Annotated in this window: 209 protein-coding genes, 5 tRNA genes, 3 rRNA genes, 1 pseudogene and 1 riboswitch (1 of these 219 cut by a window edge); of the genes and pseudogenes, 106 read left to right on the forward strand and 112 right to left on the reverse strand. The window is 45.6% G+C overall.

Annotation, left to right across the window (positions count from 1 at the left end):
* The first annotated feature begins 413 nt into the window (after positions 1–413).
* The 3 genes from J4N44_RS17005 to J4N44_RS17015 all read left to right on the forward strand — a co-directional run bounded on the left by J4N44_RS17005 (position 414) and on the right by J4N44_RS17015 (position 4,750).
* The gene (locus tag J4N44_RS17005) at positions 414–1,631 is read left to right on the forward strand and encodes an AAA family ATPase (RefSeq protein ID WP_005448834.1); all 1,218 of its coding nucleotides are present in this window, start codon (positions 414–416) and stop codon (positions 1,629–1,631) included.
* 7 nt (positions 1,632–1,638) lie between these two features.
* On the forward strand, positions 1,639–2,613 hold the full coding sequence (locus J4N44_RS17010) for a ParB/RepB/Spo0J family partition protein (RefSeq protein WP_029790505.1): 975 nt from the start codon (positions 1,639–1,641) through the stop codon (positions 2,611–2,613).
* A gap of 115 nt (positions 2,614–2,728) precedes the next feature.
* Entirely contained in the window at positions 2,729–4,750 is a 2,022-nt protein-coding gene (locus J4N44_RS17015; RefSeq protein WP_252045496.1) for a GNAT family N-acetyltransferase, read from the forward strand.
* A 105-nt stretch (positions 4,751–4,855) separates the two neighbouring features.
* Here the strand turns inward: J4N44_RS17015 and J4N44_RS17020 are convergent, their stop codons facing one another.
* From J4N44_RS17020 to J4N44_RS17065, 10 genes are all read right to left on the reverse strand, one after another.
* Complete coding sequence (locus J4N44_RS17020; RefSeq protein WP_252045497.1) at positions 4,856–5,674, reverse strand: cell envelope integrity TolA family protein; 819 nt, start codon at positions 5,672–5,674, stop codon at positions 4,856–4,858.
* Entirely contained in the window at positions 5,671–6,102 is a 432-nt protein-coding gene (exbD, locus tag J4N44_RS17025; protein WP_252045498.1) for a TonB system transport protein ExbD, read from the reverse strand. The genes J4N44_RS17020 and exbD overlap by 4 nt, the downstream gene beginning before the upstream one ends.
* 3 nt (positions 6,103–6,105) lie before the next feature.
* A complete protein-coding gene (gene exbB / locus J4N44_RS17030) occupies positions 6,106–6,966 on the reverse strand; it encodes a tonB-system energizer ExbB (protein WP_017818307.1) in 861 nt (286 codons plus the stop codon).
* Positions 6,967–7,120: 154 nt separating this feature from the next.
* Positions 7,121–8,599: a surface lipoprotein assembly modifier gene (locus J4N44_RS17035; RefSeq protein ID WP_252045499.1), complete on the reverse strand. Its 1,479-nt coding sequence runs from the start codon at positions 8,597–8,599 to the stop codon at positions 7,121–7,123.
* A 64-nt stretch (positions 8,600–8,663) separates the two neighbouring features.
* Entirely contained in the window at positions 8,664–9,389 is a 726-nt protein-coding gene (locus J4N44_RS17040) for a Slam-dependent surface lipoprotein (RefSeq protein WP_005450033.1), read from the reverse strand.
* Positions 9,390–9,595: 206 nt separating this feature from the next.
* Positions 9,596–11,008 (reverse strand): PKD domain-containing protein, encoded by a 1,413-nt coding sequence (locus J4N44_RS17045; protein ID WP_252045500.1) that lies wholly within the window; start codon positions 11,006–11,008, stop codon positions 9,596–9,598.
* A gap of 149 nt (positions 11,009–11,157) precedes the next feature.
* Positions 11,158–12,477: a PKD domain-containing protein gene (locus tag J4N44_RS17050; protein ID WP_252045501.1), complete on the reverse strand. Its 1,320-nt coding sequence runs from the start codon at positions 12,475–12,477 to the stop codon at positions 11,158–11,160.
* 179 nt (positions 12,478–12,656) lie between these two features.
* Positions 12,657–15,785, reverse strand: a complete 3,129-nt coding sequence (locus J4N44_RS17055; protein WP_237359322.1) for a TonB-dependent receptor — start codon at positions 15,783–15,785, stop codon at positions 12,657–12,659.
* 69 nt (positions 15,786–15,854) lie between these two features.
* A complete protein-coding gene (locus J4N44_RS17060; RefSeq protein WP_252045502.1) occupies positions 15,855–16,793 on the reverse strand; it encodes a FecR domain-containing protein in 939 nt (312 codons plus the stop codon).
* Between the two features lies 1 nt (position 16,794).
* Positions 16,795–17,313: a sigma-70 family RNA polymerase sigma factor gene (locus J4N44_RS17065; RefSeq protein WP_114320367.1), complete on the reverse strand. Its 519-nt coding sequence runs from the start codon at positions 17,311–17,313 to the stop codon at positions 16,795–16,797.
* Positions 17,314–17,843: 530 nt separating this feature from the next.
* On the opposite strand from J4N44_RS17065, the gene J4N44_RS17070 reads away from it, so the two are divergent.
* Positions 17,844–19,523, forward strand: a complete 1,680-nt coding sequence (locus J4N44_RS17070) for a flagellar assembly protein A (RefSeq protein WP_188014440.1) — start codon at positions 17,844–17,846, stop codon at positions 19,521–19,523.
* Between the two features lie 75 nt (positions 19,524–19,598).
* Here J4N44_RS17070 and J4N44_RS17075 read toward each other — a convergent pair whose 3' ends face one another.
* On the reverse strand, positions 19,599–20,252 hold the full coding sequence (locus tag J4N44_RS17075) for a CatB-related O-acetyltransferase (RefSeq protein ID WP_187993398.1): 654 nt from the start codon (positions 20,250–20,252) through the stop codon (positions 19,599–19,601).
* Between the two features lie 92 nt (positions 20,253–20,344).
* Here J4N44_RS17075 and J4N44_RS17080 point away from each other — a divergent pair, with 92 nt between their 5' ends.
* Together J4N44_RS17080 and J4N44_RS17085 are read left to right on the forward strand one after the other, a co-directional pair.
* Positions 20,345–21,244, forward strand: a complete 900-nt coding sequence (locus tag J4N44_RS17080; RefSeq protein ID WP_009696518.1) for a LysR family transcriptional regulator — start codon at positions 20,345–20,347, stop codon at positions 21,242–21,244.
* Between the two features lie 155 nt (positions 21,245–21,399).
* Positions 21,400–21,939, forward strand: a complete 540-nt coding sequence (locus J4N44_RS17085; RefSeq protein WP_005450047.1) for an outer membrane beta-barrel protein — start codon at positions 21,400–21,402, stop codon at positions 21,937–21,939.
* Between the two features lie 84 nt (positions 21,940–22,023).
* On the opposite strand, the gene mpaA is transcribed toward J4N44_RS17085, so the two are convergent.
* Entirely contained in the window at positions 22,024–22,734 is a 711-nt protein-coding gene (gene mpaA / locus J4N44_RS17090; protein ID WP_026000292.1) for a murein tripeptide amidase MpaA, read from the reverse strand.
* Between the two features lie 171 nt (positions 22,735–22,905).
* On the opposite strand from mpaA, the gene J4N44_RS17095 reads away from it, so the two are divergent.
* Entirely contained in the window at positions 22,906–24,531 is a 1,626-nt protein-coding gene (locus J4N44_RS17095; RefSeq protein ID WP_252045503.1) for a peptide ABC transporter substrate-binding protein, read from the forward strand.
* Between the two features lie 62 nt (positions 24,532–24,593).
* On the opposite strand, the gene J4N44_RS17100 is transcribed toward J4N44_RS17095, so the two are convergent.
* From J4N44_RS17100 to J4N44_RS17135, 8 genes are all read right to left on the reverse strand, one after another.
* A complete protein-coding gene (locus tag J4N44_RS17100) occupies positions 24,594–25,178 on the reverse strand; it encodes a flavodoxin family protein (protein ID WP_252045504.1) in 585 nt (194 codons plus the stop codon).
* A 135-nt stretch (positions 25,179–25,313) separates the two neighbouring features.
* Positions 25,314–25,901 (reverse strand): mechanosensitive ion channel family protein, encoded by a 588-nt coding sequence (locus J4N44_RS17105; protein WP_050937455.1) that lies wholly within the window; start codon positions 25,899–25,901, stop codon positions 25,314–25,316.
* Between the two features lie 392 nt (positions 25,902–26,293).
* Positions 26,294–28,408 carry a type I secretion system permease/ATPase gene (locus J4N44_RS17110; protein ID WP_005450056.1) on the reverse strand — a complete coding sequence of 705 codons (2,115 nt, stop codon included), beginning with the start codon at positions 28,406–28,408 and terminating at the stop codon, positions 26,294–26,296.
* A gap of 16 nt (positions 28,409–28,424) precedes the next feature.
* Positions 28,425–30,338, reverse strand: a complete 1,914-nt coding sequence (locus J4N44_RS17115) for a bifunctional diguanylate cyclase/phosphodiesterase (RefSeq protein WP_026000294.1) — start codon at positions 30,336–30,338, stop codon at positions 28,425–28,427.
* Positions 30,339–30,343: 5 nt separating this feature from the next.
* Entirely contained in the window at positions 30,344–31,027 is a 684-nt protein-coding gene (locus tag J4N44_RS17120) for a transglutaminase-like cysteine peptidase (RefSeq protein WP_017189818.1), read from the reverse strand.
* Positions 31,028–31,142: 115 nt separating this feature from the next.
* Positions 31,143–32,534, reverse strand: a complete 1,392-nt coding sequence (locus tag J4N44_RS17125) for an HlyD family type I secretion periplasmic adaptor subunit (protein ID WP_005449876.1) — start codon at positions 32,532–32,534, stop codon at positions 31,143–31,145.
* A 113-nt stretch (positions 32,535–32,647) separates the two neighbouring features.
* A complete protein-coding gene (locus J4N44_RS17130; protein ID WP_009696510.1) occupies positions 32,648–33,874 on the reverse strand; it encodes a sigma-54-dependent transcriptional regulator in 1,227 nt (408 codons plus the stop codon).
* Positions 33,867–35,825 carry a sensor histidine kinase gene (locus J4N44_RS17135; RefSeq protein WP_252045505.1) on the reverse strand — a complete coding sequence of 653 codons (1,959 nt, stop codon included), beginning with the start codon at positions 35,823–35,825 and terminating at the stop codon, positions 33,867–33,869. Before J4N44_RS17135 ends, J4N44_RS17130 begins: the two co-directional genes overlap by 8 nt.
* 128 nt (positions 35,826–35,953) lie before the next feature.
* Between J4N44_RS17135 and pdxH the strand changes: the two genes are divergently transcribed.
* Positions 35,954–36,589, forward strand: coding sequence for a pyridoxamine 5'-phosphate oxidase (gene pdxH, locus J4N44_RS17140; protein WP_005449881.1), 636 nt, complete (start codon positions 35,954–35,956; stop codon positions 36,587–36,589).
* A gap of 68 nt (positions 36,590–36,657) precedes the next feature.
* On the opposite strand, the gene J4N44_RS17145 is transcribed toward pdxH, so the two are convergent.
* Positions 36,658–37,377, reverse strand: coding sequence for a helix-turn-helix transcriptional regulator (locus J4N44_RS17145; RefSeq protein ID WP_009702374.1), 720 nt, complete (start codon positions 37,375–37,377; stop codon positions 36,658–36,660).
* A gap of 774 nt (positions 37,378–38,151) precedes the next feature.
* Here J4N44_RS17145 and J4N44_RS17150 point away from each other — a divergent pair.
* The 5 genes from J4N44_RS17150 to J4N44_RS17170 all read left to right on the forward strand — a co-directional run bounded on the left by J4N44_RS17150 (position 38,152) and on the right by J4N44_RS17170 (position 45,538).
* Positions 38,152–38,964 (forward strand): AraC family transcriptional regulator, encoded by an 813-nt coding sequence (locus J4N44_RS17150; protein WP_005449884.1) that lies wholly within the window; start codon positions 38,152–38,154, stop codon positions 38,962–38,964.
* A 401-nt stretch (positions 38,965–39,365) separates the two neighbouring features.
* Positions 39,366–42,497 carry a bifunctional proline dehydrogenase/L-glutamate gamma-semialdehyde dehydrogenase PutA gene (gene putA, locus J4N44_RS17155; RefSeq protein ID WP_252045506.1) on the forward strand — a complete coding sequence of 1,044 codons (3,132 nt, stop codon included), beginning with the start codon at positions 39,366–39,368 and terminating at the stop codon, positions 42,495–42,497.
* Positions 42,498–42,508: 11 nt separating this feature from the next.
* Positions 42,509–43,216 (forward strand): 1-pyrroline-5-carboxylate dehydrogenase, encoded by a 708-nt coding sequence (locus tag J4N44_RS17160; protein WP_239924414.1) that lies wholly within the window; start codon positions 42,509–42,511, stop codon positions 43,214–43,216.
* A gap of 139 nt (positions 43,217–43,355) precedes the next feature.
* Positions 43,356–44,849: a sodium/proline symporter PutP gene (putP, locus tag J4N44_RS17165; protein ID WP_005449887.1), complete on the forward strand. Its 1,494-nt coding sequence runs from the start codon at positions 43,356–43,358 to the stop codon at positions 44,847–44,849.
* A 179-nt stretch (positions 44,850–45,028) separates the two neighbouring features.
* A complete protein-coding gene (locus tag J4N44_RS17170) occupies positions 45,029–45,538 on the forward strand; it encodes a MerR family transcriptional regulator (RefSeq protein ID WP_009706661.1) in 510 nt (169 codons plus the stop codon).
* A 95-nt stretch (positions 45,539–45,633) separates the two neighbouring features.
* On the opposite strand, the gene J4N44_RS17175 is transcribed toward J4N44_RS17170, so the two are convergent.
* A complete protein-coding gene (locus tag J4N44_RS17175) occupies positions 45,634–46,164 on the reverse strand; it encodes a GNAT family N-acetyltransferase (protein WP_005449889.1) in 531 nt (176 codons plus the stop codon).
* Positions 46,165–46,340: 176 nt separating this feature from the next.
* Between J4N44_RS17175 and J4N44_RS17180 the strand changes: the two genes are divergently transcribed.
* The gene (locus J4N44_RS17180) at positions 46,341–46,580 is read left to right on the forward strand and encodes an RNA recognition motif domain-containing protein (protein WP_005449890.1); all 240 of its coding nucleotides are present in this window, start codon (positions 46,341–46,343) and stop codon (positions 46,578–46,580) included.
* Positions 46,581–46,598: 18 nt separating this feature from the next.
* Here J4N44_RS17180 and J4N44_RS17185 read toward each other — a convergent pair whose 3' ends face one another.
* From J4N44_RS17185 to J4N44_RS17195, 3 genes are all read right to left on the reverse strand, one after another.
* Positions 46,599–47,045: a GNAT family N-acetyltransferase gene (locus tag J4N44_RS17185; RefSeq protein ID WP_009702245.1), complete on the reverse strand. Its 447-nt coding sequence runs from the start codon at positions 47,043–47,045 to the stop codon at positions 46,599–46,601.
* 275 nt (positions 47,046–47,320) lie between these two features.
* Positions 47,321–47,770, reverse strand: coding sequence for a hypothetical protein (locus tag J4N44_RS17190; protein ID WP_009696503.1), 450 nt, complete (start codon positions 47,768–47,770; stop codon positions 47,321–47,323).
* Complete coding sequence (locus J4N44_RS17195) at positions 47,757–48,119, reverse strand: hypothetical protein (protein WP_252045507.1); 363 nt, start codon at positions 48,117–48,119, stop codon at positions 47,757–47,759. The genes J4N44_RS17190 and J4N44_RS17195 overlap by 14 nt, the downstream gene beginning before the upstream one ends.
* Positions 48,120–48,653: 534 nt before the next feature.
* Between J4N44_RS17195 and J4N44_RS17200 the strand changes: the two genes are divergently transcribed.
* Positions 48,654–48,902 carry a hypothetical protein gene (locus J4N44_RS17200; RefSeq protein WP_005449896.1) on the forward strand — a complete coding sequence of 83 codons (249 nt, stop codon included), beginning with the start codon at positions 48,654–48,656 and terminating at the stop codon, positions 48,900–48,902.
* A gap of 7 nt (positions 48,903–48,909) precedes the next feature.
* On the opposite strand, the gene J4N44_RS17205 is transcribed toward J4N44_RS17200, so the two are convergent.
* Positions 48,910–49,077, reverse strand: a complete 168-nt coding sequence (locus J4N44_RS17205) for a hypothetical protein (protein ID WP_005449897.1) — start codon at positions 49,075–49,077, stop codon at positions 48,910–48,912.
* 322 nt (positions 49,078–49,399) lie between these two features.
* On the opposite strand from J4N44_RS17205, the gene J4N44_RS17210 reads away from it, so the two are divergent.
* Positions 49,400–49,876 carry an Lrp/AsnC family transcriptional regulator gene (locus J4N44_RS17210; RefSeq protein ID WP_005449899.1) on the forward strand — a complete coding sequence of 159 codons (477 nt, stop codon included), beginning with the start codon at positions 49,400–49,402 and terminating at the stop codon, positions 49,874–49,876.
* A 100-nt stretch (positions 49,877–49,976) separates the two neighbouring features.
* Here J4N44_RS17210 and J4N44_RS17215 read toward each other — a convergent pair whose 3' ends face one another.
* Together J4N44_RS17215 and J4N44_RS17220 are read right to left on the reverse strand one after the other, a co-directional pair.
* Complete coding sequence (locus J4N44_RS17215; protein WP_252045508.1) at positions 49,977–50,684, reverse strand: DUF445 domain-containing protein; 708 nt, start codon at positions 50,682–50,684, stop codon at positions 49,977–49,979.
* A gap of 641 nt (positions 50,685–51,325) precedes the next feature.
* A complete protein-coding gene (locus tag J4N44_RS17220) occupies positions 51,326–53,164 on the reverse strand; it encodes an ABC transporter ATP-binding protein (protein ID WP_252045509.1) in 1,839 nt (612 codons plus the stop codon).
* Positions 53,165–53,571: 407 nt separating this feature from the next.
* On the opposite strand from J4N44_RS17220, the gene J4N44_RS17225 reads away from it, so the two are divergent.
* The gene (locus J4N44_RS17225; protein WP_252045510.1) at positions 53,572–54,573 is read left to right on the forward strand and encodes an arginine deiminase-related protein; all 1,002 of its coding nucleotides are present in this window, start codon (positions 53,572–53,574) and stop codon (positions 54,571–54,573) included.
* A 140-nt stretch (positions 54,574–54,713) separates the two neighbouring features.
* Here J4N44_RS17225 and J4N44_RS17230 read toward each other — a convergent pair whose 3' ends face one another.
* On the reverse strand, positions 54,714–54,890 hold the full coding sequence (locus J4N44_RS17230) for a hypothetical protein (RefSeq protein WP_155243545.1): 177 nt from the start codon (positions 54,888–54,890) through the stop codon (positions 54,714–54,716).
* Between the two features lie 387 nt (positions 54,891–55,277).
* Here J4N44_RS17230 and J4N44_RS17235 point away from each other — a divergent pair, with 387 nt between their 5' ends.
* Positions 55,278–55,907, forward strand: coding sequence for a putative adhesin (locus J4N44_RS17235; RefSeq protein WP_005449940.1), 630 nt, complete (start codon positions 55,278–55,280; stop codon positions 55,905–55,907).
* A gap of 107 nt (positions 55,908–56,014) precedes the next feature.
* Here J4N44_RS17235 and J4N44_RS17240 read toward each other — a convergent pair whose 3' ends face one another.
* The 7 genes from J4N44_RS17240 to J4N44_RS17270 all read right to left on the reverse strand — a co-directional run bounded on the left by J4N44_RS17240 (position 56,015) and on the right by J4N44_RS17270 (position 63,300).
* A complete protein-coding gene (locus tag J4N44_RS17240; RefSeq protein WP_053049231.1) occupies positions 56,015–56,539 on the reverse strand; it encodes a YgjV family protein in 525 nt (174 codons plus the stop codon).
* A 328-nt stretch (positions 56,540–56,867) separates the two neighbouring features.
* Positions 56,868–57,497, reverse strand: a complete 630-nt coding sequence (locus J4N44_RS17245; RefSeq protein WP_005429019.1) for a bifunctional 4-hydroxy-2-oxoglutarate aldolase/2-dehydro-3-deoxy-phosphogluconate aldolase — start codon at positions 57,495–57,497, stop codon at positions 56,868–56,870.
* Between the two features lie 9 nt (positions 57,498–57,506).
* Complete coding sequence (locus J4N44_RS17250; RefSeq protein ID WP_252045511.1) at positions 57,507–58,484, reverse strand: sugar kinase; 978 nt, start codon at positions 58,482–58,484, stop codon at positions 57,507–57,509.
* A 3-nt stretch (positions 58,485–58,487) separates the two neighbouring features.
* Positions 58,488–59,900, reverse strand: coding sequence for a glucuronate isomerase (gene uxaC / locus J4N44_RS17255; RefSeq protein WP_252045512.1), 1,413 nt, complete (start codon positions 59,898–59,900; stop codon positions 58,488–58,490).
* Positions 59,901–59,912: 12 nt separating this feature from the next.
* Positions 59,913–61,376 carry a mannitol dehydrogenase family protein gene (locus tag J4N44_RS17260; RefSeq protein ID WP_252045513.1) on the reverse strand — a complete coding sequence of 488 codons (1,464 nt, stop codon included), beginning with the start codon at positions 61,374–61,376 and terminating at the stop codon, positions 59,913–59,915.
* 95 nt (positions 61,377–61,471) lie between these two features.
* Entirely contained in the window at positions 61,472–62,773 is a 1,302-nt protein-coding gene (locus J4N44_RS17265; protein ID WP_005449959.1) for a TRAP transporter large permease, read from the reverse strand.
* 11 nt (positions 62,774–62,784) lie between these two features.
* Complete coding sequence (locus J4N44_RS17270; protein ID WP_005449960.1) at positions 62,785–63,300, reverse strand: TRAP transporter small permease; 516 nt, start codon at positions 63,298–63,300, stop codon at positions 62,785–62,787.
* Between the two features lie 321 nt (positions 63,301–63,621).
* On the opposite strand from J4N44_RS17270, the gene J4N44_RS17275 reads away from it, so the two are divergent.
* From J4N44_RS17275 to uxuA, 3 genes are all read left to right on the forward strand, one after another.
* Complete coding sequence (locus J4N44_RS17275) at positions 63,622–64,605, forward strand: TRAP transporter substrate-binding protein (RefSeq protein WP_005449968.1); 984 nt, start codon at positions 63,622–63,624, stop codon at positions 64,603–64,605.
* A 107-nt stretch (positions 64,606–64,712) separates the two neighbouring features.
* Entirely contained in the window at positions 64,713–65,504 is a 792-nt protein-coding gene (locus J4N44_RS17280) for an FCD domain-containing protein (protein ID WP_005449971.1), read from the forward strand.
* Positions 65,505–65,633: 129 nt separating this feature from the next.
* Positions 65,634–66,821, forward strand: a complete 1,188-nt coding sequence (gene uxuA, locus J4N44_RS17285) for a mannonate dehydratase (RefSeq protein WP_005449973.1) — start codon at positions 65,634–65,636, stop codon at positions 66,819–66,821.
* A gap of 109 nt (positions 66,822–66,930) precedes the next feature.
* Here uxuA and J4N44_RS17290 read toward each other — a convergent pair whose 3' ends face one another.
* Positions 66,931–67,146, reverse strand: a complete 216-nt coding sequence (locus J4N44_RS17290) for a helix-turn-helix domain-containing protein (RefSeq protein WP_005429033.1) — start codon at positions 67,144–67,146, stop codon at positions 66,931–66,933.
* A gap of 11 nt (positions 67,147–67,157) precedes the next feature.
* Positions 67,158–67,685 (reverse strand): DUF2975 domain-containing protein, encoded by a 528-nt coding sequence (locus J4N44_RS17295; RefSeq protein ID WP_005449975.1) that lies wholly within the window; start codon positions 67,683–67,685, stop codon positions 67,158–67,160.
* A 163-nt stretch (positions 67,686–67,848) separates the two neighbouring features.
* Here J4N44_RS17295 and J4N44_RS17300 point away from each other — a divergent pair, with 163 nt between their 5' ends.
* From J4N44_RS17300 to J4N44_RS17320, 5 genes are all read left to right on the forward strand, one after another.
* Complete coding sequence (locus J4N44_RS17300; RefSeq protein WP_005449978.1) at positions 67,849–68,193, forward strand: hypothetical protein; 345 nt, start codon at positions 67,849–67,851, stop codon at positions 68,191–68,193.
* A gap of 159 nt (positions 68,194–68,352) precedes the next feature.
* Positions 68,353–69,528: a MalY/PatB family protein gene (locus J4N44_RS17305; RefSeq protein ID WP_252045514.1), complete on the forward strand. Its 1,176-nt coding sequence runs from the start codon at positions 68,353–68,355 to the stop codon at positions 69,526–69,528.
* 167 nt (positions 69,529–69,695) lie between these two features.
* On the forward strand, positions 69,696–70,256 hold the full coding sequence (gene sigZ, locus J4N44_RS17310) for an RNA polymerase sigma factor SigZ (protein ID WP_252045515.1): 561 nt from the start codon (positions 69,696–69,698) through the stop codon (positions 70,254–70,256).
* Positions 70,257–70,491: 235 nt separating this feature from the next.
* Positions 70,492–71,034 carry a peroxiredoxin-like family protein gene (locus J4N44_RS17315; protein WP_252045516.1) on the forward strand — a complete coding sequence of 181 codons (543 nt, stop codon included), beginning with the start codon at positions 70,492–70,494 and terminating at the stop codon, positions 71,032–71,034.
* A 155-nt stretch (positions 71,035–71,189) separates the two neighbouring features.
* Positions 71,190–72,428 (forward strand): DEAD/DEAH box helicase, encoded by a 1,239-nt coding sequence (locus J4N44_RS17320; RefSeq protein ID WP_009695851.1) that lies wholly within the window; start codon positions 71,190–71,192, stop codon positions 72,426–72,428.
* A 78-nt stretch (positions 72,429–72,506) separates the two neighbouring features.
* Here J4N44_RS17320 and ompV read toward each other — a convergent pair whose 3' ends face one another.
* The 5 genes from ompV to J4N44_RS17345 all read right to left on the reverse strand — a co-directional run bounded on the left by ompV (position 72,507) and on the right by J4N44_RS17345 (position 75,510).
* Positions 72,507–73,283 carry an outer membrane protein OmpV gene (gene ompV / locus J4N44_RS17325; protein WP_009695852.1) on the reverse strand — a complete coding sequence of 259 codons (777 nt, stop codon included), beginning with the start codon at positions 73,281–73,283 and terminating at the stop codon, positions 72,507–72,509.
* 202 nt (positions 73,284–73,485) lie between these two features.
* The gene (locus J4N44_RS17330; RefSeq protein WP_005449994.1) at positions 73,486–73,695 is read right to left on the reverse strand and encodes a hypothetical protein; all 210 of its coding nucleotides are present in this window, start codon (positions 73,693–73,695) and stop codon (positions 73,486–73,488) included.
* 117 nt (positions 73,696–73,812) lie between these two features.
* On the reverse strand, positions 73,813–74,319 hold the full coding sequence (locus J4N44_RS17335; protein WP_252045802.1) for a GNAT family N-acetyltransferase: 507 nt from the start codon (positions 74,317–74,319) through the stop codon (positions 73,813–73,815).
* A gap of 200 nt (positions 74,320–74,519) precedes the next feature.
* On the reverse strand, positions 74,520–75,212 hold the full coding sequence (locus tag J4N44_RS17340; protein WP_009706630.1) for an MOSC domain-containing protein: 693 nt from the start codon (positions 75,210–75,212) through the stop codon (positions 74,520–74,522).
* A gap of 55 nt (positions 75,213–75,267) precedes the next feature.
* Positions 75,268–75,510 (reverse strand): hypothetical protein, encoded by a 243-nt coding sequence (locus J4N44_RS17345; protein WP_009706629.1) that lies wholly within the window; start codon positions 75,508–75,510, stop codon positions 75,268–75,270.
* A gap of 84 nt (positions 75,511–75,594) precedes the next feature.
* Here J4N44_RS17345 and J4N44_RS17350 point away from each other — a divergent pair, with 84 nt between their 5' ends.
* A complete protein-coding gene (locus J4N44_RS17350; RefSeq protein ID WP_017189843.1) occupies positions 75,595–76,410 on the forward strand; it encodes an AraC family transcriptional regulator in 816 nt (271 codons plus the stop codon).
* 41 nt (positions 76,411–76,451) lie between these two features.
* Here the strand turns inward: J4N44_RS17350 and J4N44_RS17355 are convergent, their stop codons facing one another.
* Positions 76,452–76,934 (reverse strand): Lrp/AsnC family transcriptional regulator, encoded by a 483-nt coding sequence (locus J4N44_RS17355; RefSeq protein WP_005450000.1) that lies wholly within the window; start codon positions 76,932–76,934, stop codon positions 76,452–76,454.
* A gap of 121 nt (positions 76,935–77,055) precedes the next feature.
* Here J4N44_RS17355 and J4N44_RS17360 point away from each other — a divergent pair, with 121 nt between their 5' ends.
* Positions 77,056–77,655 (forward strand): LysE family translocator, encoded by a 600-nt coding sequence (locus tag J4N44_RS17360; RefSeq protein WP_252045517.1) that lies wholly within the window; start codon positions 77,056–77,058, stop codon positions 77,653–77,655.
* Positions 77,656–77,750: 95 nt separating this feature from the next.
* Positions 77,751–78,761, forward strand: coding sequence for a zinc-dependent alcohol dehydrogenase family protein (locus tag J4N44_RS17365; RefSeq protein WP_252045518.1), 1,011 nt, complete (start codon positions 77,751–77,753; stop codon positions 78,759–78,761).
* 105 nt (positions 78,762–78,866) lie between these two features.
* Here J4N44_RS17365 and J4N44_RS17370 read toward each other — a convergent pair whose 3' ends face one another.
* The 3 genes from J4N44_RS17370 to J4N44_RS17380 all read right to left on the reverse strand — a co-directional run bounded on the left by J4N44_RS17370 (position 78,867) and on the right by J4N44_RS17380 (position 80,997).
* Complete coding sequence (locus J4N44_RS17370; protein WP_009695860.1) at positions 78,867–79,952, reverse strand: methyl-accepting chemotaxis protein; 1,086 nt, start codon at positions 79,950–79,952, stop codon at positions 78,867–78,869.
* Between the two features lie 190 nt (positions 79,953–80,142).
* Entirely contained in the window at positions 80,143–80,532 is a 390-nt protein-coding gene (locus tag J4N44_RS17375; protein ID WP_017818265.1) for a VOC family protein, read from the reverse strand.
* A 60-nt stretch (positions 80,533–80,592) separates the two neighbouring features.
* The gene (locus tag J4N44_RS17380) at positions 80,593–80,997 is read right to left on the reverse strand and encodes a helix-turn-helix transcriptional regulator (protein ID WP_005450005.1); all 405 of its coding nucleotides are present in this window, start codon (positions 80,995–80,997) and stop codon (positions 80,593–80,595) included.
* Positions 80,998–81,272: 275 nt separating this feature from the next.
* Here J4N44_RS17380 and J4N44_RS17385 point away from each other — a divergent pair, with 275 nt between their 5' ends.
* Positions 81,273–83,306 (forward strand): TonB-dependent receptor, encoded by a 2,034-nt coding sequence (locus J4N44_RS17385; RefSeq protein WP_053049242.1) that lies wholly within the window; start codon positions 81,273–81,275, stop codon positions 83,304–83,306.
* 95 nt (positions 83,307–83,401) lie between these two features.
* Here J4N44_RS17385 and J4N44_RS17390 read toward each other — a convergent pair whose 3' ends face one another.
* Positions 83,402–84,097: a VC0807 family protein gene (locus tag J4N44_RS17390; protein WP_005450007.1), complete on the reverse strand. Its 696-nt coding sequence runs from the start codon at positions 84,095–84,097 to the stop codon at positions 83,402–83,404.
* A gap of 473 nt (positions 84,098–84,570) precedes the next feature.
* Between J4N44_RS17390 and J4N44_RS17395 the strand changes: the two genes are divergently transcribed.
* Positions 84,571–85,959, forward strand: coding sequence for a carbohydrate porin (locus J4N44_RS17395; RefSeq protein ID WP_252045519.1), 1,389 nt, complete (start codon positions 84,571–84,573; stop codon positions 85,957–85,959).
* A gap of 95 nt (positions 85,960–86,054) precedes the next feature.
* Positions 86,055–86,966, forward strand: coding sequence for a MalM family protein (locus tag J4N44_RS17400; protein WP_029788373.1), 912 nt, complete (start codon positions 86,055–86,057; stop codon positions 86,964–86,966).
* A gap of 62 nt (positions 86,967–87,028) precedes the next feature.
* Here the strand turns inward: J4N44_RS17400 and J4N44_RS17405 are convergent, their stop codons facing one another.
* From J4N44_RS17405 to J4N44_RS17420, 4 genes are all read right to left on the reverse strand, one after another.
* Positions 87,029–89,803 carry an amylo-alpha-1,6-glucosidase gene (locus J4N44_RS17405; RefSeq protein ID WP_252045520.1) on the reverse strand — a complete coding sequence of 925 codons (2,775 nt, stop codon included), beginning with the start codon at positions 89,801–89,803 and terminating at the stop codon, positions 87,029–87,031.
* Positions 89,804–89,866: 63 nt separating this feature from the next.
* Positions 89,867–91,045, reverse strand: a complete 1,179-nt coding sequence (malE, locus tag J4N44_RS17410; protein WP_005450011.1) for a maltose/maltodextrin ABC transporter substrate-binding protein MalE — start codon at positions 91,043–91,045, stop codon at positions 89,867–89,869.
* Positions 91,046–91,300: 255 nt separating this feature from the next.
* Complete coding sequence (locus J4N44_RS17415; protein ID WP_252045521.1) at positions 91,301–93,106, reverse strand: alpha-amylase family protein; 1,806 nt, start codon at positions 93,104–93,106, stop codon at positions 91,301–91,303.
* Between the two features lie 41 nt (positions 93,107–93,147).
* Positions 93,148–94,782, reverse strand: coding sequence for a glycoside hydrolase family 13 protein (locus tag J4N44_RS17420; RefSeq protein WP_050939206.1), 1,635 nt, complete (start codon positions 94,780–94,782; stop codon positions 93,148–93,150).
* A 118-nt stretch (positions 94,783–94,900) separates the two neighbouring features.
* Between J4N44_RS17420 and J4N44_RS17425 the strand changes: the two genes are divergently transcribed.
* The 5 genes and pseudogenes from J4N44_RS17425 (at position 94,901) to J4N44_RS17445 (ending at position 98,090) form a co-directional block, all read left to right on the forward strand.
* A complete protein-coding gene (locus J4N44_RS17425) occupies positions 94,901–95,821 on the forward strand; it encodes a LysR family transcriptional regulator (protein WP_009695866.1) in 921 nt (306 codons plus the stop codon).
* Between the two features lie 467 nt (positions 95,822–96,288).
* Positions 96,289–96,444, forward strand: a pseudogene (locus tag J4N44_RS17430) (GNAT family N-acetyltransferase); the annotation flags it as partial.
* A 3-nt stretch (positions 96,445–96,447) separates the two neighbouring features.
* Entirely contained in the window at positions 96,448–96,594 is a 147-nt protein-coding gene (locus J4N44_RS17435) for a hypothetical protein (protein ID WP_252045522.1), read from the forward strand.
* Between the two features lie 144 nt (positions 96,595–96,738).
* Positions 96,739–97,278 (forward strand): CAP domain-containing protein, encoded by a 540-nt coding sequence (locus J4N44_RS17440; RefSeq protein ID WP_252045523.1) that lies wholly within the window; start codon positions 96,739–96,741, stop codon positions 97,276–97,278.
* Between the two features lie 194 nt (positions 97,279–97,472).
* Positions 97,473–98,090, forward strand: coding sequence for a hypothetical protein (locus J4N44_RS17445; RefSeq protein ID WP_005450025.1), 618 nt, complete (start codon positions 97,473–97,475; stop codon positions 98,088–98,090).
* A gap of 80 nt (positions 98,091–98,170) precedes the next feature.
* Here J4N44_RS17445 and J4N44_RS17450 read toward each other — a convergent pair whose 3' ends face one another.
* Positions 98,171–98,590, reverse strand: coding sequence for a VOC family protein (locus J4N44_RS17450; RefSeq protein ID WP_009695869.1), 420 nt, complete (start codon positions 98,588–98,590; stop codon positions 98,171–98,173).
* A gap of 337 nt (positions 98,591–98,927) precedes the next feature.
* On the opposite strand from J4N44_RS17450, the gene J4N44_RS17455 reads away from it, so the two are divergent.
* The 9 genes from J4N44_RS17455 to J4N44_RS17495 all read left to right on the forward strand — a co-directional run bounded on the left by J4N44_RS17455 (position 98,928) and on the right by J4N44_RS17495 (position 108,020).
* The gene (locus J4N44_RS17455; RefSeq protein ID WP_252045524.1) at positions 98,928–99,644 is read left to right on the forward strand and encodes a FadR/GntR family transcriptional regulator; all 717 of its coding nucleotides are present in this window, start codon (positions 98,928–98,930) and stop codon (positions 99,642–99,644) included.
* Between the two features lie 117 nt (positions 99,645–99,761).
* The gene (locus J4N44_RS17460) at positions 99,762–100,661 is read left to right on the forward strand and encodes a 2-dehydro-3-deoxygalactonokinase (RefSeq protein WP_050925013.1); all 900 of its coding nucleotides are present in this window, start codon (positions 99,762–99,764) and stop codon (positions 100,659–100,661) included.
* The gene (locus J4N44_RS17465) at positions 100,651–101,292 is read left to right on the forward strand and encodes a 2-dehydro-3-deoxy-6-phosphogalactonate aldolase (RefSeq protein WP_050925014.1); all 642 of its coding nucleotides are present in this window, start codon (positions 100,651–100,653) and stop codon (positions 101,290–101,292) included. Before J4N44_RS17460 ends, J4N44_RS17465 begins: the two co-directional genes overlap by 11 nt.
* Positions 101,293–101,316: 24 nt before the next feature.
* Entirely contained in the window at positions 101,317–102,300 is a 984-nt protein-coding gene (locus J4N44_RS17470; RefSeq protein WP_053049248.1) for a TRAP transporter substrate-binding protein, read from the forward strand.
* A gap of 56 nt (positions 102,301–102,356) precedes the next feature.
* Positions 102,357–102,902, forward strand: coding sequence for a TRAP transporter small permease (locus tag J4N44_RS17475; protein WP_053049255.1), 546 nt, complete (start codon positions 102,357–102,359; stop codon positions 102,900–102,902).
* A complete protein-coding gene (locus J4N44_RS17480) occupies positions 102,902–104,182 on the forward strand; it encodes a TRAP transporter large permease (RefSeq protein WP_053049249.1) in 1,281 nt (426 codons plus the stop codon). The genes J4N44_RS17475 and J4N44_RS17480 overlap by 1 nt, the downstream gene beginning before the upstream one ends.
* 9 nt (positions 104,183–104,191) lie before the next feature.
* Complete coding sequence (gene dgoD / locus J4N44_RS17485) at positions 104,192–105,349, forward strand: galactonate dehydratase (RefSeq protein ID WP_053049250.1); 1,158 nt, start codon at positions 104,192–104,194, stop codon at positions 105,347–105,349.
* A 2-nt stretch (positions 105,350–105,351) separates the two neighbouring features.
* Entirely contained in the window at positions 105,352–107,055 is a 1,704-nt protein-coding gene (gene ilvD / locus J4N44_RS17490) for a dihydroxy-acid dehydratase (RefSeq protein WP_050925986.1), read from the forward strand.
* Positions 107,052–108,020, forward strand: coding sequence for a dihydrodipicolinate synthase family protein (locus J4N44_RS17495; RefSeq protein WP_050925985.1), 969 nt, complete (start codon positions 107,052–107,054; stop codon positions 108,018–108,020). The genes ilvD and J4N44_RS17495 overlap by 4 nt, the downstream gene beginning before the upstream one ends.
* Before the next feature lie 135 nt (positions 108,021–108,155).
* On the opposite strand, the gene ahpF is transcribed toward J4N44_RS17495, so the two are convergent.
* The 4 genes from ahpF to ohrR all read right to left on the reverse strand — a co-directional run bounded on the left by ahpF (position 108,156) and on the right by ohrR (position 111,487).
* Positions 108,156–109,724, reverse strand: a complete 1,569-nt coding sequence (ahpF, locus tag J4N44_RS17500) for an alkyl hydroperoxide reductase subunit F (protein ID WP_005374617.1) — start codon at positions 109,722–109,724, stop codon at positions 108,156–108,158.
* A 172-nt stretch (positions 109,725–109,896) separates the two neighbouring features.
* Positions 109,897–110,454: an alkyl hydroperoxide reductase subunit C gene (gene ahpC / locus J4N44_RS17505; protein WP_005374632.1), complete on the reverse strand. Its 558-nt coding sequence runs from the start codon at positions 110,452–110,454 to the stop codon at positions 109,897–109,899.
* Between the two features lie 302 nt (positions 110,455–110,756).
* Positions 110,757–110,894: a YHYH domain-containing protein gene (locus J4N44_RS17510; protein WP_005449646.1), complete on the reverse strand. Its 138-nt coding sequence runs from the start codon at positions 110,892–110,894 to the stop codon at positions 110,757–110,759.
* A gap of 134 nt (positions 110,895–111,028) precedes the next feature.
* Positions 111,029–111,487: a transcriptional regulator OhrR gene (ohrR, locus tag J4N44_RS17515; RefSeq protein ID WP_005449645.1), complete on the reverse strand. Its 459-nt coding sequence runs from the start codon at positions 111,485–111,487 to the stop codon at positions 111,029–111,031.
* Positions 111,488–111,624: 137 nt separating this feature from the next.
* On the opposite strand from ohrR, the gene ohr reads away from it, so the two are divergent.
* Complete coding sequence (gene ohr, locus J4N44_RS17520) at positions 111,625–112,047, forward strand: organic hydroperoxide reductase Ohr (RefSeq protein ID WP_005449644.1); 423 nt, start codon at positions 111,625–111,627, stop codon at positions 112,045–112,047.
* Positions 112,048–112,125: 78 nt separating this feature from the next.
* On the opposite strand, the gene J4N44_RS17525 is transcribed toward ohr, so the two are convergent.
* The 3 genes from J4N44_RS17525 to J4N44_RS17535 all read right to left on the reverse strand — a co-directional run bounded on the left by J4N44_RS17525 (position 112,126) and on the right by J4N44_RS17535 (position 116,483).
* The gene (locus J4N44_RS17525) at positions 112,126–113,223 is read right to left on the reverse strand and encodes a YdcF family protein (protein ID WP_045485846.1); all 1,098 of its coding nucleotides are present in this window, start codon (positions 113,221–113,223) and stop codon (positions 112,126–112,128) included.
* A gap of 202 nt (positions 113,224–113,425) precedes the next feature.
* Positions 113,426–114,382 (reverse strand): hypothetical protein, encoded by a 957-nt coding sequence (locus J4N44_RS17530; protein ID WP_252045525.1) that lies wholly within the window; start codon positions 114,380–114,382, stop codon positions 113,426–113,428.
* A gap of 214 nt (positions 114,383–114,596) precedes the next feature.
* Complete coding sequence (locus tag J4N44_RS17535) at positions 114,597–116,483, reverse strand: methyl-accepting chemotaxis protein (RefSeq protein ID WP_252045526.1); 1,887 nt, start codon at positions 116,481–116,483, stop codon at positions 114,597–114,599.
* A gap of 319 nt (positions 116,484–116,802) precedes the next feature.
* Between J4N44_RS17535 and J4N44_RS17540 the strand changes: the two genes are divergently transcribed.
* Positions 116,803–119,553 (forward strand): M16 family metallopeptidase, encoded by a 2,751-nt coding sequence (locus J4N44_RS17540; protein WP_252045527.1) that lies wholly within the window; start codon positions 116,803–116,805, stop codon positions 119,551–119,553.
* A 57-nt stretch (positions 119,554–119,610) separates the two neighbouring features.
* Here the strand turns inward: J4N44_RS17540 and J4N44_RS17545 are convergent, their stop codons facing one another.
* Entirely contained in the window at positions 119,611–119,937 is a 327-nt protein-coding gene (locus J4N44_RS17545) for a 2Fe-2S iron-sulfur cluster-binding protein (protein ID WP_005449639.1), read from the reverse strand.
* Between the two features lie 354 nt (positions 119,938–120,291).
* Between J4N44_RS17545 and J4N44_RS17550 the strand changes: the two genes are divergently transcribed.
* Positions 120,292–120,720: a Spy/CpxP family protein refolding chaperone gene (locus J4N44_RS17550; protein ID WP_005449638.1), complete on the forward strand. Its 429-nt coding sequence runs from the start codon at positions 120,292–120,294 to the stop codon at positions 120,718–120,720.
* A gap of 98 nt (positions 120,721–120,818) precedes the next feature.
* Here J4N44_RS17550 and J4N44_RS17555 read toward each other — a convergent pair whose 3' ends face one another.
* The 3 genes from J4N44_RS17555 to J4N44_RS17565 all read right to left on the reverse strand — a co-directional run bounded on the left by J4N44_RS17555 (position 120,819) and on the right by J4N44_RS17565 (position 122,750).
* The gene (locus J4N44_RS17555) at positions 120,819–121,205 is read right to left on the reverse strand and encodes a DUF2541 family protein (protein ID WP_005449637.1); all 387 of its coding nucleotides are present in this window, start codon (positions 121,203–121,205) and stop codon (positions 120,819–120,821) included.
* Positions 121,206–121,452: 247 nt separating this feature from the next.
* Positions 121,453–121,893, reverse strand: coding sequence for a bactofilin family protein (locus J4N44_RS17560; protein WP_074051870.1), 441 nt, complete (start codon positions 121,891–121,893; stop codon positions 121,453–121,455).
* Positions 121,797–122,750 carry a M23 family metallopeptidase gene (locus J4N44_RS17565; RefSeq protein WP_005449635.1) on the reverse strand — a complete coding sequence of 318 codons (954 nt, stop codon included), beginning with the start codon at positions 122,748–122,750 and terminating at the stop codon, positions 121,797–121,799. The genes J4N44_RS17560 and J4N44_RS17565 overlap by 97 nt, the downstream gene beginning before the upstream one ends.
* A gap of 457 nt (positions 122,751–123,207) precedes the next feature.
* Here J4N44_RS17565 and J4N44_RS17570 point away from each other — a divergent pair, with 457 nt between their 5' ends.
* From J4N44_RS17570 to J4N44_RS17580, 3 genes are all read left to right on the forward strand, one after another.
* Positions 123,208–124,941: a hypothetical protein gene (locus tag J4N44_RS17570; protein WP_252045528.1), complete on the forward strand. Its 1,734-nt coding sequence runs from the start codon at positions 123,208–123,210 to the stop codon at positions 124,939–124,941.
* A gap of 247 nt (positions 124,942–125,188) precedes the next feature.
* A complete protein-coding gene (locus J4N44_RS17575) occupies positions 125,189–126,202 on the forward strand; it encodes an HlyD family secretion protein (protein ID WP_252045529.1) in 1,014 nt (337 codons plus the stop codon).
* Between the two features lie 5 nt (positions 126,203–126,207).
* Positions 126,208–127,740, forward strand: a complete 1,533-nt coding sequence (locus tag J4N44_RS17580; protein ID WP_252045530.1) for an MFS transporter — start codon at positions 126,208–126,210, stop codon at positions 127,738–127,740.
* 104 nt (positions 127,741–127,844) lie between these two features.
* Here the strand turns inward: J4N44_RS17580 and J4N44_RS17585 are convergent, their stop codons facing one another.
* From J4N44_RS17585 to J4N44_RS17605, 5 genes are all read right to left on the reverse strand, one after another.
* The gene (locus J4N44_RS17585) at positions 127,845–128,447 is read right to left on the reverse strand and encodes a TetR/AcrR family transcriptional regulator (protein WP_029788701.1); all 603 of its coding nucleotides are present in this window, start codon (positions 128,445–128,447) and stop codon (positions 127,845–127,847) included.
* A 143-nt stretch (positions 128,448–128,590) separates the two neighbouring features.
* Positions 128,591–129,352, reverse strand: coding sequence for an iron ABC transporter ATP-binding protein (locus J4N44_RS17590; protein WP_005449633.1), 762 nt, complete (start codon positions 129,350–129,352; stop codon positions 128,591–128,593).
* Between the two features lie 11 nt (positions 129,353–129,363).
* Positions 129,364–130,314, reverse strand: a complete 951-nt coding sequence (locus J4N44_RS17595) for an iron chelate uptake ABC transporter family permease subunit (RefSeq protein ID WP_009695905.1) — start codon at positions 130,312–130,314, stop codon at positions 129,364–129,366.
* Positions 130,307–131,263 (reverse strand): ABC transporter permease, encoded by a 957-nt coding sequence (locus J4N44_RS17600; protein ID WP_017189870.1) that lies wholly within the window; start codon positions 131,261–131,263, stop codon positions 130,307–130,309. Before J4N44_RS17600 ends, J4N44_RS17595 begins: the two co-directional genes overlap by 8 nt.
* 357 nt (positions 131,264–131,620) lie before the next feature.
* Positions 131,621–132,541 (reverse strand): siderophore ABC transporter substrate-binding protein, encoded by a 921-nt coding sequence (locus J4N44_RS17605; RefSeq protein ID WP_029788702.1) that lies wholly within the window; start codon positions 132,539–132,541, stop codon positions 131,621–131,623.
* A gap of 203 nt (positions 132,542–132,744) precedes the next feature.
* Here J4N44_RS17605 and J4N44_RS17610 point away from each other — a divergent pair, with 203 nt between their 5' ends.
* The 5 genes from J4N44_RS17610 to J4N44_RS17630 all read left to right on the forward strand — a co-directional run bounded on the left by J4N44_RS17610 (position 132,745) and on the right by J4N44_RS17630 (position 138,651).
* Positions 132,745–133,686 carry a LysR family transcriptional regulator gene (locus tag J4N44_RS17610; protein ID WP_005429183.1) on the forward strand — a complete coding sequence of 314 codons (942 nt, stop codon included), beginning with the start codon at positions 132,745–132,747 and terminating at the stop codon, positions 133,684–133,686.
* 135 nt (positions 133,687–133,821) lie between these two features.
* Entirely contained in the window at positions 133,822–135,852 is a 2,031-nt protein-coding gene (locus J4N44_RS17615) for a TonB-dependent receptor domain-containing protein (protein WP_252045531.1), read from the forward strand.
* A gap of 88 nt (positions 135,853–135,940) precedes the next feature.
* A complete protein-coding gene (locus J4N44_RS17620) occupies positions 135,941–136,375 on the forward strand; it encodes an EamA family transporter (protein WP_005449610.1) in 435 nt (144 codons plus the stop codon).
* A 541-nt stretch (positions 136,376–136,916) separates the two neighbouring features.
* Complete coding sequence (locus tag J4N44_RS17625) at positions 136,917–137,858, forward strand: hypothetical protein (protein WP_017189872.1); 942 nt, start codon at positions 136,917–136,919, stop codon at positions 137,856–137,858.
* A 22-nt stretch (positions 137,859–137,880) separates the two neighbouring features.
* Entirely contained in the window at positions 137,881–138,651 is a 771-nt protein-coding gene (locus J4N44_RS17630; protein ID WP_049535339.1) for a YfdX family protein, read from the forward strand.
* 72 nt (positions 138,652–138,723) lie between these two features.
* Here J4N44_RS17630 and J4N44_RS17635 read toward each other — a convergent pair whose 3' ends face one another.
* From J4N44_RS17635 to J4N44_RS17660, 6 genes are all read right to left on the reverse strand, one after another.
* Positions 138,724–139,908, reverse strand: a complete 1,185-nt coding sequence (locus J4N44_RS17635; RefSeq protein WP_005449604.1) for a multidrug effflux MFS transporter — start codon at positions 139,906–139,908, stop codon at positions 138,724–138,726.
* A complete protein-coding gene (locus J4N44_RS17640) occupies positions 139,905–140,534 on the reverse strand; it encodes a recombinase family protein (RefSeq protein ID WP_086370475.1) in 630 nt (209 codons plus the stop codon). Before J4N44_RS17640 ends, J4N44_RS17635 begins: the two co-directional genes overlap by 4 nt.
* 192 nt (positions 140,535–140,726) lie before the next feature.
* Positions 140,727–141,734, reverse strand: coding sequence for a LacI family DNA-binding transcriptional regulator (locus J4N44_RS17645; protein ID WP_005429187.1), 1,008 nt, complete (start codon positions 141,732–141,734; stop codon positions 140,727–140,729).
* Between the two features lie 257 nt (positions 141,735–141,991).
* A complete protein-coding gene (locus tag J4N44_RS17650) occupies positions 141,992–143,077 on the reverse strand; it encodes a porin (protein ID WP_029788710.1) in 1,086 nt (361 codons plus the stop codon).
* Positions 143,078–143,254: 177 nt separating this feature from the next.
* The gene (locus tag J4N44_RS17655) at positions 143,255–144,271 is read right to left on the reverse strand and encodes a nuclear transport factor 2 family protein (RefSeq protein WP_009695897.1); all 1,017 of its coding nucleotides are present in this window, start codon (positions 144,269–144,271) and stop codon (positions 143,255–143,257) included.
* Between the two features lie 101 nt (positions 144,272–144,372).
* Positions 144,373–145,668 carry an MFS transporter gene (locus tag J4N44_RS17660; RefSeq protein WP_045390635.1) on the reverse strand — a complete coding sequence of 432 codons (1,296 nt, stop codon included), beginning with the start codon at positions 145,666–145,668 and terminating at the stop codon, positions 144,373–144,375.
* Positions 145,669–146,006: 338 nt separating this feature from the next.
* Between J4N44_RS17660 and J4N44_RS17665 the strand changes: the two genes are divergently transcribed.
* Both J4N44_RS17665 and J4N44_RS17670 read left to right on the forward strand, forming a co-directional pair.
* Positions 146,007–147,548 carry a sodium:solute symporter family protein gene (locus tag J4N44_RS17665; RefSeq protein ID WP_252045532.1) on the forward strand — a complete coding sequence of 514 codons (1,542 nt, stop codon included), beginning with the start codon at positions 146,007–146,009 and terminating at the stop codon, positions 147,546–147,548.
* A gap of 11 nt (positions 147,549–147,559) precedes the next feature.
* On the forward strand, positions 147,560–148,930 hold the full coding sequence (locus J4N44_RS17670; RefSeq protein ID WP_252045533.1) for an L-serine ammonia-lyase: 1,371 nt from the start codon (positions 147,560–147,562) through the stop codon (positions 148,928–148,930).
* Between the two features lie 94 nt (positions 148,931–149,024).
* On the opposite strand, the gene J4N44_RS17675 is transcribed toward J4N44_RS17670, so the two are convergent.
* The 9 genes from J4N44_RS17675 to glgX all read right to left on the reverse strand — a co-directional run bounded on the left by J4N44_RS17675 (position 149,025) and on the right by glgX (position 158,739).
* Positions 149,025–149,261 carry a hypothetical protein gene (locus J4N44_RS17675; protein WP_005449600.1) on the reverse strand — a complete coding sequence of 79 codons (237 nt, stop codon included), beginning with the start codon at positions 149,259–149,261 and terminating at the stop codon, positions 149,025–149,027.
* A gap of 314 nt (positions 149,262–149,575) precedes the next feature.
* Positions 149,576–150,721, reverse strand: a complete 1,146-nt coding sequence (cfa, locus tag J4N44_RS17680) for a cyclopropane fatty acyl phospholipid synthase (RefSeq protein WP_252045534.1) — start codon at positions 150,719–150,721, stop codon at positions 149,576–149,578.
* Positions 150,722–150,728: 7 nt separating this feature from the next.
* Complete coding sequence (gene asrC / locus J4N44_RS17685) at positions 150,729–151,730, reverse strand: sulfite reductase subunit C (protein ID WP_005429205.1); 1,002 nt, start codon at positions 151,728–151,730, stop codon at positions 150,729–150,731.
* 12 nt (positions 151,731–151,742) lie between these two features.
* Positions 151,743–152,543: an anaerobic sulfite reductase subunit AsrB gene (gene asrB / locus J4N44_RS17690; protein ID WP_009706541.1), complete on the reverse strand. Its 801-nt coding sequence runs from the start codon at positions 152,541–152,543 to the stop codon at positions 151,743–151,745.
* Positions 152,543–153,571: an anaerobic sulfite reductase subunit AsrA gene (asrA, locus tag J4N44_RS17695; RefSeq protein ID WP_252045535.1), complete on the reverse strand. Its 1,029-nt coding sequence runs from the start codon at positions 153,569–153,571 to the stop codon at positions 152,543–152,545. The genes asrB and asrA overlap by 1 nt, the downstream gene beginning before the upstream one ends.
* A 25-nt stretch (positions 153,572–153,596) precedes the next feature.
* Positions 153,597–154,388 carry a uroporphyrinogen-III C-methyltransferase gene (cobA, locus tag J4N44_RS17700; RefSeq protein WP_045485795.1) on the reverse strand — a complete coding sequence of 264 codons (792 nt, stop codon included), beginning with the start codon at positions 154,386–154,388 and terminating at the stop codon, positions 153,597–153,599.
* The gene (locus J4N44_RS17705; RefSeq protein WP_252045536.1) at positions 154,388–154,543 is read right to left on the reverse strand and encodes a hypothetical protein; all 156 of its coding nucleotides are present in this window, start codon (positions 154,541–154,543) and stop codon (positions 154,388–154,390) included. Before J4N44_RS17705 ends, cobA begins: the two co-directional genes overlap by 1 nt.
* 254 nt (positions 154,544–154,797) lie before the next feature.
* Entirely contained in the window at positions 154,798–156,519 is a 1,722-nt protein-coding gene (locus J4N44_RS17710; RefSeq protein ID WP_252045803.1) for a sensor domain-containing diguanylate cyclase, read from the reverse strand.
* A 252-nt stretch (positions 156,520–156,771) separates the two neighbouring features.
* The gene (gene glgX / locus J4N44_RS17715) at positions 156,772–158,739 is read right to left on the reverse strand and encodes a glycogen debranching protein GlgX (RefSeq protein WP_050938319.1); all 1,968 of its coding nucleotides are present in this window, start codon (positions 158,737–158,739) and stop codon (positions 156,772–156,774) included.
* Between the two features lie 446 nt (positions 158,740–159,185).
* Here glgX and J4N44_RS17720 point away from each other — a divergent pair, with 446 nt between their 5' ends.
* The 5 genes from J4N44_RS17720 to J4N44_RS17740 all read left to right on the forward strand — a co-directional run bounded on the left by J4N44_RS17720 (position 159,186) and on the right by J4N44_RS17740 (position 166,095).
* A complete protein-coding gene (locus tag J4N44_RS17720; protein WP_005449575.1) occupies positions 159,186–160,463 on the forward strand; it encodes a maltoporin in 1,278 nt (425 codons plus the stop codon).
* Between the two features lie 100 nt (positions 160,464–160,563).
* Entirely contained in the window at positions 160,564–161,373 is an 810-nt protein-coding gene (locus J4N44_RS17725) for a MalM family protein (RefSeq protein ID WP_005449574.1), read from the forward strand.
* A 328-nt stretch (positions 161,374–161,701) separates the two neighbouring features.
* Positions 161,702–162,208 (forward strand): glycosidase, encoded by a 507-nt coding sequence (locus J4N44_RS17730; RefSeq protein ID WP_029788722.1) that lies wholly within the window; start codon positions 161,702–161,704, stop codon positions 162,206–162,208.
* Positions 162,209–162,294: 86 nt separating this feature from the next.
* Positions 162,295–163,917 carry an alpha-amylase family glycosyl hydrolase gene (locus tag J4N44_RS17735; protein ID WP_239213829.1) on the forward strand — a complete coding sequence of 541 codons (1,623 nt, stop codon included), beginning with the start codon at positions 162,295–162,297 and terminating at the stop codon, positions 163,915–163,917.
* Positions 163,918–164,475: 558 nt separating this feature from the next.
* Complete coding sequence (locus J4N44_RS17740; RefSeq protein WP_252045537.1) at positions 164,476–166,095, forward strand: endonuclease; 1,620 nt, start codon at positions 164,476–164,478, stop codon at positions 166,093–166,095.
* A 48-nt stretch (positions 166,096–166,143) separates the two neighbouring features.
* Here the strand turns inward: J4N44_RS17740 and J4N44_RS17745 are convergent, their stop codons facing one another.
* Positions 166,144–167,580 carry an aminotransferase-like domain-containing protein gene (locus tag J4N44_RS17745; protein ID WP_009695882.1) on the reverse strand — a complete coding sequence of 479 codons (1,437 nt, stop codon included), beginning with the start codon at positions 167,578–167,580 and terminating at the stop codon, positions 166,144–166,146.
* Positions 167,581–167,690: 110 nt separating this feature from the next.
* Between J4N44_RS17745 and J4N44_RS17750 the strand changes: the two genes are divergently transcribed.
* The 4 genes from J4N44_RS17750 (at position 167,691) to J4N44_RS17765 (ending at position 170,259) form a co-directional block, all read left to right on the forward strand.
* Positions 167,691–168,608 carry a DMT family transporter gene (locus J4N44_RS17750; RefSeq protein WP_252045538.1) on the forward strand — a complete coding sequence of 306 codons (918 nt, stop codon included), beginning with the start codon at positions 167,691–167,693 and terminating at the stop codon, positions 168,606–168,608.
* Between the two features lie 61 nt (positions 168,609–168,669).
* On the forward strand, positions 168,670–168,957 hold the full coding sequence (locus J4N44_RS17755) for a hypothetical protein (protein WP_005449568.1): 288 nt from the start codon (positions 168,670–168,672) through the stop codon (positions 168,955–168,957).
* A 71-nt stretch (positions 168,958–169,028) separates the two neighbouring features.
* On the forward strand, positions 169,029–169,400 hold the full coding sequence (locus tag J4N44_RS17760; protein WP_050903296.1) for a c-type cytochrome: 372 nt from the start codon (positions 169,029–169,031) through the stop codon (positions 169,398–169,400).
* A gap of 331 nt (positions 169,401–169,731) precedes the next feature.
* Positions 169,732–170,259, forward strand: coding sequence for a hypothetical protein (locus J4N44_RS17765; RefSeq protein WP_353505869.1), 528 nt, complete (start codon positions 169,732–169,734; stop codon positions 170,257–170,259).
* Between the two features lie 94 nt (positions 170,260–170,353).
* Here the strand turns inward: J4N44_RS17765 and J4N44_RS17770 are convergent, their stop codons facing one another.
* Entirely contained in the window at positions 170,354–170,782 is a 429-nt protein-coding gene (locus tag J4N44_RS17770) for a MarR family winged helix-turn-helix transcriptional regulator (protein WP_009695880.1), read from the reverse strand.
* Positions 170,783–170,792: 10 nt separating this feature from the next.
* Positions 170,793–171,434 carry a cytochrome b/b6 domain-containing protein gene (locus J4N44_RS17775; RefSeq protein ID WP_252045804.1) on the reverse strand — a complete coding sequence of 214 codons (642 nt, stop codon included), beginning with the start codon at positions 171,432–171,434 and terminating at the stop codon, positions 170,793–170,795.
* A gap of 133 nt (positions 171,435–171,567) precedes the next feature.
* Here J4N44_RS17775 and J4N44_RS17780 point away from each other — a divergent pair, with 133 nt between their 5' ends.
* Both J4N44_RS17780 and J4N44_RS17785 read left to right on the forward strand, forming a co-directional pair.
* On the forward strand, positions 171,568–172,011 hold the full coding sequence (locus J4N44_RS17780; RefSeq protein WP_005449549.1) for a c-type cytochrome: 444 nt from the start codon (positions 171,568–171,570) through the stop codon (positions 172,009–172,011).
* A gap of 65 nt (positions 172,012–172,076) precedes the next feature.
* Positions 172,077–172,736: a hypothetical protein gene (locus J4N44_RS17785; protein ID WP_009695877.1), complete on the forward strand. Its 660-nt coding sequence runs from the start codon at positions 172,077–172,079 to the stop codon at positions 172,734–172,736.
* A gap of 16 nt (positions 172,737–172,752) precedes the next feature.
* On the opposite strand, the gene J4N44_RS17790 is transcribed toward J4N44_RS17785, so the two are convergent.
* From J4N44_RS17790 to J4N44_RS17815, 6 genes are all read right to left on the reverse strand, one after another.
* Positions 172,753–173,202, reverse strand: coding sequence for a GNAT family N-acetyltransferase (locus J4N44_RS17790; protein ID WP_252045540.1), 450 nt, complete (start codon positions 173,200–173,202; stop codon positions 172,753–172,755).
* A gap of 83 nt (positions 173,203–173,285) precedes the next feature.
* Positions 173,286–173,816, reverse strand: a complete 531-nt coding sequence (locus tag J4N44_RS17795) for a GNAT family N-acetyltransferase (RefSeq protein WP_252045541.1) — start codon at positions 173,814–173,816, stop codon at positions 173,286–173,288.
* 66 nt (positions 173,817–173,882) lie between these two features.
* On the reverse strand, positions 173,883–174,353 hold the full coding sequence (locus tag J4N44_RS17800) for an HAD family hydrolase (protein WP_005449534.1): 471 nt from the start codon (positions 174,351–174,353) through the stop codon (positions 173,883–173,885).
* Between the two features lie 430 nt (positions 174,354–174,783).
* Positions 174,784–175,248, reverse strand: coding sequence for a GNAT family N-acetyltransferase (locus J4N44_RS17805; RefSeq protein ID WP_252045542.1), 465 nt, complete (start codon positions 175,246–175,248; stop codon positions 174,784–174,786).
* A gap of 9 nt (positions 175,249–175,257) precedes the next feature.
* A complete protein-coding gene (locus tag J4N44_RS17810; RefSeq protein WP_074051848.1) occupies positions 175,258–175,989 on the reverse strand; it encodes a glucose 1-dehydrogenase in 732 nt (243 codons plus the stop codon).
* A 27-nt stretch (positions 175,990–176,016) separates the two neighbouring features.
* Positions 176,017–176,568 (reverse strand): GNAT family N-acetyltransferase, encoded by a 552-nt coding sequence (locus tag J4N44_RS17815; protein ID WP_252045543.1) that lies wholly within the window; start codon positions 176,566–176,568, stop codon positions 176,017–176,019.
* A 231-nt stretch (positions 176,569–176,799) separates the two neighbouring features.
* On the opposite strand from J4N44_RS17815, the gene J4N44_RS17820 reads away from it, so the two are divergent.
* Both J4N44_RS17820 and J4N44_RS17825 read left to right on the forward strand, forming a co-directional pair.
* A complete protein-coding gene (locus J4N44_RS17820; protein WP_009697286.1) occupies positions 176,800–177,894 on the forward strand; it encodes a NapC/NirT family cytochrome c in 1,095 nt (364 codons plus the stop codon).
* 23 nt (positions 177,895–177,917) lie between these two features.
* Entirely contained in the window at positions 177,918–180,365 is a 2,448-nt protein-coding gene (locus J4N44_RS17825) for a molybdopterin guanine dinucleotide-containing S/N-oxide reductase (RefSeq protein WP_222326902.1), read from the forward strand.
* Positions 180,366–180,443: 78 nt separating this feature from the next.
* Here J4N44_RS17825 and J4N44_RS17830 read toward each other — a convergent pair whose 3' ends face one another.
* From J4N44_RS17830 to thiD, 8 genes are all read right to left on the reverse strand, one after another.
* Positions 180,444–181,169: a phosphatase PAP2 family protein gene (locus J4N44_RS17830; RefSeq protein ID WP_252045544.1), complete on the reverse strand. Its 726-nt coding sequence runs from the start codon at positions 181,167–181,169 to the stop codon at positions 180,444–180,446.
* A gap of 188 nt (positions 181,170–181,357) precedes the next feature.
* Positions 181,358–181,972 (reverse strand): thiamine phosphate synthase, encoded by a 615-nt coding sequence (gene thiE / locus J4N44_RS17835; RefSeq protein ID WP_074051846.1) that lies wholly within the window; start codon positions 181,970–181,972, stop codon positions 181,358–181,360.
* 64 nt (positions 181,973–182,036) lie between these two features.
* Positions 182,037–182,828, reverse strand: coding sequence for a hydroxyethylthiazole kinase (gene thiM / locus J4N44_RS17840; RefSeq protein WP_074051845.1), 792 nt, complete (start codon positions 182,826–182,828; stop codon positions 182,037–182,039).
* A gap of 12 nt (positions 182,829–182,840) precedes the next feature.
* Entirely contained in the window at positions 182,841–183,509 is a 669-nt protein-coding gene (gene tenA / locus J4N44_RS17845; protein ID WP_050923889.1) for a thiaminase II, read from the reverse strand.
* Between the two features lie 54 nt (positions 183,510–183,563).
* Positions 183,564–184,514 (reverse strand): ABC transporter substrate-binding protein, encoded by a 951-nt coding sequence (locus J4N44_RS17850; RefSeq protein ID WP_020195161.1) that lies wholly within the window; start codon positions 184,512–184,514, stop codon positions 183,564–183,566.
* 47 nt (positions 184,515–184,561) lie between these two features.
* A complete protein-coding gene (locus J4N44_RS17855) occupies positions 184,562–185,362 on the reverse strand; it encodes an ABC transporter permease (RefSeq protein WP_252045545.1) in 801 nt (266 codons plus the stop codon).
* Entirely contained in the window at positions 185,355–186,110 is a 756-nt protein-coding gene (locus tag J4N44_RS17860) for an ABC transporter ATP-binding protein (protein ID WP_252045546.1), read from the reverse strand. Before J4N44_RS17860 ends, J4N44_RS17855 begins: the two co-directional genes overlap by 8 nt.
* Positions 186,100–186,972, reverse strand: coding sequence for a bifunctional hydroxymethylpyrimidine kinase/phosphomethylpyrimidine kinase (gene thiD, locus J4N44_RS17865; protein ID WP_029788742.1), 873 nt, complete (start codon positions 186,970–186,972; stop codon positions 186,100–186,102). The genes J4N44_RS17860 and thiD overlap by 11 nt, the downstream gene beginning before the upstream one ends.
* Positions 186,973–187,081: 109 nt before the next feature.
* Positions 187,082–187,192: riboswitch (TPP riboswitch) on the reverse strand.
* 481 nt (positions 187,193–187,673) lie between these two features.
* Here thiD and J4N44_RS17870 point away from each other — a divergent pair.
* Together J4N44_RS17870 and J4N44_RS17875 are read left to right on the forward strand one after the other, a co-directional pair.
* Positions 187,674–189,059 (forward strand): TldD/PmbA family protein, encoded by a 1,386-nt coding sequence (locus J4N44_RS17870; protein ID WP_252045547.1) that lies wholly within the window; start codon positions 187,674–187,676, stop codon positions 189,057–189,059.
* On the forward strand, positions 189,059–190,402 hold the full coding sequence (locus J4N44_RS17875) for a TldD/PmbA family protein (protein ID WP_154202162.1): 1,344 nt from the start codon (positions 189,059–189,061) through the stop codon (positions 190,400–190,402). The genes J4N44_RS17870 and J4N44_RS17875 overlap by 1 nt, the downstream gene beginning before the upstream one ends.
* Positions 190,403–190,479: 77 nt before the next feature.
* Here the strand turns inward: J4N44_RS17875 and trmY are convergent, their stop codons facing one another.
* On the reverse strand, positions 190,480–191,079 hold the full coding sequence (gene trmY / locus J4N44_RS17880) for a tRNA (pseudouridine(54)-N(1))-methyltransferase TrmY (RefSeq protein WP_069687981.1): 600 nt from the start codon (positions 191,077–191,079) through the stop codon (positions 190,480–190,482).
* 158 nt (positions 191,080–191,237) lie between these two features.
* On the opposite strand from trmY, the gene J4N44_RS17885 reads away from it, so the two are divergent.
* From J4N44_RS17885 to J4N44_RS17925, 9 genes are all read left to right on the forward strand, one after another.
* Positions 191,238–191,762, forward strand: a complete 525-nt coding sequence (locus J4N44_RS17885; protein ID WP_069687982.1) for a DUF3087 domain-containing protein — start codon at positions 191,238–191,240, stop codon at positions 191,760–191,762.
* A gap of 540 nt (positions 191,763–192,302) precedes the next feature.
* Positions 192,303–193,854: ribosomal RNA gene (locus tag J4N44_RS17890) — 16S ribosomal RNA — on the forward strand.
* Positions 193,855–193,943: 89 nt separating this feature from the next.
* Positions 193,944–194,019 (forward strand) — tRNA-Glu (locus tag J4N44_RS17895).
* Between the two features lie 2 nt (positions 194,020–194,021).
* Positions 194,022–194,097, forward strand: a tRNA-Lys gene (locus J4N44_RS17900).
* 9 nt (positions 194,098–194,106) lie between these two features.
* A tRNA-Ala gene (locus J4N44_RS17905) sits at positions 194,107–194,182 on the forward strand.
* Positions 194,183–194,217: 35 nt separating this feature from the next.
* Positions 194,218–194,293: transfer RNA gene (locus tag J4N44_RS17910), tRNA-Val, on the forward strand.
* Between the two features lie 318 nt (positions 194,294–194,611).
* Positions 194,612–197,500, forward strand: a 23S ribosomal RNA gene (locus J4N44_RS17915).
* Between the two features lie 91 nt (positions 197,501–197,591).
* Positions 197,592–197,708 (forward strand): 5S ribosomal RNA (rrf, locus tag J4N44_RS17920).
* Together the 16S, 23S and 5S rRNA genes with 5 tRNA genes alongside form the textbook arrangement of a ribosomal RNA operon.
* 90 nt (positions 197,709–197,798) lie before the next feature.
* Positions 197,799–197,889: transfer RNA gene (locus tag J4N44_RS17925), tRNA-Ser, on the forward strand.
* A 332-nt stretch (positions 197,890–198,221) separates the two neighbouring features.
* Here J4N44_RS17925 and J4N44_RS17930 read toward each other — a convergent pair.
* Positions 198,222–198,578 (reverse strand): YibL family ribosome-associated protein, encoded by a 357-nt coding sequence (locus J4N44_RS17930; RefSeq protein ID WP_005530256.1) that lies wholly within the window; start codon positions 198,576–198,578, stop codon positions 198,222–198,224.
* 84 nt (positions 198,579–198,662) lie between these two features.
* Positions 198,663–199,658 (reverse strand): 2-hydroxyacid dehydrogenase, encoded by a 996-nt coding sequence (locus tag J4N44_RS17935; RefSeq protein ID WP_009703609.1) that lies wholly within the window; start codon positions 199,656–199,658, stop codon positions 198,663–198,665.
* A gap of 176 nt (positions 199,659–199,834) precedes the next feature.
* Here J4N44_RS17935 and J4N44_RS17940 point away from each other — a divergent pair, with 176 nt between their 5' ends.
* Positions 199,835–200,317 (forward strand): L,D-transpeptidase family protein, encoded by a 483-nt coding sequence (locus tag J4N44_RS17940; protein ID WP_005453241.1) that lies wholly within the window; start codon positions 199,835–199,837, stop codon positions 200,315–200,317.
* On the opposite strand, the gene J4N44_RS17945 is transcribed toward J4N44_RS17940, so the two are convergent.
* Complete coding sequence (locus tag J4N44_RS17945; protein WP_252045548.1) at positions 200,301–201,044, reverse strand: glycerophosphodiester phosphodiesterase family protein; 744 nt, start codon at positions 201,042–201,044, stop codon at positions 200,301–200,303. The genes J4N44_RS17940 and J4N44_RS17945 overlap by 17 nt on opposite strands.
* Positions 201,045–201,315: 271 nt before the next feature.
* Here J4N44_RS17945 and J4N44_RS17950 point away from each other — a divergent pair, with 271 nt between their 5' ends.
* From J4N44_RS17950 to J4N44_RS18050, 21 genes are all read left to right on the forward strand, one after another.
* On the forward strand, positions 201,316–202,269 hold the full coding sequence (locus J4N44_RS17950) for a lactate/malate family dehydrogenase (RefSeq protein ID WP_009702515.1): 954 nt from the start codon (positions 201,316–201,318) through the stop codon (positions 202,267–202,269).
* Positions 202,270–202,430: 161 nt separating this feature from the next.
* On the forward strand, positions 202,431–203,096 hold the full coding sequence (locus J4N44_RS17955) for a response regulator transcription factor (RefSeq protein ID WP_005453247.1): 666 nt from the start codon (positions 202,431–202,433) through the stop codon (positions 203,094–203,096).
* The gene (locus tag J4N44_RS17960; RefSeq protein WP_252045549.1) at positions 203,096–204,469 is read left to right on the forward strand and encodes a sensor histidine kinase; all 1,374 of its coding nucleotides are present in this window, start codon (positions 203,096–203,098) and stop codon (positions 204,467–204,469) included. Before J4N44_RS17955 ends, J4N44_RS17960 begins: the two co-directional genes overlap by 1 nt.
* A 196-nt stretch (positions 204,470–204,665) precedes the next feature.
* Positions 204,666–206,750 (forward strand): TonB-dependent siderophore receptor, encoded by a 2,085-nt coding sequence (locus J4N44_RS17965; protein WP_017188519.1) that lies wholly within the window; start codon positions 204,666–204,668, stop codon positions 206,748–206,750.
* A 75-nt stretch (positions 206,751–206,825) separates the two neighbouring features.
* Positions 206,826–207,593, forward strand: coding sequence for a DUF3450 domain-containing protein (locus J4N44_RS17970; protein ID WP_005453251.1), 768 nt, complete (start codon positions 206,826–206,828; stop codon positions 207,591–207,593).
* A complete protein-coding gene (locus J4N44_RS17975; protein ID WP_009696843.1) occupies positions 207,594–208,961 on the forward strand; it encodes a MotA/TolQ/ExbB proton channel family protein in 1,368 nt (455 codons plus the stop codon).
* The gene (locus tag J4N44_RS17980; RefSeq protein WP_005453261.1) at positions 208,961–209,515 is read left to right on the forward strand and encodes a MotA/TolQ/ExbB proton channel family protein; all 555 of its coding nucleotides are present in this window, start codon (positions 208,961–208,963) and stop codon (positions 209,513–209,515) included. Before J4N44_RS17975 ends, J4N44_RS17980 begins: the two co-directional genes overlap by 1 nt.
* Complete coding sequence (locus J4N44_RS17985) at positions 209,512–209,916, forward strand: ExbD/TolR family protein (protein WP_005453262.1); 405 nt, start codon at positions 209,512–209,514, stop codon at positions 209,914–209,916. Before J4N44_RS17980 ends, J4N44_RS17985 begins: the two co-directional genes overlap by 4 nt.
* On the forward strand, positions 209,916–210,536 hold the full coding sequence (locus tag J4N44_RS17990) for an energy transducer TonB (RefSeq protein WP_005453264.1): 621 nt from the start codon (positions 209,916–209,918) through the stop codon (positions 210,534–210,536). Before J4N44_RS17985 ends, J4N44_RS17990 begins: the two co-directional genes overlap by 1 nt.
* The gene (locus J4N44_RS17995) at positions 210,533–211,705 is read left to right on the forward strand and encodes a tetratricopeptide repeat protein (protein ID WP_005453266.1); all 1,173 of its coding nucleotides are present in this window, start codon (positions 210,533–210,535) and stop codon (positions 211,703–211,705) included. Before J4N44_RS17990 ends, J4N44_RS17995 begins: the two co-directional genes overlap by 4 nt.
* A 212-nt stretch (positions 211,706–211,917) precedes the next feature.
* Complete coding sequence (locus J4N44_RS18000) at positions 211,918–212,763, forward strand: CPBP family intramembrane glutamic endopeptidase (RefSeq protein WP_009703273.1); 846 nt, start codon at positions 211,918–211,920, stop codon at positions 212,761–212,763.
* 136 nt (positions 212,764–212,899) lie between these two features.
* Positions 212,900–213,529 (forward strand): PepSY-associated TM helix domain-containing protein, encoded by a 630-nt coding sequence (locus J4N44_RS18005; RefSeq protein WP_009696845.1) that lies wholly within the window; start codon positions 212,900–212,902, stop codon positions 213,527–213,529.
* A gap of 25 nt (positions 213,530–213,554) precedes the next feature.
* Complete coding sequence (locus J4N44_RS18010) at positions 213,555–214,094, forward strand: DUF2271 domain-containing protein (RefSeq protein ID WP_009696846.1); 540 nt, start codon at positions 213,555–213,557, stop codon at positions 214,092–214,094.
* Positions 214,095–214,110: 16 nt separating this feature from the next.
* Positions 214,111–214,941, forward strand: coding sequence for a DUF4198 domain-containing protein (locus J4N44_RS18015; RefSeq protein ID WP_005453274.1), 831 nt, complete (start codon positions 214,111–214,113; stop codon positions 214,939–214,941).
* A 44-nt stretch (positions 214,942–214,985) separates the two neighbouring features.
* Positions 214,986–215,306, forward strand: a complete 321-nt coding sequence (locus J4N44_RS18020) for a hypothetical protein (RefSeq protein ID WP_005453276.1) — start codon at positions 214,986–214,988, stop codon at positions 215,304–215,306.
* Positions 215,303–215,854, forward strand: a complete 552-nt coding sequence (locus tag J4N44_RS18025) for a DUF6162 family protein (RefSeq protein WP_252045550.1) — start codon at positions 215,303–215,305, stop codon at positions 215,852–215,854. Before J4N44_RS18020 ends, J4N44_RS18025 begins: the two co-directional genes overlap by 4 nt.
* A gap of 24 nt (positions 215,855–215,878) precedes the next feature.
* Positions 215,879–216,802: a metal ABC transporter solute-binding protein, Zn/Mn family gene (locus J4N44_RS18030; protein WP_005453278.1), complete on the forward strand. Its 924-nt coding sequence runs from the start codon at positions 215,879–215,881 to the stop codon at positions 216,800–216,802.
* Positions 216,802–217,527, forward strand: a complete 726-nt coding sequence (locus J4N44_RS18035) for a metal ABC transporter ATP-binding protein (RefSeq protein ID WP_029789612.1) — start codon at positions 216,802–216,804, stop codon at positions 217,525–217,527. Before J4N44_RS18030 ends, J4N44_RS18035 begins: the two co-directional genes overlap by 1 nt.
* Positions 217,527–218,402 (forward strand): metal ABC transporter permease, encoded by an 876-nt coding sequence (locus J4N44_RS18040; RefSeq protein WP_005453280.1) that lies wholly within the window; start codon positions 217,527–217,529, stop codon positions 218,400–218,402. Before J4N44_RS18035 ends, J4N44_RS18040 begins: the two co-directional genes overlap by 1 nt.
* 16 nt (positions 218,403–218,418) lie before the next feature.
* Positions 218,419–219,288, forward strand: a complete 870-nt coding sequence (locus tag J4N44_RS18045; protein WP_005453281.1) for a metal ABC transporter solute-binding protein, Zn/Mn family — start codon at positions 218,419–218,421, stop codon at positions 219,286–219,288.
* Positions 219,289–219,501: 213 nt separating this feature from the next.
* On the forward strand, positions 219,502–220,485 hold the full coding sequence (locus J4N44_RS18050; protein ID WP_050903685.1) for a porin: 984 nt from the start codon (positions 219,502–219,504) through the stop codon (positions 220,483–220,485).
* Positions 220,486–220,665: 180 nt separating this feature from the next.
* Here the strand turns inward: J4N44_RS18050 and J4N44_RS18055 are convergent, their stop codons facing one another.
* The 4 genes from J4N44_RS18055 to speA form a co-directional block, all read right to left on the reverse strand.
* Positions 220,666–222,831 (reverse strand): S9 family peptidase, encoded by a 2,166-nt coding sequence (locus tag J4N44_RS18055; RefSeq protein ID WP_080992653.1) that lies wholly within the window; start codon positions 222,829–222,831, stop codon positions 220,666–220,668.
* Positions 222,832–223,084: 253 nt separating this feature from the next.
* Positions 223,085–224,290, reverse strand: a complete 1,206-nt coding sequence (gene emrD, locus J4N44_RS18060; protein WP_085319123.1) for a multidrug efflux MFS transporter EmrD — start codon at positions 224,288–224,290, stop codon at positions 223,085–223,087.
* Positions 224,291–224,552: 262 nt separating this feature from the next.
* A complete protein-coding gene (speB, locus tag J4N44_RS18065; protein ID WP_005432598.1) occupies positions 224,553–225,473 on the reverse strand; it encodes an agmatinase in 921 nt (306 codons plus the stop codon).
* Position 225,474: 1 nt separating this feature from the next.
* Positions 225,475–227,385 (reverse strand): arginine decarboxylase, encoded by a 1,911-nt coding sequence (gene speA, locus J4N44_RS18070; RefSeq protein WP_252045551.1) that lies wholly within the window; start codon positions 227,383–227,385, stop codon positions 225,475–225,477.
* 336 nt (positions 227,386–227,721) lie between these two features.
* Between speA and J4N44_RS18075 the strand changes: the two genes are divergently transcribed.
* Positions 227,722–228,489, forward strand: a complete 768-nt coding sequence (locus J4N44_RS18075) for an MBL fold metallo-hydrolase (RefSeq protein WP_252045786.1) — start codon at positions 227,722–227,724, stop codon at positions 228,487–228,489.
* Between the two features lie 36 nt (positions 228,490–228,525).
* Here the strand turns inward: J4N44_RS18075 and J4N44_RS18080 are convergent, their stop codons facing one another.
* The 3 genes from J4N44_RS18080 to J4N44_RS18090 all read right to left on the reverse strand — a co-directional run.
* Complete coding sequence (locus tag J4N44_RS18080) at positions 228,526–228,954, reverse strand: ATP-dependent zinc protease family protein (protein ID WP_005432588.1); 429 nt, start codon at positions 228,952–228,954, stop codon at positions 228,526–228,528.
* 63 nt (positions 228,955–229,017) lie between these two features.
* A complete protein-coding gene (gene rimK, locus J4N44_RS18085) occupies positions 229,018–229,923 on the reverse strand; it encodes a 30S ribosomal protein S6--L-glutamate ligase (protein WP_005453290.1) in 906 nt (301 codons plus the stop codon).
* A 323-nt stretch (positions 229,924–230,246) separates the two neighbouring features.
* Positions 230,247–230,686, reverse strand: the 3' portion of a protein-coding gene (locus tag J4N44_RS18090; RefSeq protein ID WP_005453294.1) for a TetR/AcrR family transcriptional regulator. It continues 175 nt past the right edge of the window; 440 of the gene's 615 nt are visible here — the last part of the coding sequence; its start codon lies off the right edge, out of view; the stop codon is at positions 230,247–230,249.

Here is a 230,686-nt window from a genome sequence, read left to right on the forward strand (position 1 = left end):
CCCCTTGATCATACTTCCGCTTCATTTCACTTAAATATACGTTCTAACGTACTGGATGCATGATCAAGGTGTGGGTGTTTTCCATTTCTTTAAAGAAACACTGAAAATCATCCAACATAAGATTCATCTCACACTATCCGTAATTTAGCGTTGTTTTATAATCGTTCCGAGATTAATGCTATTTACATTGTAAATAAGTGACAGTGTGACACTTTAAATCTAGTCGAGTTTGAAGCACTTTATTCGCAGGGTTTTGATTAAATTTTGTGATGTTTTGATGGTGAAATCATAAAACAGGCGTTTGTGAGTGTTTTTTATGTGATGGTTATTCAAAATGCTCGTGCACCTTTTTGTTGTTTTTGTGTTGTAGTGCTGTACAATGAAATGCAGATATCCTTCCAACGGAATTTGGCATGAAAAGAGAAACAACGATTGAAAATCTCCAGGAATTAGCAGAGCTGACGCAACAAGTTCAAGCTGACCGTATTGAGATTGTTTTGGAAGAGCGTAGTGACAACTACTTCCCACCAATGTCTAAGGCAATGATGGAAACCCGCTCTGGTTTAACTCGTCGTAAACTAGACGATGCTATCGGCAAGATGGAAGCGGAAGGTCATCAATTTACAAAGAATAATGCTAACCATTATTCAATCACGCTTGAAGAAGCGCACATGCTAATGGATGCGGCGGAAGTGCCAAAATTCCATGAACGCAAAAAGAATTCTGAAAATAAACCATGGATCATCAACGTACAAAACCAAAAGGGTGGTACGGGTAAATCGATGACCGCGGTTCATTTGGCGGCGTGTCTGGCTCTAAACCTAGATAAACGCTACCGTATTTGTTTGATTGACCTTGACCCTCAAGGCTCTCTGCGTCTGTTTTTGAACCCACAAATTAGCGTGGCAGAACACGACAACATCTATTCTGCTGTCGATATCATGTTGGGTAACGTGCCTGATGGTGTTGAAATTGATCGTGAATTCCTTCACAAGAACGTACTGTTGCCGACGCAATATCCGAACTTGAAGTCGATTTCTGCTTTCCCAGAAGACGCAATGTTCAACGCAGAAGCGTGGCAAACACTCTCTGAAGACCCATCGCTAGATATCGTTCGTCTGCTGAAAGAGCAGTTGATTGACAAGATCGCGAATGACTTCGACGTAATTATGATTGATACCGGTCCACACGTTGACCCGCTAGTATGGAACGCAATGTACGCATCGAACGCGCTATTGATTCCTTGTGCGGCGAAGCGTCTTGACTGGGCTTCGACAGTAAACTTCTTCCAACACCTACCAACGGTTTATGAGATGTTCCCTGAAGATTGGAACGGTCTTGAGTTTGTTCGTCTGATGCCTACTATGTTTGAAGACGACAACAAGAAGCAAGTTTCTGTTCTAACTGAAATGAACTATCTTCTAGGTGACCAAGTTATGATGGCTACCATTCCTCGCAGTCGTGCATTCGAAACCTGTGCTGACACCTACAGCACTGTGTTTGACTTAACCATAGGCGACTTTGAAGGTGGTAAGAAAACACTCGCAACTGCACAAGATGCGGTGCACAAGAGTGCATTAGAACTAGAGCGCGTACTGCACTCTAACTGGCCGTCATTGAATCAGGGGTAATGAATAAATGGCATTGAAAACGTCTGAATTAAACGCGAAATTATTTGGTAAAACCAATAAGCGTCGTGTTGCGACACCTCAAGAAGCGCAAACGGCGGCAAAAGACAAAGCACAAACTATCGAACTAGCAGTCGCTGGTGAGAATACTGTGCAATTTGAATTGGTACGAATCCCTGCGGATAAAGTGGCGACAGACACGAGCGTATTTGCAGAAAACGCTCGTGAGCAATCTTTCCTAAACGAACACGCTTTATCGGATGTGTTGGTGACGTTGAAAGAACGTGGCCAACAATATCCAGCAGTTGGTCGTCGCACGCAAGATGGCAAGATTGAAGTATTAGATGGTAGCCGCCGTCGTATGTCTTGTATCTTAGCGGGCAAAGATTTCTTGGTTTACGTTGGTGACGGCATCAACACAGACCACGCGAAATTCCTTTCTGATGTTGCAAACGCGCACAAGCCACTGTCTCTCTACGAGAAAGGTAAAGAGATGCAGGCGAAGTTAGAAAGCGGCGAAGCAGAAGACCAAAAAGCACTGGCAAAAATGTTCCAGTGCAGCGAAGCATTGGTGAGTGGTGCGTTAAAAGCGGCGGCATTACCGTTAGAGCTTCTTCAAGCGTACCCGAATGTTGGTGATTTAGGTCGTCCAACGATAGTGAAGCTGCACAAGCAATTCTCATCACTAACCGGTGAACAGCAACAAAATCTGCTGGATAAATGCCGTACGTCTGAAGGCTACCTGTGGCAACGTAGCACAGCTCAAGGTGTTGCTCGTCTGACAAAAGAAGTGACAGAAAGCATTGAAAGCTGGATTGCAGAATTAGCACCTGCGAAGCCAGCTAAGAAAGCTGAAAAAGTTGATCTTGTTAAAGGGCGTGCAAGCTACAGCCGCAAAGGCAATAACCTTGCTCTTAACTTGAAAAAAGTTGACGACAGCTTGATGGAAGAAATTCTTGCTTTCGTTGAGAGTAAAATGAAGTAAATATCTTCTTCTTTGAAACCGCCTTCGGGCGGTTTTTTTATGTCTGCAATTTGGCAAAGTCTCCGTGAATCGAGATGTGATAACATGGCGTCAGTTTAATGCTCGGATATACGTAATGCTCGCTCAATCTGAATTCCTTTCTCAACTTCAAACTCAATCTCATGATGCGTTTCAACGTCGTGGCGTGGCTATCTATGGTGAGCCCGAATGGCAAGATGCGCTAATTGCTGACTTTTACAAACATCAATCGGATCAGACTTGGTTCTGTGTTGGTGATTGGTCCCTTGAAGGGGCTTTTTGTGTGTCTGGCAAACAAGGCAATATGTTGCTTGGTCGTGAGTGCGATGTTTTATTGTTTGATGCGAGAAAAGGCGTCGATGCCAACAGTTTTACCGCTGCTCTTGGGGCTTTAGTTGGCGGTGGATTGCTGCTTGTTATCGCCAATAAACAAGAGCAACCAAGCGAAGCTGATTTGTGGATGCAAATGCATTGGCAAAAACTGACTGTGATAGACCAGAGTCTTCCGTTGCCGACACTATCGAGCGTACAATTTGGCGCGAAGGAAAACCAGTTTGAGCAACAAACTGAAGCGGTAGCATTAGTTGAGAAAGTCGTAACGGGACACCGCAAGCGTCCATTGGTGTTGACTGCTGACCGTGGTCGTGGAAAAACCAGCGCTTTAGGTATAGCTTGTGCACAGCTTCTTAAGCAAAAGACGCTGCGTATCTTAGTTACCGCACCAAGCATTAAAGCTGTTGAACCCATCTATCAGCATGCATTGCGATTACTTTCAACAGCGCAACGAGTTAAGAAAGAACGATTGGAAGTAGGGCAGGGGTACATCCAATTTATTGCCCCAGACGAGCTGCTTTCGTCTATGCCGGAATGTGACTTGTTGTTAGTGGATGAAGCTGCGGCGATCCCTGTACCAATGCTCAAGCAAATTACGGTACATTATCATCGTTTGGTTTTTTCGAGCACGATACATGGTTATGAAGGGTGTGGTCGAGGGTTTACGCTTAAGTTTATTGAGTGGTTGAAAGAACAAAGACCAGGAATGAAAAGCCACCACCTTCAACAGCCTATCCGTTGGAGTACAAATGACAATCTAGAGTCGTGGCTGTATGAGACGTTTTTGTTGAATGCAGAGCTTGAACCGTTTGAGCGAATAGAGCTTGGTGAAATTGCATTGGTCAATCTCCGTAAGTCCGAGCTGATTTCTAATCCTTCCGTATTGAAAACGTGCTTTGCGCTATTGGTCAACGCGCATTATCAAACGGCGCCTAATGATTTACTTCACTTGCTGCAAGATGAAAACAGTCAGGTTTATGTTGCTCAGTACCAAGGTCAAATCGCCGGTGTGATTTTAACCGTGGAAGAAGGCAACTTTGCCGAAAACCTAATTAAAGATATCCAGCTCGGCAAGCGTCGTCCAAAAGGGCATTTAGCTCCCATTACCATTATTAACCAGCTTGGCTACTCAGAAGTCGGCGCGCTTTCTACATTACGTGTGATGCGTATCGCTGTTCATCCAGAGTTGCAAGGGCGAGGAATTGGTCAACATATGTTGTCATTGCTGGAGCAATCAACGCCATCTCACATTTCCTATTTGTCCACCAGCTTTGGTGCAACGGAAGAACTCATAAAGTTCTGGCAACGCTCGGGCTATGAGTCGATTCGACTTGGAACGATGCGTGACGCTGCGAGTGGCTGCTATTCACTTTTGATGGTTCGCAATTGTAACGCCCAACAGCAGTCTTGGATTGAAGAGTCTAAGCATCTATTTGAAGAATTATTGTCGTTGAGTGCTTCTGCGATTTATCCACGACTTGAGCCGAGTTTAATGCGTACGTTGTTATCCCAACCAATTCAAGCTGTCTCGTTGAATAAGGCGAAGATCACTTTGGTGGAGTGCTATGCTCAAGGTGGTAATAGCTTTGAATCTGTGTCGACATGGCTTCAACAATGGTTACTTCAATTTGGTTTGGTTGATGTTTCTGATCTGCTGATCAGTAAGTCACTCTTAAACAAAGATTGGAATGAGTGCGCAAAACAATTTGGATTGGCGGGACGTAAGCAAATCGAAGCTGAGATACGCAAAGAGCTTCAAGCTTTAATCGCTAAATTTACAGTGTAAAACGATACGCGGTTTTGTAATTTACACTGTAAAGTGGAATAGATAGGAATTTAGATAGAGGAGAGAGTTTACACTGTAAATTCTCTCCTTTGTTTTTCAGGCTGGCTAGAACGAAAAATTGATAGGAAGAGTTAGTGTCAAGCGAGCGCCTTTGACACTTGAAGGTGGTTTTACTAACGGTTGCGCTCGTCCTATAAGCTCAATCGCTTCTTTATCTAATGATGCTGTTCCTGAGCTTTTTACGAGTTCCACATCGAGAACATTTCCCTCCCTGTCCATGGTAAAGCGAATCACTGGCATCCCTTTCTTCTTAAGTCGACGTGCTTGCCTTGGATAGCGTTTTTCTCGTTCTAGGTGTGCATGCAGAGCTTGTTGCCAACTTACCTTTGCCGCTCGTCCTGCTTCGGATTGCTGACCCTGCCTTAGTGCGCTGATTTGTTTGGATTCACGTTTCGTCTCCAAGCTAGGTTTTGAACTGGCGGCTTGATTGATTTCAGGTTGTTTTTTCTTTGACTGCTTTTCTGGTTCTGGTTTTGATCTGTTCGGCTTTGGTTTCTCTGTTTTTATTGGCTTTTCAGTGTTTGCGGTGATCGTGCTCGGCTGTTTGGATTTGACTAAAGCTGGAGACTGCTCTTGTTCGGGCTTATGTTTTACGGATTGCTCTTGACGGGCTTGTTGAATTAACTCTTCTTGTTGCACTGTACTTTCAACCGCGTTCACCGTGTTTTTGGGGGCAGCCATTGGTGCTACGATACTCACTGTAATCGGTATCGCTTGTGGCGGAGAGGAAAAGTCATACTCAGGTGTCCACATGTAAGCGATGGCTATTAAGGCGTGAAGAGAGGCGCTCAGTAGTATAGCCGTTAAAACAAAACGTTTTTTCCTATAGCTATAACGAAAAGATGGTCCTGCTAGAGTATTCATTGTGGCGCTCCCGACGCTTGCTCTACACTAACTAATGCAATTTGGTTGTAGCCGCTAGCGACCATTTCATTCATCACTTTCATTAAATCTTGATAACTCAGAGATTTGTCAGCTCGAAGAAATATCCGAGTGTCTGGTTCAACCTCGGCTTTTATTAGGGCTTGCTTCAAATCGGCAAGCGAAGTCTCGTGCTTTTCTCCCACAACTAAGGTTAGGTCTTTTTGAATCGTGAGATAAACTGGTTTATCAGGTTGAGGCTGAGGCTCTGCTGATGACGTCGGCAAATCGACTGCAACGTTGACTGTCGCTAATGGGGCGGCAACCATCACTATGATTAAGAGCACCAACATGACGTCAACCAGAGGTGTCACGTTGATCTCATGATTCTCAACCATATCATCGCTGTCTGAGGCTGGCTTAAATCCCATTGCTTAACCCACCTTCTTTAGCACTGTGTCGTTGTGTTCTTGGTGAGATTGCATTCGCTTTTGATCCAAATCTCGGCTAACCAAGATCATCAATGCTACGGAGACATCGGCGAGTTGCGCTTTGTAGCCAGAAATTTTACGTGTGAAGTAGTTATAGATGACCACTGCTGGAATTGCTGCCACTAAACCAATTGCCGTGGCAAGGAGGGCTTCTGCGATCCCCGGAGCGACCACCACTAGCGTCGTGTTCTGAGATTTTGCGATTCCGATGAAAGCATTCATGATGCCCCAAACTGTGCCGAACAATCCAACGAAAGGACCGACGGAGCCGATGGTTGCGAGGATGCCGGTCAGTGAAGTCATGCTTCTCCCTAATTCAGCTTGCACTCTTTCTAAGCGCAGTTGTACGCGTTCTTTAATGCCATTTTCTGAAGCAGAGCCTAGAGAAGAGAGTTGCAATTCATGCTGCGTTGCTGAAATTAGTGAGGATTCTACGCCTTTAAAAGGCTGAGTGGTCTGTTTGGCATTTTCCAATGACTCTGCATCAACAAGCTCAGTAAGTAGTTTTTGTGTGCGTCGTGTTGCTTTCATCAGTTGTACTTGTTTAAAAAGAAAAACTGCCCAAGTCAAAATGGATGCGGCAAGCAGTGAGAGCATCACTCCCTTTACCACCCAATCAGCAGCGTGGTACATACCCATTGGGGATAAATCGTGGGTGATGAGCGGGTTAGAAGGTGGTGCTATTTGTGTTTCGGTGACTGAGTTATTTATAGAAGTACCAGTTGACTCAGTTGCAGAAGAAGAAAGGGGAAGAAGTGCCAGACTAAAAGATGCCGACACTAGGAGAAAAAAACGCTTATTCATTATCCATTGCTCGTTGTGAAAATGACTGATGGCGCAAATAACCTTTTCGCGCCTGCTCTATCCACTACACCGAATGAAGTAACGAAATCCGTAAAATAAATTTAAATATTTGGGTCAATTTACACTGTAAAGCATGTTTGCCGTGATTTTAGAGTCAAAAACGCTTTTCAAATTTTACGCTCACCTCATTTTGCTGATAGGTGTACAGCCAATCAACGTTGCTGTTTACCCGTTTATGAGTCCACTCTAGAATGGGTGTCAACGTCCAAAAAACCAACTTTGGAGAGGAAAATGTGACAGTATAGTTTTGCTCTGTGTCTCTTCTCTTTGCATCGAGTAGGGCGTTATATCCCTCGTATTGCCTTTCTCGCAGTGATGCAAACAGGTTAGCGTCAAGCCAACCTTCGACGCTTTTCACGACTCCGATTCGACCACCATAGAGCTGGTAAGCATGTACATCTTGATCATTTTGTTTATGCGTCCAGTCTATGCCACCGAATGCGAGCCATTGTTGTGGCAACTGGTGCCAATAGTTGATGCTTGCATTCCATTGCCAATCTGATTGATAGTCGAGCTTTGTTGGACGGTAATCTTGGTATTCGCCTTTTAGTTCCCATCTCAATGCGCTTTTCGAGTCTAAGCTATGGAATCCATTCAACTTTAGACCTGTTGACCAATACAAACTCTTATCCGCGTATGTGCTGTACTCGATCAACGGCGCAACCAAGATACTATGACGCTGGTCTTGAAAGCTGTAACCAAAGCTAACATTCGCTGTTTGCTCGTTGTATTCACTGTGATTGTTGTAACGAGAACCATACGTCAGCGCTTGCAAACTCATACCATGATGACCTTTGAAGCTAATGCGCTTATTCGCACTTGCATTAAAAGTTACCCCTGCTGCTCTCTGTTTTTCCGGTGTTACTCGATCAAATAAACACTTTCCTGTCTCATGACGGACTAAGCAAGTATAGGTTTCTGAGCTGCTATTAAGATTGTCATTGAAAGTTGGACCAAAACTGATCGCACCTTGCCATGCATCTCTGTGCTCTAGTGCTGATATAAAGGCATTGAGAGTACGTCTGACACCATCAGCCCTTGGGTTATCAGTAGGGAGAGTAGATTTGATTTGTGAGAAAAGGGTGTGTGCGTCTTGGTTTTTCTTACGCTCAAACAAAACGCGAGCAAGCTCTAACTGAGCGGGAAGAAAATTCGGATATAAGGATAAAAGCGATCGGTACTCTGCCTCTGCATCACTTAAACGACCTAAATAGCGTGATAGACCGCCTTGGGCATAATGGATAAGTAAAGGATCTGCATAGGGTGATGATTGATACTGGTTCAATAGTACTTCTACTTGTGACCATTGCTTTCCTTTAACTGCTAGGTAAAGCGCTTGCCCTAAGTTGTCGTTGCTTTGATCTGACGAGCTTTGTTCCTGAGCTTGCTTCGACCTCTGTAATTCGAGTTCTTTTTCTTCTTGCAGGAGACGCTTTTCTTTTTCTTGTGCTGATAGCGCATCTCTTTGCTGAATGCGAAGATTCGTATCTTGGTCATTGGCTACAACGGGAAAAGAAAACAACGGCACTAACAGGGATGTCAGAGCGATGGTGTAAGAGGTTCTAACCGCCATAAATATTCCATATAAAAAGAAGCAGCAAGGGCTGCTTCTTGGTTATCACTCATTGAGTCGAGAGTTATTTTTTCTCGCCGCCAAAAGCAGTGTCTAGATCGCTATTGTTGGTAAAGGTGGCGATACCAGCCAAGCCAGCAGCATTCGCACCAAAGAAGTGACCTTGAGAAGCGCCATTCGTGGTTGTGCCATTCTGTACAGCTTGAGCAGTGCCATTAAATGCTGCGGTTGCTGCATTAATCGTTGCGTCTACACTTACCGTTAGGTTGCTATTGTTGATTGAACCGTCTAGCGTTTTGGCTCCGAAATCAGCGTTAAACGTACCTGAAAGTTTGTTTGCGCCAGAGAACTTGTTAATACCAGTAATGTTGTAGGTCGCCTTGCCGCTGGTTGGTACAGTCGTTCCTGCATCATTACCGACGTAGTAAACGGTACGGTTGTTAAACTCAGAATCTTTCTTACCTTCGTACCATTCTCCAAACCACACATCTTGATTCGCTACTTGGACAAAACTGTAAAAATTGTCTTGAAAATGTTTGCTGCCTGATGTGTGAACACCATTTCGCTCGTCATCAAAAATACCACCAGCTAGACCTTCAAAGTCCACTCGTTTGCCACCTGTTTTACCGATGCCTGCATTGCCTTTAGAGTGAATAAATGGGACCCAAACTTCTGATTCTCCTACTTGGCGAAGCGAATCATCACTGATCGCGCCATCAAATCCTGCATGAACAAGTGGGCTTAGACCAATCATTGCTGCTGCAATCCATGAAAGTTGAAGTGGTTTCATTGTCTCTTCCTTTTGTTGATTGAAATAGTTAAAGAAAGAGACCATGCCAGTGCATCCGGTGCTCGCGACAGATGACTAACGCGGTCTCATTTAGTACACCGAAATAGGAGACAAAACCCGTAAATAAGTTTGTGATTTTTTAAATTGTTGGCGAATAAAAAACAAAACGCCCACAACTGTGGACGTTTTTGATAGCTGCTTGTGTTTTAACGGCTGGTAAATTCAATCGTTGTGGAAATTCTTTCAACCATACTAAAGTCATTAGGACCGTTAAGACTCCAGCTGAAGCCCATTGAGGCTTTTGCCACTTTGCCGTTGGTCGGTGGACTTTGTAGTTGGAAGGTTAAGCTGTCACCAGCGGGGATAACAATAATAACATCGTTATCTTGAAGGTCTTTACTAAAGTAGCTTTGAGAGCCAACTAATATCCTTGGTGTTACAACGTCGTTGCTACTACTAAGCGTATACTTTCCGAGAGTAATGGTGACTGGCTTTCCTACTGCTTCAAAAGTATAGCTATCGAGAGTGTAATAGTTAGGAATAGGACCCGTATCGGATGTTTTATCGATGACGTCATTTTGCTTGTGAGGCAGTCGCAAAGGAGTGGGATCTGAGCCGCGTGTGAGTTTGGTGTGCGGTTGGGATTCAGAAATCGCTCTTACTCTAACTCCCACAGAATGGCTATCTGAAAACTCGCCATCATTTACGGTTAAACTGACGACGTAATCCCCGGAGATATCTGGCGAAAATGAAGTTAGCACAGCATAAGGATCATCGATGACGGCGGATGAGCCGTTTGGTTTTTTAGTGAAGTGCCATTCATAAGTGAGTACATCGCCGTTGGCATCACCACTGGGTGTGCCATTCAATGGGACACTCATGTTATCAAGAACCCAAAACATTGAACCATCTACCTCCGCATGTGGAGGGACATTTTTATAAAAAAAGGAAGCGGTGGTCGTAGCGGAAGCTTCAGAAAAGCCATCGAATGCAGTCACTTTAACCACATAATTGCCCTCCGTATCAGCCTTGATTGAGTTGAAATCATACACAGTCGATTTCGCTATAGAGTAATTGCTGCCTTGTGGGTGGGACAACACTTCCCATGTAAACGACAATTTATCGCCATCAATATCTTGAGGTCTTGTGTTTAGGTTAATTTGCTGAGTTAGGTTACCGGTGTACTTATCTTTGGTAAATTTAATCGTTGGTGGTGTATTTTCGTCTTCCCTGATGACTTCTATCTTTACTTGGTTAGGGCGGCTGTCTGTTTTGCCATCGTTCACCACCAATTCTACAAGGTAAGTGCCCAATAAGTCTGGCTCAAAGCGCGGAGTTCTGGATTCTGGATTAATGAGCTCCGCTTTACTCTTGAAGGGTTTCGATACCATTTTCCAAGAGAAGGCTATTGAGTCTTGGTCGTAGTCGACGCTACCCGTGCCGTCGAGATGCACCACTTTTTCACTCAGCTTTACATGTTGATTGATCCCAGCTATCGCAATAGGGGGGTGATTGTTAGTCGTTTGGGGTTCAGAGGCATCATTCCCACCGCCACCATTACAACCATTAAGAAGTAATAACAGCAATGGTGTGAGAGTATATTTCGAGCTTAGACTCATCTTAGTTCATCCTAATTGATTAGAAGCGCGGTCCATAACGCGGCGCGGTAAAAGAAAGGCTTTATCTGATACACCGAATGAGATTTGAATATCCGTAAAAAAGCGCGGAGAGACCGCGCTTTTTTATGTATCATTGTTGTGCAGGACGATCAGTTTGTTTGGAAGTTGTAGCCAACACCGCCATAAAAGTTTGTTTGATCTTTGATCATTAGACCGTAAGTCATCATGACACTACTTCCTTGTGTTGGTGCTGACCAAAACTTAACAACAATCTCATCACCGACAGGTAGCACGCTGCCATCTTCAATGCCGCTTAATTTCAAGTCGTGATCGGGATTGGTTGCGTTCATTGCAAAGACCTGCTGAACTTCATAATCTTGTCCAACTGCTTCAAGAGTTAGTGACCCTAGGAGTACGTATTTGGGCGCTTCACCTTTGAGGTCTTTATTCAGAGTAATAATCGGTATTTCGAGAGGCCATTGTTTTTTCTCACCGTTGAAGTGCAATACGAGGTCGCTTGTTCCTGCTTTCGATGCCGTTACTCGAACAAAATCTTTTTCACTGCTTAGAGCACCATCACTTACGGTTAGAGCAAGCGCATAATCACCCTCGACATCGGGGGTGAATGTTGGTTTTGCTGACGTAGCATCCGACAATTCTGCAGTACTTGCCGAAGGCTTGGACACAAATTCCCACTGGTACGTGATACCTGAATCATTGCCATCAATGCTTGCGCTAGCGTCTAAGGTTGCGGTTCCACCCAATTCGAATGTGGTATCTCGTCCCGCCATGGCAACCGGTGCGACGTTATCGGCAGAGTAGTTGATGGTGATCTCTTTAGTTGTCTCTTCTTTACCGTCTGAGACGGTTAGAGTTAGTTTGTATTCACCTGCAACGTTTGCTTTTAGCGTTGCTTGTTTTGTGCTTGCGTTGCTCAACGACATCGTGGTGTTTTTTGGTGCTGAGTTGAGAGCCCATTGGTAGCTGAGCATATCATTATCAGCGTCGTAAGCTTTCGCGTCTAATTTCAGGGTTTGATCAAGCGCTGCCGTGTAGGTTTCCGATGCATAAATAACGGGCGCCACGTTGGTATTTACTTCTGTTGCGGTGATAGTCAGCGATTGTGCGCTACTGTCTTTTTTGCCATCGTTGGTTACCAACTGAACGGTGTAGTCTCCTGCCACGTCTGGTGTGAAGTATGGAGAGACTGCATTAACGTTATTTAACTTGACGTTACTGCCTTGTGGTTTTTTGCTGATAGACCAAGTGTACGTTGCGATACTGGCATCTACACCGTAGCTACCCAGTCCATCTACACGAATTCTGTTTCCGACTTTTGCTGTTTCGTAACCAGATACAACGGATACAGGCGCTTTATGTGAATCTGCAGTGTTTGAGTCTGAACCACCACAAGCGATAAGCGAAGGAATGGTGATAGCAAGAAGCGTCCATTTCATGTTGGGTTTCATTAAATCATCCTAAATATACGGTTCTATAGGCTTGGTGGTGTTTGGGACACCAAACCTATATTGGGCTTTATGAAGTTTCATCCACTACACCGAATAGCAATTGGAAATCCGTAAAAATAAAATGAAAAAACAAAACGCCTCGGGTGAGGCGTTTTGTTTTTAAGGGGCGTTCATAAGGTTTAGAAGCGTCCGTTTAACTTGAGTCCTATCGTTCTTCCTGGTGCAGGCATCCCAGATACCGATCCAGCTTCAAGATAATAAACATCGGTGATGTTGCTTCCGATAAGCTCTGCAGATAGGTGTTCGTTAAACGCATATTTAATGTAAGCATCAAATGTTGTTACATCGGTTCGTTTAATTTGTTCATCTTCGTGACTGCCAGAAACATAGTTGGTACGTAACCCGCTTTCTAATGCTTGATTAAAGAACCTTGCTCCGACTAATAAGCTACCCGAATACTCTGGTGCCGCTTGTGCTGCCAGATAGCTTGCTGCTGTGAAGCCACCGCGAACACACGTTTCTGTTGATGGTGTGGTTTTATCGACAAGAGCTGGGACGAAGCCTTGAGCTGCAGAGTTTTTGTCACACACCTCATTGCGGAAGTTATAAGCCAATGATGCATCGGCAAAGTACAGTTGGTTATCGAACATACCGTTGATTTCAATACCACTGGTGCGTTGGCTATCCAGATTGGCAAATGAAAAACTGGATCGATCGCGATCCATTACATCATCAATCGTTTGATCAAAGTAAGTGAGCTTTGCACTTGCGTTCTCAAAGTAGTGAATGTACGCGACCTCGAAGAGTTTCGCTCGCTCTGGTTCAAGGGGTACTGATGCTGATGGGTTACCAGAAAATCCACTGGTACTCTCAAATAAGCTTGGGAATCGCAGTGTTTCTGCATATCGAGCATACGCACGGCTGTTTTCGTTGATTAGCCATGTTGTGGTAAGAGAGGGCATCCAACCACTGCCGCTGTTCTTGTAGCTGAGGTTACGGTTGTCCTTGCCATCAATTTGTCCTTTGGTTTTACAGCTGCCTTCAACAAAGTTGTCTTTCTTTTGGGCAATCAAACAAGGGTTGTTAGCAAGATCCAGTTCGTTTTTACTGTTGGTTCGCCATTCAACTAGGTGATCCTCAACGAAACTGGTTTTGTTTTTGGCTTCCGTTGTTTTCTCTTCTACCTTTGCAGTTAACAGTGAATCAAAGTTATTGATCTCATTTTGACGCAGTTTTAACTCTTCACGGTAAGTATCAGCTTGGGTGGGATCGGTGGTGATCAAATGTTGCAGGCGATTGATTTCTCGGTTTATGTTCTTTTTTGTGAACGTTGCACGAACTTCATGCTCAGCATTCGCGACGTTTTGTGCGATTTCTTCAGGTGCGTAAGTTTCAATGGTTTGAAATGCGAGACGATAACCATCTTTCTTGTATTCTTTAAGACCAACATCGTCGCTATTGCCCGTTTTGATGCGATTCTCGATGTAAAAGTCGGTGGCTTCATAACTGATATAGCGCACGCCTGCATTGATAATAAAGGCATCTAGTGGACGCCATTCGATGACCGCGGCTCCGTTATATTCTTCTCTTTCTCCCGAGCGCACAGGACCACCGTAGAAATCAATGAGGTATTCCAAACCTTCTTTTGGGGTCAATTCATGCTTCATGTAGCTGCCGGAAACCGTGACATCCAAGTTATCGAGCAATAGCATTTTGTTCTTAAAATCAAAGCCAAAACGGTTTTCATCACGATTGACGGTCGAGGTGTTGATGATGATATCTGGTGTCTCGCTACGAAAGTTCACAAAATTGGGAAAGCCATAGCCAGTATTGCTTCTGGAATCCGTTAACGTTGTCCATAGGTTAGTACTGAGGTCAATGTAGCGGCTTTCTGGGTTTGCTCGAAACTTGATGCTGTAAGCTTGCATCTTGGCATTCGCTAGCGGCCATTGAGGCAGACCGTCACTGTTTCGATAATCTGAACGACTCGCGAGGATTTCCCCGTGAGTACTCTCTGTATAGCGCGCATTCAGCTGTAACTTATAGTAATCGCTAAAATTAATGGTTGTTTTTAATAGGAACGATTCCATCTCAGAGGATGTATTTGGTACTTCGTGCCCAGGGATATGGCTCAATGCAATGTGTTCCGGGTTCAAATATGGGTTTCTGCCCGCAACGATCTCGCTACCGCTACCATCTCTTGATTTGGAGTAGAAACCCGTTTTATTTGTGCCTGAGTAGTAGTTACCACGATTACGATATGCATACGCGCCAAGCCATTCAATTTTTGGTTTTACGCCCGCAATAGCTAGTCGATAAGCTGTATCCTCACCGTTTAACGGATTGTCATCTTTATCATCTCTAGTTTGAAAGCGTACTTCTGGGTCGTCATATAATGGTACGCCGCCTAACTCATTGTATACTGGGACATCTTGCCACCGTTTACCTGTATGCAAGCGAGCTTTGTTGGGCTTTACTGAGTTGCTGCTGCTTTCCGCCACGAACTCCATACCGAAATTATCACCCTCAGGCACAATGTCTTGTGGCTCCAATGTCGTGACTTGTACTGCGCCCCCTACAGAGGTATTCACGTCCGAACTGATCTGTGCGCCTTTGTAAACTTTCAGACCACCAATCAAGTTTGGATCAATGTAGTTTCGGTTTGAAGCGCCTCGGTAACCGTTATAAACGGAAATGCCTTGTTCTGTGCCATCTATGACGACAGGAACTCGTCCAAAACCTTGTACACCACGAACATTAGGATCAATGCTTCCACCGCCATTACGAGCCTCACCACTAAAGGTATTTGCCATTCCGGTAAACAGATCGGCAGCGCTTGCGCCTTTGAAGCGTTCTATTTCTTCTTTGCCCATGTAGGCACTGGCAACATCGGCGTCATAGATCGCCATCTCACCATCACTATCGCGATAATAAGCATCTTCAAAACTCGTTCTTACCTGAATTGCGTCGAGTGTCATTTCAGAGGAAGGAGAAAGTTGATAAACACCATCAGCCTGCTTCTCGGCATTCAATCCCGTGTTTGCCAGCAGCAATGTCAATGCTTGTTCGGGGTCATAGTTACCTGTTAATCCAGGACTTTGCAGGTTTTCTGAAAGTGAAGCATTGAGATAAAACTCAACACCAGACTCTACCGCAAACTGGTTTAATACATGGTCAAGATTACCTGGTGGAATATCGTACTGTACTGACTGTTCTGCCCATGCGGCAAAAGGAGTGATGAGAGAGGCTAATCCTAGATTGGCTTGAATCATTATCGCCAATATTTGGCGTCGTTGAGGGAGCGGCACCTTGCTTTCCTTAATCGGTCTACTAACTGCTCTTTACACCGAATGAGATGTCTAAACCCGTAAATTTTTTTATGGTCTTGCTTTCACACTGACCCACATTGGTGTCCGATAGCGGATTTCGATTGGTAATATTTGGCTGATGTTAAAAAGCGTTTTGTCGACGTTTTTTGTCGAGAATACCCCGGTGAGCTTCAAAGAGGACAACTGTGGATCGACTGAGAGAATACCGCGACGGTATCGACTTAGCTCCGTAATAAACTCTGTGAGTGGCATCCCTTGTGCCATGATTTTTTGTTCTAACCATAGGGCGTCGTCACTGAGATTCTTTTGTATGTTCGAGGTTTCACGTTGTGTAAAGTGGGCGTTTTCACCAGCAAGCAAGTGCTGTGCTCCCATACCAAGTAAAGGGTAGAGTGCTACTTCGCCCTCATAAACGGAAACTAGCGTATCGTCGTCTCGTTTTTGTACGGTGAAACGGGTGCCTATTGGTACGACTCGACCTTGCGGAGTAGTGACATGGAAAGGGGTGAGATGGTGAGAACTGGTGACCATAATCTCACCTTCAAGCAGGTGTAAACGTCGTTCTTGCTGGTTAAAGTCGACAAATACGCGGGTGGCGGTGTTCATTGCCATTTGAGTGCCATCAGAAAGCAATATGTCTTTCACCTCACCCGTCGCTGTAGTGTACTCCGCACCATTGGGAAGAGAGGTATGAGTAGACATCATCAAACTTAACGTGCCAAGAGAAAGGCCACCAAGCATCAAGACTTGTCGGCGGTTCAAACCACGCTGTTTTGGAGCAAGCACTTTGCGGCTGATCGGGGAGTTTGGAATACCAGTAAACTTTCTTTGTAGCTCTTCTAACTGCTGCCAAGCATAAGCGTTATCAGGGTGGGCGCTTCTCCAGCTATCAAAGGCATCTCTGTCTTGTTGTGTTACGTCATCGGCCCACAAGCGCGCCATCCACAGAGAGGCTTGCTCGATGGATTCACGAGAAACTTGCTCCATGTTACTCGTTCTCACTCAGTATGGTCATCATGCAGCCCTGCAGTGCTTTCGCTACGTATTTCTCGACAGAAGACACTGACACGTCGAGTGCGAGTGCGATTTCTTTATAGCTCTTGCCTTCCAATTGGCGCATCAAAAGTGCTTGGCGAGCTTTAAGAGGTAAACGATGCAGAAGGGCATCAATTTCGACCAGAGCTTGCACAACGACAGCTTGGTCTTCAGGAGAGCCAGCGACTTCTACAGGTTCTTGTTCGATGAGTTCTAAGTAAGCGGCTTCGATTCGACGACGTCGGTAAAGATCAATGACCAAACCTTTTGCGATATGAGTAAGGTATCTTCTCGAATCTTTCGCTTCAGGTAATTTGCCTCGGGTAAGGAGTCTTAAATAAGTGTCTTGAACTAAATCGGCAGTTGCTTCAGGACACCCCAAACGACGTTTAATAAACACAGATAACCAACTGTGGTGCTCTTGGTACATGTTACCGATACGAGCTGCGCTTGCTGAACTGATAGCCGCCATGATTTGATACTCCTTCCCTAACTAACAGTAATGATAATAATTATCATTACGACAGTTGGCGGAATATAACAGAAAAATAAATAGGTTCCAGAGGAAAAATTTATAAAAATTATTAATGATAAGACTATCGTCACTAAATCAATGACTTTAAAAGTAAAAAAAGATGTGAATAAACCAGGGTGTTGCCAGCGCGACAGGTAGAAGAAAACGACCGTATACAAGATTTTCTGAGCTATATAAGAAACATTCTATTGTCGAAGTTGATTCGGTATTGATAAAACTCTTTTCGTTATTTTCTTTGCTTGAAAACGGCTGGAGGTAAATCAATTTTACGACCTTTTCTAAACCAAATTGCATTTTGTCTAAGATGGCTTTGTTGAAATGAGTTTTATGCTCAATGCTTTATATACCTGAGTTTTGAGCCTGTTAATGCTTTAGTGATGTGAGCCTGATTCTTAGAATTGAGAGGTTTGTTCAGAAAATGATTTTGGTTAGACTGAAGGTGGTGATGGGTAGCAGATGGATTGGTTATGTGGAAGATATGCCTGGAGTGGTCAGAAGATAAAACAAAGGTTTTTGCCCGCTTACCGGGAGATGTGGATCTCGGAGGTGAGCTAAATCAAAAGGAATTGCCTGAGCAGCTTCAGATGATGGAAGCTGACAAAGCGTTTGTCGATGAAACTGAGGTGGTGCGATTCATTAATTGCGCGCGTGAACGTAAATCAGAAGCCTATGAAGGGATCGTGATTGCACAGATCAAAAACGCTCAGGTGGAAGTTGAACTCTCCAACAATGACATGCTTGCCAGCATGAATGTGACGGGCGCTTATGGCGGACGAGGACTAAGAGGTCCTGAAATTGTTCAAGCACTCGCGCATGCTCGTGTTTCCAAAGGCATCAATAAACTTGCGTTGAAAAAAGTGTTGGTTGTCAGTGCACAGCTAAAACCCGGAGAAACCTTCACCCAAGCTGTTGCGGTTGGCAAGCAACCTGTTAAAGGCAAAGACGCTATCTTCACGCCACTTGTTAAAGACATCACCAAGCGCATCCTTAAGCCGAAAGAAGGTCAATCCTCTAGTGACAAAATCGATCTACGCAATTTAGGTGAAACCATCGCTGTCGATATTGGGGATGAGGTGATGCGCCGCACTCCGGCGACCAGAGGCATCCCGGGCTTCACCGTTCAAGGTCGCGTTATTCCGCCACAAGCGGGCAAAGACAGTCCAATTAAACCCGGTAAAGGTACTGAAATCAGCAAGTCCGATCCAAACCTCTTACTTGCATCTGTTTCAGGCACACCACTGATCAAAGAAAAAACCATCGAAGTCGACAATGCACTTTGCCTCAATAGTGTCGGAGTAAACACCGGTCACGTAAAATTTAAAGGCAACGTCATCATTGGCGGGAACATCGAATCGGGCATGATAGTGAAAGCGACGGGCTCAATCACAGTGGGTGGTTTTATTGAATCTGCCGATGTACAAGCTGAAGGGGATATTCAAGTTGCTAAGGGCATCATTGGTCATACGGTGAGCGATGGTCAGCCAAAAAGCTGCCATGTGCGCACCAAAACATCGATTCGTGCCAGTTATGCCCAATATTGTGAATTGCAATCTGGTGAAGACATAGAACTTGCTGTCCATAGCATGAACAATGACATTGTTTGTGGGCGCAATTTAATCGTGCTTGATGCCAGTGGCAAGAACGGCACTTTAAGTGGCGGTGATGCAAAAGTGGGCAGTAAGGTTTCCTGTTCGCAATTGGGTGTAGAGGGAGATACGGCGACCAAGGTTGAAGCCTTTGCAAATTATTCTGTCTTTAAGGAACGTATTGCAAATCTAAAAGACGAGTATAAATCCGCGCAAGAAGGCACCATGGACGTTATCCGAAAGGAACTTGAGTTTAAGAAACGCCCTAAAGCAGAGCGCACAGATGAAGAGCAAGCGCAGATAGAAGTATTGAAGGCGCAAAACAACACTCGTTTGGAAGACGTAAAGCAGAAGCTTGAGCAAACTGAACAAGATTTCGAAGTCGCATTAGCAGAGAATATTGTTGAAGCAACTGACCGAGTCTTTACTCGGGTGACGGTTCAATTTGGTGATGAGCAAGTCACCACCAAACGTACCCATGGCGGCTGTGTATTTAGCTTTAATCAATACGAGATTAAAGTCTCTGCAACCTTGGAAGAAGAAGACCTGGCTGCTGTTTAACCTTAGGAACGAAAGCCCATTTATCTGGGCTTTCGCTTCATTTTGCCTTAACAAATCAGACCCAATGCTAAGTCGTTAAGCGATGTGTTCACGGTAGTAGTCACCTAATGCGAAGACGTCACCACTGCACATGATTTTCATCGCTTGTTTGATGTGCTCAATTGACCAATCCCACCACTGAATCTCTAGTAGCATCGATACCGCTTCTTCCTCAAAGCGCAGGCGAACCACATGATTATTACCAACCACAATGGAATACGGTTCGACATTTTTAGTGATCACTGAACGCGCACCAATCACTGCACCATCACCGATTGTCACGCCCGGCATTATCATGGCTTCACTGCCAATCCAGACATCGTTGCCAATAATGGTATCGCCGGCACGTTCAAAGCCGCTTTGTACCCCATTGCCAAACTCTTCTGGGGAAAAGGGAAAGGTGGAAATCCAATCAATACGATGTCCCTGATTACCCGCCATCATAAAAGTCGCACCAGAGGCAATCGAACAAAATTTCCCAATGATCAGTTTATCGACTTCGCCATATGCGCCGTTTTGCCATTCTTGTTGTGTCACGCTGTCGCCCATCAAATAACGAACAGCCTGATCTTCGAAAGTTTTGCCATGGTAAAAGCCGGAGTAGTAGCTGTATTCACCCACTTCAATGTTTGGGTTGGTGACATGTTCTTTAATGATTTGCCCTTTCAGCCAAGTATCGAAAGCGTTCATCTGTATTCTCCATGCAAAAATTTAAGTTGTGCGCAGTGTAGAGCCTTTCTATTATTTCCAGTAGATTGATTTTAGAGATTCATAATTACTATATGGAAATAAACTGGCTCAGTTACGTACCGATTTACATTGCACTGTGCGAAGAGAAAAGTATTGCTGGTGCGGCTAAAAAGCTGCGCTGTTCCAATGCTCATGTGAGTCGTCAACTTAGGCAGTTGGAGGCGATACTTTCTGTTCAGCTTATCCAACGCACCACGCGACAATTTAACCTTACTTATGATGGACAGCGTTTCTACCACCAAGTGAAAGGCTTAATGGAAAACGTGGAACAGATTAATGAACAAGTGATGGAGACCGATAAGGTTGCTGGGCATTTACGTATTGCTGCTTCTGCCTCATTTGGTGCGGAGTTACTCAACCCTTCATTAATTGCATTTCGCCAGCAGTTCCCCGACGTTACGTTTGAGGTGATTTTCACTGAGACACCGCTCGATTTGATTGAGTCTGGGTTTGATCTTGCGTTCTTTTTTACCGACTCACCCCCTGAAGGGTATGTCGGACACCATCTGCGTTCTTTACACTGTAAACCATTCGCGAGCAAAGCGTATCTAGCGACAAAACCATCACCAAACACACCAGAAGATTTGCATCTTTTAGAGCACATTACCTATCGCAATGCTGAATTGAATCTGGATACATGGCACTTTCATCATCAGCAAACTCAACAAGACATTAAGGTCACGTTATCCAGCGTGTTGTGCTTTAATCTTGTCCAATCGATGCTTGATGCGACAGTAGCTGGTTGCGGTGTCGCGATGTTGGATGAGTTTGCACTAGAAAAACTGAGTCCCCAAGAGCGAGCGCAACTTGTCACTTTACTCCCCGATTGGCGCACTAAAGCGATACTTCCACTCTACCTGCTTTACCCTAAACGTGAACATCTACCGAAACGAACACGAGCATTTATTGATTTTTTTAAAAACAATAGATGATTCGGTGGTTTTTTGTTCAATAACAACATGTTGTGGTAACAATAAGTGAGTTTAGTTGAAGGGAGCAACTTGTTGCCTATAATTCGCACCCCTTAAATATCACGTTTTGTGAATATCGTTTCAGTGCATCGCACGCATATTTGGGTTTTTATTATATGACACGTTCAATTGTTGCTCTTTCGTTAGCTACTATTTTCACTTCAACTTTTGTTTCTGCAGAAACAATTGAAGGCTCCTCATACGACCGTTCTGGTTTTGGTGTAAATATTGGCTACGCAATGACTTCCCTTGATAATGTTACAGCGGCGACGGAAAGCGGTGTATCTTTCGGTGTTTCGTACACTTTTAACAATGGTCTTGTGATCGCTGGTTCTTATGTTCCAACCATCGTTGAAGACAGTGCATCAATCGGCTATCTAGGTGCGCATGTAGAGGCTTCGCAAGCAAACCTTATGGTTGGTTATGAGAGCATGAGCGGTTGGCGTATTTTAGGTGGTCTAGCTGCTACTGATACGGAAGCGACAGTGTACAACGCATACACATCAGTTAGTGACTCAGACTCTTCGACTGGTTTCGCTGTGCAAGGCGGTTACGTATTCCAAAATGGAATTACGTTGGATGCTCAAATCTCAGTTGTAGATTTTGCTGGTATCGATGCAACAACTTCTAACCTTCTAGTTGGCTACAAGTTCTAATTCTTAGAGGGGACATGCATTTTGTGTCCCCTGTTCCCCCTCTATTATTCGTATGCAACAGCAAACTGACGTCTTGATGAGAAATTAAAAGTCTGGTTGGTGCTGCAGTAGAGCGATAAATGCGTCTAGGTGCTGTTCAATTGTCAGATCAGCAGAGATCGCGGGTAGTTCAACCGTAATGCATGGCAATGCGCGCTCGTTACACCAAGTTCCGAATGATCCCGGAGTTTCGTAATCTACGTCATCGACGAGCGGTAGCTTGAACTGCTCTCCAAGCCACTTCGCCAGCACTGAATGGGCTGGATCATCAACAAACGCAAGGGGCTCATGAAAAGAGACCACGAACTTTGGATTACGTTGCTCAATCAGGTTAATTAATGCATCGACTTCGGGTTCAAGCGATTGTTTGCTGCCTGTTTTGACTTTGACATCCCTCACGGGTGTGTGTGAACTCCAACGATAGACGGTGCCGTGTTCTGTCCAATTTTGTGTGGGGAAAGCACGGTTTAAGTCGACTTGATTGGCGTTTGCTCGTGTACCCAACTGGTTGGCATCTGGGTTCATCGATAAAATAACGTCATGCTTTAAATCTTCAGCGGGCAAACTTCTCAGCGCGCAAGATAGCCCTGCGATAGACGCTGTCTCATCACCGTGTGTGCCTGCTAAAATCAAACCTCGGGAGTTACTTTCTACTTGCGCAGGGAAGTACAGCAATGGCGCGCCCAACACCGATTTTCCATATGATATCGGCGAAATTAAAAAAGCCGCTCTTTCCGTTCTTGGAATTAGACTCACCGTAATCTCCTGATTGTTCGATTAGTATTTGGATATCACTCAAGTTATGGTTGCTGAAACTAGCACTTTGAGATTACTTGGGTATAAACCGAACACTTAAAGTTCGTCAATGCTTGTATTATCAATTGTGGTACTTGCTTCAAAAGACGTGTTAGGAGAACGAAGAACGATATGGATTTTAAAAAGCATTCTACAGCGTTAGTGATTTCCTCTTTATTGACCCCATTTTTGTCCGCAGCTGCGTTCGCAGACTCTCTACCTGATGGCGTGCAATTGGCATCTGAACAACATTTAGTGCGTGCAAACGATGCCGAAGCAGCGACACTAGATCCGGCAAAGGCTGAAGGCTTACCCGAGATGCACATCATTCGCGATTTGTTCGAAGGCTTAGTCATCCAAGATCGTGATGGCAACATCGTTCCCGGCGTTGCAGAATCTTGGCAAACGGAAGATAACCAAACTTTTGTGTTCCATCTGCGTAAAGATGCGAAATGGTCGAATGGCGATCCTGTGACAGCGGATGACTTTGTTTATTCGCTGCGCCGAGCTGTGGATCCTAAAACGGCATCACCGAATGTTTGGTATCTCAAACTCACCAAGATCAAAAACATTGCTGATGTTGCGGAAGGTAAGAAGCCGCTGGATAATCTCGGTATTACCGCTGTCGATAAACATACGCTACGTTTCGAGCTGGATAGCAAGGTGCCTTATTTTGTCGCAATGACCGGGCATACCTCCATGATGCCAGTGCACAAAGCGACGGTTGAGAGCAGCAATAAACCGTGGAGTGATCCTAAGCAGTTTGTTGGCAATGGTGCATTCGTGCTAGACAAGTGGGTGGTGAATGAGCGCATTGAACTGAAGAAGAACCCAAACTACTGGGATAGCGAAGACGCTCACCTCACTCAGGTGACTTATATTCCGTTTGAAAACCAAAATGCCTCGATCAATCGTTATGCCGTGGGTGAGGTTGATATTACTTCAGATGTTCCTACACACATGGCGCAAAAGCTGAAGAAAGAATATGCACAAGCTTATACCGCGGTGCCTCTGCTTTGTACTTACTATTATGCGTTTAATACCACTCGTCCCCCGTTTGATGATGAGCGAGTTCGTAAAGCTGTGTCTTACTCCATCATGCGTGATGTGATCACCGATGGTGTGACTCAAGTGGGTAACTTGCCTGCATACACATTTGCTCATCAATACACGGCGGGCTTTGACGCAACTCAGCCAGAATATAGCGCATGGACACAGAAACAGCGTGATGCAAAGGCGCGTGAACTGTTGAAAGAAGCAGGGTACGGAGACGGTAAGCCTTTGGATTTCAAATTGCTGTACAACACCAGCGAGTCCAACAAAGCCATTGCAGTGGCAATTGCTTCTATGTTGAAGAACAATTTGGGAGCCAAGGTTGAGCTAGAAAACCAAGAGTGGAAATCTTACCTGGTCGCACGTAAGCAAGGGGATTTTGATGTCATGCGTGCCTCGTGGTGTGGAGACTACAACGAAGCGTCCACTTTCTTGAGTCTGTTGCGCTCAGGCTCGTCAGGTAACTTTGCTCGCTACAGTAGTGAAGCCTATGACAGCGCGATGAACAGTGCATTGGCTGCCACCGATGAAAAAGCGCGCCAAGGTTTCTATGACCAAGCAGAGCAACTATTAGCTACGGATATGCCAATCGCGCCGATTTACTATTACATGCAAGCGCGTTTGGTTCGCCCTACGGTGGGTGGTTTTGCCAAAAACAACGTAGAAGGTCGTATTTACTCGAAAGACCTCTATATCAAGAAATAGCACCTAACCAACCAGTGCTAAAATCTAGCCCCGAAGAGGTGTCTTGCGGGGCTTCTTTTCTCTTAGCGGGTGGAGAGCTTGTTGACTAGCATTGCGACTCGTTTGCCAAGATATTCGGCTGTCGCGAGATCAGAAAGAGGTAACTGACCATCTTCACCACCTTGAGCAACAATGCCACCTTGCACACCGTAGCGATTAAGGTTTTGCTCACCAGAATTGCTGATCTTGTCCAAGCCGACCCACATCATGCCGTGTTGGTTAGCGAGCGTTTGTAGGTATTGCAATGTGCAAGATTGGTCACCATTCATAGCCCCACCACTGGTAAAGCCGGCTGCGATTTTCCCTGCCCATTTTTGGTAACACCAAGATTCACTGCTTGCATCGGCAAATGCTTTAAACTGCGCAGCCACACTGCCCATGTAGGTTGGAGAGCCAAAGATAATCGCATCACACTCAGCAAGTTCATCCATTAGGTTAGGGTGCACAAAACGCCCCTCAATAATCTCACTGCCTTGAATACGATGAGAGAGAATTTCAAATCCACCTTGCTGTTCAATGCCCTGTTGTTCAGCGCCAGCGGCAATTGCGCGAGCAAGCTGACCTGTTACGCCGGTTTTAGAGAAATAAATAATCGCAATTTTAGCCACAATGGTTCCTTTTTCATTGTTGATCTTGAATCGTGCGAATAAGGCTAAAACCTCAAGCATGGTTGAGGTCAAGAAGGTGTTTAAAAAAACCGAGGAAACAAAAAGCCGATGTTGAAACATCGGCTTTTTAGTGGGCTATTTCTTTCTGCGGGTATAAATGCGTGATGTGGTTTTTGGCTCCTCAGCCTTGGCTTTCTCTTTTGCCAGTTTGAGTACCGCTTTTTGGAGCATCAAGTTGTTCGGGTAAGTGATTAGGTTGCCGTTGTCGTGCTTGATCAACACATGAAACATACGGATTTCCTGAATCTCACCGCTAATGTCTTCGTCTTTATCCACGACTTTAATGCGGTCACCGACACGATATGGGAAGACAAAGAAGATCAGAAAGCTTGCCGTGATGTTACTAAGAATCGACCATTGAGCGATGAAAGCCACCCCCAATACCGCGAAGATGGACGATAGGAACAGCGACACATCGCCATAACCAATACCGGTCACGATGGCGAATAGCGAAGCAAACAGGAACAAAAATGCGACGTTGAAGCAACGTTGAATAAAGCTCAAGCGTGCTTTGTTTACGCCTTTAGCTTCTGCCAAATTCAGAATCGCTCGGTTGGCGATCTTCTTTAGCAAGCGATAAGCGATCACAATGATGACGCCCATCAACACTTTATAACCGATAGAGCCCGCCGTGAAATACTGACTGATTTGCTCTAAATGCATCCAATGATTCATTTCTTCAACTCGAGAATATTAAGAAGGCGCGTGTTATAGCCGATTTTGACTCGCAAGTAATTAACTATTTTCACTGCGGAATGAGATTTATGTTGAACAAATTTTGACCTTTATCCCAGTTCCGGACTGAGACGTAATGAACCTTGCTCTTTGTTGTGTTCGCTGCTGCTAATCTAGACAAGTTGATTGCGCTATGGAAAGTGGAGGGATGTGTGGAAGAAGATGAAAGGGCTATCATGGGACTTGTCGCCATTGTTGTCTTTGTGTTGGTTTGGATACTTCTCGAAGAGTTTGGCTATTTTGGTTTACTCACCTTCAATAAATAAGCCCCGCGAAACACTCAGTTCAACGGGGCTTTGATTTTTTTGTGCGGTTTAGTGCTAGCTGACGGCGCGAACCTTACCTTGCTTCAAGTCGTTAAGCACTTGCGCCTTCGGACCATCTGCAATCACACTGCCTTTTTCCATGACTATCACGCGATCAACAATGTCGAGCATTGAGGTTTTGTGTGTAATCAAAATCAGCGTCTCACTTGGTTTTAATTGCGCTAACTGATGTTTGATGTGCATTTCCGAACGGTTATCCATTGCACTGGTTGGCTCATCCATCAATAGCACAGGTGGGCGACCTAAAAACGCTCGCGCAATGGTTACCGCTTGACGCTGACCACCTGAAAGCATCGCACCACCTTCACCGACCTGACGCTCAAGACCTGCTGGGTCAGATTGAGTAAAGGCTGTGACGCCCGCTCGGTTTGCTGCATCTAATACATCGCGATCATCGGTTAGTGGACGACCGAGTGTAATGTTGTCGCGAATCGAGCCGAAGAACAGATTCGAATCTTGCGGTACGCAGCCGATATTGCGTCGTACGTCCACGTGATGAAGCTGTTCAATATCGGTGTCATCAATACGCACATGACCTTCTGTTGGCTTGTACAGACCCATTATCAAGCGTTCTAGCGTGGTTTTACCCGAACCAATACGACCGATGATCGCCACTTTCTCACCTGGATTGATGGTTAGGCTCAAATCACGAATCGATGCTACTGGTGCATCTGGGTAATGGAAGGTTACTCGGTCAATTTCAATCTTACCTTGCACGATAGGACGGTGAATGTAGCGTTTACCTTCTTCTTGCTCGTCTGGCATTTCCATCACTTGATTAATGATGGTCATCGAAGACTTCGCTTGGTTGTATCGGGTTGAAAGCAAAGAAAGCTGAACCATAGGACCAATCGCTCGACCACTTAGCATGGTTGCAGCAATCAAACCACCCATGGTGAGGTCCCCATTCGCAATTAAGTACACGCCTAAAATGATCATGCCGACGTTACTACTTTGCTGCACAAAACCTGCTGCATTTTGAATACTGTCGGTGATACGACGGCTCTTGATGTTCCAGTTTGCCATGTGTGCAACGGCTTCTTCCCAGCGGTATTGGAATTGGCTTTGTGCACTCAGCATTTTCACCGTTTCTAAGCCAGATAGGCTCTCAATCAAGTTAGCGTATTTCTGTGAAGCAAGACGTGAACCTTCTTCAATCGAGCGGCGCAATGGACCTTGGATCAACGCGGAGTGAATCATCAGAATCACCACGCCCACCATAGGCACGAATACTAAGTCGCCAGCCATTAACCAGATGATAATCAGGAAGAGAATCGCGAAAGGTAAGTCAATCAACGCACTTACCGTGGCAGAGGTAAAGAATTCACGAATGGATTCAAACTCTTGCAAGTGGCGAGCAAACGCACCCACAGAAGGCGGCTTGGATTCCATACGGATGCCCATCACTTTGCTAAACAGCTTAGAGGAAATCAGGATGTCGGATTTCTTACCTGCAACGTCGATGAAGTAGTTACGCAGTGATTTGAGCAAGAAATCAAACAAGAACACCACAAAGATACCGCTTGCCAACACCCATAGCGTCTCAAACGCGAGGTTTGGTACTACTTTGTCATACACCAAGCGAGTGAACATTGGTGCAGCGATAGCAAAGATGTTGATAAGGAGAGAAGCGATAAGCACATCGCGGTAGATGCGTTTAGATTGCCACAAGGTTGACCAGAACCAGTGACCTTCTTTGGTTTTGAGCACTTCGGGAGAGCGCTCGTCATAACGGAATTGCTTTTTAACTAAAAAATAGCGACCAGTGTACTGCTCAAGTAGGTCTTCTAGAGGAATGGAGATAGGCACCATTCCGCTTTCTAGGGTGGTGATTTCAGCTTCTTGCTTCTCAACGTTAATGCTATTGAGAACGCAAGAATCACCACCTTTAAGAAGTAAGATAGCCGGCAGAATTAGGCTAGAGATCTTGTCTAAATCTGCACGGTTTTCCTTGGCAACCAATCCGGCCCTTTCCGCCGCTCTTGGTAGCAGAAACGGGGTAAGCTTGCCATCAGAGAGCGGAAGACCGTTAATCAGGGCTTCCGGTGAGTTGGCTAGTCCGTAGTATCGGCTAACGTAAATGAGCGAGTTCAGTAAAGGGTCTTTCATCCTTGGTATACCTTTCTTATTCCTTGTCGACGATGAAGCCTTGGAAGACTTCCACAAAGTGTTCGGTTAGGAAATCCAACTGAATCTGTGTTTCAACACGAGATGCGATCGTGGTAATACCCAAATTATGAGCAGTACGTGAGATCGAAGTCAGCGTGAACTTCTGTTTCTCGTCGTGCAAGTTATGCGTGAATAGGTAATCCAGTTTTACGTAATTCGGGCGGAATTCCTGAATGTACTCAAGTGACTGGAAGTTACGGCCATAGTTATCAACACCGAACTCTGCACCAGTTTGACGAATCGCGTTACACAGCAGGGCTGTATGGTGCGGATGGTCAATGAAACACGCTTCTGGAAGCTCAAAGTGAAGCATAGGTGCAACTTTCGGGTGCTTCTCTAGCATGCTGGTGGTCCAACGAATGAACGATGGTTGAGACAAGCTGCTTTGTGCGATGTTGATTGCCACTGGCTCTTTTAGCTCGCCGCTTTCTAACATCTTAATCATCGACTCAATGACGTATTGGTCGAAGATGTTGGTTGCGTCTAGCTGCTCAAGAGCAAACAGGTATTGGTTTGCACGGTAAGTCTCGCCATCTTTTTCGATGCTTGAGAACACCTCATTGTGGAACACTTTACCCCAAGTATTCTTCGCAGACTGGAAGCGGAATTTAATCCAATCGCTGTGAATCGCTTCTTCAACCAACGCTTTCCATTGCTGTTTACCCATAAGGTTAGAAGTATTTTCACCACCAACGAAGCCGTACGCTTTGTCTGGTTGCGCTTTCGCTTTCGACAAGGCGTTATCCACCATCGATAGCACTTCAGTGCGCGTTTTCTGATCTTTACTGTGTGCAACACCCAGTGATGCTTTTGGTTTCGCAAGACCGGTAGGATCGGTATTCAGACCATTTACACAGTTAACGATACTGTCAGCGAGAATGCGCAGTTCGCTCTCATCCATGTGTGGGAATAATAGACCGAATTCGTCGCTAGATAGACGAGCAATGGTCGCTCCTGGTACATCGATAGTGTTTTTCAGACGTTGAGACAACTCTTTCACGTGGGCATCAGCGCGTTGATAGTCTTTCGTCTCGTAAATATCGCCAATGTATTCAGCATGGAGTAGCGCGATACCCCCTTGCGTTTGTTCTGCAAGCCATTGGTCAACTTGGTTAATGTAGAACGAGCGGTTACCTAGTTTGGAGATTGGGTCTAGGTAAGCTTGAGCACGCAGACGCTGTGCTTCTTTGGCTTGTTCTTTAAATGACAGTTCGATTTGTGCTGACATCGAGTTGATGCCATCAACCACTGCAATTAGGTCCTTGGTTTTTGGACGCGCCAGTGGGTCACCAAACTGGTTGTTGGCGATCTCGTGCATCTTCTTCACGATGGCAGCCAGCGGTTTTAATGAGCGACGTAGAATGTAAGAAATCGCAATCAGACCCACTAGGAAGATAATGCCAAATGCCGTAAGTAAGCGAATAAAGCCTTGCCAAAGTTGCTCGTAAGCAGCTCCTGGGTGGCTGATGATTTCAACTTCTGCAAGTTGCATCCAACCACTGGTTACCACGCGTTTATCATGAATCGCTTTGAACAAGTTCAAGTCGATGAACCATTGTGGAACATGGCTTGGCTTGACTGGGTACGAGCGTACGATTTGGTAATCCGAATCTAACGCGGTGAGACGTACGACAGAATAAGTACTGCCATCGAACAACGCATTAATCACGGATTCTACCGCCACCTTATCCTTGTCTTTTAAATAAGGTGCCAGTGCCAAACCAACGGTGTTAATGGTGTTGTTGACCTCTGAACGTTGCTGCTGCTCTAAGCTGTCTCGAGTAGTGTTGAACTGGATTACGAATACTGATGCCATCAAGAGTATAAAGACCGTAACCATTCCCACTACAAGCTTCTTATATAGGGTCATGTTTTTCACTCGTCATAGTTAATTTTAGGTTTTTTTAACTGCAACTTACGTTCGCGCGAGCGTAAGTCATTCCAAAGGCTCAAACGTGAGGCTTTTCCTGCTAGCTCTCCAACGCTAGCAGAAGACTTCATTAGCCATAGGTTTGAACCATTAAAACTGTAAATCGGTAGCAAATCGCTACGCTTGGAGGCTCGGACAATTTCTGGATTGATGTTGTCGAGAATGAGCGGCTCTGAACTTGGGGTTGGGTAATAGGCGAGTACCATGTGAAACTGATTCAATTCGATGGCTTTTACGTAGATCAAACGCATCTTTGAATCCGGTACGCCAAGCTCGAGTAAAGAGAAGTATTTGGCAATAGTGAAATCTTCACAGTCACCGGCATTGCTGCCTAAAAACTCGAGTGGTGTTGCCCAGTAGTCTTTTTTGCCCCATAGGTCTATGTCGTCAACGAAGTAAAGTTGATTGAAAAAGTCGTTAACGCCTGCCAGCTTTTCATGAGTCTCCAATGTTTTAAAAAAGTCGATATTATCTCGCCAGGTTTTCACGCGCATTCCAGCGCGTTCACCATAGACTGAAGTGACCGTATCGACCCATCTTTGTTCTTTGTTGTTCAAGGCTCCAATTTGGAACGAAAAACAACTAATGCTGATTAATAATGTAACTTTACGCTTCAATCTGGGTGGCATATTCGACTCACATCACAAGTGTACTCTTCCAATGGGCTCGACAGTGAGAAATAAGTGCTTTTTATTTAACCACTTATCAACACTTAAATATACATTGGAGAGTCCTTGCTGACACTTACTCCTTAAGTGCGTTGGTTTTGGCGCTCAAAATTGGTTTAAGCAGGTATTCCAAAACGGTTCGCTTACCTGTGATGATATCGACTGAAGCCGTCATACCTGGAATGATTGGCAAGTCTGCATCCTGTCCAAAACTGGTTTTCTCAGTTCGTACACGCACGATATAGAAGCTGTTGCCTTCCTCATCTTGTGTTGTGTCGGCACTGATGTGCTCCAGTTCCCCTTCAAGACCGCCGTACTTGGTAAAATCGTACGCGGTGAATTTCACGATGGCATGAAGGTCAGGGCGCAAGAATGCGATATCCTTCGGTGCAATTTTGGCTTCAACCAAAAGGGTATCTTCAGTTGGGACGATTTCGACGATGTCCATACCCGGTTGAATAACGCCGCCAACGGTGTTGACGTTCAATGTTTTGATAGTGCCTGTCACTGGAGAAACCACAACGGTACGATTTACGCGGTCTTCCAAGCCCACAGCCGATTCCACGAGCGCAGAAAGTTGGTCTTGGGTGCTATTGAGCTTCTCTTGTTGTTCAGAACGGAATTTCAGAGCAACATCAATACGATTAAGCATGGATTCGCGGATACCAGATTTGATTACGGGAATCTTCAGTTCACTGGATGTCATTTCGCGGCGTGTGTCGTTCACCTGACGCTGTAGTTTCAACAGTTCGATTTTAGGCACAACGCCTTCATCTGCGAGCGGCTTGGTAATGTCTAACTCTTTCTTGGCAAAACGATAGCTCTGGCGCAAGTTACTCACACGTGCTTGGATCTCAACCAGGTCTTGCTGCTTCTGCTTTACTTGCTGGTCGATAACTGAAATTTGGTTACGCAGATTATCTAGGTCTTCTCGGTATTCCGCTTTTTGGCGTTGCGTTAGGCGAGGTTGATTTTCTTCAAGCGTTGGTGGGAATGTCAGTTTTCCGTAATCAAGAACGACATTTTGTTCCCAGTTGCTGTCATCGAAATCGCGATTGACTTCGACACTACTGATCGACGCAGAAAGTTGCAGTACGGAAGCCGTCAAGTTGGCAACTTGTTGTTCACGTTCACGGAAGTCTGAGCGGAAACGCGTGTCGTCAATCAATAACAACTGCTGACCTTTTTCGACTCGTTGACCTTCCTTCACCAAGATCTCTTTGACCAAACCACCTTCGAGGTTTTGTACGACTTGGATTTGAGAGGAAGGGATAACCTTGCCTTGCCCTACGGTTACTTTATCGATTTGCGCCCACGACGCCCAAGCGATAGCCGCAACAAAGAATAACACCATCACCCACAGCATTAAGCGGGCACTATTTGGCGTATTTAGAAGCAATGCAGCGGTTTTGTCGTCAACAAAATCCAGCTCTTCGCTGCTTAGTTTGTTGTAGTTGTCTCGGCTCATCACATTCCTTGTTTTATAAAGACGGTTTATCTTTTTGATCTTATTATTATTAACGGAGCATGTCAGCATACTCAGCTAATAAAAATGTGTGAAAGGGGTAAGTCCCCCCTCATTTACTGTGCCTTGAACTTTGTTTTGTCCAACTGATGTTTTTTTAGTTTGTCGTACAAGGTTTTGCGCGACACTTGTAATTCTAGTTGAACCTCTTTGAGTCTGCCTCTATGTCGTTGCAAGGCATCAAACAACAAGCAATATTCAAAGTGTTCTGTGCGTTGGGTCATACTTTGGATTTCAATGCTTTTTTCGCTGTTCCAATCCTCCATACGAAACGCGTCCGGTTTCAATGCCCTTAATTCGGCAAACTGCCTCAATTGTTTGATGTTTTCTGGCCAATCGAGTTCCGTAATCCGCTTCACTTCATTCAGACTAATCTGAGGGGGTTGGAGCTGATAGCGACTCGCTGCATGACGCACGAAGTGTTTGTATAAGGGACCGATGTCTTCTTTGCGTTCATTCAAATTCGGCATCCGAATCATCTTTACTGAGCTTTCAATGCCTTTATCGACGGTGTTTGCAGCACCAAATACGCGTTGCAGTTTCGGGTGGTTAAACAAGCATTGCCACTGTTTTTCCGATATATGCTCGGCGCTGTGTAAGTACAAACTGCAATGGCTTTTACCGTCTGTAAGATGATGTATGGTTTTGTCTAATGCTTCATGTGAAAGCTCGTATAAGTCTTCACCGGATGCGGCAATCAACTCACTTTCTGCGGTCGCATGGATATCGTGAGCAAACTGAGCAGCGAGTCTTCGCCCTGTGCCATCTTCACCGACAAAAATGAGCGGCTGGTGGAGTGGGGCGCTTATCAGCGCACGGCGAATGTCGACCATAGCTTGACTGTGACCAATCATTTTTGGACCGACATGGGTTTGCATGTCGAGCTCTTTCTTTAGCCAGACGTTTTCTTGCAATAAGACCAGTTTATCGCCGGCATTGTTGAGCGATTTTAATAGTTGCTCGGTAGAGAATGGCTTTTCAAGAAAGTCATACGCACCGCTCTTCATCGCTTCGACCGCGGTTTTTACATCACCATGCCCAGTTAATACGATAAATTGAAAGTGATTATTTTTGCCTAACAGGGTGCGCATGAACTCTAACCCATTCATCACTGGCATGTGGATATCGGTGATGATCAGTGCTGGCGTATTGGGATCAATCACGCGCAGCGCTTCAACTGCATTTGGGAAGCAAGTGACGTCAATTCCTTCAATCAATAACGCTTGAGTAACCGCATCACGAATATGTGGCTCATCATCGACAAAGAAAACAGGGTTATGCATGAGAGTCTTCCTCTGCTGGATGAAGTGAAACGAGAGGTACGCTGACGACAAAAGTCATCCCACCTGATAGCTGAGATTGTGTATCCATTTGGTTGTGAGCGTGACGGGTATAATCGGCATCGCTATCAGCATCATCGCTATCAGCATCATCGCTATTAGCATCATGATTATAAGCGCTGAGTGAGCCTTGATAGCTCTCCAAAATGCGTTTTGAGATGGTTAAACCCAGTCCGAGCCCCTCTGGCTTGGTGGTGTAAAACGGGTCGAAAATCTTAGCTAAGGCGTGTTCTGACATGCCGGGACCGTTGTCAGAAACCAAAATATCGCAGTTACTCTGGTCACACTGCACGGCAATCGAAATCTGTGGGTCGATACAATACCCTTCCATAGCTTGAGCTGCGTTGTGGAATAGATTGATCAGCACTTGCTCAAGCTCGACGCTGTGAATCGCGAGTTTTACGTCGTATTCAATGGCTGGCACTTTAAGCGTCACTCCCTGTTTGATCAGCTTACTGCTCAGAATACGTGTCGCGTTGTGCACCGCATCGTGTAGAACCGATACCTCACTGTGTAGGTTGTCATCCGTCTTACGCGTGAAGACCTTTAAGCGTGCAATGACTTCGGCCATGGTATCGTTGAGCGACAGCATCTTATCCAGATTGTCCGCCACCATTGGGTAACGCTCCATTGTCATTAAACGCTGCGAGTTTTCGGTGTAAGTCCGCAGCGCAGCCAGTGGCTGATTGATTTCGTGATTAATGCTTGCAGACAGTTCACCAAGTAGCGCTAACTTTGCCGCTTGAGTTAGCTCTTGTTGCGTTTGCTTCAGTTCTTGTTGGCTCTGCTCATATTGATGCACGGTTTGTTGTAACTTGTGGTTGGCTTGGCTGAGGATGAAAGTTCTCTCTGTTACCTTTTCTTCCAAGCTGGCATTGACATTGGCAAGACGTGCTTTGTTGACCAGCATTTGGAACCATGCCAACGCAATTAACCCCACGAGCGCATACAGCAGCAGATAAACTATGTCGGCTTGCAATACAGCGGTGAAGACTTCTTGTTGGCTAATCAGTGCAATGACGCGAAAACCTTTGTCAAACAGATTGGTCGCGTAAGCAAGGTAGTTGGGTGACACCAAGAGTTGGTTGTTTTCAAACTGATTGACTCCGCTTTGCCCAGTGAGCTCGCCACGATATTGAGGAAGGGTATCACCGTATTGTTGAGTTTGATTGAGCTCTTGTTTTGCTTGTTCAGATAATGGGAACAGAGCACGATAGCGCCAATCGGGCAAGTTACTCATGAACACCACGTCGTGCACACCCGCAACCAGTAAATCGCCATCGTCTTGTGCCAAGCGCTGTTCTAGTTGCTCTAAATTGACTTTAACTGTTATTACGCCTGCGACTTCGTCATTGACCCAAAGTGGCGATGAGAAGAAATATCCGCGCTTATTGGAGCGAACCCCGAGGGCAACGTATTGAGCCTTCTCCCCATTTAATGCGTGTTGAAAGTAAGGACGAAAGGCAAAATTAGAACCGACGAAACTGTCGTCTTGTTGATAGTTGCTCGATGCGATCACCAAACCGGTTTTATTGTGCACGTAAATAGTGTCAGCGAGGCTTTGTGCTAACCAATCAGCGAGCAATAAATTGAAGGATTCTGACGGTTTACCCTCTTTGACCGCTGCGAGTAATCTTGGGTCATGGCTGAGCAAGTTCGGGATTTGTTCAAACTTTGCCAGTTCATAATCGATTTCCTGTGCAACCTGCGAAGCTTGAGTTTGCAGCTTATTTTGCCACTGATCATGTTGATGCTGGGTTGCGTATTTATGAGTCAACATCAGCCCGACCAGACCGATGGCGAGCAAGACCAATAAAAAATGGCGCAGAGCTTTGGGGTTAAGTAGGTTCACGATTGGCTCACTAGTTTTTAACGCCATGTTATCAAAAGGCATTTAGTGATGCTGTGAGCTGCTGCGACAACGTGACATAACACAAAACCGCAATCAGGGTTCTCGCTTGCTTTCCTTGAATTTCCCTATCATCGGGCGCACAATCGACAAAAACCAGTGAAGGAGTGAAAATGGAACTTGCTGATATTCGTCGTGAGTACACAAAAGGTGGCCTGCGTCGTAAAGATTTAAAAGCAGATCCGATTGATCAATTTAACCTATGGTTAGAGCAAGCGGTACAAGCAGGGTTGACTGATCCAACCGCAATGACGGTCGCGACAGTGGACGAAAATGGCATGCCGTTTCAACGCATTGTGCTGCTGAAAAACGTCGATAAAGATGGCTTTGTGTTCTACACCAACTTGGGCAGCCGTAAAGCGCAGCAGCTTGAGCACAACAGCAACATCAGCCTGCATTTCCCATGGCATCCACTTGAGCGTCAGGTTCACATCACAGGTGTGGCAGAAAAGCTAACGCCGATGGAGAACATGAAGTACTTCACTTCTCGTCCGAAAGACAGCCAATTGGCTGCGATTGCAAGCAAACAAAGTAGCCGTATTTCTGCACGTGGTGTATTGGAAGGTAAATTCCTAGAGTTGAAGCAGAAGTTTGCCAAGGGTGAAATCCCGATGCCATCCTTCTGGGGTGGTTTCCGCGTCAAGCCGCAAAGCATTGAATTCTGGCAAGGTGGTGAACATCGTCTGCACGACCGTTTCTTGTTCTCAAATCAAGAAGGCGAGTGGGACATCGATCGCCTTGCGCCGTAATGGCTTTGACAAAGAGATAAAAAACACCGCCTCAATAGGCGGTGTTTTTGTGTTTACCCAATGGCGAATCAACGTTCACCGTTAAGCACGACAGAAAGCTGATGTTTAAGCAGGGTTTTCGGCACAATCGATCCGTAGCCTGCCTCCATGGCTTTGTCGATAAGTTCGTTCTTACTGTTGGCTTCAAACTTAGTGCGCAGACGAGCAACATGCCCTTCTACGGTCTTGGTTGAAATCCCCATGACCTGTGAGATGAATTGCGGCTTTTTGCCATACAGCAACAAGAACAGAGTCTCTTGCTCACGGCAGGTCAGCTTTTCTGGCTCGGGTTTCAGGTTAGAAAAACGAAAGATGGACTGCTGGTTGGGCGTGCCACCGATGGCTCTGCATACCCAATATCCCACTTCGATGACGGCAGTATCAGTAAGTTCGCGACCATAAAATATGGTGCCAATGATGTTGCCGTCGTCGTCTCGCCAAGGCGTCTTAGTAAAAATGTGCGCTCGCCAATGACCATCTGGATAAGGGTGGATATCAAGGATCTTTAGCGACTCGCCTGTTTCAATTACGTGCCTATCTTGTTCTTGAAACTCTTTTGCACATTCAATGGTAGGGCTTGCGACCTCAAAGTCTGTTTTGCCTATACAGACTTCAGGTGAATCGTAGCCTATCAATTCTGCGTATTCCTGATTCACATAGCGGAATACCGAATCTTTATCTTTGCATCCCCAACAACCCGGTAGCTGTCGAAGGAGCGACTGTTCTATGGTATTGACTGGAATATTCACAAGGGACTCACTACTGCTACATATCGCCTGCTTGATTGCAGGTCAGTATTCTCACTTCGCTTATCCCGCGTTTTTATTACAACACTGCCTTGATCATGCTTTCGAGAATCGCGCCAGATGGAACTGGAAGAGAGAAGGTCGATCAGGATAACTCAGCGTGATGATTAACGTCAGGATACGGTGAGATGGTCGATATATTATCAGCTTATGCCATTGTTTTCATTGGCGTGAGACAAAAAAAAGCCAGCCTGAAGACGGGCTGGCAACACAAGATATAATCTTGTCGACGTGTAGAAGAGGTTCTAAATTACATAGCGAGGGTCTGCTAAGTAAGTTAGAGGTATCAAGTAGATACCGATGAGCTCAGGGTCGTATGCATCCTAGAGCTCGAGGTCTAATGTATTGAATTGTGAGCATATTAGTAAGGGGGGAAATCCCTCTATGCCCCTGTTTTTCGGGCATTTCGTGCGCTTTCGATCGTAGTTTTTACCTTGTTGCTTACATTGATGTGCATTTCAACCCCAAAGATCTTTGCTATTGGCTTGTCTCATCTTTGGTAATTTTGGCTATCTGTCCGTTTTTGTTAAAAAAATTGGTTGCACATTGACCGTAAGTTTCTATCACATGATCATCGTTCCGGAACTATGATCATGTAGAGCGCAATGATCGTGTTGATTTGATCTTGTGCGATTGGATTGGGGAAGATTTGCAACCCAACAGAGAAGGTATATGATGCCAAGATATAAGCCGACTGTGTAAAGACGACTGTTTGAAATGAGTGATTCAGATAACCCGAAAGCCCCGCTATATAAAGAGATCATGCTGCCTAAACCAGCAGAGTTGATCACGCTTCCGTCTTATATGGATTGCCATGATCATGCTTACACACAGATCGTGATCGGTTTAAAGGGACAAGCAGAATTCGAAGTTCGTGGTCAGGGTAATTTGGTTGGTCCGGGGCAAGGTTGCATCGTAACGGCATCTTCTGATCATGCTTTCGGTGGCGTGATTCATCAATCAGACATCTTGGTGCTTAATATGCCAAAGCCTGCCAACGATGATCCTGAGATGTTGCAAAAAATCAATAACCTAGAACGCTCTCATCTTTACTTCCAATTGGATGGTCAGATTCAAAAGCTGATTCAAATGCTGGTGCAAGAGATGCGCAATCATCCAGACGATTTACTGCTTAGCCGTGCGTGTAATGACACCGTGATCGCTCTTATGCAGCGTCATATATCAGCATTTGAAACCTCAAGGAAAGAGTCACGCTTTGATCTGGAAGCGATTGACCGTTACATCGAACAGCACTTGAGCCACAAAATCAGCGTGGCGCAATTGGCTGGCAGCGTATTTTTAGGTGAAAGCCAATTCCATAGCTTATTCAAAGATCAGATGGGCATTACGCCGCATCAGTACGTGCTCGGCAAACGCATCGATATGGCGCGCGATTTGATTGAACAAGGTCACTTAACGTTGGGGCAAATTGCCGAATTCACCGGTTTCTCAAGCCAAAGTACTTTCACTCATACCTTTACTCGTTTACAAGGATTATCACCTTCTCAGTATAAGAAACAGGTTGGCTAACACTACTCATCAAGTTGCTTATTTGAACGAAGCCGCGTATGAGTCGCGGCTTTTTTGTGCTTGTGTTTTGCACAGGAAAGTCGAACTTTTTTGCGTAATTCTCCGGAAAATTTCAATGTTTTTGTCCATATCCTCACAAAAGCGCAATCTATATCCTTCTTATTCAAACAGAAATTGCTCAAAACCCGCCTGCTTTTGTTGTAAATGACATGCAAAGATGAATTTTTACAACACAATATATTATGTATTTGCGTGTGACTATGTAGATGTTTTGTTATAAAAGCGAGTTTTTAGCAAAAAGCTCGGAGTTTTTGACAAGTATTCTTCTCGGGCTCAAAATACACTGCCAGCCATTGATGATCCTCGAAGCGGTTTTCGAGGAGAGAGATTGAGGAAAACGCATGTTTACAGCAACGAACGTGTTAACACCGGAATTTATCGAGCAGCCGCTTGATAAGTTGTGGTCACTGATCTCGCCATTGTACATGGTGGACGAGTCTCAATGGCTAGAGCAATTATTGCCACTAGCAACGCCGACAGCGGAAGAAAAATCGGCAATCACGACCCAAACAACCCAGCTTATCGAAGCCATCCGTGCGGATAAGAAGTCAATTCAGATGATTGATGCGCTATTGCTGGAATACAGCTTAGATACTCATGAAGGTATCTTACTGATGTGTCTTGCAGAAGCATTGATGCGTATTCCTGATTCAGCAACGGCGGATGCACTGATTAAAGATAAGTTAAGCGTTGCTGACTGGAAATCTCACCTTAAGAGTTCTGATTCTGTCTTCGTTAACGCTTCAACTTGGGGCTTAATGCTAACAGGTAAAGTGATTGGTCTTGGTGAGCAGGAAACCCAGAGCCCAGGTCAGGCTGTAAACCGTCTGGTAAATAAATTCTCAGAACCTGTGATTCGTAAAGCCATGTATCAGGCAATGAAGATCATGGGTCATCAGTTTGTACGTGGTCGTACGATTGAAGAAGCGCAGAAGAACGGTCGCCCAATGCGCGACAAAGGTTTCACTTACTCATTTGATATGTTGGGTGAAGCGGCGCTGACCACAGCAGACGCAAGCAAGTACTTCAAAGACTACCTAATGGCGATCGAAGCCGTTGGTCGTGAAACGTACGGCAGTGACACAAGCCCTGCACCTTCTGTTTCTATCAAGCTTTCTGCACTTCACCCACGTTACGAAGTGGCGAATGAAGAACGCGTGATGACAGAGCTTTACGACACCTTAACGCAACTGCTTAAGCGCGCTATTGAGGTGGATGTTGCCATCACGATTGACGCAGAAGAAGCGGACCGTCTTGAGCTGTCACTCAAACTGTTTGAAAAGCTGTACCGCAGCGACCTAGTGAAAGGCTGGGGCAAGTTTGGTCTAGTAGTTCAAGCCTACTCGAAACGTGCACTACCTGTACTCGTATGGCTAAACGGTCTAGCGAAAGAGCAGGGTGATTTGATCCCGCTTCGTCTAGTAAAAGGCGCGTACTGGGACAGCGAAATCAAGTGGTCGCAACAAGCGGGTTACGAGAACTACCCTGTTTACACGCGCAAAGAAGCGACGGATGTTGCTTACCTAGCGTGTGCGCGTTTCCTACTGAGTGAAGGCGTGCGCGGTAATATCTTCCCGCAGTTTGCTAGTCACAACGCGCACACTGTTACGGCGATTGCTGTAATGGCAGAGCACAAAGATTACGAATTCCAACGTCTGCATGGTATGGGTGATTCGCTTTATAACCATGTGATGGACACTTATGGGCAGCCAGTACGTATTTACGCGCCAGTCGGTAGCCATGCGGATCTACTGCCTTACTTGGTTCGTCGCTTACTAGAAAACGGCGCGAACAGCTCGTTTGTGCACCGTTTGGTCGATGCGCGTTGTCCGATTTCAGAGCTGACGCATCACCCTGTTGATGTGCTGACCTCTTTTGAGACGCTACACAACGGTCAAATTCCAATGCCAACCGGCATCTTCCCAGAGCGCAAAAACTCATACGGTGTGAACGTTGATATCGACAGCGAAGCGAAGCCGTTTGAAGCGCAGGTTGAAAGCTTCCTAACTCAGAAGTGGACTGCGGGTCCGATCATTAACGGCGAAAAACATGCCGAAAGCATGATCAAGGAAAATTCCGTAGAGATCATTACTGCTCCTTACGATCGTCGTATTGAAGTGGGCCAGGTGGCTTTCGCAAGCCTTGATCATGTTTCCGCTGCGATCGAAGCGGCTGATGCTGCATTCCCAGAGTGGAAAGGCACCGCGATTGAACAAAAAGCGGCGTGCCTAGATAAGCTTGCGGATCTGATGGAAGAAAACTTGGCTGAGCTGGTGGCGATTTGTCACCAAGAAGCGGGTAAGACGATTCATGACAGCATTGATGAAGTGCGTGAAGCGGTCGACTTCTGTCGTTACTACGCGAAGCAAGCGCAAAATCTTCAGCCGTTTGAGCTAGAAGGTTTTGATGGCGTGAAACGCATGTCTAGCCGTGAAGGGTTAGGTGTATTCGTTTGTATCAGCCCATGGAACTTCCCACTCGCGATTTTCCTTGGTCAAGTCACAGCTGCATTAGTTGCAGGTAACACCGTCGTCGCTAAGCCTGCTGAGCAAACTAGCTTAATTGCGGCGCGAGCGATCGAATTGATGTTAGAAGCCGGCTTCCCAGCGGGCGTGATTCAGCTATTACCGGGTCGTGGTGGTGAAATTGGTCATGCACTAACCTCTCACGATGCGATTGCAGGCGTGGCATTTACTGGTTCGACAGCAACGGCGCAGCGTATCAATGTGACGCTTGCCGAGCGTAGCGCGAAGCCAGTACCGTTTATCGCTGAAACTGGCGGTCAAAACGCCATGATTGTGGATAGTACGGCACTGCCAGAGCAAGTGGTGCGTGACGTGATTCGTTCCGCTTTTGCTTCTGCTGGTCAACGCTGTTCTGCTCTGCGCGTCCTGTTCGTTCAAGAAGATGTTGCGGATCGCATCATCAACCTTATCCAAGGTGCAATGAATGAACTGCATGTTGGTATTCCTTACCTACACAAAACCGATGTGGGTCCGGTTATCGACAGCAATGCGAAAAATAAACTCCTTGCTCACCTAGAGCACATGACAAGCACGCAAACCAAAGTTGCTCAGTTGCAATTGGATGAAGTTTGTCAGCACGGTGATTTTGTGTCGCCAAGTGCGTTCGAAATCTCGGGCATTGATGTTCTGAAAGAAGAGCAATTCGGTCCCATCTTACACATTGTTCGCTTTAAAGCGTCTGAGTTGCCAAACGTGGTTGAGCAAATTAACCAAACTGGTTTTGGTCTCACAATGGGCATCCACAGCCGTAACGAAACCACTTACCGTTGGATTGAAAAACACGCTCGCGTGGGTAACTGCTACATCAACCGTGATCAGGTTGGCGCGGTGGTTGGCGTTCAGCCATTCGGTGGTCAAGGTTTGTCGGGTACAGGTCCGAAGGCTGGTGGTCCTCACTACCTATACCGCTTTACTAAACAACATCTTGTTCAAGCAGAGAAGGCGTAAGGAGTCGCATTATGGTTCATCAGATCACGTTTTTTAAAGATGCATTCTCTGCGTGGGAGCAGTGGAATCTGACCGATTTTGATTACAAATGTGAGCATTTGCTGGCATTTAAATCTGCGATTGAAGAGCAGCATAGCGTAGTTGGCAAAGTGGTGTCTTATCACTTGCAGCAAGCGTCTACTCTGTTAGCAGAAACTCATCAGTTAGTGGGACCTACGGGCGAAACTAACGAGCTGTACGCAGCGGGTCGCGGTGTGGCTTTGGTCGTTTGTGAAAACAACCTGGCGAATACCGAGAACGCACTGTACAGCGCATTTGCAATGATCACCTGTGCTCTGATTGCAGGCAACAGCGTGGTGATTTGTAGTGACAATACAGAGCTTACTCAATTGGTTAAGCATGCTGTGGCGTCAGCAAACTTCCCATCTAACTTAGTCCAAGTGGTTGCGTACGATGCGTCTTCCCCGTTGTTAGACAGCGACGTACGTAGTGTGGGTTATGTTGGGCATTCACAGGTTGAGCATGCGCTTAACCTGCAACTGGCTAAGCGTGACGGTGCCATCGTCGGCTTAGTTTCTGAAACGGATTTAGAGTCACCGACATTGACTCATGATCCTCATCTGTCGTTGCGCTTCATTACCGAGCGTACTCGAACGATAAATATTACAGCGGTGGGCGGTAACGCGACTCTACTCGAGTTGGGAAGCGACTCCCACTAACCTGACTTGTGTGATACCAATCTGAACCAAAAGAGCCTGAGAGCTTACTCGGGTTGGTATCTCTTACTTTGATGTATTGCTGCGATGGCAAAATATCAAAGCAGGCAAGGAAGGAAATAATTATAACGAGGACTATCAAATGATAGAAAATAGCTTTGCTATCACGACCACTTTTGTGGCGTACTTACTAATTATGGTTGCCATTGGCGTTTACGCGTATAAGAGGACTTCCAATTCATCAGACTACTTCCTAGGTGGTCGTAGCCTTGGTCCATGGCCAGCGGCACTTTCTGCAGGTGCATCAGACATGAGTGGCTGGTTGCTACTTGGTCTTCCGGGGTATGCATATGCAGCAGGTATTGAAGCGTTCTGGCTAGCAGGTGGTCTGCTTGTGGGTACATGGCTAAACTGGTTAATCAGTGCAAAACGTCTACGTACGTACAGCATTCAAACTGATGCGCTAACGCTGCCTGAATTCCTGTCGCGTCGCTTTAACGATAAGTCGAAACTGATTCAGACAATCTCTGCTTTCTTCATTCTTCTATTCTTCCTTTTCTACACCAGCTCAGGCTTGGTAGCAGGGGGCAAACTGTTTGAGACCGTATTCGGCTTGGATTACAGCATTGCCGTTATCATTGGCACGGTGTGTGTGGTTTCTTACACGCTATTCGGTGGTTTCTTAGCGGTATCTTGGACGGACTTGGTGCAAGGTCTATTGATGGCAGCAGCACTAATGATCGTGCCAGTTGCTGTGATGGATGGTGGTCTAGGTCAATTAGCGACGGACATGCACAACATTAACCCAGAGCTACTAACGCTATGGAACGATACGAAAGGCGAGCCTCTATCGGCTATCGCGATCATCTCGTTGGTGGCATGGGGTCTAGGTTACTTCGGTCAGCCACACATCCTAGCGCGTTTTAAAGCTTCTCGTTCGAACAAAGACCTAACAACAGCGCGTCGTATCGCTGTAGGTTGGACTGCGCTTTCTATGGCGGGCGCAATGCTAGTTGGTCTTGTTGGTCTAGTGTGGGTAACAGGTCACCCTGGTACGCAACTAGAAGATGGTGAGAAAATCTTCATGCTATTGGTGAACACGGTATTCCACCCAGTGATTGCCGGTATCCTATTGGCGGCAATCCTAGCGGCGGTAATGAGTACTGCGGATTCACAACTTCTAGTATCGTCATCTGCTCTAGCAGAAGACTTCTACAAGCAAGTGATTAAGCCGGATGCAACGTCTGAAGAAGTTGTAATGATTGGTCGTGTGGGCGTTATCGTGATTTCTCTTATCGCGCTATTCCTAGCAATGACGCCAGACAGCTCTGTTCTCGGTCTTGTATCTTACGCTTGGGCAGGCTTTGGTGCAGCGTTTGGTCCAGCAGTTGTGCTTAGCCTTTACTGGAGCGGTATGAACCGCAACGGTGCACTAGCAGGTATCCTAATCGGTGGTGTGACTATCGTGGTTTGGAAACAGCTAACAGGCGGTTGGTTCGATGTGTACGAAATCGTACCGGGCATCATCTTCTCAACGATTGCGATCATTGTTGTAAGTAAGTTGACTGGTGGTGCAGCGCAAGAAGTACTTGAGCAACACAAAGAATACGAGAAGAAATTGGTTGAGCTAGACTAATTCCTCTCAATTAAAAACAAAGCCCGCGTTCGTCGCGGGCTTTTTTGTGCTTACTCGATGGTGATTTGAATGACCCGTAATACCTCAATTCGAGAATTTCTGAGGTATAGTAAAAAACGTGTTGACCCGTCTATCAGTGTAGGGCTGATGCTATGTCTGTACCGACAAAAGGAGCCACTATGCTAACCGTAACCCAACTGGCCAGAGAGTGTGGACTCTCTCGTACTACGATTCTTTATTATGAACGTGAAGGCTTGCTAGCGCCTGCACATCGTTCAGAAAACGGTTATCGCTGGTATGGAGAAAAAGAGATGCAGCGTTTAAAAACCATTTCGTCTTATCGTTCTTATGGGTTACCGATTTCCAGCATACGCACTTTGTTGGCACAGAAAGGCAAATCTCAAGCGGAGATCTTGAAAGACCATTTCAATGAACTTGAACGCGAGATTCAAAATCTGCGAGCGCAGCAAAAAGCGATCGTGGTGCTATTACAAGAACCACAACTGATAGAGGATAATATTGTGACTAAAGAACGTTGGGTACAAATCATGCAAGCGGCGGGCTTTTCTGAAAACGACATGGTGACATGGCACCAGAAATTTGAAGAGATGGAACCTGCTGAGCACCAAAAATTCCTTGAATCTTTGGGTATTGAGCAAGACGAAATTGTGCGCATTCGCGCTCTATAATTAGCGCTTAAGCAGGACATTAAAAACCGGTTAAATAAAAATAAGCCTCTTCGTGAGGCTTATTTTTTATAACAGCTTACTTAATCATAAACTGCTTAGAAACGGATCTTTGAGTAAACCACAGTGTTACTCAATTCCCCTGAGGTAGAGAGGCGGTCGTGTCTCAACTCACCTTCAAAGTCATAACCACAACGCTCTGCGACAGCACGGCTTTTTAGGTTGGTTGAATCTGCCATAATCGCAATGCGTCTTGCACCGAGGTCTTCAAACGCGTAGCGCTCTAGCTCAAGCACCGCTTCGGAAATGTAGCCGTTGCCCACCGCGGCATCATCCAGCCAGTAACCGATTTCAAACGACGGCACTTCTTGATCACGAATCATTAAGCCTACTGCACCAATTAAACGGTCGCTTTCTTTTTCAATAATGAAGTAACGCAACTCCCCTTCAAAACTTTCAAAGTTGGCGATGGCTTTTTCTGTCCCCTCAATCATTGCTTCTAGTGTGAGCACATGTGGCACCCAAGGAAGATACACTTCGAGTGTCTTCTGGCTACGCAGTACTGCTTGGTGTGCTTCTTCTGCACGTTCTAAACAAGCAGGGATTAGCTTAAGACGTTTCGTTTCCATATCGGCTCTCCTTTGGGTGAAAAATGAAAGAAAAATCATTTAAGCAGATGTACTTAGAATGATCTAGTTGTTCGTATACCCAAATAACCTCGAGATGCTAGGTTCAGCGAGAATGACTTGGTTTGTTTTGAAGAACCTGAGAGAATCGTAGGGTTATTCAAACCACTAGGTTCACTATGAAACTTTTAGTAAGAAACTTGGCTCGTCAAACGACTGAGCAAGACATGCGTGCACTCTTCTCTGCACACGGCAAAGTAGAGCTTTGTACATTGGTTCTTGATCAAGAAACCGGTTTATCAAAAGGCTTCGGCTTTGTGATCATGCCAGATGAAGCAGAAGCGATTTCTGCACTGGAAGCGCTGAACTTGACCAGCGTAGCGAAAAGCAAGATTCGCGTGAAAGTCGCTCAAGACTAAGAGAGAGAAAAGCCAGCATCATTGCTGGCTTTTTTGTATTTCAAGAGAGGAAACGAGCGCTAATCGCATTGGCACATAACGAATTCCTTCTTTCTCGCAGAGATCATCGGTAGGTTCAAAACCGTGCTTGTGATAAAACGAAACTGCGTTGGGGGCTGAACGAAGACGCACATAACTTCTTGGCTTATCATGGGTTGAGTCCAGTATCGTATCGAGAAGTTGTTTACCCAAACCATGACCTTGAGCTTTGGTTGCGACGAATAAGTGGGTGAGATAGTTATCATCTTTTAAAGCGGCAAAGCCAACCACTTTACTGTCGCGGAACGCCGCTAAGGCTAAAAAGTCTGGATGTGTTATTGCTTGTGTCACATCTTGTCCGATTCTTGCGAGAAAGCGCCGTTTTCCTTCCTCGGTAAAGTGCTCAAGGATGTGGCGCTGTGTAACTTTAGAAACCAAATCCGCCACTTGTATATACCCAAGTAACCTCGAGATGCTAGGTTCAGCGAGAATGACTTGGTTTGTAGACGCGGCGACGATTTAAAGATCTAGTCACTCTAAATCAAGAATCGGCAACAAAGTATACAAGCCAAGACAGCTCGCCCTTCGGGAGCGTGTCATTGCCCCGCTTTCTGCGTCAAACAACTTGGAAAGAGCTGGCTATTACGCTGTGTTGTTCTCCTTGAACTCGAATCAATGACAACGCTCTGAATCCTGCATCTTGAAGTCACTTGGGTATAATGTCATTCGTTTGCGCTTTGACTATCTCTATCATCAATTTTCTCTTCGATCTGTTTCATTAATTGCGCTAATTGTAGTTTATCGAAGTTGTTGGAATTTGGAACCTGATAGGAATCTGTGGCGGTGTAGAGCATCAAGCAGTTATTACTGAAAGGTTCTTTCTCAATTTGAACCTTGCTGATTTCATTCAATGGAATACGAAAGTACACTGTAGAATCTTGATGGTACTTCAAACTGTTAGAAGCGGGCTCAATGCTGATCGATTTTGGCGTAAACCACTTACGCTTAGATAGATGTAATACGTACAGCAATAGAATAAATACAGCCAACCCTGCTCCTATTAACCATAGGTAACCGCCTATATAAGCAAAGTAGGTGAGTGATAGAAACCAAATGCTGAATAAGAACGGATTGTTCTTTGGTAGGTTTTGTGAGGTCTCATGAATGATCACTTCGAATTTCCTCGCCGCTTATGTTTGACAGTTTACGCAGAGCTTGTGTAAGCGGCTGAGATTTCACTTCAATTAAAATCAGGTTTATTAGCCCACCAACTGAGATAGCCGCAAGGACCGCGCTGATACCACTTCCTTTGGTCACTAAGCCATACAGACCTGTACTCAACATAAGGATAAACGTCGCTATTTGGACGGTTAAATGGCGCTGAACCAAATAGTGACCAGTTTGGTAGTCCTTAATAACGTAAACGTATTGCCCAAAGCTACCGAGTTCTACTTTGACCTTTCGATCTAGCGCATGACAGCGGAACCCTTGTTGATTGAGAGATTTTGCGAGGCTTTCCATGCCAATGACTCCATGTTCTATCTAGTTATCTTTTGCACATCATAATGTCACGATGAGAGCTGCTTAGTTTCGCTGAACAGCAAATCTAAGAGGCAAGTCCCACCGTATACTCAGTGTTTTCTTTAGTTTGCGGAACGCTTTCAGGTTTAGTTATTCGCATCAAATCCGCATTGAACTGCGCGAGGGGTAGTGCGATTTTTTTTGTGCACAATTCACACTGTAAATTACACGAGTCGGAAGAGAGGTATCCGTTCTCTCTCACCTGTCGGAATCAAGACGCTCTTTAATGCCGAATGTAAAAAATACACAGTGACAATTACTTATACGTAGTATCTCGTAGTATTACATACATAGGCGTTATTGTTCATAATTTGATACAAAAGTTGAGGTCTGACCAAGGTCTCAGTTTTCAGGCACGTGTGCGGAATTTTTTGGATGTGGGGCACAAAAAACTAAAGGGGCTTTTTAATTGTGGAATTATTTTGAACAAAATATGTCAATTGTCAGTAGCACAGAAAATCAGGGAGAAGAGAAATGCCGGATATTTATTGCTCAGTTTGTAGAAGATCAACGCAGCATAAAGTGATCATGAAGCGTTGTGAACCAGAGCATATCGCCACGCTAACTGGCAAAGTCGTCAGTTTTACTCAGTTGATGGCAAAGTTTGTATCGGGTGAGCATTACTACGAGATGGAACCGCAGTACTACTGCCGTTGTTGTAACCATCGCGCTATTGGTGAAGTGGTTCAGCATCCAGCGCGACAGACATCAGCAATTATGTAATTGACGCTTACGCAGCAAGATCTTTTTCTGTTGCGAATGGCAATCCGTCGATCATAACTGGCCAGCCGTAAGACGCATATTCAGACGCCAGAGACTTTGCGACTTCGTGTGAGACGGTCGTGTACGTCCATTCTCCAACGCCAAATGGTTTGTACGCGAGTTGTAGGGTTAACATTGCTTTCTCCTTAATATTTTTACCTATTATTGCCTTATCATTTGGCTCATTTCTTTTCTCTGTAGCTCATGTTTTTCTCTTCAAAGTTCATCATTCCATTATTTTGTTAACAAAATTATCTAATTAATAAAGTCGCCAATATTGGTGTGTTGATTTATAAATTATGCAGATGAATGTTTTTATTTTTTGACTATTTGATGAATTTTTGTGCTGGGCAAACGTTAAATGTATGCAGGTTTCACACGTTGTTGATATCACTATTTGCAAACTGAATAGTTACTATTACTCTGATGACTCCTGAGTTGTTACAAGGATGTGGTTAATGAGTTACCAATTAGACAGAATTGATTTGCAAATTTTGAGAGTGCTGCATTCTCGTGGGCGAATTCCGGTCGTAGAACTGGCAAAGCAGGTTAACTTAACCACATCACCATGCTCTGAGCGTGTCAAACGGTTAGAGAAAGAAGGCTACATAAATGGTTATCATGCCGAGCTCAATGCGGAGAAGCTTGGGTTGGATGTGCAGGTCTTCATCCATATTCGCTTAGATCAAACCAGCTTTTCGATTTTTGAGAAGTTTGCTAAAGCAGTAGAGTTAATGCCTGAAATAGAAGAGTGCTATTCGCTGTCAGGTGACTTCGATACCATGATCAAAGTGCGAGTGAAGAACATGAAGGCTTACCAAGAGTTTATGTCGAGTAAGCTTGGGACGTTGCCTGGTGTGATACAAACTCGTAGTGAAGTGGTCATTGAAGAACACAAGACGGGCTTTGGGGTGAATCCCGAGCTGCTTGGTTAAATTGCACAAAGTGTGCGAAACACAGGTACAAAAAAGGAGCCAATGGGGCTCCTTTTGAGTTCTTAATGCGAGTTAATCAGCATTAGTGATTAGATGGCTCTTAGGCACTGACTAAGGTTGTCAGTACGCCGATCAGACCACCAAATACCCCGCCCCAAACGACGAGCCAGCCAAGGTGTTCTTTAATCATCTTCTGTACGATCTCTTTTACCAGCGCTGGCGTCAATTCACTTAGGCGCTGATCGATGATGCTTTCAATATTCTGTTTGATTTCATCCATCATTGCTGGTGACTCTAACTGCTCTTTGAGTGCTTCTTTGATGCTGTCGCTCTTGCTCAGTTCGATGATGGACTCTTGCATCTTCTCAACAAATGGCTGACGCATTGGTTGTAGCGCTTCTGCGCCACCAAACATCGCGAGCATGCCGCCAAATTGAGAACCTTCAATGACTTCCACTAGAGAATCAAAGGCTGGGTTTAAGTCGACTTTCTCGATCACTGGTTCTAGGTTGATGTTTACGCCGCCAGCCATTTCCTTGTTTAGGAAACGATCGATGTTCGCTTCGGTAAAAAATTGCTCCATCATCAAGTTTTTGATTGCCAATTTAAACTCTTCGAAACGAGCTGGAATGACACCTGAACCGTACAAGCCGGGTACTTTTTCAAACAGCATGTGAATCGCCAACCAGTTGGTGATAGCGCCAGAAAAAGCGAATAGACCCGCGTACCAAAGGTAATCATTTTGAATGTGGTATCCCGCGCCCATCATGGCGATCGCGAGGATATTAGTCAGCAAACTTTTGTTCATAGTGACCGATTATGTATGAATTGATGAAGTAATAAGTGGGCATGATTCTATACCTAACTGGTAGAGAGATGCTAGGTTGAGCTTGATTGGGTCTGCTTTTAGGCGGGATGAAATAGGTTAGCGCTAAAAAAACAAAACCCGACATTCACTGCCGGGTCACTGCTTTTTCTTAGAAATTCTAAGTGTACTTTTATTGTGTTTTTAGAAGCGGAAGACCTTACAACAAAGTTGGCATTTCCAGCGCTCTGAGTAGCCGAATAATTTGTCTGCCCAACTTGGTTTTACTTGTACGATCTGCATTGAACCACATTTACACATAAGCTAATTACCTTATTATTAGATTAATAACTAAGCCATCAATTGAGTATAGCTGTTTCTCAAAAAGTGAAATTACAAATGAATCCAGCTTGCTACTCTGCGTTGTGTCCACTACTAACGATTACGCAACGGGACGCCATACTATCAGAAAAAGTGTGACTTTCACCCATAAAATTGTTTTATATCTGAGAAAGTAAGCGATCGCCATCACTATTTGTGTGGGGTGTCTTCTTGGGGAAAGCGGCTCGACATAGCAAAATCGAATGAAAAAACGGCGCTTATTGCGCCGTTTTAGTTTGGTGATTTACTGCAATTTAAGAACGTTAACCCTCGAGCTCTTCCCCAAGGAAGCCACCTGTTTGGTGCGCCCAAAGCTGAGCGTAAATGCCGTTGTTGGCAATAAGCTCTTTGTGTGTGCCTTGTTCGACGATGTTGCCTTTATCAAGCACAATCAAGCGATCCATTTGCGCAATGGTCGACAAACGGTGCGCGATGGCGATAACGGTTTTGCCTTGCATCAGCTCGTTCAAGCTTTCTTGAATGGCGGCTTCAACTTCTGAATCCAGTGCTGAAGTCGCTTCATCAAGTACCAGCAAAGGTGCGTCTTTTAGCAGTACACGTGAAATCGCAATACGCTGGCGTTGACCACCAGACAGTTTCACACCGCGCTCACCCACTTGCGCGTCGTAACCCACGTTGCCGAACGGGTCGGTTAGGGTTTCGATAAACTCGTGTGCGTGCGCTTGCTTAGTCGCTTTAATCAGGTCTTCTTCACTTGCCTCTGGATTGCCATACAAGATATTGTCGCGGATTGAGCGGTGTAGCAAAGACGTATCTTGCGTCACCATACCAATATTCGAGCGCAGCGAATCTTGCGTGACGCTCGAGATTTCCTGCCCATCAATCTTGATGCAACCTTCTTCTACATCGTGGAAGCGCAATAGCAAGTTCACTAAGGTGGATTTACCCGCGCCAGATCGTCCAACTAAGCCCACTTTCTCACCCGGTTTGATATTAAGATCGAGGTTGTTAATCACCCCCTTTTTCTCACCGTAATGGAAGCTAACGTTATCGAAGTGGATGCCGCCTTGAGACACTTGCAGATCTTTCGCGTTGGCTTTGTCTTTGATGTCGATCGGTTTAGACAGTGTCTTCATGCCATCTACGACGGTACCCAAGTTTTCAAATAGGGCACCGACTTCCCACATGATCCACATCGACATACCATTGATACGCAGGGCTAAGCTGACAGCAATCGCAATGGCACCAACGCTAATCGCGCTATCTAGCCACAAGTAAATCGACAGTGCAGCCACCGAGAACACCAATAGATAGTTAGAGATCTCTACCGCTACGTCGAAGCCAGTCACCAAGCGCATTTGGCGATACACAGTATTCAAGAAGCCTTTCATGCCTTCTTCGGCGTACTCGGTCTCTCGTTTACTGTGTGAGAACAGCTTCACGGTTTGAATGTTGGTATAGCTGTCGACAATGCGCCCTGTCATGGTGGAGCGTGCATCGGCTTGCTCAGTCGCCACGGCCTTTAGTTTCGGAACAAAGTGGATCTGAATGGCGATGTACGCCAGTAGCCACACCAACATTGGGATCATCAAACGCCAATCAGCGGCGGCTAACATCACGATGATGCTGGTGAAGTAAACTAAGACGTAGACGAACACATCCATCGTCTTCATGACGGTTTCTCGCACCGCCAGAGAGGTTTGCATCACCTTGGTGGCGACACGTCCTGCAAAATCATCCTGATAGAAGTTCAGGCTTTGATTTAGCAAGTAACGGTGCGCAAGCCAACGTACCGACATTGGGTAGTTACCCAGCAGGGTTTGGTGAATCAGCAGTGAGTAAACCACCACCAAAATCGGCATGACAATCAGCAATAAAGAGCCGTAGAAAATAAGGTCTGCTTTGTTGTCTTGCAAAAAGGTTTCTGGATTGCTGGTGGATAGCCAATCAACCAACTGACCCATGGCACCAAACAGAGACACTTCTACGATCGCCACAATCGTCGACATGATCGACATGATGATCAGCGGTTTCTCAAAGCCGCGCGTGTAATGGCGTAAGAACGCAAAGATCCCCGTTGGGGGTTGATTAGGCTGTGATTTGGGGAACGGCTCGGTAAAGCCTTCAAATCGTTTAAACATAACTCATCCTAAAGTTAAAGCATTGCCACGTCAGAGGGTGAATCCGTCAATTCTTCTTGCCTTGGACGAGGCAGAAATCCTGAACGTGGAGATAAGACATATTGTGGTCTGCTAGCCAGAAAAGCAGACGTATTTGCGTATGTGTGAGAGGCGAAAAAATAGTCTAACCGATTGCCTTTTAAATGTAACTAGTTGGTTATAAAGAATTCGCTAGTGCATTATTCTTGAGATGACCATTCACGCGTCACAAAACAGTAAATCGGCAAAGTGACAATAAAAAGTCGGGTTAATCCGGTCTTATACCAAAATATTTACTTTTGGTTGATGGATTTATTATTAAAAACAGCAAAACTGCGGTTAACAATAAATTTACAATCTCATCATTCTAGTGAAAAGGAATGTATTGGATGCTATTACACGAATCAGTGCCTCAGAATGCACATGGAAAAGAAGAAAGCACGCAAAGTGCTCTGCGTCATACCGCAAATTGCGTTGTGATGGTGCCACCTAAAGAGTTTCGTTTTAACGAAGAAACTGCGCAAGACAACGAGTTTCAACACCAAGTTTCTCTGACTCAAGAAGAAGTCTCACGTAACACCATGGCTGAATTTTCCGCGATGGTTGAAACCTTGCGTAAAGAAGGCGTGCAAGTGGTTGAGTTTGATTACCCTCAATCAGACATTGCCACGCCAGATGCTGTGTTCCCGAACAACTGGTTTAGCACCACTCCAGAAGGCACTTTGTATACCTTCCCGATGGCGTGTGAAAACCGTCAGCATGAAGTTCGCCCAGATGCGCTGGTCGCCGCATTAGCAAAAGCGGGTCGTGAAGTGCATCAACAAGATTCATTAACCGAATACCTCGGAGAAGAAGCCTACCTAGAAAGCACAGGCGTGATGGTGTTCGACCACTTCAACAAAACCGTTTATGCCGCGCTTTCACAGCGTTGTGATCGTCTGGTGTTAGAAGATTATGCCAAGCGCATTGGTTACGATCGCGTGATTTCTTTCCAAACCCGTTTGCCTTCTGGCGCGCCGATTTACCACACTAACGTGATGATGGCGGTGGGTGAGCAGTTCTGCTTGATATGTGATGAAGTGATCCCTGAGTTTGAGCGTCGCTTTGTGCTTAAATCATTGGCGAAAGATAAGCAGGTTATCTCGATTTCGCTTGAGCAGATGAACCAGTTCTGCGGCAACATCCTTCAGTTGGAAACGGTACGCGGCGATAAGGTCATTGCTATGTCTCAATCGGCTTACGATGCGTTCTCACCAGCACAAAGAAATCAACTAGCGACACACGGTAAATTGCTACCATTTGACGTTTCTACCATCGAATCGATCGGTGGTGGCTCTGTACGCTGTATGTTAGGCGAAGTGTTCCTACCAAGCCGCAAAGCCGTGTTGTAAACCAATCCTGAATTTCCCCCAAAAAGCACCATGTTGAAAGATGTGGTGCTTTTTTATTGATGCCGCAGGTGAAGAACTGACCATTAAAAATGCCACTCAACACTGAGTGGCATTTTCATGTTTCGTTGCTGTTTGATTTTTTAATCTAAGGTGACCAATTCTTTCTCATGGGTGTTTTCACCCACTTCATGACAGCAATGGGCGTGGTGTTCCTCATAACCATCATAAGCACATTCACCGATACTGTTTCTCGGACACACAGAATATTGGCTTCGACCAATGAGCTCTGTTTGACATATTGGACAGTACTTTTTCATAGCAACCTCCCACAACTAACGATTGAAAATTTCGTCCGTAGACACGAGTACAAGAGTAATTTTAGACCCTAGATTATGACCGTGATGTGAAGGTTTTGTGTGCGGATGAGAGAGTATTCTCTGCCCTGACAGCACTCTGACAGAGTGCTGCGTAAGGTAAATTTTCATTTTTTGACCAGAATTCTGATTTCAAAAGAGAAAAGGCAATTTGAACTATGCTTATATACTTGATGCTTGGCTGTATGCCGCTCTATTTTTGCAGTGACTTTTAGAAGCCATATCACAAACATAATTATCCTCGTTCTGAACCAACCAGTTGGGTTATTTTCGCTGCTTATACTTAAGCTTCAATCCGTTGGTTGAACTAGTGAATATGGAGATAATAATATGCCAATGAAGGTACCTAAAAACGCGACATTTAAGAAACACGGTATTGGTAATCACCTTTACTTATGGTCAAAAGAGAAGGGAAAGCCAACCTCGGAACATTTGATCATTAGTGCCCATGGACGCACCTCTAGTAAGAGCCCAATCAAATTAGCCGCCAATGAGAATCTCCAGTTCTACTGTGAACATGGATACACGCAAGGCGGCAGCATGGATATTCGCAGGCTCGCTTCGGGTTATGTGAAGCCAAGGCAAATTATTACCAGCACTGATCTGGATAAAGATTATGACCTGACCAAGTATCAAAGTGCGGACGAGGCGGAAACTTACGCTTACATTGCGCAAGGCATGCATGACCTTGAATCGTATTATCGTGACGTGTTAAAGCTGAACGATGAGGTCGTTGAACAATTTCTGATGCAGCACAAAGGCACCGTTCAAATGGATGTATTGACCATTCGTAACCGTAGCTGCGGCACTCCACCAACCTTATTTGAAGCTCTCAAATTGCTCCAAGATAACGACATCAAATACAGCACCATCCATTGCTCGTTTTGTCGTGGATTACAAAACGGAACCAATTTTGGGCAGCAAAACCCTGTTCCTTTGGGTAAGTCGATCTTTGATTAGATCCAAACAAGGTTTTGATAAACGTAAGGTCAGCTGTAGAGCTGACCTTTTTGGTTTTTATCGTTTACTCCAAAATTATTACCGGGTGAGAAAAAGGGCTAAATACATTAGTCCTGATTTAAAGTTTGTGTCTGGTTATTATTTTTACTCGACTGATACAAGCGATATATGGTCAGTAAATTGGTGATGATAAAAGTACTCTCGACCAATGAACCACCGATAGAGCCAAGCCAAATATTGTGGCTGACCCAGCAGAAGGAATTAAACAAAATTAAGCTGCGTAGGGTGATGCCTTTTTTGGAAAAGAGTGCCCAAGTGGCGACGGACGATCCTATTACTGTAAGTAGCTCAAAAAAGTGGGTGATGTTTGGTAGGGTCATCAGCCACATAAGAGCAATGAAGAACCACATCACTTTGCGTGATTGGGTTTTGATTGAGGCGAAACTGCGAATGCCATTAATGATCACGCCAATGGCAGCGACGGTTGCGCCCATTAGGGTAAAGTGAATACCCATGATGAAACAAAACGCCATCATCTGATAGCGAAAGCGCATGTCGTCTTTTTGCCAGAATGCCATCACGCCAACCATAAACGCGATGCCACCAATGCCTTGTGCTAACCAGTTTTCCATTTATTTCCCTAGAGTGTTGCAAAGTCATCTCGTTAAGTGAGTAAGCGAATGAGCATCCTTCAAAGTTGCCGCCCTTATAGAGTTTGATTCACTCTGTGAGTAGATCCTGAATCACGCTCGTGCCTCGCTTTTCAGGATGACGAATCGGGAGATATTTGTCATATCGTCATTCCGACGAGCCTAGGCGAGATCAGGAATCTACTTATCGCGATAACCCAATCAATTGAGCCATGCTTTGAATGAATCAGCCCTCCACAAAGGGAGGGCTGGGCACTTTATCTAAATCGCTAAGGGGTTACCCAAGAGCCTTGAGATTACTAACCAATCATTACTCATTCACAAGCGCTACTGCTTCGCGAGTTAGGCGAGCAAGCTCTTCCCAGTTGCCCGCTTCGATCAGTTTCTTATCTACCATCCACGTACCGCCACATGCTAATACGCGTGGGATAGCTAAGTAATCTTTGATGTTCGCAGGGTTAATGCCACCAGTAGGCATCAGTTCGATGTCGGTGTATGGCGCAAGCAGTGATTTCACCATGTTGATGCCGCCAGAGGCTTCGGCAGGGAAGAACTTCAAGGTGGTTAATCCCATTTCCAGTGCGGCTTCAACTGTGCTTGGGTTGTTCACTCCCGGTACGATATCAATCCCGATTTCTTGGCACGCTTTAACGGTATTTGGGTTAAAGCCAGGCGATACGATAAAGGTTGCGCCTGCTTCTTTTGCTGCAATTGCTTGCTCGCGGTTCAACACCGTACCCGCGCCAATCAGCATGTCTGGCTGGGTTTCACGCAGTAGGCGAATCGCTTCTGCAGCCGCTGCTGAACGGAAGGTGATTTCAGCTGCTGGTAGTCCGTTCTCTGCCAGTACTTTACCCAGTGGGATAATGTCTTCTGCTTTATCTATGGCGATAACAGGGATGACTTTAAGAGCTTTCAATTGTTCTTTAATACTAGACATGAGTGTTCCTTAAACGACGCCAAGCGCCGGTTGTGTGAATGCTTTGGGAATGATGGCACCGTGATGTTGAATCACAGCACCTGCCAGTGCGTTACCTCTTTGACATGAGGTCGCGAGATCGGCGCCAGCAAGGTATGCTGATAAAAAGCCACCATTGAATGAGTCGCCCGCCGATGTGGTGTCCACCACTTGAGCGACTGGTTGGGTCGGCACGGCTTGTGGAGCCAGATCCGCGCTCGAACCCTGATTTGTTGAGTCTTGAACCAAGCAGCCATCTGCGCCGAGCTTGACGATGCATTTGCCTACGCCAAGAGAGGTAAGGCGTTCAATGGTTTGCTCTGGTGCTTCGTCACCCCAGATCAATTGTTCATCATCAAAAGTCACCAAGGCAACGTCCGTCAGTTGATACATGGCTTGGTACACATTTTTGACGGTTTGATTATCGTCTTGAGGCCATAGCGCTGGGCGGAAGTTACTATCAAACGCGATTTCAACGCCTTGGGCTTTAAGTTCGACCAATAAGTTGAGCAGTGAAATTCGGTCTTCTTCTGGCAAGATGGCTAAAGAGATACCGCTGAGAAACACCGCATCCACTTGAGTTAATGCTTGTTTAACCATTCCAAAGTTTGGATGTTGAAGTAGGTAACGTGCGGCTGATTGATTGCGCCAATATAGGAACGTACGCTCTCCTTGATCATCAAGCTGAATCAGATACAAACCCGGCGTGCGAATCTCATCGCGCAGCACTAAGTCTGTTGAGATGCCTTCGTCTTCCCAGCGAGTCAGCATGCCCGTACTGATTGGGTCATTGCCAAGCGCCGTAACGTAAGAGACTTTAACTTCATCAGGTTTGCTATTGGCTTCGCAGCCGCGGCTCAAATAAACCGCAGCGTTGAGCGTATCCCCACCAAATGTTTGATGCATTGAGCCGAACGGTTTGCCATTCAGCTCAATCATACATTCACCAATAATGGCGATGTGCTTCATTGGTTACGCCCTCTCTTCAAAGTAGCGTTTTGCGTTACCAAAACAGATGTCTTCAACCATAGGACCAAGCAACGATAGGTCATTTGGAACTTCGCCGTTCTCTGCCCAACGACCGACCATGTCACACAAGATGCGGCGGAAGTATTCGTGACGAGTGTAAGACAAGAAGCTGCGCGAGTCCGTTAGCATACCGACGAATTGGCTGAGTAAACCAAGTTGAGAAAGCTGTTCCATTTGGCGTTGCATGCCGTCTTTCTGGTCGTTGAACCACCAACCTGACCCAAACTGCACTTTGCCCGCGATGCCGCCACCTTGGAAGTTACCAATCATGGTCGCCATCATTTCGTTATCACGAGGGTTCAAACAGTAAAGGATGGTGCGAGGCAGCTCATTGGTTTGGTCCATTTCATCCAATAGATGTGCCAGTTCAAAAGCAAATGGGCGATCGCCAATCGAGTCAAAGCCAGCATCAGCACCTAGTAGTTGGAACATGCGTGTGCTGTTGTTGCGCTGCGCGCCAATATGAAGCTGCATGACCCAGCCCAATTGCGCGTAGCGTTTGCCGAGCCAAACTTGAACTGCGGTAGAGAATTGCGCACATTCAAGCTCTGACAATACTTCGCCATTCAAACGACGGGTCAGCAACGCATCTAAATCAGCCTCGCTTGGGATCGGCGCGTAACGGACGATCTCAATGCCGTGGTCTGCCGCACGACAGCCATGTGCATCGAAGTGTGCCAAACGTTTATCAAGCGCACTCAATAAATCATCAAAGCGGCGAATTTCAATGTCTGCTACTTCGCCCAGTTTGTGCATGTAATCCGCAAACACGTCCAATTCAATCTTGAACGCTTTATCCGGACGCCAACTTGGCAGTACTTTAACGTTAAAGGTGTCGTCTTCTGCGATCGCTTTGTGGTGTTCTAGTGAATCGATAGGATCATCGGTCGTGCCCGCCATTACGACGTTCATTTGCTGCATGATGCCGCGAGCCGTAAATTCAGGTGTCGCAAGCAGCTCATTACATTGATGCCAAATTTGGTCAGCGGTGTCTGGGCTAAACAGCGTATTGGTAATGCCGAATGGGCGACGCAGTTCTAAGTGCGTCCAGTGGTAAAGCGGGTTGCCCAAGGTTTGAGGAACCGTCTTCGCCCACGCCATGTATTTGTCGTAATCGCTCGCATCACCCGTAATCAAACGCTCTTCAATGCCTGCCGAGCGCATGCCACGCCATTTGTAGTGATCGCCTTCAAGCCAGATTTGACCCAAGTTATCGAACTGACGATTTTGCGCCACTTCCGCTGGGTTTAGGTGGCAGTGGTAATCATAAATTGGCTGGTGGAACGCATGCTCATGGTACAAACGACGTGCAGTTTCGTTTGAGAGTAAAAAGTCTTCACACAAGAAATTCTTCATCGTTAACTCCTATTACAACGCAGCGACAGTGGCACGAGCACCGTTATCGATTAGAGATTGGTAAGCACTGCTCACCGCATCAATCACTTGTGGGTTTTGACCAAGCTCTGCAGGGAAGATGGCTTCAACCGCGAGCAACGCAGGCACAACAGAAACGTTCAAGCCGTGTTGGTCGCAAATCTGACGTAGTGTCTCTGCCATTGGATCGCGAACATCAATGTCGTTGCCTTGCTCGTCCACGCCGGATACGTAGCGCATCCAACCTGCAATTGCTGTTGCCAACCAAGAGAAGTTAGAACCTTGAGCAAGATGGAATCGTAAGCTGCCACCCATGCGTTGCGGGATCTTCTGGCTGCCATCCATCGCGATTTGCCATGTTTTGTGTTTCAAGCTTGGGTTAGTGAAGCGCTCGATAAGCAGCTTGGCGTAGCCTTCTAAATCGGTGCCTTCTGGCATGGTCAGCGAAGGAGCTTGCACTTGCATCATCATGTCGAATGCCGCTTTACGGTAGCCTTCATCTGTCATGGTGTCAGAGATGTGCGCGTAACCGCCAAGGTAACCTAGGTAGGCTAGGAATGAGTGGCTACCATTTAGCATGCGCAGCTTCATTTCTTCGTAAGGCACAACGTCGGCAACAAATTCTGCGCCAGCCACGTTCCAATCCGGGCGACCTGCCACGAAGTTATCCTCGATAACCCATTGGCGGAAAGGTTCACAAGCGATGCCACACGGGTCTTCACAGCCAAGTAGCTCAGCGATTTCAGTCAGTGTCTCTTCGGTTGCTGCTGGCACAATGCGGTCAACCATGGTGCAAGGGAAGGTAACGTTGGTTTCAATCCAGTCACACAATTCTGGGTCGAGCAGTTGAGCGAACTCAAGTACCGCTGCTTTTGCTACGTGACCGTTCTCTTGCACGTTATCGCAAGACATCACGGTAAATGGCGTCAGACCGCGTTCACGGCGCATCTTCAGCGCTTGCACGATGTAACCCAGTGCCGATTTTGGCTCCGTTGGGTTGGCAAGGTCAGCAATGACTAGCGGATTGTTTTTATCAAGCGTGCCCGTCGCTGGGTCGGCGCAGTAGCCTTTCTCGGTAATCGTCATTGAAACGATCGCCACTTGTGGCTCTGTCATTTTTTCTAACACCGCTTGAATGCTGTCGAGGCTTGGGTGGAGTGATTCGGTCACTGATCCAATCACTTTTACCTCTGTCGATTCTGCGCCTTTTTCTGCCACTGTATAGAGGTGGTCTTGTGCGCGCAGCGATTGAATTAACTCTTCACCACCAAATAGGTTGATTTCGCAAATGCCCCAATCCGAGCCTGTTTTGCTTAGCATTTCATTGGTGAATAGAGCTTGGTGCGCTCGGTGGAATGCACCAAAACCAAGGTGAACAATACGGCTTTTAAGCGTTGAGCGGTCGTAGTCCGGAAGCAGAACGTGGTCATTCAGAGTGGAATTCGAAATAGTCTTCATTTTGGTATCCCTTTTCCCGCAGGCGAACCTGCGGGATGGTTTATTTTAATCATTCGAATCTAGAGATCGTAACTCTAGAGCTTGTCACTAAGCGCTTAGTAGCCAAGAACAAGGTTAGGCAAGAACAGGCTTAGTTCAGGAATAAAGGTCACTGCCATTAGTGCCGCAATCAGTGCAACGTAGAATGGAAGTAGAGGCTTAATTACTTTGTCGATGGCAACGTTCGCCACAGAACAACCGATGAACAACGCGCTACCTACTGGTGGGGTACAGATACCGATAGCCAAGTTGAACGTCATCATGATGCCGAAGTGCACTGGGTCGATGCCCATATCCAGCGCGATTGGTAGGAAAATTGGCGTAAAGATCAGTACCGCTGGTGTCATATCCATGAAGATACCAACAATCAGCAGAATGATGTTGATGATCAGAAGAATCATCAGTGGGTTATCTGAAATAGCCAGTAGAGCGTCTGCGATCATGTAAGGAATATCAGCGTTTGCCATTGCCCAAGACATACCCATAGATGCGCCAACCAACAGCAATACGATAGAGGTGGTGACTGCAGATTCTAGGATGATCTTAGGAAGGTCTCGCCATTTCACTTCACGGTAAATCAGTACTGCAAGGGCGAAGGTGTACACCACCGCGATAGCTGAGGCTTCTGTTGCGGTGAAGATACCGCCGATAATGCCACCCATGATGATCACAATCAGTGCCAGAGATGGCGCTGCTTTTAAGAACGTATCCCAAACCATTGCAAGAGAAGGGCGTGCTGCGATTGGGTAACCACGACGTTTCGCAATAATGCCTGCCACTACCATGATGCTCAGACCCATCAAGATGCCAGGAATGTAACCCGCTAGGAACAATGCTGCGATAGACGTACCACCAGACACTAATGAGAACACGATCAGTGTGTTACTTGGTGGGATCAACAAACCAGAAGGACAAGACGTAATGTTTACTGCGGCAGAGAAGTTTTCATCGTAACCGTCTTTCTTTTGCAGTGGAGACATAGTACCGCCAACCGCTGCAGCAGACGCAACCGCTGAGCCAGAAATAGAGCCAAACATCATGTTCGCCATCACGTTTACGTGTGCTAGAGAACCAGGAAGACGGCCACCTAAAACTTTAGCAAAGTTAATCAGGCGAAGTGCGATACCGCCTTGGTTCATGATGTTGCCCGCCAAGATAAAGAACGGGATAGCCAATAGGGCGAAGTTATCGAGACCTGCCGCCATACGCTGCGCCACAACGGCGATAGCAGGCTCTAACGGTAAGCTCATTAAAATGGTCGCTAACGACGACAAGCCGATAGCAAAAGAGACCGGTACACCAATCGCAAGCAGGACTGCGAAGCTACCGAATAGGGTAAGAATTAATTGCCATTCCATTGTGGAACCCTCTATTGATCAAGTTGGGTGTCGGTGAGTAGGGCTTCACCAGACGTCAATTGTTTGATGCGGTCAAAAGCAAATACCGCCGAGTAGAAGATCATCAGTGCGCCACTAATTGGAAGGCAGAAGTAGATGTAGCCCATTTCCAAGCCTAGTGCTGGCGTTAACTGACCCGTAGCCAGTGTTTTCATCGCCAGTTGAGTACCGCCGTGAACCAATACCACGTAAGAGAACAGGGCAATGGCAATTTGGATGACGATTTCATTGATGAGTTTGCGTTTGCCTTGCAGCTTCATTGTCAGCAAGTCGATAGCAAGGTGACGTTTCAGACCAGTGGTGTATGCGGCACCAATAAGGGCTACCCACATAAAGAGATAACGAGCAAGTTCATCGGTCACGGTACTTGGTCTACCAATAACGTAACGAGATAGCACTTGCCAGACCACGCAAAAAACGAGGAAGGTCGACAGAGAGATGGTAAAGGCGGCCAACCCTCTATTTATGTATTTGACCAATTTATTCATTTTAGTTTCCTTTCAGTAAATACGCGTATCTCATAACAATTGGTTTACCAATGTAAGAATGTGTTTCTGTGTAGGGCAGTAACATACGCTAATCTTTCTGGTCGGATTATAAGTTAGCCGATTTGGTTGTCACGTGAGCAGGTTCACAAATGGATTGGTTGACCAATTTAAGGGTTCTTATTGTGATTTTGGTCAATCAATTTGCTTTTTTGTTTTGACGATAGGTTTTTCGATCGCCAATAATGACCTCGAAACAAGAAATACCGTGAAAAATTAAAACTACCCTACATATTGGACAACCAATCCAAGGAGAATAGAACAATGATGACGCGTAAGACTCTTTTAAGCGCTGTAGTAGGTGCTGCAATGACCTTCGGCGCCACTGCTTCTGCTTATGCTGCGACCACTTTGAAGCTAAGTCACAACCACCCTCGTGACCATGCAGTACATAAAGCAATGGACTTTATGGCAAAAGAAGTTCGTGAAATGACAGACGGTGAAGTTCGTATCCGTATCTACCCTGATGCGCAGTTAGGCACTCAGCGTGAATCGATGGAGCTAATGCAAAACGGTGCTCTGGATATGGTGAAGAGTAACGCGGCAGAATTGGAAGCTTTCTCCCCAGCTTATGCGGCATTCAACATGCCTTACTTGTTCCGCGATAAAGACCACTACTACAAAGTGACCGACGGTGAAGTAGGTCGTGAAATCCTGAATTCTTCAGCAGACAGCGGCTTTATTGGTGTGACTTACTACGATGCTGGTGCTCGTAGCTTTTACACCAACAAGCCAATCAATACGCCTGAAGATCTAAAAGGTCTGAAAGTGCGTGTACAGCCGAGCCCATCTGCGATTGCGATGGTAAAAGCGTTAGGTGGTAACCCAACACCATTGGCATACGGTGAGCTATACACTGCATTACAACAAGGCGTGGTGGATGCAGCGGAAAACAACATCCCATCATTTAGCTTGAGCCGTCACAGTGAGGTATCGAAATACTTCAGCCTAGACGAGCACACCATGGTGCCAGACGTATTGGTTATTTCGACTAAAACGTACGACAAGCTAACTCCTGAGCAGCAAAAAGCACTGATGAAAGCAGCTGCAGACTCTTCTGAATACATGAAGAAATTGTGGGCTGAGTCAGAAGCAAAAGAGCGTACAAAAGCTGAAAAGATGGGCGTAACTTTTGTTGAACCAAATAAAGCGGCATTCGTTGAAGCGGTTCAACCAATGTACGCGGACTTAGAAAAGACAAATCCTGAATTAAATGAACTGGTTGAGAAGATCAAAGCAGTTAAGTAATTCACAAAGTAATTAGTAATAAACAATCGAAAACAAGGTGTTACCACATTCTGGTACATAGAGGTTGACCAATTGTTATTGGTCGTTATGATGGCGTGAGAAGTTAGATGGAATATAGTGATAATATCATCATGATGCCTTTTGAACCGAAAAGACCGTATCAAGAGATCGGTTTAGTCCTTAGACAAGAACTTATCAATGGCCGTTACGTGGTCGGAGATAGGCTGCCGCCTGAGCGCGATATCGCAGAACGTCTCGACGTTAGCCGCACAGTAGTGCGTGAAGCGATCATCATGCTGGAGCTGGAAAACCTTGTCGAAGTGAAGAAAGGTTCTGGGGTGTATGTTATCAATATTCCATCTCAACCGAACTCCCGTGAGAACGTGATCAGCGATGATGCCGGTCCGTTTGAAATGCTCCAAGCTCGCCAGTTGCTTGAAAGTAACATTGCGGAATTTGCAGCGATGCAAGTAACGCCAGGCGACATCGTGAAAATGCGTGCAGCCCTTGAGTTAGAACGAGAAGAACTCGCCAGCGGCACCGCAGATTGTAACGGTGATGAGAAGTTTCATATGTGCATTGCAGAGGCAACTCAAAACTCTGTGCTGGTGGACATGCTGAAGCAATCTTGGGAGCGACGTGAGAGCAGCCCAATGTGGAATAAACTTCATTCTCACATTGCTGGTCAAGACTACCGTGAAGAGTGGTTAGACGATCACGCCAAAATCCTTGCCGCATTGCAGCGTAAAGATCCAATCGCTGCAAAAAATGCCATGTGGCAACACCTTGAAAACGTTAAACAGCGCCTGTTGGAGCTGTCTGACATCGATGACCCGAATTTTGATGGTTACTTATTCAGTTCCAACCCTGTTGTTCTGCAGGGCGCTGAAAACGGTTAACCACATTGCCGGCTTCGGTCGGCTCTAGTCAGCGCAGCTGCATTATCGTGGCTGCATATTAAGAAGTCGTTGTGCACTTAGCTTGATAAATTCGAGCGGGCTGAGTGCGTCTTAAAAAAGGTGAGTGTCATGGAACAAACTTGGCGTTGGTACGGTCCGAATGACCCTGTGTCGCTAGACGATATTCGTCAAGCAGGCGCAACAGGCATTGTGAATGCCTTGCATCACATTCCAAATGGTGAAGTGTGGTCTAAAGAAGAGATTTTAAAACGTAAAGCCATCATCGAAGAGAAAGGCTTAACGTGGTCGGTGGTTGAAAGTGTTCCTGTTCACGAAGAAATCAAAACTCAGACGGGCAACTTCCAACAATGGATCGACAACTACAAACAAACGCTGCGTAATCTTGCTGAGTGCGGCGTAGATACGGTCTGCTACAACTTTATGCCAGTACTCGACTGGACGCGTACAGACCTTGAATTTGAAATGCCGGATGGCTCTAAAGCGCTACGCTTTGACCAAATCGCATTTGCGGCATTTGAGCTGCATATTCTTAAGCGTCCGGGTGCAGAAGCGGATTATACCGAAGCTGAGCAAGCGCAAGCCCTTGAATACTTCAACAACATGACGGCGGATCAAATTCAACAACTAACAAGCAACATCATTGCTGGTTTGCCGGGCGCAGAAGAAGGTTACACACTAGAAGAGTTCCAAGCACAATTGGACCGTTACTCGGGCATCAGCAAAGACAAACTCCGTGAGCACATGGCGCACTTCTTGGCAGAACTCATGCCAGTGTGTGAAGCGCATGGTTTGAAGTTGGCGGTACACCCAGACGATCCACCGCGCCCAATTCTTGGCCTGCCACGCATTGTGTCAACCATCGAAGATATTGATTGGTTGACTGAAAAAGTACCAAGCAAAATGAATGGTTTAACCATGTGTACCGGCTCTTACGGTGTTCGTGGTGACAACGACCTAGTGAAAATGATTAAAAAGCACGGTGACCGTGTTTACTTCACTCACTTGCGTTCAACCAAACGTGAAGAAAGCAACCCGATGACATTCCACGAAGCGGCGCACCTTGATGGCGATGTAGATATGTACAATGTGGTGATGGCAATTTTGGATGAAGAACAACGCCGCGCAGAAGTGGGCGATCACCGTTTAATTCCTATGCGTCCTGACCATGGTCACCAAATGCTGGATGATTTGAAGAAGAAGACCAACCCAGGCTACTCAGCCATCGGTCGCTTGAAAGGTCTTGCGGAAGTGCGTGGTCTAGAGATGGCACTAAAACGCGCTTTCTACACTAAGTAATTGAATTTATTAAGCACACCAGAGAGTGTCATCAAACTATATTAATAAAAGCAAAAAACCGAAGCGTAATGCTTCGGTTTTTATTTAAGCTGATTAGGGATGAAGGGTGTTAATCGTCGTCATCCGGCACAAACTCTAAAATATCACCTGGTTGGCAATTTAAATGCGTACATATGGCTTCCAAAGTGGCTAACTTAACCGCCTTAGCACGACCATTTTTGAGTACCGATAAGTTTTGTTCAGTAATACCAATGAGCTTCGCTAGTTCATTAGAGCGCATCTTCCGTTTTGCCAGCATTACATCCAAGTTGATTACAATCGCCATATACCATTCACTTAAATTGTCAGCTCACTTTCTTCTTGTAGCTCGACTGCTCTATCCATCACTACAGCGATGACTCGGACAATAAAACCGATGACCATCATAGTAATGTCGCTGTCGTCTACTTCCGCTGACACATTCCAATTCCCGTCATTGTACGACAAAGCCAAGCTAAGAAGCACGTCCATCGTGACTTCAATAAACGGTGTTGCGATCAGTAAGTAGCTGAGTTTCTTGAAACACTCCGTATTTTGGCGTTCAAAAATCTGCCCTTTCTCATACAAACGGAAAAGGACGATGAGCTGCCACAGTAAGGCCACTGTCAGTAGTGTTGAGATCATGCTTGGGAAGTAGCCAATTATAGAACGCGTAACGGAAAGAGGGAGCGCCACTTCAATAGGAAAGGTGGCGTGAAACCACTCCGCATCAAACATAGTTGCCCCAAACCAAAAGACGGTATTGAGCACAACCGTGAAGATCATAGAAAACCAAAATAGGATAAGTAGCTTACGACTAAAGTTGCTTATGGAATGTTGAGACATGACAAACCTCATATCAGATTTAATTTTCGCTCATCCTAATCAGTTAAAAATAATATCGCAATAAAAACTTATCGTTTTACGATAATTTTTTATTGCTTTTCTTAATGCGAGTATTTAATGTTGCCAAGTGGATTTATAAAATTGATGAATAAAGGTACGGGGAATGAATAAGGCGATTTTTTTTACAACGACGTTGCTAACGGTATCTGCTCCTAGCTTAGCTGAGGGTATTTTTTTGGATGATTTGGCAAAAGACTACAATCTTGAAGAGAGCAATACATGGGAGAGTTCTCCATACGCGCTGGATACAACGCCAAAACATGACGCTTTTACCGATGATAAATGTACGCGAGGGACAGAAGAGCAATTCACATCTCTTGCCGATGCGAACAAAAAGAAAAACGTCGAGTGCTACATCACGCATTTTCCAAACAGCAACATTAAAACCCGCATGCAGTCGAATGACGATGGCGATGTTAGTGTTGGCTTCTCATGGGATTTTGATTAACCACAGTTATTTATTGTGAATTTTTGCTCTTTAACACTATGATTCTTGGCGTAAAAAGTGATCGAAAGTCACTTTTATAATGAAGAGTTGCAAATAATCTGCGTCTTTTTCTTTGCGATGTCGTCTTATTAGACACAACTATTTTGACCGGAGAATTCCATGTTCAAGCCGCAACCAACGCGTTCAGACATTAAAGATAAATTCATCAAGCACGATAGCCAAATGCTCAACCAAGTGTACGGAACAGACCAAGTCGTACCGTATTGGATTGCCGATATGGACTTTCCTATTGCATCACCTATTTCGCAAGCGATGCAGCAACTTGTCAGCCGTGAAACCTTCTCATACGAGTTTGATAGTAAGATGGTCTTTCAATCCATTTCTGATTGGAATAAGGATTTGCATGGTCTTGAGCTTAGCACTGATAACTTTGTTCAAGTGCCGGGCGTACTGAGTGCGATTGCGCTACTGATTCGCGAGTTCACCAAAGAAGGTGAGGGCGTTCTGATCCAGACACCGGTTTATCATCAATTCCGACGTTTAATTGAATCTGCGGGTCGTACTGTTGTGGGCAACACAATGAAAATTGAAAACGACTACTACGTGATGGACTTTGAGCTGCTTGAAAATCAGTTGAAAAGTGGTGAAGTGCAAATGATTTTGCTGTGCAACCCTCATAACCCAGTGGGGCGTGTTTGGACGAAAGCAGAACTAGAGCGCATGGTGGCGTTAGCTGAGAAATACAAGGTGATGATCATCAGCGATGAAGTGCATGCCGACATTGTGTTTGAAGGTTCCACCTTTACCAGTATGACTTCATTAGGTTATGAAAACAGCCTGACGATCATTGGCTCGCCGGCGAAAAATTTTGGTTTGAACAGCATCTCTAACGGTTATATTTACAGCGATAACCAAGCACTTTTCGAGAAAATCAAAGCGACGTCAGCTTCACTGTCTATCGATCATGGCAATGCGTTTACCACTTACGCGACGATTGCGGCTTACCAACAAGGTAAAGAGTGGTTTGAAGGTTTTTATGCCTACACGCAAAACAATCGTAACTGGATTATTGAGTTTATTGAGCACAACTTGCCACTGGTGAAAGCGTTCCCGCCACAAGGAACCAACCAAATTTGGTTGGATTTTTCTGGTTTAGAATTGGAACCTTCTCAGTTAAAAGCCTTGCTGACAGAAGAAGCCAAAATGGCGCTAACGCCAGGTACTTGGTTTAGTGAACCCAATGAAAACTACTACCGCATGAACTTCGCTTGTTCTTTAGAGCAAATTCAAACCTCGTTTGAGTTGCTTAAAGCCGCTGTCGATAAACGTAAATAAGTGAAGTGGTAGGAGAATAAAACGATGACACAAACCATCACTAAAGGTATCAAAGCGCTAGCAGATGGCGCGGTTGAGTCTGAGTCTTAGCGGTCTATGTCATACTTGCCATATGGTTTATATTTCGATTAATATCGAATTATTGTTTTATGTATAGAGACCGTCGCATGTTAGCAGAGTGGTTGGCACACAAAGAGCAGCTCAAAAACTACATTGTCAAACAGACCAGTGATCCAGATTTAGCCGATGACATTTTGCAAGAGGTGTACATCAAGGCGAGTCAAAAGATCGACCAGTTAGAAGCGCGAAGCAAAATTAAAAGTTGGTTATATCGCATCACGCACAACGCGATCATGGATCACTATCGTACGCAGCAAAGTTATGAAGAGCTGATAGACAATCAGATTGAAGAGGAAATGCCGATAGAGCTGGAGAATCTACAAACCATGGGGCATTGTTTGCGCCCAATGTTTGAGTGCCTACCAGAGAAATATCGCCAAGCCATGATTTTGTCTGAACTCGATGGTTTGCCTCAACAAACGGTAGCGGATCAGTTGGGGCTTTCGCTTTCTGCGACGAAAAGCCGAATTCAGCGCGGTCGAGTTAAGCTCAAAGCCTTGTTAGTTGAGTACTGTAATGTTGAAGCTGGGCGAGGAGGTATCGTTGATTTCTCACCAGAACCGCAATGCCTTCACATGGCTCAAATGTATAGTGCTGAAGTGGCATAAAGCTAAAATATCCGCTCGATTTACAATGTAAAAGCGCAGAGTTTTGGCTCTGCGTTCACATTTTTAAAAGTTGTGGTTATTGAACGTATTAATTCTGACAAATGTAACGAATACATTCGATGATAACTCCGGTCTCTTGATTAGGGCGCGACATGTGAGGGCAGCAATGCCCTCCACTCCAACCTGTGTCGCGCCCGCTTTACCGTGAACAATGTGAAGTAAATAGGACTGAATAATGACAACGACGAAATTTACCGCAGGTGATTTGTTTCCCTCTATCACTCTACCAACGTTAAATAGCGATACTATCGAGCTAGGTAAGCCTTCAGAGAATGTCGATTGGCGTTTAGTGGTGGTTTACCGTGGCAAACATTGCCCTTTGTGTACTCGCTATCTCAACCAACTAGAGACACTAAAAGCGCGATTCTTACAACTCGGGATGGATATCGTAGCGGTGTCCGCAGATAGCCAAGCACAGCTAGAGCAGCATATGGAGCAACTGACCGTCACGTTCCCAGTGGCTTATGGTTTGACAGTAGAGCAGATGCAAACGCTAGGTTTGTATATCTCGGAGCCTCGCTCAGAAAAAGAGACAAACCATCTCTTTGCAGAGCCAGGTTTGTTGGTGGTGAACAGTAAAGGACAAGTTCAGTTAGTCGATATTTCCAACGGTCCATTCGCTCGACCTGACCTAGAAGTCTTGCTCTCAGGGTTGGCGTTTATCCGTAACCCAGAAAATGATTACCCTATTCGTGGTACCTACCAAGCGGCAATCTAATCACTGTTTTGGTTTGAGGCATTAAAAACCAACAACGTTCGCAGACTTCCTCTTCTAAAATTGGATTGTTCGTCTCCTAGATTGTGGTAAAGTCCGCGCCTGCGATTTATCGCATCTTTTACTGCCTCTTCAATCAAAAGCACAAGGTTAAGCTAATGCCATTTTCTACTCTCTCTTTGAGTTCTGAGCTGATTCACGCACTGCCAAAAGACTTTAAGAAGCCAACTGATATTCAGGCTTTGGCTATTCCTGAGCTACTCAGTGGTAAAGATGTGTTGGCATTGGCAAATACAGGCAGTGGTAAAACCCTTGCGTATGGTTTGCCTTTGTTGGAAAAGCTAAGTGTAAATCCAGAGCAAAAAGCGCTGATTCTAGTACCTACACGTGAACTGGCGACACAAGTGAGCGAGGCGATTAACCAAGTTGGTCAATCTATTGGTCTCAACGCAGTGTGTTTGTGTGGTGGTGTTGATAAAGAGCAGCAACTACAAGCACTTGCGTCAAATCCCCACATTCTTGTGGCGACAACCGGTCGTTTAGTTGATCTGGTGAACAACGGTTTGGTTCTGAGTAATATCCATTATCTAGTGTTGGATGAAGCGGATCGTTTGCTGGATATGGGCTTTTGGCCAGACGTGCAAAATATTGCAGGGCAGATTTCAAACCAGCGTCAAACCGCGATGTTCTCAGCAACGTTTTCTGATGAGTTGAAGGGCAAAGCCAAGCAACTCATGCACGCACCAAAACAGGTAGCAGCGCATCAAGAAAACAGCACCAATCAAGCTATTGCCGAAACGCTGTATCTCGTCAACAAAGGCAGCAAAACCAAAGCGTTGGTTGAACTGATCAAGCAAAATGCATGGGCGCAGGTATTGGTATTTATTGGCGCGAAAGAGAACGCTGATGGTTTGGCGAAGAAATTGAACAAAGCTGGAATTACAACCAATGCGCTGCACGGTAATAAGAGCCAAGCAGAGCGAGAAGAAGCGTTGGCGCAGTTTAAGTCCGGGCAAACACAGGTGTTGATCGCTACCGATCTATTAGCTCGCGGTATTCACATCGAGCAACTACCAGTAGTAATTAACTTTGAATTGCCAATGCATGCGGAAACATACGTTCACCGAGTTGGGCGCACAGCGCGTGCTGGCGAGCAAGGTGTCGCAATGTCGCTGGTCTGCCATGGAGAAACCGAAGCGCTTACAGCGATCCGTAACTTGACGCAACGTGAATTGCCAACGCAAGACCTTGAAGGTTTCCCTGTAACGGATAAGCCATCAACAGGCGAAAGCAAGCGCGCCCCACGTGATAAAAAAGCCAATCGCCGAACCAATGCCAAAAAGAGCATTAAGCAGTTTCAAGGTAAGCCGAAACGTCAAGCGCCTAAAGCTAAATGAGCAAAACCAAATAAAAAAAAGCCATCGTAATGATGGCTTTTTAATTAAATGGAGTGTGTGTCTAAATAGGGGTAGTGCTTAGAAGTTGTAAGAAACTGTCGCGCCTACTGCCCATTGGTTTGCACTGTCTACGATAGAAGAATCGCTGATGCCACTACCTAGACGAGTGTATTGTGATACTTGGCTGATTTGCCAGTGCTCAGTGATTGGCACTACCAGTTTGTAACCTAAACCGTAGTTTACGGTTGCATCGCCTTTGTATGCTTTGCGGTTTGCACGTGCTTCTTTGTCTGTTACACCGAAGTAGTAATCAACGTAATCTTTGCTTTGGTAAGACACGCTCGCAAATGGTACGAAATCAACATTACCGATATTCATGATATGGAAGTAAGTAGCACCGCCTTGGAAGCCTTTGTAAGCACCTGATACATCATGTTGTAGGTAAGTTGAGATCACGTTGTTTGGATCAAGTCTGAAATCTGCGTTCAAACCTAGATCGATCGCGATATCACGTCGTTTCGTACCTTTTAGGCTTTTCGCTACATCGCTATCACGAGGTACACCGCTACCTACCACGTAAGCACTCATGTTAAGTAGTTCATCGTTGTCACCTAGGAAACGGTAGTTAATACCGCCTAAATCAGCGTTGAAGTCTTCACCATGGTAGCCACCGTTTAGAACTGGCGCAGTGTTGTGTTTTTGGTCTTTGAAAAGATCGCTCGCTTGTACTACGCCAGCTTCGACCATCCAGCCACCTTCGTTGTTGTAGATGTTACCGTTACGAATGTAAGTATCACCCGCTGTTGCCGTGCCTGCAGCCGTCAACGTTAATAATGCAATAATTGTTTTGTTCATTGTTCTGTCCCAGTTGTTTGGTTTTGAACACTGTACAAAATAAAATTGTAACCCTCTATCAGCAGAGCGTATGGAAGTGTAATGATGACTTTAAGAAATGTATGGTTTCGCCTAAAAAAAACGCTAAGAAGTAGAACCATGCCCGCTGTGAAGGCATGGTTGAGATATTGGTATAGATGATCTCTATCGCCGTTGAGATGGTTTAACTGGGTTTGCGGTGAAGGTACTTCATGACTTTCCCTTGCTTCCACATCATAACGCCTGTGATAGCAACGACGGGAACAAGTACAAATAACGTTAACGTCATGAACATTTCATTTGCCTTCAGCGGTGAATAAAGCGCTGCACCTACCAACAGCGCACACAATATATGCATCCATCTTAAAACCAATCTTACTAACTGTCCGCTCATTGCCTTTCTCCTTTGCTTTGTTTCAATACACGATACAGAGCAAAGTGATGACGGTTTTGGCTTTGAGATAAAACGCCTAATAGCGTTATAAGTGAACGTATAGGATGATGAATGGTTTTATGCTGAGCAGATAACTTTCGGAATGTGTCTAAGACCCAACATTGAGCACCCGTCTTCCAAGTAGCTATCGGTGACAACATCGAAGCCGAACTTGCCGTAGTAGTCTTTCAAGTGCGCTTGTGCGGATATAAAAATGCTGTCGGTCGGGTAGATCTTTCTTGTGGCATCGAAACTCACTTGCATCAATTGGTTACCGATGTTTTTCCCTCTGTAGTCCTCTGCAACGATAACGCGACCAATACACACGTCATTGGCATCAGAGTTCAGCAAGGGTAAAACGTCAACGGGATATCCGAGTTTCGGAGGCATAATACGACTATAAGCCACCAGACGTTCGTTATCATACCCCATCACGTGGTAGGTGTCGGGATGGTTATCCTTACCATCCAAATCGCTGTATGGCGTGTTCATGTCTACGATGAAAATATTGACTCTTTGCTGCAAAAAATCGTAAAGCTCTTGAACAGACAGATCTGCGAATTTCTTAATTCTCCATTCGAGCATCATGCTTCCCCTTGTATTATTTTGGGTACAACATAAAGAGTATTTGTACGGGATTCATTAACCTTTGTTAATTGCTAAGTTCCAGCTTAAATACAGATTTACGGTTTTGAACGGCTAAAAAGCAAACGCCCCACTGACTTGGTCGTGGGGCTAATATTGAAAGGGATACGCTTTGTTCTCTCGGGGAGTCAAAACGGGAATTAACCCGCAGTCGGACCAACCAAACGCATTTCCCAATCTTCGACTTCACCGGTTTCTAAGCGGCGTTCAACAAGCTTGCCCCAAGATTCAACCAATGGAAGTTCCGCTAGCTGGCTTAGCTCTGTTTTATCTAGGCAACCAGTAAATACTGCGCCCATGATGCGAGCCAATGACCAGTCTGGGTAAGGTCTTTCGCACAGAATAATCTCGTCACCTGCACCGATATCGCCCTCTTGTAGCACTCGGAAGTACCAGCCTGTTCGAAGCGTGTCTTGCAGTCTTCTCGCCATGTCGTTTTGCTCGAAGCGGACGTTGAGTTTCCAACAAGGCATACGCCCTTGTGACACTTCCAGCAAGGTTGAGCCGATGCGGATCTTATCTTTCAAGCAAATGGACGCTTCTGTTACGCCGCTTGAGCTTAAGTTCTCACCGAACGCGCCAGCTGATTGGAAAATCGCTTTGTCGCCCAACTCTTGTTGCCAAATCGGATAGTGCTCGCTTGGGTAAATATGAAGGGCTTTTTGAATCCCACCATGAAAGCGCGGATCGCCTTGTTCGTCGTTGGTAAAACCCAGTTCTGTTGCGTGCTGACGCTGAGGTAGAACCTGTTTGTTAATCGCACTTTTCGCACCATGTGCAAAGGCAACGGTTTTACCTGCTAATACGCTGTTAACTACGCCTAACTTCTTCATATTCTTTCCTTATCACCTAAAGCTGATTTGCCAAACGGCGTGAGACAAAATCACGTTATCGCTCACCCAATGATTTGAATACCGGAATCGCTGCCAGTACTTCAATGCGCTTTTCTGTGCTTTTTAAGTAGCGCGTTTCGCTATCTGAAACCAACACATGACGTTGATAACCTTCCGTTTTAGGAAACTTGGTTAACACGGTTTCAAGCGATGCTTCGCACTTGTCTTGGTTGATGTTATCAATATCGACTTTGAATAAGAGTTGGTTTTCTTTGGATATTTCAACTTGATATCGCATACGTTGCACCTCACGGCTTCATTCACTTTGCCGAGCATGATAGCCTAGTGAACTTGTGTCAGAGTAGGGATGTAAGGACAGTTAATGATGCCAACCCGCCAAATCGATTCTCACTCCGGTGTCATGACCTCCAATGAGATGATGGCTGCCAATCCTCACTCTCCAGCTTTGGTTAAGACCATCGACATGCCGAAAGGTTACATTGATGCGCTGCACCAACACACGTGGCATCAAGTCATTTTCCCGATCAAAGGGCTATTGCAAACCAAAACCGAGCACTACCAACACCTTGTGCCTCATACCTCTGCGCTGTTTGTACCTGCGGGTATTCAACATGAATCCATCGCGCTAAGCCATACGACATTTGTCGGTATCTATCTAAACCCTAAGTTTGGTACTGAGTACGAGCATCAAGTTAGAACTATCACTCTCACACCGTTCTTAAACGAGTTGTTACAGGAAATACGCCGCCAGTGCGAAGGGGTCGTCAGTGATGAGGAAGTATCACGATTGCTTGGCGTGTTGCATGATCAAATCATGAAAGATAACGTGCAGACCTTTCAGTTACTGCTGCCAGAAGACCGACGCTTAAAGCTGATATTTGAAGCGCTGACCGACACGCCAGCATTGGATTGGTCACTCAAACAGTGGGGAGAGACAGTAGGCGCATCTGAGCGAACATTGTCGCGCCTGTTCTCCAAAGAGTTCAACACCTCATTTCAACTTTGGCGGCAACAAATTCGGCTGATTTATTCGCTCTCTTTGCTAGATGAAGAGCTCTCGATCCAAAGCATTGCCGATCAAGTGGGGTATCAAAACGACTCTTCTTACATCAAAGCGTTTAAAGCCTATTTTGATGTCACCCCACAACAGTTTCGCGTGAATGGTCGACGGGGATAGTGAGTCCAATCTTGCCCACAACATCAGTCTCGTCCATCACACTACTCTAACGGCAACTGGAAAGTACTCTTGATTTCCTTAACGGAGACGTTGGATTGAATGGCGCTGATGCCTTTCACGCGGCGAATAGCACTGATGCGGTCAAAATATTCGTCTAAATCTCTCGCCACCACTTGCACCATATAATCTGCGCTGCCAGCAATGCAGTGACACATTAAGATCCAGTCGGTTTCTGCGACAAAGTCTTCAAAAGGCGTGGTGTTTTCTACCTCATGACTGCCGAGGGTAACCAGAGTAAAACCAGAAACTTGGAAGCCGAGCTTTTTGCGGTTCAACTTCGCGGCGTAACCCTCAATGTAGCCTTCCTCTTCCATCTTTTTCCAGCGCCGCCAGCATGGCGTTTCACTCAGGTTAACGGTTTCAGCGAGCTTGGAATTACTCATGCGACCATCTTTCTGAATATGGTCAAGAATGGCGAAATCGGTACTATCCAATTCAAAATTGGTGGATTCTTTCTTTTTCATAATTGTATTAGAAATAGTCTGCTCAAATTGACTTTTATCGTAGCGCAGATAGCAATTTTCTTTCTACCCAAATCGTTAAACTGTTTCCCATATTCGTTGATTACTTTTTGGGAGAGAGTGCATGAGTGCTCAATTGCTAGCGGCATTTTTGTTGTTTGCCGTTTCTATTTCTTTAACGCCGGGAGCAGGTAACGTCGCGCTGTTAGGTATTTCAAGCCGATATGGGTTTTCTGCGACCGTGCCGTTTGTATTGGGCAATGCAGTCGGGGTGATCATCATGTTGGTTGGTGCAAGTGTGGGGCTTGTCAGTTTGTTTACCCTTTACCCAGATTTGTACACAGCGTTGAAGTGGATTGGTGCGGTCTACCTGCTGTATCTCGCATGGTCGATTGCCACAATGGAACTCGACAACGATTTGAATGCGAAAAAGTCTGGCTTTTTATCTGGCATTTGGGTGCAAATTCTTAATCCGAAAAGTTGGGTTGCGTCGCTGACGGTGTTCTCTCAATTTATCTCGCCAAACAATGATTACCTGACTCAAGTGGTGATCATCATTAGCGTGATGGTAGGAACCGGTGTGCTGGGGATGTTTGCGTGGGCGTACTTTGGCACAGTATTGAATCGCTTTATTCAGTCACCACAAAAGGTGGTATGGGTGAACCGATGCATGGGCAGCAGTCTCGCTTTAGTGGTGGTGTTTATGTTGAGTCAGCCCGTTTAAGCTCTTATCCAATTTGACGTGCGCGCCGAGAAAACGTTATATACCCGTTTCGCTATGGCGCGTCATACTTCCTCTAGCAGTCCCGTGGTATCCAAATGAGCTTAACCAAGACCAACTCGCATAAGACAAACACTCGCGTTAATCAACTGAGCTTTGGCTCGCCAAGTGTGTCATTGGTGTTGGAGCATGTTGAGCTAGAGCTACTCGCTTTGGGCAAAGTGCGCGTGCAAATCGAAGCCACAAACATTAATCCAAGTGACCGATTGTCGATTCTGGGAGTAGGGCAGTATCGTCGTGTGCATGTACCGCCGCGAGTGCCCGGGTTTGAAGCGGTAGGGCGTGTGGTTAAGATAAACGATCCGCACCAAAGCGAATTTCACATCGGGCAAAAGGTGCTGGTGGCACAAAGCGGGACTTGGCAAAGCTATGTCGATGCGCCAGCGGAGAATGTCTTTGCAGTGCCGGAAGAGCTTGAGAATGGCTACGCGTGCCAGTTGTATATCAATGCCCTGACGGCTTGGGTGATCACCACTCACGTTGCCAAGTTAGGTAAAGATGACGTGGTGATCATCAACGCGGGCAATTCTGCGATTGGTAAGATCTTCGCTCAGTTGTCGCACTCACTTGGATTTACTTTAATTGCGATAAGCTCCGCGCCAGAGCGTTATCCATACGATTCCATTGCAGTGTTAGATAGCAAGCAAGATCTGCAATCTCAAATTGATGCCCGAGAGTTACCTCAACCCAATGTTGCATTCGATGCCATTGGCGGCAAGTTGGGTACAGAACTCATCCAAATTGTGCGTAATTCGGGAATATACATCAATTATGGAACGCTTTCACTCACCCCTTATGAGCCAGCTTTCTTCGCTTGTATGAAGCAAAACAATATCGACTTCAGTACGTTCTTTTTGCGCTATTGGGAAGAGTCGGTTGGTAAGACCGTTCGCAAACAAGTCTTTGCCGAGATGCTAGAACACTTTATGGAACACCAAATACAACTCGATGTGGATTGCTACCTTCCGTTAGAACAGTTCCAGCGCGCCTTCGAGCTGATAGAAGATGAGTCGGTCACGCTGCAAGGCAAAATCATTCTGACCATGTAGTAACTGTATTCAAACACCTTGAGGTTACTGGGTAAATTGAAGAATAAAAAAGGGATGGCATTCACCATCCCTTTTGTGTTCTAGCCAAGAGCAATTGAGGTGCCTTTAACTCGCGATAATTTCATCCATTAGGCGATCGATTTGTACTACGACTTGTTCGCTGGCGTCTTCCATGGCGTTAATTGCAGTCACCATGCCTGCCATGTTGCCAGATTTGGCTTGGCTCATTGCTTCACGTCCACCGTCATGCACGCCTTTGTGTGGTTCTTCAAGCAATGCATAGCTTCTTAAGTGGCTGTAAGCCTTGCCATCGCCACGGTAGTACCACTGACCCAAGCGACACTCAGAGTGGCTATTAACGGTTTCACCAAACGCGCCCTTTTGTAGGAGACGATAGATATTGTTCTTCCAAATAGCGTGGTCGAGTTTGACCGTATCCAAGAAAGCGCGTGTGGAAGCAATATGGATCACCTGTTGCATGTGTTCCGATTTCACGACCACTTCGTTGACAATAGAACCAATCTGCGCAGAAGAGGCAGACACTTCCTCAGCACAAGTTTGGTTTTCATCAATCGAGGTTTTAATCGCGTTCACTTGCGTTAGTACTTGGTTCACCAAAGAATCAATCTGCTCACTGGCTTCGCTGGCTTTGCCGGCAAGGTTTCTTACCTCATCTGCTACCACGGCAAATCCGCGGCCTGCTTCACCGGCTCGTGCTGCTTCAATCGCTGCATTTAATGCCAACAAATTCGTTTGGTCAGAAATCTCTTGAATAGTCGATACAAGAAGGGAAATAGAAGTGGCAGTTTTATCTAATATTTGAACAGATTCAATGCTTTGTGAGGCTTGCGTACTGATCTTCACGGCTCGGTTATCAAGACGAGCAAGAGCTTGATGAGTCTGCTTAAACATTTCATCTAGTTGTTGCAGTTCTTGGTTTTCATGCGCCATAGATTGCGCACTCTCCACCATCTCTGTTCGAATGGTTTGGAGCATATCTCCACCTTTCAAACTGCTCGACATCAACTCATCACTATTGTGGTGTTCCTGTTGAGCGGAGCGAACAAGCTGCTGAGCCTCTTGGAGCTGATTTTCCAGAGCAGCAACGTCAGTTTGGTACTTCTGTTTGAGGTCTGCTAATTCTTGCTTTAGCAGCTCATTTTCTGATTTGATTCGTTTTAATCCAAACATAGGTTCTATAAATGTGACAGGATGTTAAAAAATCCATGCTAATCGAGTTGGATATCGAATACACGATCACTTTCATATCTTTGCTTGGTGTAATCACACTTTTTCGGTAGGGCTTTATACAAACAAGAGGTCTCAGATTTTGTTGCTTACCTGATAACCTCTGTTCTTTCTATCCGCTCATGAGCCGTTTTTAAAGCTCTTGCATCAATTGGATGTAGTTACCACAGGTATCGTCAAGTACCGCAATCATGACCGTGCCTGCTTCTCGTGGCTCAATTGAGAACTGCACGCCAAGCTCAGTTAATCTTGCATATTCTTTATTCAGGTCATCGACCGCAAACGACGTCCATGGGATTCCGGCTTCTTTCAACGCGTCTTGGTATACTTTTGCTGGACCAAATGCCATCGGTTCTAACAATAATTCCACGCCAGATTGCTCTTGTGGAGAGACCACTGTTAGCCATTTGTGCTCACCAATTGGTACTTCTGTTTTTTTAATGAAACCAAGGATATTGGTATAGAAATCGAGAGCTCTATCTTGATCGTTAACAGGAACGCTGGTTAGGGAAATTCTGATCACGGGTATTTACCTTTACTGTTTTGGAATAAGTAAAAGATAGCGAAAGCTTGGCTCAAAAACTTATTCTAGATTGCTTTTATATATTTTTTGAAACGCTTTGGGGGAGTAACCTGTGCTCTTTCTAAAGACACTCGAAAACGTGGTTAAGCTCTCATAGCCAACCTGAAAACAAGTATCCGTAATCGAGTGACCTTCCTTGAGCAGCACTTTGGCTTTTTTAATCCGCATATCCCTTAAATAGCTTCGCGGCGTGACACCATACATCTGTTTGAAAATCCGCACATAGTGAAAGCGTGACATAAAAGCCGCTTTGGCTAAGTCGTTTAGCTCGATGTTTTCTGAGTGATGCTTTTCCATAAATGCCTTGGACTGCCTGATCAGGAGGTACTGTTTTGGGCTCAACGGCATCTCGCTGTACACGCGATCGATTTCTTGTTCATAAAAGGTTTTTGGGCGAGATGGCATCGTATTTCACAAAGCGAAAGAGAGTGATTTTAGTCTAACACTGGAAGCAGATTCGTGGAGGTTATCTACTTCTCACTTTACTCAAAACCGTCCAACACCCACTTCCTCGCACTTTTTTGCTCTTTTCTGCTGAGTGATTTACTGACGATGCCTGGTTCATTCTGAATAAAAATAAATCACTCATTAACGTAAAGAATGTAAATGAGATTAATTATCATTAATGTTGTGTATTATGCTTCGCACCACGTTGTTGTTTATAAAATATAAGTAGTATTATGAAACTGAAGTCACTATCAGCAGCCATCACCGTTGCCATTGCCTCTTTTGCTGCTCACGCTTCCGATGAAAATATTGTTGTTGTCGGTTCTGCCCTTGATCAACTTGTTCAAACTGAGATTAACGCTGAAACGTTAGAGCTCAAACAAGCGTCGGATATTAAAGACGTATTGAACACCATGCCGAGTGTTACGGTTGACGGTAACGCTCGTTACTCTCGTAAAGTTTACATTCGCGGTATGGAAGACAAATTCTCTGTCGTAACCATTGATGGTGCGCGTCAAGAAGGTCAGCTATTCCACCACTCGGGCGACCAAACGTTCGATCCTGCGATGCTTAAGTTAGCTGAAATCACGCTAGGTGGTAACTCAGTACTGTCTGGTGCTGGTGCGATTAACGGTTCATTTAAATACGAAACGAAAGATCCCAGCGATCTACTTTCGGAAGGCGAAAGCGTCGGTGCTCGCGTTAAAACGGGGTATCAAACGGCTTATGAGCGCTTCACGACGAATGTTGCGGTTTACGCGCAGTTGAATGATGAACTTCAGTTGATGGGTATCATCAACTACTCAGAAGACGGCGATCTTTACATTCCTGGTAAAGATGACGTGACTTCAAAGCAAGGTGAACTGAAATCTGGCTTGGTGAAGCTAGTCTTCGTTCCAAACGATGCTAATGAATTTAAGCTTACTTTTAACACCTACCAAGATGGCGGTAAGCGTCAGCTATCGGGTGAAAAAGCAGGCGCACTTTACCTACATGATGATCACAACTACAACTCACTTAACCGTGATACCGTGACGTTCGAGCACCGTTTCGATAATGGAAGCGACTTGGTTAACTTAAAAACCAACTTGTACTACAACCGTCAATACATGGAACGCGACGCGTTAGTCGAAGAGTACGGCGATTGGAAGAAGGTGAACGGCGCTTGGGAATTCACCAAAGATGGTGACCTATCAATTCCTGATCGCGAATACAACGTGACGACCATTGGTGGTGACGTCCGCAATATCTCTTGGGTTGGTGAACACGAGCTGACTTACGGCTTCGAAGGCTACAAAGCGGAGCAGTGGATTGACTCTGGTTTAGGTCACTACACCTCAGGTTCAAAGCAAGGTCAAACGAAGAACTACGACATGGATGGCGGTACTGTAACGGCTTACGGTATTTACGCTCAAGATGCGTTTGAGATTAATGACTTCCGTTTCGTAACCGGTCTTCGCTACGATGTTCATGAGCTGGGTGGCGTGTTTAAAGGTAAATACGATCAACTATCGCCTAAGTTCCAAGGTGAATACCAAACCACAGACAACCTAAAACTTCGTATTGGTTACGGTCGTCTATTCAAAGGGGCTTCACTGCCAGAAACGCTAACCATGAAAGCGGCGAGCGATGTTAAACAGTCTGATACCAAAGCGATGACGGGTAACAACTACGAAGCAGGCTTTGATTACGACATGTCTGGTTTGCTGATGGCAGACGATGCAATCCTTGGTTTTACTGCTTACCAGTATGATCTAGATAACCAAATGCACCCAACCAAAAACAACACAACTTTGGTAAACCAATACGATGTTGAAGTTTGGGGTGTAGAGACGGTATTCACCTACAGCATTGAAGACTTCGCGCTTTACGCAAACCACTCATACTCTGATGGTGAGCAAACGAGCCTGAAGAATGGCAAGAAGAGCCACATGAACAAAACTGGTATCCATAACATCAAGGCGGGCTTCAAGTACGATCTAACCAGCGAGTTTGTGTTCGGCTGGGATTCACGTTTCGTTCCGGGTAATGATTACAAAGACGAAGATGGTGACAAGATTGAACGTGCAGGTTTTGCAACGCACAACCTATGGGCGGCTTACGTACCAGATTTTGCAAAAGACCTATCACTTAACCTAGCGGTAGACAACCTATTCAACAAGCAGTACGCAGAGCATACAGGCTTTGGTATTTCTTGGGGTTCAGATAAGTACACTAGCTACGAAGCTGGTCGTAACTTCAAAGCGTCAGTGGCTTACAGCTTCTAAGTGATAAATTACTCTTAAAAACAAAACCCCGATAATTGGTTATCAATTATCGGGGTTCTTTTTATCTAACTTTGCCTATCAAGGTGCAACAAGCATTACTTGGTATGGAAGATCTGCTCGGTTTCTAGCGACGTCATCGCGCGAACTTGACGCCAGATGTAGTAGAAAATACCAAACATCATCAACATACTTGGGATAGCAATCATTGGGTAGCTGTAAAGGGTGAGCTTACCCAACTCTTCATTGAACGCCGCTGTGCCCGATGGACTAGTTACAATCCAAGTTGCTAGAAAATAGTTCATCGCAGATGAGAAAGCGAACGTGCTAGCGAACAGATAGTTCGACGACATCAGGCAACGCTCAAATGCTTGCGTTTTACCATTCTGCTCTAAACGTTCGTTAATCAGTTGTAGGTTCAAGATGGTATCGTTCAATACAAGCTTTTGCATTAGCGGATAACGAGTGAAGGTTGAGCCTAACACTGCAATACCTATCAGGCCTGGAATCAACGCCTCTTTTAACGCTAACCAACGTGTGTCTAGCTCTAACAAGCCAATACCACCGGTTAACAGCACACTGATAAAACCAAGTGCAGAAATGAAGTTGAATTTCTTGTTGCGGATAAGATCCATGCCGCCATAAACCAATGGGAACGCCAAGGCAACAACGAGTGCCATTGCTGTACCTAAGTGTTCTTCACCGCTGAACTTCATCAAAATGAAGGAAGGGATGATGACGTTAAACAGGACTTCGAATAATGGATTCGACTTTTTCGCCGTGGTGTTACTCATAATTTTACTGACTCTACTATGTCGGCTTGGGTTTTACTTTGTGAGAAGTGTTCTACTCCTTGCGCCAGATGTAAAGTCTTAAAGCCCCGAGTTGTGTAACGACTTATGAAATGGGACGGTAATATTGCTTTATTTCCGTAAGTTGTGTTTGGCGGGGCAAATATGTGCTGCATCGTGATCTCAAAACCGCCGTGCGCTTAAAACGCTAAATTTGGCAGTGTTCACAAATTCTCATCTTCCTTACTATTTACCGTGAATCATTCTTAGTTCGTTTAACGCGCATTACGTTGTAATTGATTCTATCAATGCTTTTAAAATCCATCTCAAACCGCTCTGATATAAAAAATAACAATATCATCGTCAATTAAATCAATTTTTAGCCGCTTATTTTTCACTCCATCATACGTCATAGAAACAGCAATGCTTTCCGCAAGAGAAGCACACGAATTTAGTTGTCCGTATCGGAGTTTAGAATGAAAAAAGTAAGTGCAGTGGCTGCCGCAATTACATCTGTTTTAATGACAGGTGCCGTCTTTGCTGAGACCGAAGTGGCGTTAGATGTGATCGCTGGTGATGAAGCCGCACCCGTTGTTGAAAAAGTAAATGGTACCGATGTTATCGCTGATGGTTGGGAAATCTTCGGCTATGCGTCAATGAACTTTAGAACTGTTGATGGCAAATCAGTGGATACTGAATTTGGCAAACCAGATTACAAAACAGCAGGTACACACGGTAAGAGTACCAACCAAGTTGAATTCATCATCAAAAAGCATACTGAGCACGCGAACGGTGTTTGGTCTGACTTTGTTGTTCGCTCTGAATATGGCAACGGCAACTCTTATGCCTACTCTTCTGCGGGTAGCCAAAAAGACAATACCACTGCACAGTTTGAAGTGAAGGAAGCGTTTGTTGAAATCGGTGCGCTGCCTTACTTTGGGGAAGACACCTCGATTTGGGGTGGTCAACGCTTCCTAAATCGTGCGTCTGGTCTGTTATCTGGTGAGTTCTGGAAGCAGTCATCAGGTGTTGGTGCCGGTATTCAAACTAAGCTCGCTGGCAACACCGCAGGTATCGCGTATGTGATTGCCGATCCAGACGCAGGCGCACCAGATGTGTTGGTGTGTGAAGACAACAGCAATGCGTCGACGTGTGAGATTGTTAAAGCCAATGCTGAGCGCACTACCGTTTCTACTTTGGATTTCTACTACTATGGCGTAGATGTGGGCTTCGGTAGCGTAGATTTCGACTTTAAATACATGCAGCAAGAAGGCAAAGACAATTCTTCAGATGATGGCTTTGGCGCTGCAATTACTTTGAACACGAGTTACTACGGCTTAGACGGTTGGACGCAAAACGCACTTGCCTACGGTAAAGGTGTCGCGCAAAACCGTGGCGTGAACTTTGGTGGTTGGTCTGGCGGTGACGATAAAGCTGAATCTCTATTCTTCACTTCTTACGGTGTGCTAAACATCTCTGAAAACTGGCAGATGGGTTCTGAAATTACCTATATCGGTGCACTCGACCAACTGTTTGGTGCTGATGACTTAAAACGCTACCTTGTGGCTGTCCGTCCTTCTTATAAAGTGAACGATAACCTTCGTCTTGAGATGACGGCGTCTTATGGTCATGAAGAAGGGGCTGAAGGCTACTGGGGACGTACAGGGGATGATGTCGAAAGTGATATTTACAACATCGAACTCGCGGCGGCGTTTACTGTAAACGCAGACTACTTTGGTCGTCCTCAAATCAAACCTTACGTGAGCTACATTACCGCTGATGATGAAGCGAGCGCGCGTCAGATTGGCATCGAGGATGGTAGAAATGAAACCGTGATTGGTGTTCACACCGAAATTTGGTTCTAACCACACTTTGCAAAAGGCAGCGAATAGCGCTGCCTTGTTTGCTTTTGAATGATTGTTTAGCAGATCTGTTTTACCTTGAGAAAGAGAGATAAATCATGCAGAAAAACCGTGTAATCCTTGCCCTCATGTTGAGCTCGGCGTTAACCGCATGTGCGGCTTCTCCAACATTGGAAGCGACGACGTTGCAATCGGTGCCGGAAGCGGCAGTTTGCTGCAACAACTTCTCTGAATTTCCATGGTTAGAGCTCGGCACTAATGAGCAAATTGAGTTTTCGATTAATGCGGATTCGCCGGTAGGTCGCTTCGCTGAAGGGAACAGCTATTTTGCTGCGTTTAAGTTGCCAGCGCGTTCAAGCAAAGTGAATATTCAGCTTGCCAGCCATATGGTCAATGGCGAGGTTTTCGCGCCTAAGCTGATCACTTTAGATAAAGCGTTCAATATCGTGAATATCAATGATCATGATAGCTTTGATATCGAAACCACGGGCATGCTTACACGCACTCAATACCAGCTGAGCTTTACGCTCGACGTTGAGAAAACGCCTTACTTTATTGTTTATACTGATGAAAGCGAGCTAGGTGATTCGATTCAAATTCCTCATCCTGCCAAAGAGCGTGCTGTGGAGTTGGGTCAGCCAATGCCGATGGTGACCGACCCGAAATATACTTATGAAGCTTTTGGCTCTTTGGAAGTGGCGATCAAAACCTTATCGTTAGCCGCGCCTTCACGTACCACAGAGACACAGAAAGCGGCAGTTGTGGTGGCTCCGGTAAAATTGTCAGCGCCAGCATCAGCAACCATGCAAACATCGTCAGCAGTAAGTTCGAACACGAAATCGGCATCAACGAGTGTTCATGCTGATACACGAGCCTATTATTTTGAATCTATTCGAGCAGCAGTGAAGAACAACCAAACATCAAAAGCGATGACGCTGCTAGAAGAAGCCAACCGATTGGGTATCGACGGCGCACAGAAAGTGTTTGTTGACGCCGTAGATAACAAGTAACTCCATTATTAAAGTGTCTATTTTTGGACCTCAGAGAGCGCTTTCGCGCCCTCTGAGTTTTTTTAGTCTCTAGCAATACATAGCTTTTCTGCAGAACGCTTGTTGAGCAAGTAGTTCTCTTCCTCAAGCGCTCGGTGCGATAGTGCTGGGTTAGGTTGAGTGAAGGTTAATCCCTCCAACAAAGTAACTGGTGCTAATGGTTTTAATCTGGTTTTTACACCATCACGATTACACTTCATTTGCCCGGATTCTGGGTACCATTCGATCTCAATTGAACCGTCAATCACATCGGCTTCAATGCCGACCTCATATTCCTGACCGCGCAGTTTCACGATGAACTGAACTTCAGGTTGAGGGCGTTCAAACTCAAATGAGAATTTGGTTTTCTCAGCTTGTTCGACGTCAACATGCAGGGCGTTGTTATCACCAAACGGCAGTCGAGCGCTTAGGTGTTTCCAAGTTGATGGTAAGCTTGGGCAAAGCTTGATGGTGTTGCGCGAGAGCTGTGGCGTAAAGCCGAGATAGTCTTGCTGAGTGTTACGAGCAAATTCCGACACTGACCACGCTTGAGCATAAGTTCCGCTTTGAATGACGGACGTCGCAGACGCTTGGTAAGCATCCAAGTTTTCGCTCATGGTGCCGCGATGTCCCTGATATAAAATCTGATGGGCTAAGTTTTTGCTCAGTTGATACGCTAAATCTTGTTGCTGGTAACGGGTAAGTGCGCCCACAGTGAAGCCTGCGTTCCAACCCCAAATGGTCCCATTATGGTATGCCGCATCTTTGTGATACTCAGGGCGGTTGTCATGATAGGGGTGGAATCCTGGGTGCTCTTGTTGCAAAGAGCAGATGCCCCAAGGGAAAAGCAGATGCTCGACGCTGTTCTTTACAATGTGCTGCCCAATATACTCTGGAATTAAGGCTTGGCTGGTCGGAATGGTCAACGTCATTAGCTGGTTTGGGCGAATACTGATGTCTTTCACATCGTCTTGCTTGAGATGATCCGCTAAGCACATGGATTCGCTATCCCAGAACTTGTCGATAAAGCTGGCTTTCACTTTGTTCGCCAAAGTTTGGCAATGTTCCGCTAAGGCGTGGTCACCATTCCATTTTGCAAGTTGGTTTGCCACTTGTAGACTCTCAAACCACAATGCTTCGATGTCGTTGGCTTTCGGACCACGAGGTGACCATGGGATCTGACCGTTGATCTTGGCGTCCATCCAGGTATCGGGATCGCGATGTCGCATCAAGCCATCATCATCGAGATAGTGCTTTTCAACCCCTTCAATAAAGCGCTCTATGATGGGCAACATTTGCTGGGCGAACTGTGTATCACCGGAGTAGTTAATGTATTCGAAGATCTCGCGAATCATCCACGGTGTGCCGTCGGTCGTGTTGTAGATGATATTAGTCTCGCTGGTGACACGGTTTGGAATTCGACCATGATTTTTGTCTTTCAGATCATCTAACTGCATCGAAGCAAAGTTGGTGATGATGTCGCGGGCTTCGTCAAACTCGCCATTCACTAAACTGGTGCCGGGCAGCGCGATAAAGGTGTCTCTGCCCCAACAGTCTTTAAACCATGGCAACCCCGCCCAGATGCCGGTACCCAGCTCTTTATTGACGAAGGTTCGGCTGGCCAATCGTGCCCACATAACGGCGCGGTTGTATTCCAGATCGTCACACCAAAAATAGTTCTTGGTCAAAAACTCAAATACTGCGTTTTGATGTTTCAACTCTGCATGTTCGAGGGCTGCATTTTGTGCTTGTTGGATAGCATCGGTTTTGTTGTTGGAGAAAGCAAAGTAGGCAGTGAAGCGGTTCGTTGTGGTCTCTGAACTGAGCTTAATTTGAATGTTTTGGCTGCCGGATAGTACGTTATCACTGACGTTCGAATCTCTCTCATTGAGCGTTTGTGCTCGGAAGCTTTGGTTTGCGCTGATCGCGATAAACGAGAGCGAGCCTTCAGGGCAGATGTCTGGAGCGACAGAGATAAGCAGGCAATCTTCCAACGCTTCTACTTGGCAGTACGATGGATTGAGGTTGAGTTCAGGAAACAGTGCCAACATTTCGCTGCTGGTGGATTCCACATTCAGTGCAGCAAGGCGTTGCCCTGCGATCAAGGACAAGCCATCTTTACTGGCATTCTCATAATGATGTTCGATTCCATATGGCATTAAGCAGGCATACTGCGCCTGTGTTTTTTCGTTGAATGCGTTGCCAATGCTTGAGGCAAAACCACCTAAATACCAACCTTGATGATGGCGATAACGTGCCGTGCCCAAAGCGCTGTGTGTGGTGCCTTCATAGTAGCCGTCGAGGTTATCACCAAACACAAATGGGAAAGGCGTTTCGCTCTTGATCGCCAACGCCTCGAACAACTCATCGAGCGGAAGGATTTTGGCTGTGCTTGGCAATGATTTAGCGGGGATAGGACCTGATTGCGAAGTGATGAGATGATCGAATTTCAATTGAGTGAGTAAGGAGGCGGTGTCTGCCATTGCGGGTTTGACGCTTAGACTTGGCGACGCTGTGCTGAAGTCGAGCGTCAGCAAATAACGACCTGATTGTTTTGGTTCAAACACCAAATCATTACCAATGCCTTGAGTTGGAATAAGCGAGAGCTTTTGATTCAAACTGATATTCACTGCTTTAATATCATCTGCGGCGAACGTCCATTCTTCGCTGCCATTCAAATCGGCGATTTTGAATTGGTGTCTATCGGCTGGGAAAACTACGCTAGCTTGTAGTTGGTGCTCATCAATTGGCTGGAAAGGCGTATCTAGCCCCCAACCATTTAGTGTGCCTTTCAGATATAACGTTGGGTATTGGGGCATATTCTAGAGTCTCATAAAATAAAAAAGGCACAGCGAACTGTGCCAAATACGAACATGAAAGAATTAGCGAACAATTTGTTTTGCTGCAGTGTCTAGGGCGTCTTTCACGGTTTGCTTGCCTTGCATCGCGTTATCGATAGCAGCACCTTCCGCAAAGAAGTAAGACGTCATTTGAGGGATGTTCGGCATGATCTCGCCGTTTTCTGCGTTGATCATGGTTGATTTAATGCGCTCGTCACTTTCCAGCACTTTCTGGAACGATTTTAGTGTCACGGCACCAAGTGGCTTGTCGTCATCCATGATCTTCAATGCGGCGTCTTGGTATAGGTAGTTTTCTAGAAACTCAACAGCCAGATCTTTGTTTGGGCTTGATGCGTTAATACCCGCACTCAAAATGCCAACGAATGGGTTACCTTTACCGCCGTTTAAGGTTGGCAACACGGCAACGCCGTAGTTCACATCCATTTTGTCTAGGTTGCCCCAAGACCACGGACCGTTGATGGTCATTGCCACTTCACCTTTGGTGAACGACGCTTCGGATACTGAGTAATCCATATTTGGATCGACGATGCCTTTGTTGACCATGTCGACAAGGAATTGCAGACCAGCCACACCCGCTTCATTGTTTACACCCGTGTCTTTAGCATCGTAGCCTTCTGCTGTTTTACCAAAAGCATAAGCGCCGCCAGCTGAAATCATTGGCCAAGTGAAGTAAGCGTTTTTCACGTCCCACATGATCGCTTTCTTGCCTTGTTTTTGCATCGCTTGGTGGATGGACTCCAGCTCTTCCCAACTCTTAGGTGGGTTTGGCAACAGGTCTTTGTTGTAAATTAGAGAAGGGACTTCGATAGCCAGAGGGTAGCCAAAGATTTTGCCATCTACAGTGACCGCATCCCAACTGAAATCGACAAGCTTATCTTTAAACTCTTGGCTCGGTTTCACTTCTTGCAGTAAGCCCGCTTGAGCGTAGCCACCAAAACGGTCGTGTGCCCAGAAGATGATGTCAGGACCACCGCCTGTCGCGGCGTGTTGTTGGAACTTTTCTTCTAGAGAATCCGGGTGCTGAACATTAACTTTAATCCCCGTATCTTCTTCGAATTGTTGACCAATTTGGCTCAATCCTTGGTAAGACTTATCACCGTTGATCCAAATGATGATCTCACCTTCCTGCATTGCAGAAACAGAAGGCGCTAAAAGAACAGATAAAGTGCAAAGCGAAAGTGTTTTTAGAATAGGTTTCATTGCGATAGATTCCTTGTTTCAAACCTAGTGACTGGACGTCAGCTGTTGTTTCACGGTTTGATAATACGGGGATGCACTTAGCGGTTAAAATTGATTTCTTTGTCGTTGGTATTACATTTTTCTATATCAATGCGTTGGAATGTGATCGGGGAAGCGCATTGGCTTGGGTGATACCCAGTAGCCAATGCTTTGCGGTGGTTGATGTAGAGAAGGGACTTGGAAGGTTTTGACTGTTTTTGTGAACAGCAGCCAAATTTAATCTGCGATGGAAGTGTCTATATCTAGTGTGAAAGCACTAGCGCACTGTGGCTCGATATTCAGTTGGCATTTACCGACACCATTTTCGACGCGTAAGGTGAGTGGAGAAAGACGATTCATAGCGTCTTTTAAGATGTACTCGCCATCGCGCAGTTCGAGTTTTTTGATCAGCTCAGATGGCATGACCAACTCTATGTTTTGAGGTTGTTCTCCCCTTAATCGTGCGACTGCCAAAATCAATTGCTGACTCGAATAGCGAGCAAAGCAGAATGACTCTTCCCCCAAGGCTTGTTGATTACTTGGATACAGGTCAAAGTAACCTCCCATTTTGGCTGGCGAGGTCAAAGCTAAGTTGAGTAAGCGTTGATAATAGGCTCTTACTTCTTTCTGTTGTTGCGATAACAAGCCCCCGTCGAACTTGCCATGATTCATCCACTTTTGGTGTTCTGGGACACCGATGTAATCAAAGATGGAGGTACGACTTGGTTGCCCAAAGCCTGCGTTCTCTCTTCCTGCTTCTCCCACTTCTTGTCCGAAATACACCATGGTTGGTGAGGTGCTAAGTAGGGTAGAAATCAACATAGCGGGCAAGCCGTTCTCTGCACTGCCCGCAAACTCAGGTGAGGCGAGACGCTGCTCATCGTGGTTATCAAGAAAGTGCAGCATGTGGTGTTCAATATCCATCATGCTTTCTTGAATCTCACTGATTTTGCTCACATGCCGTTTGCTGTGCATCACGTCTTTGAGGCAATCATAGAGGTCAACTTTGTCGTACAGATAATCCATCTTGCCGAGATGAATGTAGTCGCGATACAGGTGCGGTTGATACACCTCTGCCATCAAAAACGCCTCTGGATTGACCGCTTTGATGCTGGAATTCATAAAGCTCCAAAACTCGACAGGCACCATTTCCGCCATGTCATAACGGAAGCCATCGACGCCTTTGTCTATCCAGTAAAGCGCTATGTCGCGGAACTTATACCAAGAGTTTGGCAGCGTTTTGTCTTGCCAGAATTGCAAATGCTCAGCATGGGATTTGTTTGCGTAATCGGCTGGCAGTTCTGGGAAATCTTTGCTGCCGTCTGGGCGCACGCCGTAATTGATTTTGGCGGTTTCATACCAATCATCAAATTGCGGTTGAGCAAGCCTAGAGCCGTTGCCGGTCCATTTGGCGGGAAACTCTTCAAAGGCAGGCAATTTTTCAAAGTTAGAAAGGTTCCTAATCAGCGTCGGGTCACCTAGCGGGGAAAATTGCTCAGGAATGTTAGGTAACTCAAACGCTTGATTAGGAACGTAATAGAAATTGTTGTCACGATGGTACTCAACGCTCGTATCGTCATCGGCACCAAAATCTCGTACACCGACAGGGTTGTTCAAACCTTGGTAACGTCTGGCAACGTGGTTTGGCACAATATCGATAATGACCTTCATGTTGTGCGCATGCGTACGCTCGATAAGGGCTTCAAACTCTTCTAATCGATGTGCTGGATCATCCGCCAAATCGGGATTCACGGAGTAATAATCTTTCACCGCATAAGGCGAGCCTGCACGTCCTTTCACCACCGCTGGATGGTCGTTCTCAATGCCAATGGCACTATAATCGCGGATCACCGCATGGTGTGGTACTCCGGTGTACCAAATATGCGTAATGCCAAGCTGTTGAATGGCAGTGAGCGCCTTGTCGTTAAAGTCACTGAACTTACCGACGCCGTTTTGCTCAATGGTGCCCCAAGGTTGATTGGTGGTGTTGGTGTTGCCAAATAGTCGGGTGAAAACTTGATAAACGTTCGCTGCGGAATTCATAGATATTTAAGGGAGCTCGTGGCTCCCATATCCTCCAAAATTTATTTCAGTTTGACTGCGAAAGACTCGTAAGGTGCGAGAGTTATCGTCGCTGCAATCGCACAAGGCGTCGCATAGTTACTGATTAAGCACTCTACCTGATCGGCTTGATATTGGGTTGGGACTTGTAAGGTTTGCTCGTGCTCTGAGAAGTTACTCACGATAAACAACTGTTCACCTTGGTATTCGCGCACGTAGCCAAACACGTGTTGATGCTCTTGCCATACTGGAGTGAAGCTTCCGTAGACGATGGTTTCATGACGTTTACGCAGCTCAATGAGCTTCTTGTAGTGGTAGAAGATCGAGTTCGAATCGTTAAGCGCCGCTTCCACATTAATCTGTGGGTAGTTCGGGTTGACCGCAATCCAAGGTGCTCCGCTGGTAAAGCCCGCGTACTCTGATGCGTTCCAGTGCATTGGTGTACGCGCGTTATCACGACTGTTCTTGTGAATCGCATCCATCATGTGCTCGTGGCTGATACCGGCAGCGGTTTTCACATCGTAGAATTGTCGCGTTTCGATATCGCGGTAATCGCTTAGTTGGTCGAACGCCACGTTGGTCATGCCAATCTCTTCGCCTTGATAGATGTATGGCGTGCCTTTCAAAAAGTGCAGCGTTGTTGCTAGCATCTTGGCTGACTCGACTCGATAGGCTTTGTCATTGCCAAACTTCGACACTGCACGAGGCAAATCGTGGTTGTTCCAAAATAGGGAGTTCCAACCCGTGTCTTGCAGCTCGACTTGCCACTTGGTTAGCACGTCTTTGAATTCTTTAAGGTCGAGCGGAATCGGCTGCCATTTGTCGCCACCTTGCCAGGTTAGGGTAATGTGTTCAAATTGGAACACCATCGACAGCTCATGACGCTCTGGCGCGCTGTACAGCTTAGCGATCTCAGGCGTTGCCCCCCAAGTTTCACCGACCGTTAATACATCTTTGCCACCGAAGGTTTCTTTGTTCATTTGTTGCAGCAGCGGGTGCAGGCGATCGCCATTGCCCGTGATACCTTTGTCGACTTCTTTTCCTATCAGATCAATCACATCCAATCGGAAACCGCCGATGCCTTTTTCAATCCACCAGTTCATCATCTTGAATACTTCTTGATGAACTTTCGGGTTCTCCCAGTTCAAATCTGGCTGGCGTTTTGAAAAGAGGTGGAAGTAGTACTGCTCGGTTTTCTCGTCCCATTGCCAAGCATCGCCACCAAAAATCGATTCGATGTTATTTGGTAGATTGCCTTCTGAGTCTGCATCACGCCAGATGTAGTAATCGCGGTACGGGCTATCCTTAGATTCACGCGCAGAAACGAACCAAGGGTGCTCATCCGAAGTGTGGTTAACCACCAAATCCATAACGATTTTGATATCACGCTCGCCAGCTTCTTTGAATAGCTGTTCCATGTCTTCCATGGTGCCGAACTCACGTGCGATGGCTTGATAGTCTGAAATGTCGTAACCGTTGTCATCCATTGGCGATTGGTAAACAGGAGAGAGCCAAATCACGTTGATGCCAAGGTTTTTCAAGTAATCCAGTTTGCTGATGACACCTTTTAGATCACCGATGCCATCATTGTTGGAGTCGTAAAAACTGCGTGGGTAAATCTGATAAACGACTGCATTATGCCACCACGTTTTTTCCATGTTGTTTGTGCCTTTTCAATCAAAAATCTAAGACAAAATATAGTGGCTTTTCCCCGCTAGTAGAAATTGAACTTTTTGCTTATGATATAGGAAAAATTGATACCTAAATGAGTGGGCGATGATGAATCGAGTGAATCGATATTTTCTGACCGTAGCCAGAACCGGAAACATCAAGAAGGCGTCTGAGCTGCTGCATGTAACACAACCAACCCTGACAACGGCGATCAAGAAGCTAGAAAGCGATATGGGTGTATCGCTATTAATACGTCGTTCTAAAGGCGTAGAGCTGACAGAATACGGGCAAGTGTTTCTCCGTTATGTCGAGGAACAGCAAGAAAAACATCTCGATTTGATGCACAAAATTCAAGACATGCATCAAAGGGAACATGGCAAACTGAAGATCGGTGTTGGTGAAGCGTGGTGGGAGCTTTTTGTGCGACATGGGATCACCAAATACCAAGAAGCGCATCCTCATAGCTCACTCTATATTGAATTTGGCAACAACCTTTCTTTGATGCAGCACCTGATTCAAGGTGATATAGATTTATTTATTGGTCACGAAATCGGCGGATTGAAAGATCTTATGCCGGTGGTGTTCAGACCGCTGTTCCAAGATCAAGAGTCTTTCTTTGTTCATCGAGACCACCCTCTACTTAATGACAAAATGTTTTTGGAATCACCATCCGAGGCGATGTCTGCTTATCCACTGATCCGCGTAACGCCGGGGCATTCTCGATACAGCTCAGTGCTCAACAACGCATTCGAGTACGATCAAATCTTCAACCAATCCAATGAAACTGCACCTGTGGTTTATGAAGTCGGTTCGCTACTTGCTAGCTTGGATTTGCTCGAAACGACCAATGCTATTATGCCTTACAGCGATAAGATGAACGGTTGGATGGAGAAAAACGGCGTGAAGTGTTTGCACACAGATACCAGTAAAATCGGTAACGTCGGTATCTATCACAAACGCCAGTTAGATAACGACAAAGCTCAGTTCCTTATTAATGAAATCCTGACCATGACGACAGAGATTTAGTAAGGTCTTACATACCCTCATAGTAAGCACGAATCGATTCTAAAGAGATAATTTTATGACCAACAACATAAGTTTCAGAGCCTTCCTACCAAGTGATAAAGAGGATTGTCTGCGCATCTTCGATGAAAACTGCCCTGAATATACCCAAGTGACTTCAAGATGCAGGATTCAGAGCGTTGTCATTGATTCGAGAGCAAGGAAAGCAACGCAGTGTAATAGCCGGCTCTTTCCAAGTTGTTTGACGCAGCAATCGGGTCAATGACAGGCTCCCAAAGGGCGAGCTGCCTTGGCTTGTATACTTTGTTGTCGATTCTTGATTTAGACCCACTAAACCTTTAAATCGCCGCCGCGTCTACAAACCAAGTCAGTCTCGCTGAACCTAGCATCTCGAGGTTACTTGGGTATATTTCGCAACTAATGAAAGAGAAGATTACGCGGAGTTTCTTGATAGTGACCCACAAGGTTATGAAGTGTGCTTTCTAAATGGTGAACTCGTTGGTGCTTATGGTTTGAGTGGCAAAACACAGGCATTTCATAGCTTGAACTGGATTTTAATCTCACCAAAAGCGCAAGGCATGAAGATTGGTCATGAGTTTATGAGCCGAGCGATTCACCGAGCTTAGCAGTTGAACATCCCCCAAATCAAAATCGCCGCAAGTCATTTATCTGCGCCGTTTTTTGCCAAATATGGTGCCGTAGAGCTGAACTACATCCCTGATGGTTGGGGTGTCGATATGCACCGTATCGATATGGAATTGAATCTCCAGTCGTAAGCAAATTCGAGCTATGAAAGCGTAGCGTGAGTATTTGGTTAAAACACCTTGCACCATATGGTGCTTTTATTGGTTTTTGTTAGGTTATTGAACTTGGTTATCGAAAGCGTTTTTTGCCTTTCGTCAAACAGATAAGGACAGACAATGCCAACAAAGATCTTAGTGCCTACTTTGGCGCTACTTCTCAGTGCATGCGGTGGCGATGGAGATTCGTCATCACCTGCAGACAGCGGCTCACAATCCCCTGATACACCACCTACAGCCACCACTTTTGCCGAGCAAATGCTTGCTGCAGTTAACGATGCTCGATCTAAAACTCAGCAATGTGGCTCAAGAACTATGCCTCCCGTTGGAGCGCTTACTTGGAGTTACGATTTAGAAAGCGTAGCTTATGGACACTCTAGCGATATGGCAAACAGTGATTTTATGAGCCATACCGGATCAAATGGCAGCACGCTTTCCAGTCGCGTCAATGCCACAGGTTATGCTTGGAGCAGGTTAGGAGAGAATGTCGCGAGAGGGCAACGTTCAATCGATGCGGTAATGAACTCTTGGCTATCGAGTGAAGGGCACTGCCTTAATATCATGAACGCCGACTTCGACCAGATGGGCTCATCCATGGTGGAGAACCAATCGACGAATTATCGCTATTACTGGACCCAAGTCTTCGCCAAGCAGCGTTGATGACGACAAATAGATCAGTCTGGACAACAAACAGATAAAGCCAGTAGAGGAGACTCAACTGGCTTTATTTTTATTTTGGTACAGTTGGTCTAAAAAATTAACAAGATAAGTTTTGATCGATTATTCTTTTTATAGACCGAGTGGTCTTAAAAGATTTGAAATGAATAAGCCGTTTAAATGAAGGGGATCGAATGATGTCTACGAGTAAAACTACGATAAAGAATGCGCATATCAATTGGGATTGTGAGGGTAAGTTCAACTTCACGACTGGGTTTGGTGCAACCAAAGCGGAATCCATGATCGCCAATTACGCAGCGTTTATTGCTCCAGTGATCCTCTACTTTTTTGCATGGCAAACCTTGGAGTGGAGTTGGCTTCAAATTATTGTCGCGTCATTGCTCACGTTAGATATGATTGGAGGTGTTCTGACGAACTCTTTAGGCTCGATGAAGCGATTTCTACATACCGACCAAAAACTTGAGCTGACTTGGATGGGCAAATTGGTAGGCAGCAAATTCTTGTTCCCTGCTATTCACTTTCAATTGTTTGCTGTGCCGTTATGTTTTGATGTCGCTTGGTCTTACGCGTTTTTCTGGTATGCCGTGATGATGGTATCGGTTGTGTTTTTGCACTTCCTGCCGCTTTATTTACAACGTCCGGTTGCGCTACTTGCAGTCATGTTATCCATCATTCTTTCGACATTAGTCCCGGCTCCGACTGGTTTAGAATGGTTAGCACCAATCTTCATTATTAAGTTAGTGCTCTCACACGGTGTTCGAGAAGAGCCTTACCGCCCGTCTCTTTCTCAATAGATACGAGCATCGTCAATTACGCCCCCTTGATAAACGAAACGCCAGCAAGGAATTCCTGCTGGCGTTTTTTATACTTGGTATTAACTCGTTAAGTTACGTAGTTTTGGATCATCGGTAAGGTATTCTACAAATTCGATTTCAAAGCCAGCTGGGTCAACAAAGTAAATGTTCTTACGGTATGGCTCTTTTGCGCCGGGTTGGGCAATTGGATAACCTGCTTCAATCAATCGTTTTGTCACGCCGTCGATGTCATTAGTCACGTAGGCGAAGTGTGCGAGACCAACTTGGTGACCACTTAATTCTCGGTTGTTGCCTTCGCCGTGGTCGCTCATTGCAATGTATTGGTATTCATCGCCAAAGTGCAGCCAGTTTCTCGGCTTTCCACTCCATTCGCCAGTACCTTCATCACGTACATACCAATGCGGAAATGCCGCTTGATAAAACTTCAGCATTTCTGGGATATCCTTTACCACTAAGTTCACATGTTCTAGTTGGATCATTGTGCGCTCCTTTCTTTCATTTCCTAGCCAACGATGAACATGCTAAAACCTCAAGTTAAGTTGAGGTAAAGGGCTTTTTGGAATTTTTGGATTAAATAGGCTATGTGTTTTTGTTTCATTTCAATTGATTGTTTTTTAATGAGATTTATTTATGACACCTGTAGTGAGTAGACTTCTGATTTTGCCGAGGGGAATAGGAAAGGTAGAGGGAAGTAGCTTTTGCCGGCAATAATATTTGATAGATCTGTCTATATTCGTAAAACATGAAATAGCTCACAGAGGGTGGCTAATTTTTGCTCTATCATGTATTACAAGTTTTACGGTAATGAATACAAGAATGATAAAGTCCAAATCAACGTTGGCGATTAACCATATAGTTAGTGACATATTGAAAGAGAAGACGCCCGCAGGGGAGTTTTTAAAAGGCGAAAATGAGTTGGCACTGTCGTTAGGTGTTTCAAGAACTTCTGTTAGAAGTGCGCTACAAACATTGGCGAGTAAGGGGCTCATTACAATCACACCCAAAGTTGGCAGTGTTGCAAATACGCCAGGTAAGTGGAATTGGTTGGATCACGATGTCTTACGTTGGGTGACAGAATATAAAGCTTCTGACACGTTTATTCCTCACTTGCTGGAAGTTCGATTGATGGTTGAACCTAATGCTGCAGCGTTGGCCGCAGTGAACGCGACAGGTGATAATCTTGCATCTTTAGAGCGTAGTTATAACCTTATGGCGCAAGGTTTGGAGAGGAACGACAGAGCACAAATTAACATCGGTGATATCGAATTTCACAAGCAACTTTTAATAGCGACAAAGAACCCATTTTTGATTTCACTAGGGGACGCTTTAACTACTACGATGGAAGTTTCATTCTCTCGTACCTTAGAACAGGATGTAATTCTAAGTAAGCCCGCGTTAGATGACCATTATGAAGTAATGGACGCTGTTAGAATGCGTAAGCCTGAAGAGGCAAGAGATAAAATGCGTGAAATAATCATGGGTGCGATTGCTAAAACAGTTAAAAAGCTCAAAGGGACAGAGTTAATCCGTTAGATAGAGATCAAAAACTCGTCACTTGCTTTAAATCAGATTCAACACTTCAAGGTGTTACTTTTTGCATATAATGCCTTGTATTACAAGAAATGACTTATAGTAACACATGGGGGCGTAATGGATCCGAGTTGGATTGCTGTTGATTGGGGAACGACTAATTTTAGGGCGTTCTTAATGACAGAAAGTGGCGAATGTTTAGATAAAATAGAGCAAGCCAAGGGGCTGCTCTCAGTACCCAAAGCTCAATTTCCGCAAGTATTCGATCTGTTGATCAATCATTGGAATAGTACCTTTGGTTGCTTACCTGTGATTATGGCGGGTATGGTTGGGTCTCAACAGGGGTGGAAAGAAGTCCCCTATGTTCAAGCTCCAGTTTCAGCGAAAGATTTAGCTAATAATACTTATAGCGTTGAACTACTTTCAGGGCATCAAGCCAAAATTGTGTCTGGTGTGAGTTGTATTAATCAATTCGGAAACCCGGAAGTGATGCGAGGAGAAGAAATACAACTTATCGGTCTGAGTGAGACCGTTAAAGGTGACTTTCAAGCGATATTATTTGGTACACATAGTAAAAATTCTAGGTGGGAAAAAGGGAAGATAACATCTTACTCAACGGTTATGACTGGTGAACTATATTCCCTCTTGACTGGGAGTAGTATATTAGGTAAGTCGTTGCCAAAACAATCTTATAATAAAGATGCCTTTATTAAAGGTGTTTCACTTGGTAATAAGTACCCTCTAAATCATGTGCTTTTTAGTGCAAGAACATTTAAGTTGTTTAATGATATAAATGATGAGTTCATACATTCATATATATCGGGGCTTCTTATTGGGCATGAATTAGTTTTATCGAGTAAACAGGATAAACTATATTTAGTTGGTTCAAAGAAACTCGCCTCAAATTATGCGGTGGCCTTGGATTATCTTAAGATTAACTTTGAAGTTATTGATGGTGAAGATTGTTTTCTAAAGGGTATAACTAAAATCTATAGCAATGGTGATAACAATGAATACTAATGAATTAAGAAATAACCCTTGGTTCAAAGAGCTTCCGTTAATCGCAATATTACGAGGTGTGCAACCAAATGAGGTTTTAGATATTGCTAAGGTATTAATTGACAATGGGTTCAGATTTATTGAAGTACCCTTAAATTCACCTGATGCAGTGCTAAGTATCAAAATGTTGGTTGATGTCTATGGTGAACAAGCAATTATTGGTGCAGGTACTGTAACTAACATAGAGAGCTTGATTCCAGTGCTTGAAACCGGAGCAAGATTGATTGTTACGCCAAATATGAATCCAGAAGTTATTCGGGCTGCACGTGCTAAAAACTGCGTTGTTTTTTCTGGAATTCAAACCGCGACAGAAGCATTTACTGCGGTAGATTGTGGCGTAACAGCATTGAAATTCTTTCCCGCAGAACTCATTCAACCTCGTGGTGTAAAAGCAATCAAATCAGTGTTACCTCCTGAAATGATCTGCTGCCCAACAGGTGGTATTGAAGCAGATGCTGAGCAAATGAAGTCGTACGTTGATGTTGGAGTAGACGGATTTGGCTTAGGGTCTGGCTTATATAAGAAGGGTATAAAACCCTCAGACTTAAGCGTGCGTGCAAAAGCGTATCGTGACAGTTGGATGTCCATATAACATACAAAAGCAAAAGGCTACCTTATGAAACTAAGTAAAATTGCTGCTCTAGCCGCTGTACCCCTAATGGCAATGTCACTCCATGTTCAAGCGAAATCGATGCGAATCGGTATTGGAGTACCAGAGTCTCATTTTGAATATGCTGCGATGCAAAAGTTTGAGCAGTACGTAGAAGAAAACACTGATATCTCTGTAACTATATATCCAAGTAACCAGTTGGGTAATGATCAGGAAGCATTGGAGCAAATTAAATTCAATGCGGTTCAAATGAACCTACCATCCCCAGCTGTGCTTGGTAATATCGTCAAAGATTTCAATATATTAACCCTTCCTTTTATCTTTCCAAATGACGAAGTTGCCAATCAGGTGGTAGATGGTGAATGGGGACAAGAGTTGTCATCCAAGTTGGATGCTGCTGGTTACGTAGGCTTAGGATATGGCAACTTTGGTTTCCGCCATGTGACCAATAACGTGCGTCCAATTGAGAGTATCGAAGATATGAATGGTCTCAAGTTGCGCACAATGCAAAACAAAGCGCACTTAGATGCATTCCGTTCGTTGGGTGCAAATCCAACGCCAATGGCATTTTCTGAGTTATTCTCGTCGCTTCAGCAAGGGGTTGTTGACGGTCAGGAAAACCCATATACCAACATTTACTCTCAACGTCTGTACGAAGTGCAGAAATACATCTCAGACACTGGTCATGTATATTCTTGGGTGATATTTGTTGTTGGCAAAAAGTTTTATGACGGTCTCACTGCCGACGAACAACAAGTAATGCAGCAAGCGGCACGAACTGCGATTAACCACATGCGCGTATCTGTAAAAGCGCAAGATGAAAAATCTCTGCAAGGTATGATTGATGCAGGATTAGTTTACACACCGCTTTCGCCCGAAGTAAAAGCCGAAATGCACGAGAGAGTGGCACCAGTAGTTCAAAAATACGCAGATAGGATCAACCCTGAACTATACAAAAAACTAACCGAAGAAGTTTCTAAGCTACAGTAAACTCTTACTAAAAGGGCTGTGCAATGCAGCCCTTGAATATAAAATATGGTGCTGTTATGAATGATAATAAAAATTCATTCTTAGACAATATTGAGGAATATATAAGTACGTTTCTTTTTATTGCGCTAATTATTTTGTGCTTTTTACAAATACTATTCCGATTCGTTTTCAATTTTTCATTATCTTGGACTGAAGAGTTATCCAGATATGTATTTATATCTTTAGTATATTTTTCGGCGAGTTTAGCTGTCGTTCGTGGAGCACACGTTCGTGTCGAAGTCATTGATGGTTTCGTTACAGGTAGAAATAAAAAGATATTGGATTCAATTATTGATCTATCTTTTGCTGGATTTATGGTCTGGGTAGGTTATTACGGTTTGGAACTCTCTGTTGATGCTTTAGCGTTAGAACAAACAACGCCAGCATTAGAGTGGAAAGCTGGGTGGGTATACGCAATTATCCCATTCACTTTTTATTTGATTTCTTTGCGATTAATTCAGCGTGTATATCGAAGAATAACAGGGAAGTTGGATCAAGAATATGCGTTAAGTGAAGCTGAAGAAGCGTTAAAAAACATTAACAATAAGCAAGGAGAAAAATAATGGATGTATTTCTAATTACAATGTTTTTCTTTGTGGTCTTACTTGCTATTGGTATGCCAATTGCCATAAGTATTGGTATGTGTACAGCCTTTGCTTTGCTATTGGCTGACATCCCTATTTCGTTTATTGCCCAAATTGCATTCACCTCTCTAGATTCATTTACTTATCTCGCTATACCAATGTTTATCATGGCTGGCTTTGTGATGGAGAAAGGCGGTCTTTCAAAGCGGATCGTAAACTTTGCCGCGAGCTTAGTTGGTCGAACCGCGGGCGGTTTAGGTATTGTGACCGTTGTTGCTTGTATGTTCTTTGCTGCGATTTCAGGTTCGTCACCGGCGACGGTTGCCGCCATCGGTTCTATGATGGTGCCATCCATGATCGAGAAGGGGTATAACCGCCATTTCGCGGGTGCATTAACCGCTTCTGCTGGTTCTCTGGGCATCTTAATCCCACCTTCGATTCCAATGATAATCTATGCGGTTACAGCAGAAATCTCTATTGGTGACATGTTTTTAGCTGGATTTATTCCAGGAGGCATGATTGGTTTCGGATTGATACTAGCTGTGTACTTGATTGCCAAAAGACGAGGCTATAAAGGTCAAGATGAGGGCTTCTCTCTTTCAAAAGTAAAAGAGACATTTTTAGAGGCGAAGTGGGCTCTATTAACCCCTGTTATCATTTTAGGTGGCATTTACTCTGGTATTTTTACTGCGACTGAAGCTGCGTGTATTACAGTGATTTACACCTTAATCGTTAGTTTCTTTATTCACAAAGAGATGACGGTCAAAGACCTGATTCCAACAGTATCTCGTGCAGCCTTAACGACAGGATGTGTGATTATAATTCTGGGCTTTGCTACTGCGTTTGCTCGTTATCTTACCATTAGCATGATCCCTCAGATGATCGGTGAAGCAATATTAGAAGTGACGGATAGCCCAACACTTATTCTGTTGATATTTGTCGCGCTGATTATGTTTACTGGTCTATTTATCGAAACCGCCGCGCAAATTCTAATTTATACGCCTTTGTTTTTACCTATCTTGGTTGAGTTAGGGGTGAGTCCATTCCACTTCGGCATCATCTTGATTGTCGGTACTGAGTTGGCGTTGATTACACCACCAGTAGGAGTGAACTTGTTTGTGGCTAAAGGGATTACTGGGTCGTCAATGGTTCAACTTACCCGCGCAGTTATTCCTTTTTTAATCAGTATGTTGCTTGTGCAGATAGCTCTAGTGTTTATGCCTGGCGTTGTTACTTTCCTACCAGAATTATTTAAGTAAGGCTGAATTATGAAAATTATTGGCTACGAAAAGTTCATTGTTGCTCCACGCTGGGGTTTTTTAAAAATCATTACTGATGAAGGTATTGTGGGGTGGGGAGAACCATGTTTAGAAGGTCGAACCCATACAGTTCATACTTGTGTTGATGAGTTGATGGAATATCTGATTGGTAAAGACCCACGTGATATCGAACTTCATTGGAACTACTTGTATCGTTCGACTTTTTATCGTGGTGGTGCAGTCATGATGAGTGCATTGTCAGGTATTGATCAAGCTCTGTGGGATATCAAGGGTAAGGCGTTAGGTGTGCCTGTATATCAATTGCTGGGTGGTAAATGTCGGGACAAAATTCAAACCTATTCATGGATTGGCGGTGACCGACCTGATGATGTGGTACGCATGGCAAAAGAGCGTAAAGAGTTAGGTTTTAACGCGATTAAAATGAATGGTACCGAAGAGCTCAATTACATCGATGAATTTAGCAAAGTAGACGCTCTATTAGATCGTGTTCAAGGACTACGTGATGCAATGGGTAAAGACTTTGGTATTGGGATTGATTTTCATGGTCGTGTACATAAATCAATGGCGAAAATCATGATGAAAGAGCTTGAACCAATGCGACCTATGTTTGTTGAAGAGCCTGTACTAGCTGAGCATTTTGACTGTATTCACGAGATTGCTCAATATGGCGCTATTCCTATTGCTACAGGCGAGCGTCTCCACTCTCGTTGGGACTTCAAACAATTATTAGAGCGTGGTGGTGTCGACATTATCCAACCTGATGTTTGCCACTGTGGCGGTTTGACGGAACTAAAGAAAATTGCATCAATGGCAGAGACTTATGATGTTGCACTCGCTCCTCATTGCCCTTTAGGAGCGATTGCGCTGGCTTCATCAGTTCACATTGATACGACATGCCAAAACGCTATTATTCAAGAGCAGAGTATCGGTATCCACTATAACAAAGGCAATGATGTACTGGACTACGTCAAGAACAAGGAAGTCTTCGACTTCGAAGAGGGCTACTGCCTCAATCTAGAGCAACCAGGGTTAGGCATCGAGATTGATGAAGATTTTATGCGTGAGCAGCATGAAAAAGCTCTGACTTTACCTAAATGGCGTAACCCACATTGGACCCATAAAGATGGCTCGTTTGCGGAGTGGTGATTATGAGTAAATGTGGAAGTTGTGGTTCATGCGGTGGTGGGGCTTGTCCCCCTCACCACAATGAAATCTTAAAAGAAGATGACGGCGCGTTGAAGCGTGCACTGTATAAATCAATGGGACACACGGATAGTGCACTGCGTAAGCCCATTGTTGCAGTGGTAAACAGCTATACCAACGCGACTGCGGGTCACGCAAACCTTGATGTGGTCGGCGCGGAAGTGATTCGAGGTATTGAAGAGGCGGGGGGCACCGCAATGACCTTTGGCACTATTGCTCCGTGTGATGGTATTGCAGAAGGTCATATAGGCATGCGTTATATTCTCGCAGGGCGCGAGGTGATCACAGCATCTATTGAAATCATGGTTAGAGCACATAATTTTGATGCGATGGTGCTACTTGGGTCATGTGACAAAATCGTTCCTGCTATGTTGATGGCAGCTGCGAGGCTCGATATTCCAGCCATTTTGGTTAATGGCGGTCCAATGTACCCCGCTGAATATGAGGGTAAACACTGGGATGGCAACATAGTCACAGAAGCTATTGGCTGGAAAAATAAAGGACAGATCGATGAGCACGAGTTTCGCAAGATTGAGGATCTCGCAGAGCCCACGATAGGCTCTTGTACAATGTATGGTACCGCTAACACCATGTGTTGTTTGTCAGAGTCATTAGGTATGACGTTACCCCAAACCTCGACCATCCCTGCTATTCATCCCGAAAGGCTTCAGGTTGGGTACGAAAGTGGAATGCGCATTGTAGAAATGATCTCGGAAGGTCTGACAGCGCGAAAAATCATTACCAAACAAGGGATAAATAATGCAATCACTACATTGCTAGCTACAGGCGGCTCGACCAACGCCATCATTCACTTACAAGCAATACATTACGAAGCTGGCTTGGGGGAGTTGGCACTGGACACGTTCGATCAAATGAGTCGAAAAGTGCCTTTATTGGCGTCCATCTATCCTGCATCTGAGTACGATATGGTGGATTTCTTTGAAGCTGGTGGGGTTGCTGCGGTGGAAAAAGAGTTAGCGCCGTTGCTAGAGCTTGATGCAATGACAGTTGCAGGTAGTAAGGGAGAGTGTCTAGATAAAGTGTTCAACAGCACAAATCGAGACCTCATCCGTCCGTTAGATGATCCGTTTATGCTGGAATCTGGCGTAGGGGTATTGAAAGGAAACTTATCACCTTTAGGTTCGGTAGCTAAACCTGCGGCAGTGCCTAAATCTATGTTCCACTTCAGAGGTAAAGCCATGGTGTTTGATTCTGAGCAAGAGACGATAGATGCCATTTTACAAGGGGACATTAAAGCTGGCACGGTTGTTGTCATCCGCTATGAGGGAACGACAGGAGGTGCAGGGCTTCCGGAGATGTATAAACCGATGAAATTGCTGGAAGGTATGGGGCTTTCAGAAAGCTGTGCTTTAATCACAGACGGTCGTTTTTCTGGCTCAAATCGTGGTCTTTTTGTCGGTCACGTTTCACCTGAAGCTTATGATGGTGGGTTGATTGGATTGGTTGAAAATGGAGACGAAATCACTATTGATTTGACCACGCGTGAGATCACCTTGGAATTGAATGAAGAAGTCATTTCAGCGAGGCGAGTGGCCTGGAAGAGGGTACATAAAGAAGTACCAAAAGGATTTTTGGGTTTATACCGAGAACGGGTGTCATCTGCAGCCCATGGAGCGATTTTAAAATGACCTTGACTGTCTTAAAGCATTCTAAGCCTTTTCCTTTGAAGCCTTTCGATATTTTTGGTGTTAACCCAATTATTGCTATGCCGTTCGATAACAACGGCAATGTTGATATTGAGAGCTTCAAACGCTTGGTTAAACACTTAATCCAAACGGGATGTGAAGGCTTAACTTTGTTTGGCATTGCGAGTGAGTTCTATAAGTTAAATCAAGATGAGAAACGAGAGCTTTCCCATTGGTTTCAAGAGATTACCGCAACCTCTCAGGTATTCAGTTGTGTTTCAATCACAGAGCATGCAACTGAGCTTGCGGTAAAGCAGGCAATAGAGTACCAAAAACAAGGTTTTAATAGTTTGATGCTATTGCCGCCGTTTTTCTTGAATCCTAGCAATGAGCAGATCATCGAACATATTCAAAGTGTGTTAAGCGCTGTTGAGATTCCCGTTCTTATTCAGTATGCCCCCACTGAAACTGGGTTGCCGATAACCCCAGAAGAAATGAAGGCGATTACTGAAGGTTACCCAAACGCTGTATTTAAAATCGAATGCAACCCACCAGTTATTTATTCACAGCAGTTGCTTAACCTCTTACCTGAAGCGGTGATCATGAACGGTTACGCTGGTTTATATATGTTAGACATGCTTGAAATCGGTGGTAAAGGAGTAATGCCCGGTTGTTCATTCAGTGAGATTTATACAGAACTCTATCGGCTTTGGCGAGACGGAGAGACGCAAAGAGCCCAAGAATTACATGTTATTTTGTTGAAATACATCAGCAAATGGATGACTCATTGCGAGTACATCATTGCTGTGGAAAAAGAAATATTGAAGAGACGAGGGATTATCTCAGATAGTTATTGCCGTAAGCCTAATTATCAATTGAACAAGCTAGATTATAGAGATATTGAAGATTTCTTGAGCCAATTTGAGCCAGTTCTAAAAATCCCCAAAACCAAAAAAAGCCAGCAGTAGTAGCTGCTGGCAAAGTCTTTGGGCTTCTAGGTTTTTGCTTTTATTTCTTGCCACTCCGTTCTACACAGTGCCCCGATTGGCCTTCTGGGGAAGAAAACACAGCACTGTGCGCTTTGTGTCCAAGAAATTTGGAGATTAGCCTTGCTTACGGATTAGGTAGTCAAATGCGCCTAAGCTTGCTTTTGCACCTTCACCCATCGCAATGATGATCTGTTTGTAAGGAACGGTTGTTGCGTCACCCGCTGCGAACACACCTTCTAGGCTAGTATCGCCACGGCTGCCGACTTCGATTTCGCCGCGCTCAGATAGGGCTACTTCTGAATCTTTTAGCCATTCTGTGTTTGGTACTAGACCGATTTGAACAAAGATACCTGACAGTTCAATCTCTTTGATTTCATCAGTGTTGCGGTCTTTGTACTTCAAGCTTGTTACGCGAGTACCGTCGCCCACTACTTCTGTTGTTTGCGCCATCGTGATGATGTCTACGTTTGGTAGTGAGTTCGCTTTGTCGATAAGCACTTGGTCTGCGCGAAGTACGTCTGCGAATTCAAGAACCGTTACGTGTTCGACGATACCAGCAAGGTCGATAGCTGCTTCGATGCCTGAGTTACCACCACCGATAACTGCAGTTTTCTTGCCTTTGAACAGTGGGCCGTCACAGTGCGGGCAGTACGCGACACCTTTGTTGCGGTACTCTTGCTCACCCGGAACGTTCATTTCACGCCAGCGTGCGCCAGGGCTTAGGATGACACTCTTACTCTTCAGCGTTGCGCCGCTTTCAAGTTGGATGTGAATCAAACCGTCTTCTGTGTGTGCTGCGCCCATTAGCTTCTCAGCTTGTTGCTCAGTCACAACGTCTACATCGTATTCTTTTAGGTGTTCTGCTAGGTCAGTTGCCAGTTTTGGACCTTCAGTGCGTTTTACCGAAATGAAGTTCTCAATTGCCATGGTGTCCATCACCTGACCACCAAAGCGCTTAGCGACAACGCCAGTGCGAATACCTTTACGAGCAGCGTATAGAGCAGCTGCGCTACCACCAGGACCACCGCCGACAACAAGTACGTCGTATGGGTCTTTTTCGCTTAGTGCTTTCGCCGCTTTCTCGCTTGCTCCGTCATCCACTTTGTTTAGGATTTCAGTTAGAGACATACGACCTTGACCGAATAGCTCGCCGTTCACGAATACACTTGGTACTGCCATGATGTCGCGTTGTTTCACTTCATCTTGGAATAAACCACCGTCGATCATGGTTGCTTTTACTTTCGGGTTGATCGCCGCCATCATGTTGAACGCTTGAACCACGTCCGGACAGTTTTGGCACGACAGTGAAATGAAGATTTCTACGTCTAGATCTTTGTCTAGTGCTGCGATTTGCTCAATCACTTCTGGTTCTAGTTTGATTGGGTGACCGCCAGAGTGAAGCAGTGCCAATACTAGAGAGGTAAATTCGTGACCCATTGGCAAGCCTGCAAAGCGTAGTGCTGTGCCTTTAGCTGGGTTAGTTACCGCCATCACTGGTTTACGTGCGCTTGCGTTGTCGTCACGTTCAACAGTGATTAGGTCGCTCATCTCTGCGATTTGGTTCGCTAGAGACAAAATGTCATTCGATGCTTTGCTTTCATCTAGACTAACCACTAAACGAACTTCTTCTTTTACATTAGCCAGATATTGTTTGAGTTGTTGTTGGATCGCTTGGTCTAACATAGTTGTTACTACCTTAATTAAAACTAAAAAGTGGTTACTGTAGATAAAACCTGAGGGGGAGAGAGCAAATCAGGCAGAAGGTCGTCAAGGTATCTAACCTGAAGTGCTCTCTAATTCAGTACTAATCAGAAAAAGGAAATCGGGAACTGATTAGAACTTAAATTTCAGTGGCTTAGATTTTGCCAACTAGGTCTAGTGATGGAGCTAGTGTCTCTTCACCTTCTTTCCATTTAGCTGGGCAAACTTCGCCTGGGTGTGCTGCTACGTATTGAGCTGCTTTCACTTTGCGTAGTAGGTCTTCTGCGTCACGACCGATACCTTCAGCAGTGATTTCCATTGCTTGGATAGTACCTTCTGGGTCGATTAGGAACGTAGCGCGGTCTGCAAGACCTTGACCTTCACGCATCACACCGAAGTTGTTTGTGATGTTGCCTGTTTGGTCGCCAAGCATGTAGTACTGAATCTTACCGATTGTGTCTGAGCTGTCGTGCCATGCTTTGTGAGTGAAGTGTGTGTCAGTTGATACTGAGTAAACTTCTACGCCACGTTTTTGTAGCTCTTCGTAGTGGTCTGCTAGGTCGCCCAGTTCTGTTGGACATACAAACGTAAAGTCTGCTGGGTAGAAGAAGAATACTGCCCATTTACCTAGAACGTCTTGTTCTGTTACTTCAACGAATTCGCCGTTTTTGTACGCTGTAGCTGCAAATGGTTTGATTTGAGTATTAATCATAATTTACTTTCCTTTGAATGTTTTAAGCTGAGCTGTTGTTGCTTTCGGAAAGTATATTCTCATCGGAGTGTGTTTAAGGAAAATCGCTTGTAACTATCCTATTGATAGCCATTTCCTATTTCACTTGATAGGCATATCCGATGTAGGTGAGTTTGCTTTGATAGGTTTTATTGAAGATGAATGCAGAGCGATAATAGATAATGTTGATTGAGAAGGACGATGAGGGAGGATGGAGGTATAACGTGTGATTCCCGCTTAAAAAGGCGCGATAAGCCGCGCCTTCTCATATTATGCAAACGGAATTATTTGCGGTTGTGACAGTGGTACTCACCAGTTTTACTGTTTGTATGACAGCCATTTGCATCGGTGCCTCCAGAATGGGCAAACGCCGCAGAAACCATACCGAAACTAACAAGAAGAACGAATACTGCCTTTTTCATTTAATACTCCGAAATGTATGCCCAAACTTGAGCGCGCGGAGTTTTACATAAATGCTACTAGTTGAATATGATTTCAATCAACCTTTAACGTCTCATCGACCACTTATTTCGTCAGTGGGCAAGATTTCAAAGGATTAGCTCAGATTGTCGAGCACTTTGCCACACAGCTTCTTCAGCATGATCATTTCATCCAGCTCTAATGTGATTTTACACATCATGGCGTTTGGCACTGCCTTGGCTTGTTCTCTGAGAGCAAGACCTTGCTCGGTGAGGTTGAGTACGCGGACGCGCTCATCGGTTTCACTGCGACCACGCTCTACATAGCCTTTTGCTTCTAAGCGTTTAAGCAGCGGTGTGAGTGTGCCTGAGTCCAAATGCAGTTGTGACCCCAATTCTTTCACACTGGCACCGTCTTTCTCCCATAGCACCATCATCACTAAGTACTGCGAATAAGTCAGATCAAGCTCGTCCAGCAACGGGCGGTAAGCTCGGATCACTGCATTTGCTGCGCTGTAGAGCGGGAAGCAAACTTGGTTTTCGAGTAAGAGTTTATCGTCGTCGGTCATGGTGTTGTCGGTGTAACACTGGCTCATTGGCGTTGCCTACCTGCTCATAGAAAAAGAGAGTCATAAAATAAATTGTGCACAATATAGTTGCAAACGATCTTTACTTCGATCTAAGATTGTGAGCAATTAAATTGTGCGCAACTTAAATTAAGAAGGATACTCGCATGACTACTCTATACAAAACTCAAGCTACCGCTTTGGCTGGTCGTAATGGTCAAGTAAAAACAGATGACGGTCTTCTCGATCTAGAGCTGTCATACCCGAAGGAAATGGGCGGCACAGGCGCAGCAACTAACCCAGAACAGCTGTTCGCAGCGGGCTATTCGGCATGTTTTTCTAACGCGATTCTGCACGTAGCACGTGAAGGTAAAGTAGACCTGAAAAGCGCACCCGTAACAGCGGAAGTAGGTATCGGTCCGAACGACAACGGCGGCTTCGCACTAACAGTGAGCCTAGCGGTAGAGCTAGATATGCCACAAGAACAAGCGCTAGAGCTAACGCGCATTGCGCACCAAGTTTGCCCATACTCAAACGCAGTTCGTGGCAACATTGATGTAGCAGTAACGGTAAACGGCGAAGCGATTTAAGCGGGTCTTACCACGGTACAAAGACAAAAAAGCCTGCAAGTACGCAGGCTTTTTTTGATTGGTATGAAGCGAGAAAACTTAACGCGACTCTAGTGGGTAAGAGCGGTAGCTCCACATGCCGTAAGTACGCAGTGCATCGCGATAAATACCAAGTAGTTCGCCATCGCTGGCTTTGGCTAAGTCTTTAAGCGGTTTGTCTGGGTAACTTACGGTGTCGAAAGTGATGCCTTGTGGACCAGTTTGCCAGCTTGCGATTTCAAATAGCGTTTGACCACGGCGCACGTGGCTCGCTGAGCTGATGATGGTCGCGTGCTTGATGTTGTGACGTGCCAATGCGTAGCTGCTGAATAGGGCGTTACCTACCGTGCTGGTGGCATAGTTTTCTTCAATGATGCGATCTTTGCTGATTCCTTTTTCAATCAGCCAATCCGCCATTAACTTGCCTTCGGTTTTGTGGTTCTTTGGTACGCCGCCCGTCAATACGATCAACGCGTCTGGGTTTGCTTTTGCCATGGCTAGCGTGGTTTCCAAACGCTCAACCAAGATTTGGTGCATTGAACCATCCGGATTCAGTGCGTATCCCAGTGTGACGATCGCCCCCTTGTCATTTAGTTTGCCTTTGTCGGCTTTCTCTTTTAGTGGCGTTGCAAGCACGCGGTCTACAGTGTCGAAGATGCGTTGGATGTCTGCCGCTTTACCAGCATTGAGCTTCGTGAGCGTCGCCATGTGTTTCGCTGATTCCGCTTGGTTGCCCTCAAAGCGTTGCCATACCGCTAAGTAAGCGTGCAAGTCCACATCGTCTGGTGCGACCGAAAGGGCTTGTTCGAACAGTTCAATCGCGCGGTCTGCATTCTTGTTGTAGATCTGTGCGTTTGCCGCAGAAATCAGCAGGTCAGTACGGTATGGCTCAAGTTTGTAGGCTTCTAGTAAGCGGTCGGTAACAATCTCCATGTTGCTCGGCATTTTGGCGGTAAAACCAGCGTGCGAGATACGCGCAGGGGATTTGAATGCCTTTACCGCGTCGTTGAGCAGTTGGTCGACAACCTGACGCTTGGTGACGATCTGTGAATAGTCGGCTGAAGATTGGATAGCAGCATCGTTTGCTGCAATGGAGTATGGAGCAGCCGTTAGCGCAATCACGCTACCAAGAGCAATAGCAAGTAAGTTCTTCTTCATGAAATGTCCTAGAGGTGCTGTAGTACCTAGTTTTTATCGTGCCTAACGTTGTTGTAGGTCGAACGAGTTCGATGGATTTTTTCAGTCTAGGTTCGCTTCATGAATAAACTGTGAAATGAATCCCAACTCAGCCGAACGAAGGGATTCATGTGGTTAAAACGCGAAGTAGGATCACGAAAAACGTTGCCCACCGGCTGTTGTGTTAAACGGTTGGATTTAAAGACAATCGCGAGTTGGTTGCTCTCTTCATATGTGAACAGCACTCGACCAGCCATCCATTACGATGTGCGGCGTTGTATGCGCCTCGACAGCAGCGAAGCCAATCTTTCTTGGTCGAGAAGTAAGAGGCGCTGCCCTTACAGATTTTCAGTGTCCATTTGGCGCGAGCAGAGCGCATATGCTGGCAACACTTTTTCATCCATCCATTACGGTGTGCTGCGAAGTAAGCGCCACTGCAGCCTTCTTGCCATGCGGTTCGAGTCTTGAATTCAGAAGCACTTTTGATGCAGGCGTCGAGTGTCCATTTCTTTTGCGTTCTCGGCGCACCCATGTGAGCGCAGCAGTGCTCCAACCAACCTCGGTTTCGTGCCGCTTGATACGCACTTTTGCACGCGCTGATCCACTCGGTCCGGGTCCGAAACGCTCGAGCGCTTTTGAGGCACGCCGCGAAGTCCCATTTCAGTTCGATGGGCTTCATGTGAGTGCAGCATTCGTCTAGCCAACCATTACGATTTGCTGCGTTATAAGCACCGCTGCAACCGCGTTGCCAATCAGAACGGGTATTGTACTTCTTGGCATTTTTCGCGCAGTTTTCAAAGGTCCATTTTTTACCTGTACGAGAGGGAAGCATGTGAGCGCAGCAATCTTCTACCCAGCCATTTTTACGAGCTGCATGGTAGGCGCTTTTGCACGCTTGGTTCCACTCAGAGCGGGTTTTATATCGAGCGGCGCTGCGTACGCATTTTTCGTAGGTCCACTTAACGCCAACGCGTTGCATGTGGGCACAGCATTGGTCTAGCCAACCATTCCGATAAGCAGCACTGTAAGCCGCTTTACTCCCTTCGCTCCATGCGGTGCGAGTTTTGTATTGTGCTGCGCTTTGTTTGCACAGTTCGAGATTCCATTTCCCCCGTTTTTTGGGTAGGTCCATAAGATTCATAAGCGCACCTCTTCGAACGTATTCAGAATAAGGTTGAAAAGCCGTTTCCCTAAATGATGCCCTACCACGCTTTCTATGAAGCTTGCTCTCGGCGGTAGGTGTGGGTATATGTACGGATTTTTAAGGCTTTGAGGTCAATTTAAGAGAGAAGTATCGGTGGGAAAAACAAACCCCGCAGCTAGGCGGGGTTTGATATTGAGCTTAGAAACGAGTATTACGCCAGTTTAAATGTCGCTACTTTCGAGTTGAGGTCTTCAGCTTGTGATTTCAGCTCAGAAGATTGGTTCATGGATTCTTCTGCACCAATCACCAAGTGATCGGTCACGTCTTTGATGGACGTAACATTCTGCGTGATCTCGTTGGTCACGTGCGTTTGCTCTTCTGCTGCTGTAGCGATTTGTGTCGCCATGTCGCTGATCAATGCAACCGCTGAATTGATTTCATCCAACGCTTGCGAAGCACGGTCGGCATCTTCTACCGAACCCATCGCCAGTTCTGAACTGCGTTCCATCAGGGTCACCGCGCGTTGAGTGGTGCGTTGCAGCGTTTCAATGGTGGATTTGATCTCTTCTGTTGAAGTATGTGTACGTTGCGATAGTACGCGAACTTCATCAGCCACGACCGCAAATCCACGACCTTGTTCACCAGCGCGCGCCGCTTCGATTGCCGCGTTCAACGCAAGTAGGTTGGTTTGCTCAGCAATATCACGGATGGTTGACAGCACGGTATTGATGTCTTGTGCGTGCTGGTTTAGCTCACTAATAACACCACTTGCTTGGTTCACTTCAGAAGACAAGTTGTTGATCGAGTCTTTCGTGTTTACCACAAGTGAGTGACCGTTTTGTGTGCTTACTGATGAATCTTGCGCTACTTTCGCTGTTTGTTCAGCGTGAGAGGCGATCTCTTGAGTTGCAGACGCCATTTCTGTCACTGCCGTTGCCACAAGCGTGATTTCTTGTTGCTGGTGGTTTAGCTCATCAACCGATTGGTTTGCACGCTTAGTGCTTAGCTCAGACTGTTGGTTTAGGTCTTCGGCTTGATGACGAATATGACCGATAAGCTGCTGAAGGCTCGCTACGAACTGGTTGAAGTTCTCTGCTAGTTCACCTACCTCATCGCGGTTTTCTACTTTGATGCGTTGAGTTAAGTCACCACTGCCGTTAGCGATTTGCGAAAGTGCATGAGAGACGTTGTAAAGCGGGCGGAACAGGATGTTACACAGCAAGTTAAACAACGCCACACAGATGACCACAACGATAGCCGTAGCGATAATTTGTCCCCAAACGGCATCGTAAAGTGGTGCGACAAGTGAATCACTATCCAGAACGGTTACTGTGGTTAGCTTGGTGCCGTCGATGGCTTTTGCGTGAACCAAAAAGTCTTTACCATGGATAGACACAGTACGATCCTGACCAGATCTTGCTGCTGCAACGATGTCATTGTTGCTCAAACCAAGTTTACTCACAGGTTGATTAAGCAGTTTGCTGTTGTTGTGAGTGAAGATGTTGCCTTGGTCGTTCGCAATGAACATGTAGCCTTCGCCCGGTAAAATTACTTGGTTTAGGCTGTTTAGGATATCACCGATTTCTACGTCAGCACCTAATACTGAGGTTTGACCATGAAGCTGTATCGCTTTACCCAAAGACACCACGTTTGCGCCTGTTGCGGCGGCAACTGTTGGGTTATCCATAAAGACTTTGGATGGATTAGCAATGGCGTTGGTATACCAACCCCATTTGCGTGGATCATCGTTACCTGGCGGTAGAACAACGCCGTTTGCGTTATCTTGCGAACCGTCTGGGTAAGCTAAGAAGACGTTATCAAACTTGGCAGAATCGCGAACTTGTTTTAGGTGCGTCACGATTGCCGATTTTTTAGCGTCTTGCGATAGTGAAGTCAGTGCTCGTTCTTTGGATAGAATCCAGTCACTTACATATTGGTTGTAAGATGCGCTTGTGCTTTCTAAACGCTGTGCAACTTCAACGTCAAGTCGTTGCAAAGAGTCACGGAAAGACAGCCCCTCTACCAACACTCCCCCGAGGATGATGGCAGCGCTGGCAGAGATCGCCAGCTTGTTCTTCAAAGATAAGTTCTTAAACATATAGATATGATTGGCTCTTATTATTTATAAAAATTTGTATTTCGCGCCGATATTATATTTTAGTGTTCAAAATAAATACCGATCTGTGTCGCGTATTTGATTCATACTCATGCTAATGCACACATTTTGTTCAAATTGTTTTGCTTTTTTGCGCTAACTTGTTTATTAGCAAACCGTTATTTACATCTTTGTAAATGATTCTTGTTTTTATAAAGTGTGATCAAAGTCTTACTATAAGGGCGTATATTGCATATTAAATATCAAGCATATGACGTGATCGATATATTGCCTCAATTATTCATTGTTAGGGACAATAGTTATGCGTAGCACGTTGTTATTACCCGCATTATTACTGTCAGGGTGCGCTCTGACTCCCCAATCAACACCTCTCCAAGCCGATACAAATTGGCATGTCGACCAACTTGCCAATGGGATGAAGTACCACATCTATCCGACTCAAGACGAAGAAGTCTCAGTACGTTTGATGATGAATGTCGGCTCTTTCCAAGAGGACGCCAGCCAAAAAGGTTACGCTCATTTTATTGAGCACATGGCGTTCAATGGCAGTACGCACTTTTCTGGCAATGATGTTGTAAAGCTGTTTGAAGCATCAGGCGGCAGCTTTGGTGCAGATATTAATGCCACGACAACCTATCAGCAGACGACGTACAAATTGGATCTCGCCAATCCAGACAAGCTGAATGAGGCGCTAACGTGGATGCGTGACATCGGTGATGGCATTCAATTTGACCCAACGCAGGTAGAAAAAGAGAAAGGCGTGATTTTGGGAGAGTGGCGACGTTCTCGTCCGGATGATAAGCCGCTGTCTTTCACTGCGTACGAAGCCACAATTGAGGGGACGCCTTACGCAGAGCACGATCCAATTGGTACGCGTAGCTCGATTGAAAATACGTCATCACCCGCTTTAAAGCGCTTTTATGACAAGTGGTATCAGCCGCAATACGCAGAGTTGATCATCACAGGTAATGTTGATGTGGACTCGATCGCTAAGATTATCGAGAAAAAATTCTCAAACTGGGAGAGCACGTCTGACGTTGTGGTTGAGAAGCGACGTGATATTCGTGCGAATAACGCCAATCGCATTCTGCCAAGCAGCCAAATGGAATCGCCAAGTCTGCATCTGATCATCGACCGTGATTCTGTGATGCGCCAAACCTTGGCTCAACAACATAGCGCATGGCAAGACGAAGTCAGTGCTCAGCTTATCCAGCAACGTTTGCTTACGGTGCTAAATGATGCGGCGGAATCTTTCCAATACGCGTATGCACAGCCTTACACGTCCAACTATCACAGTGTCATGTCTGCCGGTGTTTCTTTTGCGCCAGAGCGTCGTGACAATATTCAGAAAATCTTCCTAAATACGCTAACGTCTTTACGCGACTACGGTGTGACACAACAAGAGCTTGATGGTGTGATGTCTGGTTGGTATGGCGAGCTATCTAACCTTGATTCAGATTGGTCGAAACGTAAGCCAGCAGGTTATGCCGAAGCGCGTACTTACCAGTTAGAAATCAATTCGGTAAGCCAATCGAAGCAAGGGTATGAGCAAAGCTTGTCGAGCTTTATCGACAGCAACACATTAGATCATGCCAATGATGAGCTGAAAGCGCTGTTGTCTGAACCAGCAAACTTTGTAATTGGACTGGGTAAAAACGAAGACAAAGCACAGTTTTCAGGTCAATTTGCAGCCTTGAGCGCTGCATATGCACAAGCTGGTGAGAAGCCATTGGACATGTATGCGCAGACGGATGGTTTTATTCAACCAACCAAAGAAGGCACGATCACTAAAATGCGTGAAGAGAAGGGTGGATTCCAAGTTTACACTCTATCGAACGGCATTGAGGTGTGGTTCCAAAAAGACGAGAAAGCAGCCAATCGCGCATACGTTTATTTAGCAAGCCAAGGTGGTAAAGCGGCGTTAGATAAGTCGTTGTACCCTGCCTTTGATGTGGCAACGATGGCCGCTGCACGCAGTGGCTTAGGTGGTTTCTCTGGTTCTGAGCTCGACAGCTACTTGCGTAAAACGGATATTTCACTGTTTCCTATTTTGGGTGCAACCAATCATGGTGTAGAAGTGATCGCGCCAAAAGCACACCTTGCGAGTGCGCTAAATGGTTTGTACAACATCATGACGGAAATTAAAGTCGACGAGCGTCAACTTGCCGCTGTGAAACGCGAGTTTGTTCAGCAGCGTCGAGCGTTCTTTGAATCACCAATGGGTAAGTGGGTCAAAGCGGCAAATGAAAACGCTTACCTGCCGAACAGTCGCCAAGTTCTGTTAGCTGCAGATGGGGTTAAGGATGTCACATCAGAGCAAGTTTTCGCTTTGCATGAGACATTGTTTAACCACAACCGCGGTTACAAGATGGTGATCGTTGCAGACATCGACCCAGAGCAGATCACGCCGTTATTGCGTAAGTACGTTGCATCGATTGATCTAAAACCAAGTGAAGCTGTGGACTACCACATCGATTTTAATCCTAATGCGCAAAAACGCTTGGTAATGGCAGAAGGGCACGAGCCATCGTCGTTGTATTTATTGCGTTTAACGAACGGCAATGAACAGCCAAGAACGGCGCAAGAAACGGTTGTTATTGACATACTTCAACGCATTGCGGCAGCACGAGTGACTGATCAATTACGTGAAGAGGCAAGTTTGGATTACAGCCCAAGCATTTACCCAATCACGCAAGATGAAGAGATGGTGTCTGACTGGTTCTTTGAATCTCAAATCGATCCGAAAGACGTGAGTAAAATGGATGCGCAGCTTGGCAACATCATCGATGATTTGGCAACGAACATTACTCAAAAAGAAGTCGATATTGCGAAGAAACAGTTGGTGGTTGCAATGAAAGACATCGACGACAGTCCGGGTCAACGCAGTTGGGCATACACGCGTTACCTTGTTCATGACTATGGACTGGATGTATTGCTTGATATCGACAAAGCGGCGCAAAGTGTCACTTTAGAAGAAGTCAAAGCGTTGGCAAAACGTGCCTTCGGTAACAAAGCGAAACGCACGACGATCATCCTCAATCCAAAATCATAATTTGCAAAGGGCGACTCCATGGTCGCCCTTTTTATTTTTGAATGCCGCCGTATTCAGTCAGTTTTGCTCATTGGCGACAGACTCTTGCGCTTTAATCTTCTGCTTGTAAGCTTTTGCTGCCTCTTTACGTGCCGCATCTAAATCAGCACGACGCACGATCACCTTCATGCCCGGCATGGGTTTTACCTTACACGCGTAGCGAGGCTGGCCATCCACTTCTACTTTACAAACATGACAGCAGCCTTTGATGCGTCTGTTCTTTAAACACGGTGCGGCGATATTCACTCTGACCTTACGAGCGATATCAACAAGGTTCTGGTCATCCGGTGAAATAGCGATTTTATGGGTATCAATCTCAATGATTGCGGGTTTAAAGGTAAACATAAGCTCTTAAATTAGGGTTAAACAATGATTATATCCAAGTGACTTCAAGATGCAGGATTCAGAGCGCTGTCATTGATTCCCTATTTACCGAAAGCAAGCAAGGAAAACGCAGCGGAATAGCCAGCTCTTTCCAAGTCATTCTCGCTGAACCTAGCATCTCGAGGTTACTTGGGTATAAGACGAACGATCACGAGAAAAGACGACGCAGTTATTGGAATTGTACAAGGTTCCTTCGGGCTTCAATCGAAAATCATTTTTGTGAAGGAATGCCTCATATTTACTAGGTACAGGAAACCATGTGGTATCGATTGAGTCTCATCTAATTCCAAATAGCAGTAAATGAAGGTTCCCCCAATGAAACGCTACCTATTGTCGACGATTCTACTACTAAGCAGCGCGAATGTATTCGCAGAATCCGCACCAGCGCAGCCTGTTGCACCAAAACCATTTGGTTTAGAGAGTATGACTGCGGAGCAGCAAGCAAAAATTGAAGACATCCAGATTAAGCTCAGCAGCGAATTAGCGGGCAAACAAGATCCTAAAGCGGCTCAAGAGAGTGCAAAACAATTCGAGAAGCTGGTTAAAGCATCATCCTTTGATGAAGCAAAAGCAAAACAGCTGATTCAGCAAGCAAATGCAAAACAGTTGGACAAACAACTTGCTCAACTTAAAGCGCAGCACGATATCTACAATGTGCTTACTGACGAACAGAAAGCAACGCTTGAGAAGCGCCAGCAAGAGCAGTTGAAAAAGTTTGAGTCAATCAAACAAAGCGCTCAATAAACACTCAGCTTAAACTCGTCACAGAACGAAAAAGACTCCCAAGCGGGAGTCTTTTTATGTATTTGTCTGCGATGAAAGGAACGATCGCACTCTGATACTTAATCGTTTTTCTCTTTGCCGTAAACGCGAACGCCCGCCTTTGAGCCTTCTGAGTTACCGTAAACTTCGATATGTTTTACGCAGCGACGGTAACCAAAGTAACGCCAATCTGTCATTTTGTCTTTATCAAGGTCACGATGGAAACGAATGGTTTTTTCGTCACCATTTTGGAATCGTACAACCACTTTTCGTAGTTCGATATCTTTCTCTGCTTTCACTTTGATCGCGTTGGTATTGCGGCAAACAATCATCGGGATTTTTGCTGCTAGGTTACCGTGCTCAAGCAAAATGGTACGACCCAAAGTGAATTTATCGTCCGCATGAGCAGGCGCGATAAGTGTTGTTGCAGCGAGTGCTGCCGTGATAATAGCGGTATAAATTCTCATTAAAATAATCACCAAAACACAGGAGCGCGAATCATAGTCGAGAGAAATGAAAATCTACTAGCGATATTTTTGCATGTGGATGAAGTTTCACAATCCGCTGACTTTGCCCGAATAAAAGTACTGGCTTCGCTTCTACCAAGTGCGAATCCGTTATCGAGGCTGTGTTCGTAACGATATGAAGGAGTGGGAGAGGTGATGAAGAGGATAAACAAAAAAGAGCACTTAAATGTGCTCTTTTGGTTTGTTATTAAGCGCTTTTAACCGCCTGTGGCTTATCGGCTTTTGCGGCGCCTTTCACTGCTGTGGATTTGTCTTTTAACGTCACCACTTCTTTTTCTGGTAGCTCTGCTGCCTCACCGAAGAACTTACCGCCCGGTTCGATGCTCAAGTTGTTGCTCCAGATCTTGCCGCTAACACGACCTTTTGCGAGCACTTGAATGTGCTCTGCATGGAAGTTGCCATCAAGGACGCCATTGATGACAAGTTGCTTCGCATAAACGTCGCCTTTGATGCGACCACTTTCTGCGACCACAAGGGTGCCTTCGACGTGCAATTGACCTTCAACAATACCATCAATCTGGATGTCGCTTTCTACTTTGAGTTCTCCGCTAACAGTACAGCCTTTGGCGATGAGAGTTGAAGCTGTTGGGCTACTCGTTGTTCCACGGTTTTGATTAAAGATTCCCATCGTATTCTTCGCTCCTTGGTAAAGATGTCTTCAAAATCATTGAGGTTCCAATCGACAAATGGCCTCGGGTTTAGGGCTCGTCCGACAAAACGCACTTCATAATGAAGATGGGGACCAGAAGAGAGCCCACTGTTGCCGGAGATTGCAATGAGTTGTCCTTTTTTGACGAACTCACCGGTTTTGACTTTGAACCCTGTTAAGTGCGAGTAAGAGCTCGAAAAGCCGAATGAATGTTGTAAACGTAAGAAGTTACCCGAGCCTTTTTTACTGCGTCGAGTAACTTCAACAACGCCATCTGCTGGCGCGTAAATCTTGGTTCCAGTGTTTACGGCAAAGTCCAATCCTCGGTGCATCTTGACTTGCTTTGTAACGGGATGGACGCGTTTACCAAAACCAGAAGAAAAACGTGCCTTTCCTACTGGCGAGCCGTTAGGGATCTGATTAAGCATTGCCATACGTACATGTGAGGTAATGGCTGCGGTATCTAGTCGCGCATCCAAACTATCGCTGGAGGACTCTTTGGCAACACCAAGCACTTTTTCTAACTCACCTAAGCGTTCAGAAACGAGTTGAACGCGTTCTTCTCGTTCAGAGAGATCGTTCTCTAACTCGGATTTAAGATTTTTTAAATCATCGAGTTCTTGCCCGATACTACGCGAACGTTCGGTCAGTTCTGCCTGTTTAAGAACCGCATCATCCACTTGTGAGTAAAGGTGGTTTATCAAAATTGCAGTCGCCGCTAACGCCAGTACAAACACCACTACGCCAGTTTTAAAGTTGCGTTGCATGGTTTTACTGAAGTACCAATGCTTGGAACCGTTAATGGTGGAGATTGAAATCGTTAGCTGGTCTTTCATTGCGCTTAATTAAGTGTAGCTCTGCCGTTTATTTGTTGAAAAGCAAGACTTTAAGGAAAAGGTGCGTCGGCTTCTACTGATTATGTTGATGAAAATGTCAGATCGTGATCTGTTTTCACACAATCAATAAAAGTTAGGGGGTAGATTTAATCTTATCGCCGCTTTGGTCAGTGAGATAAGGGGAGCTTATCCTTTCGATTGAGTAAATTACCAATAGTATGATTGAGCAATTTAACTCACTTCACGTTTTATCTTATAAATGTTGGATATTTTAGTAATTTAGCATTTGGGAAATTGATAAGTCTGGTTGGGTGTTTATGATGGCGTTGCACGCGAATAAACGCCTGAAACAAAAAATGAAATTTTTCATCTTGTTAAAGCGTTCATTGAAGGCTTAATGCTCTCTCAAACCAGCTAGTTGGTTTGGGGAAATATAACCAAGACAACGGAGTTGGTCGTGAAAAAATTATTATTAGCTACTGCAGTGGTCGCAGCAGTTGGTGGTGCCGCTTATGTGTACCAAAACAACCTTGCCCAAGGTGAATCTTCAAACTCGCTACTCACGCAAGTTCCGGCAGATACACTTGTTCTGACTTACCAAACAGAACCATTCAATCATTACGAATACATGACTGCTTTCGGTGGAACACAACAGCCGCCTCTTGCTGATCTGTTCGTAGAAGAAGAGTTGACTCCAGGTCTCGAGTTTGCGGTTAACTTCTTCGATGCTTATGTTGCGGCATCTTCTTCACCTGAAAGTCTCAAATCTTTCCTAGGTACTGGCGATATGGTAAGCCCAATTATCTATACGCTTGGTTTTGTTCCAGTTTATAAGATGCAGCTTGAGACTCCTGCATCACTATGGAAAAGCTTAGATGAGCAAGAGACATTAGCCGGCATTCAACACGAGAGCGTGAAATTGGATACGGTTGAGTTCCGTCGCTATGAGCTAACAGACTCACAAGATCCGCAAATGGGTGTTGGTCTTGCTGTGGGCGTAGTGAACAACGTGCTGACGGTGACGTTGGATATTCCTGAGCTAGGTGCTGAGAACCCGCTTAAGATGGCATTTGGTTTAGAATCGCCAAAGAACAACATTGCGGATTCTGGTCGCTTGGAAGCGCTGAAAGCGAAATACGGTGCGAACAACAACTCGTTTGGCTTGGTTGATTTTCGTGAAGTCATCAAAGGTTTCACTACGACGGATGGTAACCGCCTTGCTCGCCAACTAAACACGGCGGGTTCTGATCCAATGTTGGATGAACTTCGCACGACAGCGTGTCATACCGAGTTTACTCAGATCGCAGAAAACTGGCCGCAAATGGTGGTATTTGGTGAATACTCAGTCAAAGACAGCAAGGCGCGTATTAATGGTAGCCTAGTGGTTGAATCGAAAAACCAAGTGATTTTGGAAGCACTGCAATCAATGCGTGGCGTACTCGCGGAATCAAACGGCGAGAAGAGTATGTTCAGTGTAGCGCTGGGCTTGGATGTTGCCACGCTTGCACCAGCGATTGGTAAGATCTGGACCGATCTAACTACGCCTCAATACCAATGTTCAATTTTAACCAAAGCACAGCAAGATATGCGTGGTCAAAATCCAGCTCCAGCAATCAGCATGGGTGCAGGTATGGCGAATGGACTGAAAGGCTTGAGCATGGAAATGTTCGGTCTTGATGTAGACATGAGTGGTCAATACGGTCCTGAGCTTGGTCAGCTAGACGCAATCTTCTCGATCTCTGCGGACGATCCAAACATGTTGCTGCAAACCGCGCAGATGTTTGTGCCTGAACTTGCTCAAATCCAAATCCAACCGGATAACCAACCAGTGAATATTGGTGGTTTGTTAGAACCGTACGCTGGCAAGCCTATTGATGTGTTTGCTCGTCTGAATGACAGTCACTTGACGCTTTACAGCGGTGATGCTGCAGCATCTGCAAGTGACAAGGTGATGGCACAACCGCTAACAGCGAATGGTCTATTGAGCTTCACTCTGGATTCAGAGCGTGTATTGGAAGTGATGGAAACGGCATCTGAAGTTTCTGGCGAACCAGTTCCAGAAGATCTGATGATGAGCCTTCAAGGCCAACTTGTTGGTGGTATGGCGGTGGATGTAACCAAAGATGGCATCACGTTCGACTTTGATTACACCGGTTCAACGAAACCACAAGTGAAGGTAGCGCAGCAATAAGCGTGATTCACTGGCTTCAATCTCGAAGTATTTTTTCATAATCAAAAGGCGACCTCAGTGTCGCCTTTTTTGTTTTTCTCAATATATGTACTTCAATTCTCTCCCTTTCATTCAAAAGTGGGCACCAAATAAGATCAATAAAAATCAGTGGGATGGATCTTTCTCCTTCACAAATGATCAAATGTATCTTTACTAAAACTGTACGGTGCAGTACAGTTTGTGAAAATCATTAAGTTGGGTTTCAAAAATGAAGAAGAAAGTCATTGCGTTGTCGCTTGTTATTGGTTCGTTGTTCGCTGCAGGTTGTGCGTTATACCAACCTAATACGGTGACTACCGATAACGCTTATGTTCACTCGGATGTGACGGCGATTTCTCCGGAAGTCGGTGGGCAGGTAAGCCAACTTTTTGTCGAAGATAACCAGTGGGTAAGCAAAGGTGCGCCACTGTTTTCGATTGATGATGAAGATTTCATTGCCAATCAAGAAATTGCGAAGTCGGCGTTAGATGTCGCAAAAGCAGCGCTGACCGCAAACCAAACCAAAACTGAGATGCAGTTGGTAAAGATCGAGCAGGCGAAGCAGGGCATTCACAGTGCAAGTGCCAACGCGGAACATCAAGCGGCTGAGTTTAAACGTCTGTCTCGTTTGGTACAAAAGCAGTCGGTGAGTAAAAACCAATTTGAAGCGCAAAGAACGCGTTCTATTGAAGCGAACAGCAACCTTGAAACTGCCAAGCTAGCGCTAGCCGCTGAACAGAAGCAGCTTGACGCGCTCGTGACAGAAAAGATGCAGCTAACCGCGCAACGCAAACAAGCCGAAGCGAACTTGAGACTAGTGAATATCGCCCTTGAGCGAACCATCGTTCGAGCGCCTTTTGATGGCTATGTGGCAGACAGACAAGTGCAAGTGGGTAAGTTTGTTCAACCGGGCATGGGTTTGATTGTGATGGTGCCGGATTACGTTTGGATTGAGGCAAACTTCAAAGAGACTCAATTGGAAAACGTTGAACAAGGGCAAGACGTGGAAGTGGTGTTAGACATGTTCCCTGATCATCCATTGCATGGTCGTGTAACTTCCATAACCCCAGCAACAGGCGCGCAGTTTAGTTTACTGCCACCGCAAAATGCGACTGGTAATTTCGTGAAAGTAGTTCAGCGTGTGCCAGTGCGTATCGAGTTGGATATTCCACAAGAGCTGAAACAGCGCATTTACCCTGGCTTGTCGGCTGAAGTGTCGATTGAGACCTCAACGCAAGGTTAATCGCCATGAAAACACGTTCACCATTGCTGATTTTTGCGCTGTTCGCCATTGCGGCTTTTGGGATCAATTCAGTGATGTTTACTGAGTTGTCCCACGAGATGGCAGCCACATCCGGTTTGTCTGCAGATGAAGTCGAGTTAGTGAAAATCGGCTTTATGATCACTCAAGTATTGGGGTTTATGTTTACCCCAATCATGGTGCGTAAGCTTGGAACCTCATTGCCATTACACTCTGCATTACTGGTGGGTTTGGGAACAAACCTTGCGCTCTATTGGGTAGGTCAGCATGCGTTGTTGTTTACGCTAACTTGGTTAGTAAGTGGCTTTTTCATGAGCATGTTATTGGTGGTGGTGAACCTTTATCTACTCAATACTTTTGAGCAACGTTGGTTGCCTGCGATTATTGCGCTGACACTGATCTTCTCAACACTGTTACCAATGGGCGCTTACCCGTGGTTGGTGGCTGAGATTGTTGAAGAGTTTGATTGGTCGTTTCTGAATGTTGCCTCGGCTTGGTTGTACTTTTCAGCTCTAGTAATGATCGGTGTATACAAACCTCAGGCGATTGAGATTGAAGCTAAGCCAAAATCATCAGCTTCAGTTTACTTCGTACTCGCGCTAACGATGAGTTTGGTGGTGTTCCTACTCATGCGCGGCAGCTACTACAACTGGTTGGATTCAGACTGGTTTGTACAGGTTTCTTCTGTCGCTGCAGCACTGGTTTTGTTGGTGGTGTATCAGTTGGTGAAAACGCGCCATTTGGATACTGCGTCGATGCAATTGCACGGCAAGTTAAAGACTAACGTGTTTATGTACAACGCCTTTCTTGCAGGCTTTGCCGTGATGGCAAGTACGGTGCTGTTTGCTAACTTCCTAAAAATGGCGATGCACTATAACAGCCTCAATGCGGGCTATGCGCAGTTGCCATCGTTTTACGCCATGTTGGTCGGCATGCTGGTAAGTGTATTGGTGTATTACTTCCGCCGTCCGCTGGCGGATGCTGTGGTGCCTTTTGGCGTGCTGATGATTCTACTGTCGGTGCATGAGTTCAGCCAATTACCAAGCTTTGTTGGTACAGAGTCACTACCCATCCCAATGCTGCTGCGCGGTTTTGGTGTTGGCTTGTTGAACGTGTCGGTGACGATTGCGGTGTTGATGTATTTCCAAGTAGGGCAGCGCTTAGAAGGCATTGCTAACTTCTATCTGTTCCGAACCATGGGCGGGGTGATTGGCGGAGCGTTTTTCTCTCGTGTGATTCAAAACCACAGCGCGCAAGCATCGGGCGAAATCGGTCGTACTCTGGATGGTTCTAATCACGTATTCGTAGCTTACGAGCAGGCGTTGAGCGGCGCGATTCTAACTCATGGTCGCTTACCTAATCCGGCGCTCGGCATGAGCCAGATTAGTGCCGTTGTGAAGGAGCAAGCAACGACATTGGCGCTGAGTAATTCTTTGGTGATGTTTATTGTCTCTATTTTTGCCCTTGCGCCAATCTTGTTGATTGGTAAGAAGCTAGCCGCAAAACAAGAAGCGCACTGAGGTTAGGTAAACAGAACAAATAGCCAGCCAAACAACTCGGTAACTAAGCCGTAAAAGAACAAAGGGAGCCAATGTGCTCCCTTTGTTTTTTAGTTTTGAGGTTCTTAGCGCTGATAAAGTTTAAGGAACGCCGTCACCGCTTTTTGTGTGTGCGAATCCAATTCTTCATCGCTTAAGAAATCAAAGCCCATCAGTGCCATGTTCTGGTAATCCATTTTGATCAGCGCGAGTAGCTGCCCGCAGGCTAAATCGGCATCATCGATGTTAAGTTGCTGGCTGATGGTGTCGGTTTTTAGAAACTCAATTAAGTATTGGTGAATACGCTGCGGTCCGGTTTGCCAAAACTGATTTGGAACCGAGTCGTGTTTATTAAAATCAGCAGACACGATGCGATAAAGCGATAAGATTGGGTTAGAGCAAATGCCACGTAGATACTTTTTAGCGAAGTCTTCTAAGGTTTCTCTTAGTGGTTCATTCTGTTTATCGGCAAGTTGGAAAACGGATTCTAGGCTGATCTTGGTGTTATGCGCGAGCACTTCAACAAACAACCCTTCTTTATTGGAAAAGTAACGATACAGGGTCTGTTTTGAACCACCACAAATTGAAACGATTTGATCGAGTGACGTGTCCTTGTAACCCTGTTCAATAAACAGTTCGGTCGCGACTTCGATGATTCGAGTTCTTTTCTTTTCAGTAGATGCGCGCATAACTAAATCAGCCTAAATAAAACTGTTCAGTACAGTATCATTATTGCCGCCGAGACACACCGCTTTTCCGCGTTTAATGCTTCTTCATTGACCAAAATTAAAAAAGGCGACACGAGGTCGCCTTTGAAATCAAATTGGTTACGTTAACGTCGGTAGTACAACGAAATACGGTTGCCGTTAATCTCTTGCACGATAAATGGAATCTCATAAATATCGCTCAGCACTTCGGCATCAATCACTTCTTCAACTAAGCCCGCTTTAATGACTTCCCCAAGCTTCATCGCCACAATGTGGTCAGAGTAACAAGACGCAAAGTTGATGTCGTGAATTACGATTACTACAGCTTTGTTCTTCATTTCCGCAAGCTTACGTAGCGTACTCATGATGTCGACGGAGTGTTTAATGTCAAGGTTATTCAGCGGCTCATCCAAGAAGATGTAGTCGGTATCTTGCGCCACCACCATAGCAATAAATGCCATTTGACGTTGCCCGCCCGACAGTTGGTCGATAAAGCGATCTTTCAAATGGTCGATTTCCAGATGTTGCATTGATTCATCAATGATGCGGTGATCTTCTTCTGTCAGACGACCTTGCGAGTACGGGAAGCGACCAAACGCCACCAAGTCACGCACCGTAAAGCGCATGTTGATGTTGTTTGATTGGCGCAGCACTGATAGGCGCTTTGCTAAGTCTTCGGTGTTCCATTGGTCAAGCGGCTTATCACCAATCACGACACTACCAGCATCGCTTTCTGTTAGACGACTCGCCATAGATAGTAGGGTACTTTTACCCGCGCCATTAGGACCAATAATGCTGGTGACTTTACCAAGAGGAAAAAGGGCATCGGCATTTTTTACCACGTATTTTTCGTTGTATTTTTTGCTAAGACCTTGAATACGGATCATGTGATAAACCCTTAATCGAATTTGTTTTTCATAAGCAGAAGCAAGAAGTAGCCGCCGCCGATAAAGTTGATAATAACGCTGATGGTGGTGTCGAAATCGAACAGGTTTTCAACCACCCATTGACCGCCAGACAGCAGTACAACTGACAGTACTGAGCTTGCGACAATCAATAAGCGATGTTGGTAACCAGTGAAGATTTGGCGAGTCAGAGCCACAACAATCAGACCAAAGAACAAGATTGGACCAATCAATGCGGTCGAGATAGACACCATCAAAGTGATGATGAACATGACTTGCATGGTCAGTTTGTGGGTATCCACACCTAGGCTTTTCGCGTTATCGACACCAAGCCACATTACGTCTAATTTGTGGGCAATACGCATTAGGTACGCACCACACAGCAGCATCGGAACCACACACCAGTACACCAACTCACTGTTGATGTTGTTGAAGCTCGCGAACATGGAACTTTGGATGAAGGTGAACTCATCTGGGTCGGTGATCATGGTGAAGAAACCAGTGACACTGTTGAACAAGCTACTCAACACGATACCAATCAACAAAAGGGTGAAGATATTGCGCTGACGACCACGAAAGTAGAAGCTGAACAAAGTCATCGCACACACAATCATGATGCCAGTCGACAACACGAAGTTGAGTTTGCTGTTGATGACCAAAGCACTCAAGCCCCCAAACATCACCACAAGCAGCACTTGAATCATCACGTACATGGAATCGAAACCCAGAATCGAAGGGGTGAGGATTCGGTTGTTGGTGATGGTCTGGAAAATCAGTGACGACGACGCAATCGCCATTGCTGCCAAGACAATCGCCAGTACTTTCGGGATGCGGCGTGACAAGAAGAACTGGTAGTTATCTGGCGTTAAGCCCTTGCCGATGAACACCGCACAAATCAAAACCGCCGCGATTGCCAGCAGCGTTACTTTCATAGAATCACGCATTCGATTTGTCTCTCAGAACTAGGTAAATGAAGATTGAGCCACCCAAGATGCTGATGATCATCGAAATTGGAATCTCGTAAGGGAAGATGATGAGGCGACCGAGGATGTCGCAAGTAAGCACCAAAATCACACCTGCGTATGCGGTCCAAGGCAAGTTACGACGCATGTTGTCACCAATGAACAGTGACACAAGGTTTGGCACGATAAGCCCAAGAAACGGAATCATCCCGACGATCATTACCACCGATGACGACAGTACAGCCACAAGGATCACACCAACCAGAACGATGCGTTGATAGTTCAAACCAATGTTTTTTGCAAAGCTTTCACCCACACTTGCCGCGCTAAAGCGGTTAGCGTAAGCGTAAGCCAGAACCGAGACCGGAAGAGCGAGATATAAGAATTCGTAGTTACCACGCAATACCGAGGCGAAGTTAGCCACAGTCCAAGAACCAAGAGTCTGTACTAGGTCGTACTTGTAGGCAATAAAGGTGGTCATGGATGACACCACGTTGCCATACATGATGCCGATCAGCGGGACGAGTACGGTGTTCTTAAACTTCAAACGTTGCAAGAAGCGCACGAAGATCACCGTACCAATCACAGAAAACGCGAAGATGGTGACCAGGTGAACCCAACTGCTCATGTCTGCAAACAGAATCAGCGCGACGATGTAGCCGAACATAGCCCAATCGACGGTGCCCGTGGTGGATGGGGCTGCAAAGCGGTTTTGCACGATCTGCTGCATGATCAAACCAGCGATACTCAAGCCTGCTCCGGCTAAGACGATGGCAAGCAAGCGGGGTAAGCGACTAACCAGCAAGATGTTCAAACTGTGGCTGTCACCAGCCAAAATCTGCGAGAGTGAAACGTTCGCCACCCCAACCAGCAAAGAGGCGCAGGCGAGTACGACGAGCAATAAAAAAGCCAAGATATGATGTAATTTCATGGTGTATTTATAGGGTGATAAAAACAACAATGACCTTTCGCACCGTGAAGTTGGAAAGGTCATCGATTAGAATGAGCAGGAACCGAATCTATAAGGGTCTGTTGACCTTTCGTGATGATTTTTGCAGCAATTTGTAGGTGTTTTATACAAGGCAGAGGCTTTGATATGTAGCTATCCTACCTGATAAGCCGATAACGCAGTAGAAAGCACCTACAAACGCTGCCCAAAGGGTTCGGCTAAAAGCGTTTTACTCTTTGTTGAGTCAATTTTACTTAGAACCACTAGGCTTCAATCGACTCGCCGCGATTAAAACGCTTTTATCTCGAACAAAATTTAACCACGAAAGATAAACAGACCCTAGTCAGCAATGACTTGGTTCAGCTCTTTAATCATGGTTTGCGTCGATTGGTAGCCACCTGCGGTTAAGTACCAAGCCGCTGGGTCCATAAACAGCACGCGGTTGTTTTTCGCCGCTGGTGTGGACTTCACGAGATCGTTGTCGAACAGCTGTTTTGCTTTACCACTGCTCTGACCGATGGCTTGTTCGCGGTCAAGAATAAGCAGTACTTCAGGTTGCGCATCAGCGATGTATTCGAATGAAATCAGGTTGCCGTGAGTGCGTGGTACAGATTTCACGTTTTCAGAAGTCGAAGTCGCGAAGCCTGCTTCTTCATACACGAATGAGAAACGGCTGTTGGTGCCAAACATTGCCAAGCTGTTACCACTGTTTGAGACCGTCAGTGCGCGTCGTGGTTGTTCTTCTACTTTTGCGTGAAGATGGTCGATTTGCTCTTGAACGTCTTCGATTAACTGCTCAGCTTGTTCTTCTTTGTCGAAGATGTCACCCAGCGTGCGCCAGTGTTCTTGGGTTGTTTTCCAGTAGTCGGTGGTGTCGATACGGAACATGTAAGTTGGTGCGATGTCGCTCAGATCTTTATAGATATCTGCCATTCGACCTTCTGCGATGATCAGGTCTGGCTTGAGCATAAACAGCGTCTCGAAGTTCACTTCTTTTACGCTACCCGTATTCACAAACGAGTCGATTTGGAATTTTTCTAGTGATTTTGGCAACAGTGTTTTTGGCATGCCGACAGGTGTTACACCCAAAGCATCAATGTAGTCTAAACTGCCGTAGCCTAGAACAACGACGCGTTGTGGAACGCCATCAATGTCTACTGTGCCCAAGCTGTGTTGGTAGGTTTTAGCCATTGCCCCGATAGGAGCCAATGCAAGCAGCAAAGCTCCCGTTGCTACGCGAAGAGAAGTTTTACCCAACATAATGATTTCCAAAAGGTGCGATGCAATCTCGCATTAGTGCCTTAAAAAACAAATAGTGCTTTAAAAAATAGAGCGCGAGATTAGTCGTAAAGCGGTATAACTAATTTGATTAAAATCAAATAAGAATGATTATTGATTGCAGACACATTAGCAGATAGTCTATATGCAGCAACAGAATTAGCGGAATAGTGAGTATTCAAAAAATGAATTTAGCTCAAGTCGACTTGAACTTATTGTTTATTCTCAAACACCTACTTGAAGAGAAGCATGTTTCCAACACAGCGGTATCGCTCAATATGAGCCAACCATCGGTGAGCCGCTCTTTACAAAAACTCAGAAACTTGTTCAACGATGAGCTGTTAGTACGTACTGCACACGGCTACGAATTGACCCCAAAAGCCGAAGTGATCAAGCAAGATTTGAACACCGTTCTAACCGGGCTAGAAAAGCTGATGTACGGTCAGTCATTTGTACCTGAAAAGAGTAACGGGACGATCCGTTTTTACGGCTTGGTTCCACAGGTAATTTTCTTACTGCCACCGATTGTTTCGCGTATCCGTGAAGAAGCGCCGAACATGATTGTCGATATCGACTCCATCCCGAAGCGCCATTTCGATGCACTGATTGCAGGGGATGTACATTTTGTGCTCTCAACCGCCGAGCCGCCTAGCTCTGAGCAGAATTTGTACCGCATGAAAATTGCCAATCGCGACTACCGATTCCTGATGAGCGAAACCCATCCGCTTGCGCATGTTGAAGAGCTGACGGTAGAGATGCTGCTCGATTGCAATTTCGGTCAAATCTCACTTCAAGGAGGCAAAACGCTGTCGATTTATCATCGTTTTGTCGAGCTTGGTGTGGTGGATAAAAAGCGTCAATTATCGATTCCTGTCCAGCTTTCAAACTTCAATGCTGCACCAGCGATCGCAGAACAAACAGATGTGATTTTTCACTTGCCAACGCCCTTTGCGGAAGACGCTTGTCAGGGCAGAAAATTGATTACTAAAACCGTACCGAAAGCGATTCGAATGGACAGTGAATCGGTCTATTTGTACTGGCATAAGCGCTATCATAACGACCCGATGTGTAATTGGGTTAAGTCATTATTTAAAGAAATATATGGCTCAACTGAGAGTGAATGGTAAAGAAATTCATTATTCATATTTGACATAATCGTAATAACTTCGGCAAATGCTCGGTTGCTTGTCTTTGTTAATTAAAGGCTATTTAATGCGAACCATTATCATTATAAGTTCCATTAAAGTTTATAGGTTTTTACCATGTCGAAGACGACTCCGTTTGCGCCAAAACCATTAGCAGTGGTGATCGGTGCGCTATGTACTTCTTTTTCTGTCTTTGCTGATACAACGCCAATCGAAGCTGATGAGCAGCTTGTTGTAACAGCAACTCGTACCCAGATGGAGCTGAAAGACGCACCAGCTTCTATGTCGGTGATCACCGCTGAAGATATCGAAAACGATCCGGGCATCACGCTGGCAGACATCGTGTCTAATGCAACCAGCGTGGAGTCAGACTTCGACAGCACACGTGCCGGTCGTCAGCAAATTTCTATCCGTGGTATGGATTCTAAGTACACATTGATCATGGTAAATGGTCGTCGCATGAGTTCAGCAAGTGCGATTGTACGTGGTAACGACTTTGATCTTTCTGCGATCCCAATGGATTCAATTGAGCGAGTAGAGATCATCCGTGGTCCTATGTCGGCGCTTTATGGTTCAGACGGCATGGGCGGTACGATTAACATTATCACCAAGTCGCCAGACAACGATTGGAGCTCACAGCTTAGCCTAGATAACACATCGCCGAATGATGGCAATGGCGGTCAAGAATACACCGTAGGTTTGACTACATCTGGCGCTCTGATTGACGACACACTATTTGCTCGTTTTTCGGTTTCTCAAACTAGCCGCAATGCATGGCAGCCGTACACAGGAATTAAGAGCGTGAAAGGTCAAGATTACGACCGTTCAGAAATTACTGCTCTTGAAGGTCGTGACAGTTTAGCGATGTTCGGTACACTTTCTTGGCATTTGGCTGATAACCAATTCATCGACTTAGATCTTGGTTACAGCGATGATGAACGTGATACGGCGGCTGAAAGTGCAACGACTGTGCTTAACTCTGAATCTCGCGTTAAACGTAACAGCCAAGCGTTATCGCACACTGGGTTTTGGTCTTGGGGTGATACGCAAGTTCGTTACTCACGTGAAAACGTAGAGAACATTGAAGCGGCAAACGATGGTGCTGATTCAATTGAAGAGCTTACACAAATCTTTGAGGCGTCAGCAACGACTTATCTAGGTGAAAGCCACACAGTAACCTTTGGTGTGGATTACCAAACTAGCCAACTTACGAACCCTGAGCATATTAAGGGCAACAAAGCAGAGGCATACCAAGGTGCCGTATTCGTTCAAGACCAATGGGAAATGACCGATACGTTGACGGCAACGATTGGTGGTCGTTTGGATAAGCACGAACACTACGGTGAAGAGTTCAGTCCGCGTGTGTACCTAGTACATCAAACAACGGATGATTTGGTATTGAAAGGTGGTGTGGGTAAAGCGTTTAAAGCACCAACCATGACGCAAAACCATCCAGACTTCTCGATGAACAGCTGTAAGGGCAACTGTAACATCGTAGGTAACGAAGATCTGGAAGCAGAAACCAGCGTTAACTATGAGTTCTCGGCATTGTACAGCGGTCGTAACTGGAACCTAGAAGGTGCGGTATTCCGTAACGAAATCGAAAACCTGATCGAACAAACGGATATCTTCTGTGAAGTGGGTACATGGTCGAGTGCGGTGATGAGCTGTATCGATGACAATGGTGACCCTATCGATCGTGAGTTGTCTAACCCGTACAAATCTTACCAAAACGTATCAAAAGCGGTAATTCAAGGTGTGGAGCTGACCGGTAGCATTCAGTTTACCGAGCAATGGGCGATGTCAGGTAACTACACTTATCTGGATACTGAAGATAAGTCGACAGGTGAAGAGTTGAACGAGCGTTACAAGCACTCTGCGTTTGCACGATTAAACTGGTACCCAACTCAAGATTTGAACCTGTTTGCTAGCGCGCGCTACCGTGGTGAGCGTAAGATTGATTCAGAGTTAACTCAAGATGCTTACACCACAATGGATCTAGGCACGGTTTATCATGTGAGCGATGCGCTGCGTATTCGTGCGGGTATCACTAACCTGACTGACGAACGTGTATCTAAAGAACTAGAGAACATCGGCTATGTAGAAGCGCCACGTACTTACTACGTTGGTATGACGGCAGACTTCTAAGCTCTGGTGAGACACTGATTCGAACACATGGCGTTGCAGTATACTCTGCAACGCCTTTTTTGCTTTTAGGGATGAATGGGGAAAGGCAATGCTACAAACTTCTTGGTTATTTTGGGCGCTTATGTCAGCTGTGTTCGCAGCGATGACTGCAGTATTGACCAAACTGGGTGTCGCCAATATCAACTCAGACTTGGCGACCTTTATTCGTACCTGCGTCATCCTTGTTTTAGTCGGTTTGATTGCTTACGCGACTAAGCAATTCAGTGCCATAGGTGAGATCTCGACCAAAGGTATGGTGTTTTTGGTGTTGTCGGGCTTAGCAACCGGCGCATCATGGCTGTGTTACTTTCGCGCTATGTCATTGGGGCAAGCTTCTCAAGTTGCACCTATCGACAAGCTGAGTGTGGTGTTAGTTGCGATCTTCAGTGTGGTTTTGCTGGGAGAGAAGCTCAGTATGGTTAACTGGATGGGGATTGGCTTGATCACCGCTGGCGTGATTTTGGTAAGCCTGCAAAGTTCTTAGTTGAAACCTCCAACATGGTTTGAAAATAACAGCGCCTACTTTGTTTAAGTGGGCGTTTTATTTTGATTTTCCAAGTATAAAACTGTCCAACTCATTACCCAACAGAGACACAGCGCGGACGGCGTTGTATATACCCAAGTAACCTCGAGATGCTAGGTTCAGCGAGAATGACTTGGTTTGTAGACGCGGCGACGATTTAAAGATCTAGTCACTCTAAATCAAGAATCGGCAACAAAGTATACAAGCCAAGACAGCTCGCCCTTCGGGAGCGTGTCATTGCCCCGCTTTCTGCGTCAAACAACTTGGAAATAGCTGGCTATTACGCTGTGTTGTTTTCCTTGAACTCGAATCAATGACAACGCTCTGAATCCTGCATCTTGAAGTCACTTGGGTATATAACTAATTAGGATTGTTGCGCATTTGCTCAAGCTAATGTTGAAAAGCGTGTGATTTACCATCAATGAAAGTGATGGAGTAAAAGTTATCTGTTTTCTTCTCTGTAGCATCTTAGTAAAATCTGCGGGCAACTTGGGAGTATTACATGAGTTATAAACACACCTATTTAGCTTGGCAGGCACACAACGTTAGTGCTGAAGAGAAGCTGGTTCTTCTAAAACTATCGGACATCGCAAGCGCAGATGGACAAGCATCGTTTGTCTTGCGTGATATTACACAAGAGTGTCTGTGCGAAGAGTTCAAGTTAAGTAGCATCTTGTTTGCTTTATCGCAAAAAGGTTTGCTCGCGATGGGGCGAACCACACGCGAAGGCAGTGTAGAGAGGCATTCATGTCAGCTCACATTAGACTCCGATTCTCAATCTGCGCCTCAACCATCGGTACAACAAGCCGCGCCAATGACAGAGAAACCGTCGATCACGACGTTAGAAGGAGCTGGCTTGCCGCAATGGGCAAATAAAACATGTGATTTCTATAAGGTTCCGGCAAGCTATAGAGACGATGTTTGGCGTGAATTTATTCGCCAAAATGGTCGGGGCAATGTCAACATTTCAAGGTTGGAGCGCAATTTTGAAAACTGGCTTGAAGAAAGTAAACGGACTGGGCGTTTAGAAAAACTAACCAGTAACCACCAAGCCGAAGAACCAGCAGCGCCAAATAGTTATCGAAACGTTGAAAGTAGCAGTCGTCTAAATAATGGTTATCTCAACTCCTACGATCTCGATGAAAACACAATTCCAAACTGGGCGGAAAGAGAGCTGCACCACTCTGCTTTAGATATGGATTTACGTGTATTCTGGAAAGAGTTCGTGTTGTACCAAAAAACGCAGGCAAACTTCATTGGTCCTGTTACCCAATTCGTCAACAAGCTAAGATATTCGATTAACTTGAAGAAGCAGTGGATGGAAAAAGATCGCCAAAAACAAGCGAGATATCAACAGCACAGCAGTGCTCGAGATAAGCATGTCAGCCCTTCTGAAGAATTTAGACAATTTTTGAGAGAGCAAGGCAAGAAACCATCCTTCTAATTGACCCAAAGAGATAGAAGCTATGAGCTATTCTAAAAAACCAAAAAAAGTGGACTTTTCGTCATTCGAAAGTCGACTTCGTGAACTTGGTATTGAAGCTAACGTGGATCACTTGAACAAAGATAAAGTATCTACCAGTCAATCTCTTACTGTGAAAAATGAACCTAGCACAAGCTGGGAGCAACCCATTGGCTCTGAACCACAGCCGACGTTTTCTGAGCAAGCGCTTGTCGTTACTCAAGAAGCGAGCGATCGATGCAATGAGGTGTTTGGTACGCTCTTTAGTATCTATGAATCAACATGGGTGCAAAGCTACGGTAAACGTCCAACAGGTCGCTTTTTAGATTTCGCGGATTCGCTTACAGATAAAGAGCTAGTGCGAATTATCCAGCACTGTCGCGAGCGTCTTCAATCGGGGGACCGATGGCCGCCAATTATGGGTGAATTGGTGGTATTGAAAGATTTACCAACGGAATCTGAGTTGGAGGATGCGTTAAACCGAGTCGTGGCACGCACGCCAAATGACGATATTGAATTGTGGTTAATGCAAAGCAAGTTCTACGAGCTACGTCGACTGCCTGAGCATCTGATTTTAAAGAAATTCCGTGAATACTACCGTCAGGCGATGAAATTGCTTGAGAAAGGAAAGCTCACGACAGCACCTATTGCTTTACCGACTCACTCGGTGAAAAGCATGACGGACTTAAAGCGTGAAGAATACGAACATGAGCACGGTAATAAGCTGCATCCTCGTATTCAAGCTATCTTAGACGCAAAGAAAAATAACGATTAATTTGTTCCTGCTTTAAAAAACAAAAAGACAAGCTAAGCAAAATTAACTTGTCTTTTTGTTTATCTATCCTTGCTATTGCTCTGAAGGCTGCTCAGTTGCAAAGCCTCGCAAGATATTGGTCAATGTAATTGTCGCGAATACCACAATCACTAACGACAAGTGCCACGCTTGGCTCAAACCGAGCTGCACGAGCGCCATACTGACCAAGGATGACACCACCATTTGACCACCGCCCGACATGGCAGCCGCCGCTCCTGCTTGCTTCTTGTATGGCTGCATAACCATGGCTTGAGCACAAGGTAGAGCGATCGCATTGCCTAAGATCATCAGCAGTTGACCAAGCATCAAATATAGCGGTTCGACTGGGCAAAAGAACAGCCACACTGCGGAGCTTAAGTGCAGGATAGGCGTCGCCAGTAGCATCTTCTTCGTGCCGATGATTGGGCGCACACGGTTACAAATACTGGTGCCGCAAATCATGCCAAATGCAGGAATCAGTGCCCACATCGCGTATTGATCAGATGTCATGCCAATTTGGTTTTGCATGATAAAAGGCATTACCGAAACAGTGGTGATCATCAAGCTGAAGTTAAGCCAACCGATACTGGCAAAACTCATGAAGTAACGAGAAGTCAGCAGATCACGATACTGCAGCAGCATTTTTTTCGGTGATGGCAGTGGGGAGGTTTGCGTGATGGTCTCTTTAAAGCGTACCAATATAACAATCCAAGCTAGTGAGACGTAACCGAGCAGTGAAATAAACACCATGGTCCAGCCGAAGTGGGCGTTAATGAAGCCACCAATAACGGGGGCAACTAATGGTGTGATAGACGCAGCCATTGCGATGTAGGAAAGGGCGACAGGCAGCTCTGGTCCACTAAAGCGGTCACGGGTGGATGCACGAGCTAATACGGCGCAACAACCTGTTCCCAGACCTTGCAGAAAACGCCCCATCACCATACCAGTGAAGGTATTGCTGAAGAAGATGATCATCAACAGACCGAGCATAGCAATCAACAAGCCGGTCAGTAGGACTTTTTTACGACCTAGTGCATCAGATACTGGGCCGTAGATAAACTGAGAGGGACCGAATCCAAGTAAGTAAACACTTACCAATAGCTGAGCTTGGTCGAGGGAGATATCAAAGTCTTTCGCGATCCAAGGCAATGATGGAAACACCAAGCCCATGCTGAGTTGACCAACGCTGATGATCAAACAAGCTAGCAAGATGGTTTTAAATTCGAATGCTCGACTCATGACTTTTCACCATCACCGCGGCGACGTAGGCTCCCTTCTTCATCGAACTGATTTAGCTTGGCTTTCACCCGTTTTACCGTCGATAGGCTCACATCACATTGCTCTGCGACACTTTGGAGCGTGTTTCCTTCCAACAATAGCGTCGCGATGTGTTGATGTTTTGCTTTATCTGCCGGACGGCCTCGGAATTTCTGCTTCCACATCTGTGGATTGTCTTTGAGCGCCTTGCGACCTTGTTCCGCGGCAAATAGACGGTGTTGAGTTTGGACTTGCCCATAGCCAGAAAGCAGTGAGATCAAGGTTTGTGTTTGTACCGAACCTGGTTCAAAGGTCAACGGCTCACAAACCGTTTTTAGGGTGACGCCTTTATTAAGCAGAGTTTGAATAGTGCTTAGTGCTTGGCTGAAGTCTCGGCCAAAGGCGGTTAGCCACCAAAGTACAACGGTGTCACCGGTTTGCACGGTAGTTAAGAGTTGTTGAAAGGCTTGTCGCTCGGCTGGTGGTGTGCAGCCGCGTACCTTGTCCTCAAGGTGAATTGCTTCAGGATCAAAGGCTTTCAAAGCGTTGAGCTGCTCAGGGTAAGCCCGGTTTTTAGGCGAGTGCCGCGTATAGAGAAAGGTAGCCATGGGTGCAATGCGTCTCTTGAGATTGGTTCATATACTGTAATGGTCCATAAATATACAGAGGTTCATTAGTAACCACAACACCAAATGAACCATTGGCTCGAAATCTTAGAAGTAGAAGCAAAAGATGAGGGGCAAGAGAAAGAAGATATGCGGAAATAAAAAAGCCAACCGCTTGGGTTGGCTTCTCTGGGATTAGGCTTTGGTGGTGCTGCGCTCTATCAATTTGACTGGCACCATCATCTTCACCAAGCTGCTGTTTTTATTGTTGATTTGATCAACGATAATTTTCACACACTCACGCGCTAGGCGACGGAAGTCTTGGCGGAAAGTGGTCAGTTGGTAGCTCAACCATTCCGTTTGTGGAATGTTGTCGAAGCCGATGACTTTCAGATCTTGAGGGATACGAATACCACACTCAATACGTGCAATATCCATTACCGCCATTGCAAGGTTGTCGGTTGCACAGAACACGGCTTCAGGACGATTCTTATCGGCCAGCATCGCACGTACTTTATCCAGCGAACTTGCGTAGTCGTAGCTCGCTTCAATGATGCGTGGTGTTTTACCCGTTAAGTCTTCAAACTCAGAGCTGAAGCCACTTTGGCGCTCGTCGTTAGTAAAGGTTGGCACTTCACCCGTCAGGTAAACCGCGTTTTTCACCCCGCTTTCGTGCAGCAGTTGTGCCGCTTGTTGACCAGCTTCGTAGTTGTCACTGATTACGTAACTGCTCTTTGTGCCTTCTACGACTCGCGCGTACTGAACGATAGGGATATTGAACTCTTCACACTCTTCATACAGTGATTTGTTGAAGGTAGCGGAAGCGGCAATGACACCATCTACACGGTATTGGAAGATGTTCGGGATCGAGTGGTTGTCTTCATCATCCACTTGCCATGGAATCAACACCGCTGAGTAGCCTTGCTTCTGCAATTCACTTGAAATCAATTGAAGTGTTTTCATGTGGATAGGGTAGTCCGCATCTGGGAATACCAAACCGATCAACTTAGATTCGTTGGTAGTCAAGCTACGTGCAAAAGCATTTGGACGGTAGTTTAGGGCTTTCGCGGCTTCGAAGACCTTTTGTTTGGTCTTTTCAGATACTGAGCTGCCCGGAACAAACACACGCGATACAGTAGATTGAGAAACGCCAGCCAGTTTGGCAACGTCCTTCGATGTTACGGTTTGTTTTGCAGGATTCATGTGAGTTGATTCATAAGTCAGTTTAACTGTGACTAGGTTAACACAAATAGGTACGTAGTCATAAAGAGAAATAAGCAAGATTTAAGTAAATAAAGGGTTAGATTGTCTTTGGTGGCGCAATTTGGGTAGTACCCAAGTCACATTTCATGTTTTGCATACGAAAAAAGCCTTACCCAAAAAAGGTAAGGCTTGCTCTTATTTCCCATTTCCACTAAATCGAATAAGTTACGTAACCGGAATAACTTATCTCGTGGTTATCAGAAGTAGTAGCGAATACCTGCCGCGAATTGATCATCACGGTTTTCGAATTTGCTGCCATCGTACTGATCTTTACCTAGGTCGAACTGGTATTCAGTCCAAACTAGGAATTTGTTCTTCTGGAAGTGGTATTCAAGACCAGGAATCAGCAAGTTACGCTCGTAACCTTGCGTCTCGTCACCACGATCTTCCATGTAGTTGTAGTTCAACGTTGGGCGTAGGCCGTTGTCGAAGTGGTAGTAAGTGTAGATTTCGCCACCTAGGGTATCGAACATTACGTCCGTACCGCCTTGGCTCACTGCTTCCCAGTTTTCGCCAACGTGGAAAGTCGCACCCGCGTAGAAGCCACCGTTGCTGTAGTTTGCGCCCAATAGCATGATGCGCATGTTGTCGCCGTTTTCTACGCCAACCACGCTTGCGTCTAGATCAGCAACTTCATTTTGATGGTAAGCTGCACCCAGTGTTACGCCATCAACCGGTTTGTAAGTGATAGACGCACCCATGCCGTTTTTCAGTGAGGCTGTCGCATTGTTTGCTAGAGCAACATCTTCACGCGTGGTTTGGTAAGTAAAGCCGTAGCTCACTTTTTCATTAATTGAATTACGGTACGTAATTGAGTTTTCTGCACGACCAGCACCGGATGCGATACCCCAGTCAGCTAGGTTGTAAACACCTGAGCCACGAGTACCAAATACACGACCTAAATCGGTGTACCATGCTACGTCGTAGAAGGTAGACCACTGCTTAGTACCCGCAGCAATTTTGCCGTATTTTTCGTGCTCAACACCTGCGTATAGCAAACGGTCGTATATGTTGTCGCCGTTCGCGCCAGAGTTGTAGCCCCATTCCGCGTGACCGAAACCAGTCCAGCCGTTATCCAGACCCATTTGGCCTTTCAAACCGAAACGTGAGCTGCCGCTGTTCCATTCGCCATTGTCATCACCGCCACGGTCTTGGTAGCGAAGATCGAAACGGCCATCGATGGTTAGGCTGTCGCCAGCGTCATTAACAAAAGTGTGTGCAGCAAAGGCTGAGCTAGAAGTAAGCGCTGCTAAAATCACTGCAGAAAGGGTCGACTTTTTCATCATCAATCTCATTATTCAGGGCGCAGAAAGCCACCGTGCGTTCATGCCCGTTTTGAATAAGGGTTCTATCTTGAGGTTGTGCCCCATCCTTGAGGCACGAGTTGGGAGCATGTCACCTGAACCGAGAGGGGATTCAGGCAACATAAAGGCGGGTTGACAATCCGCCCCTAGGACTTCTTATAGAGAAGGGTTTAGGATCTGTTGAGTACGCTCGAACACGTCTAGACCTTGCTGTTTTAGCCAGTAAGGAAGGTCGATCAGTACCCAGTTCTCAGATAGCTTGTCGCCGTCACGGTAGTAAACGTCAACCACTTGCATGTCTGCACGTACTTCACCACCTGTCATACCTAGGAAACCACCGATTGGCGTGTTAGATAGGTTTGGCCAGCCGAAGAAACAAGAGAAGTTACCTTCTGCGAAACGACATACGTGGCCGTTAAACTTCTTGTCTTTCAGGTTGTTACGGAACGGCAATTGGTGCTGCTGTTGGTAACGAGGAATTGTGTAAGACGCACCGATACCACATGGACCGTACCAGATCATGTCTTTAGACCAGCTCTTCTCAAGAACTTCTGGTGGGCAGCCCATAGCGCCGCTGTCGTTTAGTGCAGATAGGTCATCAACCATCTTGTTCACTAGTGCTAGTGTTGCTACGCCTTCTTCTGGTGCTGCGTCTTCGAACAGTAGACCGTCGTGGTTACGAGGACCAGGGTATACGAAGTGCTTACCTGTTGACGGTGGTAGTGGGTAACAACCTGCTTGGTCCATCGCGCCTAGAAGGTCTAGGAATATGCCAGTCTTAGTGATCTTGCCGTTTTCAACACAGTTAAATTCTGCGTAACGGATGTTCATGATTTTGCCAGTTGGGCGCATGCCTAGGTATTCAGCGTCGAATAGACCCATGAAGTGACCCATGCTCATTACCCAGATTTCACCTGATGTTACTTCGTTCTCACCACCGATGAAGATGTCTTGACGACGCTGCATGCGAGTCATTGATTTCATCAAAGGAGCCCAGAAAACGTCAGCTGCTGCTTGAGCGCCTTGTTGCTCACGGAATGGGTAAACACCACGCCATAGGTAATCTTCTGAAGTGTGTGCTTTTAGTACTTCTGCCACGTTCTCGTGAGTTGCGTTTTCCATTGCGCTGAAGTATTCACGTACAACGCGTTTCGCTTCTTGATATTTAGACATAATAAACTCTCTTATTTGCTGTCGAGTCGGCTTTGGGAACAGGACTCGAAATTAAGTTTTTTCATCCGGCCGGGGAGCCAGCCGGAGTTTTTGAAATTCAGTTACGCTTTTGCTGCTTCGGCTTTTTTGCTCTTATCGAACACGCCGCCTTTTAGTGTCTCTGGCAGTGATAGCCATAGAAGACCAGCAAGGATCCATACGATTGGTGAACCCCACATTGCGGTTTGTAGGTCGGTACGCTCTTGGATGAAGATAAGTACCATTGGTGCCCACATACCGAGGATACGACCACCGTGGAATAGCGCCGCGCCGTAGCTACGTAGGTGTGCTGGGAACAGTTCTGAGAAGTAACCACCCCATACCGCTGAAGAAGACAGGCCGAAGTTGTAAATCAGACCAAGTAGAGCCAGCATGTTTAGGCCGCCAATCACCATGTCGCCAGGTGCAACAAAGAAGATTGAAACCATGATGCCCGCTAGGATGAAGCCAAACGCGTTCACCTTACGACCGAATTTGTCAGCTACCCAACCCCAGAACCACGCACCAAACAGTGAACCAAATGCTGAGATAGAGAAGATGAGACCGATGGTTGCACCGTCGAACATACGTACATCACGTAGGTATGTGGTTACGAAGCCACCAAAGAATTGGAAACCGTAGAAGTTAAGGCCAGCCAGTAATAGACACGTTAGTGTGATCTTACGGTAAGGCTTGCTTAGCATTTCGCCCCAAGAGCCTTTTTTCGCTGGTGCATTTGATTCTTCTACTTTTGCTTGCTCTTCTTCACCGTAAGCGATCACTTTGCTGTCGCTAGGTAGTACAAAGATCATGACCACAGCGGCTGCCAATGGTGGGATACCACCTACAAGCATTAGGCTTTCCCATGGTGCATCAATGCTTGCAATAAACGCTGCATAGGCACCCATTACCATCAGTGCTACAGAGAACATAGAAGACGCGAATGCCGTCAACTTACCACGTACCGTTGGCGTAAATAGGCCGATCATTAGGCTTACTGCCACGGTGAAGTAACCACCCAGTGACAAACCAATGATGAAACGCATTGCTGCCCATGTTGCGTAGTCGGTGAACATCATATTGATGATCGTTGCGCCACCGTTTAGGGCTGTGATGGTAATAAGAGTGGATTTCTTACCAAATTTTGTTGCGAACCAAGCACAGCTCAATGCACCGATAAGTGCACCAACCGACTGCCATGTATAGAACTGGGCAGTGTCTGACAGGCTAATACCATCATACGCTTCAACGATGTATGGGCGTACGTAGTCAATAATTACAAAGTTATAACAATAGAAAAAGTAACCAACCAGTATCGCTAGATAGGCAGCTACCCTTTGAATCATAGGAACTTCGCTCATGTGTCTTTTGGCATTCATGACCGATAAACCTCTATTTCACTTAGGATTTGTTGCTATTCAAACTTAATGAATACGATCTTATTTGGATCATCTTCGATTTCGTGTCGGGGTGAATCATAGTTTTTTTAAGGTTATTAGATCCGTGATCAAAATCAATTTTAAAATGAATGCGTACCCATTTTGTGGGTTTTAGTGACAAGGATCTCACTAATCGGCGTTTTTGGCGATTTTGAATACATTTTCGCCTATATTGGTGATAATAATCACACTTACAGTGGGATTGTCGTTTAAAAATGCCTTTTTACAGTAATATCTGGGCATAATAATTAGCTACCCAGAATTAGGAAAACCTTAAAATGGTTACGTACTCAAGTTTTGTGGTGATTGCGTTATATGTAGCAATTACCATACTAATCAGCTATTTAGTGAATAAGCGCTACAGCAATGGTGGCGACTTTTCCACGGGTGGAAAGCAATTTGGCTGGTTTACGGCAGGTGTTTCGATACTTGCGACTTACATTAGTGCGATGACGTTTGTAGGGATGCCTGGTTGGGTTTATAGCTCTGGCATGGAAGCGATGAGTATTCACCTTAACTATCCCATCGTTATCTTTTTCACTGTCATTTTCTTTGTACCTGTCTTCTATAAGCTGGGTCTGACTTCGATTTATGAATACCTTGAGCACCGCTTTGGGGTGTATGCAAGAACCATCAACTCGATTGTGTTCATTGTGGTTCAATGTATCTCAGCGGGTGTGATTTTGTATGCCGTGGCGCTGATCTTAGTGCAAGTTCTGCCTATCAGTATTTCTGAAGCCATTATCTACATTAGTATTTTCACCGCTTGCTATACCTATGCGGGCGGGATTTCCACGGTTATCTGGACCGATATGTTGCAATCTGCAGTATTGGTTGCGGGCAGCATCGCTATCTTTGCCATTCTAATGACAGAGATTAACGCGGCAGATTACCTTTCTCGTGATCACCTGAATATCATCAACTTAGACTTTGATTTGGGCGTGGATACCACACTTTGGGCTGGCGTGGTTGCAGTAAGCTTTTTGCATTTGAGTGTGTACGGCACCAACCAATTGATCATCCAACGCACGTTAGCGACGAAATGTGAAAAGACGGCGCAGAAGTCTATGCTGTTGTGTGGTTACGGTGCGTTTTTCGTGTACTTGTTCTTCGCGGTACTCGGTGTTCTTTTGAGTGTTTTCTATCAAGATCAATCGTTTGAAAATAGCAACGAAGTGATTTTGGATTTCGTCTTCAACCACACTAACCCAATCGTCGTTGGTTTGATCATTTCCGCATTGGCAGCGGCCGCAATGTCGACGCTGGACTCGACCTACAACTCGATGGCCACCGTCGCGACGTTCGATATCTATAAGCGTTTCGTTCGTAAAAGTGCCGATGATGAGCACTACGAAAACGTCGCAAGAAAGATGAGTTTGCTTGCTGCGGCCATGGTGGTAGTGCCAGCTCTTCTGGCGGTATCGAATGAATCGGTACTCAAAACCATCGCCAGTCTGACTTCTATCTTTGTTGGTATCCGTTTGGGTTCATTCGTGCTTGGTTTATTCTGGGCGAAAGCCAATGAGAAAGGCGTGATCGTTGGCAGTATCATGAGTGTGATTGCGGTGTTTACTGCGATGTATCTCGACGTGGCTTGGCCGTGGTTCGCGCCAATTGGTACGTTCGTCTTCCTTTTGTTTGGTGTGTTAGTGAGCCGTCGTTGGGGCGCTGTGACTGCCGAGCAACAAATCTTTATCAATAATCAAAAACATCTTTTTGCAAAGCCAACCGCAAGCCATTACGGGCTGTTGGTGTTCGCTGTGGCGACCATCGCTGCTTGTATGGTTCTCCCTGATTGGCTTTATGCTGCATTGTCGTAATAGGTAAGTTTATGCTGTCCATCTTTGATATTTACAAGATTGGTGTGGGCCCTTCTAGCTCTCACACCAATGGTCCAATGATCGCGGGTTACCACTTCACTCGTTTGATTGAATCGAACTTGGCAAAAGTGGTTCGTATTCAAGTCGATTTATACGGCTCACTCTCGTTAACGGGGATTGGTCACCATACTGACCGTGCAACGATTTTAGGTCTATTGGGTAACAAACCAGATACCATCAAAATCGCTTCTGCGAACAAAGCGATGCGCAAGGCGATTGAAGAGGGCATGATGTCTGTCGATGGCCGTCATGAAATCGAATTCAGCTACAAAACGGACATGTTGTTCCACGAAGAGAACCTTCCTCTGCATGAGAATGGCATGACGATTACTGCGTTAGATGCGCATGGCAATCAGGTTGGGTTTGAAACTTACTACTCTATCGGTGGTGGTTTCATAGCAACGGCGGATGAACTGCAAAATGGCAGTGCGACTGCTCCCGTAGAAGTTGAGTTTCCATTCTCCAGTGCGGACGAAATGTTGGCACAAGCAGAGAAGAATGGCATGAGCCTCGGTGGCATGATTCTGAAAAACGAACAAGCGTTTCAGGATATGGAAGCCATTAATCAACGCGCAGAACAGATCTGGCGTGTGATGACGCGTTGCATGGAGCGTGGTTTCGAGACAGAAGGTATCTTGGACGGCGGCTTGAACGTGACCCGCCGTGCGCCAAACTTGCTGAAGAAACTTGAAGCAAATGCAGCAATCGAAAACGATCCAATGGAAATCATGGATTGGATTAACCTGTTTGCTTTTGCTGTGAGTGAAGAAAACGCCGCTGGTGGACAAGTCGTAACGTCTCCAACTAATGGTGCAGCAGGTGTGATTCCGGCGGTATTGATGTACTACCATCGCTTCATCAAAGAGCTTGATACCAAACAGCTTAAAGACTTCCTTGCTGTGTCCGGTGCGATTGGCATTTTGTACAAAACCAATGCGTCTATTTCGGGTGCCGAAGTGGGTTGTCAGGGCGAAGTTGGCGTGTCTTCTTCCATGGCGGCAGCTGGCTTGACGGCACTGCGTGGTGGCAGCAATGAGCAAATTTGTATTGCGGCCGAGATCGCCATGGAGCACTCACTAGGCATGACTTGTGATCCAATTGGTGGCTTAGTGCAAGTACCGTGTATTGAGCGTAATGCGATGGGTGCAATGAAAGCGATCAATGCTTCTCGCATGGCATTAAAGCGTAATAGTAAAAGTTTGATCTCGTTGGATAAGGTGATTGAAACCATGTATCAAACGGGCAAAGACATGAACAAGAAATACCGCGAGACGTCACTGGGCGGATTGGCTTTGATTCACCTGGCGCCGCCTTGCGAATAATGAGTCAAACAAGTCTAATCAACATAAAAAGCCGATGCACTGAGAAGCATCGGCTTTGTTTTTTGTCGCTGTAACCGTTATGAATTTGATGTGGCTATCGCAATAAGAAGTAAGGCGTATTAACGTAAGCATGTCCCGCTGATATCGCATAAGGCAGTACGACTTTGCCAACGGAGACTGCGGTGTTAACCAGTGGTTGAACGTTGATATTGGCATTCATCAAAGTAGGACGAACGTTGGGTGCCAAGCGATAGTGACCGGGCGTTGAAACGCACCCAGAAAGTGTTGATGTAAACAGTAGTGCGATGATGATTGATTTGATGGCTTTCATAGTGGTGACTCTAAAAATGGTATCTTGGCTCTGGTTTTGTTTGTTGGGATGAGCCTTGGTTGAGAGGAAGATTGCCTGAGTCGAGCGAACGGCACCATCAATGCTCAACAAGTCATAGCGCACAAGACTAAAAGTAACACTAGACGTTACTAAGTATTAGTTTTTGCGAGGAGAGTCACTATAAAAGCCCCCTAAATGGGACTTTTTGGACTGTGAAAGTGAACTGTGAACGGTAAAAAAAGCCAGAATGAAACCGCCCATTCTGGCTTGGAGCCAAACGAAGGTGCTCAAAACACAATCTGGAGGCAGATTGCTTACATGGAACGTACGGTCAGTGGACGAGGGCGACCAATCTTAGTTAGGGCGAGTTGCCATAGGCTCAAATCTCGTGAGCGAAAGGCGCCAGCACAGCTGAGTAAGTAGTATTTCCACATGCGGTAGAAATCTTCACTGTAATCGCCTTTGATTTGATTCCACGATTGTTGGAAGTTGGAGAACCAGCACATCAGGGTTTTGTCGTAGTCTTCACCGAAATTGTGCACATCTTCGATGTTGAATCGATCTTCCATCGCCTCTGCGAGGTTCTTCATCGATGGAATGACACCATTTGGAAAGATGTATTTCGAGATCCACGGGTCCGATGCGGTAGTGCTGTGGTGTGAACCAATGGTGTGTAGCAAGAACACGCCATCGTCTTTCATGAAGCGCTCTGCGCACTCGAAGTATTCCGCGTAGTTCTTCGGTCCCACGTGTTCAATCATACCGATAGAAACGATGCGATCGTATTGTACGGTGGGTTTGAACTCGCGGTAGTCCTTCAAAATGAAGTTCGCGACTACGCCATTTTCTATCGCCAGTTTGCTGCCGAGCTTCTTCTGTTCTTTGGATAGAGTGAGACCATCGCAGATAACGCCATACTTCTTCGCTGCGTAAATCATAAAGCTTCCCCAACCACAGCCAATATCGAGAATACGCATCCCTGGTTGCAGATCGAGCTTGCGACAAATCAAATCCATCTTGTGCTCTTGCGCCTCATCCAGTGTCGAAGCTCGATTCCAGTATCCGCAGGTGTAAGTCATGCGTGAATCGAGCATCTTTTGGTAAAGCTTATTGCCGATGTCATAATGGTGCGGTACATCGAATTTACAGCGCTCAATGCTCTGCGGGTTAACCCAGCTTTTCAATTTTAGTTTCGCAGCGGAAGAGGCAAACTTGAGTTTTTCAGCCAGCCCCAGTTTGCCTTCAATGTCGTTTAAAAGTACGCGTTCAAAGAACTGATCCAAGCGACTGCAATCCCACATCTTGGACATGTACGCTTCCCCTAAACCCAAGGAGCCTGACTGCATCACAAGCTCATACACTTTTGGGTTAAATACTTGGATATCCCACGGATTCGAGCCGTTAATGGTAATACCTGCCGGGGCTAACGCCCCTTTAAACATTTCTTCTAGTTTGTTCATATTATGCCTATTTCACGTGCATGTTCGCTACGTATTCATCTTCTGCCCAATACATACGTTCGGCGACTTTGGCTTCTGGATTTAGGCTAACGCCATCTAAGACACGCTCTCTAAAACGCAAGTAGCCGCCTTTATCGATCAGATGTCCCATGTGAAGGTAAATCGGCTTACCGCCCAACATCTCTTTTTCAAATTCGAACAGATTGTCGATGACAGGGTGTAGGACGTCTTCCGTTACCCAATTGAGGAACATCTTGCCAACGCGAGGGGTCTTCTTCGAAGTTCGACCGCCCAGTTTGACCATATAGAATTGTTTTGGATCTCGACGCCAAGCAAGTGTCGGACAAGCAAGCACACATTCACCGCAGCCAATGCATTTGCTTTCTTCCTTCACCGCTTTACCGTCTTTGAGTGACAAGCAATCTACTGCGTGGTGCGCACAAGCTTTGACACAGGCGCCACAACCAATACAGCGATGGCTTTCGAAATTAATCTTGGCGATACCTAAGATGCCGAAATCCGCCATATTGGCTTTGGCACAATCGTTCGGACAGCCTGCCATGACCATTTTTAAATGGTATTTACTTGGGTAAACGTGACGCTCCATTCGCTGTGCCAAGCCGGTGGTATCAGTATTGGCTTTCTGGCAGATTCGACTGCCCTGACACGCGACGATATTACGTCCACCAATTGACTGATAACCTGCTTGCGTGTCTTCGACATCAATGCCGCACGTATCGACGGTGATGTCTTTGATGAAAGGCTCAAGCGCTTTGTTGACCTCTGGAATGTCTTCATAACGAATGCCGGGCATCGCCAGTTTTTGTCGTGTGGTGAGGTGAATGACACCATTGCCCCATTTTTCGGCGATCTCTTGCGCAGCACCGAGTAAGTATGCGGGCATAATGCCACCTGGAATGCGCACGCTGATCATGCACTCGCCGCGAACTTTCGATAGGCGGTAATCGCCATTGGCGCGCATTTTGATGATATCTACGTCCATCGTCATAGTGATTCCCTCCTAATCGATCATGGTTCTGGCGTGGTCATAACGGAAAACCGGACCATCCAAGCACACGTATTTGTCACCAATTCGGCAGTGACCGCATTTACCAACTGAGCAAGCCATTCTGCGTTCGTAGTCGACCCAAATCTGGTCTTCTTGAATGCCTCTGGATAAGAAGTCCTGCACGACGAACTTAATCATGATTGGTGGACCCACTACGATGACGCGGATGTTTTCTTTGTCAGAGAGGTCAAGCTTGCTGATGTGCTCGGTGACTAAGCCGCTCTCATAGAAGTGTTCGTCGCCACCGTCATCCAAGGTGGTGATGACGTGATTGGAGTAAGACCAATTCAGCAAGTCGTTTTTGTACAACACGGCATCTTGGTTTTTGAATCCGAGGATCAAAGACATCTTCTTCACATCACTTGGGTTGTTGTGAAAGTAGTTAATCAGCCCTTTAACCGGAGCAACGCCAGTGCCGCCCGCGACCACGATGAGGTGTTTATCTTGGTATGCTTCCATCGGGTAGCCATTGCCCATTGCGCCGCGCATCATCACGCGATCACTGGCGTTTAATTGGAACAGCTCGCTGGTTACCTTGCCGACATTACGTATCAGCAAGTCGACGTAACCTAAGCCGTAATCGGAGACGGAAATAGGAGCTTCACCCACAAGGGATAAACCCACTTCGACAAATTGTCCGTAGTGCACCGGAAAGTCGCACGCGACGCGAAAGTTCCATTCCAGTTCTGTGTGCTTTTCGATATGAATAATCGGGTAGCTTTGCGGCAGCATCTTGTTTTCACAATCGCACATTAGAGCGCCTCCTCTACAATCGATGTCATCTTGTTGATGATGTTGCTAAATGAGATGTAGTGAGGGCACCGGTCGTCGCAGCGTCCACATCCGACACACATATGGTGTTCGCCTTGGCGAGACTTAAAATCGTTGACCTTATGCAAGGCGCGATAACGTAAGCGCTCTCCGGTTTTATGACGGAAGCTGTGACCGCCAGCCATATCCGAGAAGCCATCAATCATGCAACTGGCGTGTTGACGGCGACGTTCACCCACTTTGGCTTCTTGGTTATAAACCACATCAAACACGTTGAAGCAGGCACAAGTCGGGCATGAAGAAGTGCAGCGACCGCAACCAATGCAGCGTGAATCGTATTCTGACCACACTGGATGACCGAGTAACACTTCACGTATTTTCGTTGGGTCATCGCAAACCGAATCTGGCGTGCGGACTTTGACTGGATTGGACTTGACGAAGCTGACACTGTGCTCAACGTCTTTGCCTTGTGAAAAGTAGGGCGCTAGCTCTGGATCTTTAATAGTGACAATGGCGCCGTGATCACTAAATTGCACTGAAGCGGCGAAGTTATCGGTTTTGTTGGTCCCCATAGAGACACAAAAGCAGTTTTCGAAACTTTCGCTGCATTCAATCAGTACAAGTTTGAGTTTCTGGCGCAGACGTTTGTAGTAGAAGTCTTCGTGACCGCCGTTTTCTAAAAACATGTAATCAAGGCTTTTGAGCGCATTGATGTCACAAGCTCTGAGAAACAGAAACACAGGGCGCGCATCGACACTGGATTCTCGTAACTCGTCGGCGTTAAACCAAAATAGGGTTTCGGTAATTGGGAAGACGATCTCTTTGGCTGAAAAATGGCTTTTCTCTTTCCACTCCAGTTGGTCGTAACGTTCTAATTCTTGGTAATCCAAATTTGGGGTATGGGCAAAACGACCCGCGTATTCTTCATAGACGGGCGCCATCACCTTATAGCTCTGACGTAACGCCTCGATCGCCGAACCCATTTGCTGAGTAGTTAAAAACTTAGGCATTGTTCTATCTCGTTATTTTCAAAAACTAATGAATCGTGCGTTCTAAACAGGGCTCGGCGGTGGACTCAAACCATTCCAGTGACTGTGAAAGGGAAACCACGTCTCCAACCACTATGATTGCTGGCAATGGTGGTTTTTGCGTTTTGCAGGTTTCATACAGTCCAGCTAAGGTAGTGACGATCTTGTTTTGATTTTCTCGTGTCCCATTGCTGACGATAGCGCAAGGTGTATCTGGCGCGAGACCGTGAGCAATCAGGTTGTCTGCGATCGCTTCTGCTTTGTGTAGCCCCATGTAGAAAATTAGGGTGTGGTCGATGGCGGCAAGTGCGCTCCAATTTGGTTCGCTAGCATCATTACAGTTTCGACCCGTTACCAAGGTGACACCCCTCGAAACTTGTCTATGAGTGACCGGTATCCCCGCATAAGCACAGCACCCGAGCGCTGCAGTTACACCCGGCACAACTTCATAGTTGATACCTTGTTGAGCTAAATAGGTCGCTTCCTCACCGCCTCGACCAAATACAAACGGGTCGCCCGCTTTTAAGCGACATACCGTCAGACCTGTGATTGCGTAGCCCTTCATCATTTGGTTGATTTCTGCCTGAGTTTGCGAACACTTACCGTAGTGTTTGCCTACGCAGATTTTTAGGGTTTTTCGTGGAATTACATCCAAGACTTCTTCCGAAACCAGATGGTCATAAAGCACAACATCAACGCGATTGAGCAAACGAAATGCTTTAATGGTGAGCAGTGATGCATCGCCTGTGCCCGCCCCAACCAAATAAACCTGACCATAAGATGGATTGGATGCCTTCATTAAAAAATACCCCAAATCAATACAACGAATAGGATGGCGGCAATGAGCCAATAAAACACTTGATGAACGTTGTCGCTAATCCAACCTAGCTCCTCTAACATCTCGTTAGGCAGGTCTAAATTTATTTGCTCTATGTAATCGTCCAGTTCTTTCATTTTCAATTGGCTTCATGCAATCCCCTGATGCATTTAAGGTTATTGGTGAGAGCCGTTAAGTTAAATCAAAGAAAAATAAACACCTGTTCAGAACTGATTAACGAGAGGGTGTTTGGGGGCAGAACTTGAGTCGGTTAAAAGACGGGAAAGAGGAAAGGGGAGTGTCAGTTTTTTTGATTTAACTGACTGTAATAAAAATAAAAAAGCCAGAGCGATGTTTGCACTGGCTTTGTCGTTTTTGGAAAAGAAAAGCGTTATGCTGCTTTTAGGTGGCAGACGCGATTCTTGCCCAATCTTTTTGCTTGATAAAGTGCTTTGTCAGCTTGCTCCACCACGTGATGGTAACTGGTTTCTAATGGTGTAAATCCAACACTTGCCGTAAATCGCACATCGCCACAACCCAAAGTGAGATGGCTTCTTTGCAGCACCGTTAGGAAGTTATCCAGTTGGTGTTTGGCATCGAATTCGTCATTGGCTTGGAACACGATTGCAAACTCTTCACCACCATAGCGCGCTAAACAAATCCCTTTTGGTTTAGGGAAACAGTCGCGCATCACTTCAGCTGTTTTTTGGATGACCAAATCGCCCACTGGATGACCGAATTTATCGTTGATGTATTTGAAGTTATCAATATCGACCATCGCGATAAAACGGTTCTCTGAATGAAGCTCTCTCGACACTTTTGCAGCTAAACACGCTTTATTTTCGAGTTGCGTCATTGGATCTTGATGGCGTAAACGGTCATGCAATTTGAGGTTTGCCAACGCTACTTGGGCGTAGTTCTGAATCAAACTGAGCACGCATTTGTAGGTTGGGAATCGGCAACTGACGTAAGTCACCCCAAGCAGTTCTCGTCCATCAAACAACGGAATGCAGTAGTGATTACTGTTGATCTTGAGCTTTTTCGTCAACTCGTCGCCGTACTTCTTGTTGCGGTAAGTGAACGCACTATGAGAAAAACGCGCTGCGAGCTCGGCATCGGTTAAGACGAGCTTTTTGTTACCGTGATAATCGAGGGTGTAAAAGCTGTAATTCAAGCTGTCGTATAAACAGAACTGTATGCCTCTGTGATAGCAGAAACGATCCAAAACATGCTTGAGTTGGGTTTTGAACTCATCAACGCTCTCAGTGCCATTTAGGCGCGCGAGTGACAAATGCAGTTGGTAAGTGAGGTAATTGATACCAATCGCTAGAGCTAATAAAGAAGCAATGACACCTGCAGTAAGAGTAAATGGATAACTGTTGTTGAGGATGTCGGCGCGGTCTGTGCCCGCCACAAACACCCAGTTTAATCCGTTGTCTGCGTCGAAGACCGAAATCTTAAAGTTATCTTGGTAATAGTATTCATGTTTACCAAACAACAATCCTGCGGCTACTTTCTCGCTAATGCCACCGTGATAACTGACAGAGTTATCGCCAATTCGGCTTGGATCAGGATGGAACACTAAGCGTTCGGTGTCTCTGTCTACGACAAACACATAGCCTTTATTCAAAGTTTTAAGACCGCGTAGCTGCTGAGTAGTATGGAGGAGATCGAACTCTAACCAAAGTTGGTATTTGAGGTCTGGGTTGTCATGTTTGATGGCAAATACCCAGCGTTGTTGCGGGTTTTGGTATAGCGAAGAGATGGAAAATTTATCACTGACGGTATTCAGCTTATGCCATAAGATCTTGCTGATATCCGCTTGTTTTACCTGACCAGAAAGACCATAGGCAATGTTACTATCTGTCGTGGTGTAGAGAATGTTGGAGTACTGTGGTGAGTAATCGATGATGCCTTGGCTTAGCTCATGAAAGTCAGGATCATTAAGGTCTTGCTTGCTTGTCTTTAGTGCGGTTTCTAGTAGATAGAATTTGCTGAAAGCCGCTTCGATTTGGGAGTGGATCAGCCGCTCGGCGGTGATGATATTGGTTTGAGATTGCCGATAAACCATCGACTCAGAATCAACTAACTGAGCATAAGCCAGATAGACCATAAATCCTGCGAGAAGTAGCAGGTAAGGCCGCAGAATACGGATTAAGAATTTAGGTAAAGCCATGGTGCCAAATTACGTTGTAGATATTATAAATGTGATTTGGCTAACGATATTAGATTAGTTTCATTATCGCATCAATGCGTATGGTGTGTTCTTTGACCTGATTGATGGATATCTGCTCGAAACGTCCATAAAACAAACCCAGCATGCAGCTGGGTTTGTAAGAACTTATAGGATTGGACGGCGAATCTGTTAGGCTTCTTGATTTGGGTTATAGTGCAAAATTGCCATCGAAGTTGGAGACAACAGGACTTCTCCTTCCGCATGTCCTGGGTTTAGGTTACGTACGTTGGTATCGCACACCGTCACCCATTCTTGACCACGCTCACTTGGCAGCTTGAAGCGCGCTGGTGCATTGGTTTGGTTGATCAAGTAAACCAACTCTTGCCCTTCTTTACCAATGCCTAAATGCAGCGCTACTGAGCTTAAACGGTTCCAATCGTCATGTTCCATCAAGCTGCCATCAATACGACGCCAGAAGATGCGGTTGTTATTACGATTTTCACCACTAAAAGCACGAATGAATGGCACCATGTATTGATTACGGTTTGCCACCATTTGTGAAATCCATGCTTTGAAATCTTGCTTGCGCTCAGACGTCGCCCAGCTCAACCAGCTAGTCTCGTTATCCTGACAGTAGGCGTTGTTGTTGCCACCTTGCGTATGGGATAACACATCTGCAGTCAGGATATGAGGAATACCGAACGCAAACAGCAAGCTAGCAATCAGGTTGCGTTTTTGCTTTTCGCGTGTAGCGATGATCATTAGGTTTTCGGTTTCACCTTCAACGCCATAGTTTTCCGAGCGGTTATCACCATGACCGTCACGGTTCTCTTCGCCATTGGCTTCGTTATGTTTTTGCTTGTAAGACACGAGATCTTGCAAGGTAAAGCCGTCGTGATATGTGATGTAGTTGACTGTGAGTTTGTAAGGCCAGTTCGCTGCGCTGTAGATATCACGAGATCCCATCAAGCGCGTCGCAAACTCTTTTAGGTAACCTTGATCGCCGCGCCAGAAGCTGCGGGAGATGTCTCGCAGTTTGTCGTTACACTCGTTCCAACCAAATGGGAAGTTACCCACTTGGTAGCCATTAGGACCGATGTCCCAAGGTTCTGCAATCAGCTTTGTCTCGCGAAGAACTGGGTCTTGCGCGACCGCTTTAAAGAATGCCGCTTCAGGGTTGTAATCATCCCCTTGGCGACCGAGTGTTGCTGCCAAGTCAAAACGGAAACCATCAACTTTAAATTCGCTCACCCAGTAACGCAGCGTATCCATAACGAGGTTAAGTGCTGGCTGATAAGTCAGGTCCACCGTGTTGCCACAACCAGTGAAGTTCGCATAGTGAGGACCATGCTTGATGTAACAGCGAGGATCGAGTGCTTTTAGGTTGAAGATAGTCGGACCTTCACCGCCTTCCGCCGTGTGGTTGTACACGACATCAAGAATCACTTCGATGCCGTGCTTGTGCAGCTCTCGAATGGTAGTTTTGAGTTCTGTGACGGCATCTTTTTCGGCATAACGAGGATCTGGCACCATGAAAAGGTAAGGGTTGTAACCCCAATAGTTCACCTTATCCATCTTAAGCAAATGCGGCTCGTGCATACACGCAGCAACAGGTAGCAATTGCAACGTATTGATGTTTTGTTGTTTGTAAAACGCCAACATCTCAGGTGACGATAAACCTAGGTAACGTCCTCTGTCATCACTTGGGACCTCTGGGTGTTGTTGAGTTAACCCTTTTACGTGGGTTTCAAATAACACCATCTCTTCTCTTGGTATGCGAGGGTGATCGGTGTCTTGCCAATCGAAGTGATCCTCGATAACGACACATTTAGGCATATCAAAGCTTTTTGCAGGAGAGAAAGGAGGTTGGTAGTGGAGGGCTTTATCAATCGACTTTGCGTAAGGATCAGAAATCAGCAAAGGTTGGTCTTGATGCGTCACCACATAGCCATACTTCTGCCCAGATTTAATGTCTGGAATAAAAGTATGACGAATACCTGCATATTCATTTGGTAAGTCGTACAGTGCATAGCTGCCGTCTTCTGCAAAGAGCGCAAGTTGAATGTCTTTACTGCTTGGCGCATGAATAGCGAAGTTACAACCTTCTTTATTTAGGGTTGCACCAAGTGGGTAGGGGCGAGAGTGAAGTCGTGTCATCAGAGATACTTTTTTTAATATTTATTGCTACCTTTAAGAAACTATAAGTAAAAAACTTTGTCTTACTTAGGTCAACCACCTTAGAACGAAAATTATCACTGTAATTAAATTACTTTCTACGTCCTATTTTTGACGAAAATATGAAATGGCTATCACTTTGTAGCCACTATAAACCGAAGAAACTTACTAATTCCTCCCTAGATTGGTGATCTGACTCGAAAAAACACCATTCGGTAATTTTTCTCATCCTTTCTCATCCCCCCTAAATTAGTTTGGGGTGGAGGACGTCATCCTTGTACGCCTTGGGTAATCTTAAGACTGTTGAAACAAACGGGGACTTGTTCCCATCTTACCTCTCTTTCTTTAGGTGCATTTTTACTGCCTATATTCACCTAAAAGAGTGAGCAGGGAAGACAGAATTATAAATACCCTTAATGGAGTTAAGAATGAAAAAAGTAAGTGTAATTGCTGCTGCTGTTGCTGCAACTTTAGCTGCTGGTTCTGCTTTCGCAGTGGATTTCCACGGTTACATGCGTGCTGGTGTTGGTGTGAGCGCTGATGGTGGCCAACAAGTAACATTTGAGAAGAACAAAATCGGTCGTCTAGGTAACGAAGGCGATGTATACGGTGAAGTTCAACTAGGTAAAGAAGTTTACAACAACAACGGTAAAACGTTCTACGTTGACTCAATGTTCGCAATGACTTCTAACGGTTCAAACGACTGGGAAAGCACTTCGGCTAACTGTGGTCTAAATGCTAAGGGCGACAAAGTAGAGTGTGTTGACGATGCACAATTTGCTCTACGTCAGTTCAACGTTCAAGCTAAAGGCGTTCTAGACTTCGCTCCAGAAGCAACGCTATGGGCTGGTAAACGTTACTACCAACGTCACGATATCCATATCTCTGACTTCTACTACTGGAACATTTCTGGTGCTGGTGCTGGTATCGAAAACATCGAAGCGGGTCCAGGTAAACTATCTCTAGCATGGGTACGTAACGACCGTAGCGACATCACTGACCCAGGTAACGACGGTAAAGCTGCAAACGTAAACACACTTGATGCACGTTACGCAGGTCTTCAACTATGGAACAACGCTTCTCTAGAGCTAGGTCTTAACTACGCACTAGTTAACGAAACTGACGCTGCGCCAAACAGCACTAAAGATGCAAAAGATGGCGTAATGTTCACAGCTGAATTGACTCAAGGTCTAGATTCAGGCTTCAACAAAACTGTAGTTCAGTACGGTACTGAAGGTTACTCTAAAACAATGGCGTTTTACGGTGACGGTAGCTGGTACGGTGCAGAAGCGAAAGATGGCGCATCTGGTTACCGCCTAATCAACTGGGGTGTAATCGGCATGGGTGACAGCTGGGAAATGGGTCACCAGTTAGTATACGGTGTTGGTGAAGAAATGTGGGCTGGTCAAGACAAGTGGGAAACTATGTCTGTAGTCGTTCGTCCAATGTACAAATGGGACGACAACCACAAAACTATCTTCGAAGCGGGTTACGCGATTGATGATAACGACGGTGACGAAAACAAATACGGTAAGCTAACAGTTGCTCAAGCATGGTCTGCTGGTTCTAGCTTCTGGGCTCGTCCTGAAATCCGTCTATACGCTTCTTACCTAACAGCGGATAAAGCGGACAACTCAAACACATTCGACAACGGTCGTTCTGACGATACATTCCAGTTCGGTGTACAAGCGGAAGCTTGGTGGTAATCATCTAACCATTAAGTCCTAAATTGTCCTAGAATGATACAGCCAGAACCTATCTGGCTGTATTTATTTCAAAAACAATAACGAGTCGAGGTAGACGGTAATGAAAAAATGGCTTGCTCCCGTGCTGTTGGGAATGTTGGCTACGGGTTGTTCTTCTGTAGAACAAGTAGACATGAGCCCGAAAGGTCAGCAACAAGTGATCACGCAGTCGGGTGATATTCAATGGGTACCAATTGATGTACCTGCGGTTACTGAGTTCGCTTTGACTGATAAAAGCCAAATGCTATTAGATGGTAATAGCGCAGGCGCAATTGCAGCGTTCGCTCTACCGGGTAATCGCGGCAGTCTCGATATTAAACTAGAGACATTCGTAAACAAGAACCTAGAGTTCTATGCACCAAACGTCGTTGTAATGAATGCGGCGGGTGAACCTATTTACCAAGCAGATTTTTCAAAGTTTGAGTACGTGCCAGCAAAACTACTGGATAACGATAAGTTCGTACTTGAAATGAATGTAATTCCAGACATGACAGGTAACGATTTGCATGTGTTGGTTTACACCACTTCCGATGATCTAAAAGGAAGTTCAGAAGTTCTTCACCCTGCAAAAGCCTTCGCACTGGCAAATCACACTCAGCCGCCAGATATTGCAGATCCTCAAGCGAAACACAGCCCACTTGGTCAGTTCCGCTTCTCAGTATCCGCGAACGATATCGTGAATACTAAAATTGTCGCGAAAAACGACAATATCCCACAAGGTACGGATTTAACCAGCTACTACCACAGCTCGATTAAAGCAGCGGTCGCGGCTAATGATATTCCGAAAGCACTAACACTGCTTGATGAAGCGAAAGAATTGGGCATCGAAGGTGCACAAGAAGTATTTGTGAAAGCAGTAAATACAAAATAATTAAAAAAAGGTCAGCGATATGCTGACCTTTTTTATTACTCTATTTGAGTGTTTAAAACTCACCCCTACATATAGTTAGCTTATTCACAAATTTATTTGTTTTACTTTGTTTTTTATATTTAACAGATCAATAATTAAATTGTGTTCCTAACCTTACTCGTCATCGATTAGGAAATAATTAAACCTATCAAAGTAATCTGGCTCAGCAAGATATAGAATAATATTCTTTATCGGTAGTTCGATATTTTGTTCTTTTTAAATATTAAACTTTTACCAACTTGGTGAGTTTTTATTTACTTTGGAATATTAAAAAGGAATTAACGTGAAAATGAACATGATGAAAACATCACTTGCTGCTGCCTTACTTGTTGCTCTTGCTGGCTGTCAATCAACGGCAGAACCAGAAGCGGCGGCTGAGCCTATTGTTAATCTATCTCAAGATGAAGTCGTCGCTTTTATGGCGGCTTGTGATAACCCAGATAGCACGGCGAAAGGTCCAATTTCTAAACCACTGTTTGTTGTTGGTACGTTTGCTGATTCAGATTGGAAGCATGTACCTCAACGCCAATACACTTATAAAGGTAATAACTTCTACCAAGTTGTGACGCAAGAAAAAGCAGGCTCTTACAAAATGCAGTACGCGACAGAGTTGTGGTTCCCACAATTTACTGCGAAAGGCAATCGAATGAACGTGGGTGAATTAACACCACTGACTTTCGGTGGCTACGGAACGGATACAGCGGTTGATATTAAAGAAGATGGTAAATATGTTTGGAGTCTTCAATTTGAAGGCGAAGGCAAACCACTTCATGTAATGGTTAATAAGTGCCAATAATATTCCATTTCGTTATTTAGATTTGCTTTTTTTATTAACCCCTACATGGAGAACGTGTCGGGGTTAATTTTATTTGGGAGAGTTTAATGCACAATATCCGATATAATAAACTGCTTGGTAAATCGCTTATTGCGTTGAGTGTTGTCGGCGTTTTATCGGCATGTAATTCCTCTGGCGGCAGTGATAGTGGCAGTACACCACTTCCAGATTCGAGTTATGTCTGCCAAGCGAATGTGATGGAGCAAAGTAATCAGCTTCGCACGTATCAGATCATGGTTGAGAGCTTTGTCGATGGTGATTCAAACATAGGTCATGGGACCGGATATGGTACCAGTCATCACAATGGCGACTTACAAGGCATCATTGATTCCCTGGATTATATCCAAGACTTAGGCATGAATGCGATTTGGTTGACGCCAGTTTTTGAGTCTCAAGCGATTGCGGGACAAGATCACTGGGCAGATCGCTTGGATGCAACGGGTTATTTTGCTACGGATTATTTTAAGATTGATCCTCGCTTTGGCGATTTAGAAACGGCAAGAACCTTAGTTAATGAGGCACACAAGCGTGGTTTGTATGTCTTTTTTGATGGCGTATTCGGTCACCACAAAGATGGATTGATCAAACCTTCTCCGTCTGGCTTGCTGCCTACTGGTGGTAGTAATCCTGTTGATTATCCTGCCAGCTTAGACTTCTACAAAGAAGTGGCGACCTATTGGGTGAAAGAGCTGAAGATCGACGGCTGGCGTTTGGATCAGGCGTATCAAGTACCAACGGATGCATGGACACAGATCCGCAAAGCTGTCGATGATGCTTCGCAAAGTGTGACTTACACAAATGCTGATGGCAAAGACGTTAACCCTCTTGGCTATATGGTTGCAGAGATTTGGAAGGGCGAATCTGATATCGCAAGTGAAGCGTATGGGTCTGCGGATGATCCCGCGTTGTGCTCGGCGTTCGACTTCCCAATGCGTTACCGCATCGTAGAAACGTTAGCGGTAAATGAAAGTGGCGTGGGTGGGCGAGGTGTTGATTGGTTGGATAATGGCTACCAAACGCACAATCAGTATCCATCCCATGCGCAGCCAAACTTAATGATTGGCAACCACGATTTAGTTCGTTTTGGTGACTTACTTCAACGCGGCGGTATGGCTGATATTAATGACGCCGAGTATTGGCAACGTCATAAGGCTGCGTTTGCTTTCCAAGCGGCTTATACCGGACCAATTACGCTCTACTACGGCGACGAAATTGGCGATCAAGTTGATGGGTTTGCTGCGAAAGAAGACAATAACACCTGCGCCGTGCGAGGCGTGTGCGATGACCATGTCGCCCGCAGCAGCGCTAAGATTGAGGGTGTGACAGCAACCTTGGATGCAAATCAAGTTGACCTAAAAAATTACGTTAAATCTTTGATGGCGATGCGTGCAGCTCATCCAGCCCTGTATCAAGGTTCTCGCGTTAACTTAGCGGCGAGCAATGGTAGTTATGTCGATCTGAAAAAGTCTGGCAGTGATCAGGTGTTGTTTGCGCTTAATACATTAGAAAGCGCTCGAAACGTTATTTTGACCGAGGCGCAAGTGGGTAGCTCTCAAGCGCTGGTGGATTTGCTAACGAACCAAACAATCACACCAAGTAATGGGCAATACCAGATCCCAATGTCCGCACTACAAGGGCGATTCTTTAAAGTAACGTCGAGTGTGCAATAGCATCTAAGGCTACTTGCTCATTAGTATTTTATTTCTATCCAAAGCCAAGTGCAGTCTTCTACCCCCATAGAGACTCACTTGGCTTTTTTTGTACGTTTTAGAAATCATATACCCAGCTAATTCCAAGATGCTTGACTCAGCGAGAGTGATTTAGTTTGTAGACGTGGCGGCGATTTAAAGGTTTAGTTCTTCTAAATCAAGAGCCGACAACAAAGTATACAGGACAAGGTCTTACTGTTTGCAAAGAGTGCCCTTCGGGAAACAGGGAATCCATGACAACGCTCTGAATCCTGCATCTTGAAGTTAATTGGGCATGACATGCTCTGTTGTTTCGATTCCTATCCCATCTCTATCTCTATACGCATGTTCTATCTTACTGTTTTATATCGAACAAACGATGCTATCCAAATCGAGAAACAGTACGCAATTTGTGAGATGCTCTGCACGATAATGAGAATATTCACATTCGTGCAACGTAAAATTGTGAGTTAACGCTTATTTATATGTGATCATTATGTTTATCTTTTCTTGAATTTATATAACCAATGGAAAATTATAATGAAATCCATAGCGAAACCCCTCTTTATCCTACCTTTGCTTTGCTCTCCATTCGCCTACAGTGACGTCATCAACGGTGACTTCGAACAGTGGAATGGCAATACGCCAACACAATGGGCTGTGATTGACTCTGGTATTGCGGTATCTCCTACTAGTAACCAAGTGCAGTCCGGTGGTTTAGCGGCGCAAGTAGTCGTGAATACGGGTACCCAAAGCAACACGGACTTTCTGCAAACCATTAATGTGGAGCAAGGGAAAACCTATCCATTTGCAGTGTCTGTTTATCACACTGAAGGCAATGTTAAAGCGCGTCTGATTGTTGATGGGTACCATGGTTATTCAAACCCTAAGCAAACCAATCAATGGCAACAGCTCACACACAGTTATACCGCATCATCAAATAAAACCATTAACGTTGGTCTGAGATTCTATGATGAATCGGGCTTTGATGGCTCTGAAGTAGTGTATGTCGATAACTTCCTACCTAACCAAAGCGGTGGAGGTACTCAGCCTCCGGTTGAAAGCTGTAATGATAATGAAATCCAACTGACTTTGACGACTGATAGTTACGGCTCAGAAACCAGTTGGGAACTGAAGGACAGTCAATCAAAAGTACTCTTCTCTGGTCAAAGCTTCGACTCTTCTAAAACCTATGAAAAGACCATGTGCTTAACCGATGGTGACTATCAATTTACCATCAATGATAGCTACGGTGACGGCATTTGTTGCAGCAGCGGTAACGGCTCGTACGCTTTGATGCTTGGTCAAAAAACGCTTGCTTCAGGTGGTGAATTTAATAAAACGCAAACCACCAGTTTCACGCTTGGTGAAGCAACTACACCACCGGTCGTCGGGGAATATTACAAAGCGGCGGAAGGCAAAACAGGTTTTGCATTGAAAACGGCGTTGTTCAATATCATCAATAATCACACTGGTCGTGGCTACTCTGCGATTTGGACATTGGTGAAAGATGCCGATCTGGACAACTACTATGAAAAAGACGGCACAATCCTAGACATGTACTCAGAAAAACCATTGGGTAATGATGCTGTCAGCTTTACCAAAGTGACAGATCAGTGTGGTCAATACAAAGCTGAAGGGGATTGCTATAACCGCGAACACTCATTCCCGAAAAGCTGGTTTGGTGGCAAAGTTGAACCAATGAACTCAGACGGTCACCATTTGTTTGCGACCGATGGTTATGTGAATGCTAAGCGTAGCAACTGGCCATTTGGCGAGGTGGGGAGCAGTACTTATGTTTCTAATAATGGCTCAAAATTAGGCTCAGCCAGTGCATCTTTGGGCTACTCAGGCACAGTATTTGAGCCAATTGATGAGTTTAAAGGTGACTTCGCTCGTGCTTACTTCTACATGGCAACACGATACGAAAACGTGATTGGTAATTGGGAAAAGAACTCAAGCAGTTCAGACGCTGTACTCAATGGCACAAGCACGACGGTATTTGAACCATGGATGCTTAACATGCTTAAGCGTTGGCACAAAAACGATCCGGTGAGCGCGAAAGAAATCAATCGTAACCAACAGGTATTTGATTTCCAGGGTAACCGTAACCCGTACGTCGATCATCCGGAATTTGTCGAAATGGTTTGGGGTAACTAATCTCGTCAACAGACCCCAATAAAGCCGTCCACTTGGGCGGCTTTGTTTTTATTGTGCAAACTTCGCGATGAGCTTGGCGAGGGTTTCCATAGCTGGCTGCCAGTTTTTTTCAGCTCCGAAGTTCGCCACACTGAGGCGGATACAGTTTTGGTACTGCCCCTGCGTGCCAAATACAGAGCCGGGTAGAATACTGATCTTGTGTTCATTACAGGCTTGATAGAGCGCGTAGCTGTCAGTTTTTGGTGGTAAGCGTAACCAAAGTAAGAATGAGCCTTGTACGGCATTGATTTGATAATTATTTTTTAATTCAAAGTGTGCGTCTAAACATTGATTTAGCATTTGCAAATATCGACGGACGTTTGCTTGGTACACGCGACACATTCGCGCCGTATGCGTGCGATATTTCCCCGACGTCAAAAAGGTCGCCACCGCTGACTGCATCAAGTTCAAGCTGCCCATGTTTTCACACAATAAATACTGCTCGACCTGAGCGCGATAACGCCCTGCCAGCATCCAACCAATGCGAAGCCGTGAATCGAGCGTTTTCGATAAAGAATTCACATAGATCACTCGTTGTTTTTCATCCAACTTTCGTAGGCTTGGCAAAGTCTTATCGAAGCTCAACGCACCAAATACATCATCTTCAATGATGGGAACGTCTCCAGAGACCGCGAGTAGCTGCTTTCGTCTTTCAAGTGGCATCAGAGAGCCGGTTGGATTGGTAAAGTTCGGTGTGACGACAATGACTTTGATCTCCCATGTTGCCATTGCTTTTTCTAGTGCGTCTGGGTCCATACCATCTCGGGGGCAGCTTGGGATCTCAACCACTTGTAAACCAAGCGATTCAAGCATTAATAAGTTACCGAAATAGCACGGTGATTCGACAGCGACAATATCGCCGGCTTGTGTTGTTGCTCTTAATGCAAGGCTGATTGCTTGTTGGGCACCATGGGTTACCAGAAGATCGTCAACATTCGCAGGAGTTCCCAGATCTTGAGTGATCTTAGCCAACTGTTTGATCAACAAATCATCGCCTGGTGGCAATTGATAATGGCTGGATATATGGCTTTGCTGGCGACTATGGCGACCAATTTCGGCATACAGACTTTTGATTGCTGGGGCATCAATATTTGGGTGTGCAGAACCAGTCGGAAGCCGCTCTTGATACTCAGGGTAAGTGAGGATTTGCTTACACACGGAAAGTAAATCCACACGCGTAGGCTTGGCGATCTTGGCTTCACTTTGTTCTGTGGGTTTTACGCGATAACCGGATTTGGGCACAGAATAAACCATGCTTTGCGCTTCCAGCTCTTGGTAGGCACGGATCACCGTGTTTTTACTTACTTTAAGCTCGGTGCTTAATTGACGGATGGAAGGTAACTTATCGTCCGGTTGATAGACCCCATTACTGATCGCCTGTTTGAGGTGGTGCTCGACGATCAAGTACTTGTTCGCATCAAGCGTACTGATTAAATCTGTACCCATAAAAACACTTCCATCTGTCACTTTTTGAAAACACTGTACCTAACTACATTAGCAACATTCGAGATTGAAAAACATTCAAAATTTAAAAACAGGTAGAGTGAGGGCGCATCATGTTAATCAGAGCCATTCCTTTTGTATTCGTTATCCTTTGGGCTTCTGGGTTTGTCGGCGCACGCTTTGGTTTGCAATACGCTGAACCAGCAACCTTATTGTCGATTCGCATGGCGTTTAATGTTTTGCTGTTCCTAGTGATAGTGGTCTTGCTGCGTCGTCGTATTCCAACGGGCAAGGACTTTTGGCACAGCTGCGTGGTTGGTGTATTGATTCACGGTTTTTATTTAGGTGGGACGTACTTTGCCATTAGTTTGGGTATGCCAGCAGGACTAAGCTCGTTATTGGTAGGTATACAGCCCATTTTAACGGCCGTGCTGCTGGTAGTGTTCGCTTCTGAGCAATTTAAGCCATCACAATGGATTGGTTTGTCATTGGGCTTTGTCGGCATTGCGATGGTGCTGATGGGTAAGATGGAATGGCAGTCGGATTTGCACAAAACTTTAGCGATTGGTGTGTGTTTGTCATCTCTGTTTGGTATTACCGTCGGCACGTTGTATCAAAAGAAATACTGTCAACAAGTGGACATGGTGGGAGGCGCAATGGTGCAATATTTGGCGGCATTGGTGATGTTTCTACCTGTTGCAATGCAGTTTGAAACCATGCAGGTGCAATGGACAGCGGAGTTTATTTTCACCTTGATTTGGTTAGTGGTGGTTCTGTCTTGCGTAGCAATTTTATTGTTGCTGTACATGGTCAAGAATGGTGCGGCATCAAGCGTTGCTTCTGTGTTTTACCTTGTGCCTCCAACCACGGCGCTTCAAGCTTGGTTTGCGTTCGGTGAGTCATTTGATTGGATGGGTATTATTGGCTTTGTGTTGGCAGCGACCGCAGTATATTTGGTGGCGAAAAAGCCTGAATTTCCAACGCTTAAATCAAAGTTTGCAAAGCAAAAACGTAAAATATACCTAAATTAGGTAGGGACATTTGCGTGCCAGAGAGTACAATCCGGCTCTCAATATTGTGTGGAGCCGGGTAATGACCGTCAAGCCAGATCGAATGACCGCAATGCGCGATATCATTGCACAAGTAAAAGCTGAACTGCCGATTTATGAACCAGAGACGTTTGTTTGTGGTCCTGAAGGACAATGCATTGGTTGTCCTAAAAAACTGTTGGAGATGGTTGATTCAGAATTGAGTTATTGGGAATCGGCGATGGAACGCGGTATCACTCCTCAATTTGATGAAATTCGTCGCTTTGGCAAAATGTGCACCAGCGTGCGTCGAGGTCTAGTACGTAATAACGTCCCTTTGTTGAACGCTTAATCAACACTTTTTCGACATCCCCTTCGTTACCTTGTCTTCATTGATTTAGCAAATGAAGACAAGGGGCACCCATGCGTAAATTCTTTTTCTCTGTTGTTTTCTTATTGCTTGTATCCAGCTTTGGATTTGCAGGCTATAAATGGTTTACCGATAACCAATACGGCGAAGCGGACCTAGTCGCAGGAAAGCAGCGTTTTGAGTCTTATTGTGTCTCTTGTCATGGTGATAAAGGGCATGGAGATGGTCTTGTTGCCAAAGCCATGGACATTAAACCCGATAATATATCTGCCGAGCTCTTAAACCCGTTTGGGACGAAAGTGGAGCTGATTGGTTCTGTCTTGGAAGGTGGCAATGGGCAGGGCGGTGCAATGCCACCATTCAAAACTGTGCTGAGTGAAAACGAAGTCAATGACATATTTGAATACATCAAAAGTATTAACTAAATAAGATTCTTATTTTAGAAACAAATACTTAACCTGATCGTTTGTGCCGTAGTAGTTTGAATTTAGTCGAGTTTTTTAGCTAATTGCTGAGTATGTTTCAGCACAACTTAGTGGCTGGTCTCAAGTTCTTAATTGGTTCGGTTTTTCTATCAGTTAGTGCGTTTCTCTGCGTAATTTCAGCGATATATTGGCTCGGTTCTCACATGGAAGTGGGAGCGACGACCTTTACCCTCGGCCATTTCGCTGAATCAAACATCAAGAGGCTACTTGGGTAACTATCATTTGTCTGTATGCCGAGAGATAAGAAGTGAAAGCAAAAGGATTTACGTTGATGGAAATCACCATTGTGCTCGCAACATTGGGATCCATTACTCTCGCAGCTTTACCTGTCTTGCTCGATATCCACCGCCAAGCATACGCGTCTATGCTGCACAGTTCACAGTCCTCTCTGGGGACATCTCTTAAGTTTTTTCATGCCAAAGTTGTTATTGATGATGCACAGGATAGTCAACAAATCACTTATGTTGACCATCAAGTGAAGATGCTCAGTGGCATGCCGGAAGCAAGTGCGAATAGTATCCGTGCTTTATTGGAAATAGGATTACCCGCCAAGGGCAATTCACCCATCGATAAGCCGTGCCATGGCAGCGATTTTTGTATTATGGGCAATCAATTTCCTAACAGTGCACACTTTGTTGAGATCCCAAAATACCAATTTATTGATCACTCTGGTCTAGATCGTGTGGTGTACATCTGGCCGCAGGGCTATACCTTGGAAAGTGAGGCGTGTTATTTCTATTACGTTAATCAAGCATCAAATCGCTCAGTGGTAAGAGGGCATGTTACTGAAGGGTGTTAGGTACGGGCAAACTTGGCGTTCACCTAAAAACACAAAGCCCCAAGTTCAGAACTTAGGGCTTTGTTTATTCTTAGTTGGAAAACTCAGCGAAGCGCTAAATCTCTGCGACCAACTTTTTTAGTAGGCGTAACATCTCTTTCTGTTCAGCCGGCTCTAACGGGCTCATTAGTGCTTTATTGACGTTCAACGGAATTGGCAGCAAGGTTTCTTTGAGGTTTCGCCCTTCTTCCGTGAGGTAAATTCGGAATGATCGGCGGCTATTTGGATCAGGGTGGCGTTCCACTAAACCAAGCTTCTCAAGCTTGTCCAAAGTGCGAGTCGTGGTTGAGTTTTCTACCTTAGATTTCGCCGCAATATCGCGCTGTGTTACGCCTTCTTCTTCCCATAAACACATCATGGTTGGCCAAAGCGCTACTGTGAGACCATGCTTCTTGAGTTCGATCTCAAATCGCTTTGCCGCATCGTGTGCAACCACGTTGATCATCCAACCAAAACTGTCTTGTCTATCAAACTGTTCGCTCATTTTCTTTCTCTTATGATAAAGCAACGATTGTCATGGTAACCAATGTTGCGGCAACTAGCACCCCCAACGCACGGCTTTGCGGTGCGAGATAGACAATTTTTTGCTCAGCAACAGAGGTTTCTTTGATTGTTTTGGTCTGCTTACCAGTGATCATGGCTTTCACTAATGGTTTGCCTTTTAATTTATAAAGAAGGATCGCGCCAATATGTAAAGCGATCAATATTGGTAAAAGATCGACCAAGGTTAAATGTAGCCACTCCATGCCAGCGAATACGTCATCGTTAAGCCAAACTTCCGAATAAGGCCATGTGTCGAATACGCCACCAAGAGCCATTCCAGAAATACATTGAAGCAAGAGTGCTGTCAGCATGGTTACTACCATCCAGCCGCCAGCAGGGTTGTGACCAGCAGTGGCTGCCGATTTTCCCTTTAAATAAGAAATGACGTCTTCAGGGGAGCGGAGAAATTGACGAAATAGGTTAGTCTCACTGCCGATGAATCCCCATACCATTCGCCATACTAGCAGTGTGAATAATACCAATCCAAGTTGGATATGAGGACCGTTACCAGACAGCCCAGATGCCATCAATGCTATAAAAAGTAAAACTTGACTCCAGTGGTAGAGCCTTGTTGCTAAGTCCCAAATCTTCATCATTTACCTCGATCGTTTTGTTGTGTGATGATCTTCTTTACGGTAATTTACACAACAATAATTGCGTATGCAATGATTGTTGTGTAAATTTAAATCCAACAACCCAACAATGAAGAACGATTAGGAGAAAGACATGAAAAAGACACTGGCACTGATTGCACTTTTACCGACCATTTTTGTACCAACAACGCTTTTTGCTCAAGACTTCAGCTCTCAAATCGACATGCGCCAGAATGCGTTTGAGCAAATTGAATCTCTATCGAAGCAAGCGGACAAGACTCTGAATGGCAGTAATACCGATTGGCAAGCTTTAGCGCAGATCGGCAATGAACTCTCTCGTCATAGCGAACATTTGCTACAAGCGTTTCCGCAAGGTAGCCAAGCTGATAGCAAAGCGAAGAAAGAAGTGTGGAGCAAGCCAGAGAACTTCAATCGTTTGATGGTGCAAATGGATGAAGGGTTCGTTCAACTGTATCAAGCAGCGCAAGATCAACAAGTTTCAGCAGCCGAGGCTGGACTCAAACAAGCCCAGAGTACTTGTCGTAGTTGCCATCGCGCATATCGTAGCCGCTGGTAATAGAGTCAACCACATTGAATTTAACTTGAAGCAGATAAGAAAATCGTAAAATGAAAGGTAACCTTATGAACAGAATCATCCTATTGAGCACACTTGCTGTTGCGTCTTTCTCAAGTTTTGCTGCTGATTACGGCGTTGAACTAGCCTGGAATACTAACGATGTGGAGCAGGTTTTACAGACATTACCAAAACAGAAAGCCGAATTTAGTCAACTTATCGAGCAAGGTGATGTGAAAGACATGTTCGTTTTACCAAGCAGTATTGATGGTAAAGTGGTACAAATTCTGCGTTTTGTTTTATCAGCAGAAAACGAAGCGGAAGTGCAAGCAAAACTGCAAGACTTACCCATGTACCAACAAGATTTGGTGAAGATCGCGAGTATCCAACCTTTGGGTGCTAAATGGTTAGATAACACGCCTGAGAGTGATAACTACAGTGTGACATTGCGTTGGAAAGAGGGGGTTGAGGCTTTAGAAATGGACCGCGTATTGGGTGTCGATTTACAGCGTGTTATCAATCTGAACAACTCTGGTTTAATCACTTCGTCTTATATCAATACCCAAGTACTCGACAATGGCATTGAGCGTCCAATCTATTCAGTCGCTGTGTTAGCCAAGGATGCGCAGCAGGCACAAAACCTAATGTACTCTTTTGAAGCGGTTCAGCTTGGCTATGCGACATTTGAAATTGAATACTTGGGTAAAAAGTTAGATATGAAAAGTTAACCGAAAGTCTCTTTATTCAAAGCTCAAGATACAGGCGTAGCATATCTTTATGTTGAATGCCGTTTTCCCAAATTGGTTCTGGGTAGTGGAGTAAGAAATGATTTTTGTCCACGCTCTCTACCCTAAAACCTAATCGCTGATAATACGTCAGTTGATAACCAAAGGTACCCGTTCCCAATATCAGTTTTTGAAATGATTGACTTTTCATGGCTTCAATTGCAAAACGCAATAGATTTGAACCAATGCCACGTTGTTGATGTATTGGCGCGACTGAAACGTTCATGATTTCAGCTTGTGTTTTCGAATGAGGTAATATCACACATGCACCAACAATTTGATTGTCTTCAATAGCGGCGAAGCCAATGGATGTATCAAGATATCGCTCAATGTTGTCTTGATTAGGGTCTGCCTCTAGCAGCAAAGTCATTGGAACTTGGTTTGGTGGTAAAGGTTTAAATTCAATCATCACAATTACGTGTTAAGTCGTTGGGCGAGCGAGTATATCGAAAGGTCGGCTTTGCACCCAAGTAGCCTTGGATTCTTAGCTTATCAAGAATGGCTTTTGCTGCTAGCGTTCATTTCGTCTTGCTTTAACACCATTTTTTGACTCATCAGATATTTGCCATTGGGTAGTAACACTTCTCCTAGCTCACCATCATGTTCGAAGCCAAATTGTTCATACAAAGCAATCGCTGCTTGGTTGGTCTTATAAACATTGAGAACAATGGTATCATAACCATACTTCCAACCACTTTGAATGGCGGTTGCTAGAAGTTTTGTTCCTAGTCCTTGGTTGCGATAATGACGATCAATGTGAATGCCAAGAATACCAGTTTTCGCAAACTCTCCACCTTCATAACCGCACATTTCGGCAGGGAAGATCTCAATACTTCCCACTAATTGCCTCCCATCAAAGGCGACAAACTGAGGGATGGATTCTTTTTCTACTCGGGTGATCACATCACTCAACATTGTTCGGTCAGGCGCAGGAGATCGCAAATACTCGCCTTCTTCATATACACGGTTCCAGAGCGCAATAAAATGGTCGATATCGTTGAGAGTAATCGGTCTGATCTGCATTCATCTTCCTTGATTAGTGCATTAAGTGTAGTTGGTTAAACGAGAGTTCCAGTAAAGCCTTGTTGGTTAGCCTAGTATCAGCTCCGATAAACAATGCACTTGAGACGGAATAGGCTTACTTGGAATAGGAAGGTTTTTAGGATTGAACCAAATGACGTTTAGCCCTGCATCCATTGCGGGATAAATGTCTTTTTCTGGTAAGTCTCCCACCATAGTGAGCTGGCTGGGTACTACGTTTAATTGCTCAGCGACCGCGAGATAGAAGCTAGGTTGATTTTTCGCAATACCAAGATTGGCAAAACAAAAGTAACCACTGATGTATTGGTCCAGTCCGACTCGCTGAAATGCCTTTTGCACGTCCTCCATTGCGGAGTCTGATGCACTGGTAGCGATATAAACGCTATGCTGCTGTGACAGTTTTTCTAGCGTTTCTCTGGCGAGAGGCATGGTCTCGACGTGTTCCCAATCGCACATTTTTCCTTGTGCGTGAGGGAAATCTACCATTAAGGTGTTCCCCCAATCGAAAAGATAAATCATGTTCGAATCTCCATTATACCCAAGTAACCTCGAGATGCTTGGTTCAGCGAGAATGACTCGGTTTGTAGACGCGTAGGCGATTTAAAGATCTAGTCACTCTAAATCAAGAATCGGCAACAAAGTATACAAGCCAAGGCCCTTACTATTTGTAACCTTACTATTTATAAAGAGTGCCCTTCGGGAGCGTGTCATTGACTCGCTTTTTTAATTAAACCAATGGCTGCGTCAAACAACTTGAAAATAGCTGGCTATTACACTGCGTTATTTCCTTGCTCTCGAATCAATGACAACGCTCTGAATCCTTCATCTTGAAGTCACTTGGGTATATCCGTACATCATATCGTCTTTTCAAAAAGGGGGAGGAAGGTGCCAGAAAGAATTGCGATTCAGGTTAGCTTTAATAGTAAATTTCGCTTAAATGCCGTGATCGTTACAAACATTTCAACATGATGCGCGAGCTCGTCGTAAAGTCGAGTTTGTCATAAAACTGCTGAGCAGCTTGGTTAAACTCCATTACTTCCAGCCTAATTTGAACAGCTCCTGACTCAATGGCCCATTGCTCTACTTGATTCATGAGTAGACTTCCCACTCCATTTGATTTCCGATTTTCATCCACAACTATGGTTCCGATACGGCAGATTGGGTCTTTGATCAGAAAACTAATGGTTTCATTCTGCGTAATGCTTGCGGTCACAAAACCGATCGCTTGTTGGTTTTCTTCAGCAATTAGAATTAAACGTTCCTTATCTTCTAGAGCATTGGCAAGAAATTGTTTGTCTTGCTCCGAGGGGGCAACAAAGGCTTCAGGAGCATTGAGATGGTGAAGTTCACTGATCTGTTTGTTTAACGTAAATAGTGCATCAAGATCTTTGGGTGTAGCTCGTCTTATTTCCATGATCGTTCCTTAATTTCCGCCAGCAAGATCGATAAAGGAGCCAGTGACATACGAGGCCTCATCACTCAGTAACCAAGCAATGGCATTGGCAACTTCGTCCACAGTGCCACCTCGTTTGAGAGGGATTTTTTCGCTGAGTCTGTCGACACGATTGGGTTCTCCGCCGTCGGCATGGATGTCAGTGTAGATACAGCCGGGGCGAACACCATTAACGCGAATATTTTGCGTAGCCAATTCCAAAGACAACCCTTTAGTGAGAGAGTCCATTGCTCCTTTTGATGCTGCATAATCAATATATTCGAATGGCGCACCAGAGCGAGATGCGGCAGAGGAGACATTAACGATGGCACTGCCAGATTCAAATCGTTTTGCCGCTTCTCGACAGCAGAGAAAGCAGCTAGTGACGTTAGTATTCATCACGCTTTGGAAGCGCTCAAGACTCATGTCGGTAAGGCGAGATTGAGTGAATAAGATTCCAACATTGTTGACGAGGTGAGTGACTTTACCAAGCGCTTGTTCAGTTTGTTCAAACAATGAGAGTACCTGCTGCTCATTGGAAACATCCGCTTGAATAGCGATTGCGTTACCGCCATTTTCTTCTATTTCGTTGACAACTTGTGTGGCAGCGTCAGTCTGCGTACGATAGTTTACGCACACAGAATAACCTTGTGCTGCCAATCGCTTAGCCGTTGCTGCACCAATGCCTCGGCTGGCTCCGGTGATGATGACTACTTTCTGCATAACATATCCTTGTTTTTGTAGTGAATATTATTTTTGTAATGAATAGAGCCTATCAGCGTACGTTTTCCCACCGATTTCATAGGCTTCAGGGATGATTTCAGTAAGTTTAAATCCGCACTTTTCCAGTACTCGCTCGGAGCCAATGTTACCTTCCGTCACGGTGGCAGAAAACTCAGAGATATTGTGCTGGTTAAATGCCCAATCAATTACACCCGCAAGAGATTCGGTACCAAATTGTTTACCGTAAAACTCTGGCAACAACAAATATCCGACCTCAGCAATCCCATTTTGCAGTACAAAGCCAGTGATACCGATTGGCTGTGAACTGTGTTTTTCATAAATCACCAAACATAACCAATGTTCACTTTGGGGAGTCCATATTGGCAGACGCGATTCAAATTTCTGTCTCATGTCAGCTTCTGTTGGCGGATCAAAACAAAGAGTAATGATTTCTGGATCACTGGATAGACGTCGATAGAGATCCCAATTGTCCTGAGTGAGCGGTTTTAGCTCGGTTCTTGGGGTAGAAATAGATTGAGATAGCACGTGCGATTCGCCTCCATGTGATCGAGTTTTCATATTTCACACAAACATATCAAAAGTGCTTTGATAAACAACATCTATCGTTATGGCGAATACGTCTGGTCAAGAAAGATTTTTTTAAAAAATGGAATATGGTAAGGAGCCTCTCAATAACGAAAAATAAGTCACCACATAGAGAATATGCATGACTCAGATCAAGTCGAAATTACTACTAAAGGGGTAAATATGCGACAAAGCATGTAACTTTGTGAGTATTTATTTCTAATTATGTCAATTAAAAAACGTTATATCGCCGCAATGGTGGCAGTGGGTATTGGTGTGGGCTGGCTAACTTTAGGCGGCACCGCAGCAGTGATGCATTACACATCGGACACTGAGTTTTGTCTTTCTTGTCACTCTATGGAAATTCCATACAAAGAGTATCAAGGCTCAGTGCACTTCAGTAACGCTAAAGGTATTCGAGCTGAGTGTTCAGACTGTCATATTCCGAAAGAGCCAATGGATTACTTGATCACTAAGATCCGTGCCTCAAAAGACATTTACCACGAGTTCGTGACTGGCAAGATCGATACGCCTGAGAAGTACGAGGCGCATCGTACTGAACTTGCTGAGATGGTTTGGGCGCAGTTCCGAGAAAATGATTCGGCAACCTGTCGCTCTTGCCACGATTTCGATGCAATGGAAGAGTTCGAGCAATCACGTGACGCGGCGAAGATGCACGCTTACGGTAAAGCGAATGACCAAACGTGTATCGACTGTCACAAAGGTGTAGCGCACTTTGCTCCAGAAGCGGAACTTGATAGCAAAGCGTTTGAAACACTGATGAGCTTCACAACCAAGACAGCAGCAGATGCGAAAGTGGTTTATCCAGTGACGTCTATCAGCATGGGCGACTTTGGTACGGTGAACCCAACAACCAAGCTGGACGTTGTGAAAGCTGAGGGAGACAACCGCACGGTTAAGATCAACGCATTCCAAATGAAAGGTGCAGAACAAGTGCTTTACATGGGTGAAGGTCAACGCGCGATTGTCGCAACACTATCTGAACAAGGTCAACAAGCAGTTGAAGCTGGCGAGTTCAAGGCAGATGTATATGGCAACGAGTGGCGCCCTGTCACTCTAACGGCAACGATTGATTCTCCAGTCGTTGATACGCTAGAGCCAGTTTGGTCATACGCGGAAGAGTTGGACAACGTTTACTGTGCAACTTGCCACGCGAAAATTCCTTCAAATCACTTTACTGTGAACGCATGGGGTCCTGTAGCGAAGAGTATGGGGGATCGCACTGATATTTCAGCAGAAAACCTAGAAATTTTGACTAAGTTCTTCCAGCACCACGCGAAAGATGTGGTTGGTCACTAATAGATAAATAGAAGGATAAGATTATGACTAATTTAACTCGTCGAGGATTTCTAAAAGGCACTGGTCTAACTGCTGGTGCTCTAGCTTTCACTTCATTGACGCCAATGAGCGCGCTAGCGTCCGATAAGCGTGGTTCAGGTGTACTCACAGCGGGTCGCATGGGTCCAATGCTATGTGAAGTGAAAGACGGTAAGCTGGTTTCTACCACGAACGCATTGCCACAAACGGTACCAAACAGTCTTCAAACTACGGGGCCTGACCAAGTTCATACTAAAGCTCGTGTTAAGTACCCAATGGTACGTAAAGGCTATTTGGCAAACCCATCTGTGCCAGAAGGTGTGCGCGGTAGTGATGAGTTCGTTCGCGTGTCTTGGGATGAAGTTTACAAACTGATTCACGAACAACACATGCGCATTCGCAAAGAGCATGGTGCTGAATCGGTGTTTGCTGGTTCTTACGGTTGGCGTTCAAGTGGCGTACTGCACAAAGCGCAAACGCTTCTACAGCGCTATATGAGCATGGCTGGAGGTTATTCAGGTCACCTTGGTGACTACTCTACAGGTGCAGCGCAGGTGATCATGCCGCACGTGGTAGGTTCTATTGAAGTATACGAACAGCAAACCACTTACCCTGTGGTTCTTGAGCACAGTGACGTTGTGGTGCTTTGGGGTCTTAACCCAATCAATACCCTAAAAATCGCTTGGAGCTCAACAGACTGTGCGGGTCTTGAGTTCTTCCACCAGCTTAAGAAGTCAGGTAAGACGGTTATCGCTATCGATCCAATGCGTTCAGAAACTATCGAGTTCTTCGGCGAAAACGCAGAATGGATCGCTCCGCATCCTATGACGGATGTGGCAATGATGATGGGTATCGCGCATACGCTTGTGAAACAAGGTAAGCACGACAAAGAATTTTTAGCGAAATACACCACAGGCTACGACGTATTCGAAGCTTACCTAATGGGTAAAGAAGACGGCGTTGAGAAATCTGCAGAGTGGGCGTCTAAGATTTGTGGCGTGCCAGTTAAGCAACTTGAGCTGCTTGCAGACATTTTCAGCAAAAACCGCACAATGCTGATGGCGGGCTGGGGTATGCAGCGCCAACAATACGGAGAGCAACGTCACTGGATGCTAGTGACGCTAGCAACTATGCTGGGTCAAATTGGTCTACCGGGTGGTGGTTTTGGCTTCTCTTACCATTACTCAAACGGTGGTAACCCTGCACGTGATGCGGGTGTGCTTCCTGCGATTTCAGCATCACTAGGTGGCGGATCTTCTGCGGGTAACGATTGGGCGGTTTCTGGCTCTGTTAACGCGTTCCCAGTAGCACGTATTGTTGAAGCGTTAGAAAACCCAGGGATGAGCTACCATCACAATGGTCATGACTTAACGTTCCCTGAGATCAAGATGATTTGGTGGGCAGGCGGTGCGAACTTTACTCACCACCAAGATACCAACCGTTTGATCAAAGCGTGGCAAAAACCAGAGCTTATCGTTATCTCTGAACCATACTGGACAGCGGCAGCGAAGCACGCGGATATTGTTCTACCTATCACCACATCGTTTGAGCGTAACGATATGACCATGACAGGTGACTACAGTAACCAACACCTAGTACCAATGAAGCAAGTGGTAGAGCCTCAAGGTGAAGCTCGTAACGACTTTGATGTATTTGCGGACATGGCAGAATTGCTTGCTCCGGGTGGACGTGATGTCTACACCGAAGGCAAAACGGAAATGGAATGGCTGTATGGCTTCTATAAAGCAGCACAGCAAGGCGGTCGTGGTCAACGCATCGCAATGCCAAACTTCAGTAAATTCTGGGAAGATAATCAGTTGATCGAAATGAAGTGGAATGAGAAAAACGCGCAGTTTGTACGTTACGCTGAATTCCGTGAAAACCCAATTATGAGCCCGCTAGGTACGCCAAGTGGTAAGTTCGAGATCTTCTCTAAGACAATTGAAGGCTACCAGTTAGAAGACTGTCCTCCGCACCCAACTTGGATGGAGCCAACAGAATACACGGGCAATGCCACTGATGGTGAGCTTCAGCTAATGACGGCGCACGCCGCGCATCGACTGCACAGCCAGTTCAACTACGCGAAGATTCGTGAAGAGTACGCGATTGCTGATCGTGAGCCGATTTCTATCCACCCAGAAGATGCAAAAGCACGAGGTATTAAGACCGGTGATCTTGTTCGTGCCTTTAATGGTCGCGGTCAAGTTCTGGTGGGGGCATTGGTTACTGATGGCATCAAGCAAGGTTCTGTTTGTATTCACGAAGGTGGTTGGCCAGATCTAGATCCGAAAACAGGCATCTGTAAAAACGGTGGTTGTAATGTTCTAACGCTAGATATTCCAACTTCTCGTCTTGCGAACGGTTGTGCGGCAAACTCTGCGTTGGTTCGTATCGAGAAATACGAAGGACCAATCCTTGAGCTAACGGCATTTACACCACCTAAGAATGCTTAGTCTCAGTTTAGAATCCAATGTTTAAAATGAACGAAGCCAGCAAGTTGCTGGCTTCTTTTTATCTATTTTTTAAGACTTTTACTTGGTTGCTAAGGCAACGAAAGGCGCTTTTTTTGTAATTTGAAACGTAGGCAGTAAGGTAAATACCGCAGCGACAAACACCACTGAACCAATCAAATCCTCAATTCTGTGCATGCCTAGCCACAAACGGCTGTACGCTACGCCCATAGCCCACACCCATAAAGTTGCAGCAGAAAAATAGCACTTATTCTGCAAAAATAACCCACCGAAGAAGGCTAAACAGATTGAAACGAAAATCGTATGACCAGATGGGAAAGAGTAATCTTTTTCACCTTGCCAGTGGCGAGTGCGCCATTCGCTGACTTTCTCAGAAATCTGCCCAATCACATTCGCTTGCTGAGCGGTTTCTAGTTGATAAAACGCTTCTGGATGTTCAATTAATTGCTCTGCAGCAAGCAATTCGGTGTAGGGACGTGGGCTTTCTGTCATTAGCTTCAAGCCTGTTTTGCTGGCAAAACCAATCACCAGTAGCAACCCCAGCATCGACAGTTTTTGCATCCAGTCGGTGCGAGATGGTTTAAAGCGGTAAAGGGACAGCACCAACAACGTCAAGGTAATTAAAAAGCCTTTGCTGCCTGCAGAGTCTGTCAGCAAGGTGAATAGGATGCCAGTACCATCAGAAACGTGAGAAGTAAGATCGTGGAACGAGGCAAACAGCGAAAGCGGGATGATGCCAAGAATGAACAAGGCGAGCATCATCAAACCATATTTTTTTGTTTTCATGAAAAGTCATACAGCAGTCGAAAATAGGCGGCTATCTTACGACAATTGATGTGAAAAACTTATCAACGCTCTGTCAATTCGAGTGTGAAAGTGACATTGCAGGTCTTCGCTGTGAAAGGATGGACTGTTGAAAGTTTTGAGAGTCGAACGCGCTCATCCATAAGCGCGTTGTTCAGGAACCGAGAAGGTTAGCTCATCAAACCCAATAGGTACTCTGATGCGGTTTTTGGATCATCAGCATGGCAAATTGCTGAAACCAAAGCTAAGCCATGAACACCAGTGGCGCTAAGCTGCGGAATGTTACTCTCGTTAATGCCGCCAATGGCAACAATCGGCAGTGAAGTCGTCTCTAACGCCATTTTCAAACCATCAATATCCCAGTGTTTTTTTGTGTTGGTTTTGGTTGGCGTCGCGAATATCGCGCTCAAACCGATGTAATCAATCGGCAGAGAGTCGGCTTCTGCAAGCTGCTCTTCATTTTCGATAGATAAACCGAGAATTTTGTTTGGTCCAATCAATTCACGAGCAATGATTGCTGGCATGTCTGATTGCCCAAGGTGGACCCCATCAGCATCGACAGCCAGTGCGACATCTACGCGGTCATTGATGATCAAAGGCACATCGGTATCTTTAAGGATGTCTTTCACGGCTTGAGCTCGTTCGATAAACGCACGTACATCACCGTGTTTTTCGCGGACTTGTACCATAGTCACGCCACCTTCCACCGCTTTTCTCACAACACGCTTTAGTGTGGCTAAATCTTGTTGGTCATCGGTGACCAAATATAAACGATAGGCGTTCATTGGGTTTCCTTTAAGCCTCTCATTGAAAGAGGATTGAGAGGCTAGTGTTAAAAGAGATAAAAGCTTATTGCACGTGCAGTTTGAGGCGCTTCGCCAATGTTTCTTCATCCAACTGGTAAAGCTCATCCAACAGGTTCATTTGCAGGCTACCTGGACCACGAGCTTGTTCCGCTGCAATCTCGCCAACAACACCTAGTACCGCTGCTGCTGCGAGACCAGTGTCATCACCAACGGCAGCAAAAGCGCCCGTTAGTGCCGTGAGCGTACAGCCCATTCCTGTTACGTATGGCATCATCTCGTGACCATTGTTTAGTTGCACGGTTTGCCCTTTCGTGACGATGTAATCGGTCTCGCCAGAAATCACCACGCTTGCATCATACTCTGTGACTAAGAAGTTGGCTGCACCAAGTGCCGCGTCGCTGCTGTCTAACGCATCGACGCCTTTGCTTTGTGCTTGCTCACCAGCGAGAGCAATGATTTCTGAAGCGTTACCTCGGATGATGAGTTTGTCTGCAAGGCGTGCGATTTCACGTGATGTCTCTGTACGTAGTGAGCTTGCTCCGCAACCGACTGGGTCGAGTATAACGATTTTACCATTGGCATTGGCTTGCTCTACGGCATAGCTCATACGAGGTGTCCAAACGCTGTCTAGGGTTCCAATGTTGATAACCAATGCGCCAGCGAACGACATCATCTCTGCCATTTCCTGCTTGGAGTGCGCCATGATTGGAGAAGCGCCGATGGCCAATAGGGCGTTTGCCGTGTTGTTCATCACCACGTAGTTAGTGATGTTGACGACTAATGGCTTTTGCTGGCGCACTGCGGTTAATGCTTGGGTGATTTGTTCAATTAACATGAGACTCTCCGATTAATCTTGCTGAGCGTTCAGACCTTGTTGCCAGAATGCCACTTCCATACGTGTTGCGGTTTTGAATACCTGAATCAGGTTTTGACCACGCTGGCTATTGATGTCGATTTCCGCCAATAACTGGTTAAAGTGTTCTGCACCTTTTGCGACACCAGATTGGAACTCTTCACCACCGTAGAGATTGATCCAACTTGCGTATGGATTGCCTTCGATTACTGTCTTTTCATCTTCAATCAGCATCTTACCGATAACGGCATAACCGATAGAGCATGGCGCTAGTGCCGCGTATAGATCAACAAGATCGCCCGTCATGCCAGCATCCAATACGTAGCGGGTGTAAGCCACAGTGCCGAAATCTTCTGGCTCGTTTTCTAGATCGGATTCCGTCAGTCCCCATTGCTCACAGTAAGTCACGTGGTGGGCGATTTCAGAATCGAGCAATGCATGTACGCTTGGGAGAGCACGGCGCATGTCATCCAAAGTACGCGCTTTGTAGATCGCTAATGCGTAAGCTCGTGCGTACTGCTTTAGGAACAGAAAATCCTGCTTTAGATAGTGCAGAAAACAAGGTTGAGCCAGAGTGCCTTGCGCCAATTGCAGCACGAAAGCATGCTCAGTGTATTCTTGCCAATCTTGGTGGCAAGCGTCGATCAAGTCTTGGTATTTCATTATGGATATCTCGTTATCAAAAGACCTTAGGCTTTGAGCCTAAGGTCAGTAGAATTAGTCAAAGCTCGGTACGTAATCTTTCGCTTTTGGCAGTGTCTCGATGATTTTTTGTGAATACATGAATTCGGCATAATCATCGTAGCGTTTCAGATCTACTGCAGATGGACGAAGAGCGAAACGAGTTAGCGTGTCATTCCAAGCGCGTTGGTTAAGCTCGTTGTTGAGGGTGTCTGGTGAATAAGCCACAAACTCTTTCCAAGATTCTTTTGGATGGTTAACGATGTAAGTGGTCGCTTGCTCAAGTGCTTTGTTGAATGCCTTGATGGCTTCTTTGTCGTAGGTTTTCGCATTGGCTACGAAGACTAACTCGTCATACGCTGGCACGCCGTGTTCTTCAGGGAAGAAGGCTTTAGCTTTATAACCTTCTAGTGCAAGTTGGTTGGTTTCGAAGTTACGTAGACCGCCCCAAATCGCATCCACTTTGCCAGACGCAAGAGACGAAGACAGTGCCCAACCTACGTTGATGATTTGTACGTCAGAAAACTTCACGTTCTCTTGAGCTAACATAGTGCCGATTGTTGCTTCTTCGTTGCCTGCGATCGCAATACCGATCTTCTTGCCTTTCAAGTCGCCAAGGTTTTCATTCTTACCGTTATCCAACACCATCAGAGTGTTGAGTGGCGTAGCAATCAAAGTCGCAGAGCGGATTAGTGGCAAACCAGCTGCGACATCGATAGTTAGGCTCGGTTGGTATGAAATCGCCATGTCGACCTTGCCAGCAGCGACCAACTTAGGTGGTGTACTTGGATCTGCAGGCTCTTGAATGTTGACCTTCAAACCTTGTTCTTTGAAGTAACCGCGCTCTTTGGCAATCACGATAGGACCATGGTTTGGATTGACGAACCAATCCAACATCAGTGTCATCTCTTTTTCAGCGGCAAGGACGTTGGTTGATACCACTGAAGCGAGTAGAGCAGCAGCGCTCATAAGTTTGTTTTTATTCACGGGGTTCTTCCTTTTCTTTCCCAATTTCCTTTGGTTATTTTCGGCAATTACTTGCTTTCCCAAGGGATGGCTTTTTTCAATAATTTATCGGTGATGAAGTAGAGTGCGATAGACAGCACGGCGAGGATAAACAGCGCCGCAAACATCTCATCAATGATCATGCGAGCGTTAGCTTGGAGCATCAGATAACCCAAGCCTTCACTTGAACCTACCCACTCACCGACCACTGATCCAATTGGCGCAATAACGACGGCAACACGAATACCTGAGGCTAAAGTTGGTAGTGCGGCTGGCAATTGAATATGACGAAGTAGCTGCCATTTAGACGCGCCCATGGTCTTGGCAAGATCGAGGTAACCTGTTGGTGTATTGCGTAAGCCGTCGTAGCAACATGTCGTGACGGGGAAAAAGATGATGATCGCCGCCATAACAACTTTTGAAGCAATGCCGTAACCGAGCCAAAGCATGAGCACTGGCGCGATGGCGAACACAGGGATCGCTTGGCTAGCAATCAGAATTGGCAGTAACCAACGCTTCAGCGGCTCGAACATCAGCATTTGCAATGCGAACAGCAAACCCATCGATAATCCAAGCGCCAAGCCAAGTAAAATCTCTTGCGCAGTAACCCAAGTATGTTTGAGCAATACATCGTAACGAGTGACCAATCTATCCAGCACTTCAATAGGTGAAGGTAAGATGAAGCTTGGCATATCGAATATCACCACGACCAACTGCCACAATCCCAAGATCACCGCAGTGCTTATGACCAAGCGCAGAGCTGGATGGGTCACGCGTTCTTTTTTATTAATACGTGCCGAAACGGAGTTGTACTGAGTCATATCACTCATAGTCTTTCTCCAATTGATCCAAAATCGCCTGTTGTAGCGCTGCGCACTCTCCATCGAGAACTCGTGGCGGCGCGGAATCCGGAACAACCAAGTGCTGAGCTTGCGCAGGCGTGCCTTGCAATACATAGAGTTGGTGAGCTAATCGCACCGCTTCTTGTGGGTCGTGGGTAATAAGAACAACCGTCTTATCTTTCAGCAATTCGGCAGACAAGGTTTGCAACTTATGGCGAGTAACCGCGTCCAACGCAGAGAAAGGCTCATCCATCAGAACCAGAGGCTTGTCTTGCATCAGAGTGCGAGCAAGGGCAACACGTTGTCTCATGCCGCCAGAGAGCTGAGCTGGCTTAGCATCTGCGTAATTGGCGAGTCCCACTTGGCTGAGTAAAGTCAGTGCACGTTGTTTATTTTGTTCTGGTGCTTGATCTTGAGAAAATCGAGAACTTAGGCAGACGTTGTCTAACACATTTAACCACGGCAGCAACAAGTCTTGCTGCGCCATGTAGGCAATACGCTTGTGTAAGGTGATGCCATCCGTGGTCGTTAACTCGCCATGCCATTCGACTTTGTCGTCTAACAAACCCGCTAGATAACGAAGGATCGTCGTTTTTCCGCAACCACTGCGACCAAGTAACACCGTCCATTGATTGGCAGGGATGGTCATACTCAACCCTGCTAATGTTGGTGTTTGGCTGTCTTTGTATTGCAGACTTGCTTCGGTAAGCTGAATGCCGAGTGCATTAGCGCACATGCGTGTGACCTGTAAAAAAATGGTTCACAGGACCATGACCTTTACCGACATCCAATTCGTCAGCGTGTGCGATAGCTTGGCTGATGTACTGCTTACCTAGGTGCACCGCTTTGTGCAGGTTGTTGCCTTGACCAAGGTAAGACGCGATAGCAGAAGACAGCGTGCAGCCTGTGCCATGGGTGTTTTTGGTTGGAAAGCGTTTAGCGCTAATTAACTCGGCATTGTCTTGCATGATCAGCAGATCGTTGCTGTTTTCGTCTTTTTCCAGATGACCGCCTTTTAACAGCACCGCTTTTGCCCCTAATGCGCGCAAGTCAGCAATCATATCGTTCATTTCAGATTCTGATTGAGGAACTGGTTTACCTGTCAATGCTGCACCTTCAGGCAGGTTAGGGGTAATGATGTCTGCGAGCGGAATCAATTCTTCTTTTAAAGTGCTGATTGCCGACTGTTCCAGTAATAGATCGCCGCTGGTGGCCACCATAACAGGGTCAATCACGAGGTGTTTTGGCTGGTATTGTTTAATTTTGTCTGCAACGACTTTGATGATATTGGAATCGGCCAGCATGCCCACTTTAACTGCAACGATGTTGAGGTCGGTAAATACCGCATCAAGTTGGCTCTCTACATGGTCGAGCGGGATTGGGAAAATCGCAGAAACGCCTTGGGTATTTTGCGAAGTAATCGCCGTGATTACCGAGCAAGCAAAACTGCCGGTTGCGGACATCGCTTTTATGTCGGCTTGAATGCCTGCGCCGCCACCGCTATCAGAACCTGCAATCGTTAACACAATCGGTGTGTCTGTTGAAGTTGCTGCTTGTGGCTGTGTTGATGGTTTTTCTTGGCTTGACTGCTGCGCCATGGTCGCTCCTATTACAAGACGTACAGGAACTGACTTGGCCAAGCAAGGGAAGATCGGTGATCGGATCCATTGGGCTAGCTGCACTGGTAGAGACTCAAGGCAAGCTAGTGGCAAAGTGATGATAGTTCCCTACGTCAGTGCTAACTGAATCAGGTTCAACGGGTCTCGAATTTCGATCTCAGCCGATGCATTCACTGCATGGGCCCCCCGACTATTTCGTCAAGATAATAGCAGTTCACTCAGTTACGGTGCACGTGTTTTTTTATGGCTAGAGAGAGTCATCATTTAAATATGAGAACTGGATTCTCTTCGTAATTAGAGCCCTAGCGTTGTTAACTGCGCTCACTCGCCCAATCACATAGGCTAACTATGCTCATGGGACTCTTTCGCTTGTTGCCTAGCTGGAACCCTAATTATTTTGTGAATCCAACAGAAATGTGGTGGCAGAATTTAGTGTAAATAACGTGCTGCATTGAAACTGGCAGTTCAAGACACTATCTAATAGTGAGATGTCGACATAATACGTAACGATTCGTTCTTTGATTTAGCAAGGATTAGCATAAAACAAGGTTAAAAAAGTGTTAATATTTAACGTGTTGCCAATATCCTTTTGAGTCATCCAATTTAGGTTATGACTGTTATAAACAGAGTCTAACTCAAAGGTGGGGAAGGCTAGGACGATCAACGAGCAAGGAGATTTCATGCTTAATTCTGTAACAGCGAAAGCGGTGATCGATCATGCCCTCTTTTTAGGGGCTGATTTCGCTGAGCTATTCGTTGAACACCATCAAACCAACACTGTCCAGATCGCATCTGGTGAGGTGGACAAGGTGAACTCGGGTATCGATTTTGGTATCGGTATTCGTCTCTTCTTCGGTCATAAAGTGCTTTACGGTTACACCAACAGCACCGATAAAGCTGAGCTTAAACGCGTAACCTCACTGCTTGCAGCAAAAGACAAGCGTGAGCAAATCGCCTCAGCAGGTTCTCTCAATCTGAACCGCTACCCAATTCAACATGGTTGTCGTATGCCACTTGGCAAAGACGCTAACCTAGATTCTAAAATTGCTTTCTTATTGCAAGTTGACCAAGCCGCACGCGCAGAGAGTGAACATATCAGCCAGTTCATCGGCAGCGTGCTTCAGCGCGAACAGCAAGTGTCTATCTTCAACTCAGAAGGTCTACACGTTGACGATACTCGCCACTACATCCGAGTTGCTGGTAATACCGTCGCTCAAAAAGGTAATGAGCAGTCTTCAGGTATGGAAGGTCCTGGTGCTCTTGCGGGTTGGGAATTCAGTGAACAGCTTGATGCCAAAGAGCTAGGTCAAACTATCGCGCAGCAAGCGTTGGTTAAACTTGGTGCGGATGCTTGTCCATCGGGTGAAATGCCGGTGGTGATTGGTAACGGCTTTGGTGGCGTTATCTTCCATGAAGCATGTGGTCACTTGTTAGAAACCACTTCAGTTGCGAAGAAAGCATCAGTCTTCCACGACAAGATGGGCGAAATGGTTGCTCACACCGCAGTGAATGCAGTCGATGATGGCACCATGACTAACGAATGGGGCTCGATTCATGTTGATGATGAAGGCATGAAGACTCAGCGCACTCAATTGATCAAAGACGGTAAGCTTACCAGCTTTATGGTCGATAAAATGGGGGGCATGAAGACAGGTTACGAACCTACGGGGTCTGGTCGTCGTCAAAACTACAAGTTCGCACCAACCTCGCGTATGCGTAACACCTTTATCGAAGAAGGCGAGCATTCACTTGATGACATGCTGACAGGCATCGAGCGTGGTATCTATGCGAAGAAGATGGGCGGCGGCTCGGTTCAACCGGGTACGGGGGAGTTCAACTTTGCCGTTCGTGAAGCTTACCTCATTGAAAATGGCAAAATCACCAAACCTCTGAAAACTGCAACGCTGATCAGCACGGGTCCAAAAGTGCTGAAAGAAATCAGCATGGTCGGCAAAGACATGGCGCTTGCGCCGGGCATGTGTGGTTCCGTGAGTGGTTCAGTGCCAACAACAGTCGGTCAGCCAACGCTGAAAGTAGATAACATTCTGGTAGGAGGCGGTAACTAATGAGCCAAGAACAACAACTTCTTAATGCGGTTGATTACGTCCTATCAGAAGCAAAACGCCAAGGTGCAGAAGCGGACGTCATTGTAAACCGCAACAGCAGCTTTTCTTTGAAAGCGAACCAAGGAAAGCTGGATGAGTACAAAGTAAGCTCAAGCCAAGTTCTGGGTGTTCGTGTTGTGAAAGATGCGCGTGTTGCAACAAGCTATTCTGAGTCGTTAGAGCAACCAAGCTTAGATTTGATGCTGACCAACGCACTGCAAAGCGCTCGCTTTTCCAAGCAAGATGAACATCAGACTATAAGTTGCGTGAACAGCCAAATCGCGACTGATGTTGCTGAGATTTCACAAGAAGATACGACTTCTGTTGATGAAAAAATTGAACTGTCTCTCGCACTTGAGCAAGGCGTAGTAGCTCTGCCTCACGCCTCTAGCGCACCTTACAATGGTTACAGCGATGGCGAAACACAACTGATCATTGCCAATACTCAAGGCACATTGTGTCAACACTTCGAGCGCTCGTTCACTTGTTACGCGTATACCTTGTTTGAAAAAGACGGCAAACAGTCAATGGCGGGCAGAATGTCACTTGGTCGCCGTTTTGATGAGTTGAATCCAGCTTACTGTATCGAAGGCGGTTACAACCTTGCTCGAGATCTTCTTGAAGGTGCACCGGTTGCGACGGGTAACTACCCTGCTATCTTCCATATCAATGCGCTAGCAAGTTTATTCGGTGCTTTCGGCAGTGCTTTCTCTGGCGTAAGCGCGATGAAAGGCATTACGCCACTGGGTGATAAGCTTGGTCAACGTGTTGCGAGTGATTTAATTACCTTTACTGATACGGCTTACATGCCAAATGGTATGGCAATCGCAAGTTTTGATAGTGAAGGCTTTGCTACTCAAGACAATGTGATGATTGCTAATGGTGAGTTGAAAACCTTGCTACACAACAGCCAGACCGCAAGTTACTTGGGCGCAGTCTCGACAGCAAGTGCTGCTCGCGGTGCAAAATCGAGCCTAGACGTATCAGCGAATCACAAAGTGATTGCGACGGGTAACAGCAGTGCGTCAGAAGTAAAAGCGGGTGAGTACCTAGAGTTAGTCGAACTGCAGGGTGTTCACTCTGGCGCGGATGCAGTGAGTGGTGATTTCTCATTTGGTGCGAGTGGCTTCTTGTGCCGTGATGGTGAGCGCATTCAACCAGTGCGTGGTATCACTGTAGCGGGTAACTTCTACAAGATGCTGCAAGAAGTTGAGGCTGTGGGTGATACTCAGTTAATTAACGATAGCCGCACTTTCTTCTCGCCAGACGTTCGCTTTGCGCGCTTGAGCATTGGTGGTAAGTAAACTTAGCATTCCTATAGAAACAAAAAGAGGACTCAATGGAGTCCTCTTTCTTTTATCGAATGATTAACTCGTGAGAATTAAAATTCGCGAATGTCCAGCTCATTGTGGATCAATACCACACACTGAGAAGCGAACAGCATCTTAGGACCTAAGCTGATCTTCTCTGTGCCAAGGCGCTTTAAGCTGTTAAAAGACTTCTTCGGCATCGGAATATGGTCAGTTAGCAAGAAACATGGGTTTCCACCGATTTCTGCATCACGAACAAATTCACCTTTTTTATCCAACATATATAGTTGGTGATCTTCTGCCAGTTCTTGCACTAGGCGTTCAAAGCTGACTGTACGAACGGTGATACCAGGTTCGACTTCACGAAGCTGCTCTTTACCCATACCAACCGAAGCGTCTAAAGCGCGAGCCACCGCTGCAATCAAAGTTGACTCATGGAAGCCGCCAATGTTGGTTATGTCGTTGGAGCGAATGGTAATGGTACGTGAGAAATCTTTTGTGCTTTCTAAAACCAAGTACACAACCACATCTTCGCGGTGCGATTGAGCAACGAACATAGTGTTCATCATGGTATGAGCAAGAATCTCTGTATGCGCTTCATTACCAACACCTTCTAACAGTGCTTTGCTGGTGGTTGGCGCTGCGCGAGCTCGTAAAACAAAAGAGCGCATGAATTTAGCCTCTATATAGGAAGAGTGAATGCGCGGAAGTATATACCCAAGCAGGGAAGGGATGCGAGTTTAATAGCAAATGTGAACTTACTTACAAAGCTTCGATTGTCGTAAGGAGTGTGCTGGTTAGAATAGAGGCAACCTGTTAGGAGCGGTATATGGAAATCAAAAAAATAAACAAACAAGTCTATAGAAAGAAGGTCAACCTAGTGATTGGTGGCTTTGTTGCCTTGCTTGCGATCTCTTCTCTTGCTTTTAGTACTTTATTAATTGTCTTGTTCGGTAATACAGATGTAGTACCTGAACAATCGACGGGGAACTTTCATTGGAACTTAATTGGTGTTGTGCTCGCCTTAGCCACTTCACTGTCTTTGTTGAACCAATTCAAAACACGCCCTTATATGGAAGAAGTGTTGTATGTCTGGAAACTCAAGCAACTGCACAACAAGATCTTTCGTAAACTGAAAAGCATTAAAGCCGCTTCTGTTGAGCACGATGTAAAAGCGCTGACGATACTTAAGTTCTACTATACGACTCAAAGTCAGGTGTTTGAGTTAGACAACAACACATTAACGATGAGCAGTGTAAATAAAGAATTAGAGGCAATTGAACAAATAGAAGCGGCGCAATCACTGGATCTGGATATCGCTAGCTTTGAAGAGTCTTGGATAGACACATATTGATTGCCTATTTGCTACTTGAAGTTAACAACTAAGTGCTAAAAACAAGCGTTTGAGTGAGATTTCATCACTCAACGCTTTTTTTTAAGTTTTTTTCTAAAAAAGGGTTGCCAAGAAAAATCATCTCCCTATAATGCGCCTCCGTTGTCAGGGCAAAGCGGAAACGCAAAAGCGGTTGGCAATGAGGCGAAAGAAAAAGCTTCTAAAAATTAATTTAAAAAAAGTGTTTGACACTAAGAATTAATTCCTTAGAATACGCCTCCGCTTCGATAACAAAGCTTACGAAGCAAGCTCTTTAACAATATAGACCTATCAATCTGTGTGGGCACTCGTTGATGATAATCCAATTAGAAATTTCTCTTAATAAAGAGCGGTTTCAAATTAGGTTTCAATGAAACGAAGTGACCAATCAAGTCTTCGGACTTGGCACAGTCAATTCATTATCGTTCTGTTGGAACGATAATAGCTTTAAAATTACATTAGTAGTTTTGAAGTCAGTATTCATTGAGCCTCTCCCTATTTATTTAGGGAATCAAAAACTTTAAATTGAAGAGTTTGATCATGGCTCAGATTGAACGCTGGCGGCAGGCCTAACACATGCAAGTCGAGCGGAAACGAGTTATCTGAACCTTCGGGGGACGATAACGGCGTCGAGCGGCGGACGGGTGAGTAATGTCTAGGAAATTGCCCTGATGTGGGGGATAACCATTGGAAACGATGGCTAATACCGCATAATACCTACGGGTCAAAGAGGGGGACCTTCGGGCCTCTCGCGTCAGGATATGCCTAGGTGGGATTAGCTAGTTGGTGAGGTAATGGCTCACCAAGGCGACGATCCCTAGCTGGTCTGAGAGGATGATCAGCCACACTGGAACTGAGACACGGTCCAGACTCCTACGGGAGGCAGCAGTGGGGAATATTGCACAATGGGCGCAAGCCTGATGCAGCCATGCCGCGTGTGTGAAGAAGGCCTTCGGGTTGTAAAGCACTTTCAGTCGTGAGGAAGGTGGTAGTGTTAATAGCACTATCATTTGACGTTAGCGACAGAAGAAGCACCGGCTAACTCCGTGCCAGCAGCCGCGGTAATACGGAGGGTGCGAGCGTTAATCGGAATTACTGGGCGTAAAGCGCATGCAGGTGGTTTGTTAAGTCAGATGTGAAAGCCCGGGGCTCAACCTCGGAATAGCATTTGAAACTGGCAGACTAGAGTACTGTAGAGGGGGGTAGAATTTCAGGTGTAGCGGTGAAATGCGTAGAGATCTGAAGGAATACCGGTGGCGAAGGCGGCCCCCTGGACAGATACTGACACTCAGATGCGAAAGCGTGGGGAGCAAACAGGATTAGATACCCTGGTAGTCCACGCCGTAAACGATGTCTACTTGGAGGTTGTGGCCTTGAGCCGTGGCTTTCGGAGCTAACGCGTTAAGTAGACCGCCTGGGGAGTACGGTCGCAAGATTAAAACTCAAATGAATTGACGGGGGCCCGCACAAGCGGTGGAGCATGTGGTTTAATTCGATGCAACGCGAAGAACCTTACCTACTTTTGACATCCAGAGAACTTTCCAGAGATGGATTGGTGCCTTCGGGAACTCTGAGACAGGTGCTGCATGGCTGTCGTCAGCTCGTGTTGTGAAATGTTGGGTTAAGTCCCGCAACGAGCGCAACCCTTATCCTTGTTTGCCAGCACTTCGGGTGGGAACTCCAGGGAGACTGCCGGTGATAAACCGGAGGAAGGTGGGGACGACGTCAAGTCATCATGGCCCTTACGAGTAGGGCTACACACGTGCTACAATGGCGCATACAGAGGGCGGCCAACTTGCGAGAGTGAGCGAATCCCAAAAAGTGCGTCGTAGTCCGGATCGGAGTCTGCAACTCGACTCCGTGAAGTCGGAATCGCTAGTAATCGTGGATCAGAATGCCACGGTGAATACGTTCCCGGGCCTTGTACACACCGCCCGTCACACCATGGGAGTGGGCTGCAAAAGAAGTAGGTAGTTTAACCTTCGGGAGGACGCTTACCACTTTGTGGTTCATGACTGGGGTGAAGTCGTAACAAGGTAGCGCTAGGGGAACCTGGCGCTGGATCACCTCCTTATACGATGATTACTCACGATGAGTGTCCACACAGATTGATACGGTTTATAAAGTAAAGAGAGGAAGAGTTCCCAAACTCTTCAATCCAGTGTCCCGTTCGTCTAGAGGCCTAGGACACCGCCCTTTCACGGCGGTAACAGGGGTTCGACTCCCCTACGGGATACCATTGGGTCGTTAGCTCAGTTGGTAGAGCAGTTGACTTTTAATCAATTGGTCGCAGGTTCGAATCCTGCACGACCCACCATTTCTCGATGGGGCTATAGCTCAGCTGGGAGAGCGCCTGCCTTGCACGCAGGAGGTCTGCGGTTCGATCCCGCATAGCTCCACCATTCGAGACGTCTACCACGAGACGTAAAACTAATGTGGGCGATTAGCTCAGTTGGGAGAGCACCTGCCTTACAAGCAGGGGGTCACTGGTTCGAGCCCGGTATCGCCCACCATCTTTAAGCGCATTCGATGAGTGCTTTTAAAAATGGTTTCGAAAGAAATCTAGCTCTTTAACAATTTGGAAAGCTGACAAAACAAACTTTTAAGTTTGTTTGTAAAGTTCTCAATGTTTGTCTTTATGACAAACACCAACTGTTTGTTTTCATTTTTTAAAAATGAAAGTAAACGAGCACATTCAAGTGTTCTTGGGAATATCACTTTTAAGTGATTATTCGAAATTGAGTCCGGCAAAATCGAGTCTGCATCATGTATAAAAATTGCAGACAACTTTGGTGACTTGTTCATCAACTCGAAACTCCTTCGGGTTGTATGGTTAAGTGACTAAGCGTACACGGTGGATGCCTTGGCAGTCAGAGGCGATGAAGGACGTATTAACTTGCGATAAGCCCAGATTAGGTAGTAAAAACCATTTGAGTCTGGGATTTCCGAATGGGGAAACCCACTAGCATAAGCTAGTATCGCTGCGTGAATACATAGCGCAGCGAGGCGAACCGGGGGAACTGAAACATCTAAGTACCCCGAGGAAAAGAAATCAACCGAGATTCCGAAAGTAGCGGCGAGCGAAATTGGACTAGCCCTTAAGCTTTTTATGCGTCAGGTGAAACTTCTGGAAAGTTGTGCGATACAGGGTGATAGCCCCGTAACCGGCAACGCATTTAAAGTGAAATCGAGTAGGGCGGGACACGTGATATCCTGTCTGAATATGGGGGGACCATCCTCCAAGGCTAAATACTACTGACTGACCGATAGTGAACCAGTACCGTGAGGGAAAGGCGAAAAGAACCCCTGTGAGGGGAGTGAAATAGAACCTGAAACCGTGTACGTACAAGCAGTAGGAGCACCTTCGTGGTGTGACTGCGTACCTTTTGTATAATGGGTCAGCGACTTATATTCAGTGGCAAGGTTAACCATCTAGGGGAGCCGTAGGGAAACCGAGTCTTAACTGGGCGTTCAGTCTCTGGATATAGACCCGAAACCAGGTGATCTAGCCATGGGCAGGTTGAAGGTTGAGTAACATCAACTGGAGGACCGAACCGACTAATGTTGAAAAATTAGCGGATGACTTGTGGCTAGGGGTGAAAGGCCAATCAAACCTGGAGATAGCTGGTTCTCCCCGAAAGCTATTTAGGTAGCGCCTCGGACGAATACTACTGGGGGTAGAGCACTGTTAAGGCTAGGGGGTCATCCCGACTTACCAACCCTTTGCAAACTCCGAATACCAGTAAGTACTATCCGGGAGACACACGGCGGGTGCTAACGTCCGTCGTGGAGAGGGAAACAACCCAGACCGCCAGCTAAGGTCCCAAATTACTACTAAGTGGGAAACGATGTGGGAAGGCTCAGACAGCCAGGATGTTGGCTTAGAAGCAGCCATCATTTAAAGAAAGCGTAATAGCTCACTGGTCGAGTCGGCCTGCGCGGAAGATGTAACGGGGCTAAGTAGTAAACCGAAGCTGCGGCAATGCACTTTAGTGCATTGGGTAGGGGAGCGTTCTGTAAGCGGTTGAAGGTGTGTGGTAACGCATGCTGGACGTATCAGAAGTGCGAATGCTGACATGAGTAACGATAAAGGGGGTGAAAAACCTCCTCGCCGGAAGACCAAGGGTTCCTGTCCAACGTTAATCGGGGCAGGGTAAGTCGACCCCTAAGGCGAGGCCGAAAGGCGTAGTCGATGGGAAACGGGTTAATATTCCCGTACTTCTTACAATTGCGATGGGGGGACGGAGAAGGCTAGGTGGGCCTGGCGACGGTTGTCCAGGTTCAAGTGCGTAGGCTTAAGAGTTAGGTAAATCCGGCTCTTTTAAGGCTGAGACACGACGTCGAGCTACTACGGTAGTGAAGTCATTGATGCCATGCTTCCAGGAAAAGCCTCTAAGCTTCAGATTGTAAGGAATCGTACCCCAAACCGACACAGGTGGTCGGGTAGAGAATACCAAGGCGCTTGAGAGAACTCGGGTGAAGGAACTAGGCAAAATGGTACCGTAACTTCGGGAGAAGGTACGCTCTCGACGGTGAAGTCCCTCGCGGATGGAGCTATTGAGAGTCGCAGATACCAGGTGGCTGCAACTGTTTATTAAAAACACAGCACTGTGCAAAATCGTAAGATGACGTATACGGTGTGACGCCTGCCCGGTGCCGGAAGGTTAATTGATGGGGTTAGACTTCGGTCGAAGCTCTTGATCGAAGCCCCGGTAAACGGCGGCCGTAACTATAACGGTCCTAAGGTAGCGAAATTCCTTGTCGGGTAAGTTCCGACCTGCACGAATGGCGTAATGATGGCCACGCTGTCTCCACCCGAGACTCAGTGAAATTGAAATCGCTGTGAAGATGCAGTGTACCCGCGGCTAGACGGAAAGACCCCGTGAACCTTTACTACAGCTTGGCACTGAACATTGACCCTACATGTGTAGGATAGGTGGGAGGCTTTGAAGCACGGTCGCTAGATTGTGTGGAGCCGTCCTTGAAATACCACCCTTGTAGTGTTGATGTTCTAACGTTGACCCCTAATCGGGGTTGCGGACAGTGCCTGGTGGGTAGTTTGACTGGGGCGGTCTCCTCCCAAAGCGTAACGGAGGAGCACGAAGGTGGGCTAATCACGGTTGGACATCGTGAGGTTAGTGCAATGGCATAAGCCCGCTTGACTGCGAGAATGACGGTTCGAGCAGGTGCGAAAGCAGGTCATAGTGATCCGGTGGTTCTGAATGGAAGGGCCATCGCTCAACGGATAAAAGGTACTCCGGGGATAACAGGCTGATACCGCCCAAGAGTTCATATCGACGGCGGTGTTTGGCACCTCGATGTCGGCTCATCACATCCTGGGGCTGAAGTCGGTCCCAAGGGTATGGCTGTTCGCCATTTAAAGTGGTACGCGAGCTGGGTTTAGAACGTCGTGAGACAGTTCGGTCCCTATCTGCCGTGGGCGTTGGAAGATTGAAGGGGGCTGCTCCTAGTACGAGAGGACCGGAGTGGACGAACCTCTGGTGTTCGGGTTGTGTCGCCAGACGCATTGCCCGGTAGCTAAGTTCGGAATCGATAACCGCTGAAAGCATCTAAGCGGGAAGCGAGCCCTGAGATGAGTCTTCCCTGATACTTTAAGTATCCTAAAGGGTTGTTCGAGACTAGAACGTTGATAGGCAGGGTGTGTAAGCGTTGTGAGGCGTTGAGCTAACCTGTACTAATTGCCCGTGAGGCTTAACCATACAACACCCAAGGGGTTTTGATGGACTCAATGTAAGAACATTGAATGTGTGTAAGTAGAGCTTAAATCAGTTTTCCGAATTAAAGAATTTGCTTGGCGACCATAGCGATTTGGACCCACCTGACTTCCATTCCGAACTCAGAAGTGAAACGAATTAGCGCCGATGGTAGTGTGGGGCTTCCCCATGTGAGAGTAGGACATCGCCAGGCTTGCTTACTGTTTTTAGATTTTAAAAAATCTAAAGGCAAAACTGAGATTTAGCATTATTTAAGTAAGACTAAATTTTAGTAACAATTTGTGGAGAGATGGCTGAGTGGTTGAAAGCACCGGTCTTGAAAACCGGCATACGTTAATAGCGTATCTAGGGTTCAAATCCCTATCTCTCCGCCACTACATAGAAAGCCCGTTGAGAAATCAACGGGCTTTCGTCATTTCTGACGTTTGAGAATGAGACGGGATTTGCATCAAACCCCTAGTCAGTCGAGCCCTCGGTCTCAGAACGATTAAGAAGTCTCGCTAGAAATAGCGGGGCTTTTGTCGTTTTTAGTATTTGGAAATTAGCTAAAGCTTTGCCACTACGAGAATTTGAAAACGAACAGGTTGCAGTGTCACTCACTATCTATAATGGTGATTTTTCTAAGCTTAACTTTATGAATTTTAGGCACAAAAAAGCCCAAGCTAAGCAGCTTGGGCTTTTTAATATCTGTTGTTTAAAAGAGTGATTAGAACTCTTTCGGAGCAAAACCTGTCATTACGTCTAGGCGCAATTCTTTACCCACTTTTGTTAATGGGTGAACGATAACTAGACCACGAACACGCTTCTTAAGCTTACCAATGTCTGCTTGCTCAGCTTTTGTGATTTCACGAGAAAATGGCATATCAAGCAGGCTCTTACGCTCTTTGTTAAGTTCGTATGTTTGCTTGTGCTTAAGTTGGTTAAGTTTCTTCGTTAGATCGTCAACTTCATTCGTGAACTTAGTAATCATTTCATGATCACCACGAGAACGTGCCGCATCCAGTTTGCGTTGGCAAGTATCTAAACGGTTGTGCAGCTTTTGAATATCGGTTTTTATGCTCATGGTAATTGGACTCAAATTTTTAATGGTCGAGGAGTATAGCATAGCTGAAATTCAACGCTCTACTATACTGCTCGATCTATTGATTTAGTTGATCAGTTCATTACCTGACGCGTTGCCAGCAAAGAAAGCATCCACGTTATTTAAAGTCACTGAGGCAATGTTGTTTAGTGCTTCGTGAGTCAGGAAGGCTTGGTGTCCAGTGAACAACACGTTGTGACACGCGGATAGACGACGGAACACGTCATCAACAATGACATCGTTTGACTTGTCTTGGAAGAATAGGTCTTTTTCGTTGTCGTAAACATCTAAACCTAGTGCGCCAATTTTGCCTTGTTTCAGTGCTTCAATTGCGGCGACAGAATCAAGCAGTTCACCACGGCTGGTATTAATGATCATCACACCATCTTTCATCTGCGAGAATGCCTTCTCATTCAATAAATGATAGTTCTCTTCGCTCATTGGACAGTGTAGCGAAATGACATCTGCGTTCGCATAGATCTCTTCAAGAGAGCAGTAGCGAGCGCCCATTTCCAATGCTAGAGGGTTTTCATATGGGTCGTAGCAGAGCAGCTCCATGCCTAAACCTTTAAAGATACGCATGGTTGCAATGCCAATCTTGCCTGTACCCACAACGCCAACGGTTTTGCCATGGAAGTTGAAGCCAACCAAGCCTTCCAGGTTGAAGTTTGCATCACGCGTGCGCTGGTAGGCTTTGTGTAGGCGTCGATTTAAACACATCATCATACCGACAGTATGCTCAGCGACAGCTTCTGGGGAATATGCAGGGACGCGCACTACTTGAAGTCCAAGCTCCTTTGCTGCTTCTAAATCGACTTTGTCGAAGCCTGCGCATCGCATCGCGATTAATCTGGTCCCACCAAGAGAAAGCTGTTTAAGTACTGGTGCGGATAAATCATCATTTACAAACGCACATACGACTTCACAGCCCTGAGCCATTTTTGCGGTTTTTGAAGTTAATCTAAAATCATGGTAGTGAAATTCGAAGTCTCGATGGTTTTTAATTTTATTGAAAGACGCTTCGTCGTAGGATTTCGCACTGAAAAAAGCAATGTTGAGCATAATACCCTCTCTATTTGTGCTGAATTTATAAAGTAATCTCCTTATAAAGTAATCCAAGTTAGTCATAATGAGTAGTGAAATTTGCACATATTAAGTTTGCTTTAGTATTACCTTGTGACTAGCATGGTTGCTCTTTTTTATGTTCCCTTAGAATGGGTGAGTTAGGCGTTCTGGCGATGTCAGTAAAATGGTTGTCTTTAATCTTGTGTTGTTCTTTTGTTCCTTTTACACAGGCTGCTGTGGACTTGGTCAAAGTGGACAAATCAAAACGCAGAATGTACCTAATGGACAATGGCGAAGTGGTTAAAGAATATCGGATTGCGTTAGGGGCTAATCCGAAAGGGCACAAGCAGGAAGAAGGGGATAACAGGACTCCAGAAGGTGACTACACTCTAGATTATGTGATTAACGATTCTGCTTTCTATCGCTCTGTCCACATCAGTTATCCAGATGTAATTGATCGCTTGGAAGCGCACCGAAGAGGTGTCTCTCCGGGCGGAGAGATCAAGATTCATGGCCTCAAAAATGGCGAGACACAGTCCCCTCAGTTTATCCAGAGCTTTGATTGGACCAATGGGTGTATCGCCATCACCAATGAAGAGATGGATGAGTTTATAAAGCTAGTTAAAATGGGAACGCCAATCACCATTGAGTGGTAATGGAGCGCCTAGTTTCAACCCTATTCTTGAGACATAAAGCGGCTTGGAAGATGCCATCTAGCGCCGGCAAGTGTTTCAACTTGTTTGGGTTATTCACTGTATAGCACATTACCTTATATCCGGCTTGCTGCAGCTTCTTAATTTGACGGGAACGAACCCAGTTAATATTGAGGTTGCAACTGTATGCGTTGACTTCTTCTAACAGTAGCCCGTCTTTACGGGTAAAGAACTCACTTAGCACACCCAATCTGTAGCCTTCACAGTGCTTGTATAGCGCTCTTATCACGTCGTGACTAAAGCTCGACAAAAGGATAAATTCTTTGGTCAATGGTCCTTCAGAAAGGGTTTTAGCGACTATCTTCGCGACATCCTCTGCTGAATGGTGGTCAACTTTCACTTCGATATTAAGATTTAGGTTGTTTTTCGCAGCGAGCCCCAGCAACTCTGACAGCGTCATGATCGATTCATTGCTGAACTCTGTACTGAGCCAACCACCAAAATCTAACGTTTTTAGCTCAGCTAAAGTCATTTGATCAACACGACCTTTGCCGTTGCTGCAGCGGTTTACTGTGTGATCATGACATACCACTAGTACATTGTCTTTGGTGGGTTGTACATCAACTTCAACCCAATCAAGACCCAAATCTATAGCGGCTTGAATACTGACTTTGGTGTTTTCTGGGTACTTGCCTGCCACTCCTCGGTGACCAATCAATAGCGTTGTCATATACGTCTATTCTCAATTAGAAACTGCAAAGAATTGTACTCCTTTTTTGTACCTGCAATAGAGTTTAAATGTATGAAGTGATTAAATGATGGTTATTGATGCATATATAAAGAAGAAATTTCCATCATTTAAACGTCATTAAGTCGAGAAAGGCTAGCTTAGGTAGGTATTCTGGGTAACATAAAGTGATTGGACTTTTATGCTCTTACTGCCCAAGTTTTTAGTGGGAACGCAAAGTGAGGGCATAACTTTTATTATCAGGGAGAGAAGTATGAAAATTGGTGTAATTGGCGCAGGTGCCGTTGGTGTTGGAGTATGTAATTACTTACTGACCATGGGCAGTGTAAGTGAGTTGGTTCTATTGGACCAAAACTTAGAGCGTGCTGAAGGGGAAGTCTTCGATTTCCGTCATACCACTGCACTGACCTTCTCGAAAAACACTCACATCATTCCTACTGACGACTATCTCGATCTTCTCGGCGCTGATATTGTCGTAATCACTGCGGGAGCGCAGATTAAGCAAGGTCAGACGCGAATTGATATTGCAGAAATCAATGCCAAGATAGGTGTTGAGATTGCACGTAAAGTCGAACGAGTAGCCCCAAATGCAACCCTCATTGTTGTATCTAACCCTTGTGATATTGTCGCGCACTTTATTGCAACCAATACAGGCTTTGAGAATAGCAAAGTGATCAGTAGTGGCTGCGTGATCGATACTGCGCGCTTGATGAGCATTGTTGCCAATCGCGTGGATTTGGACCCGAAGAACATCTTTGGTTATGTTCTCGGTGAGCATGGTAGCAATTGTTTTACGCCAAAGAGTTTGATTTCAATTGCAGGACAACCTGCAGATTTCTATTGCGATGCCAATAATGTAGAGCGTATCGATGCAGACGAATTGCTCGAAGCTGTGAAGCAAGCTGGGTATGAGATTTTCCGTCGTAAACAAAATACCGTTCATGGGATCGCTGCAAGTGTGTTTCGTATTATTCAGGCAATCAAGATCAATGAACGATCAGTTTTGCCTGTAGGGACCATGATGACGGGTCAATATGGTGTTAATGGCGTGGTATTGAGTTTGCCTACTGTTGTTGGCAAGAAAGGTGCAGAGTCAGTACTCACTCATCCATTTACACAAGAAGAGCTAGATACACTTCATTCGATTAGTATCAACTTACGAGGCATCGTTGAAGATGTCGCCAAAGTAACAGGTTTAAAGTGTTGATTTAAATAATTAAAAAATCAGCATTTCTTGCGATAAAAGCCGACTGAAAAGTGGGCTTTTTTTATGTCCAGTTTTCGTACAGAAACCTTAGAATCTATGGTTGTTTAATCTGCAAATGAGTAATAGAATGCGAACCATTTTTATTTGAGTTGGTATTGGTAATGTCCCGAGTTCTTATCGTAGATGACGATGTTCCGTTGTGTGAATTATTGGAGGCGGTGTTACAAGAAGAGGGTTACACCGTTTCATCTGTCCATTGTGGGGAAAGCGCTTTGCAATACATGGAGAAGACGCCGGTTGATCTTGTTCTTCTCGATGTCATGCTACCAAATCTAAATGGTATGCAAGTTGCGCGTCGTATCTGTCAACGTTTCGCGACGCCGATCCTCATGCTAACGGCATTAAATGATGAGAACTCGATGCTAGATGGCTACCAAGCAGGCGCAGATCAGTACATCGGCAAGCCCTTTAATGTACCTGAATTGTTGATGCGCATTAAAGCAATTCTTCGTCGCGTAGGATTAGAACGTCAAAGACAAGCTATGTGCTGCACAGTACAAAGTATCAGTGATCAGCTGAACAGTTTGCCGCTGACAGGTACTGAAGCAGAGTTACTTTGCTATTTGGTAAAAAACCAAGGCGTTGTGATTTCTAAAGCCGAATTGCAAACCGAGGTTTTGAAGAAAGAGCTAAGTCCGTTTGATCGCAACTTAGACATGCACATCAGTAATATTCGTCGTAAATTGGTGGAAGCGGGATTGTCCAAACAGCACATTAAAACGTTTCGTGGAAAAGGTTATAGCTACCTAGAGGCTGTGACGAATTAATGAAATTTGTGTGCCCATCCTATATAGCCAAGCGTCGAGATAGTCTGGCTTTTAAGCTATTTACTTACATGACGGCGATCGTCATCAGTATCCTTGCTGTACAAGCTGTCGCTGAGCAAGCCTTAGTAAAAGCAATGCTAAAAGTACCAGCGAGCGTAAAAGCAGAAATGTTGGACTTAGCGCATCAAGCCAATGTTTTGATCGAAGACGGAGATATGGATGAGCTTGCGGATTGGGCGAATGCACAACACTTTTACTTATTCGTGTTAGGCGAAAATCAACACCCACTTACCCATCGCCTGATGCACCCTCATTTTGAGTTCAAACTTAAGTTTAAAAGACGTTTAGATGAACAACTAGAAGGCAGAGTTAGCCGCCCAATTTTCAGTATTCCTCTTGTGGGCAACAACAGTTTGGTCATCCAACTGCCTCATCGTTTACACCCAGCTCATGACTTTATTCTCTACTTTTCGATACTGAAAGTTGTGATTGCAGCGGTCATTCTGGCGCTGTTTTCTCTATTAATGGCAAGGAACTTACAGCAACCTTTAGACCGACTTCGTGAGGCGAGTAAGAGGCTATCAAATGGTGATTTTACTGTCAGTGTGGTTGATGAACTGAAATCAAACACACGAGAATTTAATGAACTGGCGCAAGACTTCGATCATATGACCAAGGAGATCCACTCTTTGGCTGAGAAACAGCGTCGATTAATACGTGATGTTTCACATGAACTTCGTACACCATTGGCGCGACAGAACTTGGTGTTACATCTGTTGCGAAAGCGTGTGGGTGAGAGTGAGCAAAGCCTTGTCACTCGCATGGAAGAAGAAGCAAATGAACTTAATCACTTGATTGGTGAGATACTCGAAATCAGCCGATTGGAGAACGCTCGCTACGATACTGAGATGAAACGTAGCGACTTAGAAGTTCTGCTTGCTCCTCAGGTTGAGCGTTGCAAGATCGACCTAAAAGCTCAACAAACTCTTACTTTTAAATCGGACGCGACAAGGACAAAAGCCCAGTGTGACGACACTTTAGTCGTGCGCTGTTTGAACAACTTGATTGGTAACGCGATCAAGTATGCGGGCGACTCTGCGCAGATTAATGTGTGCTTAACAAATAAATCCACCGATAAGCACCACTACTTAGCTGTGACCATTGCTGATAATGGTCCGGGTATTCCACAGGATAAATTGTCCGACATCTTTGACCCATTTACTCGATTGGATGCTTCCAGAGACAAAAAGCTTGGTGGCTATGGTCTTGGGCTCGCAATAGTAAAAGAATCGATGCGAATGATGGGAGGAAAAGCCATCGCCACAAACCGAGTGGATGGTGGGTTGAGTGTAACATTGTTGTTTAGGCAATAGATCGCTCGCGGCTATTCGTGATTTAGATCACATTCGAACAAAGTATTACTCTCATGCCCTTTACAAAAGTTTACGAATGCAAAGAATGTAAATTTAATGCAAATGGTAATGGTTATCACTTATATTCTCTCGCAAAATAAGTAGAAGGGAATCACATAGCACCTATGTGTAACCCAACATTTTGGAGTGAATGTGCATGTTTTCTAAAAGCCAACTGGCGTTAGTGATTGGGGCGGTGTTAGCAGCACCTGCCGTGGCGGAAGTTCAAAAAGCGGATGAGCACCTTGTTGTTGAAGGTCGCGAGTTTGGTTACAAAGCTGATACCAATACAACAGCAATGCGTATGGAAATGACGCAACTGGAGACCCCAGGACAAGTTGCTGTGATTGATGAAGCGGTTATTGATGAGCAGCGTGCAAGCACGTTAGGTGAAGTGCTAAAAAATGACGCGAGTGTTAGTGCCGGTGGTACGAGTCGTAACCGTGAGCGTTTCTCATTGCGCGGTTTTGAACTTAGCAGTTCTGACGGCTTTTTACGTGATGGTCGTCAGCACTGGTCACACTACCGTCAGCCAATTGAGCTTTTAGAGCGTGTAGAGATACTTAAAGGTCCATCAGGTCTACTTTACGGCAAATCTGAGCCAGGTGGTCTTGTGAACATGGTTTCTAAGAAGCCAACAACAGAAACACAAGTTAGCTTGAGCCAAGATATTGGTTCAAACGATCACTCACGCACTGTTTTAGATGTGAGTGGTGCACTGAATGAAGAAGAGACATTGCGTGCGCGCGCAATTCTTGCAAAAGAGAGTTACGGCTCTTGGCGTAAGTATGGTGATGGCACAGAGCCACAAACTGACCGAGTTGTCGGTGGTCTGGTTGTTGAATACGACATTACCGAAAACGTGATGGTTTCTGCTCATTATGACAGGACTAAAGATGAAGGCAGTGTGGATTCTGGTGCTTACATTGTAGACGGTAAGCCTGTGCTTGGAGACAAGTATATTTGGGATGCGCAATGGTCGAAGATTGATAACGATGTAGAAAACTACGGTATCGATATTAATGCGCAAGTCGCGGATAACGTAAACGTCAAAGCAGGATACAACCGTCAAGATTTCAAGCGTTTTGATGTGGAGTCTTACCCTAAGTTTGACGACTATGAAGAAAAAAATGTGATTAAGCACAAAGGGAATGATCGTTCAGACAATTGGGTGTTTGATACTGCGTATGTAGACGTTACGACTGACTTCTCTTTGCTTGATACTGATAACACACTTTTAATTGGTGCAAACTACCTAGATTACAGTTATGACCGCTTTATGGCATTCCACCAAGAGTCTAGTGTCCAGCCGGGTCAAACGGTGCCAAAGCCAGGGTATCGTAGCTCGAAAAAATGGCCGACTAGCGAGCATGATACATGGGGTATCTACGCGCAAAATATGATGACAATTAACGATTACTGGCAGGTACTTGCAGGTGTTCGCTACGATGAAAAGCGCAGCGATACATTAACTGAGAGCCAAGTATCACCAAAGCTAGGCGTTATCTTTCATCCTGCGAGTAATGGTTCAATCTATGTTCAGTACTCTGAAAGCTTCATGCCACAAGGTGCTGTGGCTGACTCTGACTTTACCAATGATGGAGAAGAACTAGAGGCTGAGCGTGGTATTTCTTATGAAGTGGGTACTAAGTGGGAACTGTTTGATGAGCGTTTATTCTTAACCGGTGCGCTGTTTGACATCACATTGGAAAATGTACGATTAGATATCGTCGATCCTAACGACTCAAAAAAACAGATTGCTACTCAAGATGGTGAGCAAGTGCACCGAGGCGCTGAAATCTTAGCGCAAGGATTTGTTACAGATAAGCTTTCGTTAACTGCTTCTGCAATGTACCTAGATGCAGAGATTACAGAAAGTGCAAAACTAAAAGGCAATCGCCCAGCTGATGTGCCTGAGCTTTCTGCAAGCGTCTGGTCTAGCTACAAGGTCCAAGACAACACGAATGTAAACTTGGGCGTGATTTATGAGGGTGAGCGCTACGGTGACGCAGCGAACACGTTTAAGAAAGATGGGTATGCGCGTGTTGATATGGGCGTGGCGTACACACACAAGTATGATGAGAACTTAGATATTGTGGCCCGATTCAATGTTGAAAACGTGTTTGATACTGAATACCTAGCTGGTGGCGGTAGTACGAACCCGGACAACTATGATGGTGCAACAAATGTAGTGATAGGCGAAGGTCGAAACTACATGGCAACAATTCAGTTCAAGTACTGATAACAATATGATTTTTAAAGGGGAAGATTGGTCTTCCCCTTTAGTCGTTTTTAGAAAACAGAAAATATAACTCGTATGAATCTAATGAAATCAAGTATCGCTCTGTTGATCTCATCGGTTTTGATTCCCGTTCAAGCGGAAAATCTTAACGATGCACAAGCAGTGCAGAGTAAAACCAATCAAGCATCGGCTGTTAGCCAGAAGCGTATTGATGTAAGTGCAGAGAAATCTTTGACTCTTGAGGCTGAAATAGAGCAGTTACAAGAAGAAGTTGGCAACTTGAAGATTTATCGTGATCACCTATCTAGTTTGGTAGACAGTCAAAACGAAGAAGTGGCTAGTCTGAATGAGCAAATCGAACAAATCGCTCAGACTCGCCAAGGTGTCGTGCCGCTGATGTACCACATGCTTGATGGTCTTAAGAGTATCGTCGCTAATGATAAACCGATCCGCAAGGCACAACGTGAAGAGCGTATTGCAAAGCTGGATGCAATGATGACTCGCGCAGACGTCGCAGATGCTGAGAAGTTCCGCCGTATTCTTGAGGCGTACCAAATTGAGATGGACTATGGCTCTAAGATTGGTGTTTACCAAGGCAAGATAGCATTAGATGGTAATGATCAAGTCGAAGCCGATATCCTTTACCTAGGTCGTGTTTCATTGGTTGCACGTAGCTTATCAGGTGAGCACTTCTGGAGCTGGTCACAGCAACAAAAAGAATGGCAAGCAGTGGGCACTGAGCAAAAAGCGGAACTAGACAAAGCGTTTGCGATGGCGAACAAACAGATTGCACCGAGTATGCTTACTCTGCCAGTGTCTCTTAACGTAGCGGAGGGCAAATAAATGATGAAAAAATGGCTATCGGTTGCGCTGATTTCTTCTGCTGCTCTTCTACCTCACACAACATTCGCTAGTGACGCATTATTGCAGAAAGCACAACAAGAAAATCGTCAACAGCAGTCGCACAATGTGGCTCGTGAATCTGGTTTTAAGAAAACGCAGCAAGAGTTGCAAGCGATGAAAAACCAGCTTGTTGCCGAGCGTGCAGCGTTGCAAGCAGAAGCGGACACCCTGAGTGTTACGTTCAGCGAAAACGAATCGCAGCTTGCCCAACTTGAAGAGAAACTTCGCCTAGAAACAGGCAGCTTAGGTGAGCTTTTTGGCGTAGTTCGTCAAAATGCAAAAGAATTGGAGTCGGAGCTTAAGTACTCTGTAACAGGTGTCGACGCTAACTCATACCAAAAAAACATTGATGATATCGTTGCAGCGAAATCACTGCCGACATTACCTCAACTGCGCGCAATGTGGCGCAGTATGGAAGAGCAAGTCAAAGCAAGTGGTGAGATGGCGAATGTGTCATTCACCTTGTTGGATGGTGAGGGCCGTGAGCAAAATGTTGATGGTGTCCGTCTAGGCTCAATGGCGTTGTTGGACAACGCAGGCTATGTGAAGTGGAATGGTCAGCGTGGTGATGCGGTGAATTATCTGCGTCAGCCTGAAAACGGTCCTACGGCAAGCACATTAAGCTCAGGAGACATTGACTCACTCGTGATTGACCCATCGCGTGGCATTCTCCTTGACCAGTTAGCAAATTCTCCAACCATGGCAGATCGCCTAAACGCAGGTGGCGTGGTGGGTAAGATCATCCTTGGTTTACTCGCTATTGGCTTGATCATCGCGCTGGTTCGTGGTGTGTCATTGATCATCGCTCGTCAAAAGATCGCGAAACAACTTAAGAGCCCAACTCAACCAGAGGATAACCCTCTAGGTCGAATTCTAGCGGTATACCAAAAGGATAAGCACCGTAGTGTTGAAGCGTTAGAGTTGCGTCTGTTGGAAGCGGTAGTTGATGAACAAACTCACCTTGAGAAAGGCTTATCGATGCTTAAGCTGCTTGCCGCGCTAGCACCTATGCTGGGTCTGCTTGGTACGGTAACGGGTATGATCGAAACTTTCCAAGTTATCACTCAGTTTGGTAATGGCGATCCAAAAGTTATGGCGGGTGGTATCTCAATGGCACTTGTGACAACTGTCCTTGGTCTTGTGGCTGCGATGCCATTGCTTCTTGCTCATAACGTATTGAGCTCTCAAGCAGAGAACATTCGCAATATTTTAGAAAAACAAGGTATTGGTCTTGTGGCAGAGCAAGCTGAACGTGATATGCCAAAGGGTAAAAATGCCTCTAACACGGTAGCGGAGAACGCAGCGTAATGGAGCAGATCCTACTCAACACATTGGGTTTGATCAGTGAGGATTGGGCCTCGACCTTGGCGAGCTTTATGCAGCAAGGTGGGCAGATCCTATGGTGGCTGGCTGCCGTTGTAGCGGTATGCTGGCTGCTGGTTATGGAGCGTGTTCTTTATCTGACAACGGAATTTCCGAAGGTGAAGAGACAGCTTTGTGAACAGTGGCTAGCAAGAGCAGACCACCACTCTTGGTACGCGCATCAAATCCGCGAAGGATGGATTGCAAAGGCACAAATTGAACTGCGCCAAAACCTATCAACCATCAAAGTGTTGGTTGCAATTTGCCCAATGCTAGGTTTGTTAGGCACGGTAACGGGCATGATCACGGTTTTTGACGTGATGGCGACACAAGGCAGTAGCAATCCGAAATTGATGGCTTCCGGTATTTCACTTGCAACACTACCTACAATGGCAGGTATGGTTGCAGCACTTGCAGGTATGTTTGTACATGCTCGTTTAAGCAAAGTGTGTGAACGCAAAGCCCTCCAGTTAGAACAATCTTTAAGGAGTCAGAAGTGAGACTCGGACGTAGACCAAATCAACAAGATGAAGCCCAGATCGATTTAACCTCGATGCTGGATATCGTATTCATCATGTTGATCTTCTTCATTGTGACTAGCTCATTTGTACGTGAGTCAGGTGTAGAAGTTAATCGCCCACAAGCTTCCAATGTGGTCAGTCAAAAAGACGCAGGCATCTTTATCGCCGTGACGGCAGCAAATGATGTCTACATCGACAAACGTTTAGTGGATATTGAGCGTGTTGAAGCCACCATTGAGCACTTACTGCTGGAGCAACCAGACGCAGCGCTTGTAATTCAAGCGGATGAGCATGCTTACAATGGCACGGTTGTGAAAGTCATGGATGCCGCGAAAGGCGCTGGTGTGAAGAACATTGCTTTGGCGGCGGAGAAACCTTAATGAAAAGGCTATTACTCGCGCTACCCGTGTCAGTTTTGATTGCGGTGAGCTTGTTTAGCTTTATGGCGTGGATGGTCGATAAAGGCAATCAGCGAGCACCAAAGCCCTCTGAAGCGGTGCGCTTTGATATGGTTATGATCGAGAATGATGCGGATGTTCAGCGTCGTCAACGCTCGGTTCCTGAACAGCCAGAGCCACCAAAAGCGCCAGAGCCGATGGATTTGTCTCAGGCTCAAACGCAAGTTGAGCCGATGAGTCAAGTGACGCCAATCAGTGCATTGGGCTTGAACACTTCTCTTGATGGTATCGCTATTAGTGCTCCAAACTTGAAAGGCACTATGGGTAATCAGCAAGCGATCCCTTTGTATAGCCCAGAGCCACGCTATCCAAGTAAGGCACTGAAACGCAAAATCGAAGGTTACGTGATGCTACGTTTTACTATTGATGCTGCGGGGCGTCCAAAGGATATCGAAGTGCTTGATGCCAAGCCAAAACGTATGTTTGAGAAAGAAGCGATTCGAGCATTGAAGAAGTCGAAGTATCAGCCGAAGGTTGAAAACGGTGTCTCAATTGAGCAGTACGGGCAAACCCGAAAAGTGGAGTTCAATTTAGCCAAATGATGAAGAAATTCTTAATCGGTGCAGTATTGAGCCTATGCGCTTTTACGACGACTGCCAATGAACTGAGTCAATACACCGCGACTCGTGTTCAACGTGCGCATAATTTGGTTCAAGACGAAAAGTTGCAAGAAGCCATTTCAACGCTTGAAGCATTAGAGTTATCGCGCGGTTATGATCGTGCATTTGTCGCGCGTATGCTTGGGATTTTGTACTGGCAAAATGAGCAAGTGAAGTCGGCTATCAAGCAGCTAGAGATTGCGGTTAATAGCGGTCTCTTAGACGATGATCAAGCTTGGCAAACGCGCAAGATGTTAGCGGATATGTTGCTTAACGAGCAGCAGTTTTCAAAGGCATTACCTCATTACTACGACTTAAGTAAATCTGTTCCTGAAACTCAGAAGGCATATGAGATTTGGTTGCGTATCGCTCAGTCTCACTACCAGTTGAGTCAATGGAACAAAGTCTTGTCTGCGATGGGGCGCTATGAAAAGTTTGGTCAGCCAGATGAAATTGGTCCTTTGTCTATCAAGTTGTCAGCCGAACTTGAGCTGCAAAAATGGAAGCCAGCCATCGGTACGATTAAGCGTTTGATTGCGATTGAACCTGAGCGTGTGGAGTGGTGGCGTCAGCTAGCTGCGCTCTATCTTCGTGTTGATGATAACAAACGCGCTCTTGATGCATTGGCGCTTGCAAAACTAAAGGGTGTCGCACTTAGTCAAGATGATTTACGACTTCTTGCTCAGTTATATGGTGCGCGTGGTATTCCAGAGCGCGCAGCTTTGGTGCTAGAAGAGGTGAAAGACATCAACTCAGACAGCAAGTTAAAAGCGCAGCAAGCGACATATTGGCAAATAGCAAAAGAGTGGGACAAATCGATTGAGAGTTGGCATGTTGCGGCTCAATTGGACAGAAAATATAACTGGAACTTGTCCCAGTTATTAGTGCAAGAAGGTCATTACAAAGAAGCGTTAGCGACGTTGGATAAAGTGACTGGTCGTAAGGCTGATGTGGCGCTGGTGAAAGCCCGAGCTTACTACAAGTTGAAACGCTTTGAGGATGCACTTGCAAATGCGAAACGTGCCAATGAAATTAAGCCTTCGACTCAAGCTGAGAGTTGGGTGAAGTACCTAACGCAATTGCGCAAAGCCAAAGCAAGCCAGAATAGTTAATGCGTATTTCATAGCATCGAAAGACCCGAGTCAGATCTCGGGTCTTTTTGTTTTTATAGAAGTGAGCAGGTTCGATTTCTTTTAATCGCTGCTGCGTCTACAAACTAAGTCATTCTCGTTGCAGCAAATATCTCGAGGTTACTTGGGGACAAGGTTATATTACAACTACCCAGCACTAAGACTGGACCGTCAGTTTTTATAAGGATAAATACATGATTCTTGATTCTGCCATTTTGATTTGGCTACCGCTTGTATTAGCAATTGGCGCGGCATTTGCTCGGCAACAAAGGGCAGCCTTCGCATTGCTTGGACTTACACTGCTAGGTGCATTTGTTTTTGATCGAATTGAGCTCATCGCGCTGATCAGTTCGTTGGTTGTTCTTGGAGTCTCATACCGGTTGCCGATGCTGGCATTGAATCCAAAGATGAAACCTATTTACTACCTAGGGTGGGGGATTGTCGTCCTTTGGTGTGTGATGCTTTTTGTCCATTTGATCCCTGGCTTTAATAATCTGCAAGTTCTCGACAAGGTATCCGCGGGACCACAGAGTGCGCCATTCTCAATGTATCTTAATCTGGACAAGCCACTTGCCTTCTTTGCTCTCCTTCTTGCTTATCCTATGCTGCTTAGCGGTGAGTCAAAAATAAGAATAAAACCTGCGCTGCTGGTGATGATACCCCTGCTTTCACTATTGCCAGTTGCCGTTATGCTTGGTGCTCTAAAACCGGAGTTTAATTTGCCGTCATGGTGGTGGCTGTTTGCTTTAAATAACCTCGTATTAACTTGTGTTGCAGAAGAGGCTTTATTCCGCGGGTTTATCCAGCAGTCATTATCTCGTCGTTTTGATTGGCGATTGGGTTTGGTGGTGGCGAGCATTTTGTTTGGTTTAGCTCATTTTGCAGGCGGTCCACTGTTGATGGTATTTGCTGGACTTGCAGGGATAGGGTACGGTCTTGTTTTCCACTTCACTGGGCGCCTATGGTGTGCTGTGTTAGCCCATTTTGTGTTCAACTTCTGTCACTTGGTTTTCTTTACTTACCCAATCTTAGCTCGATAAGATTTTCCTATAGGCTCTTGCCTCCATGTGCGGGAGCCTTTCTATTCTATCAAACGTAAACAATGTAAATTAAATGCCAATAAGAATGATTATCACCTAAATTAAGCCCTCATTTATTGGTGATGATTGTTTTTTTATGTTGCTCAAAAGCAAAGGCGTCCAAACTTGGGCTCGCCGTCTGCACATTTACGTTTCCATGGCTCTTTTATTGGTGACCTTGTTCTTTGCCTTAACGGGCATCACCTTGAACAGACCAACATTGTTTGAGCGCAGTGAGCCAATCATTCAACAACACACACTCACGATCCCTTCAAAGCAACTTTTTGCAACTGAAGGCAGCTTCCAACCCAATCGTTCGGCTCTATTGAACTTCCTAACTCAAGAAACCCATTTGCGTGGCACTCCGTCGGCTTTGGATGTTTATACCGAAATCGAAGATGGAGAGTTAGTGATTGGCGAGCTTTCTTTGGATTTTAAAGGTCCGGGTTATAACGCTACCGTTTTTGTCGATATGACCACGGGAGAGGCTGAAGTTGAAACAACGAATTACGGCATTGTCGCGCTACTGAATGATCTGCACAAAGGTCGCAATAGTGGCGATGCTTGGAAGTGGTTCATTGATATCACTGCATTATTGATGGTGTTCTTTGTTCTAACCGGAGTGTGTTTGCTACTACCAAAGAAAAAGACTTTAAGAACGTCGATGCAGTGGATGGCTTTTGGCACCTTGCTGTCGCTCGTTATTTATTTTGTTGCTGTGCCATAACAGCCTCTATTCAGAGAATTCCCCTATGTTAAACACAGACCGATTTTTGCGTCGCAACTCATTAAGCAAATTAACACTTATTGCTGCGCTGATGCCTCTTTCGCTTTTTGCTGCCCCCTTGCCTGATCGTGCCAAAGTCGATTTTGAATTCGAGTTGCCAAAAATTGATACATCAATGTACGCCCGCCCTTATGTTGCAGTATGGATTGAAGATGATAAGCGCAAGCCGGTAAAAACCATCCAGTTATGGGTTGGTAAAGATGAATGGCTAAAAGATCTTCGAAGCTGGTGGCGAAAGGTGGGTCGTTATGATCGCGAATTAGTGGACGCCGTGACGTCTGCTACTCGTCCCGCTGGTCAATACCGTTTTATTTGGGATGGCACCAATGATGAAGGTCTGCGACTCGAACAAGGCACTTACACGTTGCATGTTGAAGTGGTACGCGAGCACGGTGGACGGAATTATTTGCGACAAAAGATGCAACTAGCGGACAGCGAAGTTCGTTATCAAATCAAACCAACCCAAGAGACGGGCATGATTACCGTCAACTACCAAGTTAAGTAATAGAGAAGGAATAACGATGAAAACCAAAATGAAAGCGGTGGCACTAGCAAGTGTAATGGCGATGGGGCTAGCAGCTGCAACAACAGCACAAGCGCACCCTCGTTGGGTTTTGCCTTCTCACTTTACAGTATCAAAAGAAGGTGGTGATTGGCTGACGTTTGATGTGACTGCCTCTCACGGTACGTTTGTTTTTGATAAACCAGCGGGCAGCGATCAAGCATTTGTGATCATGCCGGATGGTCGTTCGGAGCGTCCGAACTTTGTTGTTCGTGGTAAACGTCGTTCGATGTTTGATTTCTACTTTGAAGAAGAAGGCACACACAAGGTCGCGATCAACAACCAACCAAGCTACTACACCCAATACAAAGCGGGTCGCCGCGACACAGTTAAGTGGGCGCGAGCAAGCAAAGCTGATCGCGCAAGTGTTATTCCAGAAAAAGCACGTGATGTTGTTACACAACTGAGCTATACCCGAGCGGAAAGTTACGTGACGGTGGGGATGCCGACAGAAAAAGCGCTGGAAATTGAAGGCAAGCTGCTAGAGATGAAACCGATCACTCACCCATCAGACATCATTGAAGGCGAAGCGGTGACTTTCCAATTCTTCTTTAATGGTGAGCCTCAACAAGGTGTCACAGCCGAAATTACTCGTGAAGGTACCCTTTACCGAAACCACCAAGAACAAATGGATGTCGTGAGTGATAAAGAAGGCAAAATTACGTTTACTCCAGAGGTGGCTGGTCGCTATTTGATGAAAGCCAACTACAAAGGTGAGCTGAAAAACGATCCTCTCGCAGATAAAGCCAGTGTGAATGTTCACCTAACGTTCGAAACGCAATTAAATTAATCAAGTTTAGGCTCAGTGCCCCACTGAGCCATTTTGGATACACCATGAAAAACAGCTCTATTCTTATCGCTTCCGCTCTTTCGGGCGGCTTACTGTCCTTTCAAGCTGCGGCGCACTTTCCATTAATGAGCTGCCATTTAGAACAAGACAAAGTCATCTGTGAAGCAGGTTACTCCGATGGTTCTACCGCAGTGGACTATGACGTTGAAATGTACGATTACGATGACAACTTGATTGCCAAAGTAACCACTGACAAGCGCTCTATCGCTGAGTTCACTCATCCTCAAATGGATTTTTATCTTGTTTTCGACGCAGGGCATGAAAACCCAGTAGAAGTTGATGTGGTTGAGTTGAAAGAGAAATGATCACTCAGAAAATTCGACCGGATAATGGCAGTCGCGAAGGTAAATGGGTGGCATTAACCATCGCCGGCATTCTTGCGGTGTCTGCCGCCTTATTGCCCTATCATCAGACCGAAGTTGAGCACGCAAAAGCACTCGAGCATCAAGTGTTGATGACTGACCTTGGGCAAGAAGAGTTGGCAATGGTTGCAGAGCTTAAACTTGCTCATGAGGAAATTCGAGATCTCCACATTGATGAGGGTAAGTGGCCTGAAGTCAGTGAACTTGAAACGTTTTGGCTCGCTCCATTTGTTAAAGACCAAAGTTGGCAGCGCAAAGGTTCTCATCAATGGCAGATGTTGGATGCAGGACTTTATCTTGGCTTGAGACAGGACGATGAAGGTTCAGCTTCGATGCTACTTGATAGCCGTCACGAGCATGCTGATATCTGGTTTTCTACGGCTGTTTCTATCGATATCGAGGGCTTAACTCAGCAAAGTCAACGAAAGCTAAGTGGTTGGCAACAAATCGTGTTAACGCCTTCTTCTCCTGCAAGCCCTCATAAGCATTAAGCAATAACCAACATGATAACAACTATGAAGACACGCTCTCTCTTACGTCGAATTCTAACGGCTAGTGCTTTACTGGTCGCTTCCGCTTCAAGTTTTGCCGAAACGCTCAACATTGGTATCACTTTGCAACCTTACTACAGCTATGTAAAAGCGGTGGTCGGTGATAAAGCTGAGATCATTCCTTTGGTCGATGCAGGGTTCAATCCTCATAACTATTTGCCCCAACCCAATGATCTTAAAAGATTGAATCAGATGGATGTGATTGTCGTCAATGGTATTGGGCATGATGATTTTGCTCTGAAAGTTATTCAAGCTGCGCAGCGCGACGATCTGGTGGTGATTGAGGCAAATAAGGAAGTTCCACTATTGCCCGCTATGGGGCAATCCGTTGGTAAAGGTGCTGTGAATCCTCATACCTTTGTTGGACTATCCACCACGATTCAAAAGGTTTACACCATTGCCAGTGAGTTGAGCAAACTTGACCCAGAAAACGCAGCTTTTTATCGAAAAAATGCGCGAAAGTACGCAAAAACGTTTCGCCTTTTAAAGCGTGATGCGATGTTGTCTCTAGGGCAGCTAGATACAGCAGGTATGAAGGTCGCAACAACGCACAATGCTTATGGATACATTCTACAAGAGTTTGGCGTCGATGTAGCCGCGGTAATCGAACCTGCTCATGGCGTAGAGCCAAGCGCTAGTCAGCTACAGGAAACCATCGAGAAGATCCGCCAATCTGGTATTGATGTTCTATTTTACGAGCTGAATATGCCAAATCGTTTTGTTGATACCATCGAAGAGGCGACGGGCGTGAAGCTATATCGCTTTTCTCACATGACGCACGGGGAATACGAAGCCGACAAAGTCGAGGTGGAGATGCGCGACAACGTAGCAACCTTAATAGAGGCGATGAAGTTTGTTGCAAGCAAGCATGAGCAGGAGAAAGCCTAATGCGAGGTCCTTCGATTTCTCTTGATAAAGTCTGCTTGCAGTACGGGGACAACCTTATTCTGCAAGACATTCAGACTTGCTTTGAAGCGGGTCAATGCCATGTGATTATGGGACCAAACGGCGGTGGCAAAACGTCATTATTACGTTCGGTTTTAGGACTTACGCCATTTTCGGGTGACATCTCGGTGCATTGGGTGGAGGCTGAGCAAGCCGGAAAAATTGGTTACGTACCACAAAAAGCCATGTTTGAAGCCAGCTTACCTTTGACGGTCATGGATTTTGTACTGCTTAACCAAACGCGTGTGCCTCTGTTTTGGCGCCGTAAAACCAAGCAAGCTCAACAGGCGTTAGCTCAATTAGAGCGTGTTGGTATGGCAACAAGAAGTGATCGTCGTATGGGACAACTATCTGGCGGTGAGCAACAGCGTGTTCTCTTCGCCCAAGCTCTACTCGATAATCCAAGTTTACTTGTTCTAGATGAACCGACAACGGGTATGGATGAGCAAGGGGTACGTTATCTAGAAGGTTTGATTCATGAAGTGGTAGCAGAAGGTAAAACCGTTCTTGCTGTCCATCATGACGTAACAGCGGTGCGCCGTTTGGATGCGCAGGTGCATGTTGTCAATCGTCAAATCGTCGCTTCGGGGCATCACTCTGAAGTATTGAGTCCTGAGCGTATTGAGTCTCTGTTTAAGCACTACACGGCAAAAGTGGAGGCGGCGTAATGGATTGGTTAAGACAATTTGCCCTCAACGGAGTAGAAGCCGGGTGGCTCAGTGACAGCTTCGCTTATGCGTTTATGGTTAACGCAATTGTTGCAGCGCTAATTCTTGGTCCGTTATTGGGCGGTTTGGGCACCTTGGTCATCGCGAAGCGTTTGGCGTTCTTTTCTGAAGCCGTTGGTCACGCAGCGCTGACTGGTATAGCGATCGGTGTGCTACTTGGTGAACCACCGGAAAATCCATTTATCGGGTTATTCAGCTTCTGCATGATTTTCGCGCTATTGCTGCATTTCGTGCGAAATCGAACCAACGTTCCCTACGATACACTCGTGGGTGTGTTCCTCGCTCTTGCTTTGGCAGTCGGTGCTGCCCTGCTGATGTATGTGGCACGAAAGATCAATATTCATATGTTAGAGAACGTTTTGTTTGGCTCGATCCTGACGGTGACAGACAGAGACATAACGATTCTTGCGGTGAGCTGTTTGATCATTCTATTGTTACTGATTCCGACCTTTAACCGAATCTTACTGACTTGCATTAGCCCTGACATCGCGCGTGTTCGTGGATTCAACACCAGCTTTTATGACTACCTGTTCGTCATGATGATTACGCTCGTGACAATCGCAGCAGTGAAGATTATCGGTGCGGTTTTGGTTGGAGCGTTACTGCTTATTCCGGGGGCAACGGCACGCTTGCTCACTAAGCGAATGGGCAGTTTTGTTTTGCTTTCATCCTTATTGGCTACCGTTGCCTGCTTGGTTGGAACCGTTTTGCCAATGGAACTTGAATTGCCGGTACCGTCTGGCGCCTCAATTATTATTGTCTCTGCTGCGTTTTTCCTAACGGCAACGATCTACCGCATTGTGCGAAAAGCTTAAATCTGGATAACCAATTATGAAGATGAAAAAACAAATCATAACAATGGGCTTGGTTTTGACGAGTACATTTGCACCGTTCTCTTATGGCAAAGATATTATTACCAGCACGCCTGTGACTTACATGTTGTCTGAGCAACTGATGCAAGGCACAGGCATTGAAACCAGTTACTTGCCACCTAAGCGATATGGCGTTGAACGTTTGGTGAACTGGTTTGCAAGTAAAGGTCAACAACAAGCCATTAAAGCCGGACAGGAGGCGACCGTTGCGATTACGTTGGGTGCTATTTGGCATCAAGACCCAACTTTTGTTTATGCTCGTCAGGGGAACATTCGCTTGATTGAGATTGACGCGTCTCAGGCGATATCTCCAAGAGCACCGGGCGTTGCGGCACTGACGTTAGACAATGGTGATACATCTAAGTATGCGTGGATGAATCCTACTAACTTAATTCGAATGGCTGCGATCGTGGGTGAGGATCTACAAAAGGTTTATCCTCAATATCAAGCTCAAATAGAAAAGAACCAGCAAGCGTTGATGTTAGAAGTACGTGAGCTGATTAATCAACAACAGGACGTTATCTTTGCGAAAGAGATTGATTCAGTGGTCTTGCTAGGGGAATCATTAGAGGATTTTGCGTCTGGAAACCAACTGTTCGTTGTTGATCGTCAATTCAAGCCTGAACTGGAATGGTCAGAAGCAGAGAAACTGTCTTTAAAAGCTCAGTTTGAAGAAGATAAAACTCTGTGGCTAATTACAGATAAAAGACCCTCAAAACAGCTACAATCGATTATTTCACCAGATCGCATACTGCAAATTGACGTCATTGATCGTTGGGGGAGTAAAGGAATAAAAACTGAGAAACCACTCGCGCGCTGGCAGTTGTAACACGAAAAACACCACAAAAATTATGAAGGGGACTGAAAAGTTCCCTTTTTTTATGTGGTTTTGATCAAATTTTGAGCGATTGATTAGATTGGTTGCATATAATTTATTTGTTTCATTTATGTTTCATTACTACGTTGTATGTGTTCGTTGTGTTGAAAATTTTTGTCTTGCTGTCGTAACGAACCGGTATAAACAACTATATGGATGTTAAAAATGAAAATGAAAACTCTAGCCGTTGCAGTGGCGGCACTAGCATGTGGTTCTCAAGCTTTCGCAGCTGAAGTTTACAACAGCGATGGCACATCTCTTTCTATCGGCGGCCACGTTTCTGTGGGCGTGGGTGAGTACTTTGAAGAAGACGTTAAGGTTCACCAAGTATCTCCTCGTATTAACATCGGCGGTAAAAAAGACATCGGTAACGGCGTAACTATCGATGCTAAAGGTGAATGGTCACTGAACTACCTTAATGGTGGTGACAACTCTTTCTCAACTCGTTTGGGTTACATTGGTGCAACACATGAGCAATATGGACGTTTAGTCGTTGGTACACAGTGGTCACCATACTACGATGTTGCTGGTGTAGCGGATTTGCCAATCGCGTTTGCCAATGACTTCTTATATGCCCCTGGTTACTACGAGCTTGGTTCTTCTCGTGCAGAGCGCATGGTAAGTTACCGTAAAGGTTTTGAATTTGGTGAAGGCTTTGGCTTAAACCTAGGTCTAGGTTGGCAAGGTCAAAATGGTGACTTTGATGATCGTGGACAAATTGCTTTAAGCACTGAGCTAGCAGGCTTTGGTTTAGGCTATGTATACAGCGGTGGTGATGTTGATTTTGGTGGCAAATCTGAATCAGCAACATCGCATGTATTCTCAGCAAACTACGGTAAATATGGATCGGGTCTATACGCAGCACTTGTATACGGCATGAATGAATACTTTTACCGCGGCCTAGAAGAGACTAGCCAACTTGAAGGTCTTTTAGCTTACGGCGTTAACGATTGGACGTTCAGCATTAACTACGAAGGCGTAGAGAATGATAAAGACAGCAAAACAATCACTAGTGAGACTGCTCTACAGGCGGAATACGCTGTAACTCCTGCTTTCGTTACGTTTGCTGCTTACCAGTTTGACCTAGGTAACGACTACAACAACGAAGAGAACGACTACTGGACTCTAGGTGCTCGTTACTACTTCTAATAAATAGGACAGTTTCTACTGCCTAAACACATTTATTGTGTTAACGCCTACTCGCTGTGAGTAGGCGTTTTTCTTTCTGTTTAGCTCATCTGAGTCATGTCACCGAGTATCTAGATTGAAAAATGCCCGCGTAAAAGCGGGCATTGTTTTCGGTGACTCATAATGAATGACGGCTAAAGCTTATTTGGTCTCCAACAGATCTAGAAAGAAAGCGTACTCAAGCGCGTCTTCTTTTAATCGTTTGAATCGACCAGAAGCGCCACCGTGGCCTGCTTCCATATCGGTTTTGAACAACAAGACATTATCATCGGTTTTCATTTCACGAAGTTTGGCTACCCACTTCATTGGCTCAAAGTACTGAACTTGTGAGTCATGCAAACCCGTTGTCACTAACATGTTCGGATAATTCTGAGCTTTCACGTTGTCGTACGGTGAGTAGCTCAGCATGTAGTCGTAGTAGGTTTTGTCGTTTGGATTACCCCACTCATCGTATTCGTTGGTCGTGAGAGGAATTGACTCATCCAACATGGTCGTAACGACATCAACAAACGGAACGTGCGCGCCAATACCACGGTAGAGCTCTGGTGCTTGGTTGATAATAGCGCCCATCAATAGGCCGCCCGCAGAGCCACCAACAGCAAACACTTTATCTTTGGCACCGTAGCCTTCTTCAACAAGTCCTTTGGTTACGTCGATGAAGTCATTGAAGGTATTTTGCTTAGTGAGCTTTTTGCCATCTTCATACCAAGGACGCCCAAGCATTTCTGAACCACGAATATGCGCGATTGCGTACACGAATCCGCGATCAAGTAAGCTCAAACGAGTTGAACGGAATGTTGGTTCTATGGTGGAACCGTATGAGCCGTAGCCGTACTGATAGATTGGGTTAGTGCCGTCTTTCTTGAAGAGATCTTTGCGGTAAACCAATGAAACTGGCACTTGTTTGCCATCACGAGCAGTCACCATGATGCGCTCTGATTGATAGTTATCCGCATCGAAATCGCCTAGCACCGGTGTTTGCTTCATTATTTCAGATTCACCCGTATTCAGGTCGAAATCATAGTAAGTACCAGGTGTGGTTAGGCTGCTGTAGTAGATACGAACTTTAGAATTATCGAGTTCATAGTTGCCTGTTAGATAAGCAGCAAACGCGCTGTCGTTAAATTCAAGTGGGAACTCTTTGCCCGTTGATAGCTGGCGGATTTTAACTGTTGATAGACCATTCGCACGTTGCTCGTACACAAGGTGGTCATCAAATAAGTCGAAATCGACAAGTTGAGTATTGTCGTCTGCTGGGACGACATCGACCCATTTAGAACGATCATGCATCTCTTCTGCTTTGACTTTCATTAAACGGAAGTTTACTGCTTGATAGTTTGTGTAGATGTAGTACCAATCACCTAATTTAGCGATGCTGTACTCAATGCCTGTTTCTCGTGGGTAGAAAGCTTCAGCTTTTGCGTTTGGATTGTTGGCGTCAATGACTGATACACCACTCGTTTCGGTGCTTGAGTGCCAAATGTACACTTGCTCGTCATCTTTACTTTTACTCAAGTAAGTGTAGTAAGCACTGTCGGTTTCTTCGTAAATCAGTTCATCGCTCTTTTGCGGAGTGCCTAGTACGTGGCGGTATACTTGATAACCAAGCAGTGTTTGTGGATCTTTCTTGATGTAATAGAAAGCCTTGTTGTCGTTTTGCCATGCGATAGCACTCGACGCACCTTCAATTTCATCTTGTAGATATTCGCCGGTATTAAGATCTTTGATTTTGATGGTATAAACACGACGGCTTAACGTATCTTCACCGTAAGCCAGCAAGTTCTCATTTGGGCTCACATATAAGCCTCCAGTGCTAAAGAACTCGTGCTCTTTCGCCAGTTCATTTACATCTAGGATGACTTGCTTGTCTTTGCCTGCAAAGTCTTTCGCACGCATGTGCACTTCGTATTCGTTATCGCCTGTCACTTCATTTGAATAGAAGTAGTTACCTCGACGTACTGGTACTGAGTTATCGTCTTTCGCAATACGACCTTTGATCTCTTCGAATAATTGCTCTTGTAGTGCTTCAGTATGTTTTAGAACGGTTTCTGCATACTGATTTTCTTGCTCAAGATGTTGCAAAATCTCTGGGTCTTGGCGCTCATCATCACGCATCCAATAGTAGTTATCGATTCGGGTGTCACCATGAATCGTCATTGCATGTGGCACTTTTTTAGCAACAGGTGCTTGAGTTTGTTGAGCAACGAGTTGAGATTGAGAGTAATGGTTCATGGTTGGTATTCCTTGATTGCTGCATCCGGCGACAAGCGCGACCGATACGGCCAACGTAGTTAAAGTGAAACGCATCTGTGTGTCCTTATTGTGTACCTTACTCTTGTTGTATCGCCATTCTTTTATTTAAGAGTTAAAGCACAGGTTTCTTCCAATGAATGTTGAATGGCAAATCTATAAATGTGTGTAAGCAACTGTTCTTTTTAGCAAAGATTTACAGGGATGTTAAATGTAAATGCTGGTGGATGAGAACTGGAGGGCAAGATGCGTGCAACAAAAAAGGGACACACTTTTCAGCATGTCCCCTTTGGGTGATGAGAGGCAGGTTTTAAATTGCCAATGGCATTTCGTTTGAATGGTCGTGCTTGCGATTAACCCAACGTAGACCAAGCATGGCGATGATCGACATTGTCATCATTAGGCAGCCAAGTGGCATTTGGTCTTGCGCTGGGAAGAAGGAAGCCAATAGCGTTGCGATGCCTGCGCCTAGGTTTTGCATACCACCCAAAATGGCACCGCCAGTGCCTGCGTGGTATGGGAATGGTGAAAGTGCGCCGGTAGTTGCCGCTGGGAACAAAATGCCTGCACCCAAGAAGTAAATGGTTGCACCGCCAATCAGAGTCAACGCCGTTGTTAGACCAAACAGACCCGGAATCAATACCACTGCTGAGCCAATTAAGATAGCCACTAGACCAACATTCAAAGCACGGCGCTCAGAACGGCGTTGTGCAATATAGCTCGATAGACCAGCACCGACTAAGTAACCCGGTATCGGCAAGACAAATAGCAAGCTGACCGTGGTTGCTGGCAAGCCAAGTACACCACCCAACAACACACCTGCTGCTGCTTCAAATACTGCAACGCCTGCAAACGTGGCAACCAATACCAATAAGAAGCCTTGGAAGCGTTTGTCTGATAGTACGAACTTGTAGCTCTTCGCAACAGATTCATGTTTGCGGCGCTCTTTAGGCAAGGTTTCCATCATGCTTGTCATCATGGTGATCACAACGGCAATACCGAATAACGCAAGAAATAGGTAGCTAGATCGCCAGCCGAATGCTTCGGTTAGATAACCGCCCAATACTGGTGCGATCAATGGCGAAAAAATCACACACATACTGATCAAGCTGTTTGCGCGGTGCAGTTCAGCGCCCTCAAAGCAGTCACGAGTCAGTGTTCGAGACATAGCTCCACCGCAGCCAATACCCAAACCTTGAATGAAGCTGCCTGCTAGAAACCATTCGTACTCATGAGCAAACAGCGCTACCAAAGTACCAAGAATGTAGATGATCAAACCCGCAATGATGATTGGCTTACGACCAAGGCGATCAGAAAGCGTGCCGTATACAAACTGCGATAGACCGTAAGGGATCAGGTAACACGCCATCACAGCTTGAAGTGAAGACGCTGATACCAAGAACTCACCCGCCATATGACCGATAGAAGGCACGTACATCGTTTGAGTCATTTGACCTACGGCAGTCAGAATTGCGATTAAAAAGGTAAGTTTCGCTAATGGAAACGAGGCGGACATTTGCGTATCTCTCCAGAAATTTAAGACGTAAAAAGCCTTAGCGCTCCATATAGGAGAGCCAAATAAACAAAGTAATTAGGGAATCTAGGCGCGAGATATTAGAGCTTGAGTGCGGACTTAGCAATCAAAAAGTGTGAAGTTGAGCAAGATAAAAATCTATGATTTGGATTAGAAAATCTAATCTATTTTTGTTGGATGATGAAAACGAAAAAGGGAGCCGAAGCTCCCCTTGAAATACTGCGCTCATTTAGAACAACTTTCGTTATTCGCGACCTGAAGCGTAGGCGTAAAGCAACTCAAGTGCGATAGTTGCGCCAGCCAAGGCCGTTACATCGCTGTGGTCGTAAGGAGGTGAGACTTCCACCACGTCCATACCTACGATGTTCATGCCAGCGAAACCACGGATGATCTTCAGAATTTTATCTGAGTTCAGGCCGCCACAAACTGGTGTACCTGTACCCGGTGCAAACGCCGGATCCAGACAGTCGATGTCAAAAGTGACATACACTGGCTTATCCGCAACCGTGCGACGAATCTCTGCCAGTATCTCTTCTACCGACATGTCGTTTGCTTGCATCGCGTTGATGACATTGAAGCCATGATCTTGTTGGTCATATTCAGTACGAATACCAATTTGAACTGAGTTCTTCGCAGAAATCAGACCTTCTTTTGGCGCATGGTAGAACATAGTTCCGTGGTCGTAAGAACTGCCATTTGCGTAAGTGTCAGTGTGCGCATCGAAGTGAATCAATGCCATTTGACCATGGTGTTTTGCGTAAGCACGTAGGATCGGTAGCGTGATGAAGTGGTCCCCACCCAAGCCTAGCATTGTCTTACCGCTCTTTAGAATCTCACTTGTTGCCGCTTCTAGACGGTAAGTGAAATCTTCCGCGTCACCACAATCGAATACAAGGTCACCTGCGTCGATCACTTTCAATTTATCAAATACGTTGAAGTCCCAAGGGAACTTCTTGCCTTCCCAAGCAAGGTTTACTGACGCACGACGGATCGCATCTGGTCCCATACGCGCACCAGGACGACCAGAAGTCGCCATGTCCAGAGGAACCCCTAGCACCACAACGTCTGCGTCTGCCGATACTGGATTTTTGATGTACGGTCGACGTAGAAACGACATAGAGTTGGAGTAAAGCGAATAATCGGTTTTCGTAAACAAATCATTCATATCAGAAGTCCTCTAAATAGGTGTAGCCTGCCAAACCTTGTTCCAGTTCAGCTAGGATTTGTTCTTGTTCACTGGTTTCAACTCGTTCTGAAACCAATTGTTTGTAATTGTCACGAATCGCATCTACGTCGATGTGAACGTAGCGCATCATGTCTTCTACGCTATCACCTTCGTTGATGTAGCTGATCTCGAATTGACCGTCTTCATCAACATTGACTACTGCACTGTGGGTATCACCAAATAGGTTGTGCATGTCACCAAGGATCTCTTGGTATGCGCCTACTAGGAAGAAGCCCATTAGGTACGGTTTGTCGTTGCTCCATGCTGGTACTGGTAGCGTGCTCTCAATGCCTTGACCATCAACATAGTGATCAATCGCGCCATCGGAGTCACAAGTGATGTCCAACATCACCGCACGACGCTCTTCCACATCCCCAAGACCAGAAAGCGGTAAAACAGGGAATACCTGATCAATACCCCATGCGTCTGGTAGGGATTGGAAAAGAGAGAAGTTCACGAAGAACTTGTCCGCAAGACGTTCGCTCAACTCATCCAAAATAGGACGGTGGAAACGGTTCTTGGTACTCATTTGACGACTTAGCTCGAAGTAAATACGCAGAGACAGTTGTTCTGCCCACGCACGTTGCTCAAGGTTCAGTACGCCAGTAGCGAATTGCGAGTGAACCTCGGCCAAATCGCTTTGGGTATCATTGTAAATTTCAATTAATGCACGTGCATCGGTACCATCCTGCAGGTTTTCCCAACTACGCCACATGTTTTGTAGCAAGATTGGTGCATCTTCTGCAGGTTCGAATACTTCTTCCGGCTGGTATGTTTCAGTACCAATGACGTTAGAAATCAACACAGCGTGATGAGCGGTTAGAGAACGACCCGATTCAGAGATGATCACTGGCATCGGTTGGTCGTAGTGCTGACAGACATCACCGACCGTATTCACGATGTTACGCGCATATTCTGCAAGACCGTAGTTCATCGAGTTCGCAGATTGGCTGCGTGTGCCGTCGTAGTCTACTGCTAAACCGCCGCCAACATCGAAGTAATCAATGTTTGCACCCATGGCACGTAATTCACAGTAGAAACGTGCGGATTCATTCACACCATTGCGTACGTCACGGATGTTTGCCATCTGTGAGCCAAGGTGAAAGTGAACCAATTGCATGGTATCCAGCTTGTCTTCGTGTTTTAGACGATCAATCACGCTCAATACTTGTGATGCCGATAGACCGAACTTCGATTTCTCACCGCCGCTTGCTTGCCACTTACCTGCACCTTGAGATGCAAGGCGGATACGCAAGCCAAGACGTGGAGTTACACCCAAGCTTTTCGCTTCTTCAAGTACTAGATCAAGCTCAGATAGCTTCTCTAGTACGATAAATACTTTGTGACCTAGCTTTTCACCGATCAGTGCTAGACGCACATATTCACGGTCTTTGTAGCCATTACACACGATCACGGAGCTGCCTTGTTGAGCCAATGCCAGTACCGCCAATAGTTCTGGCTTGCTGCCTGCCTCTAGACCCAGCTGTTTATTTTCTAGCTGCGCTTGGCTCGCTAAGATTTCATCAACCACTTCACGCTGTTGGTTTACTTTAATTGGGTATACCAACAGGTATTTGTTTGGATATTGGTATTCTTCAATTGCTTGGTTGAAAGCTTGGCAAATGCCATGCACGCGTTGGTGCACGATTTGCGGGAAGCGCACTAGCACAGGCAGGTTCAACTGCTTAGCTTCTAGCTCTTTTACAATCGCACTGAAAGGGATTTGGTGTGCACGGTCACTACGAGGAGATACGTAAACCTCGCCTTGGTCATCAATTCCGTAGAAGCCTTGGCTCCAGTAGTGAACGTTGTAGTCCGCGCGGATGCGGTCTAATTTAGTTGCTTTTTCCAACTCGATTCTCACAAAAATGTATTTAAACCCTCGCTGAAATAGGAGGAGGAAATACAAAAAAGCAAATCATGAGGCGCTAACCTCATACCCTGACACGAACTCCGTGTGCGCGCATTAACGGATAAAACCCAATCAGAGTCTAATGATTAAAATTTGTTCTTTCGATTAACAACTGTTGTCGAGTCGCGGTGTAAACATTTATTTAACAGAGTGTCCATTCTGCTGTTATAGTTGGTCTGACCAGTAAGGATTTGGTCGCAGAAAAACAAGAATAAAGACCCAACAAAACAAGGATATGTTTTGCAGCTGCATAGAATTCAGGGATACATCCAAACCATGTATCTCGCCGAGTATCCAGACAAGTTAATGTTGCTTGATGGCGCCAGTCGAGCCGATATTCCACACCTCAAAGATTTTATTGAGCATCAGCTTAATCGTTCGTTCACCGACTTAAAAATGGTGGTGGTCACGCATATGCATCCTGACCATGCGGGGGCTGCGCACAAGTTGCGAGAGCTTACGGGGTGCCAGATCTTAGCTGCGAAACGAGACACTCATTGGTATGGCGGCTTTGATGGTTGGTTGATGCATTTGACCGATTTGATTTTGGCGCGTTGGATGGCGAATCGAATGCGTAAACCAAAGCGGAATCTATGGTATTCGCGAAAACTAAGACCAGATATTGAGCTGGTGGATGGTGACGCCGTGCCTGGATTTTCTGATTGGCAAGTATTGGAAACCCCCGGACATACTGATAGAGACTTATCGGTTTTTCATGCTGAGCAGAATGTGCTTTATGTCGCGGATTTAATGGTGCAGGTAAAAAGTCATTTGATTGCGCCGTTTCCTATCTTTCATCCCAACCAATATCGTCGGTCGTTAAAGCGAGTTTTTGAGATGAACCCGAGTTGTTTATTGGCCGCACATGGTGGTGAAGTTGAGTTTGATGAAGATGCTTATCAACACATCATCAACACCGCGCCGGTTAGACCCATTACGCATTGGCGAGTGACGAAGATAAAACTTAAAGGGTTAATGCGCTCTGTACTGAGAAGTAAGAATATGAAAGAGGAGAATGGCGAAAAGGACAGAAGAGCCAGATGAGCGACCACGGAGTTCGCTCATCTGAAGCTACGGGGATTATGGAGCCAATAAGTGAGATTGGCTCGGGTCTACCAGAACTTTGTCTGCCATACCCTGACGACCTAGCAACATCATGTAGGTCATCTTTTCACGGTTAGTCAGCGTGATGTCGATAGGCCACTCTTGGTCGCCCATGCGTAGCATCGTTGTGATCACGCAGCGGTGTTCGAACGTTCCGTTTGATGATTTCACCTTGCGGTTCGCCTTCAGTGGAGCTTTACAGCGAACCACTTGTTCTAAGTGGTAAACATCTGGGTGTAGATCGAATTCTACGTATGACTGACCGTCTTGCTCAGTGCACTCTAGATTATCTACGTGCAGAGAAGAAGTCTGTGCGCCTGTATCAATACGCGCTTCAAGGTGAGTAATCCCTAACTCAGGTAAGCAAATTGCTTCGGCGTTCCCAATGATCATTTTCTGATTCATAGTGTCATCCTAGCGATGAGTGATAAAGAGAGCCTAGTCTATAGGCTCCCACTCAAACAATTATCAGCCTTTACCGCGAGTACGGTTAGCGTTTGGTTTTGCGTTCTTCTCGATGAAGTCGAAGATCATACCTGCAACGTCTTTATCTGTTGCAGTTTCGATACCTTCAAGACCCGGAGAAGAGTTCACTTCCATCACAACAGGACCGTTTTTCGATTGAAGAATATCAACACCACATAGGTTTAGACCCATGACTTTCGCTGCGTTGATTGCGGTTGCACGCTCTTCTTTGGTTAGTTTCACTAGCTGAGCAGAACCTCCGCGGTGAAGGTTAGAGCGGAACTCACCTTCTTTTGCTTGACGTTTCATTGCTGCGATAACCTTGTTACCTACAACGAAGCAGCGGATATCCGCACCATTTGCTTCTTCAATGAACTCTTGCACCATGATGTTCGCTTTTAGACCCATGAATGCTTCGATAACGCTTTCTGCCGCTTTCGTTGTTTCAGCAAGTACAACACCGATACCTTGAGTGCCTTCAAGTAGCTTGATAACCAATGGTGCGCCACCAACGTTTTTGATCACGTCTTGAATGTTATCAGGGTGGTGAGCAAAACCAGTACGAGGCAGACCAATACCTTTGCGTGATAGCAACTGCATAGAGCGTAGCTTGTCACGAGAGCGGCTGATTGCTACTGACTCGTTCACACAGAATGTGCCCATCATTTCAAACTGACGTACAACCGCAGTTCCGTAGAAAGTGATAGATGCACCAATGCGAGGAATAACCGCGTCATACTTTGGCAATTCTTCACCCATGTAACGAATCTTAGGGTTGTTACTCGTAATATCCATATAACAGTGCAGAGTATCGATCACATCAACTTGATGTCCGCGCTCTTCACCCGCCTGCTTTAGGCGCATGGTTGAATATAGATTCTCATTACGAGAAAGAATAGCAATACGCATGGCAATTCCTTAGTAAGTCAGTACCAAATTAAAAATACAAATATAGAGTATAGTGAGTGGGTTTAATTGATGTGACAGAATCCACTCGCTTCAACGATTTAGAATTGTGGTTGGACAACCACGTCGTCAGAGGTGCGCACCTTAGGGCGTTTTCTCATGAGATGAAAACGAAAAAATATCGTCGATACGACAAAAATAATTTATCGAACTCTCGCGCCTTGCTGTGTGCGACTGTCAAGGACGAGAAAAAGAAAATTGAGTCAAAAATTCATCATTTTTCGATGTGAGAAAACTAAAAAAAGCGGCTATTTGACCGCTTTATTTTAGTTGTTTTTATAGTGACTTAAGAAGAGTTCAGCCGTTTGGGTGGCTAGCGCTCTGGACTCTTCTTCTGTTAAAGAAGCACGCATCCCCATTAACTGTGGCCAGAATGCACTGCCTTTAAGTAAGTTATGTAGCTGAATGCTTGCCACATCCACATCTTCGATCTTAAGCGCGCCGTTTTGGGCATGTTCGGTGAGCCAACGATGTAACGCGGTTTCTTGTTTTGACATGCGTTCAGCTTGTTCTTTGAGATCTTCCGGCTTAAACAAAAAGTGTCCAAACGCGACTTTTGCTAATTCAATATAGTTAGGTTCCGTCACGACGACGATCTCACTGTAGAGCAATTCAATCAATTGCTGTTTCAGCGGCAGTGTGGGTAAACGTTCAATATCGCTGTCCATCATTGATGAGCGCCAAAGCTCCGTCAGCAACTCGGTCA

The sequence above is a fragment of the Vibrio sp. SCSIO 43155 genome (genome assembly GCF_023716605.1).
Taxonomy (GTDB): Bacteria; Pseudomonadota; Gammaproteobacteria; order Enterobacterales; family Vibrionaceae; genus Vibrio; species Vibrio harveyi.

Bases quoted from the DNA above. Each gene is read 5' to 3' on its own strand.
- J4N44_RS17005 (WP_005448834.1), top strand. From the start codon at position 414: ATGAAAAGAGAAACAACGATTGAAAATCTCCAGGAATTAGCAGAGCTG.
- J4N44_RS17010 (WP_029790505.1), top strand. From the start codon at position 1,639: ATGGCATTGAAAACGTCTGAATTAAACGCGAAATTATTTGGTAAAACC.
- J4N44_RS17015 (WP_252045496.1), top strand. From the start codon at position 2,729: ATGCTCGCTCAATCTGAATTCCTTTCTCAACTTCAAACTCAATCTCAT.
- J4N44_RS17020 (WP_252045497.1), bottom strand. From the start codon at position 5,674: ATGAATACTCTAGCAGGACCATCTTTTCGTTATAGCTATAGGAAAAAA.
- exbD (WP_252045498.1), bottom strand. From the start codon at position 6,102: ATGGGATTTAAGCCAGCCTCAGACAGCGATGATATGGTTGAGAATCAT.
- exbB (WP_017818307.1), bottom strand. From the start codon at position 6,966: ATGAATAAGCGTTTTTTTCTCCTAGTGTCGGCATCTTTTAGTCTGGCA.
- J4N44_RS17035 (WP_252045499.1), bottom strand. From the start codon at position 8,599: ATGGCGGTTAGAACCTCTTACACCATCGCTCTGACATCCCTGTTAGTG.
- J4N44_RS17040 (WP_005450033.1), bottom strand. From the start codon at position 9,389: ATGAAACCACTTCAACTTTCATGGATTGCAGCAGCAATGATTGGTCTA.
- J4N44_RS17045 (WP_252045500.1), bottom strand. From the start codon at position 11,008: ATGAGTCTAAGCTCGAAATATACTCTCACACCATTGCTGTTATTACTT.
- J4N44_RS17050 (WP_252045501.1), bottom strand. From the start codon at position 12,477: ATGAAACCCAACATGAAATGGACGCTTCTTGCTATCACCATTCCTTCG.
- J4N44_RS17060 (WP_252045502.1), bottom strand. From the start codon at position 16,793: ATGGAGCAAGTTTCTCGTGAATCCATCGAGCAAGCCTCTCTGTGGATG.
- J4N44_RS17065 (WP_114320367.1), bottom strand. From the start codon at position 17,313: ATGGCGGCTATCAGTTCAGCAAGCGCAGCTCGTATCGGTAACATGTAC.
- J4N44_RS17070 (WP_188014440.1), top strand. From the start codon at position 17,844: ATGTGGAAGATATGCCTGGAGTGGTCAGAAGATAAAACAAAGGTTTTT.
- J4N44_RS17075 (WP_187993398.1), bottom strand. From the start codon at position 20,252: ATGAACGCTTTCGATACTTGGCTGAAAGGGCAAATCATTAAAGAACAT.
- J4N44_RS17080 (WP_009696518.1), top strand. From the start codon at position 20,345: ATGGAAATAAACTGGCTCAGTTACGTACCGATTTACATTGCACTGTGC.
- J4N44_RS17085 (WP_005450047.1), top strand. From the start codon at position 21,400: ATGACACGTTCAATTGTTGCTCTTTCGTTAGCTACTATTTTCACTTCA.
- J4N44_RS17095 (WP_252045503.1), top strand. From the start codon at position 22,906: ATGGATTTTAAAAAGCATTCTACAGCGTTAGTGATTTCCTCTTTATTG.
- J4N44_RS17105 (WP_050937455.1), bottom strand. From the start codon at position 25,901: ATGCATTTAGAGCAAATCAGTCAGTATTTCACGGCGGGCTCTATCGGT.
- J4N44_RS17110 (WP_005450056.1), bottom strand. From the start codon at position 28,408: ATGAAAGACCCTTTACTGAACTCGCTCATTTACGTTAGCCGATACTAC.
- J4N44_RS17115 (WP_026000294.1), bottom strand. From the start codon at position 30,338: ATGACCCTATATAAGAAGCTTGTAGTGGGAATGGTTACGGTCTTTATA.
- J4N44_RS17120 (WP_017189818.1), bottom strand. From the start codon at position 31,027: ATGCCACCCAGATTGAAGCGTAAAGTTACATTATTAATCAGCATTAGT.
- J4N44_RS17125 (WP_005449876.1), bottom strand. From the start codon at position 32,534: ATGAGCCGAGACAACTACAACAAACTAAGCAGCGAAGAGCTGGATTTT.
- J4N44_RS17130 (WP_009696510.1), bottom strand. From the start codon at position 33,874: ATGCATAACCCTGTTTTCTTTGTCGATGATGAGCCACATATTCGTGAT.
- J4N44_RS17135 (WP_252045505.1), bottom strand. From the start codon at position 35,825: ATGCCTTTTGATAACATGGCGTTAAAAACTAGTGAGCCAATCGTGAAC.
- pdxH (WP_005449881.1), top strand. From the start codon at position 35,954: ATGGAACTTGCTGATATTCGTCGTGAGTACACAAAAGGTGGCCTGCGT.
- J4N44_RS17150 (WP_005449884.1), top strand. From the start codon at position 38,152: ATGAGTGATTCAGATAACCCGAAAGCCCCGCTATATAAAGAGATCATG.
- putA (WP_252045506.1), top strand. From the start codon at position 39,366: ATGTTTACAGCAACGAACGTGTTAACACCGGAATTTATCGAGCAGCCG.
- J4N44_RS17160 (WP_239924414.1), top strand. From the start codon at position 42,509: ATGGTTCATCAGATCACGTTTTTTAAAGATGCATTCTCTGCGTGGGAG.
- putP (WP_005449887.1), top strand. From the start codon at position 43,356: ATGATAGAAAATAGCTTTGCTATCACGACCACTTTTGTGGCGTACTTA.
- J4N44_RS17170 (WP_009706661.1), top strand. From the start codon at position 45,029: ATGCTAACCGTAACCCAACTGGCCAGAGAGTGTGGACTCTCTCGTACT.
- J4N44_RS17175 (WP_005449889.1), bottom strand. From the start codon at position 46,164: ATGGAAACGAAACGTCTTAAGCTAATCCCTGCTTGTTTAGAACGTGCA.
- J4N44_RS17180 (WP_005449890.1), top strand. From the start codon at position 46,341: ATGAAACTTTTAGTAAGAAACTTGGCTCGTCAAACGACTGAGCAAGAC.
- J4N44_RS17195 (WP_252045507.1), bottom strand. From the start codon at position 48,119: ATGGAAAGCCTCGCAAAATCTCTCAATCAACAAGGGTTCCGCTGTCAT.
- J4N44_RS17200 (WP_005449896.1), top strand. From the start codon at position 48,654: ATGCCGGATATTTATTGCTCAGTTTGTAGAAGATCAACGCAGCATAAA.
- J4N44_RS17205 (WP_005449897.1), bottom strand. From the start codon at position 49,077: ATGTTAACCCTACAACTCGCGTACAAACCATTTGGCGTTGGAGAATGG.
- J4N44_RS17210 (WP_005449899.1), top strand. From the start codon at position 49,400: ATGAGTTACCAATTAGACAGAATTGATTTGCAAATTTTGAGAGTGCTG.
- J4N44_RS17215 (WP_252045508.1), bottom strand. From the start codon at position 50,684: ATGAACAAAAGTTTGCTGACTAATATCCTCGCGATCGCCATGATGGGC.
- J4N44_RS17220 (WP_252045509.1), bottom strand. From the start codon at position 53,164: ATGTTTAAACGATTTGAAGGCTTTACCGAGCCGTTCCCCAAATCACAG.
- J4N44_RS17225 (WP_252045510.1), top strand. From the start codon at position 53,572: ATGCTATTACACGAATCAGTGCCTCAGAATGCACATGGAAAAGAAGAA.
- J4N44_RS17230 (WP_155243545.1), bottom strand. From the start codon at position 54,890: ATGAAAAAGTACTGTCCAATATGTCAAACAGAGCTCATTGGTCGAAGC.
- J4N44_RS17235 (WP_005449940.1), top strand. From the start codon at position 55,278: ATGCCAATGAAGGTACCTAAAAACGCGACATTTAAGAAACACGGTATT.
- J4N44_RS17240 (WP_053049231.1), bottom strand. From the start codon at position 56,539: ATGGAAAACTGGTTAGCACAAGGCATTGGTGGCATCGCGTTTATGGTT.
- J4N44_RS17245 (WP_005429019.1), bottom strand. From the start codon at position 57,497: ATGTCTAGTATTAAAGAACAATTGAAAGCTCTTAAAGTCATCCCTGTT.
- J4N44_RS17250 (WP_252045511.1), bottom strand. From the start codon at position 58,484: ATGAAGCACATCGCCATTATTGGTGAATGTATGATTGAGCTGAATGGC.
- uxaC (WP_252045512.1), bottom strand. From the start codon at position 59,900: ATGAAGAATTTCTTGTGTGAAGACTTTTTACTCTCAAACGAAACTGCA.
- J4N44_RS17260 (WP_252045513.1), bottom strand. From the start codon at position 61,376: ATGAAGACTATTTCGAATTCCACTCTGAATGACCACGTTCTGCTTCCG.
- J4N44_RS17265 (WP_005449959.1), bottom strand. From the start codon at position 62,773: ATGGAATGGCAATTAATTCTTACCCTATTCGGTAGCTTCGCAGTCCTG.
- J4N44_RS17270 (WP_005449960.1), bottom strand. From the start codon at position 63,300: ATGAATAAATTGGTCAAATACATAAATAGAGGGTTGGCCGCCTTTACC.
- J4N44_RS17275 (WP_005449968.1), top strand. From the start codon at position 63,622: ATGATGACGCGTAAGACTCTTTTAAGCGCTGTAGTAGGTGCTGCAATG.
- J4N44_RS17280 (WP_005449971.1), top strand. From the start codon at position 64,713: ATGGAATATAGTGATAATATCATCATGATGCCTTTTGAACCGAAAAGA.
- uxuA (WP_005449973.1), top strand. From the start codon at position 65,634: ATGGAACAAACTTGGCGTTGGTACGGTCCGAATGACCCTGTGTCGCTA.
- J4N44_RS17290 (WP_005429033.1), bottom strand. From the start codon at position 67,146: ATGGCGATTGTAATCAACTTGGATGTAATGCTGGCAAAACGGAAGATG.
- J4N44_RS17295 (WP_005449975.1), bottom strand. From the start codon at position 67,685: ATGTCTCAACATTCCATAAGCAACTTTAGTCGTAAGCTACTTATCCTA.
- J4N44_RS17300 (WP_005449978.1), top strand. From the start codon at position 67,849: ATGAATAAGGCGATTTTTTTTACAACGACGTTGCTAACGGTATCTGCT.
- J4N44_RS17305 (WP_252045514.1), top strand. From the start codon at position 68,353: ATGTTCAAGCCGCAACCAACGCGTTCAGACATTAAAGATAAATTCATC.
- sigZ (WP_252045515.1), top strand. From the start codon at position 69,696: ATGTTAGCAGAGTGGTTGGCACACAAAGAGCAGCTCAAAAACTACATT.
- J4N44_RS17315 (WP_252045516.1), top strand. From the start codon at position 70,492: ATGACAACGACGAAATTTACCGCAGGTGATTTGTTTCCCTCTATCACT.
- J4N44_RS17320 (WP_009695851.1), top strand. From the start codon at position 71,190: ATGCCATTTTCTACTCTCTCTTTGAGTTCTGAGCTGATTCACGCACTG.
- ompV (WP_009695852.1), bottom strand. From the start codon at position 73,283: ATGAACAAAACAATTATTGCATTATTAACGTTGACGGCTGCAGGCACG.
- J4N44_RS17330 (WP_005449994.1), bottom strand. From the start codon at position 73,695: ATGAGCGGACAGTTAGTAAGATTGGTTTTAAGATGGATGCATATATTG.
- J4N44_RS17335 (WP_252045802.1), bottom strand. From the start codon at position 74,319: ATGCTCGAATGGAGAATTAAGAAATTCGCAGATCTGTCTGTTCAAGAG.
- J4N44_RS17340 (WP_009706630.1), bottom strand. From the start codon at position 75,212: ATGAAGAAGTTAGGCGTAGTTAACAGCGTATTAGCAGGTAAAACCGTT.
- J4N44_RS17345 (WP_009706629.1), bottom strand. From the start codon at position 75,510: ATGCGATATCAAGTTGAAATATCCAAAGAAAACCAACTCTTATTCAAA.
- J4N44_RS17350 (WP_017189843.1), top strand. From the start codon at position 75,595: ATGATGCCAACCCGCCAAATCGATTCTCACTCCGGTGTCATGACCTCC.
- J4N44_RS17355 (WP_005450000.1), bottom strand. From the start codon at position 76,934: ATGAAAAAGAAAGAATCCACCAATTTTGAATTGGATAGTACCGATTTC.
- J4N44_RS17360 (WP_252045517.1), top strand. From the start codon at position 77,056: ATGAGTGCTCAATTGCTAGCGGCATTTTTGTTGTTTGCCGTTTCTATT.
- J4N44_RS17365 (WP_252045518.1), top strand. From the start codon at position 77,751: ATGAGCTTAACCAAGACCAACTCGCATAAGACAAACACTCGCGTTAAT.
- J4N44_RS17370 (WP_009695860.1), bottom strand. From the start codon at position 79,952: ATGTTTGGATTAAAACGAATCAAATCAGAAAATGAGCTGCTAAAGCAA.
- J4N44_RS17380 (WP_005450005.1), bottom strand. From the start codon at position 80,997: ATGCCATCTCGCCCAAAAACCTTTTATGAACAAGAAATCGATCGCGTG.
- J4N44_RS17385 (WP_053049242.1), top strand. From the start codon at position 81,273: ATGAAACTGAAGTCACTATCAGCAGCCATCACCGTTGCCATTGCCTCT.
- J4N44_RS17390 (WP_005450007.1), bottom strand. From the start codon at position 84,097: ATGAGTAACACCACGGCGAAAAAGTCGAATCCATTATTCGAAGTCCTG.
- J4N44_RS17395 (WP_252045519.1), top strand. From the start codon at position 84,571: ATGAAAAAAGTAAGTGCAGTGGCTGCCGCAATTACATCTGTTTTAATG.
- J4N44_RS17400 (WP_029788373.1), top strand. From the start codon at position 86,055: ATGCAGAAAAACCGTGTAATCCTTGCCCTCATGTTGAGCTCGGCGTTA.
- J4N44_RS17405 (WP_252045520.1), bottom strand. From the start codon at position 89,803: ATGCCCCAATACCCAACGTTATATCTGAAAGGCACACTAAATGGTTGG.
- malE (WP_005450011.1), bottom strand. From the start codon at position 91,045: ATGAAACCTATTCTAAAAACACTTTCGCTTTGCACTTTATCTGTTCTT.
- J4N44_RS17415 (WP_252045521.1), bottom strand. From the start codon at position 93,106: ATGAATTCCGCAGCGAACGTTTATCAAGTTTTCACCCGACTATTTGGC.
- J4N44_RS17420 (WP_050939206.1), bottom strand. From the start codon at position 94,782: ATGGAAAAAACGTGGTGGCATAATGCAGTCGTTTATCAGATTTACCCA.
- J4N44_RS17425 (WP_009695866.1), top strand. From the start codon at position 94,901: ATGATGAATCGAGTGAATCGATATTTTCTGACCGTAGCCAGAACCGGA.
- J4N44_RS17440 (WP_252045523.1), top strand. From the start codon at position 96,739: ATGCCAACAAAGATCTTAGTGCCTACTTTGGCGCTACTTCTCAGTGCA.
- J4N44_RS17445 (WP_005450025.1), top strand. From the start codon at position 97,473: ATGTCTACGAGTAAAACTACGATAAAGAATGCGCATATCAATTGGGAT.
- J4N44_RS17450 (WP_009695869.1), bottom strand. From the start codon at position 98,590: ATGATCCAACTAGAACATGTGAACTTAGTGGTAAAGGATATCCCAGAA.
- J4N44_RS17455 (WP_252045524.1), top strand. From the start codon at position 98,928: ATGATAAAGTCCAAATCAACGTTGGCGATTAACCATATAGTTAGTGAC.
- J4N44_RS17460 (WP_050925013.1), top strand. From the start codon at position 99,762: ATGGATCCGAGTTGGATTGCTGTTGATTGGGGAACGACTAATTTTAGG.
- J4N44_RS17465 (WP_050925014.1), top strand. From the start codon at position 100,651: ATGAATACTAATGAATTAAGAAATAACCCTTGGTTCAAAGAGCTTCCG.
- J4N44_RS17470 (WP_053049248.1), top strand. From the start codon at position 101,317: ATGAAACTAAGTAAAATTGCTGCTCTAGCCGCTGTACCCCTAATGGCA.
- J4N44_RS17475 (WP_053049255.1), top strand. From the start codon at position 102,357: ATGAATGATAATAAAAATTCATTCTTAGACAATATTGAGGAATATATA.
- J4N44_RS17480 (WP_053049249.1), top strand. From the start codon at position 102,902: ATGGATGTATTTCTAATTACAATGTTTTTCTTTGTGGTCTTACTTGCT.
- dgoD (WP_053049250.1), top strand. From the start codon at position 104,192: ATGAAAATTATTGGCTACGAAAAGTTCATTGTTGCTCCACGCTGGGGT.
- ilvD (WP_050925986.1), top strand. From the start codon at position 105,352: ATGAGTAAATGTGGAAGTTGTGGTTCATGCGGTGGTGGGGCTTGTCCC.
- J4N44_RS17495 (WP_050925985.1), top strand. From the start codon at position 107,052: ATGACCTTGACTGTCTTAAAGCATTCTAAGCCTTTTCCTTTGAAGCCT.
- ahpF (WP_005374617.1), bottom strand. From the start codon at position 109,724: ATGTTAGACCAAGCGATCCAACAACAACTCAAACAATATCTGGCTAAT.
- ahpC (WP_005374632.1), bottom strand. From the start codon at position 110,454: ATGATTAATACTCAAATCAAACCATTTGCAGCTACAGCGTACAAAAAC.
- J4N44_RS17510 (WP_005449646.1), bottom strand. From the start codon at position 110,894: ATGAAAAAGGCAGTATTCGTTCTTCTTGTTAGTTTCGGTATGGTTTCT.
- ohrR (WP_005449645.1), bottom strand. From the start codon at position 111,487: ATGAGCCAGTGTTACACCGACAACACCATGACCGACGACGATAAACTC.
- ohr (WP_005449644.1), top strand. From the start codon at position 111,625: ATGACTACTCTATACAAAACTCAAGCTACCGCTTTGGCTGGTCGTAAT.
- J4N44_RS17525 (WP_045485846.1), bottom strand. From the start codon at position 113,223: ATGAAGAAGAACTTACTTGCTATTGCTCTTGGTAGCGTGATTGCGCTA.
- J4N44_RS17530 (WP_252045525.1), bottom strand. From the start codon at position 114,382: ATGAATCTTATGGACCTACCCAAAAAACGGGGGAAATGGAATCTCGAA.
- J4N44_RS17535 (WP_252045526.1), bottom strand. From the start codon at position 116,483: ATGTTTAAGAACTTATCTTTGAAGAACAAGCTGGCGATCTCTGCCAGC.
- J4N44_RS17540 (WP_252045527.1), top strand. From the start codon at position 116,803: ATGCGTAGCACGTTGTTATTACCCGCATTATTACTGTCAGGGTGCGCT.
- J4N44_RS17545 (WP_005449639.1), bottom strand. From the start codon at position 119,937: ATGTTTACCTTTAAACCCGCAATCATTGAGATTGATACCCATAAAATC.
- J4N44_RS17550 (WP_005449638.1), top strand. From the start codon at position 120,292: ATGAAACGCTACCTATTGTCGACGATTCTACTACTAAGCAGCGCGAAT.
- J4N44_RS17555 (WP_005449637.1), bottom strand. From the start codon at position 121,205: ATGAGAATTTATACCGCTATTATCACGGCAGCACTCGCTGCAACAACA.
- J4N44_RS17560 (WP_074051870.1), bottom strand. From the start codon at position 121,893: ATGGGAATCTTTAATCAAAACCGTGGAACAACGAGTAGCCCAACAGCT.
- J4N44_RS17565 (WP_005449635.1), bottom strand. From the start codon at position 122,750: ATGAAAGACCAGCTAACGATTTCAATCTCCACCATTAACGGTTCCAAG.
- J4N44_RS17575 (WP_252045529.1), top strand. From the start codon at position 125,189: ATGAAGAAGAAAGTCATTGCGTTGTCGCTTGTTATTGGTTCGTTGTTC.
- J4N44_RS17580 (WP_252045530.1), top strand. From the start codon at position 126,208: ATGAAAACACGTTCACCATTGCTGATTTTTGCGCTGTTCGCCATTGCG.
- J4N44_RS17585 (WP_029788701.1), bottom strand. From the start codon at position 128,447: ATGCGCGCATCTACTGAAAAGAAAAGAACTCGAATCATCGAAGTCGCG.
- J4N44_RS17590 (WP_005449633.1), bottom strand. From the start codon at position 129,352: ATGATCCGTATTCAAGGTCTTAGCAAAAAATACAACGAAAAATACGTG.
- J4N44_RS17595 (WP_009695905.1), bottom strand. From the start codon at position 130,314: ATGCGTGATTCTATGAAAGTAACGCTGCTGGCAATCGCGGCGGTTTTG.
- J4N44_RS17600 (WP_017189870.1), bottom strand. From the start codon at position 131,263: ATGAAATTACATCATATCTTGGCTTTTTTATTGCTCGTCGTACTCGCC.
- J4N44_RS17605 (WP_029788702.1), bottom strand. From the start codon at position 132,541: ATGTTGGGTAAAACTTCTCTTCGCGTAGCAACGGGAGCTTTGCTGCTT.
- J4N44_RS17610 (WP_005429183.1), top strand. From the start codon at position 132,745: ATGAATTTAGCTCAAGTCGACTTGAACTTATTGTTTATTCTCAAACAC.
- J4N44_RS17615 (WP_252045531.1), top strand. From the start codon at position 133,822: ATGTCGAAGACGACTCCGTTTGCGCCAAAACCATTAGCAGTGGTGATC.
- J4N44_RS17620 (WP_005449610.1), top strand. From the start codon at position 135,941: ATGCTACAAACTTCTTGGTTATTTTGGGCGCTTATGTCAGCTGTGTTC.
- J4N44_RS17625 (WP_017189872.1), top strand. From the start codon at position 136,917: ATGAGTTATAAACACACCTATTTAGCTTGGCAGGCACACAACGTTAGT.
- J4N44_RS17630 (WP_049535339.1), top strand. From the start codon at position 137,881: ATGAGCTATTCTAAAAAACCAAAAAAAGTGGACTTTTCGTCATTCGAA.
- J4N44_RS17635 (WP_005449604.1), bottom strand. From the start codon at position 139,908: ATGAGTCGAGCATTCGAATTTAAAACCATCTTGCTAGCTTGTTTGATC.
- J4N44_RS17640 (WP_086370475.1), bottom strand. From the start codon at position 140,534: ATGGCTACCTTTCTCTATACGCGGCACTCGCCTAAAAACCGGGCTTAC.
- J4N44_RS17645 (WP_005429187.1), bottom strand. From the start codon at position 141,734: ATGAATCCTGCAAAACAAACCGTAACATCGAAGGACGTTGCCAAACTG.
- J4N44_RS17650 (WP_029788710.1), bottom strand. From the start codon at position 143,077: ATGAAAAAGTCGACCCTTTCTGCAGTGATTTTAGCAGCGCTTACTTCT.
- J4N44_RS17655 (WP_009695897.1), bottom strand. From the start codon at position 144,271: ATGTCTAAATATCAAGAAGCGAAACGCGTTGTACGTGAATACTTCAGC.
- J4N44_RS17660 (WP_045390635.1), bottom strand. From the start codon at position 145,668: ATGAATGCCAAAAGACACATGAGCGAAGTTCCTATGATTCAAAGGGTA.
- J4N44_RS17665 (WP_252045532.1), top strand. From the start codon at position 146,007: ATGGTTACGTACTCAAGTTTTGTGGTGATTGCGTTATATGTAGCAATT.
- J4N44_RS17670 (WP_252045533.1), top strand. From the start codon at position 147,560: ATGCTGTCCATCTTTGATATTTACAAGATTGGTGTGGGCCCTTCTAGC.
- J4N44_RS17675 (WP_005449600.1), bottom strand. From the start codon at position 149,261: ATGAAAGCCATCAAATCAATCATCATCGCACTACTGTTTACATCAACA.
- cfa (WP_252045534.1), bottom strand. From the start codon at position 150,721: ATGAACAAACTAGAAGAAATGTTTAAAGGGGCGTTAGCCCCGGCAGGT.
- asrC (WP_005429205.1), bottom strand. From the start codon at position 151,730: ATGACGATGGACGTAGATATCATCAAAATGCGCGCCAATGGCGATTAC.
- asrB (WP_009706541.1), bottom strand. From the start codon at position 152,543: ATGTGCGATTGTGAAAACAAGATGCTGCCGCAAAGCTACCCGATTATT.
- asrA (WP_252045535.1), bottom strand. From the start codon at position 153,571: ATGCCTAAGTTTTTAACTACTCAGCAAATGGGTTCGGCGATCGAGGCG.
- cobA (WP_045485795.1), bottom strand. From the start codon at position 154,388: ATGAAGGCATCCAATCCATCTTATGGTCAGGTTTATTTGGTTGGGGCG.
- J4N44_RS17705 (WP_252045536.1), bottom strand. From the start codon at position 154,543: ATGAAAGAACTGGACGATTACATAGAGCAAATAAATTTAGACCTGCCT.
- J4N44_RS17710 (WP_252045803.1), bottom strand. From the start codon at position 156,519: ATGGTCTATCTGGCTTATGCTCAGTTAGTTGATTCTGAGTCGATGGTT.
- glgX (WP_050938319.1), bottom strand. From the start codon at position 158,739: ATGACACGACTTCACTCTCGCCCCTACCCACTTGGTGCAACCCTAAAT.
- J4N44_RS17720 (WP_005449575.1), top strand. From the start codon at position 159,186: ATGAAAAAAGTAAGTGTAATTGCTGCTGCTGTTGCTGCAACTTTAGCT.
- J4N44_RS17725 (WP_005449574.1), top strand. From the start codon at position 160,564: ATGAAAAAATGGCTTGCTCCCGTGCTGTTGGGAATGTTGGCTACGGGT.
- J4N44_RS17730 (WP_029788722.1), top strand. From the start codon at position 161,702: ATGAACATGATGAAAACATCACTTGCTGCTGCCTTACTTGTTGCTCTT.
- J4N44_RS17735 (WP_239213829.1), top strand. From the start codon at position 162,295: ATGCACAATATCCGATATAATAAACTGCTTGGTAAATCGCTTATTGCG.
- J4N44_RS17740 (WP_252045537.1), top strand. From the start codon at position 164,476: ATGAAATCCATAGCGAAACCCCTCTTTATCCTACCTTTGCTTTGCTCT.
- J4N44_RS17745 (WP_009695882.1), bottom strand. From the start codon at position 167,580: ATGGGTACAGATTTAATCAGTACGCTTGATGCGAACAAGTACTTGATC.
- J4N44_RS17750 (WP_252045538.1), top strand. From the start codon at position 167,691: ATGTTAATCAGAGCCATTCCTTTTGTATTCGTTATCCTTTGGGCTTCT.
- J4N44_RS17755 (WP_005449568.1), top strand. From the start codon at position 168,670: ATGACCGTCAAGCCAGATCGAATGACCGCAATGCGCGATATCATTGCA.
- J4N44_RS17760 (WP_050903296.1), top strand. From the start codon at position 169,029: ATGCGTAAATTCTTTTTCTCTGTTGTTTTCTTATTGCTTGTATCCAGC.
- J4N44_RS17765 (WP_353505869.1), top strand. From the start codon at position 169,732: ATGGAAATCACCATTGTGCTCGCAACATTGGGATCCATTACTCTCGCA.
- J4N44_RS17770 (WP_009695880.1), bottom strand. From the start codon at position 170,782: ATGAGCGAACAGTTTGATAGACAAGACAGTTTTGGTTGGATGATCAAC.
- J4N44_RS17775 (WP_252045804.1), bottom strand. From the start codon at position 171,434: ATGAAGATTTGGGACTTAGCAACAAGGCTCTACCACTGGAGTCAAGTT.
- J4N44_RS17780 (WP_005449549.1), top strand. From the start codon at position 171,568: ATGAAAAAGACACTGGCACTGATTGCACTTTTACCGACCATTTTTGTA.
- J4N44_RS17785 (WP_009695877.1), top strand. From the start codon at position 172,077: ATGAACAGAATCATCCTATTGAGCACACTTGCTGTTGCGTCTTTCTCA.
- J4N44_RS17790 (WP_252045540.1), bottom strand. From the start codon at position 173,202: ATGATTGAATTTAAACCTTTACCACCAAACCAAGTTCCAATGACTTTG.
- J4N44_RS17795 (WP_252045541.1), bottom strand. From the start codon at position 173,816: ATGCAGATCAGACCGATTACTCTCAACGATATCGACCATTTTATTGCG.
- J4N44_RS17800 (WP_005449534.1), bottom strand. From the start codon at position 174,353: ATGATTTATCTTTTCGATTGGGGGAACACCTTAATGGTAGATTTCCCT.
- J4N44_RS17805 (WP_252045542.1), bottom strand. From the start codon at position 175,248: ATGGAAATAAGACGAGCTACACCCAAAGATCTTGATGCACTATTTACG.
- J4N44_RS17810 (WP_074051848.1), bottom strand. From the start codon at position 175,989: ATGCAGAAAGTAGTCATCATCACCGGAGCCAGCCGAGGCATTGGTGCA.
- J4N44_RS17815 (WP_252045543.1), bottom strand. From the start codon at position 176,568: ATGAAAACTCGATCACATGGAGGCGAATCGCACGTGCTATCTCAATCT.
- J4N44_RS17820 (WP_009697286.1), top strand. From the start codon at position 176,800: ATGTCAATTAAAAAACGTTATATCGCCGCAATGGTGGCAGTGGGTATT.
- J4N44_RS17825 (WP_222326902.1), top strand. From the start codon at position 177,918: ATGACTAATTTAACTCGTCGAGGATTTCTAAAAGGCACTGGTCTAACT.
- J4N44_RS17830 (WP_252045544.1), bottom strand. From the start codon at position 181,169: ATGAAAACAAAAAAATATGGTTTGATGATGCTCGCCTTGTTCATTCTT.
- thiE (WP_074051846.1), bottom strand. From the start codon at position 181,972: ATGAACGCCTATCGTTTATATTTGGTCACCGATGACCAACAAGATTTA.
- thiM (WP_074051845.1), bottom strand. From the start codon at position 182,828: ATGTTAATTGAACAAATCACCCAAGCATTAACCGCAGTGCGCCAGCAA.
- tenA (WP_050923889.1), bottom strand. From the start codon at position 183,509: ATGAAATACCAAGACTTGATCGACGCTTGCCACCAAGATTGGCAAGAA.
- J4N44_RS17855 (WP_252045545.1), bottom strand. From the start codon at position 185,362: ATGAGTGATATGACTCAGTACAACTCCGTTTCGGCACGTATTAATAAA.
- J4N44_RS17860 (WP_252045546.1), bottom strand. From the start codon at position 186,110: ATGTGCGCTAATGCACTCGGCATTCAGCTTACCGAAGCAAGTCTGCAA.
- thiD (WP_029788742.1), bottom strand. From the start codon at position 186,972: ATGGCGCAGCAGTCAAGCCAAGAAAAACCATCAACACAGCCACAAGCA.
- J4N44_RS17870 (WP_252045547.1), top strand. From the start codon at position 187,674: ATGCTTAATTCTGTAACAGCGAAAGCGGTGATCGATCATGCCCTCTTT.
- J4N44_RS17875 (WP_154202162.1), top strand. From the start codon at position 189,059: ATGAGCCAAGAACAACAACTTCTTAATGCGGTTGATTACGTCCTATCA.
- trmY (WP_069687981.1), bottom strand. From the start codon at position 191,079: ATGCGCTCTTTTGTTTTACGAGCTCGCGCAGCGCCAACCACCAGCAAA.
- J4N44_RS17885 (WP_069687982.1), top strand. From the start codon at position 191,238: ATGGAAATCAAAAAAATAAACAAACAAGTCTATAGAAAGAAGGTCAAC.
- J4N44_RS17930 (WP_005530256.1), bottom strand. From the start codon at position 198,578: ATGAGCATAAAAACCGATATTCAAAAGCTGCACAACCGTTTAGATACT.
- J4N44_RS17935 (WP_009703609.1), bottom strand. From the start codon at position 199,658: ATGCTCAACATTGCTTTTTTCAGTGCGAAATCCTACGACGAAGCGTCT.
- J4N44_RS17940 (WP_005453241.1), top strand. From the start codon at position 199,835: ATGTCAGTAAAATGGTTGTCTTTAATCTTGTGTTGTTCTTTTGTTCCT.
- J4N44_RS17945 (WP_252045548.1), bottom strand. From the start codon at position 201,044: ATGACAACGCTATTGATTGGTCACCGAGGAGTGGCAGGCAAGTACCCA.
- J4N44_RS17950 (WP_009702515.1), top strand. From the start codon at position 201,316: ATGAAAATTGGTGTAATTGGCGCAGGTGCCGTTGGTGTTGGAGTATGT.
- J4N44_RS17955 (WP_005453247.1), top strand. From the start codon at position 202,431: ATGTCCCGAGTTCTTATCGTAGATGACGATGTTCCGTTGTGTGAATTA.
- J4N44_RS17960 (WP_252045549.1), top strand. From the start codon at position 203,096: ATGAAATTTGTGTGCCCATCCTATATAGCCAAGCGTCGAGATAGTCTG.
- J4N44_RS17965 (WP_017188519.1), top strand. From the start codon at position 204,666: ATGTTTTCTAAAAGCCAACTGGCGTTAGTGATTGGGGCGGTGTTAGCA.
- J4N44_RS17970 (WP_005453251.1), top strand. From the start codon at position 206,826: ATGAATCTAATGAAATCAAGTATCGCTCTGTTGATCTCATCGGTTTTG.
- J4N44_RS17975 (WP_009696843.1), top strand. From the start codon at position 207,594: ATGATGAAAAAATGGCTATCGGTTGCGCTGATTTCTTCTGCTGCTCTT.
- J4N44_RS17980 (WP_005453261.1), top strand. From the start codon at position 208,961: ATGGAGCAGATCCTACTCAACACATTGGGTTTGATCAGTGAGGATTGG.
- J4N44_RS17990 (WP_005453264.1), top strand. From the start codon at position 209,916: ATGAAAAGGCTATTACTCGCGCTACCCGTGTCAGTTTTGATTGCGGTG.
- J4N44_RS17995 (WP_005453266.1), top strand. From the start codon at position 210,533: ATGATGAAGAAATTCTTAATCGGTGCAGTATTGAGCCTATGCGCTTTT.
- J4N44_RS18000 (WP_009703273.1), top strand. From the start codon at position 211,918: ATGATTCTTGATTCTGCCATTTTGATTTGGCTACCGCTTGTATTAGCA.
- J4N44_RS18005 (WP_009696845.1), top strand. From the start codon at position 212,900: ATGTTGCTCAAAAGCAAAGGCGTCCAAACTTGGGCTCGCCGTCTGCAC.
- J4N44_RS18010 (WP_009696846.1), top strand. From the start codon at position 213,555: ATGTTAAACACAGACCGATTTTTGCGTCGCAACTCATTAAGCAAATTA.
- J4N44_RS18015 (WP_005453274.1), top strand. From the start codon at position 214,111: ATGAAAACCAAAATGAAAGCGGTGGCACTAGCAAGTGTAATGGCGATG.
- J4N44_RS18020 (WP_005453276.1), top strand. From the start codon at position 214,986: ATGAAAAACAGCTCTATTCTTATCGCTTCCGCTCTTTCGGGCGGCTTA.
- J4N44_RS18025 (WP_252045550.1), top strand. From the start codon at position 215,303: ATGATCACTCAGAAAATTCGACCGGATAATGGCAGTCGCGAAGGTAAA.
- J4N44_RS18030 (WP_005453278.1), top strand. From the start codon at position 215,879: ATGAAGACACGCTCTCTCTTACGTCGAATTCTAACGGCTAGTGCTTTA.
- J4N44_RS18035 (WP_029789612.1), top strand. From the start codon at position 216,802: ATGCGAGGTCCTTCGATTTCTCTTGATAAAGTCTGCTTGCAGTACGGG.
- J4N44_RS18040 (WP_005453280.1), top strand. From the start codon at position 217,527: ATGGATTGGTTAAGACAATTTGCCCTCAACGGAGTAGAAGCCGGGTGG.
- J4N44_RS18045 (WP_005453281.1), top strand. From the start codon at position 218,419: ATGAAGATGAAAAAACAAATCATAACAATGGGCTTGGTTTTGACGAGT.
- J4N44_RS18050 (WP_050903685.1), top strand. From the start codon at position 219,502: ATGAAAATGAAAACTCTAGCCGTTGCAGTGGCGGCACTAGCATGTGGT.
- J4N44_RS18055 (WP_080992653.1), bottom strand. From the start codon at position 222,831: ATGCGTTTCACTTTAACTACGTTGGCCGTATCGGTCGCGCTTGTCGCC.
- emrD (WP_085319123.1), bottom strand. From the start codon at position 224,290: ATGTCCGCCTCGTTTCCATTAGCGAAACTTACCTTTTTAATCGCAATT.
- speB (WP_005432598.1), bottom strand. From the start codon at position 225,473: ATGAATGATTTGTTTACGAAAACCGATTATTCGCTTTACTCCAACTCT.
- J4N44_RS18075 (WP_252045786.1), top strand. From the start codon at position 227,722: ATGTATCTCGCCGAGTATCCAGACAAGTTAATGTTGCTTGATGGCGCC.
- J4N44_RS18080 (WP_005432588.1), bottom strand. From the start codon at position 228,954: ATGAATCAGAAAATGATCATTGGGAACGCCGAAGCAATTTGCTTACCT.
- rimK (WP_005453290.1), bottom strand. From the start codon at position 229,923: ATGCGTATTGCTATTCTTTCTCGTAATGAGAATCTATATTCAACCATG.